This window comes from Streptomyces sp. NBC_00620 (assembly GCF_026341825.1).
Taxonomy (GTDB): domain Bacteria; phylum Actinomycetota; class Actinomycetes; order Streptomycetales; family Streptomycetaceae; genus Streptomyces.
Map to the genome: position 1 here is coordinate 455,566 of NZ_JAPENY010000003.1, position 227,961 is coordinate 683,526.

A 227,961-nucleotide genomic window follows, 5' to 3' on the forward strand; every position below is an offset into this window, starting at 1 on the left:
TACAACTGCCTTTCGCGGTACGGGGAGTACTGCGATCCAGCTTGATCGCGTGGCGTAGGCCGCCCGCGCCGTGGCACTACATGATTGTGCAGTCGAAAGTTTGCGACAGCACTTGCGGAGGCCGTGAGAAGTGGAATGCCCAAGTCCTCGGTCCGGACTCTGCACCCGGTCGGCGTCGACCGGCGCCGACGCTTGTGGGGCTGCGGCGCCGCCCGTGCGGGAGCACGATGGAGTCAGCGGTACCGCGGCCGGCACAGGACCACGTGGGCTGCGACCACGACGACCCGCGACAACCCCGGGACGGCCACCGATGACAGGCGAACCGACTTTCTTCGAACTCGGCGTGGCCGACCCCGAGCGCGGGCGCGTCTTCTACCAGGCCCTCTTCGGCTGGACCCTGGAACCCGGCCCCAGCGGGCGCGGCTTCGCCATCAGCACCGGCGGCGTCCCGGGCGGCCTGCACGGCGGCGACAAGAACGCCTCCCCCTACCTGTTCTTCCGCGTCGACGACCTGGACACCGCCGTCGCCAAGGTCCGTGAACTGGGCGGCACCATCGAGGACATCGGTGAGGACGGCGACGAGGATGGCGAGTCGACCGCCCGCTTCGGCCGGTTCAAGCTGTGCCGCGACGACCAGGGGTCGGCCTTCGGGCTGCATCAGCCACCGAGGGGCCAGTGAGGGCTTGAGCTGCGGGGGAACCTCAGGCAGCCTCTCTTGACCTTGACGCAACGGCAGGGTTTCTACTGAGAGCCATGCGGATCTGAGCGATCACCTCGCTCGTCGGGGCGATCCCACCAGAGAGGACACCGAGATGGCTACCGAGATGGACACCACCGTGGACAAGAACCTGGCCCGGTTGCGCACTGCCTACGCGACGCTGGAACGCGGCGACCTCGACGCGTGTGTCGAGATGCTGACGGAGAACTTCATCGCCAACGTCCCCGGGGTGGCGGACCCGCTGTACGGTCGGGAGACCTGGCGCCTCGGGGCTCAGGCCATGCTGGAAGGCTTCCCTGACCTGCAGATCAATGTCGAGGACATGTTCGGCGTCGACGACAATGTGGCGGTGCGGGTCCACTTCCGCGGAACGCATCGGGGCGACTTTCAAGGGGTCGCGGCGACGGACCGACAGGTCAGTTTCCGCAGCATCGAGATCTACCGCATCGAGGGTGACAAAATCGCCGAGGAATGGGTCGCCCCAGACATCATCAGCCTCATGCAGCAGATCTCGTCCCCGCCGGCCACTGACCAGTAACCTCAGGGTGAAATCAACTCAGTTGCCGTCTGCCGGTCGAAGCGGATGATGCGCAGACATCTGCCATAGCGGAACGCACCGCCCTGGCCCTGAACACCGTGAATGACGCCCGTAGATGAAGCGCCGCCGATACGCTGGAGGGCGGCCATGAACCGGGGGCGGGGCTGGGGGCGGGGGCATGGATCCGCGGATGCATTTGTCGGTGGGCGGATACGTCTGCGAGCGCGAGCTCGGCCGGGGCGGGCAAGGTGTGGTCTGGCTCGCCCGGGACCGGACTGGGCACCGAGTAGTGGTGAAATTCCTGCTGCCGGGCAAGGAGTACGACGAGGTCGCGCTCGCCCGTGTACGCCGGGAGTTCGGCGCGGCGAGCCGGGTCGGTGAGCTGGCCACCGCACGGGTCCTCGACGCCGATCTGACCGGACGACACCCGTACATCGTCAGCGAGTTCGTCCCGGGTCCGACGATCCAACAGCATGTGGCCGACAACGGCCCGCTGTCCTCCGGGCGGCTCCAGTCCCTGGCGCTGGCCGTCGCTCACGCGTTGGCCCAGGTGCACCGGGCGAGTGTCGTACACCGGGACATCAAACCGTCCAACATCCTGCTCTCCCCGGACGGCCCGCGGATCATCGACTTCGGTATCGCCCGCGACGACCGGTTGCCCGAGTCGGCGCTCACCACACCGGGCAGCGTGCTCGGCTCGCCCGCGTACATGTCGCCCGAGCAGGTCAAGTCGCTCCAGGTCACCAGCGCCTCCGATGTGTTCTCACTCGGCGGCACGCTGTACTTCGCCGCCACCGGGCGGCATCCCTTTGACGGGGAGGCCGGTTACGAAGCGTTCGTCGCCGTCTGCGAGCGCGACGCGGATCTCACGGCCGTGCCGGAGCCGATCCGTTCGGTCATCGCCGACTGCCTGCGCAAGGACCCGGCGGAACGTCCCACCGCTGCCCAGCTCGTCACTCGGCTCGCGGGGGCGGCGGAGGCGACGGCGAACGCGCAGACGGAGTCGGGTACGCATCCGCAACCGCCCGGACGCGTGAGCGGCGGCGCCGGCCACGGCACGAGCGCCAAGCAGCTGCGGCTGTGGGGGTTCGCGGCCGGTAGTGCCGCGGCGGCAGTGCTCCTTGCCATCGTGCTCAGCACCAACTCGGGGGGATCACCCACGGACGGCGACCCGCAGGCCAATGGCTCGGACTCCGCGTCGTCCGGGAGATCCACGAGCCCCCAACCCCTCTCGTACACGGATGACTTGACCGACTCGGGCGACTGGTCGTACAAGGACCCGGCCCTGGGGAAGGTCACGCACGAGGGCGGGACCATGCTGGTGGATCCCAAAATCCAGCTGGAGGTGTGGCCGCAGGCACCCTTCGAGCCGTCCTCGTTCGCGGTACGGCTGAGCACCCAGACGACCTGGTACGGGGGCGACGGCGGGGTCGGGCTGTGGTGCAACGGCTCGGGGGACTACTGGAAGGGTTCCCGCTGGACGACCTACCTGACCACGGGTCAGGAAGCCCTGATCGTGCGCGAGTTCCGGTACAAGGGAACCTTCCAGCACGACCGGGTCGTCGAGGTCGACCTCGCGGACGTGGGCCTGAAGGTGGCCAGCCAGCAGGAGATCGACATGTCGATGACCTGTTCCCCGGCCGGCGAGGGCCGGATCAAGGTGGAACTCGCCGTCGACGGCACCCGGGTGGCCTCGTACACCGGCGCCGCCTTCGCCGAGCGGGGCTGCGGTGTGGCGGCCTTCCACTACAACGCGACCGACCCGCAGGGCACGGCCTTCCACGCGGGTTTCGAGCGCTTCACCGCGTCCGAGCCGCTGGCACGCTGACGACGCGAGCCACTCCCCCGGTCTCCCACATCAGCGCCCTGCCTCAGCCGTTGGTACCGCTGCTCCCAAGCCCAGGTCGTGTTGGCCTTGTTCAGGGCGAGGGCGTGAAGCCGGCGGAAAGATCCAGGTGGAAAGGGGAGCCCGGTGCCGTGGGCGTCCAGCCCTCACGAAGAGCACGCTGGATGGTCTGGGCAACATCGGAGGGCAGTACGGGCTTGGCTTCAAGTCCGAACCAGTTGCTCGGGTGTGGCTGGTCGGTCGCTACCACGAGCGTTGTCCCGGGCACGTCTGCGTGCTCGACCGCGTAGGTGCACGGTGTCCAGGCAAGCCCCTGGAGGTAGGTCGGCCTGCGCCGCAACCGCCAGCGGTAAGCCGTACCGTCGACAACAATGCGTCGCGATCCCCTGCGGCCCAGCGCCATGGCTCCTCCTCAACACGGAGGATGCTAGCCACTCCGACCCGCCCGGTCGCCTCAATTTCTGTCTCCTTCAGCCCCGTTCACGGCCGTTCATCGAGGATCAGTTGGAAAGCGTGTTGGGGGCAAGCCCTCTCAACCTTGAGCTCTAGTCCCCCAGTTGTAGTGCTGATCTTCATTCCGGCTTGAGCACGCCCCGGGCGATGACCACCTCACGCAGACGCGCGGCCATCGAGGCCGCTTGCTCCGGCGACAGCGTCAGAACCCCGTTCTCCGTCATCAGAGCGTGGAACTGCTGCTCAGGGTAGGGAACGCCAACCGGCAGGGCGGCGATGTGCCAGTGCAGATGCGCATTGCCCTGCTGGCTGCCGAGCGAGTACAGGTACGTGCGCTCCGGCTCGCAGACGGCCTCGACGGCGAAGGCGATCTCCCGGACGAACAGCATGAGCCGGCTGTAGGCCACCTCGTCCAGATCGCGCACGACGTGCTCGACGTGCACCTTCGGCGCGACCAGGACCTTGCCCGGCACCGTGGGCCACCTGTCCAGGAACGCCACGTGATCGGCATCCTCAAAAACCGTCGCATGCGGGTAGTCCGAGTTCCCGGTCAGGAACGCACAGACAAAGCACGGGCCGATCCGGGTCCGCTCCACGTACATCTCGAGATCCATCGGCTGTCGACCCGTTGACACCTGCGCACCTCTCCGTAGGGGGTGCACCAGTCTGCCGCAGCCCTACGACGCACACCGGCGCAAAGGGGGCCGACAGCTCAAGATCGGGATCTGCAACTGGAGTATTCGCCGCGCAGCCGTGCCTGGGCCGTAGGGTCACCCCAAGGAGGGGGAGAAATGACGCCTCTGGCGATCACATGGACGCTGCTCAGCCACGGCTGGGCTTCCGTCAAAGTGGCCGACGATCGCGGCGAGGCAGAGGCCATCGCCTCTTACGTCACTGACGGACCCGGGCAGTTCCTCTACGCCGTTACCAGGCTCGTCCTTGGCGACGCAGACACACGCGCCGAGTTGGAGGGAGAGCCACAGGTGTACTGGTGGTTCTTCCACCGAGATGGATCTGTGGTTGATATTCGCCTGGTCCTGGCCGACGACGACCGGGCGCCGGACCGTTCCGGAACGGTTCTCTGGTCGGGCAGCCACACCGTCACGGAGCTCGCACGGTCGGCCGTCCGGGCCTTCGACCGGATTGATCACGAGCACGGTGAAGTGTCCTACGAGTCCCAATGGGGCCGGCCGTTTCCCCGAACCGAACTTGAAGTCCTGCGAGCCGCGATGCGGGCGCACCGCCCTGACCCGCAAAGTCCCCGGGCCACCAAAACCGCCGACAAGTCCCAGGGCAATGAGAAGGCCGCAACTACAGCAACCAGCAGCGCTCGGTAGCCTCCCCCAGCACCTCGGATGCGGCCGGTGCGACCGCAGCTGACCGTTGTGCAGAGCGACGGATCGGAAGGCGCTGTGCAAGGGTCTGTCCTTTGGGGCAGGCCCTTCGGTCGCTCAGGCAGCCGCCGACCGAGACCTACCCGTCGAGGTGCTCGGCCCACCATCCTCGGTCGGCTTGCCAATCCTGGAACCAGGTCACGAAGTCGGCCTCTGGCTCGCTTTCCTCCTCCGCGTCCATGTACGGAGCCACGCATCCGTCTCCCAGCCACCAGACCCGGCCGCGCTGAGGCCCTGCGACCACGAGTACCCAGAACTCGCAGTCACGGTTGCCGCCCAGGAGCACCGAGCCGTGCTGATAGATGCCGTGGAGTAGGGGTGAGTGTTCAACGTGGTCGTAGTAGTCGTACTCCCACTGCCACTCCTCCTCCAGGGGGAAGGGCTCAGTGAACTTGCGTACAGCCGCGCCGTCGAATGGTTCGGGGCTGAGCCAGCAATCGGCCTTCCAGCTCTGCCAGTTCTCAGGAAGTCCGCCCAGAGGAAGGAGCACGTGCGCCATGGCTGCCCCCTCCAACGAACCGTTGGAAACCTCCGCGACGAACGTACGGTAGGGCTCTGGCAGTTCGATGCCGTGAGCGGCTTCCCACTCCCGTACGCCTGCCCAGCCAAGGGGAGACCGTCGAAGATCCCCGGGGACAGCATCACTGAGGACGGAGATCGCACGTCTCAGGCGGTGCTGCTCTGAGCTACCTGTCATGCGCGTAGTGAACACCAGGCAGGACGGTGAAGGTCAGGAACCCCGGCCTCAGTTTTCGCTGCCGAATCGCCCCCTTGCTCACCGTGGGCCAGCGCGATTACCGCGGCCCGCTACGTACGACGCCGCCGGCGCAGGAAGCTCTCCCACCCCGGCTCACGCAGGTGGAAGTACGCCGTGTACCGATCCCAACTCCACCGATCACTGGACGGATCGCGACGGATGCGTCCTTCGGCCAGGAGCCTGTTGAGACCCCCGCGGATGGACTCGGGGAGTGGGCCCGAGAGCCAGCGGTGGCCTGGACAGGAAAGAATGTCGCGCCGGAAGAGGTCGTCCATCAAGTTGTCGACAGCATCGATGACTTCGGCATCCGGACCGTCGAGCAGCGGCCAGGGCATTCGGTTCAGCACCCCACAGATTTCGGCATGAAAGTGCTCGGCCTGCTCGGCCCTCGCGGCAGCGATGAAGGCATCCTCCATCCCCGGGAGGCTACCCATCGCCACCGACGGATCCCAGGCCCGGAACATGCTTCTCACGCGTCCGGGCCCGTGCCAACCATGTACGAGGTCTTCCTTCGTGGGGAAGTGCCGGTACACGGTCATGGGTGACACGCCCGCCGCTTCGGCGACGTCGGTCACGGTCGTGGCGTCGTATCCGCGAGGAGTTCGACCACCTCTTCTGGCTCGCGTACGCTCTCACTCAACCAGGGACACCAGGAGGCAGCCGGCTTCCCGGACACTCAAAATTGACATGCCCCGTTCATGATTAATTCATCGGGGGTTCATTTCCTCCCTCGAATCTCCCGATCATGACATCTCGAAGAACCTCGCTGAGGCTGGCCCTGTCCACGGGAATCGCCGCCTTGATGCTGATCATCGCCGGCACTCTGTCACCCGCCTCGGCGGCGACGGGCACCTGGATGTACATGAACGACTTGGGGCAGCCCTGCCTCACCTCGTCGACCGCAAGCAGCAACATCTGGGTGCAGTACAGCTGTTCGGGAAATGGCGCTACGACCTGGCACTGGGGCTCGGAGACGAACTCCTGGCAGGGGCACACGATGCGCCGACTGGTCAGCAACGCCAGCGGCGACTGCCTCACGACGGACTACGGGGCTGAAACGAACGACGTTTACGGGGCCCCCTGTGGAGGCGGCCGCACCGGACAGTTCTGGACCGCCGACGACGACCAGATCCAGAACCAGAACACGAACTACCTCCGCACCTCCGACAGCGGCGACGGCGTCTTCACCAGCCCGAAAAGCGTGATCGCCGACTACGGCATCAACGAGACCCGGTTCGTCTGGTGGGGTTTCCTCCTCTGACAAGTCCGGCTCCACCGACGGCCCGCGACCGCCGACGGCCTACGGCACCGTCCTCGCGGGCACGCAAGCCCGGCCACGCCGTGAACGCGCCGCCCGATCGCACCGGCAGAGCACGGATCGGAAGGCTGTGAGGGGGTGGGTGCCGAGCACCCGGAGTTCTGGTATCCACCAGGTCCGGGCGCTCGGCACCCACCTCCCTTTTGGCCGCCACACCCCTCTCTCGACACGGCCGCCGACGAGCCTCGGTCCGGATGAGGCGGACGCATTGCCGATGAACCGCAAGACGGAGCCCAGGGCCTGACCCGTAACTCGTGGTCACGGGCAAACGGGGGCCGGTTGGCCTGGGAGGAGTACTCGGAGCGCGGCTCTCACGCGTCCGGGTCGGCGCCGACGATGTCATCGCCGAACGCGGCAGTGAGCGCCTTCGCGATCAGGTCGGGCAGTTCGGTCCGGCCGTCGTCCTCGGCCCAGCGCACCAGTGCCGTGTGCATCGCGGCGAGGCAGGCGCTGGCAGCCGCCTGGGCTCGGAAAGCCGTGTCGGGATCGGTGCCGTCGTCCCCGAGGGCGTCGACGATCGCCTGCTGAAGGGCGTAGTTGTTGTCCAGGTGCCTGGCCCGCAAGGCCGGCGTCGAGATCATGAGCCGGAGGCGGGCCAACAGGAACTGCTTGTTCGCCGTCAGGTCGTCTCCGTTGCCGCCGCTGGTCAGCTTCGTGGCCGCGTCGATGAGCGCGCCGCTGATGCGTCGGACCAAGGGCTGCGCGGCGGACGACGCGGCGATCCGCTCGGCGACGAGCCGACCGTTCTGGTCGACGAGCACCAGGTCTTCCTTCGTGGGGAAGTGCCGGTACACGGTCATGGGCGACACGCCCGCCGCTTCGGCGACGTCCGTCACGGTCGTGGCGTCGTATCCGCGCTCGATGAACAGCCGTACCGCGTGCGCCTGAATCATGCGCTGCGTGTCGGCTCTCCGCTGTGCTCGCAGGGTTGAGTGCTGCTCGGGCATGTGATAGACCCTACCGCAATGGTAGTGACTACCAGATAGGTAGTTACTCACAACCCGGGGCGGGGACATGGGTGATCTGATCGGCAGGACGGCTCTCGTGACTGGAGCATCGCGCGGCATCGGGCAGGCGATCGCGGTCCGGCTGGCAGCAAAGGGCGCCGTGGTCATCGTGCACTTCGGCACGGACGAGGACGGCGCGAAGACGACGGTCGACGAGATCGAACGCGGTGGTGGAACCGCGCTCACCGTCGGGGCGGAGCTGGGCGTGGATGACGACGTCGAGACACTGTTCGCGGGAGTCGAGGCCGGCCTCGCCGGGCGGCCGCTCGACATCCTCGTGAACAACGCGGCGGCTGCGCCCGCCGGTCCACTCGGAGCCACGACGCGGACGGAGTTCGACCACCTCTTCGCGGTGAACGTGCGGGCGCCGTACTTCATCATCCAGCGGGCATTGCCACTGTTCCGCGACGGTGGCCGCATCATCACGATCTCGTCCGTCGCGACCCGGATGGCCAACCCCACCCAGACGTCCTTCGCCATGACGAAGGGCGCGGTCGAGACGATGAGCATGACCTTGGCCAACGAACTCGGGGTCCGAGGAATCACGGTGAACGCGGTTGCCCCCGGCGCCACCCGGACGGCGACCAACGCATCGGCCTTCGAAGCGCCGGGGCTGGCCGAGTTCATCGCCGGATCGACGGCCCTCAACCGGCTGGGCGGACCCGACGACGTGGCCGAGGTGGTGGCGTTCCTCGCCTCCGACGCGGCGCGCTGGATCACCGGTCAGGTCATCGACGCAAGTGGTGGCCTGTTCCTCGGTCCGCGCGCCTGATCACCTCACTGGGGCGAGCCACCCCGATCATCGGCAATGCCACCGGGCCCGTGGACAATGCCGGGAACGCCGATCAACGACCAGAGGCGGACAAGAGGTGGACCTGACGCGGGCGGACGCCGTGGTGTGGCGCAACCGTGCCCTGCTGCTGTTCGACCGGATTCCGATGCCGGTCGCGGTGTGCGACGTGTACGGGGTGATCGTCCTGGCGAATCCGGCGATGGCGACGGAGTGGGGCGAGACGCCGGGCAGACTGCGGGGCCGGAACGTGTTGGACCTGTTCCGCCCGCAGGAGGCGACGCAGGTGGAGCGGATTGCGCAGGCGCTGCGGCTGCGGCACCGCTCCCGGTACCCGGTCTCGGTGCGCTGGGACGCGGCCGACGGGGTGCGGCGCCACGGCGAGTTGACCGCTGACCCCGTCAGCGACAGCGCCGAGACATCCACGGCCCTACTGGTCACACTCCGGGTGCTCGGGGAATGCCCCGACCCCGACCCCGGACGCACCGAGCCGTCCGCCCCGCCCGCCGGCGCCACCGAGGCGCGCATTCTGGCCCTGCTCGCCGGAGGCGCGACCACGGCCCGGGCCGCGCGGGAGACGGGTCTGACCGTGGACGGCGTCAACTACCACCTACGGCGCCTGTCCGACCGCTGGGGCGCGTCCACCCGTACGGAACTGGTCGCCCGCGCCTACGCGCTGGGCGTACTCACTCCCGGCGTGTGGCCGCCCACGGCCGTTCCCGCCGTACCCGCCGTACCCGCCGCACCCGCCGCACCCGCCCCCTGAGGCGCACCGAAGCGTGCGAGGCAGTGCCACACCTTCTTCAGGTCCTGCACTTCGTATCGGCCCGTGCGCGCCGCGTCCCCGATGATCCGTGGGTCGAAGTACCCGAACTCGGCAATCCTGGCCCCGAGTTCGACGAACTCCGGGCCACGGAAGTCCGGGTGGAGTCTCAGCTCCTCGACGGAGAGCCGGTATCCGGGATGCCACTCGACCGGGCACGGCAGTCGCAGCGCCGCGGTCTCGACCGGCGTTCCGCGGTAGGACTCGTCGAGGACCAGGGCTTCCATGTCCCGCGCCAGTACAACCCTTCCGTGCACCTGCGCCTCGATGTAGTCGTCGAGGGCGTCCCGGTCGTCCGCCTCGGCCTGCTCGATGAGCGACATCCCGGCGGCGACCCCGAACCCGGACGGCTCGGCCGCGCTGTCGGGGTAGCAGAAGGTGGCCCGCCGCAGTGCCTCGCCGGTCAGCCGGAAGTGTGAGGATCCGAACCGGGGTGCGGCGCCGACCAGTTGGCGCCGGAAGTTCAGCCCGCCGTACACGGGGCGTTCGTGCGCGGGCGCCGTGTCGTACGCCGCCCCGAAGATCCGGCTCTCCCAGCGCCAACGGTCGCCGCCGGGGTGGGCGGTCAGCCCGCCGTTGCTCGTGCCCGTGACGAACTGCGAGTGGTACGTGCCGTCCTGGGCCAGCGCCTCGAGGATCGGGAGTCCGCGCACGAGCCGGTCCGGGTGGAGGTTCAGGGTCACTCTGAGCGCGGGATCCAGTGCCGGGCCGGAGGAGTGGGCTGCGACGTGACGCACGGCCCGCTCCTGCGGTGTGCGGCCGTTCCCGAAATGCATTGGAATCTCTCCGGTGGGTCTATGTAGCTTAGCCAACAACCTAGTACTCCTAGGTTTTGAGCCCGCCCGACCCCAGGAGCACTCCCCCATGAGATCACTCACCGAGCAGGACATCCGCAGCTCGTTCATCAACTGCTCCAAGGGCGAGGCCAAGCGCCTCCCGACACCTCGCGATCTCGCCGAACGCCCCTGGGACGACCTGGACTTCCTCGGCTGGCGGGATCCCGGAGCACCCGATCGCAGCTATCTGGTCACCGAGCGGTCCGGCGATGTCGTCGGCGTCACCCTGCGCCTCCCCTCCTCCCAGCGCGGCTTCCTGCACCGCAGCATGTGCTCGCTGTGTCTGACGACCCACCCGGGCAACGGTGTCTCGCTGATGACGGCCCGCAAGACGGGGGCGGCCGGCCGCGAGGGCAACTCGGTCGGCATCTACATGTGCACCGACCTCGCCTGTTCGCTGTACGTACGCGGCAAGAAGTCCCTCGAATCCGGCAGCCGGTTCGAGGAGAGCCTCACGGTGGAGCAGCAGATCGCCCGGACGGTGGGCAACCTGTCCGCGTTCCTGGAGACGCTCCGCGCCTGACACCCGCTCGGGCGGACTTGTTAACGGCCGGGAAACCGGTGTGCGGGTCCACGGGAAACATGAGTGCCGCATTTTTTCCTCTACGTACGTAGAAGAAAAACGTCGCGCCCTCACCCTGGAGATTCCATGAGCGCTCCGTCCCATCCGCTCGACCCGCTCACCCCCGCGGAGATCTCCGCCGCGCGCGAGATCCTCCTCGCGGCGGGCCTCGTGGCGGACACCACACGGTTCGCCTATCTCGGGCTCGATGAACCGGCCAAGCAGGAACTGCCCGGCCGTGCGCCGGACGCCCGGGCCGACCGCCGTGTGCGGGTCCTGTTGCAGGACACGGCCGGCGCGCCAGCCCACGACGTGGTCGTGTCGCTCTCCCGTGCGTCGGTGGACAGCGACCGCGTCCTGGACCCGGTCACCGATGGACAACTCCCGGTTCTGGACGAGGAGTTCGGACTGGTCGAGGAGATCCTCGCCGGGGACGAGCGGTGGCTCGCGGCGCTCAAGGCCCGGGACCTGGACGTTGCCCGGGTCCGGGTCGCTCCGCTGTCCGCAGGGGTGTACGCGGAGGAGTACCCGCAGGAGTCCGGGCGCCGCATCCTGCGCGGCCTCGCCTTCGTCCAGGAACACGCCAAGGACCACGCCTGGGCCCACCCGGTCGACGGCCTCGTCGCCTACGTGGACGTCATCGGCCGCACCGTCGACCAGGTCATCGACCTCGGCCCCGTCACCGTCCCCGCCGAATCCGGCAACTTCGACGACCCCGCCGTCACCGGCCCGCTCCGCACCACCCAGAAGCCCCTGGAGATCACCCAGCCCGAGGGCTCCAGCTTCACCCTGGACGGCAGCCTGCTGCACTGGGAGAACTGGTCGCTGCGCATCGGCTTCGACGCCCGCGAGGGCCTAACCCTCCATCAGATCACCTTCACCGACCGGGACAAGGGGCAGGAGCGCCCCCTCATCCACCGCGCGTCGATCGCCGAGATGGTCGTCCCGTACGCCGACCCCTCCCCCGTACGGTCCTGGCAGAACTACTTCGACACCGGCGAGTACTTGATCGGCCGCTACGCCAACTCCCTTGAGCTGGGCTGCGACTGCCTCGGCGACATCACGTACATGGACGCTGTCATCGCCGACGAGTCGGGTGCCCCGCAGACCCTCACCAACGCGATCTGCCTGCACGAGGAGGACTACGGCATCCTCTGGAAGCACACCGACCTGTGGGCGGGCTCCGCCGAGACGCGCCGCCAGCGCCGCATGGTGCTCTCGTTCTTCACCACCGTCGGCAACTACGACTACGGCTTCTACTGGTACCTCTACCTCGACGGCACCATCGAGTTCGAGGCCAAGGCCACCGGCGTCGTCTTCACCTCCGCCCACCCCGGCGGCGACCACCCGTACGCCACCGAGATCGCGCCGGGCCTCGGAGCGCCGTACCACCAGCACCTGTTCTGCGCGCGCCTGGACATGACGCTCGACGGGACCGCGAACCGCGTCGAGGAAGTGGACGCCGCCCGCGTGCCGATCGGCCCCGACAACCCGCGCGGCAACGCCTTCACCACCCGCCGCACCCCACTGACCAGGGAGAGCGAGGCGCAACGCACCGCGGACGCGTCCGTGGACCGGGTCTGGCACATCTCCAACCCCGACTCGCTCAACCGCCTTGGCCATCCGGTCGGTTACGCCCTGTTCCCCGAGGGCAAGCCCGCCCTCCTCGCCGACCCGGCCTCCTCCATCGCCGCGCGCGCAGCCTTCGCCACCAAGCACCTGTGGGTCACCCGCTACGACCCCGCCGAGCGCTACCCGGCCGGTGACTTCGTCAACCAGCACCCGGGCGGCGCCGGGCTGCCCGCCTACACGGCCGCCGACCGTGACATCGACGGCCAGGACATCGTCGTCTGGCACACCTTCGGCCTCACCCACGCCCCGCGCCCCGAGGACTGGCCGATCATGCCCGTCGACTACACCGGCTTCAAGCTCAAGCCGGTCGGCTTCTTCGACCGCAACCCCACGCTCGACGTGCCGCCCAACGCCTCTGCCCACACCGCCTGTTCCACGGGAAGCTGCCATGACTGAGCAGACACGGCAGGCGCCCGCCGACGCCGCCGACATCGCTCCCCCGTCCGGTCTGCGCGGGTCGGTCGGGGTCGCCGGGATCGTCTTCCTCGTGGTCGCCGCGGCGGCCCCGCTCACCGCGATCGGCGGCGCGCTGCCGGTGATGTTCGCCATCGGCAACGGCCCCGGCGTACCCGCCGCCTATCTGGTCGTCGCGGTCGTCCTGCTGCTGTTCAGTGTCGGCTACGCGGCCATGAGCAGGCACGTCGTGGACACGGGGGCCTTCTACGCGTACGTCACCTCGGGCCTGGGCCGGATCATCGGTTCGGGGGCCGCGAGCCTGGCCCTGCTGACGTACACCGCGATCCAGGCCGGCATCTACGGGCTGGCCGGTGCCACCCTGAACAGCCTGGTCACCGGCTACGGCGGGCCCGATGTGCCGTGGTGGCTCTGGAGCGGGGGGCTTCTGCTGCTCGTCGCGCTGCTCGGCTACCGCAACATCGACGTCGGCACGAAGGTGCTGGCGGTGCTGCTCGTCCTCGAAGTCGGCATCGTCGCCGTGGTCGTGGTGGCGATCCTGGCTCAGGGCGGCGCGGACGGCATCGACGTCACCTCCTTCACCCCGAGCGCCTTCACCTCGGGCTCCCCCGGCATCGGCGTGATGTTCGCCGTGGCCTCCTTCGTCGGCTTCGAGGCGACCGCCATCTACGGCGAGGAGGCCCGCGACCCGAAGCGCAGCGTGCCGCGCGCCACCTATCTCGCGGTCACTCTGATCGGCGTCTTCTACGCCCTCGCCAGCTGGGCGTTCGTGCTGGCCGTCGGCAGCGACCAGGTGCAGGAAGCGGCGGGCAAGGACCCGGCGGGGCTCGTGTTCGCGGTCGCGGACCAGTACGTAGGAGGTGCGGCCTCCGACCTGATGCAGATCCTGCTGGTCACCAGCCTGTTCGCGGCGCTGCTCGCCTTCCACAACGCCATCGCCCGCTATCTGCTCTCACTGGGGCGGCAGAACAGCGCGCCCGCCGTGCTCGGACGCGTCCACGAACGGCACGGGTCGCCGCATGTGGGCTCGCTGGCGCAGAGCGCCTCCGCCGTGGTGCTGGTCGCGGCCTTCGCCGTGGCGGGGGCCGATCCGGTTCTCGAGCTGTTCACGTGGATGAGCGGACTGGCCACGCTCGGGGTGCTGGTCCTGATGATCCTGGTGGGCGTCGCCGTTGCGGCCTACTTCGCCCGTACCGGAGTGGACCACCGGCTGTGGCACACCAGGGTCGCGCCGGTGCTCGGCACTGTCGGCCTGTTCGCCGTGCTGTGGCTGGTGCTGGACAACTTCACCACGCTGATCGGCGGTTCGGCCTGGCTGGCCCGCGCCTTCGAGGCGCTGGTCGTGCTCGCCTTCGCGGCCGGCGCGGTGTCCGCGGTACGCCGTCGTGCGTGAACTGCTGTGGGTGACCGGTCTGGCAGGCGCGGTGCTGTGCCTGGCCGGTCACCTGCCCGGCCCGGTGCGGCGATGGGGACCGCACGCGGTCGCGGCCGCCGCCATGACGGCGGCGGCCCCGGGTGCGGGTTCACGGGAGCTGCTGCTCGCGTCGGCCGCCACCGCCGCGGCCTGCGTGTGGAGCGCCCTCACCGGGTGCGCGAGGCGAAGCGCCGACCTCGCCGTGATGACCGTACTGACTGCGGCGATGGTGCCTGCCCACCTGCATGCCTCAGGTCCTTGGCTGCCCGTGTTCTTCCTGGCGTGCTGGGCCGTCGTCAGGTCCGGGACCGCGCTGTTCCGGCGGGTCTGGCTCAACTCCCCTGCGCGGCAAGGACATTCGAGCACCCGGACCGTACTGCTCGGCGAGACCGGCGGTCTGCTGATGATCGCGGGTATGGCCGGGATGTTCGGCTGACTTCGAGCTTTGGCTAAGGTCGGTCACGGCGGAGCTCCAGCCCGTAGCGCCCGAGAACGAGGACAGGCATGCCGAAGATCGTCGACCATCAGGAGCGGCGTCGGCAGATCGTCGAAGCAGTGTGGGCCCTGATCGCACGCCGTGGACTGGACGCCGTCACCATGCGAGACCTGGCCGCCGAGGCCGGGTACTCCAACGGCGCGCTCGCCCCCTACTTCCGCAACAAGGACGAGATTCTCCAGGCCGCGTTCACCTTCGCGTTCGAGAGCACCAACACCCGGGCCGAGGATGCCATCGTGGGCGCGAGCGGCCTGGCGGCGCTGCGCGGGCTCTGCCTGGAGATCATGCCGCTGGACGAGGTACGGGTCATGGAGGCCCGCGTGGTCATCGCCTTCTGGGACCGCGCGGTCCACGACGAGCGCATGACCGCCGTGCACGAGCACGCCATGGACCTGTGGCGCGAGCAGATGTACACCTACCTGCGGCAGGCTCGCGCGGCCGGCGAAGTCACCACCACGACCCCCGACGTACGCGTCGTCGACACCCTGCTCGCCACCCTCATGGGTTTCCAGATCAACGCGCTGCTCGCACCGCACACCACCGGCGCCCAGCGCCAGGAAGCCGTCCTCGAAGGGCTCCTGGACTCGCTCCGGTGATCAGCTCTCCGCCACCGCGAGCACGATCTTGCCCCGGTTGTCGCGCTGTTCCAGCCGCTCATGCGCTGCGCGAGCCCCCTCCAGCGGGAACACGGTCTCCACGGGTACGCGGTACGTGCCCGCCGCGACCCGCTCGGCCAGTTCCCGCAGGTCCGCGCGAGGGTCGTAGCCGTGGATCTGCAGGTTGGTGAGCTGGAAGCCGAGGACGGACGCGTTCTTCGGGTAGAAGTCGCGGGTGTCGACGGTGCTCGACTCCAGCGCGACGTTGGCGAGGGCGACGACCCGCCCGCCGTGTCCGATCTCGCGCAGGCTCCGCCCGAAGGCACGGCCGCCGACGGTGTCCAGGACGACGTCCGCGCCCCGTCCGCCGGTCAGCCGCAGCACCTCGTCGACCTCCGCGTCATCGGGATGCGCCGAGGTGTCGACGGTGGAACCGGCGCCGAACTCGGCCGCCCAGGCGGTCTTCTCCGGTGAACCGGCGATCGCGATGACATGCGCGCCCGCCTCGGCCGCGATCTGTACGGCCGCGCTGCCGACCCCGCTCGCGGCGGCCTTCACCACCACGGTGTCGTCCTTGGTGACCCGGGCCAGCCGGCGCAGGCAGTACCAGGCGGAGAGCCAGGCGACGGGCAGAGTGGCGGCCTCCGTCAACTCCACGCCGTCCGGCAGAACGGTCACCCGCTCGACGGGCACGACGGCCAACTCGGCGTAGAAGCCCGGTGAGTCCACGCCGTCCAGCGCCATGACCCGCTGCCCGACGGCGATGCCGGTCACACCCTCCCCCACCGCGGCGACGGTTCCGGCCGCCTCCACGCCCGGGATCAGCGGCGGGCGCCCCGCCCGGTGGTAGACCCCGGCGCGGACGAGAGCGTCGACCCTGTTCACTCCCGCCGCGACGACCCGCACCAGCACCTGGCCGGGCCCTGCGACCGGGTCCGGCACCTCCACCGGCACCAGCACCTCGGGCCCGCCGAACTCGTCGATCCGCACCGCACGCATCTCAGTACCTGCTCTCTCGGGAGGACACACCGGAGCACCGCGGCAACCTCAAGGCCGAGGCAGCGACACCAGTTGAACTGGTGTCACCATGCGACACCCCATCAACCGGTGTCAAGGGATAGACTCGCGCCATGCCCCGCGTACCTGCTCCCCCTCCACCGGACGCCACCGACCCGGCGCCGGTGTTCCCCTTCATCGGCGGACGCCCCTGTCTGAACTTCGTGGCCACGCTCGGCAAACGGCACGGCGACACCCCCCTCGAACGGCTCCCCGACCCCGCCGCCCTCGCCCGCTGGATCGGCGAGGCGGGCCTGCACGCCGGGGACGACGACGAGCCGGTGCACATCACCGCCGACGACCTCTCCCACGCCCGCACACTGCGCGAGGCCCTCTACCGGCTCGTACGCGCCTCGATGGACGGTCTGACTCCGGACCCCGCCGATGTCGCTCAGGTCAACGAAGCGGCGGCCCTCCCCGACCTCGCCCCCCAGCTCGCCGAGCCGCACGGCGGCTCCTTGCCGCCCCTGTACTGGAAGGCCGACCGCCCCGGGCCCGCGGCCCTCGCAACCGTGGCCCGGGATGCCGTACTGCTGGCCGGCGGCCCCCTGCTGGCCAGAGTCAAGAAGTGCGAGAACCCCGACTGCTCCCTGCTGTTCCTGGACGACTCCCAGGCCCGCCGCCGCCGCTGGTGCTCCATGGACCGCTGTGGCAATCTCGCGAAGGTGGCCGGTTACCGGTCCCGCAGCCGGGCCGCCTCCACTCGCTGAAGGTTCACCCCGTTACGTTCGATGCACCTATGGAACGGGAAAGGCCCAAGGGTGCGAGAGGAACGCAGGGAGGACCGTGGTGAGTGGGCGACATCCGTCGCCCAGCTCGTCAAGCGCCGACGGGAACCCGTCGTCGTCCAGGCACTGCGGTCGGCGGCCGCCGCCACGATCGCGTACGTCGTCGCCCTGCACCTCAGCCCCGAGCCCGCACCCCTCACCGCACCCCTGACGGCCCTGCTCGTCGTACAGGTCACCCTGTACGCCACGATCACCACCGGCGTCCGGCGCGTGAACTCCGTGGTGGCCGGGGTCGTCGTCGCCATCATTTTCAGCAGTCTGGTGGGTCTGACCTGGTGGAGTCTGGCCCTGCTGATCGTCGCCTCGCTGGCCGTGGGGCATCTCGTACGGGTCAGTGAGTTCGTTCCCGAGGTGGCGATCAGCGCCATGCTGGTCCTCGGCGTCACCAGGGTGGGCGACATCGCGTGGGCCCGGGTGCTGGAAACGCTGATCGGGGCGGTCGTGGGGCTCGCCTGCAACCTGGTGCTGGCGCCTCCGGTGTGGGTCGGCGTGGCCGGGGAATCCATCGAGGATCTGGCGCGCCGGATGCGGCAGTTGATGCTGCGGATCGGCGAGGAGGCCGCCGGCCGCACCCCCGCCTCGCTGGCGGCCGCGCGGCTGCACGAGGCGCGCCGCCTCGACCACGACATCGTCGAGGTGGACGCGGCGCTGCGGCAGGCCGAGGACAGCCTGAAGCTCAATCCGCGCGTGCGTGAGGGACTGCTGCACCGGGTCGTGCTGCGGACCGGCCTCGACACACTGGAGATCTGCACGGTCGTCCTGCGCGTGCTCGCGCGCAGCCTCACCGATCTCGCCAAGGAACGTGAACCCGAGCCTCTGTTCGAGCCGCAGGCGGGGGCCGCCCTTGAGCAGCTGCTGTCCGAGGTCGCCGACGCCATCGTCAGTTTCGCCGTCCTGGTGACCACGGATGTGAGCCACAGTGCGGAGTCGGCGGAGGAGCGGCTCGCCGCGGAGCTCACCACCGCGGCCGCCACCCGGGACAAGCTGGCACAGCTGTTCCTCGAAGGGGTCCAGCGCGATGCCAGCCACTGGCAGCTGCACGGTGCGGTGCTGTCCGAGGTCAACCGCATGCTCGACGAGCTCGACACGGAGCACCGCTCCCGACGGCTTCTGGAGGAGCTGGACCGCTGTACACGCGAGCAGCGCGAGCGCTGGCCGCGCCTCACGCGCCTGCGCGCAAATGTGCGCAGGCTGCGGATGCCGCGCCGGAACCGACGCCCTGCCTCCCGTCGTTCTATGTGAGGAAGCTGCACGAGGACGCTGCACAACGACGAGGGGAGCGGTCGGATGACCGACAGCACCGTGCGGATCGACGGGAACACGCTGCGACTTCCGGGCGAGGTGCGGGTGCGGTTCATCCGGACCCTGCGCCTGCCCGAGACGGGCACGCACGCGCTGCCTCCGGGGCTCGGCGAGTTCCCGGTACGCCGTGTCGAGGACTACGCGGACACGGTGCCCGCCGAATGGCGGGCGCGCGGCGGTGTGATGCTGCCGGTGTATCTGCGCGAGGCGATGTGGCTGAGTTTCGGGGGCACGGCGGAACCGGCCGCGCTACAGGTCGGCGTGGGCAAAGTGTGCGCGGTCTCGGGCAAGCCGTGGAGTTCCCGGCTAAGCCGGAACCCGCAGAACTACGTGGTTCTGCCGCGCCAGCCGTGGCTCGACGGCATCAACTCCGGCAAGGGGACCGTCCGCCAGTTCGTGGCGGTGCCGCTCGGCCTGGGCGCCACCGTCGAGGGCCAGGTCACCGGCGAGGAGGTGTGGGGCGGCGTACAACTGCAGTCGTTCCCGCTGCGCGACGAGGAGCTGGGCGCCTGGCGTGAGGCTCAGCGCCGCATCGCCGCGACGCGCAGGGAGATGACGGTCGGGGGCTATGGCGGCGCGTTCCCGATGGCCGCACAGGCCGCTCCGGCCCCCGCCGGCGCGCCCGGCGGTCGCGCGAGGAGCGCCCCGGCGATGGGCCTGGGCGTCGGCGGCTCGATGCGCCAGGAGGTCTACCGGGACGACCGGCCGCTCAAGGCCTGGTCCGAGGAGCCCGCCGGGCGGGTGTTCGTGCACCTGGTGACGCCTCCGGAATGGCGCCGCATCACCGGCGAGGCGCCCCCGCCGTCCCCCGTGGACCGCGCGGCCTACACCAGGGCGGGGCTCCCGTGGTTCGACTACTACGACCAGGACGCCACGGATCTCGCCCCCGCGGACACGCTGGGTTCGGTGCAGCCGGTCGGCGACTGGCTCGGCGACGACCACGAGCCCTGGCAGCAGCCCTCTCCCCACCAGGTGAAGCCGCTCGGTGACGCGCCGGGCAAGCCGGTCGAGGACGGTGACTGGTAACCGACGAAAGGTAGTTGCACCCTCCGCAACGCCCGTTGCCCGTCTTGCACTTCACGGGTGTGGCAGGCCAAGGTGGCTGCCACGGCTGAGGCAACCGACACCCGAGGTGCAGGCATGAGCAGTGGGGCAGATCCGGAGCGCGGCTCGGGCGACGGCTGGACCAGACGCCGTTTCGTCGGCACGCTGACGGGGGCCGCAGCGGTGACGACGGTCGCGGCACCGGCCGCTCCCAGGACGGTACCGCCGACGGACCCCGTCGGAGCGCCGACGACCGGAACGTCCCCGTCGCCCACCGGCCGCTCCAGTACCGGCCCGCTGTTCCTCGGGACGTACACCTCGGTCGAGGGCGGCGGAACGGGCATCGGCGTGGCCACGTACGACTCCGCGACGGGGCGGGTCACCGGTACGGGCGCCGTCATCACCGGCGTCGGCGACCCCTCGTACCTCGCACCGCATCCGGACGGCCGCACGCTGTACGCCGTCGACGAGCGGGAAGAGGGCGGAGTGACGGCCGTACGCCTCGCGGAGAACGCGGTTCTGGGCAGGCGCGGCACCGGTGGCTCGAGCCCGTGCCATGTGTCCGTGCATCCGAGCGGGCGCTGGCTGCTGAGCGCCAACTACGGGTCGGGCAGCGTGGCCGTGCATCCCATCGACAGCTCGGGGGCGCTCGGCGAGCACACCGACGTCGTCACGCACTCGAGCCCGGCGCCCGGCCCGGGCCAACAGGGGCCGCACGCCCACCAGTTCATCACCAGCCCCGACGGCGGCCATGTGCTCGCCGTCGACCTGGGCACCGACACCGTCTACACCTACCGCCTGGACGAGTCCACGGGCACGCTCACCGAGGCCTCCCAGGCGCATACGCGTCCAGGTGCGGGGCCGCGCCATCTCACCTTCCACCCCGGCGGCCGCTTCGCGTATCTCGCCAACGAGGTCGACAACACGGTCGCGGTCTGCGCCTACGACCCGGCCACCGGGCGGCTCACGCCGGGCGATCCGCAGTCCACGGGTACGGGTGGGGGCACGAGTTACCCGGCGCAGATCCTGGTGACCTCGAACGGGTCGTACGCCTATCTCGCCAACCGGGGCCACAACAGCCTGACGCGCTACGCGATCGAGGCGGACGGCGCCCGCCTGAAGCTCCTGGACACAGTGCCGGTCGGCGGTGACTTCCCCCGTCACATCGCCTTCTCCCCTGACGGGAAGCTGCTGTTCGCGGCGAACCAGCGGTCGAGCACGGTCAGCGTCTTCCACGTCGACGTCAGCAGCGGTGAACTCCGGCTCGCGGGCGAGCCGTTCGCCTCACCCGTCGCCGTCTGCGCGGTGCCGCTGTAGCGCGCGGGGGCAGGACGCGGAGCTCGCCTGGCTGAGCAGGACGTGCATCCGCTCGGTGAGCTGCGCGACCGTGTCGGCGGGCTTGTGGAAGGGCAGGCGTACGTCACCGTTGCCGCGCGCCCGCTCGATGCGCAGGGTGAGTCCGTGCCGGTCGACGGCGAGCGGCTGGACGCGCACCGCGCCGTGCAGGCTGTCCGGTTCGACGAGTCGGGTCAGCCGCTCGATGGCGTCCGGGTGGGCGTCGGCGAGGTGGGTGAGCAGCGCGGACTCGGCCGTGGCGAGGGGGTCGGACTCGGCTTCGGCCAGCTCGTCGAGATCGACCACGACCGTCCCCGACGGCTGGCGGAGCACCGCGCGCGTCGGGTGGAAGGCGAGATGTCCGTCCTCGAGGGCGAACCAGCCGGCGAGCCACAGCCGGGCGCGGATCCGGTTCCGTACGGGCACGGGCGCGACATCGGCGAACTCCAGGACGGCGGACGGCTCTCCGCGCGGCGCGCAGATCGCGGCCGTGAGCAGTGAGCTGTCCTCGGGCACGTGCAGGAGAACCCTGCCGTCCGCGGTCACGGTGTGCGCGCCGACGAACTCCTCGCGACCGCCCTCCGCGGTCACCGCGCAGGACCATGCCGCGGCGAGCACCGAGCGCGCTCGCTCCGCCGCGGCAGGCGCGGCCGTCCAGGTGTGACGGTCACCCATCAGACTCCTCCTTAGGTAAGGCTTGCCTAACCTATCGAAGATCCGGGTGTACGCCAACCACACTCGCCATCCTTTGAGAACCCTTTTTCGCGCGAACAACGCTTTGACGCGCGGCGACCGAGGCCGGCCTCAGGGCGCGATCGCGCCCAGCAGCGCCCGTGCGCACAGATCGCGCACCTGCTCCCGGGTCAGCTCCGAGCCCCTCAGCCACTCCAGGCAGACGGCCGTGGTGAAGGCCAGCCAGCCGCGCACGGCCATTCTCAGCTCGGGCTGCTCCTCGGGCGCCCGGCCGATCTCCGGGTCGGCGGCGAGCGCCGCCAGGATCTGCCGCTCCTGCGCAGCAAGCGCCTGCCGATAGACCTTCCGCACGGCCTGGTCGCCCGCCGCGTCGGCACGGTGGAAAGCGCGGAAGCCGTGCGCGTGCCGCTCGACATAGCCGAGGAAGGTGTCGAGGCCGTCGCCGAGTTGCTCGCGCACCGGGATCCCGGGCACCGCCGCCGTCAACCGCAGCATCCGCCTGCTCTCGCGCTCGACGACGGCCGCGAAGAAGTCCCGTTTGGTCGGGAAGTAGTGGTAGAGCAGCCCGCGTGACACTCCGGCGATCTCGGCGACCTGCTCGATCCACACCTCGTCGTACGGGCTCTCCGAGAACAGGCACGCACCGACCGAGAGAAGCTGCTCCCGGCGCTCCTCGGTGCTGAGACGACGGCGTACCCGCTCGCCCTGGTTCCCGGCCATGCCAGCACTTTACTTGACGTCGGTTCAACAACGGGACCACACTGATTTCCGCTATTGAACTGGCGTACAACAGACTCAACCTGCCGCAGACACAAGGGAGATGGCGTCATGGTGGAGACGACAGCGGCCGCGCTGCCCAAGGGATTCCGCAGTGCGGAGCTGGGCTGGCCCGAGCTGCACCGCATTCCGCATCCACCGCGCCGGATCCCGCTGATCGGTGACGCGATCGGCGCCAACATCCGTACGCCCATCCAGGATTCGCTGCGGCTCGGCCGGCAGCTCGGGCCGATCTTCCGGCGCAAGGCGTTCGGCAAGGAGATCGTGTTCGTGTGGGGCGCGGATCTCGCGGCCGAGCTGGCGGACGAGTCGCGGTTCGCGAAGCATGTGGGCCTCGGGGTCGCCAACCTGCGGCCGGTCGCCGGGGACGGGCTGTTCACGGCGTACAACCACGAGCCGAACTGGCAGCTGGCGCACGACGTGCTGGCTCCGGGTTTCAGCCGTGAGGCCATGGAGGGCTACCACCCGATGATGCTCGACGTGACCGAGCGGCTGATGGACCGCTGGGACGGGGAGCGGACGGCGGGGCGGGCGGTGGACGTGCCGGGCGACATGACGAAGCTGACGCTGGAGACGATCGCGCGGACCGGCTTCGGCCACGACTTCGGCTCCTTCGAACGCTCCCGGCCGCATCCCTTCGTGAACGCGATGGTGGGCACGCTGACCTATGCGCAGCGCCTCAACTCCGTCCCTGCGCCCCTGGCGCCGCTACTGCTCCGCGACGCCGCCCGCCGCAACGAGGCCGACATGGCGTATCTCAATCGCACGGTCGACGCCGTGGTGGCGGACCGTCAGTCCTCAAGCGGGGAAGGGGACTTGCTCGACCGCATGCTGGAGACCGCGCACCCGGAGACCGGGGAGCGGCTGGCGCCGGAGAACATCCGCCGCCAGGTCATCACCTTCCTGATCGCGGGCCACGAGACCACCTCGGGCGCTCTCTCCTTCGCCCTGCACTACCTCTCCCGGCACTCGGAGGTCGCCGCCCGCGCCCGGGCCGAGGTGGACCGCGTGTGGGGCGACACCGCCCGGCCCGGCTACGACCAGGTCGCCAAACTCCGGTACGTGCGCCGGGTTCTCGACGAGTCGCTACGACTGTGGCCGACGGCGCCCGCCTTCGCACGCGAGGCCCGGCAGGACACGGTGCTCGGCGGCGTCCATCCCATGCGGCAGGGCGCGTGGGCACTGGTCCTGACCGCGATGCTGCACCGGGATCCGGACGTCTGGGGCGCGGACCCCGAGGAGTTCGATCCGGAACGCTTCGACGCGAAGGCCGTACGGTCCCGGCCCGCGCACACCTTCAAGCCGTTCGGCACCGGGGCGCGGGCGTGCATCGGCCGCCAGTTCGCGCTGCACGAGGCGACGCTGGTGCTGGGACTGCTGCTGCGCCGCTACGAGCTGCGGGCCGACCCCGGCTACCAGCTCCGCGTGGCCGAGCGGCTGACGCTGATGCCGGAGGGCCTGCGGCTGCATCTCGAAGGCCGCACGCCCGCAGCGGACTCAGTCCTGAGCCGTCCAGTGGCCCGGGCGGGCGAGTGACTCGGGCAGCTTCGTCCCGGCGCTGCCCCGGGCCGCGTTGACCTGTGGCTGGGTCAGGAAGAAGGCGCCGGTCAGGTCGGCGTCCGTGAGGTCGGTGTCGCGCAGGTCGGCGCCGATCAGGTCCGCACCGCGCAGATCGGCCCCGGTCAGATCGGCGGCGATGAGGTAGGCGCCGCGCAGGTTGGCACCCCGGAGGTCGGCCCCCTTCAGTCGGGCGCCCATCAGGTCGGCGCCCCGGCGGTCCTTCTTCTTTCCCCGGCCGACTCCCGCGCGCATGAGTTCACTGGTCCGCAGGAGCAGCCCGTTGACCTCCTGCCGGTGCGCGCCCACGTCCAACTCGCCCAGTTCATCGGGGGTTCGGAGGGTGAGCTGCTCGGTCTTGTCGAGCGCCCGGCGGAGGTCGGCGTGGAGCGGCTGGGCGGCCGGCAGCGTCAGGGCCTCCGCGAGATACCAGAGCAGTTCGTGGAGCTGGCGCACGACCGGGAAGACCTCGAACATCTGCCGGGCCTCTTCACGGGTCCCCGAGCGCCAGTCCCGGCCGCCGAAGGTGACCTGCGAGACCTTCTGCCCGGCGCCGAGGCAGTCGTACACCGTGCAGCCCGTGAAGCCCTTCTGCCGCAGTTCCGTGTGGATACCGCATCGGGAGTCGGTCCGCAGGTTCGGGCACGGCTTCCCGGCGTCCTTGTCGATCGCGAAATCGGCCGAGCGGGTGAAGGGCAGCGCGACACAGCAGAGCCCGAAGCACTCACCGCAGTCGGCTCGCAGTTCAAGGCGCCGGTCCTGGACTGTCCCGCTGTTCTCTTGCATGGCCCCAGCCTACTGAGCTGCGGAGAAAGGCGGCCTGGACCCTCATCGAACCGATCGGTACCATCTCATCCATGCCTGTACCCAGGGGGACGTCCCTCGACCCGGAGCGCACCCGCACGACGCTCCTCACGGCGGCGACCGAGATCCTCTACGAGCGCGGACTCGACGGGGTGGGGGTGGCCGAGCTGTGCCGTGCGGTCGGCGCGTCCAAGGAGACGCTGTACCGCCATTTCGGCTCCAAGGACGGCCTCATCGAGGCGGTGCTCGACGCCCGCAGTGACCGTGTCGTGCGCTGGATCACTGAAGCGGTCGAGGCGGCAGGCCCCGACCCGGCCGCCCAACTCACGGCTCTCTTCGGCGCGTTGGGCGACTGGTACAAGGAACCCGGCTTCCGGGGATGCGCGATCGTCAACGCGGCCACCCAGCGGCACGTCCCGCCGGCCCGCGCCGTCGCCGACCGCCATCTCGCCCGCTACCGGGAGCTTCTCACGGGCATCGCCGAGCGCGCGGGCGCACCCGAACCGGCCCTCCTCGGAAGGCAGTTGCTGATCCTCCTCGAAGGCGCCACGGTCGTCGCCGACCACCACGACCCGGACGGCCACGCCGCCCAGGACGCCCTGCTCGCGGCACTGGCCCTCCTCGACCGATCGACGCAGAGGTGACGACAGAGGTGACCACGGACATCCAGGGCTTCACGGCACCCGGCTTCGAGGCGGTCGCCGAGGTCTTCGCCCGCAACTTCAAGGAGTACGAGGAGACGGGCGCCGCCTTCGCCGCGTACCGGGACGGCCGGCTCGTCGTCGACCTGTGGGGCGGAATCGCCGACCCGGACACCGGCCGTCCCTGGCGAGCCGACACGCTGCAACTGGTCTTCTCCGGCGCCAAGGGCCTGACCGCCGCCTGTGTGCTCCTGCTGGTCGAGCGCGGGCTGCTGGACCTGGACGCTCCTGCCGCCCGCTACTGGCCGGAGTTCGCGGCGGCGGGCAAGGGCGGGATCACGGTCGCCGAGATCATGTCACATCAGGCTCGGCTGCCCGGCGTCCAAGTCCCCTTCGACAACACGGAGTTCCTCGACCCCGAGCACATGGCCGGGCTGCTCGCCGCGCAGGCACCGGCGGACGATCCCCGCGCCGCGTTCATGTATCACGCACTGACGTACGGCTGGCTGGCGGGCGAGTTGATACGCCGGGTCGACGGAAGGAGTGCCGGGGCCTTCTTCGCCGACGAGTTCGCGGGTCCACTCGGACTGGACGTCTGGCTCGGGCTCCCGGACGAGGAACACCACCGGGTCGCCACCACGCTCGCGGGACCGGGCGTCCTGCTGCCGCCGACCGACGACACCCACCCGCCCGACGACGGCGACCCCCTGCGCACACTGACCCGCAATCCGCTCGCCGCGGCGGACGCACCCGCCCTCTGGAACAGCGCCGCCTTCCGACGCGCCGAAGTCCCCGCCGTGGGCGCACATGTGACGGCCCGTTCGATGGCCCGCTTCTACGCCTGCCTCGCCCGCGGCGGCGAACTGGACGGCGTACGCGTGCTCGGCGAACTGACCGTGGCGTCCGCGAGGCGTGAACTGCGGTCCGGCACCGAGCCGTTGTGGGGCAGCCCGATGGCGTACGGAACGGGGTTCGAGCTGGGGACCGAGCTGGGCCTCCTCGGCCCGGTGCCGGATGCGTTCGGGCACGCCGGGGCCTGGGGATCACGCCATGGCGCCTGGCCCGCCGACCGCGTCGGGTTCTCGTACGCGATGAACGAGACGCGCGGCCAGTGGCCGGACCGGCGACCGCTCGATCTGCTGGGCGCACTGCACGAGGCGCTGGGACACTGACCTCCGCGTATCTATGGAGGTTTTCGCACGGACCCGGTATCGAGGCGGTCATGGACGACACACGCCTCCCCGGCCTTCCCGCTCCTCCCCCGCTGGGCGCGAGCGCGCTGCCGCCCGGGACTTACGACGGCTCGCTCGTCCTGGTCACCGGTGGCGGCACCGGGCTCGGCAAGGCGATCGCGGCAGAGTTCGCGCGGCTCGGCGCCGATCTGGTGATCGCCAGCCGCGGTGAGGAGCATCTGCGTCCCGCACAGAAGGAGTTGGCGGCATCGGGCACGCGGGTGACCACGGCCGTGTGCGACATACGCGACCCTGAGCTCATCACCGACATGTTCGACGCCTGTGGCCTGCCGGACGTCCTCGTCAACAACGCCGCCGCCAACTTCCCCGTGCCCGCAGAGGAGATGTCCCCGAACGCCTGGCGGGCGGTCGTCGACATCACGCTCACCGGCACGTTTCTGATGACCCGTGAGTTCGGCCGGCGTCATCTGGCCGCGGGCACCCCCGGCTCGATCATCAACGTCGGTGCGTCGTACGCCTGGACGGGCGGCCCCGGTTTCGCCCACAGCGCGGCGGCCAAGGCCGGCGTACACAACCTGGTGGAGACGCTGGCCGTGGAGTGGGGGCCGTACGGCATCCAGGTCAACGGGCTGGTGCCCGGGCTGATGCCGCACGAGGACATGACCGCCGACATCCGCGGCAACCTGGACCGGACCGACGCGCACGACACCCGTCAGCCCGCCCTCCGGGTCGGAGCGCCGCGCGAACTCGGCTGGGCCGCCACCTTCCTGGCTTCCCCCTACGCTCGTTTCATCACCGGCCACACGCTGGTGGTGGACGGCGCGAACTGGCAGCGCAGGGGGCTCGTCAGCCCGCAGGTGGTGCCGGTGAGGGAGCAGATGGGGCGGGGCCCCTTCACCGACTGACCCCTTCACCGGCTGACCTTTTCGGCGGCGCACCGCGCGGGACGGTGGACTCCCTCAGTCCCGGAACTCCGGGATGTCGAGCCGCGCGAGCCGCTCGGGGTCGGCCAGGATGTGCATCGCGACGATCTTCCCGTCGGTGACGGTGAACCCCAGGACCGACATCGGCCGGCCGTCGAGTGTCGCGACCGCGCCCATCGCGCCGTTGACGAGCACGAGCCGGGAGGACATCGAGAACTGCTGGAAGAGCAGGGCCTGTTGAGCCACGGCCGCCGCACCGCGCACCACCTTGGACGCGGCCGCGCCACCGACCAGTGCGCCGGAGTCGGCACGGAGCACGATCTCCGGGTCGAGGACCGAGACCAGAGCCTCGAAGTCCCCGCCGCGCGAGGCCGCGAGGAACGCGTCGACCACCTGGCGCTGACGGCCGATGTCGGGGTCGGGAGCCGGGGCGGCGCCCTGCACCCGGCGGCGCGCCCGGCTGGCGAGCTGGCGGGTCGCGGCCGGGGAACGGCCCACAACGGTCGCGATGTCGTCGAAGGGCACCGCGAACATGTCGTGCAGTACGAACGCGAGCCGCTCGGCGGGCTCCAGCGTCTCCAGCACCACGAGGAGGGCGAGCCCCACCGAGTCGGCGAGCAGCACCTCCTGCTCGGGATCGATCCGGTCCAGCGGGCTGATGACCGGGTCGGGGACGTAGTAGGCGTCCATGGGCTCCTCTCGGCGCGAGGCGCGCGAGCGCAGCATGTCCAGGCACACCCGGCCGACCACCGTCGTGAGCCAGCCCGCGAGGTTCCTGACCTCGTCGGCGTCGCTGCGGCTGAGCTTCAGCCAGGCTTCCTGGACCGCGTCCTCCGCCTCGCTCAGCGAGCCGAGCATCCGGTAGGCCACGGCCCTCAAGTGGCCGCGGTTCTCCTCGAACCGGTCCGCGAGCAGTTCCTTCTCGGTCATCAGTCCCCCATACCTCCGACGTGTCGATCAGAACTGATCAGAACACGCCGGTCACTTCCCCTCGAAGCCGGGCACGCGGCGGGCTCCCCTGGCCGCGTACCCCTCGCGCGAGTCCTCGGACGTGAGGGTGAGCGCCGCCGACATCGCGGTGCGATCGAGGGCGGCGGCGAGGCCGGCGTCCACGTAGGCGTCGATGTCACGCTTGATCCCCTGCACGGCGAGGGCGGCGTTCGCGGCGATCTCGGCGGCAACCCCCCGGGCCTCCTTGTCCAACTCCCCTCGCTCGACCACCAGTTGGACCAGATGCAGCCGCTCCACGGTGACCGCGTCAAGGCGCCGCCCCGTCAGCGCGAGGAACTTCGCCCAGCCGGCGCCCGCTTCGCGCGCGATCCGGAGATCACCGCCCGCGTCGACCGCCACCCCGAGCTGCGCCTCGGGCAGCGCGAACACCGCGTCCGCGGCGGCGACCCTGACGTCCGCCATGAGTGCGAGCTCGAATCCGAATCCAAGGCAGTAGCCCTGCACGGCCGCGACGACCGGCTGCGGCAGCCGCGCGAAGGCGGCGAACCGCTCGTGCGCCCAGCGCAGACCCTCGTAGTAGTTGCGGGTGCGCTCGGCGCCGGAGCGGCCGGTGATCGCCCCACCCGGCGCAGTGACGTCGATACCCGCGCAGAAGGCCCGGCCCTCGGCTCGCAGCAGGACCACCCGGATCGAGTCGTCGAAGCGGATCCGGTCGGCGAACAGGCCGAGTTGGCGGGTGGACTCCCAGCTCCACGCATTGAGTTTCGCCGGGCGGCAGAGGGTGAGGACGCCGATGTCGTCCTCGACGTCGAGGCGCAGCCGCTCCTCACCCTCCGGGATGTCCGTGGACGTGGTGTCGATCATCCGTGCCCCCTCTGGATTCTGACGGTCCGTCAGAATCGTAAGGGAGATCCGGGACCTCAGACCTCGCCGCGTGTGAGCGCCAACAACCGGTCCAGGACACGCGGTCCGCCCGCCCGGACGCCGTCGTGCTCGAACTCGTCGGTCACCCAGGTGCGCAGCCCCCGGATGGCGCGTGCTGTGCGCAGGGAGTGCTGGGTGTCGACGTACATGTCGTCGTGGTAGATCGCAGCGGCGACCGGCACCTCGTTGGCGGCGAGGCGGGCGGTGTCGTAGAGCGGCTCCCAGTCGGTGCGGGCCGCGAGTTCCTCGGCGGTGTCGCGCAGCGGGCGCAGGGCCGGGTCGGTGTCGAACGTCCAGGGGTGCACGGACTCGCCGGTGAACAGCAGATGCCGGTCGTCCGAGAGGGCCTTGGCCGCGTCGAACTGCGGGAACTCGGCGCGCACCCGTTCGGCGGACCAGGCGGTGGGCCGGTCGCCCTGGGCGTAGCAGGCCTCGTGGACGAGGGCGTACAGCGGGTGACCCGCGTAGGACAGCAGCCCCTGCACCTCCTCCTGGAAGGCGTCGGAGAGGGCCGGGCCCTGCGGGGTGCGGACGAAGGCCTGCTCCAGGAGGTAGTGGAGGCGGTGGCTGCCCTCGCTGCCGCCGAGGAGGATGCCGAGCGACTGGAAGGCCTCGGCGGTCAGGCGGTAGCCGCCGTGCAGAACCGGCTCATGCTGGAGGAGGTGCTCCGCGATCCGGCGGGCCCGCTCGACGTCCTGCGGGTAACGCGCGTAGTGCGCGGCGACCTTGCGCTCGATACGCGGGTACGCGGCCCGGTAGACGTCGTCGGCGTGGGCGTCGAGCGACGGCAGCCCGCCGGTGATCAGGGCGGCGCTCAGTCCCTCGGGCGCCGTGGACAGGTAGTGCACGGTACAGAAGCCGCCGAAGCTCTGGCCGAGTACGGTCCAGGGCGCGCCGCCGGTGAGCCGGGGGCGGATGGCCTCGCAGTCGCGGACGATGGAGTCGGCGCGGAAGTGCGCGAGGTAGTCGGCCTGCTCGCGCGGGCCGCCGCGCAGGGGCAGGGTCTGCCGGTTGGCGGGGGTGGAGTGGCCGGTGCCGCGCTGGTCGAGGAGGAGTACCCGGAAGTCCTTCAGGGCTCGGCCGAGCCAGGCCTGCTTGCCGACGAAACGATTCGCCCCGAATCCGGGGCCACCCTGGAGATAGACCAGCCACGGCAGGTCCTGGTGTGCCTTGTCGCTCGCGACGACCTCGCGGGCGAACAGTTCGATGCTCTCCCCCGCCGGGTCGGCGTGGTCGAGGGGCACGGCGAAGTGTCGGTCGGTGAGGACGACACCGGGCTGGCGGTAGCTGACGGTCAACAGGGCTCCCGAGACGTACGGATTCCAGGCTGCGTCCCAGTTGAGCACATGATCGGCGGGCTGCGGAGGCCGGGGATCAAGAAATCCTACTGAACAACGACTCAGGACAGCGGTCGGCCGAAACCGACCGGTCACTCAGCGCGCGGACAGGCTGGAGCGGCGCACCACCAGCTCCGGCTGGAGCACGACACGCCGGTGCTCGTGCGGCGTGAGCGCGGTCTCCGCCTCGGTCTCCTCCAGGAGGAGTCCGGCGGCGAGGGCGCCCATGGTCACGGCCGGCTGGCGTACGGACGTGAGCGGGACGGCCGCGGCGGCGGCGAACTCGATGTCGTCGTAGCCGACGATCGCGAGGTCGTCGGGGACACCGACGCCGGCCGCGTACATGGCCTGGAGCACGCCGAGCGCGAGCAGGTCGTTGGCGCAGAAGACGGCCGTCGGGCGGTCGGCGAGGCCGAGGAGCCGGGCCCCGGCATCGCGCCCGGCGGCCACGTCGAGGCGCTCGGTGGGCAGCTCGCGCATGCACTCCGGGCCGAGCCCCGCCTCGGTCAGGGCGTTGAGCGCGCCCGTCCGGCGGTCCCTGACCTGGTTGAGGCCGGGCGGTCCGCTGACGTACGCGATGGAACGGTGACCTGCGTCCACCAGATGCCGTACGGCCAGCGCGCCGCCCGCCACGTCGTCGACCGAGACCGAGCACTCGGTGGTGCCGTCGGCGACCCGGTCGACGAGCACGAACGGGATGCCGTTGCGGCGGAACGCCTCGATGTTGCGCCCGCTCGCGTCGGAGGGCGTGAGCAGCACCCCGCGCACCCGCTGCTCGGCGAAGAGGGAGAGGTACTCGGCCTCCTCGCTCGAGCTCTGCGCGCTGTTGCAGACCATCACGCCGAGCCCGGCGTCCCGCGCGGCGCGCTCGGCACCGCGCGCCACCTCCACGAAGAACGGGTTGCCCATGTCGAGGACGAGCAGGCCCATGATCCGGCTGCGCCCGGCCCGCAGCTGGCGCGCGGACTCACTGCGGACGTAGCCGAGCCGGTCGATCGCGGACAGCACGCGGGCGCGGGTCTCGGTGGCGACCGAGTCCGGACGGTTGATGACGTTCGAGACCGTGCCGACGGAGACTCCGGCGGCGCGGGCGACATCCTTGATACCCACCGACTGGGCCATCAGGCAGGGACCTCCATGGGCACGAGAAGCGGCGGGCTGGTCTTCACATTACCTGCGGGTCCGCCGAAAACGGTGGTCACGTGGGCAGCCGGAAATCGACTACATGCAGCGGTGAGGGCGTCGTACCGCTGGACTTCTCCTGGTACATGACCGACAGGATCCCATCCTGTGGGACGCGCATCTCGTCGATCACGACCTCGCCGAACGCATTCAGACCGCTGCCGTCGTACAGGAGCGCCCAGTCGGTGTACCCGGAGGCCTTCGAGGCGCCGGCGATCCGACCGAACGGCAGGATCGCGTAGGCGTTGTTGTACTTGTCGAGGACCAGCTTGGTGCGCTGGCTGGAGTTGAGGGCGATGGGGATCTCGGTCTTCTGCCAGGTGCCCGTGGAGTTCTTGCGGACGTGGAAGGCGCGGCCGTTGGCGGTGCGGTCGGTGACGTAGTTGGTCGTGCACTGGCCGAAGCGGCCGGGGACATAGCTGATGATCGCGTGCGGCAGGCCGGTGGAGTCGGTGGCCTGGCTCTCCTGGTTCATCAGGGAGTGGTCGGGGTTGAGCGAGTCGACGACGAGTCCGCTGTCGGTGACGGCCACCTTGTCCGATCCCCCGGTGGTGCCGACGAGGGTGCCCGCGTTGTTGCGCCAGGTGCGGCCGCGGTCGTCGGAGTAGACGTAGCCGGTGTCGTGGTTGGTGATGCCGCCGCTGTTGCACATCACGGCGCCGTTCTGCTCGCGCCAGGTGAAGAAGGAGTGCAGCCGGCCGTATCTGTCGTAGTCGATGCCGTGCAGGTACATGTTGCGGACGGTGCTCGAGCCGTGCTCGCTGGTGTACGTGCCGGTGGAGCTGGTCCACTCGCCGAGCGCGGTCCAGGTCGAACCGTCGTACTCCGCGAGGGCGTTACGGCCGTTTCCGGAGACCGCGACGCGATAGCTCAGCTGGAGCTTGCCCTCGGGGGTGGAGATGAACTGCGGGTAGGTGAACTGGGTGGTGAGGGCGAGTCCGTCGAGGGTGGACTGGGGGCTGCCGAAGCGGCTCGCGATCCAGGTCAGGCCGGACGGGTTGTCCATGAGGCCGGCGACCGACTTGACGTAGGTGAAGCCGTCGCTGTGGGAGTCCATGTTGAGGTGGAGGCGGCCGTCGGTCTTGGAGACACCCATGGAGATGACGTTGTGGGAGTCGCTGGACTTGAGGGTGTGGCCGACCCGGACGGTCGACCAGGTGCTGCCGCCGAGGACACGGCGGCCGACGACGGCGTTCTTGTCGGCGGTGTACCAGGCGGCGTACTGGTAGCCCTTGTAGGTCAGCAACCCGTTCTTCTGGAAGGAGTTGTTGTTGACCAGGCCGTCGTAGGAGACGAAGAAGACGGCTTGGGAGTCGAGCGTGGTGTTGCCGGTCTGCGTGACCGAGGGGCCGGGGTCGGCGGCCCGTGCGGTGCCCGCGGCGAGGCCCGGGGTGGCCACGGCCCCGAGGACGGCCGTGGTGAGCAAAGTGCGTCGTCTCATGTCAGCGAACTCCGGCTCAGGCTAGGTGGAAGACTTCGGTCAGGGGCTTCATCGCTTCGTCGGGTCGGGCGCCGTCCAGCGACTCGAAGAACGGCGCCATCTCCGCTTGCCAACGGGCGTTGACGTCGGTGGCTTCCATGCCGGCCTGGGCGGCGGCGAAGTCCTCGGTCTCCAAGTAGCCGACCAGCAGGCCGTCTTCGCGCAGGAAGAGCGAGTAGTTGTGCCAGCCGGTGGCCGAGAGCGCTTGAAGCATCTCGGGCCACACGGTGGCATGCCGCTCGCGGTACTCGTCGAGGCGGTCCGCCCGGACCTTCAGCAGAAAGCACACGCGCTGCATCAACATCCCCCGGGGAATCAGAAGTCGAACTGGTCGATGTTCTTCACGTCGAACACGGTCGGCTTGCCCAGGTTGATCACACCGTCCGCGCCGATGGTGAACTCACCCATGGCACCGGCCTTGAAGGTCTCGCCCTCCTTGCCGGTGATCTGCCCGGACACCAGCGCCACGGCCGTACGCGCGGCCAGCTCGCCCAGCTTCGCCGGGTCCCACAGCTCGAAGCCCTCGACCGTGCCGTTCTTGACGTACTTGCGCATGTCGTTCGGGGTGCCGAGGCCGGTCAGCTTGACCTTGCCCTTGTACTTGGAGCCCGACAGGTACTGAGCGGCGGCCTTGATGCCGACCGTGGTCGGGGAGATGATCCCCTTCAGGTTCGGGTACTCCTGGAGCAGGCCCTGGGTCTGCTGGAAGGACTGCTGGGCGTCGTCGTTGCCGTACGCGACCTTGACCAGCTTGATGTCCTTGTACTTGGCGTCCTTCAGCTCCTCCTTCATGAAGTCGATCCAGGTGTTCTGGTTGGTCGCGGTCTGCGCGGCGGACAGGATCGCGATCTCGCCCTTGTAGCCGATCTGCTCGGCGAGCAGCTGCACTTCGGTACGGCCCAGGTCCTCTGCGCTGGCCTGCGAGACGAACGCGTTGCGGCAGTCGGCCTTGGTGTCGGAGTCGTAGGTGACGACCTTGATGTCGTTCTTCATGGCCTGCTTGAGAGCGGTGCACAGGGCCCCGGGGTCCTGCGCGGAGACGGCCATCGCGTCGACCTGCTGCTGGGTGAGCGTGTTGACGTAACTCACCTGGCCGCTGGTGTCGGTGGCGCTGCTCGGGCCGACCTCCTTGTAGCTGGAGCCCAGCTCCTTCAGGGCGTCCTCGCCGCCCTTGTCGGCGGAGGTGAAGTACGGGTTGTTGACCTGCTTGGGCAGGAAGCCGACGGTCAGGCCCTTCTTGGTGGCCGCGTTCGGGTCGGCCTTGCCGGCGGAGGCGGCCGACCCGGTGCTGTCGTCCTTCACGTCCTCCTTGGTGGTGCCACCGCAGGCGGTGGCGGCGAGTGCGAGCGAGCTGACGGCGGCGAGAGCCACACAGGCACGGCCAAGGGATGACTTGCGCATGACGGGGTTCCTTATTGACGGAGGCGAGTGGAAGCGCCCCAAAGGGGCGCGGGGAACGGCGCGACCAGCCACAGCGGACCGGCAGCTTTCGAACAAACCTTCTACGTAAGCCTTTGCGCCCGGGCTACTGAGACCTGCCGAGCAACCCGGGGACCAAGCACGGACAGCACAAGCAGCACACCGGTGACGACAATCTGCGACTGAGCGGACACGTCCTGAAGGCTCATCACGTTCTGCAACGCCCCGAGGAGAAACACCCCGGCGATGGCGCCACCAAGCGTGCCCTTGCCTCCGTCGAAGTCGATCCCGCCGAGCAACACGGCGGCGACGACGGAGAGTTCGAGCCCCGTGGCGTTGTCAAAGCGAGCGCTGGCGTAATGCAGCGCCCAGAAGATGCCGGTGAGCGAGGCCATGAAGCCGGTGGCGACGAACAGCAGCAGTTTCTGCCGCTTGACGCGGATCCCCGCGAACCGCGCGGCCTCCTCGTTCGCGCCGACCGCGAACGCGGACCGCCCGAACGGGGTGGCGTGCAGCACGACCACGGCGATCGCGAGCAGCACCAGGAAGGGCAGGAACGCGTACGGGATGAAGGTGTCCCCGATGCGTCCGGCCGCGAAGTCCAGGTACTGGGTGGGGAAGTCGGTCACCGCGTCCGAGCCGAGCACGATCTGTGCGATGCCCCGGTAGGCGGCGAGCGTGCCGATGGTGACGGCGAGGGACGGCAGCCCCAGCCGCGTGACCAGCAGACCGTTGATCAGCCCGCACACCACGCCGAGGAGCAGGCAGAGCGGGATGATCGTCTCGATGGTCATGCCCTGGTTCCACAGGGCGCCCATCACCGCGCCGGACAGACCGGCCGTGGACGCGACGGACAGGTCGATCTCGCCGGCCACCACCAGCAGCGTCATCGGCAGCGCGATCAGCGCGATGGGCAGCGTGTTGCCGATCAGGAACGACAGGTTGAGCGCGTTGCCGAAGCCGTCGACGAACCCGAAGGAGAAGAGCAGCACGACGATGAGGAGGGCGCCGACGGCCGAATCCCACCTTTTCAAGGCGGCCCAGGGGACGGCGCGCGTGAGAGCGGAGTCAGCCATGGCGGGCGTTCCTCTTCTTCAGGGCGGTCGCCACCCGCAGGGCGACGATCCGGTCGACCGCGATGGCGAGGATGAGCAGGATGCCGTTGATGGCGAGCACCCAGACGGAGCTGACGCCGAGGGCGGGCAGCACGCTGTTGATGGAGGTGAGGAGCAGCGCGCCGAGCGCCGCCCCGTAGACGCTGCCGGAGCCGCCGGTGAAGACGACACCGCCGACCACGACCGCGCTGACGACGGTGAGTTCGTAGCCGTTGCCCGTACCGGAGTCGACGTTGCCGAACCGGGCGAGGTACAGCGCGCCCGCGAGTCCGGCGAGGCCTCCGCAGATGACGTACGCGGTCAGGGTCCGCTTGCGGACGGGGATGCCGGCGAGCCGCGCGGCCTCCGGGTTGGAGCCGAGCGCGTACAGCTCGCGTCCGCTGCCGAAGTGCTTGAGGTAGTACGCCGTGACCACCACGACGACGACCGCGATCAGCGCGAGATAGGGCACCGCCGAGATGCCGCCGGATCCGAAGTCGATGAAGGAGTCCGGGAGGTTGGCGGCGGTGATCTGCCGGGAGCCGACCCAGATCGAGTCGATGCCGCGGATGATGTAGAGGGTGCCGAGGGTGACGACGAGGGCGGGCACCTGGCCGAGGCTGACGAGCAGTCCGTTGACCAGTCCGCAGCCGATCCCCAGCAGGACCGCGAGGACCAGTGCCACGACGGGGTTTCCGCCGCCCTGAAGGTAGACGCCGGCCGCGAAGGCGCTGATGCCCAGCGTCGAGCCGACCGACAGGTCGACGTTCCGCGTGATCACGACCAGCGACTGACCGGCGGCGACGAGCACCAGGATGGTCGCGTTCAGCAGCAGGTCCTTGATGCCCTGCTCGGACAGGAACTCGCTGTTGCCCAGCTGGGTGATCACGATCATCACCAGGAACACGGCCAGGATGGCGAGTTCCCGCATCTTGAACACTCGGTCCACCAGCCGGGTGCCACTCGACTTGGGCACCTCGGCGGCGGGGGCGGGGTTGGGCGCGGTCACCGTCATGCGGCGGCCCTCCCTGTGACGGTCGTCGTCACGCGGCGGCCCCTCCTTGCGATGGTCGTCGTCATGCGGCGGCCCTCCCCGTGGCTGCGGCCATCACGGATTCCTCGGTGGCTTCGGAGCGTGGGATCTCGGCGGAGAGCCGCCCCTCGTACATCACAAGGACGCGGTCGGCCATGCCGAGGATCTCGGGCAGGTCGGAGGAGATCATCAGGACGGCCACCCCGTCGGCGGCCAGTTCGCTGAGCAGGCGGTGCACCTCGGCCTTCGTGCCGACGTCGATGCCTCGGGTCGGCTCGTCGACGATCAGCACCTTCGGGCCGGTGGCCAGCCATTTGGCGAGGACGACCTTCTGCTGGTTGCCACCGGAGAGCGTGGACACGGCGTCGGCGATCCGGGCGTACTTCACCTGGAGCTTGACCGCCCAGTCCAGCGAGCGGCTGCGCTCGGCGCCCCGGTCCACGAGTCCGGCCTTCACCGTCGTACGCAGCCCGGTCAGGCCGATGTTGCGCTCGATGGACATGTCCATCACCAGGCCCTGGGCGCGCCGGTCCTCGGGGACGAGCGCCAGCCCCGCGGCCATGGCCATGGAGGGCGCGCCGTTCGTCAGCGCCTTGCCGTCGACCGCCACCTCACCCGCGTCCCACCGGTCGACGCCGAACACGGCTCGGGCGACCTCGGTGCGCCCGGCGCCGACGAGCCCGGCGAGACCGACGATCTCACCGCGCCGGACATCGAACGACACATCGGTGAAGACACCTTCGCGGGTGAGCCGCCGTACGCTCAGGGCCACCTCGCCCGCCTCGACATCCTGCTTGGGATACAGCTCGTCGAGGTCGCGGCCCACCATCCGGCGTACGAGATCGTCCTCGGTCATGCCCTCCAGCGGCTCGCTGGAGATCAGGGCGCCGTCCCTCAGGGTGGTCACCCGCTGACTGATCTGGAAGATCTCCTCCAGTCGGTGCGAGATGAACAGCACGGCCGAGCCCTGCTCGCGCAGGGTGCGGACGACGCCGAACAGGCGGGCCACCTCGCTGCCGGTCAGGGCGGCGGTCGGCTCGTCCATGATCAGGACGCGGGCGTCGAAGGAGAGGGCCTTGGCGATCTCGACGATCTGCTGGTCGGCGATGGACAGGCCGCGGGCGGGGCGGTCGGGGTCGAGTTCGACGCCGAGGCGCTTCATCAGGGCCAGCGTCGCCGTGTGTGTGGCCTTGTGGTCGATACGGCCGAGGGAGCGCCGGGGACGGCGGCCCATGAAGATGTTCTCGGCGATCGAGAGGTCGGGGAAGAGCGTGGGCTCCTGGTAGATCACCGCGATGCCCGCGTCCCGGGCGTCGGCGGGACCGTGGAAGACGGTGGGCTCGCCGTCGAGCAGCACCCGACCGGCGTCCGGTCGGTGCACGCCGGCGAGCGTCTTGATGAGAGTCGACTTGCCCGCGCCGTTCTCACCGGCGAGTGCGTGCACTTCGCCGGGGAACAGTTCAAGGGACACGTCCCGCAGGGCGCGTACCGCACCGAAGGACTTGGAGATGTCCTCAAGCGCCAGCACGGGGGCCGGACCCGCGTCGGACCGGTGGGTCATGGGGGCTCCTCAACGACGCGGGCGGAGAGGCCTCACGACGTCGTGAAAGGTTTCAACTAGGTTGCCGGGACGTTAGACACGTAGCCCAGGTCACGTCAATGGGTACGCGTCGAAATTTTCGATAGCCAGCGGTCACAACAGGATCACGGAGAATCCTCACCGCCGGAAGGGTTGACAGCCCTCCGGAGGGCTCATAGCTTCGCGTCTGAATCGTTTCAGACGGACGCTGCGCAAACCGCTTTCCACACTGCCTTCAAGACCGCCCTACGGACCGTCTTCCAGACCCGATGTCACAGGAGCACTGAAGTGACCGAGCTCGCCGCGGTGAAAGCCGCTCTCAAGACCCAGGCAGTAGAGACGCCGTCGTGGGCGTACGGGAACTCGGGAACGCGTTTCAAGGTGTTCGCGCAGCCCGGAGTACCGCGCAATCCGCGCGAGAAGCTGGACGACGCGGCGAAGGTGCACGAGTTCACCGGGGCGGCGCCGACCGTCGCGCTGCACATTCCCTGGGACAAGGTCGACGACTATGCGGCGCTTGCGAAGCACGCGGAGGAGCAGGGCCTGAAGCTGGGCACGATCAACTCCAACACCTTCCAGGACGACGACTACAGGCTCGGCAGCATCTGCCACCCGGACGCGGTGGTGCGCCGCAAGGCTCTTGATCATTTGTTCGAGTGCGTCGACATCATGGACGCGACGGGTTCGAAGGACCTGAAACTGTGGTTCGCCGACGGCACCAATTACCCGGGCCAGGACGACATCCGCGAGCGCCAGGACCGTCTCGCCGAAGGCCTGGCGAAGGTCTACGAGCGGATCGGCGACGAGCAGCGGCTGCTCCTCGAGTACAAGTTGTTCGAGCCCGCCTTCTACACGACGGACGTCCCCGACTGGGGCACGGCCTACGCGCACTGCCTCAAGCTCGGCCCCAAGGCGCAGGTCGTGGTCGACACCGGCCATCACGCGCCCGGCACCAACATCGAGTTCATCGTCGCCACGCTGCTGCGCGAGGGAAAGCTCGGCGGCTTCGACTTCAACTCGCGGTTCTACGCCGACGACGACCTGATGGTCGGCGCCGCCGACCCCTTCCAGCTGTTCCGGATCATGTACGAGGTGATCCGCGGCGGTGGCTTCACGCCCGACATCGCCTTCATGCTCGACCAGTGCCACAACATCGAGGCGAAGATCCCGGCGATCATCCGGTCGGTGATGAACGTCCAGGAGGCCACGGCCAAGGCGCTTCTCGTCGACCGTTCCGCGCTCGGCGAGGCCCAGCGAGCTGGGGATGTGCTGGCCGCGAACGCGGTGTTGATGGACGCGTACAACACGGACGTGCGTCCGTTGTTGGCCTCCTTGCGGGAGGAGTTGGGGCTCGACCCCGATCCTGTGGCCGCGTATGCCCGGTCCGGGTGGCAGCAGAAGATCGCCGCGGAGCGGGTGGGTGGCCAGCCGGCCGGCTGGGGGGCGTGACGTGCTGCGTTGCGTCTGCCGGGTTCCGGCGGTGGCAGCCTGCGGGCCCGGTTGTGGCTGGTCGCGCAGTTCCCCGCGCCCCTGGAGGGGCGCTCCCGTGCACGTATTTTTCCCTGCGAAGGACTGATCATGGCAATCCATCCCCAGGCCGCTGCTCTGCTCGCCCGGTCCCGTCGACTTGGTGCGGACCCCCGCAATACCAACTACGCGGGTGGGAACACGTCCGCGAAAGGCACCGATACCGATCCCGTCACCGGTGGTGATGTCGAGTTGATGTGGGTCAAGGGGTCCGGGGGTGATCTCGGGACGCTGACCGAGGGTGGGCTCGCTGTGTTGCGGCTGGACCGGCTGCATGCGCTGAAGGGTGTCTATCCGGGGGTGGAGCGCGAGGACGAGATGGTTGCCGCCTTCGACTACTGCCTGCACGGCAAGGGTGGGGCGGCTCCCTCGATCGACACCGCGATGCACGGGCTCGTCGACGCCGCCCATGTCGACCACCTCCACCCCGACTCCGGGATCGCGCTCGCCTGCGCGGCCGATGGGGAGAAGCTGACCGCCGAGTGCTTCGGGGACAGCGTGGTGTGGGTGCCGTGGCGCCGGCCCGGTTTTCAGCTCGGTCTGGACATCGCGGCGGTCAAGGAGGCCAATCCGCAGGCCATCGGGTGTGTTCTCGGCGGTCACGGCATCACGGCGTGGGGCGCCACGGCCGAGGAGTGCGAGAGCAACTCGCTGCACATCATCCGCACTGCCGAGGCCTTCCTCGCCGAGCGTGGGAACGCGGAGCCCTTCGGGCCGGTGCTCGACGGGTACGGAGCCCTCGACGCATCCGAGCGCCGTGCGCGGGCCGCCGCCCTGGCCCCGTACATCAGGGCGATCGCCTCCCAGGACAAACCGCAGGTCGGCCACTTCAGCGACTCGGACGAGGTACTGGACTTCGTCTCCCGCGCCGAGCACCCGCGGCTCGCCGCCCTCGGTACCTCCTGCCCGGACCACTTTCTCCGTACGAAGGTCAGGCCGCTGGTGCTCGACCTGCCGCCGGCCGCTTCGGTCGAGGACGCGGTCGCCCGCCTCGGCGAGTTGCACGCCGAGTACCGCGAGGAGTACGCCGCCTACTACCAGCGGCACGCCCTGCCCGACTCGCCCGCGATGCGCGGCGCCGACCCGGCGATCGTGCTCGTCCCCGGCGTCGGCATGTTCAGCTTCGGCAAGGACAAGCAGACGGCGCGCGTGGCCGGCGAGTTCTACGTCAACGCGATCAACGTGATGCGCGGTGCGGAGGCCGTGTCGACGTACGCGCCGATCGAGGAGTCGGAGAAGTTCCGCATCGAGTACTGGGCCCTGGAAGAGGCCAAGCTCCAGCGGATGCCGAAGCCCAAGCCGCTGGCGACGCGGGTTGCGCTGGTGACCGGTGCCGGCAGCGGGATCGGCAAGGCGATCGCCCAAAGGCTGGTGGCCGAGGGGGCGTGCGTGGTGGTCGCGGACCTCAACGCGGAGAATGCGGCCGACGTCGCGTCGGCGCTGGGCGGTCCCGACAAGGCCGTCGCCGTGACCGTCGACGTGACCTCCGAGGAGCAGATCGCCGCGGCCTTCGACTCGGCGGTACTCGCCTTCGGCGGAGTCGACCTCGTCGTCAACAACGCCGGTATCTCCATCTCCAAGCCGCTCCTGGAGACCACTGCGAAGGACTGGGACCTCCAGCACGACATCATGGCCCGCGGCTCCTTCCTCGTCTCGCGCGAGGCGGCCCGGGTGATGAGCAGGCAGGGCCTGGGCGGCGACATCATCTACATCGCCTCCAAGAACGCGGTCTTCGCGGGTCCCAACAACATCGCGTACTCCGCGACCAAGGCCGACCAGGCCCATCAAGTACGGCTGCTGGCTGCCGAGTTGGGTGAGCACGGGATCCGGGTCAACGGGGTCAACCCGGACGGTGTCGTGCGCGGTTCCGGAATCTTCGCGGGCGGCTGGGGCGCCCAGCGCGCGGCGACGTACGGCATCGAAGAGGAGAAGCTCGGCGAGTTCTACGCCCAGCGGACGATCCTCAAGCGCGAGGTGCTCCCGGAGCATGTCGCGAACGCGGTCTTCGCCCTGACCGGTGGGGACCTGACGCACACCACGGGGCTGCACATCCCGGTCGACGCCGGCGTCGCCGCCGCCTTCCTGCGATGACCGCCTCCTTCGCCGCGGTCGACCTCGGCGCGTCCAGCGGACGCGTCATGGTCGGCCGCGTCGGCCCCGACTCGCTGGACCTCACCGAGGCACACCGCTTCCGGAACCGCCCTGTCCGGGTTCCCGAAGGGCTCCGCTGGGACATCCTCGGGCTGTACGCGGGAGTCCTGGACGGTCTTCGGGCGGCGGGGCAGGTCGACTCCGTGGGCATCGACAGCTGGGCGGTGGACTACGGCCTGCTGGACGCGGACGGGGCGCTGCTCGGCAACCCGGTGCACTACCGCGACGCCCGCACCGAGGGGGTCGCGGAGCAGGTGTGGGCGTCGGTGCCCGCGGCGGACCTGTACGCGGCGACCGGGCTCCAGTACGCGCCCTTCAACACCCTGTACCAGTTGACGGCCGCCCGCTCCTCCGCTCAACTCGCCTCCGCAGAACGCCTGTTGCTCATCCCCGACCTGCTGGCGTACTGGCTCACGGGCGAGGCCGGCACCGAGCTCACCAACGCCTCGACCACCCAGCTGATCGATCCCCGGACGCGCGACTGGTCGTACGACCTGGCGGCGAAGCTGGGCATCGACCTCAAGCTCTTCGCTCCGTTGCGCAGCCCCGGAGACCCGGCGGGGTTCCTCCGGCCCGAAGTGCTGGAGGAGACCGGGCTGACCGGCCCGGTCCCGGTGACCGCGGTCGGTTCGCACGACACCGCCTCCGCGGTGGCCGCCGTCCCGGCCACCGGGGAGCACTTCGCGTACATCTGCACCGGCACCTGGTCCCTCGCGGGCCTGGAACTGGACGCGCCCGTGCTCACCGAGGCGAGCCGGGCGGCCAACTTCACCAATGAGCTGGGCCTCGACGGCACGGTCCGCTATCTGCGGAACATCATGGGGCTGTGGCTGCTCCAGGAGTGCCTGCGGGAGTGGGGAGAACCGGACCTCAGCGCACTGTTGAGGGAAGCCGCTGAAGTGACGCCGCTGCGCTCCCTCGTGGACGCGGGCGACGCGGCGTTCCTGGCGCCGGGCCGGATGCCGTCCCGGATCGCCGACGCCTGCCGGGAATCGGGCCGGCCGGTCCCCGGGTCTCCCGCCGAGGTCACCCGCTGCATCCTCGACTCCCTGGCACTCGCCCACCGGCGGGCGATCACCGAGGCCCAGGCCCTCGCCGATCATCCGGTCGACGTCGTACACATCGTCGGCGGCGGCGCCCGGAACGCCCTGCTGTGCCAACTCACCGCCGACGCCTGCGGCCTGCCGGTCGTGGCGGGTCCGGCGGAGGCGGCGGCGCTGGGCAACGTCCTCGTACAGGCCCGCGCGCACGGCCTCGTCGGCGACCGTACGTCCATGCGGCGGCTCCTCGCTCGTACGCAGCAGTTGCGGCGGTACGAGCCCATGGGCGACGCCGGCGTCTGGCGCGCGGCGGAGGACCGGCTACTCAGCCGCCGGTGAGAGGGGGCTCCCGTGTCGCCCGCCCGCCGCGTACTCTGCACTCATCCGATGATCGAACACGAGGAGCCGCGATGCGTGTCGCCCTGTTCCTGACCTGTGTCAACGACACGCTCTATCCGGACACCGGCCGCGCCGTGGTGAAACTGCTGACCAGGCTGGGTGTCGAGGTCGACTTCCCGATGGCCCAGACCTGCTGCGGGCAGGCGCACTACAACACGGGGTACCGACACGAGGCAGAGCCACTGGCCCGGTATTTCTCCGATGTATTCGGTGAGTACGAGGCGATCGTGACGCCTTCCGGCTCCTGCGGCGCGATGGTGCGGGAGCTGTATCCGCGGATGGGCGAGCGGGCGCGCGCCGAGGGACGCGGGGACACTCTCGCGGCGACGCTCGCGCCGGTGGTACCGAAGACGTACGAGCTGACCGAGTTCCTCGTGGACGTACTCGGTGTGACCGACGTCGGCGCGTACTACCCGCACACCGTGACCTACCACCCCACCTGTCACGGGCTGCGCAGCCTCGGCCTCGGCGACCGGCCGCGCCGACTCCTCCAGTCCGTCAAGGGACTTGAGCTCCGCGAGCTGCCCGGAGCTGACGAGTGCTGCGGCTTCGGCGGCACCTTCGCCGTCAAGAACCCCGATGTCTCCGCGGCGATGGGTGCCGACAAGGTGCGCAACGCCGAGTCGACGGGCGCCGATGTGCTGTGCGCCGCCGACAACTCCTGCCTGATGCACATCGGGGGCACCATGTCCCGCCTCAACACCGGTATGCGGCCCGTCCACATCGCGGAGATCCTCGCGAGCACGGAAGAGGAGCCGAGCACGGTCACCGCAAAGGAGCCGAGCGCATGAGCGGGACCTTCGTCGGCATGCCAGCCTTCCCCAAGGCCGCGCACGAAGCCGTGCACAACGCGACCCTGCGCGGCAATCTGCGCCACGCCACCCACACGATCCGCACCAAGCGCGCCAAGGCGGTCGCGGAGCTGGAGGACTGGGCGGCGCTGCGCGAGGCGGGCAAACAGATCAAGGACCACACCCTCCGCCATCTCGACCAGTACCTGGTGCAGTTGGAGGAGTCGGTCACGGCCGCCGGCGGCACCGTGCACTGGGCGGCCGACGCCGACGAGGCCAACCGGATCGTCACCGAGCTCGTGAAGGCGACCGGCGAGACCGAGGTCGTCAAGGTCAAGTCGATGGCCACGCAGGAGATCGCCCTCAACGAGGCACTCGAAGCCGAGGGCATCCACGCCTACGAGACCGATCTCGCCGAACTCATCGTGCAGTTGGGCAAGGACCGCCCCTCGCACATCCTGGTCCCCGCCATCCACCGCAACCGCGGCGAGATCCGGGACATCTTCGTCCGCGAGATGAGCGAGTGGGGCCGCCCGGCGCCCGAGGGCCTGACCGACACACCCGCCGAACTCGCCGAGGCCGCCCGCCTCCACCTCCGCGAGAAGTTCCTGCGCGCCAAGGTCGGCGTTTCCGGCGCCAACTTCATGATCGCCGAGACGGGCACGCTGGTCGTGGTCGAGTCGGAGGGCAACGGCCGGATGTGCCTCACCCTCCCCGAGACGCTGATCTCGGTCGTCGGCATCGAGAAGATCCTCCCCACCTGGCAGGACCTGGAGGTCTTCCTCCAGACCCTCCCCCGCTCCTCGACGGCCGAGCGCATGAACCCGTACACGAGCACCTGGACCGGCACCACCGACGAGGACGGCCCCCAGACCTTCCACCTGGTCCTCCTCGACAACGGCCGCACTGACACACTGGCCGACGAGGTCGGCCGCCAGGCCCTGCGCTGCATCCGCTGCTCGGCGTGTCTCAACGTCTGCCCGGTGTACGAGCGTGCGGGCGGCCACGCCTACGGCTCGGTCTACCCCGGCCCGATCGGCGCCATCCTCAGCCCCCAACTCCGGGGCACCGCAAGCGAGATCGACGCCTCGCTCCCGTACGCCTCCTCGCTGTGCGGCGCCTGCTACGAGGTGTGTCCGGTCGCCATCGACATCCCGGAAGTGCTCGTCCATCTGCGCGAGCGGATCGTCGAGGGCGGTCAGACCACCAGTCAGGGCAACAAGGTCGTCCTCAAGCCCGCCAAGGGGCACGCGGCCGAGCGGGCGGCGATGCGCGCGGCACGCTGGGCGTTCAGCCACCCAGGCGCGCTGCGCACCGGCCAGCGGCTCGCCTCCCGGACGCGCCGCTTCCATCCACGGACGCTGCCGGGCCCCGGCAGGGCGTGGAGCGAGAGCCGCGATCTGCCGGCGGTGCCCGCAGAGCCGTTCCGGGACTGGTGGCAGCGTACGAACGGTGGAAAGGACACGGCGAAGTGAGCAGCAGAGATCTGATCCTGGGCCGGGTGCGGCGCGCGATCGCGGACGTACCACAGGACGACACGCCGTACGAGCAGGCGGTTGCCCGGGACTATCTGCGTGAGCACGGTGCCCGGAGTGTCGCGGAGACGGTGGATCTGCTGGCGGAGAACCTGGCGGATTACCGGGCTCTCGTGCACCGGACGGACACGGAGGAGCTGCCGGATCTGATCATGAGGCTGCTCGCGCAGCGGGGCCCGCAGTACGTACTCGTGCCGCCGTGGTTGCCGCCCGAGTGGATGTCGGCCGCCGATCCCACCCGAGTACACGACCGTGGAGTGAGCACCCCTCAGGAGCTGGACAAGGTGGAGAGCGTCGTCACCGGTTGCGCGCTCGCCATCGCCGAGACCGGCACCATCGTCCTTGACGGCTCCCCCGACCAGGGCCGCCGCCGCATCACCCTGGTCCCCGACCACCACATCTGCGTCGTACGGGTCCCGGACCAGGTCGTCTCCTCGGTCCCCCAGGCCCTGGAACGCCTCGACCCGGCACGCCCGCTGACCTGGATCTCCGGCCCGTCCGCGACCAGCGACATCGAACTCGACCGGGTCGAGGGGGTGCACGGGCCGCGCACCCTCGAGGTGGTGCTGGTGAGCGGAGAGTGACCGGCGCGGTTAGCGTGAGGGAATGATCCGGTTCGAACAGGTCACCAAGCGGTATCCGGACGGTACGACCGCCGTGGACGGCCTCTCCTTCGAGGTCGCCGAGGGTGAACTCGTCACGCTCGTCGGCCCGTCCGGCTGCGGCAAGACGACGACCATGATGATGGTCAACCGCCTCATCGAGCCGACGTCCGGACAGATCTTCGTGAACGACGAGGACATCGCCAAGGTCGACCCCGTGCGGCTGCGGCGCCGGATCGGATACGTCATCCAGCAGGTCGGCCTCTTCCCGCACCGGACGATCCTCGACAACACGGCGACTGTGCCGTCGCTCGTCGGCTGGAAGAAGGCGAAGGCGCGGGCGCGCGCCGCCGAGCTGCTCGATCTGGTGGGTCTGGACCCGAAGACGTACGGAGCGCGCTATCCGGACCAGCTGTCGGGCGGTCAGCGCCAGCGGGTCGGCGTGGCGCGGGCGCTGGCCGCCGATCCGCCGGTGCTGCTCATGGACGAGCCGTTCGGAGCGGTCGACCCGGTGGTGCGGGAGCAGTTGCAGGACGAGTTCCTGCGGATGCAGCAGGCCGTGCGCAAGACGGTGCTGCTGGTCACGCACGACATCGAGGAGGCGGTGCGGCTCGGCGACCGGATCGCGGTCTACGGGCAGGGGCGCATCGAGCAGTTCGACACGCCCGGGGCGGTCCTCGGCACGCCCGCCACGCCGTACGTCGCCGAGTTCGTGGGCGCCGACCGCGGGCTGAAGCGGCTTTCGGTGACGGAGATCGAGCCGAGCGACCTCGAACAGCCGCCGATCGCCCGGCTGGACGAGCCCGCCGAGCAGGCGGCGGCCCGGATGCGGACGGAGGGCGCGCGCTGGGCTGTGGTCCTCGACTCCGAGGGTGATCTGCACGGCTGGGTCGGCGTCGACGAACTCGGGGCGGGCGGCTCCGTCCGCGACCTCGCCCACCGGATGAACTCCTGGGTGGCCGTGGGCGCCCCGCTGAAGCAGGCCTTCGGCGTGATGCTCCAGCACGACGCGGGCTGGGTCGCCGTACTGGACGGGGCGCGCTTCCTCGGCGTACTGACCCCGGCGAAGCTGCACGAGGCACTGCGCCGGTCGGTGGACGCGGACGCGCTGGGCGTGCCGCGCGGGCAGGTGGAGTTCGACTCGGTGGCCGATGCCTAGGGCCTGTCCGCCGGACAGGCCCTAGCCGCGTGACTGTCGTGTCGAAACCTCACGTCCGACCAGTCCGTAGGCCCACCGTTCGTTGAAGCCCGCCAGGAAACCCACGGCGCCCCAGAATCCCCAGAAAACGGTGCCGCTCTCCGTGGAATCCGAAGAACAGACGTCAGCGACAGCAGCGGGAATCTCGATCGCGGCGACAAGACCGGAGCTGAGCAGCAAGTAGACGGCGATCGCAAGCAGCCAGCCGAGGAAGATCCGGTGGACACCACCGCGCCGCATGCTCCGGGACCGCTGGCCGGGCACGACAACCGCTCTCCCCCCGTTGGCCGGTCGCCGCGTCAGCCCGTCGCCGCTGTTCCGCAGCCGGGTCAGAACGCTGAGCACCGCCCCGAACGCTCCGGCGCCCCCGCACACGAAAGCACCGAGCAGGCTCCACCGGTCGGTGCAGTTCAACGAGACATCGCAGAGACCGAGCAGCTTCTCCCCTGCCACCAACGGCACGAACAGCAGGAACACACCGGCGATGAATCCGATGTTCAGACCGCGGTTGACGGCCAGCTCACCGTCCTGGTCGATGCGGACCCGGATGCGGAGGATCTCCCGCTCCAGATAGGCGGCCAGGTACTTGTCGGGCTGCGGATCGCCCAGCCGCTGATCGCGCAGGACGTTGCTCAGCACGTGGTGAAGCGTGGTCTTCAGCGACTCCCTGGTCTTCTCCTCGAAAGCTCGCTGCGAGTCGCCGTAGAGCGACTGCAGTTCCAATTGCTGCTCCGGATACGCGACACCGAACTGCCTGTACGCGTCGTGGAATTCGGACCCCACCAAGTCCATCAGCCCTTGGGGCTTGAGATCGGTGGTCGCCCCTTCGACCGTCTCACACACTTTCTGCCACCGAGACCGGTGGACTTCCCCGTTGTCCCCCATGAAATACGTGTACCGGCGCCCGCCCCGGGCGGATACCCACCCCACCGCTCCAGTCCGGTAACCGACGTCACGGTCCTGTCACTTCAGCAGGCCCTTCTCCTTCAGATAGGTCCGCGCCACGTCCTCCGGCAGCCGCCGCCAGCTGTCCACCTGTTCGTTCATGGACGCCAAGTCGGCAGTCGTGAGTACGTCGTTGAGTTCGCCGAGCGCCTTGGTGACGCCTTCGCTGCCCGCACGGGAGCGGTTGACGACGGGCACGATGTAGTCGGCGTTCTGCAGGTGTTTGTCGTCGGCGAGCAGGACGAGCCCGAAGTCGCCCAGGGTCGCGTCCGTCGTGGTGGTCAGCACCATCTGGTCCTGGCCGTTCTGTACGGCGAGCTTGGCCTGTGTGGTGCCGACGCCCTTCGGGTCGACTGCGGTGATGTCGATGCCGTAGGTCTTCTTCAACCCCGGTTCGCAGTACGGCCGTTGCACGCACTCGTCGCCCGCCGCGAGCCGCACCTCCAGTCCCGACTTCCCGAGGTCGCTGAGCGTCTTGAGGTGATTCTGCGCGGCGTACGCCTCGGTCACCGCGAAGGCGTTCTGGTCGACGGCCCTGCCCGCGTCGAGGACGGTGAGACCGCGTGGCGTGGCCAGCTTGCGCAGGGCGGCCATCGTGGCGTCGAGGTCGGGCGAGCCGACGGGCGGTGCGTCGGCGCCGTTGGTCTTGGCGTTCAGCCAGTCGGCGAAGGTGGCCGCGTATTCGGCTACGACGTCGATCTGGCCCGATTCCAGGGCGGGTTCGTACAGTTCGCGGTTGGCGACGGTGAGCATCGACGTCTGGTAGCCGGCCTGGTTCAGGAGCAGCGCGTACATCTGGGCGAGCAGGTCGCTCTCGGTGAATCCGGCCGAGCCGATGGTCAGGTGTTTGCTGTCGCCGGGCGGGGCGGTGACCGCGCCCTGGTTTTCCAGGGACGGGCCGGTGGTGCAGCCGCTCAGCAGGACCAGCGTCGCCAGTGCGACGCGGCGGCGGCGAGGAGCGTGTGGTTGCCTCGGCGATCGCGTACGTCTCATCGCGAACCCCTCGCCCAGCTCGGCGCCAGCCGCTCCGCGACCTCGAAGATCCCCTCGACGATCAGCGCGAACACGGCAACCAGGACGGCACCGGCGACGACCTGGGGCGTGCTCGCCAGATTGAAGCCGGCGGTGATGATCCGGCCGAGCCCGCCGCCGCCCGCGAGCGCGGCGATGGTGGCGGTGGCGACGAGCTGCACCGCGGCGATCCGGACCCCGTTCATCACCATGGGGAGTGCAAGGGGCAGTTCCACGCGGAACAGCATCTGCCGCCCGGTCATCCCCATACCGCGCGCGGCCCGCACCACGCTGCGGTCGACCTCGCGCATCCCCACGTACGCGTTGGTGAGCAGCGGCGGTACGGCGAACAGGACGAGGGCGACGACGGTGGGGCCCTCGCCCCAGTTCCCGATCGGCGTGAGGAGGAGGAGCACCAGCACGGCGAAGGTGGGGACGGCGCGGCCGACGTTGGAGATGTTGACGGCGAGTGCGCCGCCCTTGCCGAGATGGCCGAGGACGAGGGCGATGGGCAGCGCGATCAGGCAGCTGATGACCAGGCAGACGACGGTCAGGACGAGATGCTGGGCGAGCCGGTGCCAGATGCCGTCGGAGCCGGACCAGTTCGCGGAGTCGGTGAGCCAGTCCCAGGCGTCGGTCAGCGTGTTCATCCGCGGGCCGCCCTTGTCCAGGGGGTGATGAGCCACTGCACGCCGAGGAGCAGCAGATCGGCGGCGACCGCGATAATGACGCACAGCACGGACGCGGTGAGGACCTGGGCCTTGAAGTAGGTGTTCATGCCCGCGTAGATGAGGTTGCCGAGTCCTCCGAAGCCGACGATCGCGCCGACCGTCACCAGCGACACGGCCGAGACCATGGCGATCCGGAGGCCGGCCATGGCGGCGGGCAGGGCCAGCGGGAGTTCCACGGTGAGCAGGAGGCGGATGGGCCCGTAGCCCATGCCGCGCGCGGCCTGCCGGGTCTCTTCCGGGACCGCGCGCAGTCCGGCGAGGATGTTGCGGACGAGCAGGGTCAGCGAGTAGAGGACGAGGCCCGCGACGACCAGGGCCGCCGAGAGCCCGTACAGCGGCAGGAGCAGCGAGAACATCGCCAGCGACGGAATCGTGTAGAGGATCGTCGTCACGGCGAGGACCGGCCCCGCGGCCCAGCCCCAGCGGCGTACGAGGACGGCCAGCGGGACCGCGACCACGACGGCGATGAGTACCGCGATGGAGGTCAGCTGGAGGTGCTGGACCACCGCGTCGAGGAGGATCCGGCTGCGGGTGCTCAGATACTCCCCGCAGATCCACTCGTTGCGCGCGAGGCAGTCGTCCGGGGGCGCGGTCACCTGTCCATTGCACCTGTCCCGTAGGAGGGTCGGCGCGTTCTGGTGGCCCGTACGGGGTGTCGCTGAGTACACCCCCGGATACGGGTTCTGCGCCCAATGTGGCCGGGCTCGGCCCTCCGTAGCGTCGTTGGCGAGGCACAGGGCGTGCCGGACGGAGAGTGATGACGATGTTTCGCCGCACCGCGCGACGTACGAACGACTCGGGACCCGCCTCGGAGGCTCTGCGACTGGTCAAGGTCACCAAGACCTATGGAGCCGAGGAGAATGCGGTGACCGCTTTGGACGGGGTGACGCTCGCGCTGGCGCGTGGCACCTTCACCGCGGTCATGGGGCCCTCGGGGTCCGGCAAGTCCACGCTGCTGCAGTGCGCGGCCGGGCTCGACCGGCCCGACTCCGGCATCGTGATGGTCGACGGCGCCGAGATGACCGGTGGCAGTGAGGCCGAGCTGACGAGGTTCCGGCGGCGTCGGATCGGTTTCGTCTTCCAGCAGTACAACCTGCTGCCGACGCTGACCGTCGCTCAGAACACGGTGCTGCCGCTGAAGCTCGCCGGGCGACGCGTCGACCGTGTCCGGGCGCAGGAGACCCTGACGGCCGTCGGTCTCGGCGACCGGCTCGGGCATCTGCCCGACCAGCTCTCCGGGGGCCAGCGGCAGCGCGTGGCGATCGCCCGTGCACTGGTCACAGAGCCCCGGGTGATCTTCGCGGACGAGCCGACCGGGGCGCTGGACACCCGTAGCGCGCGGGATGTCCTGCGGCTGCTTCAGGAGGCGGTACGGGTGCATGGCAGGACCGTCGTCATGGTGACGCACGATCCGGTCGCCGCCTCGTACGCCGACTCCGTCGTGTTCCTCGCGGACGGGCGGCTGGCGGGCGGGATGCAGGCGCCGACGGCCGATGCGGTGGCCGAGCGTCTTGCGCACCTGGGTGACGACACCACGGTGGGGGTGTGAGCCATGTTCGCTCTGGCCTTGCGTTCCATCCGACAGCGCCCCGGGCGCTTCACGTCGACGCTGCTGTCCGCCTTCCTGGGCGCGGCGATCATCATGACCTTCAACGCGATGCACGACACGGCCGGGCAGCCGGGCGTCGACTCCGTGAGCGCGGAGTCGCTTACCACCTCGGCGAGCGTCGTCGGCGGTTACGGTTCCCTCCTTGTGTTCTTCGCGGTCGCCTCGACGCTGACGGTCAATGTCCGTCAACGCGCCGATGAGATCGAGCTGTTGCGGTGCTCGGGGGCGACTCCGGCGCAGATCAAGCGGATGGTCGTCGGCGAGTCGGTGGTGGTCGCCCTGGTGGGCGCGGTGCTGGCGATCGGTCCGGCGATGCTCGGCGGCATGGCCCTGCTTGACGTGTTCCAGGACAGCGGTCAGGTCGCCCGGTCCGTGGACTACTCGTTCGGTTCCGTCGCCCTCATGTCGGGCCTGTGGATCACGGTGCTCGCGGCGGCGGGCGCGGCATTCCTCGCAGTGCGGCGGGCGACGCACCGGCGTCAACCGCGGGGCGGCGTACGGAAGTTCTTCGCGTACGCGGCACTGGCCGTCGGTGGCGTCGCGGTCTGCTCGACCTTCGGGTTCTCCGCGACGGACGCCGCGCTGATGGCGCCTGCCGCGTACGGGGCGATCCTGCTGTCCGTGGGGTTCGCGCTGCTCTCGCCGCGGCTGCTGAAGGGCCTGCTCGACCGGCTGGCGCTGACGAGCCCCAGCGGCTACCTCGCCGTACGGAACCTGCGCCGCCGGGCCGTCGAACTGTCCGGCGTCCTGATGCCGCTGATCCTCTTCACCGGCATGGCGACGGCGACGCTCTACATGCAGGCGGTCGAGAGCGACGCGATCGAGGCCTCGGGCGTCCCGAAGTCCATCGACGCGAAGAACCTCGAAACCCTCAACCTCGTGGTCGTCGGCATCATCGTGGTCTTCTCCTGCATCATGCTGGTCAACTCCCTGTACGTGGCGACGACTTACCGCAGCCGGGAGTTCGGCCAGCAGCGGCTGGCCGGTGCGACGCCGGGCCAGGTGCTCGCAATGATCGGCGTCGAGGGCCTTGTCGTGACGGTCACCGGTGTCCTCCTCGGCACCGTGGCCGCACTCGCCGGACTCATCCCCTTCACCATCGTCCGCACGGACGCGACCTGGCCGGACCAGGGCCTCGGCATCTGGTTCACCATCGTCGCGGTCGCGGCGACGGTCACGCTGGGGACCAGCCTGTTCACGGCCCGGCGGACCTTGCGTACGCCTGCGGTGGCGGCGGTGACGATGGCCGCGTGACCACGGAGTACGGGGGCGGCCGGGCCTATTCGCCCGGCCGCCCTCATGTGCTGGGCCTCATCGGTGCAAACCTGCTCACACAGCTTGGCGATCCGGGCATGGCTGAGAGCTATGGTGGGCAGAGACGTCCCAGACCCTGGCGGCATGTTGTTGCTGAGCACAGATTGCTGCAGGGTACGGACTCTTCGTCCGGTGACCCGGCGCATTGCCCTGGAGGGAACCGGGCCGGTCTCGTGTCCGGCACAGAGACTGCCGGACCGGCCACCGCTCCGCCTCCGCCGAACGTACGCCCGACCGTACCGAGCGCGTGCCAAGAGGGGCCGGGAGCCCGGCTCAACCACTGGCTTCGCTGCCCGGACGGTCTCCTGAACCGAGGCGTCATGCCCCTGCCCCAGTTGAATGTCTACCGGCACGACAGCAAGAAACGGGCACTGATCACCCTCACCGGTGAGATCGACCTGCAGTCGGCGCCTCTGGTACGCGAGGCGTTGGAGCGGTGCCTGCGTGACGGCGTCCGCACCATCGACGTCGACCTCACCCCTGTCACCTTCTGCGACTGCAGCGGTCTGAACACCTTCATCAAGGCCTCGCAACGGACCGCCGAGGTCGGCGGGTCCCTCCAACTCCACTACCCGCCCTACACACTGGCACTACTTGTGGAGCTCACCGGCACGGGCTTCCTGCTCGCGGGCCTTCCGCCCGTCCAAGGAGAGTCACCTCTCACTCCCGCCCCCACCGCGACCGACCCGGCCCCGGGGCTCTTGGCCTGCTCCGAGGCACACCGGAGCGAGCTGGTGCGGCCCGGCTGATGCCCGGCAACCGTTCGGCCCGTATCCAACTGCTGGTCGCCGAGCAGGCGGCCCTGCGCGGTACCCGGGTCGGTGTGGTGGACGTGTGCACCGCCGCAGTGGTCGCGCTGCCGGTCGGCGGGGCCGGGCTGTCGGCGATGTCCAGGGAAGCGGCGAGCCATCCGTTGTGCAGCACCGACGACATCAGCGAGCAACTGGAGGAGCTGCAGCTCACGCTGGGCGAGGGGCCCTGCGTGGACGCCTTCACCCACGGCTCGGCCGTCCTGACGTCCGATCTGCGGACGGGTGAACTGCAGGACCGCTGGCCCGTGTTCGTCGATGCGGCCCTGGCCGCCGGAGCACTGGCCGTCTTCGCGCTGCCTCTTCAGGTGGGGGCGATCAGCCCCGGAGTGCTGGACCTGTACGCCCACGTTCCGGTGCGGTTGAGCCCGGAGGAGCTGGCCGACGCGCTGGCGTTCGCCGATCTCGCGACTCTGGTGCTGCTCGACTCCCGGATCGACGAGACGGGCGGGCCGCGCGGTGGGGGCAGGGAGGACCTGGGCGCGTACCGGGCGGAGATCGACCAGGCCACCGGGATGCTCACCGTCCAGCTCGGCGTCGGCATCGAAGAAGCCTTCGTCCGCCTCCGCGCGCACGCCTACGCCCACGAACGCCGGCTTGCCGACGTGGCCGCCGACCTGGTGGCCCGTCGCCTCCACTTCTCCCCCGGCGCGGACCCGGTTCAGGACGACGACGACACCTACAACGGCACTTGACGCCCTCACCCGCTCAGCCGGACCGAATGCGCACTTCCCGCCCCGTCCCGGCAGGAATAGTCTCACCAGAGGGTGCCCACGATGAATCAGCAGCTTCTAGCCAAAACCTTCGTCGAACTGGCTGACAACCTGGTCGCCGACTTCGACCTGATCGACTTCCTGCGCCTGCTGACCGACCGCTGCGTAGGACTGCTCGGCGCGAGCGCCGCAGGGGTACTGCTCGCCGACCGGGACGGCGAACTGCGCGTGGTGGCCGCCTCCGACGAACAAGTACGCCTGCTCGAGCTCTTCCAGCTCCAGAACGACGAAGGTCCCTGTCTCGACTGCTTCCGCACGGGTGCGCCCGTGGCAGTCGCCGACCTGGGCGCCGCCACCATTCGCTGGCCGCACTTCGCCGTACAGGCCCGACGCGGCGGGTTCGGGGCGGTGCAGGCCCTGCCGATGCGCCTGCGGGACGAGGTCGTGGGCGCCCTGAACCTCTTCCGCGCCACCCCCGGCCCCTTCGACCCGGCCGCCACGCCCCTCGCCCAGGCCCTGGCCGACGTCGCCACCATCAGCCTGCTGCAACAGCGCTCCGCGCACCGCAGCACCGTCCTCAACGAGCAACTCCAGACGGCGTTGAACAGCCGAGTGCTGATCGAACAGGCCAAGGGAAAGCTGGCCGAACGCCAGAACATCGACATGGAGCGGGCCTTCTCCGCGCTGCGCGGCTACGCCCGCGCCCACAACCGCCGTCTGTCCGACGTGGCCCGCGCCTTCATCGACGACTCCGAACCCCTCCCGGGCCTCGTTCCCTGACCGTCGTCGGCGGCGCTCGTCGGCCCAACTGGCCCCGAAACCGGGCCGATCCGGGGCTATGCTGAACGCACGTCCCGGACCCAGGCGCAGCACGACCCATCGGCCACGATGGCTGTCCCGCACGTCTCCCGGTCCCCTGAACCGAGGCGCCCCATGCGCACTCCCCCGCAACCGTACGAACCCGAAGGCGCTGAACCGTCCGCCATGGACACCGTGCGTCTGCGCCGGCTGAACCGCTGGCAGGCCGAGGGCCTACGGGAGTACCTGGCGGATCTGTACGTGGAGTCCTCCGCCCCCGCGCCGGGTGAGGAGTTCGCCGGCCGGCAGAAGTTCCTGGAGCGCCTGGCGGACGACGTACAACTGCCGGGGTTCGACATGCTGGTCGCCGAGGCGGCGGCCCTGACCGGCTGTGTCTTCGGATTCCCCGTATCGCGCGACGGCTCGTGGTGGCAGGGGTTCGACGGACCGCTGCCGCAGAACCTGGAGCAACTGACGGCGTCCGGGCATGTCTTCGCGATCCTCGAAACTCTCGTCCATCCGCACCGGCACGCTCTCGGACTCGCCCGACGGATGCAGGAGCGGCTGCTCTCCGATCACCAGGCTTCGCTCGGGGTCACTTTGGTGGATCGGTCCGACCGTTCGGTCTCTGCCGCCTTGAAGGACTGGGGCTGGCAGGACGTGGGACAGATCCGTCGGCGGCCCGACCCAACAGCCCTACGGTTACTGGTACTTCCCCTCGGAGAGCGCACGGCCGAGCATCCGGACGGCCTCGCCCACAACGACCGGACCCAACGGCCCGAATAGCCGCCCGCCGCAGAAGAGCCCGGTGGGTCGATGTTTGGGGCGGACCGGCAGGGCTACTCCAGAGGGGCGTCCGGCGGTCGGCCCGAACGAAGGCACCGGAGAGTTGAGATCACAGCTCCCGGTGCCGCCGGGCATTCAGGTTGTCACCGCCGGTCGACCGCGTGGAGACGCCTCATCGCCCCGCGCAGCTCCCGTCGTATCTGCTCCGGGAGTGTCACGCCGTTCGGCGAGGCGACCAGAGCCGCGGCCACGTCCCGGAGTTTGACGTTGCAGTGCTGCGACACGTCCACCAGCAGATCCCAGGCCCTCTCACTGGAACACGGTGCCAGGGCCATCACCATGCCGCGCGCCTGGTCGATCACCGCACGGCTCGCCAGCGCCTGCACCAACTGATCGTTCTCCACCCGTAGTTCGAGTATCTCCGCGATCAGGAGCGCATCCCCCGGCAAGGGCGCGGCCGTCAGGATCCCCTCGGCCGCGTGGGGCGATTTCGCCTGATGCATGATGCCTACCTCACAGCGCAGTCGCGGTGTCCAGCCTGGGTGGAGCCGCCCTGGAGGAGAGCCGTCAGCGGCCGGCGAGTCCCTGCTCGCCGGCCGCGCCGGGCTGGTAGGCCAAGCCGTGGTACCAGAAGTTCGTGTTCCCGATTTCGTGTCCCCGATTTCGCGTCCTCGACTGGGACGACGACCAGACGATCCCGTATGCCGGTCCGTGTGGCCGGTCCGGGCGTCCGCGCAGCCATGGCCGGTGAGCATCACAGCCGGTCTGCCGTACTCAGGCTCCGCGCCCACGGCTCGGTGGCCGCAGCGACGGACCCTGCGGGCCTCACCCACAGCGTAGCCCTGCCCAAAGGTTGCAGATACCGTGCGACGTAAGCGCGTACTGTCCAAGGCGGATGGCTACTCGACACCTGGACCGGCGGGCGTGCTCTCCGAAGGCTTCCTTCGCCCCATCGGCCCCGGCCGGCACCCAAAACTCCCCCATGTCGACATCACGTTGACACAGGAAGTGGCCGGGCGTTCACTGACGGCACGGCGTAGGGCCATGCCACTCCGGATCATTCGGGCGACGCATTCCGCCTTCCCGCTTCGCCCGGACCCCGCGGAACTCAGGAACTCCGCGATCTGGAGGTCCGGCGACGGTACGGATCACGGCCGCAGCGCAGGTGGTCCACCTTCAGCGACGAGGCCGACCATGAGCGCTGGACGTACGCTCAAGAGGCAAGACGCAGGAAGTGAAGGGAAGGATCATGGAAGCTTTCGGCCGGGCCGGCCGCGACAGGAAACTGGAGCGCACGGCAGGGCCGAACGGGTCTCCGGCAACCTGAAGCAGCCCGGCGAGAAGGCCGGGCACGCTTTCAGGCGGTGACCATGACAGCCCCGGGTGGTGCCCACGTCGCGTGAGCGCCACCCGGCAGGCTCAACACGCAAGGTCCCACAAGGAGTTGGGGAGTGGCAGCCGCGTCCCGCCGTCGTGATCGACATCGCGACGCCAGCCGTACTCATGGACGGATGCAGCGCCAGGTCCGGCCGGCACGACGCACAGGAAAGCGGCACACGATGATGTACGACCAGACACGCGCCCAACAGCCCCCGGACAACCGGCCCGGCTCCGCCGGGCGTCAGATCTCCGGCCCGGAGTCGCTGCTCGCGCCGGACGCACGGGCCAAGCTCACCAAGCGCCTCCACATGGCCCTCAACACCTTCGCCGACAGCCCGCGCCAGGCGCTGGAGGACTCCGACGGAGCCCTCGACGAGATCACCACCCAGCTCGTGAACGCCCTCGCGGAACGTCGGCGCGTCCTTCGCGCGGGCTGGCAGGACCAGGACCCCGAAACACAGTCGACCGAGTACCGGCTCGCCCTGAGGCAGTACCGAGAGCTCACGGAGCGCCTGCTGCGCCTGTAGGCACTCGCGCCGGTGGCCGCTTCGCAGCACCAAGAGTGGTGTTGCCGCGGCATCCCCGGTGCCGGAAGAGCATTCCGGTCATACGATGAAAAGTGGGCCGGTGCACTCTCACGTGCGGCGGCCCGGAAGGGCGGCCCCGGTGCGTAGACGCCGGGGCCGTTGTGCCATGGTCGGCGGGCAGACAGGGAGCAGGGGCATGATCCGTTCAGCGGACATCCGCGAGTGGCGCAACCATGACGTGGTCGACCCGAAGCAGCGCAAGATCGGCACGCTCGAAGCGATCTATGTGGACACCGCGACCGACGAACCCGCCATGGCCACCGTCCGGACGGGGCTGCTCAGCCGCCAGCGACTGGTCTTCGTCCCCCTCGACGAGGCGGTGCTCGGGCCGGACTACGTCAAGGTCCCCTACGACAAGGGACAGGCGCGGAAGGCCCCGTCGATCGGCACGGACGACGTACTGCCCGCCGAGCAGGAGGAAGCGATCTTCCAGTACTACGGCATGACGTACAAACCGGGTGCCAACGGCGAACGCAAACTCGCGCGGCGCTGACCGCCCACACGCAGTACAAGGAGGTGTTCGGGTGATGGCGCTCTTCCTGCTGCTCGTCCTGGTGGCCGTCGTACTGGGAATCATCGGCGCGGCCGCGGACGGCATGGGCTATCTGCTGGTCATCGGCATCGTGCTCTTCGTGGCCGATGTGGCCTTCTTCGCCATACGAGGGTCCCGGCGTGCCGGACGGCGTCCCATCCGCTGACGACGGCAGCCGTGCCCGGGCACTTCGGCCGGTGCCCTCGCACCCGTCCGTCGGGCCCTGGCCAGGAGTAGCCTGGAACTACCGAGGACACTTCGCGCACCGGCTTGTGCCTGTGTCGTTTTCGGCGATCCACGACACCGGGCCGGTTCAGGCCGTCCTGGGGGGCTGAGGGCATGTCATGACCGCGACCATGTTGGACGGACCGGCGGTCGACGACCGGGCCCCTTCCTCGTCACCGCTCCGGCTCATGCTGGCACCGGCGGGCACCACTCCGGCACTGATCGACGGTGCGTGGTGGCCCCGCACGCGGGATCTGGCGGCCGAACTCCCGGCGCTCACCGCGGTTTTGGACCCGCTGTGGGGGCGGATCACCCACGTCACCGTGAACCCCACGTTCTGGCCGGTCGTTCCTCGGAGGGTGCCCGTCCACGGCCACGTCGTGCGGGTCGGCTGGTTCAAGGCCGAGCAGGACCCGCACAAGTTGCTGCTGCTCTCCTACACCGCCGGCCGCTGGGACCTGTTGGTGATCCCGCCGGAGACGAGTCCGGCCACAGCCGCCCGCCTGATGACCACCGCAACGGATCCGTCGCGCAGCCTCACCGCGAGCGGCCTGATCCAGGAGGCGGACTTCTTCCGGACCGCGGCCGAGGCCGACTGGGACTCGACCAGGGAAAGGGTCTGGGACTCCGAAGGCGGGCACGAGGCCCACCGTACGAATCCTCGTGGCCCTGCCGGTGCCGTCATCGCCCGCGCATCGGCTCCGGCGCAAGGAATGTGAGCGGCCGCGTACACGTCGAAGGCATGCAGGGAGCGCTGCGAACCCGCGCCTCGTCGGGGTCCGTTCGACCTCCCGGGGGAGTAGCGTGGGGGCATCGAGAGTATTTCGCACACCGGCCTCCACGCCGGTGTCGTTCTCGGCGAGTGACGACACCGGGCCGCTGCCCAAATGCAGCGGCTGGGAGACAGGTTCGCGAGATGTCCGCGACCACCGACCGTCCGCCGCTGCGGATCGTGCCCTTCAGGGCCCCGACCGCCCGTCTCGCGCTGAAGCCCGTGAGCACCACCCGAGGACTTCTGGACGGCGCCTGGTGGCCCCGCTCCCGGGACCTGACACAGGAACTCTCCACCCTGGCCGACATGCTGGACCCGCTGTGGGGACGGATCACCCGGATCGCTGTCAACCCGACGTACTGGCCCGGCCTCCCGGACATGGTGCCCGTCAACGGCCATGTGGTGAAGGTCGGTTGGTTCACACGGGAGCTGGACCCGCACAAGATCCTGCTGCTGTCGTACACCGCCGGCTGCTGGGACCTGCTGGTGATCCCGCCGGAGACCAGCACCGCGGCAGCCGCACGCCTGATGGCCGCCGCGAGCGAGAGCACCGGCACCGCGACCACCGCGAGCGCGCTCATGGCGGCGGAGGAAGCCGTCCACGGCAGCTCCGTGGCCGACCCGGACCGGGATTCCCCGGAGACCTCCGGGGACGAGGACGGCGCCTCCCCCTACCCGGCCGCTGCGGCGGCCGGCCCGAGCCGCCTGCTCATAGGGATGTGAGCCTCATGGTCACCGCCATGGCCTTCAGTACCCTGCTGATCCTGTCCGTCGCGGCGGCACGCGTGATCCACCGGATCGACGCCCGGAGAACGCAGCGCACCACTGTCCAGTCGTCCGAGGTCCTGCCACCGAACTGACGTCATCCGCCCGAAGGGCCGCCGGCCGCGCCCGCCGCCCGGTCAGACACCGCCGGCCGCGGCGGCGGCCATGAGCTGCTCGGCGGTGTCCTGCGGGGTGTCGGGCGGTACGACGAGCAGGTCCCATCGTCCCCGGTTGGGGGCAAGCAGACAGACCGTGTGCGGGGCGGACGTGGCCGTGGATCTGCGCAGGCGCACGACCCGGTCGAGGACGAGCATCCGGCCGGGTGTCGCGGGCCATGTCGCCCCGTTGACCGTGACGCCGGCGATGTGACCCCAGGTGCGGGGCAACCCGGCAAGCAGTCGCGGGAGTTCCGCGAGCAGGTCGTACGAGTGGGGCCACCACGCACCGTCGATGTGGTGCGGCAGGCCGCTGTGGGGCGCGAGGCTCAGGCGGAGCAGGGGATGCGGGGTGAGCGGGGGCTGCAGTACGGCGGTCATGCGGGCTCCTGTCGACTGCCGTGCGGAAAGGGTGGACCGGATTCGGTCGGACGGTCCGGGCTCACAGGCGGCGGGCGGCCACGCGGTCCGGGGCCGGCCAGCGCACCTCGCTCACCCAGCCGAGGCGTTCGAGAAGTCGGATGACGGCGGCGGAGGGGTCCACCTGGCCGCGGTCGACGCCGTGGCGGGCACACGTGGGGTCGGCGTGGTGGAGGTTGTGCCAGCTCTCGCCGAAGGAGAGCAGGGCCAGCGGCCACAGGTTGGTGGCCCGGTCGTGGCGACGGGTGCGGAACGGGCGCTCGCCGATCATGTGGCACAGGGAGTTCACGCTCCAGGTCACATGCTGGAGCAGTGCGATACGCACAAGTCCCGCCCACAGCAGGGCGGTCAGCCCGTGCACCCAGGTTCCTCCGATGGCCCAGCCCGCCGCGAACGGCAGCGCGAGCGTGAGGACGCACAGGGCCGGGAAGGCGCGGGAGACGGCGCTGATGTCGCGGTCGGCGAGCAGGTCGGGGGCGTAACGGTCCGCGGGCGTACTGTCGTTGCGGAACAGCCAGCCGACGTGCGCGTGCAGCAGTCCGCGCAACTGGCCGCGCAGATGCGTGCCGTAGCGGTACGGCGAGTGCGGGTCCCCCGGCCGGTCGGTGAAGGCGTGGTGGCGGCGGTGCGTGGCGACCCAGCCGATGACATCGCCCTGGAAACTCATCGAACCGGCCACAGCCAGCGCGATACGCACGGGACGCACCGCACGGTAGCTGCCATGGGTGAGCCCGCGATGGAAGCCGACCGTGACGCCGAGGCCCGTGACCGTGTAGAGGACAAGGGCGAGCAGGATGTCGGCGGGATGAATGAGACTCCCCCACAGCAACCAGCCGGCGAGGCCGAGTGCCACGAACGGCAGGACGACGATCGCCGCGGTCACGGCGACGTACAGCCGCTCGCCGCTGTTCCGTGGCGGAGTCGGAACCTCCGCGGGGAAGGGACCCGTCCCGTCGTATCCCTCGGGCGACTGAACAGCGTTCGGCGGCGCGACCGCTGAAGGGGGTTCGGCCGCGGACGTGGTGGAACCGATTGACATGCGGAACTCCTTGACCTCGGTGCGGGTGGCGCGGCCGGGGTCACGGGCTGCTCCTGCAGGGACACGTGGTGGGCTTCGAAGCGGCGGCCCGGCGACTTCGTCCGGATCCGTACGGTCCGCCGACTGCCTGCCGGCATCTGCCCAGGAAGAGTCCTCAGTTCCTACACCGTACTCGCGCCCGCCCCGAAACGATGCGGCCCGGCTTGTCCGGGGTTGGCACCGCTGCCGACAGGGCATCCTGCCGACCGTCGAACATCCGGGCAAATCATGACGAATTGGCTTCGCTACAAGTACCGAAGTCATTCGTGACGGGTCGGCGATGTGGCCGACGTCCTCGTCGTCGGCAGCGGCAGCGGCCGTCAGACCTTGCAGAATCCGAGTCCTTCGAGGGCGGCGTTGATCTGCTTGCCCTGTGCCTCGGTGGTGGTGACGTCCTTGTACGTGAAGCGCTGCGAGGCGAGCCAGTCGGCCTTGCCGCTCTCGACGGCACTGCACTGATTGCGTGCGGCGTCGATGGCCTTGTCCTCGTACTTCACGGTGTCCGGATTGGCGGCGGCGAGAGCCCTGAGCAACACCTCACGGTCGGCGCCTGTCGGCACGGGCGGGATACCGACGGCGGTGACGGTGGCGGAGGGCTGGTCGGGCGTGACCTCGGACGCGGTGGCACTGGCCGTGGTCTTCGCTGCATCATCGCTGGTTTCGTCGCCGCTTTCGTCGCTGCTGCAGCCGACGAGGGCGACGGCGAGCGCGGCTGTGACGGTCGCGATGGTGATGCGGGTGCGCATGATCCCCCCTGGGAATGGTGTGCCTGAGGAGGCATCATCCGGCATATGCGGGGTGAGCGAAGGCTCTGTGACTGCGCTGTGACATGACGAAGCCCTGGCCGGAGGCGGTGGCCGCGAGCAGCGTTTGCCGTTGGGCTCTCTCGGCCGTGCGCATGCAGCGCGTTTGCCGGGCTCAGCACCGGCTGAAGGTGATGCAGTCGGGCTTCGGTACGGGTACGGACGCGCCGGTGTCCGTCAGTTGTCCGGACCGTGGGTCGACGGCGAAGAGGTTCACCGTGTTGCTCGCCTGGTTCGCGACGAACAGCCAACTCCCGCTGGGATGAAGGGAGAAGCTCCAGGGCGTGAGTCCCCCGCAGGAGATGCGCTGTACCTGGGTGAGCAGGCCGGTCCTTTGCGTTCGGCGCGGGCTACAGAGCGGCAAATGCCGGAACCCCGGCGGACTCGCTCAGCTCCGCCCAGACCGTCTTGCCGTGCCGGGCGTGGCGTGTGCCCCAGCGCTCGGCGAGTTGGGCGACCAGGAGCAGGCCGCGGCCGCCCTCGTCGTAGACGCGGGCGCGGCGTTGGTGCGGGGTGGTGCTGCTGTCGTCGGAGACCTCGCACAGGAGGGTGCGGTCGTGGATCAGGCGCAGCCGGATGGGGGGTCGGCCGTAGCGGACGGCGTTGGTGACCAGCTCGCTGACCACCAGCTCGGCGGTGAAGCCCAGGTCCTCCAGGCCCCAGGTACTCAACTGCTCGGAGACGCTCGATCGGGCACGCGAGACTGCGGCAGGGTCGAACTCCAGGTCCCAGCTGGCGACCTGGAGGTCGCCACGGGCATGGGGGCGGGCCAGGAGCAGGGCGACATCGTCGTCCGGGCGACTCGGCAGCAGGGTTTCGAGCACCTTGTCGCAGGACGCCTCCAGAGAGGGGGCGGGCTGGTCGAGGGCCCGGCGGAGCAGGGCGAGGCCCGTCTCGATGTCGTGGTCGCGGGCTTCGATCAGACCGTCGGTGTAGAGGGCGAGGAGGCTGCCTTCGGGGAGTTCGACCTCCGCCGCTTCGAACGGCAGCCCGCCCAGGCCCAGCGGCGGCCCCGGGGGCAGGTCGAGGATGTCGGCGGTGCCGTCCCGGGGCACCAGGACGGGCGGCACATGGCCTGCGCGCGCGAGGGTGCAGCAACTGCTCACCGGGTCGTAGACCGCGTACAGGCAGGTGGCGCCCACGTCCGTTGCCTCTGTGACGGTGTCCGGGTCCATGGACGCTTCGGCGGACAGGCGGATGACGACGTCGTCGAGGTGTGTGAGGAGCTCGTCGGGCGGCAGGTCGATGTCGGCCAGGGTGCGTACGGCCGTCCGCAGCCGGCCCATGGTCGCGGCGGCGTGGACGCCGTGGCCGACGACGTCGCCCACCACGAGGGCGACGCGGGCGCCGGACAGCGGGATGACGTCGTACCAGTCGCCGCCCACGCCGGTCTGGGCGCCGGCGGGCAGGTAGCGGCAGGCGACTTCCACGGTGGACTGCGGTGGCGTACGAGACGGGAGCAGGCTGCGCTGGAGGCTGAGGGCGGTGGTGCGGGCGTGTGTGTAGCGGCGGGCGTTGTCGACCGCTATGGCCGCCCTGGCGGCGATCTCCTGGGCCAGGAGCAGGTCCTCGTCGTCGTAGCGGTCGGGGTTGCGGTGGCGGGAGAACTGGGCGACGCCGAGCGTGGTGCCGCGTGCACGCAGGGGCACCACCAGCGTCGAGTGGACCGGCGGTGGCTCCGCCGTGCGGCTCCCGTCGGGGTGGTGGCGTTCGGGCCGGCCGGTGGTCAGGGCGCGGTCGGGCGGTGAGCCGTCCGGGTAGGTGTGGAGCTGCTGTGGCGTGATCGTCGGTTCCGGGTGGTCGTCCGTCACTGATCGCAGGGCGAGTCTGCGCAGTACGAGCTGTCTCTCCACCGGGTTTGCGGGTCCGTGGAGCGCGGAGTCGAGCAGGTCGACGATGGCGAGGTCGGCGAAGTACTCGGTGGCCAGGTCCGCCAGTTCCTGGGTGGTGCGGGCGATGTCCAGGGTGGTGCCGATGCGCAGCCCGGCCTCGTTCACCATCGACAGCCGCCACCGCAGTCGGCGGTCCCGCTCCTCCTGGTACGCGATGACGCCCTGCTCGGACGCGCGGTCCACGTATCCGGTCGTCGTCGCGACCAGTTTGCGTGTGGCCGCGCTGATCAGCTCGGGGTCGCTGGTCAGCCGGGACAGTACTTCGAGCAGCCGGTCGAGGGCGATGCCCTGCGCAAGCCGGTAGCCCCGCAGCATGACCGTGACGGGTATCCCGTGGCGGGCCAGCCGACGGGCGCGTTCGACATCGGCGGCGGGCGGATCGATCCGGCTCGGGTCGACGCCGTGCTCGAGGCCGGTCAGCGCGCCGAGAACGTGCTCCGCGATGTTCTCCGAGGTCAGTCGGGCCATTCCCGGGTCTTCCCACAGTTCCGGGACTTCGCTCCGCAGGCACCTCTCCACGTCGGCGATCAGCCTGTCCGCGCTCCGGCTGAGCTCATGATGCGCGGCACGGGCGATGAGGCTGTCCGCGGTGACGTCCACACTGTCGACGCTACGCCGTACGGGCGCGTACGCATCGCCGGCGGCGGACCGAGTGCACCCCTGCCGCTGGCCTACGCCCGCTGTCCGGCCTCGACAGGACGAGGTCGGACAGAGGTCTCAGGGGTCCTGACCGGTTCACTGGACCGAGTCGACGTACTCCTCGTCCCGGCCGGCCTCCGGCTCCACCGGCTCCTCCTGGCCATGCTTGCCGGCGGTCCTGTCGCCGGGCAGGACCAACAGGACGACGACGGTTCCGGCGGCCATGACGATGCCGCCTATGAGGCTGGTGTGGGCGATGGCGTGGGCGAAGGACTCGTGCACCGCGTCGACCAGGATCTGGGCCTGCTGGGGTCCGCCGTCGGGGTTCTTCGCGACCTGCTCGGCGACCGCGAGGCCGCCACCCACCGAGTCCGTGGCGGTGTCCGTCGCCGCGCCCGGGAGGTTCCCGCCGACCAGGCCGGTCAGCTTGTCCTTGTAGGAGGTGGCGAGGAGCGAGCCGAGGATGGCGATGCCCAGGGAGCCGCCGAGTTCCAGCGCGGTGTCGTTGGCGCCGCCGCCGACGCCCAGTTCCGACTCGGGGAAGGAGCCCATGATGGTGTCGGTGGCCGGGGACAGGCTCAGGCCGATGGCGAAGCCGAGCATCAGCAGGGGCGCCAGGAAGTCGGTGTACGTCGAGCCCGACGCGATCTGCGTGAGCAGGAAGACTCCCGCGGTGCCGATCACCATGCCGGTGCCCACCACCAGTTTCACGCCGAGCTTCGGGCCCAGTCGCCCGGTCACCGCGGCGCCGACGAACACGGCTCCGGCCAGCGGCAGCAGTCGTACGCCGGTCTCCAGCGCGTTGTAGCCGAGGACGAACTGCAGGAACTGGGTGGAGTAGTAGATCGAGCCGAAGGTGCCGAAGAAGAAGAACAGCACCGCGAGCATGGAGCCGCTGAAGGGGCGCTCCTTGAACTTGCGCACGTTCAGCATGGGGTGCGGGTGGCGCAGCTCCCAGGCGACGAAGGCGGGCAGGCCGACGGCGGCGACCACGACCGCGGTGACGGGGCCGACGCCCCAGCCGAAGTGCGGGCCCTCGATGGTCGCGTAGACCAGGCTGCCGACGGTGACGATCGAGAGCAGACCGCCGACGTAGTCGATCCTGCCCATCTTCTCCGCCTTCGACGGCGGCACGAGGAGGAGTGCGCCGACGACGCCGACGAGCGCGAGGGGTACGTTCATCAGGAAGGTGGAACCCCAGGCGTGGTCCTCGAGCAGCCAGCCGGCGGCCAGCGGGCCGACGGCGATGGCGAGGCCGGAGGTGGCGCTCCAGGCGGTGATCGCCTTGGCCCGCTCCCCCCTCGGGAACATCGCGACCAGCAGCGACAAGGTCGCCGGCATGACGACGGCGGCGCCCACACCCATGATCGCGCGGGCGGTGATGACGAGGATGGTCTCGTCGACCAGGCCGCCCATCACCGCGCCCCCCGCGAAGATCAGCAGGCCCAGGATCAGCGCACCGCGACGGCTGTACTTGTCGCCGATCGAGCCCAGTACGAGCATCAGTGCGGCGTACGGGACGGTGTAGCCGTCGACGACCCACTGCAGGTCACTGCTGCTGAGGCCCAGGTCCGTGGTCATGTCCGGCGCGGCCACGATCAGTGAGGTGTTCGCCATGACCACGATCAGCAGGCTCAGGCACAGCACCAGCAGAGCCCACCAGCGCCGCGGGTAGGGCCCCGTCATCTTCTCGGCGGGTGTGTTGGCAAAGAGCGGCATCGGAAGCTCCTCAGGGCGAAAGCGGCAGGTACGGGGGTCGTGGATCGGCGGGTGCGGTGCGGGCACGGCCACCGCGCCGCACAGTTATTTGCCCAACGATGTGCAGACTAGTTTATTGCCCATCCGTGTGCAAGTATCGGGCTGCCCTCCCCCGTCGACCGGAGGTCCGACATGACCAGCCCTCACGTCACAGGCGGCGGGCGGCGCCAGACACAGCTCACCCGGGCCCGCATCCTGGAAGCGGCACGGCAGGAACTCGGCCGTGATCCCGACAGCAGCCTCGGGGACATCGCCGAGGCCGCCGGCGTGGTGCGCCGCACCGTCTACGACCACTTCGCCGGTCGGTCCGCGCTGATCGAAGGCCTTGTCGCGGAAGCCGCGCAAGCTCTGCGACACGCGTTGGCGACCATGTCGCACCCTGTCCCTGACGCCGTCACCGCGATGACACGCTTCGTCGCGGCCCTGTGGCCCGTCGGCGACCGGTATCGCACGCTGCTGAGACTCGCGCCCCAGGACCTGTGCGCGGAACGGGTGGACGAAGTCCTCGCCCCCGCCCGCGACATGGCGGCGTCGATCATCGCCCAGGGACAGCGGCAGGGCGTCTTCCGGACCAACGTCCCGCCCGAGCCGCTCAGCCGGGCGCTCGAAGGGCTCCTGCTGGCACTCCTGGAGTGCGTGAACGCCGGCACCTGGAGCGACGACGGCACGCGCGCCGCGACCGCCGCCCTGATCGCGGTGGGGACGGACGGCGACCTCGCCCTCGCGCGGCTCCGCAAGTCCAGCCGCCCTGAGCGCACCGCCTAGAAGCCCGGTCCACGTCCGACTCCGGCGGCTCGTGCCCACGACCGGAGATCACTTCCCGAACTTGCTGAATCTCCCGAACTTCCTGAATTTCCTGAGAGGAAAGCCATGTACCAGTCCCAGCATGACGAGGAGCCCGTGGGCGGGCCGTACTACGGTGAAGGCGCCCTGTATGTGGGCTCCCCGACCCCGAGGAGGCGGCGCAGGATCCTCGCCGTCGCGTCCCTGGCCGCGTTGCTGGTCGGAGCTGTCGTCGTCGACCGAGTTGCCGCGGCCCGCGCCGAGAGCCGTACGGCCGAGGCGTTCCAGGAGGGCATGGGGACGCCGGAGCGACCTTCGGTGCACGTCAGCGGCTTCCCCGTACTGACGCAACTGGCCCGGGGGAACCTGCGGCACGTCGACATCACCGCGCATGACATACCGGCCCGCGGAACGACGCGGCTCCTGCCGGTGACGCAACTGACAGTCGGCATCGACGGTTTGAAGACCTCGGAGAACGCCGACGAAGCCCATGCACGCAGTGTCGAGGCGACCGCCTTCCTGTCGTACGAGGACGTGTCGGAGGCGCTCGGCCTGAAGGTCTCGCAGGGTGATGAGCCGGGCCGGGTCGACGCGACGGTCGGCCTGCCGCTCGCCGGTGACGTGACCGTGAGCGCGGCGGTCTCGGTGGCCGACGGCAACCGCATCGCCTTCTCGGACTTTCGCATCGCCGAGGGCGAGTTGATCCCTCCCGTGAAGGCGCTGCTCGACAAGGCCCTGGAAGAGCCCGTCCCTCTCCGGAACATCCCCGAGGGCCTGCACCTGCGTTCGGTCACCACCACGGAAAAGGGGATCAGCGCCCGCTTCACCGGTAAGTCGGTCACCTTCCGCCCGAGTTCGACGTCCGCGTGATCCACCGGGGGTGTCCGGTACGGGATCAGCCGTGGGAGCCTTCGGCCCGCATGTCCGCCGCCACACCCTCGACGGTCATGGTCGCCGTCTGCTCGGACACGCCCGCCGCGACCAGGGTGGCCACAGCGGTGCGCGTCCCGTCGTCCTCCCACGTCCCCGTGTTGACGCTCTCCAGGAGGGAGAGGTTCAGGGCTTCCAGGGCGGCGCTCAGCACGGCTGCGGGCAGGTGGCCGTGGAACACGCCCGCACGCTGCCCCCGCTCGAGGATGGCGGTGGCCTCGTTGCGGGCCGGGGCGAGGATCTCGGACACCCGTTCCGCGCCCAGGTCCTGGCGGGCGAGGGCGAGGAGCAGCCGGTAGCGGTCGCCGACGGGCCAGATCGACAGGACGAACCGGGCCAGGGCGCGCCGAGGTGCCTCCTCCGCGTCGGGCCTCCGGACCAAGGTGCCGCGCAGGGCCTCGGACGCCTCCTCGGCGAGCGCTTCCAGCAAGGCCGCGCGCCCCGGGAAGTGCCCGAAGAGCGTACGGCGAACCACGCCGGCGGCCCGCGCGATCTCCTCCAGGGTCACGTCGGGGTTCCGGCCGAGCTCCTGCCGGGCGGTGGCGAGGATGCGGGCCCGGTTGGAACGCGAGTTGCGTCGCAGCGGTTCGCGGACGACAGGCTTGGACACGGCGCTCTCCCCGTCAGTCAAGGTCGGGCAGTGGGCGGCGGGCGACGTCGTGGGCGTCCTCCGGCGGGACGCCCAGCATGCGCAGCAGCATCTCGGCGAGGTTCGACGCGGTCTCGTCACCGTCGAGTTCCGGCCGGGCGAACCGCAGTTCCACCAGCGCCAGCAGGGAGCCGCCCAAGGCGGTCAGCGCGACGGTCGGATCAGCGATGGTGAATCGGCCGGAGGCGATGCCGGCCTCCAGGTCACGCATGGCACGCGAAGCCAGGCCCGAGTCGGAGTGGATGTGACCGAGGCCGCGGTGGCGCAGGATCTGCATCAGCTCGGGCTGGGAGTCGGCCAGGCGCGCGCCGAGGCGGAATCCCGCCGCGACGAGCTCCGCCGGGTCGTCGATTCCCCGCAGGTGCTCGTCGAAGGTCTGGCCGAGTTCCTCGAGGGCGTCCCGCACGGCCGCGTCGAACAGTTCCGTCTTCGACCCGAAGTGGTTGTAGAAGGAGCCGAAGCCGACGTCCGCGCGCTCCGCGATCACCTGGATGCTGGCACTGGTGTCCCCGGTCTCGGCGAGTATCCGCCGGGCCGCGCGGACGAGCGCCTGGCGGGTCTCGGCGCGACGCCGTTCGAAGCGGTTGCTGGGCGGGGCTGACGTCGGCATACGCGCGAGCTTAGCAACGGAGTCCCACACCTCCACAGTTCTGATGAATCCATCAGTTCCTTTGCGGTCAAGCTATTGACGATCGAAGAATCAAAGTTGATGATTTCCTCATTACGGCAATGTTGCTTGGAGGACACCATGTCCGGAACCCGCGTCAACGCGGTCGGCGTCACGGACGTCAGGACGGCCCACCAGGACCTCCACAGCGCGCAGGGTGCCCTGCGCGGAGAGCATCCAGGACGTTCGCGGAATCCAGTGATCAAGGTGGCCGACCTGGCCTGGCTGGAGTTCGAGAAGCCCGACCTGGACCGCGCCGAGGTCTTCGCGCGGGACTTCGGGTTCGCGATCGCCGCGCGGACCGAGTCCGAGCTGTGGCTGCGCGGCAGCTTCGCCGGCTCACCGTGCATGGTGATCCGCAAGGGGCGCGCTAGCCGCTTCATCGGCCCCGTGTTCCGCGCGGCCGAGCGGGCCGACCTGGACCGGCTCGCCCGGGCGACGGGGACGGACGTACGCGACGCGGACGTCCCGGGCGGCGGCCGTGCCGTGAACCTGCTCGACCCCTCGGGCTTCCCCGTACGCGTCGTGCACTGTGGCGAGGAACTGCCTGCGCTGCCCGAACAGCGGCCGCTGCTGCTCAATTTCGGCACCGATCACCGTCGCAGGAATGCCACGCAGCGCCCGCCGCGTGAACCGTCCCGTATCCAGCGCCTGGGGCATGTGGTGCTGGAGACGCGGGTGTTCGCCCGGGCCCTGGACTGGTATCTGGACACGCTGGGCATGATCGTGTCCGACTTCCTGTTCCTGGACGGGCAGCGTGACCGTGGTCCGACCATGGCGTTCGTCCGCTGCGACCGGGGCGGTGCGGAGGTCGACCATCACACGCTGGCCATGCATCTGGGGCCGGGCAACGGCTATGTGCACTCCGCCTACCAGGTCACCGACCTGGACTCGCTCGCCACCGGCGGCGAGTACCTGAACGAACGTGGCTACAAGCGCAGTTGGGGCATCGGGCGGCACATCCAGGGCAGCCAGCTCTTCGACTACTGGCGCGACCCCGACCGCTTCATGCTGGAGCACTTCGCCGACGGCGACCTGTTCTCCTGCGACCTGGAGCCCGGCTGGGCACCCATGTCGACCAGCGGCCTCGCCCAGTGGGGCCCGCCGGCCACCCGCGACTTCCTCGGCGCCAGTCCCTCCCCCGCCCGGGTCCGCGATGTCATCCAGGCCCTGCGCGGCGACAACGAAATGGACCCGGCGCGCCTCCTTGGCCTGCTCAAGGCCGCGAACTCCTGAACCCCCGACTCCCCTATGAAGGCACTGATATGAGCACCAACGTCCTGCGTACCGCCGATGGCTGGTGGGTGGTGCGCGACGCGCGCGCTGTCCGTATCGACACCAAGGCCGTCACCACCGCCGAGCTGCTGGCCGACCGCGACGCCGTCCGGGAGACCGCCCTCTCTGGCGAGACGGGCACACCCGTGGCCGACCTGGTGGCACTCTCCCCGGTCACCACCCCTTGCCGGGTGGTCGCCCAGATGGTCAACTACCGCAGCCACGCCCGCGATTCGGGCTTCACCGGCGACATCCCGCCCGCCTTCTTCCGCAAGGCGTCCGGATCGGTGAGCGGCCCGGACGAGGCGATCGTCCGGCCGTCGCATGTGAAGTTCCTCGACTACGAGGCCGAGTTGGGCTTGGTGATGGGCGCGCCGCTGCCTGTGGGCACCGTGGTCGAGGAGCGGGACCTGCCCTCGTACGTCGCCGGGCTCGTGATCACCAATGACGTCAGCGCCCGGGACGTACAGCTCACCAAGACGCAGTTCTACGAGAGCAAGTCGTACCCCACCTTCACGCCGACCGGGCCCTACCTGGCGCTGCTTGAGCCGGAGGACTTCGCCCATCTCCTGGATCTGCGGCTGAAGTTGAACGTCAACGGGGATCTGCGTCAGGACCGCACCCTCGCCGACATGATCGTCCGACCGGCGCAGGCACTGACCCTGCTTGCCCGGTTCCAGACCCTCGATCCCGGCGATCTGCTGCTGACCGGCACCCCCGGCGGCACGGCGCTGAAGGCTCCGCCCAAGCCGGTCGAGAAGCTCGGGGCGCTGCTGCCGCCCGCGCTGAAGTGGAAGGCGTTCTTCAAGACCCAGGCCAAGAACCCGCACTACCTGCACCACGGAGACCAGGTGACCGTGACCATCGCCACCGGGGACGGGCGCATCGACCTCGGCGAGCAGCGCACCCCCGTGACCGACGCCGACTGAGACCCGACCCGAATCGAGCCGCACATGACCGTCGAGCACAACTCGGCAGAGGTACCCGTGGTGATAGTCGGAGCCGGGCCCGTGGGTGTGACCGCCGCCCTCCTGCTCGCCCGGCGTGGAATCCGTACCGTCGTCCTCGAACGCCACCGGGAGGTCTACCCCCTGCCGCGTGCCGTCGCCACCGACGACGAGGTGCGCCGCATTCTCCAAGCCGCGGGAGTCCAGGCGGAGTTCGCCGCCATCGCCCGCCCCGCGCGAGGGCTGCGGCTGCTGGACGCCGGGCACCGGGTGATGGCCGAGTTCCCGCGCGCCGCGCAGGGGGCACACGGCTTCCCGCAGACCAGCATGTTCGACCAGCCGGAGTTGGAGCGCGTGCTGCGCGACGCCCTGGCTCGCACCCCGGAGTGCGAGCTGCGCGGCGGGGTGGAGGTCGTCGGCGTCGAACAGGACGGCGACGGCCCGGTCCGTGTGACCTACCGGGACGACGAGGGCGAACATCTGCTGCGGGCGGACGCCGTCCTCGGCTGCGACGGCGCGGGCGGCCTCACCCGCGACGCCATCGGCGCCGCCTGGGAGGACCTGCACTTCGAGGAACGCTGGACCGTCATCGACGTGCGCACCAGCCTCCCGGTCCGCTGCTGGGAAGGCGTCGACCAGATCTGTGACGCCGAGCGTCCGGCCACGTTCATGCGCATCGGCGAGGACCGCTACCGCTGGGAGTTCCGGCTGCGGGACGACTCGGAACTCGATCACGAGCGGCTGCGTGAGCTGCTCGCCCCGTGGGTGGACCTCGCGCACGGCGCCGACTTCGAGCTGTTGCGGCAGGCGCAGTACACCTTCCGGGCGCGTCTCGCCGACCGCTGGCGCCGAGGTCGCGTCTTCCTCCTCGGCGACGCGGCCCACCTCACCCCGCCCTTCGTCGGACAGGGCCTGTGCGCGGGCCTGCGCGACGCCTACAACCTGACCTGGAAACTGGCCCGGGTCCTGCAACAGGGCGCCGACGAGCGGCTGTTGGACACGTACGAGAGTGAACGCAAGCCCCACGCCCGCCATGTGATCCGCCTCGCGGTCGCCATGGGCTGGGCCATGACGGGCGGCCAGGACGGTGCCGCCGCCCTCCGCCGCGGCGTCCTGGGCGCGGCCGTCCGCATCCCCGGCGTGACCGCGGCCGCCGCCCGTGACCTCAGTCCGGCGCTGACCGCAGGGCCACTCGTACGGCGCCGTGTCCGCCTCGGCGGGCGCGGCCTCGTCGGTGGACGGGGTCTCGTCGGTGGACGGGGTCTCGTCGGCGGGCGCGGTCTCGTCGGCGGCTTCTGCCCCCAGCCGTGGGTGAGCGTCGGCGGGCGGCGCACCCGCCTCGACGAACTGCTCGGCGACTCCTTCGCCGTGCTGACCGCCGTACCGCTCTCCCCCTCGCTGAAGGCCGTCGCGGACGGTCTCGGCGCGCGGATCCTCTCCGTGGCCGGCCTCGGCGACGACGGAAGCCTCGCCGACTGGCTGCGCGCGGGACGGGCCGACGCCGCGCTGCTGCGACCTGACCGGGTCGTGATGGACATCGTCCCGTCCGGCGGCCGCGACTTCACGGGTACAGCCGGCTGGGCGTCCCTGCTGCACACCACACGAAGCCCTTCCCCTTCCCAACAGACCGTTGAGAAGACCCTGTTGAGGAGTTCGACACGATGAACATGCCGCACCCGGCCCCCTTCTTCACGCCCGATCCGGAGGCGGCGGCAACCAGCCGCATCGCGGACTTCACCCGGCGTCAAGGCATCGATGCCGGTGACTACGCCGCCCTGCACCACTGGTCGGTCACCGACCTGGAGGGCTTCTGGCGCGCGGTGTGGGAGTACTTCGACATCGACGCCGACACACCGTACGACCAGGTGCTGGCCGAGGAGACCATGCCCGGCGCCCACTGGTTCCCCGGCGCCACCCTCAACTACGCCCACCACGCCCTGCGCAAACTCGCGGACGAGGAGGTGGCGATCATCGCCCTCGACGAGACCGGCTCCGGGTACGAGGTGACCGGCAAGCGGCTGCGTTCCCAGGTCGCCTCCGTCGCCGCCACCCTGCGCGACCTGGGTGTCGGCAAGGGCGACCGGGTCGTCGGCTACCTCCCCAACACCCCGCACGCGATCGTGGCGTTCCTGGCCGCCGCAAGCCTGGGCGCCGTGTGGTCGGTGTGCGGGCAGGACTACGCCCCCCAGGCCGCCGCCGACCGCTTCGCCCAGCTCGAGCCCACCGTCCTGATCGCGGCCGACGGCTACCTCTTCAACGGCAGCACCCACGACCGCCGCGAGGCCGTCCTCGAACTGGCCTGCGCACTCCCGACGTTGAAGGCGACCCTGCTGGTCGACCACGTGGGACTGCCCTGGCCCTCGCGGAACTACCCGTCGCTGGTGGTCCCGTGGGAGGACGCGTCCACCCGCACCGAACAACTCTCCTGTGCCGCCGTACCGTTCGACCACCCGCTGTGGGTCGTCTTCTCCTCAGGGACGACCGGCCTGCCCAAGGGCATCGTGCACGGCCACGGCGGCGTCCTCCTTGAGCACCTCAAGACCCTCGGCCTGCACTCGGACCTCGGCCCCGGCGACCGCCTCCTCTGGTACACCACCACCCACTGGATGATGTGGAACCTGGTCGCCTCCACGCTGCTCACCGGCGCGACCACCTGCACGTACGAAGGCAGCCCGGCGCCACTCACCCGCCCCGACGTGCTCTGGGAGCTGGCCGCCCGCCACCGTGTCACCGTCTTCGGCACCAGCCCCCAATACCTCCTCGGCATGGCCAAGTTCGGCATCGACCCGTCCGTACACGACCTGTCGTCCGTCCGCGTGGTCGGCTGCACCGGCTCCGCCCTGCCGGCCTCCGCCTACCCCTGGGTCCGCGACCACGTCGGCGAACGCGTCCTGCTCGCCTCGATCAGCGGCGGCACCGACATCGTCTCCGGCTTCGCCGGCAGCGCACCCACGACACCCGCCTGGGCGGGCGAGCTGTCCGCTCCCCACCTGGGCGTGGCCCTGGCCGCGTACGACGCCGAGGGCGTCCCGGTCGTCGACCAGGTCGGCGAGCTGGTCGTCACCCGCCCGATGCCGTCGATGCCGCTGTCCTTCTGGAACGACCCCGACGGCAGCCGCTACCACGACGCCTACTTCTCCACCTACCCCGGCGTCTGGCGGCACGGCGACTGGATCACGTTCACGGGACACGGCTCGGTGATCGTCCAAGGAGGCGATCCGCATCGGCGCCTCCCCCCGCCACGTGCCCGACGAGATCCTCGAAGTCCCCGCCATCCCGCACACCCGCACGGGCAAGAAACTCGAAGTCCCCGTCAAACGCCTCCTGCAGGGCGCTCCGGTGGAGCAGGTAGTCAACCCGGCCGCGGTGGACGCCCCCGGCCTCATCGACTACTACGCCCGCCTGGGGGCCGACCGCCGCGGACGGAGGAGCACGGAGGCCTGAGGCCGGCACGGATCACCGGACGAAGGTGCGGGTACGACGGCTCAGTCGTCGGCCGCGGACTCAGCGGCCACCGTCGGCGCGACAGCCTCGGCCACTGCCCGTGCCCGTTCCTGGGGCACCCCGGCCGCGATGAGTGTGGAAGTGGCGACCCGGACCCCGTCGTCCTCGAGACCCCCGGTGTTGACCGCCTCCAGGAACGCGACCGACATCGCTTCCAGCCCGGCGCTCAGCACGGCGGCCGGCAGATGCGTGTGGAAGACGCCGTCCCGCTGCCCACGCTCCAGAATGGCCGTGGCCTTCTCACGGGCCGGCGCGAGCACCTCGGCCACGCGTTCCGCGCCCAGGTCGCGCTGAGCCAGCGCCAGGAGCAGGCGGTAGCGGTCCCCCACGGGCCACAGCGAGAGCGAGAGGTGCGCGAGCGCCCGCTCGGCAGGCTCCGGTTCCGCGAGCCGCGCACCTGCCAGCGCGCTCCGAAGGGCCTCGGATGCCTCCTCGGCGAGCGCCTCCAGCAACGCCGCTCGCCCCGGAAAGTGGCCGAAGAGAGTACGTCGTACGACACCCGCGGCCTGTGCCAGTTCCTCCAGCGTGACGTCCGGGTTCCGCCCGAGTTCCCGGCGGGCCGTGGCCAGGATGCGCTCCCGATTGGCCCGCGAATTGCGTCGCAATGGCTCGCGGACAACGGGCTTGGCGGCCACGGAAACCTCGATGGATCAGTGCGGGGAGCGGAGGACGGGGCTGGACGAAGGGCGCGGTCATTGTCGCACGGAGCACATGTGTCGGGTTTGGTCAGTCGTCCGGGATGCCAGGGCCGCTGAGGGCGGGGACGGTGATCTCGGGGTGGGCGAGGGAGCGGGCGCCGAGCCGGAACTGGACGAGTTTGTCGATGATGGTCTGGCCTACGGGGGTGTGGCCCCAGACGCTGATGCCCTGGTGGGTGCTGGGCTGCCAGGTGTTCTCGTCGATGACGACGGGGTTCCAGCCCACCTCCCACTCGAAGCCGGAGGGGGTGCGGGCGTAGTAGGAGAGTTCCTTGTCGTTGGTGTGCTGGCCGACCGACAGGGCCATGTCGAAGCCGAGTTCGTGCACGCGCTGGTAGCTGCGGGCGACGTCGTCGAGGGTGGCGGCCTGGATGTTGAGGTGCTGGACGCGGGTGCGGACGGGGTCGACCGGCAGGCCCCGGACGGCGGCGATCGCGATGGAGTGGTGGCGTTCATTGACGCGCAGGAAGCGGATCTTGAGCTTGACGCCGCTGATGGTCTCGTCGATGTAGTCGGTCAGGCGGGCGTCGAAGACGGTGTTGAAGTAGCCGCGGATCTGGGCCGGTCTGGTGGACGTGATCGCGATGTGGCCCATGCCGGAGTCGCCCGTAACGAAGCCGGTGGCAAGCATGGTCAGGGGCTCCGCGGACTTCACCGGGGCGGTGTAGATCTCCTGCGTGATGCCCTTGGGGCCGGGGAAGCGCAGGAGGCGTTCGACACCGCGCAGCGTGGCCTCTTCGGGCGTGCCCTCGACGACGGGGACGCCGTGGGCGCGGATACGGGCCTCGATCCGTTCGAAGGTGGTGTGGTCGTCGATGTGCCAGCCGGTGGCGACGACGTCCTCGGCCGGGCCTCGCCGGAGGAGGAAGCGGCATTCCTGGTCGTCGAGGCGGAAGCGCATCAGGCCGGCGTCGAGGTCGTCACGGTGCATGCCGATGGCGTCGGTGCCGAAGCGGCGCCAGTCGGCGAAGCGGTCGGTCTCGATGACGACGTAACCGAGGTGGACCGAACCGAAGACCGGAGTGTTCATCGACGGCCCGCCAGGAAGTCGGCGCACAGCCGGTTGAAGAGCTCGGCACGTTCGAACTGCACCCAGTGCCCGGTGTTGGCCACCAGGTAGAGGTCGCAGTTGGGCATCCGGTCGGCCAGCATGGCCGCACCGCCGGGCCGGTTGACCCTGTCCTCGGCGCCCCACAGGACCAGGGTCGGCACCGGCAGGCGGGCGAGGCGTGGATCACGGGTGAAGTCCATCTTCCAGAGGGTGCGCAGCGCGTTCGGGCCGGAGGGGCGGCGCAGTGGCGGGGCCGCGACGACCTCGGGGTCGATGCTGGCCTCGTAGCGTGCGTCGATGACCGAGTCCGGTACGTCGGCGGCGTTGAAGACCAGGTGGTTGCGGATGAACTTCTCCAGCTTCAGCCTCGAAGGACCGTCACCGGAGTAGTAGTTGAGCAGGCCGTTGAGGCCAGGCGTGGGCAGGGCACGGGTGGTTCCGATGCCGCCGGGGCCCATGAGGACCATGCGGTCGACCCGGTCGGGGGTGTCCAGGGCCAGGCGCAGGGCGCAGGCACCGCCGTAGGAGTTGCCCACCAAGTGGGCCTTCTCCAGGCCGAGTTGATCGAGCAGACCTCGGATGCTGTCGGCGAGGTACCCGAACGGGTCGGCGGCGCCGACGCCCTTGGTGCTGCGTCCGTAGCCGGGCAGGTCGGGCACGATGACCCGGTACTCCTTCGCCAGCGCGGCGATGTTGCGGGCGTAGTTGGAGACTCCGGAGGCACCGGGGCCGCCGCCGTGCAGGAGCAGCACGGGCGGTCCGTCACCGGTCTCGGCTACGAAGATCTTCTTGCCGGCGACGTCGAGCAACGACTCCCGCATCGACGGCAGTTCGGTGTACGTGGTCATGGTGGTCCTCACTGGGCGGTGGCGGCGGGGGTCGGGTGCGGTGCCGGGGCGAATCCGGCCGGGGGCGGCGGGAGTTGGGCGCCCGAAGGGGCGGCGGCGTAGACGTAGGCGTCCGGGCGCAGGGCGAGTACGGCGGCGCGGTGCTCGGCCATCCAGGCCAGCAGGACGCCGTCGCTGTCGACGACGGTGCCCTCGGCCGGGCGGGACCCGGCGGGCGTGACGGTGAGCGCCGGGAGCCCGAGGCGGTCCCAGGCAAGCTGGGGTGTGGCGGATCCCGCGTGCAGGAGCAGCCAGTTGCCGCCGAGCGCGTCGTCCAGCCGGACCCGTACGCCGTCGGGCCCGGTCACCCACGGCTGGGGCACCTGGCGGCCGGACGCCTTGGTGCGGGGTCGGGCCTGCAGTCCGTCGGCGTAGTGGGCGACGGGTATCCAGCGCGAGTCCTGGAGCCAGTTGCCGAAGCCCGGCACATGGTTCAGGGCACGCAGCGCGGAGTCACGGACCCGGGTGACGGGCAGGCGTCGTTCGGTGATGATCCGCCCGACGAAGGCCGCCCGCTTGGTGATCTCCTTGACGTGGGGCTTGCGCTCGGTCTCGTAGCTGTAGAGCACGGTCTCGGGCAGTTCGCCGCGCAGCACGGAGTCGAGCTTCCAGCACAGGTTGGCCGCGTCACGCACGCCGGCGGCCATGCCCTGGCCGATCCACGGCGGCATGGCGTGGGCGGCGTCACCGGCGAGGAAGACCCTGCCGACCCGGAAGCGGGAGGCGAAGCGCACGTGGTGGCTGTAGACGGTGGCCCGCAGGATCTTGATGTTGTCCCGGCCGATCCCGTACCGGGAGACCAGCCCGTACACGGCGTCGTCGGTGGTCAGATACGTCTCGTCGTCGCCCGGCAGGATCGGGAACTCCCAGCGGTGGTGCCCGAGCGGGGTCGGGCAGTCGACGGCGGGCCGGGCCGGGTCGCAGCGGAAGCGCAGCCGGTCGTGGTCCGGCCACGGCTTCAGCATCTCGGTGTCGATGACCACCCAGCGGTCCTCGTAGGTTCGGCCCTCGTAGCCGATGTTCAGCTGCGCGCGGGTGAGGCTGGAGCCGCCGTCGGCCGCGATCACGTACGAGGCGCGCAGCCGTCGTACGGAGTCGTCGGCACCGGCCACGGTCAGTTCGCACCCGTGGGCGTCCTCGCGCAGCCGCAGGCACTCGTGCCGCAGCAGGATCTCCACGTTCGGGTAGCGGCCGACTCCGTCACGCAGGACCTGTTCCAGCGCGGGCTGATAGATGAACATCTGCGGCGGATGCCCGTGTCCGCGCGGGGTGGGGTGCGCACTGAGGAAGGGTCGGCCGCGCGCGTCGACGAAGTCGAGGGGCCGCTCGGCCAGCATGTCCTGCTTCAGCCGGTCGGCCAGACCGGTGCGCTGCCAGATCCGTAGGACCTCCTCGTCGGTGGAGATCGCGCGGGCGCGGGTGTAGATCTCGGCGTCGCGTTCCACGACGACCACCCGTAGGCCCATCGCCCCCAACAGGTTCGCCGCGGTGACGCCCGTGGGGCCGTATCCGATCACCGCCACGTCATAGGCACTGTCTTCGCGCACCGGGCCACCTCACTGTCGCCGTCGACATGTCTGGTCGTCATGCTTGCTGTAGCGTTTACTGCAATTGGAACGACCGCTACGGTAAGCTCGGCGCAGCAGACGGTCAAGCGCCGGACACGACGGAGGACACCCACATGACCAAGCCGCAGCCGACACGCAGGAAGCGCGCCAACGGCGTGGAATCGCGGCAGCGCATCCTCGACGCCACGGTGGAGATCGCGGGCGAACGCGGTTACGAGGGCACGTCCATCGCGGCGGTCAGCGCCAAGTGCGGGCTGCCGGCCAGCTCGATCTACTGGCACTTCAAGGACAAGGACGACCTGATCGGCGCGGTGATCGAGCGCAGCTTCGAGAGCTGGCTCGCGGCGGTGGAGTTGCCGGGCGAGGAGAGCGGTACGCCGCTGGAGCGGGCCACGAGTATGGCGGCGAACGTGGCCAAGTCACTCGTCGACGCCCCGGACTTCCTGCGCCTCGGGCTGATGCTCGCCCTGGAGCGGCGCCCCACGGAGCCCCGGGGCCGCACGGTGTTCCTCCAGGTCCGCGAGATCGCCAACCAGAAGATCCAGGAAGTCGTCGAGGACCTCTTCCCGGATCTCGACGAGGACTCCGTCCACACCCTCACCACCTACGCCGTCGCCGGGGCCGACGGGCTGTTCGTACAGCGCGAGATCAACGGTGACGCCGTCGACCTGATGGCCCTGTTCGAACTCCACGCCCAGCTGGTCTACGACGCGGCCACCCGCATGGCAGCAAGGAGCAAGGGATGACCCTGACCGAGCGACAACGCGAGGAAGCCGCCCGGCTGCTGCGCGAGGCCGAGCACCACGTGGCACCGGTCGACCCGCTGTCGGCACTGCTGCCCGGCCTGGACCTGGCCGACGCCTACACCGTCCAGCGGGACAACATCGCCCGGCGTCTCGCCGACGGCGCCACCGTCATCGGCCACAAGGTCGGCCTGACCGCGGCCGCGATGCGGCAGCTCCTCGGCGTCGACGAGCCCGACTTCGGCCATCTCCTTGACGACATGGTCCACCGCGACGGCGCAGCGGTCCGCGCGGCGCGCTACTGCGCCCCGCGCATCGAGCCGGAGATCTGCTTCCGCCTCGCCCGGCCCCTCCGCGGTCCCGGCGTCACCATCGCGGACGTGCTGGCCGCCACCGACGCGGTCGCGCCCGCCCTGGAGATCGTCGACAGCCGGATCCGCGACTGGAGAATCACCCTGGTCGACACGGTCGCCGACAACGCCAGCTCGGCGGGGATCGTCTACGGTGCCTGGACGCCGCCGGCCGACGCGCCCGATCTCGCCGCCGTCACCGTCGATCTGGCCGTCGACGGCGAGCACGTCGCGGCGGGCAGCGGTTCGGAGGTCCTGGGCCATCCCGCCGCCGCGGTCGCCTGGCTGGCCAACACCCTCGCTGCCTTCGGCACCGCCCTGGAGCCGGGACACCTGGTGCTGCCCGGCGCCATGACCACCGCCCCCTTCGTCCACGCCGGCCAGAAGATCGAGGCACGCTTCAGCGGCCTCGGGCCGGTGTCGGTGACGTTCGTCTGACCGGCCGCTTTCCCCACCTGCCCGTCTCCGTCTGCCCCGGCATTTCCAGCCCACGCAGCATTTCCGGCCCGTCCGGCGTTTCCAGCCCGTCCGGCGTTTGAGGACAAGGCCCCTTCAGGGCCGAAGCGGGGGCCCGGGGGCGCAGCCCCCAGGGATGGGACGGGCAAGGGCGGCGGGGGCGAAGAAGATCCCACCCGCACCCGCACGCCGACCCGAACCACCCGCCCGAGGAGAACCCCGCATGCCTCCCACCCCCGCCCCCTGGCCGGTCGCCGTCATCGGCTCCGGCAACATCGGTACCGACCTGATGCTCAAGATCCTTCGAGGTTCCGGCGCGCTCACCATGGCTGCGATGGCCGGTATCGACCCCGCCTCCGACGGCCTGGCCCGCGCCCGCCGCCTGGGCATCGCCACCACAGCCGACGGCATCGAAGGACTCCTCGCCCTGCCCCAATTCGCGGACGTCGAGCTGGTCTTCGACGCCACCTCCGCCACTGCCCACCGGGCGAACTGGGCCAAGCTGGAGCCCACCGGCGTTCGAGTCCTCGACCTGACCCCTGCCGCGATCGGTCCTTACTGCGTGCCCGTGGTCAACCTCGACGCCCACCTCGACGCCCCGAACCTGAACATGGTCACCTGCGGCGGCCAGGCCACCGTCCCCATAGCCGCCGCCGTCGCCCAAGTCGCCCCCGTCGCCTACGCGGAGATCGTCTCCTCCATCGCCGCCCGCTCCGCAGGACCCGGCACCCGCGCCAACATCGACGAGTTCACCGAGACCACGTCACGAGCTCTGCGTGAAGTCGCCGGGGCCCGGCGGAGCAAGGCCGTGATCGTCCTCAACCCGGCCGAGCCGCCGCTGCTCATGCGCAACACCGTGTACTGCCTGGTCGACGGCGACTGCGACCACGCCCAGATCGAGAACAGCATCCTGGCCATGGCGGACAAGGTGCGCGCGTACGTGCCGGGTTACCGGCTCAGGCAGAGGGTCCAGTTCGACACGCACGGCCCGGACAACCCCCTGCACATCCCGCAGACGGGCAGGTTCACCGGCACCAAGGTCACCGTGATGCTCGAAGTCACCGGCGCCGCCGACTACTTGCCCGCGTACGCCGGGAACCTCGACATCATGAGCTCCGCGGCCGTCGCCGCCGCGGAGCGCATCGCCCAGCACGCCCTGACCACCGCGGGAGCCGTCCGATGAGCCGCCTCTACATCAGCGACGTGACCCTCCGGGACGGCATGCACGCCGTTCGCCACCAGTACACGGTCGACCAGGCCGTCTCCATAGCCACCGCCCTGGACGCGGCCGGGGTGGACTCCATCGAGGTCGCCCACGGCGACGGCCTGGCCGGCTCCTCCTGCGTGTACGGCTTCGGCGCCCACACCGACCTGGAGTGGATCGAGGCCGTCGCCGGCGCGGTCACCCGCGCGCGGGTCGCCACGCTCCTCCTGCCCGGCATCGGCAGCGTGCACGACCTGCGCGACGCCCACCGCGCAGGAGCCTCCGTCGTACGCGTGGCCACACACTGCACCGAGGCCGACATCTCGGCCCAGCACATCGCCGCCGCGCGGGAGTTGGGCATGGACACCGTCGGCTTCCTGATGATGAGCCACATGGCCGACCCGGCGGACCTCGCGCGGCAGGCGAAACTGATGGAGGGATACGGCGCCACCTGCGTGTACGTCGTCGACTCCGGCGGCGCCCTGACCATGCACGGAGTCGCCGAACGCGTCGACGCCCTGCGCCAGGCCCTCGCCCCGGACACCGAGATCGGTATCCACGCCCATCACAACCTCTCCTTGGGCGTGGCGAACTCGATCACCGCCGTCGAGCACGGCTGCAACCGGGTCGACGCCTCCCTCGCCGGCATGGGCGCCGGCGCGGGCAACGCCCCGCTGGAGGTCTTCGTCGCCGCCGCCGACAAGCTCGGTCTGGCGCACGGCTGCGACCTGTTCGCCCTCCAGGACGCCGCCGACGATCTCGTACGACCGCTGCAGGACCGCCCGGTCCAGGTCGACCGAGAGACCCTCACCCTCGGCTACGCCGGCGTCTATTCCAGCTTCCTCCGCCACGCGGAGGCCGCCTCGGCGCGCTACGGCATCGACGCCCGCAGCCTGCTCGTCGAGGTCGGCCGGCGTGGCATGGTCGGCGGCCAGGAAGACATGATCACGGATGTGGCGCTCGACCTGCTCGCCGCTCGGGCGACCGCGTCATGACCCCTGCGACGGGGCGGGTCGACGTCCACCAGCACATCGTCCCCTCCTTCTACCGCGATCTCCTCGCCAAGGCGGGTATCGCCGAGGCCGGCGGCCGCCAACTGCCCGACTGGAGCGCGGAAGCGGCCCTGGAAGTGATGGATCTGCTCGGCACCACCACGGCGATCGTGTCCGTCTCCACTCCCGGCACCGGCTTCCTCACCGACCCGGCCGAAGCCACCGCGCTGGCTCGTCGGCTCAACGACCACTCCGCGTCCCTGGCCGCCGAACACCCCGGCCGTTTCGGCTACTTCGCCACGCTGCCCATGCCGGATGCCGCCGCCTCCGCGACCGAGGCCAGGCGTGCCCTGGACGTGCTGGGGGCCGACGGGGTCACCCTGCTCGCCAACAACCAAGGCGCCTACCTCGGCGCGGGCGGCCAGGACGAAATGTGGCAGGTCCTCGACGACCGGGACGCCGTAGTGTTCGTCCACCCCGCCGAACTCCCGGCGCCCGCCGTCGAGAACATCCCGCCGTTCGCCGCCGACTTCCTCCTGGACACCACCCGGGCCGCGTATCTCCTCGTCCGCAACGGCATCCTGCGCACGTACCCGAACATCCGGTTCATTCTCAGCCACGCGGGCGGCTTCGTGCCGTACGCCTCCCACCGCATGGCCGTCGCCATCGCGGGCGACACCGGGCGCAGCCCTCTGGACGTGCTGGACGACTTCCGCGGCTTCCACTTCGACACGGCCCTGTCCTCCAGCCCCGCCGCCCTGCCCACGCTGCTCGCCTTCGCCCGCCCCGGGCACGTTCTCTTCGGCAGCGACTGGCCGTTCGCTCCGACCGCTGCCGGCCAGTACTTCACCAGTGGCCTCGACACCGGCGTGGCCCCGGACGCCCTTCAGGCCGTCAACCGCGCCAACGCCGAAGCCCTGTTCCCCCACCTGGCCACCGCTCCCATACTGACTCCGGCCCGTCCGATCGCGGCCCGTCTGCGCCAGTCCGCCCAAAGAACCGGCGCCCGTCTCCTCTTCAAACTCGTCCAACCCGGCACCCGTTGAGTGCCCGGCAAGTGGTCACGCGGCCTCCTGCAAGGTGATCGCGTCGCCCACTCGGACCGTCCCCGCTTCAAGGACGTCCAGGTACACACCGAGGCATGAAAGCCGGCCCAGGTCGAACACCGGTATGCGGTGGTCACGGGCAACCGCACGCATGATGGCGGGGTCGGGCGGCAGTTCGTCATGGCCGAGGGTGGGTACCACGCAGCGAGGCGTGGGCACCACAACCCGGAACAGCGCCTCCCCCACCCGCAGTCGTGACCCCACCCAGGCGTCCTCCGGGAAACCCGGCCCTCCGTGGGTGTCCACGACCAGGTTCGGCCGGAAGCGGCGCGCGTCGAAGTCCCCGGCGGGATGGACGGTTCGCATCCGGGCCAGGGCCGACGTGGTGACGAGGTGGACCCGGCCGAAGTCGAAGAACGTCCCCGGCGCGACGCTGCCGGACGTGATGCTCTCCCCGGTGGCATCGACGGACGCCGACTCCCGCACGGCATCAGGGACACCGCCTTCGTACTCGGGCACGGCGCGCTCCAGCCTGCCGTGCTCCGGTACGGCGGCCGAGACGAACACCTGACGGCCCAGCAGCTTGGACAACTCCACGTCCAGATCAGGGTCTTCGACCGACAGGGCGGTCCCGTCCGGCAACACGACCCGGACCACGCCGGATTCGTCCAGTCGACTCCGGCAGCGCAGCAACGCCCCCCACTTCCGCGGGTGTTTGGCACTGCCCACCGCGTCGGTCTCATCGAGCACGGCGTACACCCGGTCCCCGGAGAGCCCGCCCTCCGTGACCGCCACGGCAATCACGGCCTCACCCAGCATCGACTTCACCGGATACCGGTACAGCGCTGTCACAGTCCCCATAGATCGATTATGGCCGCCGGTCCCGCGGAGCCTCCGCGAACACCTCGGGGAGGTCGTCACGCAGCCGGTGCTTGACCGGGTCGTCGCCCAGGACGAAGGTCCGGCCGAAGTCGGCCTCGTACTCCTCGAAGATCGGCCCGAAGTCCGCGAACACGATGTCGTCCGCGCCGATCACCCGGTCCGCCGGATTCTCGCTGTACGGCATCAGCGTGCTCGGCCCCGAACGCACGATCCGCTCGTGCCAGTGCCGATCCGTGCCGAACAGCTCGTTCGCCAGGTCCCGGATCCGGTCACTGACCGCCCGCTCCCCCTCGCCGGGCGCCACGGGCGCTGGTCCTTCCTACTCGGAGAGCGGACGGCCGCGCGGCCAGATGCCCTCGCGCACCATGCGCGGATCCAGCGGCCGCAGGAGCACCAGGGGCGAGGACCGCACGTGAGAGTCACCGGATGAGCGGTGGGACGCCAGGTGTGCCCTGTAGCGGCTGATGGCCGGTCGACCCGGGCCCAGGGCTGGTGGCCGAGCGGGCGGCGGCCCCGTGCCGACATCGCCATCGTGGTCCTGTGCGGTACGGGGGCCGTCCTGATCGTCTGACCACCCGCGACCGAACAAGAGCGCATCGCAGTCCGCCGTCACCAGCAGGTTGTGGTGCGGGCGGCCGGCGGTATCGTCGCTCGGTCGTCATTGGCGCGTGGACCCGGCAAAGCGGTGAACGGCAGCCTTACGGGCCGCGCCGAGGACACGACCGGAGGCAGCAGTCGCGAACTGACGGCAACCGCAGCAGGCATCGGCAACTCCCGTTTCTGCCTGCGGGTTTCGCACGGTGCGAGGCCGAACGGTCAGGCGATCCCGGTGCCGCGCAGCAGCAGCAACGCCACGTCCACCGCCGCCACAGCGACTGCTGCCGCGAACGCCAACCGCTCCCAGCGGCGTCCCAGCACCGTCCCCGCCGTCGCGATCAGCGCGGTCACCACGAGCACTGCCATTCCCCATCTGCCGGGTGGTCCGGTGGGCCCCAGCACCAGAACCGCGGACGCGGTGACCAGCGGAACCGGCAGCAGCAGCCGCGCGCCGTCCGGGCCCAGCCGGTGCGGCCATCCCCGTACACCCGTCGCCAGATCCCCGCGGATGTCCGGCAGCACATCGCCCAGATGGGCGCCGACTCCCAGTAGCGCCCCGGCGGTGACGACCCACCAGGCCGGCCGCGGATGCCCCGGCAGCCCCAGCGCCACGAATGCCGGGAGCGCGGCGAAACCCACCGCATACGGCGCCCAGGACCATGTTGTCGCCTTGAGCCGCAGGTCGTACGCCCACGCGGCCGCCACCCCGGTCAGGTGGACGGCGCCCGCCCACAGGCCACAGGCGAACGACAGCGGCACGCACAGCGCCAGCGCGGCATACGCGGCGACCCACACCTCCGTCACACCGACCGTGCCGTCGGCCACGGGTTTGCCATGGCGGCCGGCGGCGATGTCCCGGCGCGCGTCGAACGCGTCGTTGCACCAGCCGACGGACAACTGCCCGGTCAGCACGGCGGCGCCGGTCAGCACACAACGCGCGGCGCTCTGACCGGCGGTGACAGCGAGCGCGGCCATCAGTGCGGTGACCGCCACGACGGGCCCGGGGTGGCACGACCCGGCCAGGCCACCCACCCGGCCGGCCCAACTCGCCTCGGGGCCGCCGGTCGTCAACTGCTCGGGTGTGCCCACCAGCCGATCGTAGGCGCCCGGGCCCCCACCCGGCTGGTGCACGCGCCCTCCGGGGCGAACCGCCAGACGGGCGATCCGTGGTGTCGAAGTCCCGGTCCGGGGAACACGTGGGGAGCAACTCACCCCAGTCGGTAACCAGACGGGATCTATATGACGCGGATCGCCGCCGTTCACGGTGCCCTCGCACCGCACCGTCGCACCCAGTCCGAGATCACCGACATGGTGGCCCGCACCTGCCTGCCGGAGGGTACGGACCGCCGGGTCCTGGACCGGCTGCACCGCAGCGCGAAGGTCGGCTCGCGTCACATGACTCTGCCGCTCGAACGGTACGAGGAACTGGACGGATTCGGCGCCTCCAATGATGTCTTCATCGCCGCCGCCACCGACCTGGGCGCCAAGGCCGTCCGGGGCGCACTGCACGCCGCCGATCTGTCCGCGGCCGACGTGGATCTGCTGATCTTCACCTCCGTCACCGGCATCGCCACCCCCTCGATCGACGCACGGCTGGTCGGCCGCCTCGGGCTGCGGCCGGACGTCAAACGACTGCCCCTGTTCGGCCTGGGCTGTGCCGGTGGCGCCGCCGGCCTGTCCCGTATGCACGACTACCTGCTGGGCCGGCCCGACCACGTGGCGGTGCTGCTCTCGGTCGAACTGTGCTCGCTCACCTTCCAGCGCAACGACGCCTCCATGGCCAACCTGGTCGCCACCGGACTGTTCGGCGACGGCGCAGCCGCAGTCGTCGCCTGCGGCGCGGGCCGCCCGGAGCGCCCGGACGAGACCGCCGGCCCGACGATCGTGGACACCCGCAGCCACCTGTATCCGGACACGGGGCGCGTCATGGGCTGGGACATCAAGAGCACCGGCTTCAAGGTCGTCCTCGACCCGCAGGTACCCGATGTGGTGCGCCGTTACCTCGCCGACGACGTCGAGGGGTTTCTCGGCGACCACGGGATCAAGCCGAAGGACGTGACCGCCTGGGTGTGCCACCCCGGCGGACCCAAGGTCCTTCACGCCGTCACCGAAGCCCTCGACCTGCCCGCCGACGCACTCGATGTGACCTGGCGTCACCTGGCCGACGTGGGCAACCTGTCCTCGTCATCGGTGCTCCACGTACTGCGCGACACCCTGGCCGAACGCCGCCCGCCACCGGGCACACCGGGCCTGCTGCTGGCGATGGGCCCCGGCTTCGCCTGCGAACTCGTCCTGCTGCGCTGGTAGTTCAGACCGCCGAAGGACCATCGAAGGACCATCGAAGGACACAGGACACATGATCTGGTACGGACTGCTGGTGGCCGCCGTCGCCGGCGAGCGCCTCGCCGAACTCGTCGTCGCCCGCCGCAACGAACGGTGGAGCACCGCCCGCGGCGCGACCGAGACCGGGCAGGGCCACTACTCGGCGATGGTCGCCCTCCACACCGGCCTGCTGATCGCCTGCCCGGCCGAGGTGTGGCTGGCCGACCGGCCCTTCGTCCCCGCCGTGGCCTGGCCGATGCTCACCGTGCTGGTGGCCGCCCAGGCGCTGCGGTGGTGGTGCATCCGCACCCTGGGACCCCGTTGGAACACCCGGGTGATCGTCGTACCCGGCCTGCCGCTGGTGACGGGCGGCCCCTACCGGTGGCGGTGGCTGCGGCATCCGAACTATGTGGCCGTCGTCGCCGAGGGCGTGGCCCTGCCACTGGTCCACACGGCCTGGGTCACCGCGGTCGCGTTCACAGCACTCAACGCCGTCCTGCTCACCGTGCGCATCCGCTGTGAGAACCGGGCGCTGGCCGCCGCGGCCACACCGACCGCACCCGCTCCGGCGTGATCGACGTACTGGTGGCCGGCGGCGGACCCGCCGGTCTGGCCGCCGCCATCCACGCCGCGCTCGCCGGCCTGGAAGCCGTCGTCGTCGAACCTCGAACCGGCCCCGTGGACAAGGCCTGCGGAGAAGGCGTCATGCCCGGCGGAGTGTCCGCGCTGCGAGCACTGGGCGTCGAGGTCACCGGCCGCGAACTGCGCGGCATCCGCTACGTGGACGGCACCACCCGTGCCGAAGCGTCCTTCCGCGGCAGCAACGGGCTGGGAGTCCGCCGTACGACGCTGCACTCCGCACTGCACCAGCGCGCTGTCGACGTCGGCGTGCGGATGCTGCCGGGCAAGGTCGGCGAGGTGCGCCAGAGCGCGGACACGGTCACCGCCGCGGGCACCACGGCCCGTTGGCTGATCGCCGCCGACGGCCTGCACTCTCCGGTGCGCCGCGGTCTGGGGCTGGAACTGCCGGGCCGCCCCCACGGCCGCTACGGCCTACGCCGGCATTACCGCGTCGAGCCGTGGACGGACTTCGTGGAGGTCCACTGGTCCGCGCACGGCGAGGCCTATGTGACACCGGTCGGCGACGACCTGGTGGGCATCGCGGTCCTCAGCCGCAGCCGTCGCGGATACGACGAGCACCTGGCCGGCTTCCCTGACCTCGTGGCGTCGCTGCGCGGCCCGGCCGCGACGGAGGTACGCGGCGCCGGACCACTGCGACAGCGGGTGAAGCGCAGAACCGCCGGCCGTGTCCTGCTCGTCGGCGACGCCGCGGGCTACCTGGACGCCCTCACCGGTGAGGGCATCGCCCTCTCGCTGGCGACAGCCGGAGCGGCCGTCCGCTGCCTGGCCGCCGGGCGACCAGCCGAGTACGAGCACGCCTGGGCCCGGCTGACCAGGCGCCACCGTCTGCTGACCGGAGCCCTGCTGGCCGCGAGCCACCGCCCTGGCACCGCCCGCCTCATCGTCCCCGCAGCGTCCCGGATGCCCCCGGTGTTCTCGGCCGCGGTCCGCGCACTGCAGTAGGGACCCGGCCCTCTTTCACACGCCGCGCTGTGGATGCACAGCCCCATGCCCACACAACAAACAAATGGGAAACCAACCGGCCCCCGGGGACACCGTCGACGCCCTCCTCCGCCTTGCAGCCGGACGCTCCCCCACGCTCGAACAACCTCGCGCGGGGGACCCCCATTCGCCCCGCTCACCTTCGTCCATTCGGCGCCGCAGCTATTCTCCGACCTGATCCGCCGGACAGGCCCTGGCCTGCCTCGGTACAGAGAGCCCTGGCGCGCCGGTCCTCGCCAGCCTCTCGGCCCGCCCCGGCCACCTCCCCGTCGGATCAGACCGTGAACTCCCGGATCACCACGTTCCGGAACACCGCCTGCCCGTCGATCGTGAACAGCGCCAGTGCGGTGTCGGACGGGTCGGGGAAGGCCTCGGTCGAGTGCACGTACCGGCCGTCGCCGACGAACATCTCGACGGACGTGCGGTCGACGAGGATCCGCAGGCGGACCGTGCCGGCGGACAGGTCGAACGGCGTGCGGCTCTCCTGCCAGCGGCCGGAGGTGTCGGGGCTCACGGTGTAACCGCGGTTGACGAAGGCGTAGTCGCCGTAGACCCCCGCGTCGATGTGCCGCCCACCGTCCGAGGACCGCCGCAACTGGAGGCCGGCGCCCAGCAGTTGGTCCCAGGTGATCTCACAGGTCAGTTCGTACGCGGTACCCGTGTAGTCGAGCGTTCGTGTGCCGTCGACCACGATGTCGCCGAGGTCCACCGTGCGCGACACATGGTCGTCCAGGGCCGCCACCGGCTGGGACGCCAGGTAATACGTACCCGACGCGTACTTCAGTCGTACCTCGCGGACGATCGAGTCGGTGCCGTTGAAGCCGTCGCACTCGATGGTGGGCGTGGTGTTCGCGTAGTCCCAGTGGTTCATCCAGCCGATCGCATACCGCGCGTCAGAGTCCAGGACCCCGCTCGCGTCACGTTTATCGAAGGTGACCGCCGCGTACCAGTCCCAGCCGTGGTCCAGCCACTGGGGATCGGACGCGTCGGCGGTGAAGGTCGTACCGTCGAAGGAACCCGTCCAGTACGCGAACGTGCTCGGCAGCCCGGAGCCCTTGCCGTTGGCGCTGACGCCCAGCACCCATTTCCAGGTCCCATCGTCCGCCCTGATCCGGAACAGGTCGGGGCACTCCAGGACGCCGATGCCGCCCTTGATGAAGCCGCCGACGTACGTCCACGCCTTGAGGTCGGCGGAGTGGTAGAAGCCGACTTTGTCGTTCTCGGCGAGCAGCATCACCCACCGCCCGCGCTCCTCGTCCCGGATCACCTTGGGGTCGCGGAAGTCCCGTACGCCGGGGTTGGGGAGGACCGGGGCGGTGCCGTGGTTCGTGAAGGTGCGGCCGTCGTCAGTCGAGTAGTACAGGTACTGGGCCTGGGTGACATCGTCGGGCGCCATGGTGGCGATGACGATCACCGCGCCCGCGCCGAAGCCCGCCGTGTCGTCCGTGTCGACCACCGCCGAGCCGGACCAGACATCGCCGTTGGGGGTCGTGTCCTTCGGCACGGCGATGCCCCGGTCGGTGAAGGAGACGAGGTCGGTGCTGGTGGCCAGGCGCCAGGCGGTGCCGGCCGAGGTGCCGCCCGTCGAGTAGTCGGGGTTGTAGAGGTAGTAGTAGTGGTACTCGCCGTCGATCCAGATGGGGCGCTGCGGGTCGTTCATCCACTGGTCGGGGACCGTGAAGTGGTACTCGGCGCGGTAGCTGCCCGTGCACGCGGCCGTCGCCTCGCGGGGCACCGCCACCGCCGGTCTCACGAGGTCCGGCAGCAGAACACCGGCGGCGCCGGCGGCCGAGGCCGTCAGCAGCAACCGCCTGGACAGTGTCTCCCCCGGGCCGAGCGAACTCCTCTTCATGCCACGCATCGTGCGGCTCCCTTCCCCGACGTCGTCGTCGGGACACGGCTCATGTGGTCCGGAACCGTATACCTAACTCGTTAAAGGTCAAGCCCTCACGCAAGCCCTCACGTACCGACCGTTCCCGTAACTTCCCATCCGCGCACATCCCTTGACAGAGCCGCAGCGGGGTTCCCATCATCATGGAATCCAACTTCGGCTAACACGAGTTAGGCTCGCCGATGACCGACTCGCTCCTCTCCCGACGGGCCCTGCTGCGCTACGGCGCGTACGGCGCCGGAGCCGCCGCTCTCGCCGGGGTCGCGGCCGGCTGGGACCGCCTCACCGCCGCCGACATCCCCGGCCGCGACGACGGCTCGCTCGTCATCGCCACCCTGGGCTCCGCCTTCAACCCCGAGGCGCAGCGCGCCCTGCACGACGGATTCCACGAGGTCCACCCCGACATCAGGATCCGCATCAACCCCGTACAGGCCTACGACTGGTCGGACTTCTTCTCCAAGATCCTCACCCAGATCGCCGCGGGCACGGCACCCGACCTCGTGTACGTCGCCACCGAGGGCGTGCAGCTCTTCGCCCAGCGGCTCGGCGTACCGCTGGACAGGTGGGCGAAGCGGGACGCGGCCGAGCTGCGCACGTACTTCGCCGACGTCCATCCCTCGCTGGTCGAGTCGATGATGTACGAGGGGAGCCTCTACCAGCTGCCGGTCGAGTTCAACGCGGCCGACATGTACCTCAACAGCCGGGTCCTCGAACGCGCGGGCGCCGACCTCCCCGACGACGACTGGACCCACGACGACTTCACCACGCTGCTGCGAGCGATGAAACGCAGCAACGGCGACGGGTTCACCCCGTACTTCTGGACCAACCGGCTGTGGGGCGGAGTGGTCCCCTGGCTCTTCGCCAACGACACCAACCTCCTCACCGAGTCCAAGGCCCCCGGCGGCGACTGGCTCTGGAACTCCTTCTATCCCGAGGCACAGCGGCGCGGCCGGGGCGGCGGCTACCGGTGGACGACACCCCTGGCCGACTCCGACCGCGTCGCAGAGGTCTACGACTACCTCTCCTCCCTCGTCCAGGAGGACCTGTGCACCCGGCCGGAGGGCGGCGACGGCCGCAACCTGGTCGGCGTCTTCTCCACCGGCCGCGTCGGTGCCACGCCCGCGGGCGGCTTCTGGGCGGGCGGCCTGCATGAGGCGGGCATGAAACCGGCCGACTACGACGTGCGGTACTTCCCGCGCTGGCGTACCCGGCGTCACCAGTTCGGCGCCGCCGGGTACGCGATGCTGCGCACGTCGAAGTTGCGGGACGAGGCCTGGGAGTTCATCAAGTACACCGCCCGCAAGGACGTGATGACCCAGCTCTTCGCGGCCAACCAGACCACTCCGGCCCGCCGCTCCATGGTCGACGAGGCCCGCTACCGGGAGACAGGACCGGCCCACTGGCAGGTCTTCTACGACACCCTCGACAAGATCCCCACCACCGGCCCGATCCCGGCCCCGCCGCAGGTCAACGAGGTCGAGCAGCTGCTGATCAAGCACACCGGAACCGCCCTCGCGAGCCCCGGCGCGGTGCGTCCCGCGCTGCGCCGGCTGCAGGGGGACCTGGAAAAGGCCATGGAGCGTGAAGTGTGACGAACACCGAGATCAGGCCCGTGGGGCCGGAGCCCGCCCGCACCCGCAGGAGCCGCAGGAACCGCGGGACCGGTCGGACCCGTAAGGCATCCGAGTCCACGGCCGCCACCACCATCCGCACCCGGGGCACCCGCCTCCTCGCCGTACTGTTCCTCGCGCCCACCGTCGTCGGCATCGTCGTCTTCACGGTCGTACCGATCGTCGGCTCGGTCGTCCTCAGCTTCTTCCAGTGGGACGTGATCGACGACCCGCGGTGGACCGGAGCGGCCAACTACCGGGAGATCCTGACCGATTCGACGGTCCTCGTCTCCTTCCGCAACACGCTCGTCTTCATGGTGCTCGCGGTCGCACTCCAGTTGCTGATCGCGCTCGTGCTGGCGATCGCGGTGAACGGCCGGATGCCCAAGTGGCTGCGGTCCGTGTTCCGTTCGGCGTTCTTCTTCCCGCTGGTGCTGTCCGCCGCGTCCATCTCGGTGGTGATGAAGTACCTGTTCAACCAGGACTTCGGCCCCGTGAACTGGCTGCTCGGCACGGTCGGTATCCCCTCGGTCCCCTGGCTGACCTCGGAGAACGGGGCGATGGCGGCCGTGGTCCTGGCGTACGTCTGGCAGCAGTTCGGCTTCTCGTTCCTGCTGTTCGTCGGCGGCCTGAACAACATCCCGCAAGAGGTGCACGAGGCGGCTTCGCTGGACGGCGCGAGCGGGGTGCGCAAACACCTCGCCATCACCCTGCCGCTGCTCTCGCCCACGCTCCTTGTGGCGTCCGTGGTCGGCATCATCAACGCCCTCCAGGTCTTCGAGCAGCCGTACGTCCTCACGGCGGGCGGTCCCGGCGACTCGACGCGCACGGTCGTGATGGTCATCTACGAGACGGCCTTCGAGCAGCTCCGCTTCGGCGAGGCGTCCGCCGTGGGCGTCCTGCTCTTCGCCCTGATCATGGCGGTCACCGCACTCCAGTTCCGGCTCAGCCGGCGTTACGTCCACTACCAGTGAGCCGGGTGAGTCAGATGAGTACGAGTTCCCTCTCGGGTTCGATATCGGGTTCGGCATCGGGTTCGATGCCGGGTCCCCGCACGAGCGTCACCGCGTCACGCGTACGGCACGGCCTGGCGCCCTGGGGCCGGATCGCGGGCCTGGCGCTGTGCGCGCTGTTGACGCTCGGCCCGGTCATCTGGACGGTGTCGACGTCACTGCGCACGCCGGCGGAGTCCTTCGACCTGCCGCCGAAGATCATCCCCACGGCCCCCACCGTCGACGCCTACCGCGGGGTCTTCGACCAGATCGACGTCTGGCTGTACGCACTGAACTCCACCCTGGTGACCGCGCTGATCGCGGCCGGCCAGATGATCACCGCGGGCCTGGCGGGCTATGCCTTCGCCCGCCTCGAATTCCGCTTCAAGAAGCCGCTGTTCGCGCTGGTCCTGGCCACGATGATGGTGCCGTTGCAGGTCACGATGGTCCCGGTCTTCCTGGAACTGAAGACGATGGGTCTGACCGACACCCTGCTCGGCCTCATCGTCCCGGCCTTCCCGACGGCCTTCGGCACCTTCCTGATGCGCCAGTACTTCCTGGGCATGCCGAAGGACCTGGGCGAGGCGGCGATGATCGACGGCGCGGGTCCGTGGCGCGTCTTCCGGTCGGTGTACGCCCCCTTGGCGGCCCCCGGTCTCGCCATCGTCGGCGTGCTGGCCTTCAACTACCACTGGAACGAGTTCTTCCGGCCGCTGATCCTCGAAACCTCCACCGAGAACCTCACGCTGCCCCTGGGCCTGGTCTCCCTCCAGGGCAACCTCGGCACCGGCTCGATCTCCGTCGTCCTCGCCGGAGTCGTCCTCTCCATGATCCCCGCCGTCGTCGTGTTCGTCGTCGGCCAGCGCCCTCTGCGCGAGGGCATCACATCCGCAGGAGTCAATCGTTGAGTTCCGTGAGCCGGTCGACCGACGCCAACAGCCCGCGTTTCAGGGTCCGCCCGCCGGCAAACTGGATGAACGACCCGAACGGCCCGTTCCGTTGGGGCGATCGATACCACCTCTTCTACCAGCACAACCCCGACGCCCCCGTGCACACGAACGTTCACTGGGGCCATGCCTCCAGCCCTGACCTCGCCCACTGGGACGACCACGGGATCGCCCTGCGCCCCACGCCCGACGGCCCGGACGAGGCGGGCTGCTGGTCCGGCTGCGTGGTGGACGACGGTGGTGTACCGACAGCGGTGTACTCCGGGATCGACCACGACCACCAGGGCCTGAGCGCGATCTGTCTCGCCGTGGCCGAGGACGACGGCCTCCAGAGGTGGAAGCAACTGCCGGTGCCGGTGGTCGCCGGCCCACCACCCGGCCTGGACGTGACGATGTTCCGGGACCCTTTCGTCTTCCGCTTCGCCGGACGCCGCTGGGCGCTGATGGGCGCCGGCCACGCCGACGGCACCCCGTCCGTCCTGGTGTACGACTGTGAGGACCTGTACGACTGGCGGTTCGCCGGGGTCCTGCTGGACGGCCGGGACCCGGCGGCGGCCCGCGCCTTCGGCAAGCGGGCGATCGGCTGGGAGTGCCCGCAGTTGTGGGCGACCCCCGGGGGCGACTGGGTGCTGGCGGTGGCCCTGTGGGACGGCGACCCGCTGAGCACCGCGTACGTCACGGGCCGTCTGGTGGAACAGGCGGACGCTGGACCGAGGTTCGCGGCCGGTACGGGCGGCGGCCCGCTGGACCTCGGCCGTGACTTCTACGCCCCCTCCGTCCTCCAGGACACGGAGTCCGGCCGCGCCCTGCTCTGGGGCTGGTCCTGGGAGTCACGCCCGCCCGAGGAGGTGGACCGCGCGGGCTGGTCCGGCGTCCTCACGGCACCCCGGGTGATGGACACCCACGAGGACGGCACGCTACGGGTCGTACCGGCTCCGGAGCTCGAACTACTGCGAGCGGCCGTCCCGTTCACGGCCGCACCAGGACCGCACCGGCCACTCCCCCTCGCGTACGACCTGCTGGTGACCGCCCGTTCAGCGGCGACCGTGAGTCTGCTGCGGGCCGCGTCCGGGGCCGAACTGACCGTGCGACTCGACCCGGCGTCCGGCACGGTGACCCTGGACCGCACGGCCTGGCCACGCTCCCGCCCGGACGGCACGGCCCCCCTGGTCCTGGCGACCCCGCCGGGCGAGACCCTCACCGTACGGATCCTCGTGGACGGCTCCCTGCTGGAACTGTTCGCGGGTGACCGGGCGACGGCCACGGAACGGGTGTACCGACGGGACGACGACATCGCGGAGCTCACCGTGTCGGGGACGGACGTCGAGGTCACGGGCTGGGAGCTGGTCCCACCGAACCCCGCGTGACGACGGGGCACTCCAGCCGCCGGGTGGTGACCGGCGGCGCGGTCCCGCTGTCGATGGCGTCCAGGAGCAGGCGGACGGCCGTCTCTCCCATCGCGCGATGGGGCAGAGCGACCGTGGTGAGGGGCGGGCTGAGGAAAGCCGCCATGTGTTCCTGGTCGTCATAGCCGACGACGGACAGCTCGGCGGGCACGTCGAGGCCCAGGCGCGCGGCGGCGTGGAGGACGCCCGCGGCCACCCGGTCGTTGTAACAGACGATCCCCGTGGGCCGCCGGTGGGCGGGAACACCGTCCAGCAGCCGCAAGGCTCCCTCGTACCCGGCGGAGATCTCCCCTCCCGTGCGCACGACCCAGTCCTTCCCAGCCGTCAGCCCCACCGTCCGCAGCGCGTCCCGGAAGCCGCGCAGCCGTTCCGCGGTCGCGATGTCGTCGAGACCGCCCACCAGGGCGACACGGCGGTGGCCCGCGTCGAGAAGGACGCGCGCGGCACTGCGGCCACCGGCCCGCTCGGCGGGGATGACGGCCGGGAGGGAGCCATCCTCGGGGAGACAGTTGGCGAACACGGCGAACGTGCGGTGCAGCCCTTCCGGGACTCGGGCGCGGCGCAACGACAGCGCGGCGTAGATGATCCCGTCGACCCTCCGGTCGAGCAGTTCGGCGACAGCCGCGTCCTCGGCGACCGGGTCCTGCCCGGAGTCGACGGTGAGCACCAGGTGCTCACTGCTCCACGCCATGTCCATGGCCCCGCGCAGCAGCCGCCCGGCGAACGGCGAGGTGGCGATCTCGTCCGTGACCAGACCGATCACGGCGGTACGACTCCGGCGCAGGCCACGGGCGACCGCGTTCGGCCGGTAGCCGAGCTGTTCGGCCGCCTTGCGGATCTTCTCCTGCGTCTCGGCGGAGAGGTTGCCCTGGGCACGCCCGTTGAAGACGAAGGACACGGCCGTGTGCGACACCCCGGCGAGCCGGGCGACGTCCCGCGAGGTCGCCCGCTCAGCCCCGCCACCCCGCGTCTTCTCCACCCCGCCCATGCCTCGTCCCCGCCGACTTTGCCTGATCAGGCAAAGCCTACCCGCGGGAGATGTTGCTGAGCCCGCCGCCGCAGATCGAATGGGACACCGCGGTGGAACAGCCGCTGACCTCGGCACGCCGGGGTGCAAGTCGCCGTGCGACCGTGGACGCCCGACCGCCGCCCCTCGCGGCTGTCAGCACGCCTCGACGAGACTCGGCCTCGACCACATGCTGACGCCGGACCGGCGGGCGCTCGACGTGCTGAGGGTTGAAGTGCGCACCGGAGACGGGACCGAGAAGGCGCTCGCGCCGTCGGGGTCTACCGCCTGCGGCACGACGGCGGCTTCGCCATCGCGCCCTCCTCGCCGACGCCTACGGCATCACCACCACCTCAGAATGGCCTCAACGCCGCAGCAGAGCCGACCGGAACACACCTCACCAGCTACGTTTTCGGGCGCATACGCGCAGGTCAGAGCAGCATCAGCCGACACAGAGCAACCTGGCGTCAAACTCGCGAGCAGCGGACTCAGTCCGTTGAGCGGGAGTTGACGGTCCGACACCCCGTGTCCACTACGAGCCACACACGACCTCTCCGGCTCGTCTCGGGGAGGGCAGCGACGACATCCATGCACGTCGTGGCATCGGGCCAGAACTCGCGCGCAGCGGAGTTCCCTACCGAGGAAGAGGTTTCCGCCCTCTTCGCCCGAGGATGGAGCCGCACCGCGTCTTCGCAGGTCAGCCGCCTGATCTCAGGGTATCGCTCCCCTTCCCCAATCCGCCCACCCCGCCCAAGCCCGTAGCGACCGGGTCGCTCAGGGACCGGGGCCAACCGGCCACCACCCCGGCGCGGCCCGTCAAAAACGTCGCATGTGGTCCTGTACGCCCTGGCCGTAGTCGGTCGGCGTCCCCTCGTAGCCGGTGATCAGGGCGGGGAAAGCGGCGCAGTCGTAGGTGGTCCAGGCCCAGGCGAGGTAGCCGGTGCGGTGGGCGTCGAGCCAGTTCATCAGGGTGGTGACGTGGTCGGCTCGGCAGTCGGTCTGGCCGATCTCGGTGACGACCACGGGGGTACGGGTCAGCAGGGGCACGATGTCGCGGTTCCAGCAGGCGGGTGTGTTGCAGGGGTTCTTGTCATACGCGTGCCAGGAGGCAGCGAGGTTGCCGGTCGGGTCGGCGGGTCGATGGCGGTGCCACTGGGACAGATCGTGGGCGTAGTTGATGCCTGCGAGCAGGATGACGTTCTTGGCGCCGGTGCCGCGTACCGTCTTCACGAGGGTGTCCATGCCGACGGGCCGGTATGCGGAGATGCCCGGTGCGCAGGCGGCTCCGCCGTCGCGCCAGCACATCCATGCCGTGGCGGTGTCCGGCAGGGCGCGATCGGGGAACGGTTCGTTGTAGAGGTCAAGGACGACGGCAGTGTTGTCCTTGAACGTCTCGGCCACCGACCGCCAGAACGGTACGGCTCCCGCGTCGGGCATCGGTTTCGCGCACACCGCTCGCGCCGTGGCGCACTGCGTGTCGGGGCCGGTGTAGCGGCCCTCGGACCAGTGCAGGTCGAGGACGGGTGTCATGCCGTTTCGGTCGAGCAGGTCGACGTACCGGCGTACGGCGCTTCGGTAGGTGTCGGCGGATACAGTGCCGCGGGTGTACGCGGCACCGTTCCAGCAGGCCGAGTTGAGCGGCACGCGTACGGCCTTGACGTGCCAGTCCTTCATCGCGGCCACGGCGTCGTCGTCCATGGGGCCGTCCCACACACCGCCCATGCCCTTCGCGCAGGCGTACTCCCCTCCGGGACGGTTCACACCCCGCAGGACGACCGGCGCTCCCGTCCCGTCGACGAGCCGACTGCCCTCGACATGGAGCCGGGGCGCGGTCCGTGTGAGGTGCGGAACGGGCCCGGCGATCCCGAGAGTCAGAAAGGCCGCGAGGGCGAGACCCAGGACAATGAGACGCGACATGAGACCGGTCAGGGTTCGATGACGTTAATGCGGGAGATCGTCACGGCGAGGTTCGGGTCGAAGTCCTTCGTTCCGCCGACCGCAAGCATGCCCTTGCCACCGCGGTTCGGGTTGCCGCCCTCGTATCCGATCAGGGGAATGCGGAAGGAGGGGAGAACGCCCGGGGCGACGAGCAGTTTCGGATCCGGAACCAGGGAGAGCCTGGGCACCTTGAAGGAGACGATGTCCGGCACGTCCGTGTCGGTGACGTCGTGGTGGTAGGTGGGATGGAGTGCCTTGAAGGCCAGGTCGTCGCGGTCGACCTTCACGCGGAAGGGTGTCACGAAGCTGAAGACCGCGTCCGCCGTCGGAGCCTTCGGTCCCTTGTTGCCGACATACACGCGCAGCGGGCTCGTCGAGCCGGCCTTGAGTCGCGGCTGGAGGTAGGTGAAGTAGAGGTTGACCAGGTTCGCGTCGTCGGGGGCCGTCGGCAGTGCCGGGACGTCCTGGGCGATGGTGGCGACCGCCTCGTTGCTGATGAGTTCGGTGTCCCCAGTAGTCGGGGCGAATGCCTGGAAGAAGTCGAAGAACTGCGGTCCGTTCGGCACGCTCTTCACGCTCACCGAGAAGGCGGCTGCTTCACGGCGGGCGGTCAGTTCTGATGCGGGGATCCGACAGCGGATCATCTCGGGAATGTTCGGGGCCGGGTTGTGGACGATGTAGCTGCTCTCGTACCCGGTGGGCAGCCCGTCGAAGTTCACGTAGTAGGGCGTGATCAGGTAGACGTACACGTCGCCGGTGACGTCGGCGTAGCCGGAGTTGCCGATCCTCACCTTCGCCGTGCCCTTGCCCTCGGCACTCAGGACCACGCTCTCGAGCGCGACGTACACGTTCGGTGCGTCCGCTCGGGCCCGACCGGACGCACTGCCCTGGTACGCGTGTGCCGGAGCCGCGTCCAGCGCGGCCGCCCCGCCCGTGACAAGAGCGGACATGCCGACAGCCTTCAGCAGAGACCTGCGCCCCAAAGCGCCCTGACCGTCTGCGTGGTGATGGTTCAACAGAAGCCTCCGTGCGTGTCCACGCCCGGCACGTTTGCCGGACATCGCGAGCACCGTATCCTCTGAATTGACACATAAAGTCTGCTATCACCCGGTCAGAGCAGGTGTTTCCTTCTCGGCCTCCACCAGACCATGCCGGGTCGCCTCCCAGTAGAAGCGGCGGCTGGGGCGCGCCAGTTGGACCAGGGCCCGGTAGCCGGCGGCGGCGAGGAGCATCCAGTACGCGGGACCGGTGATCAGAGTGGGGACCGCCGCGACGAGGCGGCGGACCGTTGCTCCTGCCGCCTGATGGGACAGTGCCAGCAGGACGCCGGTCACGCAGAGGGCCAGCGAGAGGCCGTGCAGGTCGGCGGGCAGGAGCCGGTTGCCCAGTCCTGGTACGAAGAGTGAGACCACGCTCAGTGCCCAGCCCAGGGGATTGAGCAGCATACACAGCAGCGGGAGGCCCAGGGTGAGCTGGAGGCCGATGAATCCGGCCGTGCCCAGTTCGCGGTGGAGCCGCATGGGTCTGCGCATGTGGACCAGCCAGGTCTGGATGTGTCCCTTCATCCAGCGACTCCGTTGGCGCAGCCAGTTGCCGAGGTGGCTGTTGGCCTCCTCCTCGGTGACCGAGGCCAGCGGGCGGACCTGCCAGCCGCGCCGGGCGATACGGATGCCCAGGTCGGCGTCCTCGGTGAGGTTGTGCGGGTCCCAGGCGCCCAGCTCGCACAGGGCGGCCGTGCGGAAGTGGTTGGAGGTGCCGCCCAGCAGGATCGGGAAGCCCAGCCGGTACAGGCCGGGCAGGATCAGGCTGTACCGGGTGGCGTACTCCATGGCGAAGCATTCGGTGAGCCAATTGGTGCCGGGGTTCCAGTACTGCAACTCGGCTTGCAGGCACATCACTTCGGCGGGCGCCGAGGAGAACGCGCCGACTGCGGCCTTCAGCTGGCCGGGGTCAGGGCGGTCCTCGGCGTCGTAGATGACGCACAGTTCCCCGGTGGCCCGCCGCAGCGCCAGGTTGCACGCCTTGGGTTTGGTGCGGGGCATCGACGGGGTGATCAGACAGGTCTCGAAGTGGTCCGGCACGACGAGGGAGTCCAGGACGTCGCGGGTCCGTCGGTCGTCCTCCTCGATGGTGAGCAGGATCTGCAGCCGGTCGGCCGGGTAGTCCAGCCGGGCCAGGTGAGTGACGAGGTCGGGCAGGACTTCGGCTTCCTCGTACAGCGGGACCAGGACGGTGTAGGAGGGCAGGTCCTCCCGGGCCGACGTGCTGGACGGAGCGGTCTGCCTGCGCCGGTCGCGCGCACCCAGCAGCACGACCAGCGTATTCGTGGCCACCACCAGGAGATTGGCGCAGACCAGAGCCAGCATCACCCCGCGGACCCACGTCAGACCGGACGGTCCGACACCCGTGAGCACATGGAGGGCCAGTGCCGCGACCGGCAGCCCCAGACAGGCGGCGAGCACCTGACACTGGGGCCGCGTCAGCAGCGTTCCGGCACTCAGTTCCGCGGGCAGGGGACGCAAGAACTCCCCGGCCTCGACCCTGAGCACCGGTGCAGGGGCCGCTTCGGTCGTCCTGGGGCGAGGTGCCGGCAGGGCACTTCCTTCCTTCCTGCCCGGCGGCAGCCATCCCTGCCACGACGGACGGCGCGCTCCGCGCAGGAAGTGCGATTCGAACCCGTACCAGGACAGGGCGGACACCGCATAGCTCAGCGTGATGACGACGGCGGTGCACGACCACGGTTGGTCGGAGAGCGACAGGAACTCGGTGACGGCGGCGAGGATCGGCAACTGGTAGAGATACATGCCGTAGCTGATCCGGCCGGTGAAACGCAGAGGCCGACACCCCAGGATCCGGCTCAGCGTGCCCCGGGGGCGCAGCACCAGTGCCGCGATCAGGACGGCGGCCAGGGCCGCCATCGACGGCAGCCGCAGCGCCAACGGCATCTCCGCCCACCCCACGTACACGGCCACGGCCACCAGAGGCCACGCAGCCCCCTGCGCACCGAGGGGGCGGGTCAGCCACCCCTGGCGCAGGGCGAGGGCGGCCAGGCAGCCGATCAGTAGCTCCGCCGTGCGCAGGTAGGGGCTGAAGTACCCGTCGTTCGCCATGAACATCTGGTCGTTCCCGGCCAGCACATCAACCAGGAACCACACCGCCGCACCGGTCAGCACCAGACGCAGAACGGCCGGAAGCCTCAGCAGGAGGCCAAGGGCGAGCGGCCACAGGAGATAGAACTGCTCTTCCTGCGCCAGCGTCCACGTCGGCGTGAGCGGGCCGAACTCACCCAGGCCCGCCGCGACGACCCAGTTGGCGCCGAAGGACAGCGCCACGGCGGCATACCGGACGGAACCGACCACCACGGCGTACACCACCAGCAAAGCGAAGAGCGCGGGCAGCAGGCGCCGGGCTCGGCGCAGATAGAACGCCCGCAGTCGCACCCTGCCCGTCGCGTCCCACTCCGCACACAGGCCCCGGGTGATCAGGAACCCGGAGAGCGCGAAGAAGATGTCCACGCCCAGGTAGCCCCATCTCACGACACCAAGGTGGTTGAGCAGAACGAGGAGTACGGCGATCCCGCGCAGACCGTCCAGGGCAGGGAGCCGTTCCGGTCTCGGGTTCGTCTTCTGTTCCGGATTGCCGACCTGCGGCGCAAGTGCGAGACCGCCCGAGGTCATCCCCATGCCACTCCGTTCACTGCGGACAAGATGTCGTCAACGCGAACAACGAACGAATTGGACAAAAGGGTCGCCCAGCTGATCGCGTGTGACTCGCACACCCGAAGCTTGAGGAGGACTGATGGTTGCCCCGTCACGTCGTCTGCTGTTCAAACGCGCAGCGATGATCGGCGGCGGATCCCTCCCGCTGCTCTCCGCCGGATCTCCCACCCGCGCCGAAGGTCCGGACGCGAGGACCGTCGTCCGGCCCGGCGACCCCCGCTACCCCGCGCTCGTCCGCGGGGCCAACCAGCGGTGGGCCGGGACCCCGGACGAGATCTGCGTGGCCGCGTCCTCCGACGACGTCGTCCGAGCCGTCCAGGACGCGGTCGCGGCCGGCCGCCGGATCGCCCTGCGCAGCGGAGGTCACTGCTACGAGGACTTCGTCGCCAACGCGGCCGTCCGCACCGTCATCGACCTCTCGCGTCTCAACTCCGTCGAGTACGACCCCGCGTTCGGCGCCTTCTGCGTGGGACCCGGAGCACGCCTCTCCCAGCTCTACGAAACCCTCTACAAAACCTGGGGAGTCACCGTTCCCGGCGGCGCATGCCCTTCGGTCGCCGCCGGCGGGCACATCGTCGGCGGCGGCTACGGCCCGCTCTCCCGTCTCTTCGGACTGACCGTCGATCACCTCTACGGCGTGGAAGTCGCCGTGGTCGACCAGAGCGGCACCGCACGCAGCGTGATCGCGACCCGCGACGATTCAGATCCGGCACTGAGCGACCTGTGGTGGGCACACACAGGTGGCGGAGGAGGCAACTTCGGCGTCGTCACCCGATACTGGCTCCGCTCCCCCGGCGTCCCCGCCGAGACCGAACCCGGCCGCCTGCTTCCGGCGCCGCCCGCGGAACTCCTGGTGAACACCACCAACTGGATGTGGGGCGACCTGAACCGAGAAGGCTTCGCCACCCTTCTGAGGAACTACGGCCGCTGGTACGAGCGGCACAGCGGACCGAGTTCGCCCCTCCTCGGCCTCTACAGCCAGCTGCGCCCTCTGCACCGATCGGCCGGTGTCGTCCAACTCGCCACGCAGATCGACGCCACCCGGCCGCGCGCCGCGCACCAACTCGCCGAGTTCGTCGCTGCTGTGGGCACCGGGGTTGCCGCCAGACCCCTCCAGGGCCCCGTCATCCGGCTCCCGTGGCTGCAGGCCACCCAGTGGCAAGGGCTGTCCGGAGGCGATCCCTGCCGGCGCTTCGAGATCAAGTCCGCCTACATGCGGACGGGTTTCACCGACCAGCACCTCGGTTCCATCCACCGGCATCTGACTCGCACCGACTACCTCAACCCCTCGGCGCTGCTGGTCATCGCCGGGTACGGAGGCCGGGTCAACACCGTCGCACCCAAGGACACAGCTGTACCCCAGCGGGATTCGATCCTCAAGCTGCAGTACGTCGCCTACTGGGAGGAACCCACCGACGACACCCGGCACGTCAACTGGGTCCGCGACTTCTACCGCGACGTCCACGCCGACACCGGAGGCGTCCCGGCCCCCGGCCCGACCACGGACGGCTGCTTCGTCAACTACCCCGACAAGGATCTGGACGACCCCCGCTGGAACACCTCGGGACTCTCCTCGCACGCCCTCTACTACAAGGACAACTATCCCCGCCTGCAACGCGCGAAGGCCCGTTGGGACCCGCTCAACGTGTTCCGCCACGCCCAGTCCGTCAGGCTCGGGACGGTGTGACCGGAGCGGCTCGACTCAAGTCGACACTCCGCCGACCGGATCGACAGTCCTTCCTTCCAGCGTGAGCCCGGACTACGACAGCGCACTGAGCGCCGATGCACTGACCGGGGCATACGTGTCAGAGCAGTCCCCACCATGAATGAGATCGCGCGTCCTGCGCCCCGGCGGCCTGCACGTCTACACGGTCCGCCACATCGGCGACGCACCCCCCATCGGCGTCGGCATCTCCCACGGCGACAACATCTACGAACACGGCGGCTTCGCCGTGCACTTCTTCGACGGGACGCCTGAAAAACCTCGCCCAGGGCTGGCACCCGCATTCCCATCTGCCCTCTGACCTGCTCATATCTCGTCGACCGGGTCCGGTCGAACTGTCCGGTCGAAAAGCAATTAGGAGCCGGATCGGAGGTCTTCGACCGATCGACCGGCTCCTTTAGGGATGGGGTAGCCGGTCCCCGGCGGACTTGAAGCCGCTCTGGGAGTACCCCAACGCCCACATGGACGGCTTCCCCCGCTTCATGTCCGACCGCGCCGAGGTCGAACGCTGGAAGCAGACCTTCACCCTGTGCTTCGGCGACTTCAAGGGCGGCCCGACACCCGGCCGGCTCGGCCTGCCTCCGAGGCGTAGCGCCTCATGTCCATGGTCGTACCGACCCTCCAAGGCATGATCGGTACGGTGGTACCGGGACGACCAGAGGGGCGACGCGACCGTGGGCGAGCAGACGGAGATCACGACGGCGAAGCAGGCCGCGGACCACGAGCTGATCCTGGCGTTCGGCCGACTGCAAGGCGCGGCCAACCGGCTGGAGTACATCCTCGGCCGGGCGCTCGAGGTGGAGTGCGGAATCAGCCACCTGATATTCGAGGTGCTGCTGATCCTCGGCCGGGCGGGCGAGCCGGGACTCTCCATGCGGGCCATCGCCCAGGAGCAGGTCCTGACCACGGGCGGCGCCACCCGGCTGGTGGACCGGATGGAGGCGGCCGAACTGGTCGAGCGGGCAGCGGATCCGGGCGACCGGCGCGCGCGACTGGTCCGGCTGACCGCATTGGGCGAGGAGACCGTCGTAGGCGCGTCCCGGGTCCATCTGGAGAACATCAAGCGGTATCTCGTGGACCCCCTGCCCGCAGCGGACCGGAAGCGATTCTCGGAGGATCTCCGCATCCTCAGCCACACGGCCCGGGACCTACTACCCCGCCTGCCCTGACCTGCGGAGCGGCGGCAACGTTGGCGCAATGACGTGGTCAGCCACGCCCATGTGCCCCACCTCACACGAACCTTGAAATATCTGACGCGTCAGATACTGTTCTGTCAGGTGAATCGCTCGCAACCCGCGGGCGCACATCCCTGCCGAGGTCCTTGATGAAGCTCGTCTACGTCTTCGACGCCTATTGCGGCTGGTCGCACGGGTTCTCCGGAACACTGAGCGAGGTCGCCTCCCGTCACCCCGAACTGCCGGTCGAGGTCGTCTCCGGCGGCCTGTTCACCGGGTCTCGCCGGGTACCCGTCCGCGAGTTCGGCCATGTCCAGGGCGCGAACGCCAAGATCGCCGAGCTGACCGGCGCCGAGTTCGGCGAGGCGTATGAGCGGCTGATCGCCGACGGCTCCTTCGTGATGGACTCGGAGGCCGCCGCGCGCGGTGTCGCCGCCCTGCGCCAGGCCGCACCGGCCCGCGCGGCGGAGCTGGCGATCGCCCTGCAGCGGGCCTTCTACGTCGACGGCCTCAGCCTGTCCGAGGCGGCCACCTACCGGAAGGTCGCCGAGGAGGCCGGACTGAATGCCGACGCTGTGGTCACCGCCTTCGAGGGATCCGAGGTTCGGGTGGCGGCGGGCGCCGACTTCCACCGGTCCGCCTCACTGCACGTCACCGGCTTCCCCACGCTGCTGGCCGTCGACGGCGACTCCGTCACTGCCGTGGCCCACGGCCACGGCACCGCCGACGAGATCGACCAGCGGCTCGCGGCGCTCCCCACCCACTGAACCTCCCGCTCCCCACCCCCCCCTCCCCGCAAGGAGTCATCGATGAGCACCCTCTCCTTCAAGATCCTCGACCTGGACTTCCCAGCCGGCAGCAAGAACAAGACCGCCACCATCGTCACCGGCGAGCACGAGGCCCTCCTGGTCGACGCCGCCTTCACCCGCGCCGACGGCCACCGCCTCGCGGCCGAGATCCTCGACTCCGGCAAGAAGCTCACCACCGTCTTCGTCAGCCACGCCGACCCCGACTTCTACTTCGGCGCCGAAGTCATCGCCGATGCCTTCCCCGACGCGACCTTCGTCGCCACCCCGATCGTCATCGAGCACATCCAGGACTCCTACGAAGGCAAGCTCAAGGCGTGGGCCGCGCTCGGCCCGAATCTGCCCACCCGCCTGGTCGACCTCACCCCGCTGACCGGCGACCTCACCCTGGAGGGCCACCGCTTCGAGCTCAAGGGCGGCCCGGCCGCGCTGCCGGACCGCCACTACCTGTGGCAGGCCGAGCACCGCGCGCTCCTCGGCGGCGTCCTCCTCTTCCAGCAGGAGCACGTCTGGGTCGCCGACACCCCCACCCCCGGCGACCGTGCCGCCTGGATCGACCTGCTCGACGAAATGGCCGCCCTGCAGCCGGAGTTGGTCGTCCCCGGCCACCGCCTGCCCGCAACCCCGGCCGACGCCTCCGCCATCACCGCAACCCGCGAGTACCTTCTTGCCTTCGAGGAGGAGCTTGCTACGGCGGCCGACGGTGCGACGCTGACTGAGGCGCTGGTCAAGCGTTACCCCGACAACGGCATGCTGATCGCCGCCCAGATCGGCGCGAAGGTCGCCAAGGGCGAAATGAAGTGGGGCTGACCATGGCCGAGTTCACGACTTCCACCGCCCCCGCCGATGTCGTACGGCGTCAGTACCTGGCGTCCGCGGCAGGTGACTTGGAGGCCCTTCGGGCCACCCTCGCCCCCGACGTCGAGTGGACGGAGATGGCCGGCTTCCCCCTCGCCGGCACCTACCGCACCCCCGACGGCGTCACCGCCAACGTCATGGAGAAGCTCGGCCAGGACTGGGACAGTTGGACCGCCCACGACGACACCTACGTCGTCGACGGCGAGAACGTCGTCGTCCTCGCCCGCTACACCGCGACCAACAAGGCCACCGGCAAGCCGATCGACATCCGCGTCGCCCACCATTTCGTGGTGCGCGGTGGGCTCATCGTCCGCTTCGAGCAGTTCGTCGACACCGCCCTCGTCCGCGAGGCGATGGCCGGCTGAGCGGTTCGGATCCGGGCGTCGGCAACGACGCCCGGATCAACCGCGTGGACGAACCGGACGAGCATGTCTGACGGCCGAACGGCCAGGTGGGCCACCTCTTTGGGCGGCCGGTGCGCCGAGAGCGGGCCACTGTTCCCTTGACCGGTACGCGGACACTGAGCACCGCGCCGGAAGGGACGGTCGGACTCGTCACCCCGCACCGGGCCGTGGTGGGATTCCCACAAGAGAGCCCTTGTCACCGCCTTCTCCTCCCCTTCGTCGCCCAGGCACTTGGTGGCGTCTTGCCCTAGTCTTCTGAGTCAGGAATTCTATTCAGATAACTGGCGAGGCGTTCGAGGATCTCGTCCGCGGTCTTCGTCCAGACGTAGGGCTTCGGATCGGTGTTCCAGGCGGCGATCCAGGTGCGGATGTCCTTCTCCAGCGCTTGGACGGTCCTGTGGACGCCTCGCCGTATCTGTTTGTTGGTCAGTTCGGCGAACCAGCGCTCGACGAGGTTCAGCCAGGACGATCCGGTCGGCGTGAAGTGCAGGTGGAAGCGGGGATGGGCCAGCAGCCACTTCTTGATGGCGGGGGTTTTGTGGGTGGCGTAGTTGTCGCAGATGAGGTGGACATCCAGGCCGGCAGGCACCTCTTTGTCGAGCTTGGTCAGGAACTTCTTGAACTCCTCGGCACGGTGTCTGCGGTGCAGGGAGCCGATCACTTTGCCGGTGGCGACCTCAAGGGCCGCGAACAGGGTGGTGGTGCCGGCCCGGACGTAGTCGTGCGTTGCCCGCTCGGGAACCCCGGGCATCATCGGCAGGACGGGCTGGGACCGGTCCAGCGCCTGGATCTGCGACTTCTCGTCGACACAGAACACCAGGGCCCGCTCGGGCGGGTCCAGGTAGAGGCCGACGACATCGTGGACCTTGTCGACGAAATACGGATCGGTCGACAGCTTGAAGGTCTCCGACCGGTGCGGCTGCAGGCCGAAGGCCCGCCAGATCCGTGACACCGACGACTGCGAAAGACCCATCTCTTTCGCCATCGCCCGCGTCGACCAGTGCGTCGCGTTCTTTGGAGTGGACTCCAGTGTCCTGGCGATCACCGCGGCGACCTGCTCGTCCGTCACCGTCCTGGGACCGCCCGGACGCGGCATGTCTCCAAGACCAGCGATCCGGTACTGCACGAACCGGGCCCGCCAGCGGCCCACCGCATGAGGTGTGGAGCCGAGTTCAGCAGCCACGTCCTTGTTCGACGCACCCGCGGCACAGGCCAGGATGATCCGACACCGCAATGCCCATGCCTGCGGCGTGGAATGTCGCCGCACCCACCCCTCGAGTGCGGCCCGTTCCTCGTCCGACAGCGTCAACTCGGCCTTCGGCCGCCCCGTCCGTGCCATGGAACAAGCCTATACATCTGAATAGAAGTCCTGACTCAGAAGACTAGTACAAGTCACCGAAGTCAGCATTGGGCCAGCATCAGGCTGACTCAACCCGCCTACAGATGGCCAGACATGAGAACGCAGCGTTGCCCTCGATGGACTCCTCAGGAGCGAACGACCCCTCGAGAAAACGGGGTGCCAGGCAAGGACAGCCGCGTATCGCGAGAGGCCTGCACTAGAGCGGGAACCCCAGGTCAGCGAACCCTTCCACGCGGCTTCAGCGCCACCGGCGGGAGTTCGGGAGCGGGCAGCGGAGCACCGTCGTAGCCCACCACCTCGCCGAATCGGGAGCCCGAGGTCCAGTCCGCCCGAGCCTGCTCGATGTCCGCCTGCGTCCGCCCGATGAAGTTCCACCACATGATCAGCTCCTCCTCGAAGGGCTCGCCGCCCAGGAGCATGAGGCCCGCGTCGGACTCGGCCCGCAGGGGGAGTTCGGTGCGGCCGCAGCCGAGGTAGAGCATCGAGCCCGGGAGCAGCGGTACGCCGTCGACGTGGGCCTCGCCCGACATGGACAGCACGGCGTACTCGAAGTCGGGCTCCAGGGGCAGGCGTACGTCGGCGCCGCTCGCCAGGGCGAGGTCGGCGCCGACGATCGGGGTGTACGTCGTGCCGGGCGAGGTCGTGCCGTCGACGGAGCCCAGGATGAGCGCGGCGCGGAGACCGGGAGCCGTGACGAGGGGCAGTTCCGCGTGGTGCTCGAAGCTCGGGTCGGTGTGGCGGTGGCTGTCCGGGAGGGCGACCCAGAGCTGCGCGCCGTGCAGGAGACGGGCGTGCGACTTGGGGCTCTCCTCGGAGTGGCTGATGGCCCGGCCGGAGGTCATGAGGCCCAGTTCGCGCGGCTGGATGGTCTGCAGGCTGCCGGTGGAGTCGCGGTGCAGCACCTCGCCCTCGTGCAGCCAGCTGACGGTCTGCAGGCCCATGTGAGGGTGCGGCGGAACCTGCATGCCGGGCTCGTCGGCGATGTCGTCGGGCCCGTAGTGATCGACGAAGCACCACGCGCCGACCATCCGGCGGCCCAGGTTGGGCAGCAGGCGGCGGACTTCGGTGGACTCGCCGAGCTTCACCCGGCGGGGGCTGAGGAGTTCGCGCACCGGCTCGGCCACCACGAAACCGCGGCCACCGCACAGGGCGGGAACTGCCTCGCGATCAAGATTGCTCATGGCCCACAACCTAGCCCTGCGGGGTACCCGCCGTCAGTCCATCGACCCGCCCATTGAGGGGCACTTGGCGCAGAACCGGCGGAGGGCCTAGGACCCGGGTCTCAGGCGCGTACGCCGTTGGTCTGACCAGATTCAAAAATAGTAGCCATGGATATAGTAGCCATGTACCGTTTCCCGCATGAGTTCGATCAAGTCGATGAGCTGGTGAGTTCGGTGCCCGGGAACGCGACGCCCGGTTTCCTCGTCTGGCGGCTGTCGATGAAGTGGCGGGTCGCCGTCGACCGGGCGCTCGCACCATTGGGCCTGACCCACGCGCAGTACTCGCTGGTGGCATCGCTCTACGGCATGCACCGGGCCGGCCACCGGCCGAGCCAGCGCGCGCTCGCCGACCACACCGGCCTCGAGCCGCTCTACGTCTCGAAGCTGGCCCGCGCCCTGGAGGCGGCCGGAACCGTCGACCGGACGCGGGATCCTGCCGACCCCCGCGCGGTCCGGCTGTCCCTCACGAAGGAGGGGCGCGAAGTCACCCGCCGCGCGATCGGGGTGGTCCACGACCTTCTGGACCAGCTCCTGGAGCCACTCGGCGGACTCGACGGCGAGCGCACGAAGGTGCTCAGCCGCGAGTTGGCGACCCTGCTCGACGTACCACTCGATCCACGTTCCGAGACCGAGAAAGCACGACCTGAGAAAGCACGACCCGAGAACGAACACCCCACGGACGAACACCCCACGGACGAACCTTCCGAGAAGGAGCAGTCATGACCACCGCCACTCCCCTTGTCAACGGCCAGACCATAGGCCTTGCCCACTACGCGAGCCGTGCCCTCCTGGAGATCGTGCTCGCCCGCAGCGGAACCACGTTCAACCAGTCGGTGGCCCTTCGGGCCGTCTCGGACAGCGGCGGCACGGTCGAGCGAGCGTGGCTCGTGGACCGCCTGACCGGCACGCTGAAGATCGACGAGTCGGCCGCTCACGAAACGGTCTCCGAGATGACCGACGCGAAGCTGCTGGAGCCCGCGGCCGGGCGGGTGTCACTCACGGACAGCGGCAGGGAGCTGTTCGAGGGGATCCGCGTCGGCGGCAACGCGATCGCGGCCCGGCTGTACGCGGGCATTACGGCCGAGGATCTGGCTACCGCGGGTCGCGTACTGACTCTGGTCACCGAGCGGGCAAACGCGGAGCTGGCCGACGCGTAGCCCCAGGACTGAGGTCCCGTAGCCCCAGGGCCGAGGTCGTGGAATATTCAATCATTGCCCGCCGTTGAGGCCGTCGAAGGAGGTCAGCAGTGAACACGACTTACTACGACCACGGGACGGCCGCGGAGCGCTGGGAGCGGGCGCGGATGTTCTTCGACGCCAAGGACTACGCCGCTGCGGCGCGGGTTCTGGGTGGCCTGGTCGAGGAGGTGCCGGAGCAGGTCGGACCCCGGCTGCTGCTGGCCTGCTCGTACTACCACTCGGCTCAACTTCGCCGCGCGGAGGCCGAGTTGCGCGTTCTCGTGGAGCTCGACCCGGTCGAGCACTACGCCCGGCTGATGCTGGGGCGCACGCTTCAGCGGCAGGGGCGGTCCGCCGAGGCGGAGCCGCACCTGAGGATCGCCTCGGCGCTCGCGGGCGATTTCTCGCAGGTGTAGCAGACCCTGCGGAGAAAGGCCGGTCACCACGGTGACCGGCCTTTTCGCATGCCCCGGCGGCGAGTTCGGCCTTGGGACTGGTGGACTCGCATGTTGAGGTGTCGCGTATTCAATGTCTGCGGAGGAGTTCAGCCACTCAGCGTGTGCTTCGCATCTCTGACTGCGGCTGCGATGTGGCGACTTGAGAAAGGGGGGCGCGCCCACACCGTCCGCCCAGCCGACCTCGCTGTCAGCGCTCTGTGTCATGATGCGGACGCGTCACAGGGGAGTGGGCTGCGGTCTGCTGATTGCCAGGGGGTTGGGGATGGGCGCGGGTAGCGAGCCGGACGGCTCGTCCAGGTCCGACGAGGAGTGGGAGCGGTTTCTGCGCGAGTCGGTGGCGGGTGCCGCCGACTCGCCCAAGGAGCCGTCGGCGCGGGCCCGCCACGTGACGGAGCAGCTGCGCGCGGAGCCCGGCCCCGGCCTGGAGGGCTGGCGCAGCCACACGCCCGCGCGGCCCAAGCGGCGCACGGGCTGGTACGTGGTCGGACTCCTGGCCTCGCTGGCGCTGCTCGCGGTGGCGCTCGCGCCGGGGCGGACAGTGAACCTGTTCGCCGGCGACGACCCTGACTCCCCGCCGCTGGCGGCTGAGACCGCCCGCCCGACCCAGGCACCCTCGGCGGAGGCGGCCCAACGCCCCACCATGGACGAGCCGTTCCGCGGTTCGCCGGCGGCGAGCTGGGCGAGCGGAGCGGCGGGGATCACCGTGCCGAAAGCCAGGGCGGTCGGCTGGATGAGCGCGGCCGAGGTCGAGCGGGCCCTCGCCCGCAGCCGGGAATTCCTTGTCGCGTCCGGCCTGGACCGCGGGGTGCTGCAGGGCGAGCGCCCCGAGAAGGCGATTGCACTGATCAACCCGTACCAGACGGACGTCCAAGACCTCCTGAAAACCGCTTTCCAAACCCCGAGCGAGAAGAACGACCCCCTCCTCCTCTTCAGCCGCTTCCAGCCCTCCCGCACCCAGCTGGTCGGCGACGTCGTGAAGACCCGGGGCCGGCTCACCTACCGGGAGGGCGAGCGCGGCGCGCTCCAGGTGACCGCCGACGTCACCTTCGTCTACCCGGTCACCCGCGCGGACGCGGGCGGCGACGACGAGATCGTGCGCACGATCGTCCGGCGCGAGCTGGTCCTGAGCTGGGACGACCCTGACAAGGTGATCACCGAGCCGGGCACGTTCTCGATCGTCTCGTACAAATACGACATGACCAACGGCGGCTGCGACGCCCCCACGGGCTACTTCACCCCGCCCTTCGGCACGGACAGCCGGGCGGACGAGGGCGGCACGGAGGTCGACCCGTACGACCGCAGCGTGCCGGTCGGGCGGGGCGAGTCCTCTGGGGACGAGTGCGGGAGGGCGACGCGGTCCTAGGTCGTGTCCGCAAAGTGGGTTGGTCGTTGGTCTGTTCGTGGTGCGTCGTCATGAGTTGACTGATGAGTCGTGGGCGGTGATCGGGCCGTTGCTCGCTCCGCCGCGGATGGGCCGTCCGGTGCGGGACCGCCGTCAGGTGGTCAACGGCATCCTGTGGAAGCTGTCGACCGGGGCGGCCTGGCGGGACCTGCCCGAACGGTACGGGCCGTGGAAAACGGTCTACGAACGCTTCCGCCGCTGGTCCGCCGACGGCACATGGGACCGGCTGCTGGCTCACGTCCAGCAGCATTCCGACGCCGTCGGCGCGGTCGACTGGACGATCGTGTGCCTGGACTCCACGACCGTGCGGGCCCACCAGCACGCCGCCGGGGCCCGAAAAGGGGGCCGTGGCCGGGCGAGGCGATCGGCCGTTCCCGCGGCGGACTGACCACGAAGATCCACCTGGCCTGCGACGGCCGGGGCCGGCCGCTGGCCTTCACCCTCACCGGCGGGAACGTCAACGACTGCACCCAGTTCGAAGCAGTGATGGCCCGGATCCGGGTGCCGGGATGCGGGCCGGGGCGACCCCGGACCCGGCCCGAGCGGGTCGCCGCCGACAAGGGCTACTCGTCCACGAAGATCCGCACCTACCTGCGCCGACGCGGGATCAAGGCAGCGATCCCGGAACGCATCGACCAGATCAACGGCCGCATCCGCCGCGGCGAGAGCCGCTGCCGGCTCGACAAAGCGGCCTACCGGCGCCGCAACCTCGTCGAACGCTGCTTCAACAAGCTCAAGCACAACAAAGCCCTCGCCACCCGCTACGACAAACGCGCCCGCCACTACCAAGCCCTGGTCACCATCGCCTGCCTACGACTCTGGCTCCCCTGACATTGCGGACACGACCTAAGGCTGACCTAAGGCCTGTCTGGTGGCTCGCATCTTGAGGCGTCGCATATTCCTCGTTGAGTTCGGTCCTGATGTCACCGTGTGTGGTCGCCGGGGGCGTATCGGTTCCAGGTTCCTCCAGCCTCGGTGACCAAGGGATCGCGGAGGTCGTGCCGCGCTGTGGCGGGACGCCGATCCGGTTGTGCGGCTGCCGGGCGCCGTCATCGAGGAGGGCCGGGACCTGTCCTCGATGACGGCATCACGGCCGACGCCGCCTACCGGCTGCTGCCGGCCCGACGGTCCGGCCTCACTTCAGGTGGCGGTCCAGGAACCGGCACCCGTCCTCCAGCTCGAACCACGGGGTGCCGGTGTGCCCTCCCAGATTTGCGTGCAGCGTCTTCTCCTTGCTGCCGAAGGCGTTGAACAGGTCCAGGGCCCGTTGCCGGGGGTTCCCTTCGTCGTCCCACTGCAGCAGGAACAGGAGCGGAATGGTGACCTGCCGGGCCTCCTCACGCTGGGCACGGGGCACGTACCCCCCGGCGAAGAAGCCTGCGGCCGCGATGCGTGGCTCGACCACCGCAAGGCGGATGCCGAGGGCGGTCCACCCCCCGGAGTACCCGACCGGGCCGCCGATCTCCGGCAGTTCAAGGAGGGCGTCCAGCGTGGTCTGCCATTCCGGGACCGCGTTTTCGACCAGCGGGCCGATGAAGGACTCGAAGATCTCGTCGACCGGCTCGCCGGCCTGCATCGCCCGCCGGAGGTCGGCGCGGGCCTGCTCGTCGGCGGCGGAACGGGGACGGTCACCGCACCCGGCGGCGTCGATGGTGGCCACCGCGTAGCCGCGCGCCGCGGTGTACCGGGCCCGGGCCACCAGCCGGGGATCCGCCTTGGGCAGGCCGTTGTTGTGGGACATCAGGATCAGCGGGGCCGGGGCGGCGGATTCAGGCGTCCACAGGGTGCCAGGGGTCTCGCCGAGGGTGAATTCGCGTTCGAGGACGCCGTCGTCGAGGCGTTGTTCGGAAGTGAATTGCATGGTCGTGCCTTTCGGGAGGGCGCAGAGCGGCGCTCCCGGACGACCTATCGCCCGACCGTGACCCCGGAGGAGAGCACCCATGTCGATACTGTGTTCACGGGTACCACCTCCTCGTTCTCTCGCACGGCCTCCGGAAAAGTAGCAGTGGTCGCCGTGGTCCGCCAACGGGTTTTTGCGGAGGCTCCGTGGACGGTTGCCACGGAGCCACTCGCCTGCGGGGCGCGACGCGGCGCTGCGGGGCAACCTGCCGGTGGGGGTTGGGGGTTGGGGCGGTTTTTTCGCCCCCTCCGCCCCTGCCCTTCCCGTACCTGGGGGCTCCGCCCCCAGACCCCCGTTCGGCCTGAACGGCCTCGTCCTCAAACGCCGGACGGGCTGAACTACGCCCGCTTCCCCCGCCGGTGCGCGACCTCGCCGAGCAGTACGTCCACGGCGATGAACACCGCCAGCGGGATGCCGAGCAGTGGGACGAAGTAGCCGAGTACGGCGATGGTTGCCATGGCCGGGACCAGGATCTGTGGCGGGACCTGTGCCCAGGCACCCCGTGGGATGGGTCGGCCGAACGCGGAGGCGCGGCCGCGCAGCCACCACATGCGGTAGCCCAGGACGATCAGGAGGATCAGCGAGCCCGTGAGGGCCATCAGCACGATCTGGTTGACGAGGCCGAAGAGGACGCCGGTGTGGGCGTCGATGCCCCAGCGGGTCAGCTTGGCGAGCACGGGGTAGTCGGCGAAGCGGAGTTCGTCGGTGACCTCGGCGGTCGTCGGGTCGACGGCCACCGCGTCCTGCTTCGTGGGCCAGCTGCGCTGGACCTGCTTGACGACGTACGTGGAGGAGGCGTCGGCGGGCGGGATGATCTCGACCGGGTCGCCGAGGCCCTTGGCGCGGGCGGCGGCGAGGATCTCGTCGACCCCCGCTCCACTCTCCGTCTCGCCCGTTCCGGCCGCGGCGTCGTGTTCCGCGTGCTCGCCAGCCGCCGCCGAGACCGAGGGGGTCGACTGACCGAGCGAGGTCCTGAGGACGTCGATGTTCGCCCCGGCGTACGTCGACCAGGTCAGGCCGGTCGCCGAGAGGAAGATGAAGCCGGCGGCCGCCCAGACGCCCACCGTGCCGTGCAGTCCCAGGGTGCGGCGGCGCCCGCTCGTCCCGCGGACCTTGCGCTGCGAGCGGCGGCGGGCGAACCACAGCCCGAGGCCGCCGCTCGCGATCACCCACAGCCAGCTGGCGGCGAGTTCGCTGTAGAGGCGGCCGTTGTCGCCGAGGTGCAGGTCACGGTGGAACTCGTCGATCCAGGTCCGCACCGGGAGCGCGCCCGTGGAGCCGTACTGCTCCAGAGCGCCGCGCACCTTCGCGGTGTACGGGTCGACGAAGACCGCGAGGGTGTGGTCGGCGTCGATGCCCGGGGCTCCCGAGATCATCACCCGGGTCGTCGCATCCGCCTCGGGTGAGGGGCGTACGGCCGAGACCGTGCCCTCCGGGTGGGCCTTGCGGGCGGCGGCCACCTGGTCGGACAGTGCCAGCTTCTTGTCGCCGACCGGGACGGTCAGCTCGTGGGAGTAGATGATCTTCTCGGCCTGGAAGGAGGCGGCGTACAGGAAGCCGGTCGCTGCGGCGACCAGCAGGAAGGGGGCGACGAGCACTCCGGCGTAGAAGTGCAGGCGGAGCACCAGGGGGCGAAGTGAGGACCAGGTTTTTCGGGTGGGTGCCGGGGAGACGGACTGCGGGGACTGGTCCGTCGTGGTCGGGGGAGCGGTGGACATCGGCGGGGTTCTCCGGTCGTGCAGGGGACGGAAACGGGCCGCGGGCCGGGAGTGGGCTCCCTTCACCGGTGGCAGTCCAGTAGTCGGGACCCGGAGGCGTCGAGTTCCCGGGCATGGACGTGGCGTGCGTCACATTCGGGAAGGTGCGGCACTCCCCTGGCGCCGCCTCGCACCGCGCGGGCCCGCTTGACATCCTGGCGCGATGGCATCCGAACGTGACCACAGCACCTCCCGTCCCCTGAGCGACCAGGTCGAGGAACTTCTCGCCCACGAAGGCCCGTTGCCGATCGTCGCCGCGGGTGACCCGGTGCTGCGTCGTGCCGCCGAGCCGTTCGACGGCCAGTTGGCTCCGGGGCTGCTGGCCCGTTTCGTCGCCGCCCTGCGCGCGACGATGCACGCGGCGCCGGGTGTCGGCCTCGCGGCACCGCAGGTCGGTGTACCGCTGCGGCTCGCTGTCATCGAGGACCCGGCGCCGGTGTCGGAGGAGGTGCGGCTGGTGCGCGGGCGGGTGCCGCAGCCGTTCCGGGTGCTGGTCAATCCGTCGTACGAGGGGATCGGCGCGGAGCGGGCGGTGTTCTTCGAGGGCTGCCTGAGTGTGCCGGGCTGGCAGGCCGTGGTGCCCCGGCACACCGAGGTGCGGCTGCGTGCGCTGGACGAGGAGGGCCGCGCGGTCGACGAGGTGTTCACGGGCTGGCCCGCGCGGATCGTCCAGCACGAGACGGACCATCTGGACGGTGTGCTCTATCTCGACCTGGCGGAGACCCGCTCGCTGTCCTCGAACCAGGCGATGGCGGAGCGCTGGGGGCAGCCGACGCCGGAGGAGGCGGCCGCGGCCCTCGGCTTCACGCTGCCCGGCTGAGACGTGTCACCCTCAGCGAGGGTGCCACACCGGTCCGGCGGAACACCCTCGCCAGGTCCGCGTCACACGTCCCGGTACGCCTCCAGCAGCCGCAGCCACACCTCGCTCAGCGTCGGATAGGACGGCACCGCGTGCCACAGGCGTCCGATGGGCACCTCGCCGGCGACGGCGACGGTCGCCGAGTGGATCAGTTCGCCGACGCCCGGGCCGACGAAGGTGACGCCGAGGAGGACTTCGCGGTTGACGTCGACGATCATGCGGGCCTTGCCCCGATAGCCATCGGCGTACAGGCCCGCGCCCGCCGCCGAGGACATCTCGACGTCCACGACCCGGACACGGTGGCCCGCCTGTTCGGCCTCGGCGAGGGAGAGGCCCACGGCGGCGGCCTCCGGATCGGTGAAGACGACCTGCGGGACGGCCGCGTGGTCGGCGGTCGCGGCATGAGCGCCCCACGGGTCCGTCTCCAGGAGCGGTACGCCGGCCGCGCGGGCGGCGATGGCGGCGCCCGCGATCCGGGCCTGGTACTTGCCCTGGTGGGTGAGGAGCGCACGGTGGTTGACGTCGCCGACCGCGTACAGCCACTCGCTGCCGGTGACCCGGAGGCTGTCGTCGACGTCGAGCCAGGAGCCCGCTTCCAGGCCGATCGTGTCGAGGCCTATGTCGTCGGTGTGGGGCGCGCGGCCGGTCGCGAAGAGGATCTCGTCGGCCTCCAGGCGGTCGCCGGTGTCCGTCAGGACCACCACGGTCGAGCCCTCGCGCGTCACCGCGGAGACCGAGGTGCCGGTGCGCACGTCCGCCCCCGCCTCCGCCAGTCCCTCGGCCACCAGCTCCCCGGCGAAGGGTTCCATGCGGGGCAGCAGTCCCTTGCCGCGGACCAGGACGGTGACCTGGGAGCCGAGGGCCTGCCAGGCGGTGGCCATCTCGACGGCGACCACACCGCCGCCGACCACGACGAGCCGGCCGGGCACGGCCTGCGCGCTGGTGGCCTCGCGGCTGGTCCAGGGCTTGACCTGGGCGAGTCCCGGCAGGTCGGGGAGCAGGGCGCGGGTGCCGGTGCACACGGCGACCGCGTGCCGGGCGGTCAGCACGTGCCGCTCGCCGTCGGGCCCCTCGACCGTCACCGTGCGCGGTCCGTCGAGCCGCCCGTGTCCGCGGTACAGGTCGGCGCCGATGCCGTCCAGCCAGCCGACCTGGCCGTCGTCCTTCCAGTGGGAGGTGAAGTAGTCGCGGTGGGCGAGGACCGCGGCGGCGTCGAGGGGGCCCTGCACGGCCTGGCTGAGGCCGGGCACGCGGCGGGCGTCGGCGCGGGCGATGACCGGGCGCAGCAGGGCCTTGCTGGGCATGCAGGCCCAGTAGGAGCACTCGCCGCCGACCAGTTCGCTCTCCACGATCGCGGTGGAGAGGCCTGCCGCGCGGGCGCGGTCCGCGACGTTCTCCCCCACGGGCCCGGCGCCGAGCACCACGACGTCGTACGCGATGGATTCCGTTTCCGTCATGGGGTCAGTCTGGTTCCTCGTGTGCGCCGTGGCCACACGGGTAGGCAGGCGGAATACGGCACCGGCAGGCGGCGTTGTGCGAACCGGCATGACCCGGACACGAGAAAGAGGGAGACACGCATGAGCAGCACCGTGGAACTCACCAAGGAGAACTTCGACCAGACGGTCACGGACAACGAGTTCGTCCTGATCGACTTCTGGGCGTCCTGGTGCGGGCCGTGCCGTCAGTTCGCGCCGGTCTACGAGAAGGCGGCCGAGGCCAACCCGGACCTGGTGTTCGCCAAGGTCGACACGGAGGCGCAGCCCGAACTGGCCGCCGCCTTCGACATCCAGTCGATTCCGACGCTGATGATCGTCCGCGACCAGGTCGCGATCTTCGCCCAGCCCGGTGCGCTGCCCCAGGCCGCTCTGGACGACGTCATCGGCCAGGCCCGCAAGCTGGACATGGACGAGGTCCGCAAGTCCGTCGCCGAGCAGCAGGCCCAGGCCGGCCAGTAAGTCCCCCGCTCAGAACGGGTACGCCGCCACATCCCCGCGCACCGTCGTCCAGCGCACGTCGGTGAAGGCCTCCAGGTTGGCCTCACCGCCGAAGCGGGCGCCGGTGCCGGAGGACGCGATCCCGCCGAAGGGCGCGACGGCCTCGTCGTTGACGGTCTGGTCGTTGATGTGGGCGATGCCGGTGGGGATGCGCTCGGCGAGGTCGAGGCCGCGCGCGGTGTCCCTGGTGACGATGCCCAGGGAGAGGCCGTACGGTCCCGCTGAGGCGAGAGCGGCGGCCTCGTCGACGTCCGCGAAGGAACGTACCGGCGCGACCGGGCCGAAGACCTCCTCCGCGTACGCGGGGGTCGAGTCGTCGACTCCGGCAAGGACCGTCGGCCGGTAGAACAGCTTCTCGTGCGTGCCGCCCGCCGCCAGCTTCGCCCCGCGTGCGGTGCTGGACTCCACCAGCCCCTGGATCTTGGCCAGTTGGGCGCTGTCGATAATCGGCCCCAGGTGCACCTGCTCGCGGTGCGGGTCACCGACGGCGAGCGAGTCGGCCTTGGCGGCGAGCCGCTCGACGTACTCCTCGTAGAGCGAGGCGTGGACGAGGTGGCGGCCGGTCGTCATGCAGATCTGGCCCTGGTGGAAGAACGAACCCCAGGCGGCCGTGGAGATCACCGCGTCGATATCGGCGTCGGCCAGGACGATCAGTGCGGAGTTTCCGCCCAACTCCAGGTGCACGCGCTTGAGTTGACGGCCCGCGGCCTCACCCACCGCGCGCCCGGCGGCAGTCGACCCCGTGAACGAGATCACCGGCACCTGCGGGTCGGCTACCAGCGCCTGACCGGCCTCGGGACCGCCGGGGAGTACGTGCAGCAGGCCGTCCGGGAGGCCCGCCTCCGCGAAGACGGCGGCGAGCGCGAGGCCGCCGCAGACGGCGGTGCGCGGGTCCGGCTTCAGGACGACGCCGTTGCCGAGCGCGAGCGCCGGGGCCACGGAGCGGATCGAGAGGATCAGCGGGGCGTTGAAGGGGGCGATGACCCCTACCACGCCGACCGGGACACGCCGTGTGTACGACAGACGCGGAACCTCCGACGGCAGGATCTGGCCGGTCGGGCGCGAGGCGAGCGCGGCTGCCTCATAGCACTCCTGAGCGGCGACGTGCAGTTCGAAGTCGGCCTTGCCGGGGATGGAGCCGGACTCGCGGACGATCCAGTCGCGCAGTTCGTCGGCGTGTGCGGCGAAGAGGTCGCCGGCCCTGCGCAGCACGGCGGCGCGGACGAAGTGCGGGGCCCTGGCCCAGTCGGACTGGGCGGCACGGGCGGTGCGCGCGGCCGTCGAGATGTCCTCGGCGGTGGCGAGCGTGACGGTACCGAGCCCCTCGCCGGTGGCGGGCTCGGTGACGGTGTACTCACCGCCCGACAGCGTGCGGGACTGCCAGGTCTTGGGGTCGAGCAGCGGCATGACGGCTCTCCGATCGATCACTGATCACCAGCGGGACACTCACAGTGAGAGGGGTAATCCCGTGTAGTTCGCGGCCAGTTCGGCTGCCGCGTGGCGGGATGCCGTGATCCGGCGCAGTCGTGCGAGCTGCACCCGGTGGTCGAAGACATCCCCATCTGGTTGAGCGTGCAACATCCTAGTCATGTCGTACGAGAAACGTGTGGCCTGCCACACCCGGTCGAGGCACAACTCCGAGTAGCGGTCCAGGAGTTGGGCCGATCCCGTGCGGTGCAGCGCCGCGAAGCCGCGTGCCAGCACCCGGACGTCGGACACCGCGAGGTTGAGCCCCTTGGCGCCGGTCGGCGGCACGATGTGGGCGGCGTCCCCGGCGAGGAACAGCCGTCCGTAGCGCATCGGCTCGTGGACGTAACTCCGCATCGACGTCACGGACTTGGACGTGACGGGGCCGCGCTCGAGGCGCCAGTCGCCGTCGATGGCGAAGCGTGCCGCGAGCTCGTCCCAGATGCGCTCGTCGGGCCAGTCGGCGGCTGCGGTGCCGTTCGGAACCTGGAGGTACAGCCGCGACACCGACGGCGAGCGCATGCTGTGCAGGGCGAAGCCCCTGTCGCCGCGTGCGTAGATCAACTCCTCGCAGGAGGGCGGCACATCGGCGAGGATCCCGAGCCAGGAGTACGGGTACTCGTGCGCGTACGTGTGGCTCGCCCCGTCCGGGAACGCGTCGCGCGCGATGCCGTGCGAGCCGTCGCAGCCCACCACGTAGTCGCAGCTCAGGGTCTGCTCGCGCCCCTCGTGCACGAAGCGCACGACGGGTGCGTCGCTGTCCGGCTTCTCGATGGCGATCGCCTCGGCCTCGAACAACAGCGGTGGCCCGTCGGCGAGTTGAAAGGCGATGAGATCCTTCACGATCTCCGTCTGGGCGTAGATCGTGACGGTGCGGCCGCCGGTGAGCGCGGGGAAGTCGATGTGGTGGCGCTCGCGGTCGAAGCGCAGCTCGATGCCGTGGTGGATCAGGCCCTCGGCGTCCAGGCGGTCGGCGGCGTCGCACTCGCGCAGCGCGTCGACCGTGCCCTGCTCCAGCATTCCGGCGCGCTGGCGCTGCTCGGCGTACTCCCGTGTCCTGCTCTCCAGGACGACGCAGTCGACGCCCGTCCGGTGCAGCAGCCGGGCGAGCAGGAGCCCGGCGGGACCGCCGCCGATGATGCCGACCGTGGTCCGCATGACGCGCCTCCGTGTCCGGTCCGGCCGGGGAACAGTCCCAGCCTCTCTCAGCTCGACTCGCGGTGCACGACCCTCGCTCCCAGTACCTCGTGCGTTTCGGGCGCCGCGCCGGGCTCGCGCACCGCGCGGTCCACCAGCTCGGCGAGGTCACGCCCGGACGGCAGCTCGATGTGGACGGTGCTCAGGCGGGGCCGCAGCAGCCGGCCGAGCATCAGGTCGTCGGCGCCGATGACGGCCGTCTCGTCCGGGATTCCGATGCCCTCGTCCTGGAGGGCACGCGTCAGCAGCATCGCGTACTCGTCGTTGTACGCGAACACGGCGTCGAGATCGAGGGAGCGCCAGCTCGCCGCGAGCCGGGCGGCGGCCACCTCCTCGTACGCGAGCGGCAGCTCGGTCACCGAGGCGTCCGTGCCCCGCAGAGCGCGCCGTACGCCTTCCAGGCGGGGCTTGGAGAAGATCTCCAGGCCCGTTTCCTGGGGCACCACGACACCGATGCGACGGCGGCCACGCGCCGCGAGGTGGACGCCCGCGCAGTGGCCGACCCGCTCGTGGTCCATGAGCAGCGCGTGCGCGCCCTCGACGCGCTCGGGGCCCATCGTGACGACGGCCCGGGCTCCGGAGCGCTTGAGGACACCCACGCCCTCGGGGCCGAGCCCGCTGCCCGGCACGAGGACGGCGACCGGCCGCAGCTCGGCCCAGGCGCGGGCGGCCTCGTCGCCCTGCAGGCCTACGCTGCCGTACTGCACGACGGTGTAGTCGAGGCGGCCCAGAGCCCACTGGAGCTCGTTGAAGAACTGGCTGTAGAGCGGGCCCACGGGCACGGAGGGCGCCGGCATCAGAACCATGCGGCTGTGCCCGGCGCGCAGGCTGCGGGCAGCCGCGTGCGGGACGTACCCGAGTTCCTTGGCCGCCTCGTGGACGCGGCGGCGGGTGGGTTCGCTGATCCGGACGGCGCTGGTGTTGTTCAGGACGTACGAGACGGTCGCGCGGGAGACGCCCGCCAGGCGCGCCACATCGGCACTCGTCGGCACGGGTCGTTGTGCGGACGATGGAGGAGCGGACTGCTTCGGTATCTGCACCATGACGTCACGCATCCTTGCAGAAGCACGGCGCGCCGCTTTGCGCCGGGGGAGCCCGGCGCCCCCGGGTGGCCGGAACTCTCCCTTCCGCAAAGGATGTTCGATATCCCGTACCGGATGGCCCGTCCGGAGGTTACCGTGCGGTACACGACCTGCTTCGGAGGTGCCCCTCTTGGCTCCCGACCGTGCTCATGGCCTGGCTGAAAGTGCTCGCTCCCTCGCCGACGGCGAGGTGACCGCGCGCGAGATGGCCGAGCGGACACTGGCCCGCATTGAGGCGACCCAGCCCTCCCTGAACGCCTTCCGCCTGGTGCGCGCCGAAGCGGCGCTCGCCGAGGCCGACGCGGCGGACAAGAAGCTGGCCGCCGGGGTGCGGCTGCCGCTGCTCGGGGTGCCGGTGGCGGTGAAGGACGACATGGACGTGGCGGGCGAGCCGACCGCGTTCGGCTGCCGGGGCGAATTCCCTGCCCAGGCCGAGGACGGGGAGGCCGTACGCCGCCTGCGCGCGGCCGGCGCGATCGTGATCGGCAAGACCAACACCTGCGAGCTCGGGCAGTGGCCCTTCACAGAGGGGCCCGCCTTCGGAGCCACCCGCAACCCCTGGCACGCCGACCACACACCGGGCGGTTCCTCGGGAGGCTCGGCCGCGGCGGTGGCGGCGGGTCTGGTCCCGGCGGCGCTGGGCTCGGACGGCGCGGGCTCGGTCCGCATCCCGGCCTCCTGGACCCATCTGATCGGGATCAAACCGCAGCGTGGCCGGATCTCGACCTGGCCGCGCCCGGAGTCGTTCCAGGGCATCACGGTCAACGGGACGCTCGCCCGCACGGTCGCGGACGCGGCCCTCCTGCTGGACGCGGCGAGCGGCAACCACGACGGCGATCTGCACCGCCCGTCCACGCTTCGCGTGTCGGACGCGGTGGGCCGTGATCCGGGCCGGCTGCGGATCGCGCTGTCGCTGAAACCGCCGTTCACGGCGCTGCCCGCGCGGCTCGATCCCGCCGTACGGGAGCGGGTCCTCGCGCTCGCGGAGCGGCTCGCGGAGCTCGGGCACGTGGTGGAGGAGGCGGAGCCGCGGTACGGGCAGATCGGGCTGTCGTTCATCCCGCGCGCGACGGTCGGTCTCGCCGAGCGGGTACGCGACGTGCCGCAGCAGGACCTCCTCGACCGGCGCACCCGCGACGCCGCCCGGCTGGGACGCGTACTCGGCGGCGCACCCCTGCGGGTGGCCCGCCGGGCCGAGGCGACGCTGCACCGGCGGATCGGGGCGCTCTTCGACACGTACGACGTGCTGCTCGCCCCGACGACCGCCGCTCCCCCGCCCCTCATCGGCTCGATGGTGAACCTGAACGGACTGGGCACCGACCGGGCCATGATCGCCGCGTGTCCGTTCGCGTGGCCGTGGAACGTGCTGGGCTGGCCCGGGGTCAACGTGCCCGCGGGGTTCGTGGGCGACGCTCTGCCGGTCGGCGCCCAGCTGCTCGGTCCGGCGAACAGCGAGCCGCTGCTCGTGTCGCTGGCCGCCCAGTTGGAGGCGGATCTGCGGTGGCACGAACTGTGGCCGCCCCACGGGACCGTCGTGGACTCCCCTGCGGTGTAAAGGAGTTCGTCGGGGCCGCTGTGACCAGCGGATTCCGGCCGTAGTCTGTGGTCATGGACGATGCGCCGATGGTCGGGTTGATGGGGCGGGTCACCGGCACGGTCGGGCCCGGGCTCGTCGGCGAGGTGATCGTCCGGGTACGCGGCGGCGCCGAGCACTTCCTCGCGTATCCCGCCGCCGCCAAGGACCGTATCGAGACGGGCACGGTGGTGATGGTCGTGGAGTACCTGCCGCCGCGGACCGTGTACGTCTCGGCGGCGTACGACAGTTGACGAGTGGGCGGCGTACGGCGATCAACGCGTCCCCAGCTCGTCTGCGCACGCGCCGTCCCAGGTGAGAGCCGTATTCGTCAAGATTGCAACAAGGATTCGTCAGTGCCTGTCCCCCGGCCTTGCGCAGGAGCACACTCCCTTCGTTCGGTGCCGAAAGGGCACCATCCAAAGGGGGCGTATGCCGATGGTTGTCGGCGTCGTGGCGGGGGCTGTTGTCCTCGCGCTGATCTTCATCGTTGTGGTTTTCAAGCTCATGTGGCGGGTCGCTGAGCCCAACGAAGCGCTGATCATTTCCGGTTCGAAGCATCGGACCGAAGGCCTTGAAGAAGGCATGGGATTCCGCATCGTGACGGGGCGCGGCACGCTGGTGCTGCCGGGTGTGCAGGCGGTGCGCAAGATCTCGCTCGACCTCAACGAGACCGAGCTGCACGTGGACTGCGTGACCCATCAGGGCATTCCGCTCAAGGTGCGGGGCGTGGTCATCTTCAAGGTGGGCGACGACTTCGTGTCGATCGCCAACGCGGGCCGCCGCTTCCTCGACCAGCAGAAGCTGATGTCGGAGCGGGTGCACAACGTGTTCGCCGGTCATCTGCGGTCCATCGTCGGCGGGTTGACCGTCGAGGACATGATCCGCGACCGGGAGAAGCTGACCGGCCAGACCCGGGCCGCCTGCGGGACCGAGATGGAGAAGCTGGGTCTGATCGTCGACTCGCTGCAGATCCACGAGATCGAGGACCCGACCGGCTACATCAAGAACCTGGCCATGCCGCACGCCGCCGCCGTACAGCGCGACGCGCGGATCGCGCAGGCCGAGGCGAACCGGCTCGCCACCGAGGCCGAACAGAAGGCCGCGGCACGGATGTCGGAGGCGACCCGGGACAGCGAGATCCTCCAGGCCGGCTACCAGGCCGAGCGCGACAAGGCGGCCGCCAAGGCCCAGCAGGCCGGACCGCTCGCGGATGCGGCCGCCCGGCAGGACGTCGTCGTACAGGAGACGCGCATCGCCGAACTCGAGGCGCAGCGCCGTGAGCAGCAGCTCCAGGCGGATGTCCGCAAGCCGGCGGACGCCAAGGCGTACGAGACACGGGCCAGGGCCGAGGCCGAGCGTGACGCGCGGATCTCCGCCGCGCAGGCCAAGGCCCAGGAGACCGAGCTCGCTGCCGCGGCGGAGGCGACCCGGGTCAAGACGGCCGCGGGCGCCGAGGCCGAGGCGACGAAGGCGCGGGGCGTGGCCGCCGCGTCGGCGACGCGGGCCACCGGTGAGGCCGAGGCCGCCGCAGCTCAGGCCAAGGGGCTCGCCGCCGCCGAGGCGACGCGTGCCCAGGGTCTCGCGGAGGCCGAGGCCATCAAGGCGCGGGCCGCCGCCCTCGCCGAGAACCAGGAGGCCGTGGTCGCCCAGCAACTCGCGGAGAACTGGCCGGAGATCGTCCGGGCGGGAGCGAGCGCCTTCGGCAACGTCGAGCACATGGTGCTGCTCAACGGCGCCGACGGGATGTCGGACATGTTCGCCAAGGCGCTCACCATGGGCGGCACGGGGCTCGGCCTGGCACGGCAGTTGCTCGCGTCGATGAACCAGAACGGTACGGCGCCGGACGGTGCAACGGCCGGGGTCAACGGCGTTGTGCCGCCGCGTTCGGAGAGGGTGCCGGTGGAGCAGGACAAGGCGTGAGGCGGTGAGCTTCGGGGGTACGGGAGTTGGCTTCCGTACCCCCGAAGTAACGTGACCCCGTGACTGCCTCAACCGATGAAGACGTTCCCGGCCGCTACGGCCCCTCCGCGACCACCGAAGCCGAGCCCCGCGAGGTGGGCCGGGTGCGGACGGAGTACTCCCCCGCGCACGACGGCGACCCGGATCCCGGCGAGATCGTCTGGACGTGGGTGCCCTTCGAAGAGAACGACGGGCGTGGCAAGGACCGTCCGGTGCTCGTTGTCGCCCGGGAGGACGAGGGGACGTTTCTCGCCGTCCAGCTGTCGAGCAAGCGGCACGACGGTGACCGCGAGTGGGTGCCGATCGGGAGCGGGCCGTGGGATCGGACCGGGCGGGACTCGTGGGTGGATGTGGATCGCGTGCTGCGGCTGCATGAGGAGGGGATGCGGCGGGAGGCTTGTGCGCTGGACCGGATGCGGTTCAACTCCGTTGTGCGGCGGTTGCAGGAACGGTATGGGTGGCGGTAGGCCGTGTTTCGACTGCGGGTGCGTTGTGGCTGGTCGCGCCCCGCGGCGGAGCCGCAAATGTCACAGCCCCGCGCCCCTGAGTCTGTTACCCAACCCGGAAATGCGATTCAAACGTACGCTCGAATGCGCCTCTCGTCGCCGAACCCGCCGTGCGGTCCAGGATCCCGAACACGACGTGCTCGAAGTGTCCCTCGAAGCGGCCCTTGACCAGCAGGCCGTGGAAGGCGCTCGCCACCTGCGCCGGATCGTTCTGGAAGACACCGCAGCCCCATGCGCCGAGCACCAGTCGTCGGTAGTCGTGGGCCGCGGCGACCTCCAGGACCCGCTCGGCGCGTACGGCCAGGGCTTGTGGGAGTTCCGGTGTGCGCTCCGGGGCGGTGCGCAGGACTACTCCGGCGTTGGGTGCCGCGGCGGTCAGGAATGCGGCCGTGTAGGGATCGTCGAGGAGCCGCCCGCGGTCGTCGCGGAAGACGGGCACGGCGGGTGAGTGGATGACACGGTCCGTGTAGAACGGATCGCGGTGGGTGCGGTGGTGGTCGTAGAACGGCCGGGCCCGCAGCAGGCAGGTGTACAGCGCGGAGGCCCGGCAGAGGGCCTCTTCCTGGGCCTGCGCGCCCTTGAGATAGCCGCCGCCGGGATTGCGCGCCGAGGAGAAGTTCAGGACGGCGACGGGGTCCGTCCCGCCCGCGAGCCGCCGGGCGGCCTCCAGGCTGCTCTCCCCCGTGACCTCGAACGTCGTGTCCACAGGGCTGACCGGGGAGATCTCCACGGGCTCGGGGCCGTACATCCGCGTGCCGTCCCTGGCGGTGTCGACCGCCGCGGCGATCGGCACCGTGCGCCCGTCGGACGCGCGGTACGAACCGGCCGCGACGATCTCCTCCGTGTGCTGTGCGATCCCGCGCAGGCGCGCGCTCACGGCGCGACCCCCGTACGCTCCGTGAACGCGCCCCGCGCGATCTCCCCCGTCGTGCTCATGAACGCATCGTGAGCGATGCTGGTCATGCTGCGCAACAGAGTTTCTTGGGTTTGCAAACAGTGGTTCCCGGTCCTTAAAGCGACGATCTGCACCCTTGTGCGAACAGGCGTGCGTGGTCTTGGGTAGGACGAGCATTGCCGGTCCGGCCCTACAGACGGCGGGCCGGCGGCATGGTGGAATCTCAGGAGGATCCCGACATGTCCGATTCGGTGAGTGACTGTACGGAGCACCGCTCCGTCGTCACCGAGGCCGAGGTGGAAGCGCTGGTCCGAGGCATCTGCTTCAAGACCGGACCACCTCGATTCATCGGTGTCGAAGTGGAATGGCTCGTCCACGAGCTGCGGCTGCCGCGGCTCCCGGTAAGACCGGAACGACTGGAAGCGGCCTACGCCGCACTGCGGACCCTGCCCCTGCGTTCGGCGCTCACCGTCGAACCCGGCGGACAGCTGGAGCTCAGCTCCCTTCCCGCCGCCTCCCTGATGGAGTGCATCGGGTCCGTCTCCGCCGACCTCGACGCCGTACGCGCGGTACTGCGCGAGGCGGATCTCGGCCTCACTGGCTACGGCCAGGATCCCTGGAACCCCCCGAGCCGCTTCCTCCATGAGCCGCGGTACGACGCCATGGAGCAGTACCTCGACCGCACGGGTCCCGAGGGGCGCGCCATGATGTGCACTTCCGCCTCCGTCCAGGTGTGCCTGGACGCCGGGTACGAGGAGCCGGGCCCGCTCGGGCACGGGCGCCGCTGGTGGATGGCGCACCAGCTCGGCGCGGTCCTGCTGGCGGCTTTCGCCCACTCCCCGATGGCCCGGGGACGGCACACCGGCTGGCGCTCCACGCGGCAGTCGCTGTGGGCGGCGATGGACCCCGGGCGGTCCAACGCGCCCCCGCTGGGTCCCGAGCCGCGTGCCGCCTGGGCCAGGCGTGTCCTGGACGCGCCGGTGATGTGCGTACGGGCGCCGGACGGCCCCTGGGACGTACCGGAGGACCTGAGCTTCCGGGCGTGGACCCGCTCCGACAATCCGCCGGACCGGGCTGACCTCGACTATCACCTGACGACGCTGTTCCCGCCGGTGCGACCGCGCGGCCATCTGGAACTGCGCATGATCGACGCGCAGCCGGGCGACGACGGGTGGATCGTGCCGCTCGCCGTGACGACGGCGCTCTTCGACGACCCGGAGGCCGCGGAGCTCGCCTACCGAACTGTCAAGCCCCTTGCTGAGAGGGCGGGTTCGCTGCCGGCTCCGCGCAATCCGCTGTGGGAGGACGCCGCGCGGCACGGTCTGACCGACCCCGAGCTGCGTGAGGCCGCCGTGATCTGTTTCGCGGCGGCTGCCGAGGCCCTGCCCCGGCTGGGCGCCACCACCGAGGTCCTGGACGCCGTCGCGGAGTACACCGACCGCTTCGTGGCCCGGGGCCGCTGCCCCGCCGACGATCTGCTCGTCCAACTCCAGGGCCGGTCCCACAACCGGTCCGAGGGCCCGTCCCGCAGTCAGCGCCGCGACGGGTTCCATGACCGGCTCGACGGTCGCTTCCACGGTCAGTTCCAAGGGAAGGACATCGGCTCATGACCGCCCCCGAATCAGTCACGGACCCCGAATCGCTCACGGATCCCGAGTCGCTCAGGGAGCGTGCCCTCGACGCGCTGACCACGGCCCGCGACCGCACCGCGCTCCTCACCTCGTGCGTCGAGGAGCCCGAACTGACCGCGCAGCACTCGCCGTTGATGTCCCCGCTGGTGTGGGACCTGGCGCACATCGGCAACCAGGAGGAGCTGTGGCTGCTGCGCGCGGTCGCGGGGCGTGAGGCGATGCGGCCGGAGATCGACGGGCTGTACGACGCGTTCGAGCACTCGCGCGCCGAGCGGCCCTCGCTGCCGCTGCTGCCGCCCGGGGAAGCCCGCCATTACGCCGCCGAGGTGCGCGGGCGGGCGCTGGACATCCTGGAGAGCACCGCGTTCGGCGGGACCCGGCTGACTGAAGCGGGCTTCGCCTTCGGGATGATCGCGCAGCATGAACAGCAGCACGACGAGACGATGCTGATCACCCATCAGCTCCGCAAGGGACCCGCGGCCCTGACGGCGCCGGATCCCGCGCCCGTCCCGCTGTTCACCGGTCCCGCCGAAGTCCTGGTTCCCGGCGGCCCGTTCACGATGGGCACGTCCACCGAGCCGTGGGCGCTGGACAACGAGCGGCCCGCGCATCGACGTACGGTCCCGTCGTTCTTCATCGACACCACACCGGTGACGAACGCCGCGTACCAGGCCTTCATCGCGGACGGCGGCTACGGCACCGCCCGCTGGTGGGCTCCGGAGGGCTGGGACCACATCCGGACGCACGGCATCGAGGCGCCGCTGTTCTGGCGTCACGAAGGCGGGCAGTGGCTGCGGCGCCGCTTCGGCGTCACCGAGGTGGTGCCGCCCGACGAGCCCGTGCTGCACGTCAGCTGGTACGAGGCCGACGCGTACGCCCGCTGGGCGGGGCGGCGGCTGCCCACCGAGGCCGAGTGGGAGAAGGCGGCCCGGCACGACCCGGCGTCCGGCCGCTCCAGGCGCTATCCGTGGGGCGACGCCGACCCGGCCCCCGAGCACGCCAACCTGGGCCAGCGCCATCTGCGTCCGGCGCCGGCGGGCAGCTATCCGGCCGGCGAATCACCGCTCGGTGTACGGCAGTTGATCGGCGACGTGTGGGAGTGGACGTCGAGCGATCTGTCGCCCTACCCGGGGTTCGCGGCCTTCCCGTACAAGGAGTACTCGGAGGTGTTCTTCGGCCCGGAGTACAAGGTGCTGCGCGGCGGTTCGTTCGCGGTGGACGCGGTGGCCTGCCGGGGGACGTTCCGCAACTGGGACTATCCGATCCGGCGGCAGATCTTCTCCGGGTTCCGCACCGCCCGCTCGGAGAATGCCTGATGTGCCGTCATCTGGCGTACCTGGGAACCCAGGAACCGCTCGGGAGACTCCTCGTGGAGCCGCCGCACAGCCTGTTCCGGCAGTCCTGGGCACCCCGGCGGCAACGGCACGGGACGGTCAACGCCGATGGTTTCGGGGTGGGTTGGTACGCCGAGGGAGACCCTCTGCCCGCCCGCTACCGCCGTACCGGGCCCATCTGGGGGGACCAGTCGTTCGCCGACCTGGCACGTGTCGTCCGGACCACCGCGTTGCTCGCGGCGGTCCGGGACGCGACCGTCGCGGGTGCCGACGGGGAGGCCGCGGCGGCGCCGTTCGCCGCGGGCCCCTGGCTGTTCAGTCACAACGGCGCCGTCCTCGGGTGGCCGCGCTCCCTGGCCCCGCTCGTCCAGAGCCTGCCCGCGATGGAGTTGCTGTCGATGGAGGCGCGCTGCGACTCGGCGCTCGTATGGGCGCTGCTCCTGCACCGGCTGCACGAGGGCGACGACGAGAGCCAGGCGCTGGCCGACACGGTCGTCGAGGTGGCCGAGGCGGCGCCCGGGTCCCGGCTCAACCTGCTCCTCACCAACGGCGATTCGATCACCGCGACGGCGTGGGGCGACACCCTCTGGTACCTCACCGAGCCCGGCCGTCGCACGGTCGTGGCCTCCGAGCCCTACGACGAGGACCCGCGCTGGCAGGAGGTGCCGGACCGCACGCTGCTGTCGGCGACCCGCGACGACGTCCTGCTCAGCCCGCTGAAGGACCCGCACGACCACATGCCATCCGCACCTTCGAAGGAGCCCCGTACGTGAGCCCGTTCCTTCTCACCCGCACCCTGGCCGAGGACGCCACGGAGGCCGCGCTGCGCGCCGACGTCCTGCACGGTCTCACCCGTACCCCGAAAACGCTGCCGCCGAAGTGGTTCTACGACGCGCACGGCAGCGAGCTATTCGAGAAGATCACCGAGCTGCCCGAGTACTACCCCACCCGGGCCGAGCGGGAGATCCTGATCGCCCGGGCCGCCGAGATCGCCGGGGCGACCGGTGCGCGCACCCTGGTCGAGCTGGGGTCCGGCTCGTCCGAGAAGACGCGGTATCTGCTCGACGCGCTGCCGGGGCTGCACACGTACGTGCCGGTCGACGTCAGCGAGGCCGCCCTCACCCAGGCAGGGCAGGCGCTGATCGCCGAGCAGCCGGACCTCAGCGTGCACGCGCTGATCGCCGACTTCACCGGCGGTCTCTCGCTTCCCGGTACTCCCGGGCCGCGGCTGGTGGCGTTCCTCGGCGGCACGATCGGCAATCTGCTGCCCGCCGAGCGCGCCACGTTCCTGTCGTCCGTACGGGCCCTGCTGTCGCCCGGCGACGCGCTGCTGCTCGGCACCGACCTGGTCAAGGACGAGTCGGTCCTGGTCACCGCGTACGACGACACGGCCGGAGTGACCGCCGCGTTCAACAAGAACGTGCTGAGCGTCGTCAACCGCGAGCTGGGCGCCGACTTCGACCCTGACGCGTTCGACCACGTCGCCCTCTGGGACAGCGAGCACGAGTGGATCGAGATGCGGTTGCGCTCGCGCGCCGAGCAGACCGTGAAGATCCCGGCCCTCGACCTCGCCGTCGACTTCGCGGACGGGGAGGAACTGCGCACCGAGATCTCGGCGAAGTTCCGCGAGGAGGGCGTACGCGGCGAGCTGGCCGCGGCGGGCTTCGAGTTGGCCCACTGGTGGACGGACACGGAGGGCCGTTTCGCGCTTTCGCTGAGCACCGCCGGGTAGCGGAGGGCGCTCACGTCATCCACGGTATGCCCCCACACCTCGCGGACCGCCGCACTGTGGGGCACCGTGGAATGACGCGTGGCACACCCGCCACGGCGGAGAGGAGTACCCGCATGTCCGACCACACGTACCGGGTCACCGAGATCGTCGGCACCTCCCACGAGGGCGTCGACCAGGCCATTCGCAATGGCATCACCCGCGCCTCGCAGACCCTGCGCGGGCTGGACTGGTTCGAGGTCACGCAGGTCAGGGGGCAGATCGTGAACGGGCAGATCGAGCACTACCAGGTCGGCCTGAAGGTCGGATTCCGCCTGGAGGACGGCGCCTGACCCCGTAGCACCGCCGCCAGGCCGGCGGGGGCCTCAGGTTCGCCCCTCACGCTCCTGCGCGTCCTTCAGCGCCTCGGACGCGCCGGTCCAGCGTGCCCGTACGACCGTGAAGCCCGCCCGCTCCGCGTCCTCGCAGACGAGCTCGTCGTCGTCCACGAGGACGCGGATCTCGCGGTCGCGGGCGAGCCTGCGGAGGATTTCCAGCTTGGTGCGGCGGGCCGGCCTGCGGTCGTCGTTGCGCCGCATCCAGACGCGGCCCTCAGGCAGCCCCTGTGCGGCCAGCCAGTCGAGCGTGTCGCGTCGGCACCGCTCGGGGCGGCCGGTGAGGTAGACGACCTCGCACTCCTCCGCGCTCTTCAGCGCGAGTGCCACGCCCTCGGCGAGCGGCGGATCCTGCGGCGCCGCCGCGAAGAACGCGGCCCAGTCCCGCGGCTGACGCTCCAGGAAATGCTGCCGATGCGCGGAGTCCGCGAGTGTGCCGTCCAGGTCGTACACGGCGAGTGGTCTGCTGCTCTTCTGCTCCACGCCCATCAGCCTAAACAGCGCCCGCCGCGCTCGGCGCGCCGTGGCAGCCGATCCCCCGCGTGAACACGTACAACTTCCGTCTCCGCGGGCACTGTTCACAGCAGCAGCAAGCCCTTACCGTATTGCCTCGCACAGCATGTCGTACAACGTTCGGAATTTCGAACCAGAGCAGGGCGGCGGAGGGACACCATCGCCCGGCTCATCGGAATGCGCAGGTCTCCGCGTCGCCCCCGCTCGACAGACGTCACTTCCTCATCCCCACGGGAGAGCCGCCCATGAACACACCGGACCCAGCCGCGCCCGCAGTCCCCCGCTCGCCGTCCCGCCGGAGCCTCCTGCGCGCGATGGTCGCCCTGCCCGCCGGTGCCCTCATCCTGAGCGAACTGCCCGGTCTTGTCGGCACCGCCGCGGCGGCACCCGCCCGTGGCTACGCCACCCGCTACACCATCGTGCCGTTCCTCAACAGCAACGACGGCACCGTCAACGTCTACGAGTCCGACGACGCGACCGACTTCAGACTCCTCAAGGCATCCGCGTACACGCCGCCCAGCAACCGCATCCGCGACGCCAGCGTCTTCCGGCACACCGACGGCTACTACTACATCACCTACACCACGCACACCTGGCAGGACACCAGCACCACCATCGGCTTCGCCCGCAGCTCCGACCGGCTCAACTGGACGTTCCTGTACGACTACACGGTCCCGATCGCCAACCTCTCGCGTGCGTGGGCGCCCGAGTGGTTCGTCGACAGCGACGGCAGCGTGAACATCATCGTGTCCTGCTCGGTCACCAGCGACGAGTGGATCTTCACGCCCTATCTACTGAAGGCCACCAACTCCGCGCTCACGTCGTGGAGTTCACCCGTCGCGCTGTCCGGCATCGGCGCCAACCACATCGACACGTTCATCGTGAAGATCGGCTCCACCTATCACGCGTTCACGAAGAACGAGACGACGAAGTACATCGAGTACGCCACCGCCTCCAGCCTCACCGGCACGTACACGATCAGCAGGACGGGCAACTGGGCGGGCTGGGGCGGCACTCGAGAGGGTCCGGCCCTGGTCCAGCTCGACAACGGCGGCTGGCGCATCTTCTTCGACGGCTACGGCGACGGCAGTTACTACTTCAGCGACAGCTACGACACCTTCGCCACCTGGAGCGCCCCGAAGGCCCTGCCTGTCATCTCCGGCACCGCCCGCCACTTCACCGTGATCAGGGAGACGGTCTCCGGCGGCGCGACCCTGCCGACCGGCGTCACCCGCTCCTTCCGGTCGGGCAACTACACCACCCGCCACTGGCAGGAGCAGTCCGCCCTGCTCAACCTCCCCGTGGTGACCAGCTCCAGCACGACCGCGGAGAAGCAGGCGTCCACCTTCACCATCGTGGCGGGCCTCGCCGACGCGAACGGCTACTCCTTCCGGGACGCGGCCGGCAACTACCTGCGCCACTGGGACTTCCGCGCCCGCTTCGACGCGAACGACGGCACCTCGACGTTCGCCAAGGACGCCACGTTCATCGCAAGGTCCAGTGCGACGAGCGGCGCCGTCCGCCTGGAGTCGTACAACTACCCGGGCTACTTCCTGCGCCACTACAACTACCAGCTCCGTGTGGACCTGACGGCCGGCACCGACCTGTTCCGCCAGGACAGCTCCTTCGTCCCCGTCACCGCCTGGGCATGACCGACACCGCGAGAGAGAAGACCAGGATGAGCAACGGCTCGAACCCGTCCCGCCGTGGTGTGCTCGGTGCGATGGCCGCCCTCACCGCCGGTATGACCATCGGCGCCCCGTCCGCCCGCGCCGCGGACGCAACCGCGTACGTGATGGGCTACTTCACCGAGTCTCCGGACTTCAGCGGCGCCGACTACGGCCTGCATCTGGCCGTCAGCACCGACTCGCTCCAGTGGACCCCGCTCAATCAGAACAACCCCGTCGTGACCCCGACCGGAGGCACCGGCGGCCTGCGCGACCCGTTCATCATGCGCAAGCAGGACGGCACCTTCGTGGTGATCGCCACCGACCTCAAGGGCACCGACTGGAGCCTGCAGAGCCAGTACATCCATGTCTGGGACTCCGCCGACCTCCGCTCCTTCACGGGCTACCGCCGGCTGAAGCTGCACGAGATGGCCACCCACAGCTGGGCGCCCGAGGCCTACTGGGACGCGGGCCGCGGCCAGTACGGAATCATCTACTCGGCCGTCAACTCCAGTGGCCACAACGTCATCATGGTCAACTACACGACCGACTTCGTGACGGCGTCGGCCGCACAGGTCTTCTTCGACCCCGGCTACGACGTGATCGACGGCGACCTGGCCGTCGGCGTGAACGGCGTGAACTACCTGTACTTCAAGAAGGACCAGACGCTGGTGGGCGCCAGGTCCACCACCCTGAACCCGGGCAGCTTCACCGTGTTCAGCACGCCGGTCGCCCATGGCGGCACCGAGGCCCCGACCCTGGTGAAGTCCCTGACGTCCAGCGCCTGGTACCTCTGGGGTGACACGTACACGCCCAACGGCGTCTTCTACGCCTGGCAGTCCACCGACCTGGCCGCCGGCACCTGGACCGCGGTCGACCAGCGGCTCTACACCCAGCCGCTCAACTCCAAGCACTGCACGATCCAGTCGATCACCACGGCCGAGTACAACAACCTCGTGGCGAGGTACGGGACACCGGCCTGGAACCGGATCAAGTCCTACAACTACCCGGCCCGTTACGTCCGCCACTCCGCCTACGTCGGCCGGATCGACGAGTACCCGTTCGACCCGTTCGCCGACTCGCAGTGGAAGCTGGTGCCGGGTCTCGCCGACGCCTCAGGTGTGTCCTTCCAGTCGGTCAACTACCCGACCCGCTACCTGCGGCACTACAACTACGAGCTGCGGCTGGACGCCACCGACAGTACGACGGCGTTCGCGCAGGACGCCACGTTCTACCGGACCGCGGGCCTGGCCGACACCTCATGGTCATCTTTCCGCTCCTACAACAACCCGGACCGTTACATCAGGCACGCAAACTACGTGCTGCGCATCGATCCCATCTCCACCGCCACAGCCAGGGCCGACGCCACGTTCTCGGTCGGCTACTGACCCCCACGGTTACTGACCCCCCTCGTACCCAGGAGACATCCCCATGTCACCCCACCGCAGACTTCTCGCCTGTCTGGCAGCGGCAGCCGCCACCCTGGGCGGACTCACGGCGGCCGCTCCCGCCGCCGCGGCCGCCGACTCGGGCACCTTCAACGTGCTCTCCTACAACGTCGCCGGACTCCCCGAGGCCATCTCCAGCGCCCCCACACCCCGTGAGTCCAGCACCACGACGATCGGCCAGCGGATCGCCCCGTACGACATCGTCCAGGTGCAGGAGGACTTCAACTACCACGCCTACCTCTACGCCGCCGACACCGCGCACGCCTATCGCACCGCGACCAGCGGGGGCGCGGGCATAGGCAGCGGTCTCAACACCCTGTCGAAGATCTCCTACGACGGCGACGACTTCGAGCGCTCCGGCTGGAACTCCTGCCAGCTGGACTCCGGCGACTGTCTGACCCCCAAGGGCTTCACGTTCATGCGTGAGCGCCTCTCCGAGGGCGTCTACGTCGACTTCTACAACCTGCACACCAACGCCGGTACCAGTGACGGCGATCTCGCCTCGCGCGCGGACAACCTCAACCAGCTCTCCGCCTTCATCCAGAGCCACTCGGCGGGCAACGCCGTCGTGGTCATGGGCGACACCAACACCCGCTACACCCGCTCCGGCGACACCATCGCCGAGTTCGCCGCCGCCAACGGGCTCACCGACCCCTGGGTGCAGCTGATCCGCGGCGGTGTGCCCCCTACCAAGGGCAGCGACGCGCTGGTCTGCGACCAGACCGGGACCACCGTGCCCAACACCTGCGAGGTCGTGGACAAGGTCCTCTACCGCAGCAGCAAGCTGGTCTCCCTCAACGCGACTTCGTACAACAACGAGCACGCCAAGTTCCTGGAAACCGGCAGCAACCTCATGCTCTCCGACCACGACCCGATCACGGTCGGCTTCACCTGGTCGCGCAACTCCGCCTTCCAGCTGAGCGACCAGTTCGGCGGCCCGCACGGGAACTACTTCACCGACATGAACAGCGTGCCGGCCGGCGCCCGCGCCACCACCGTCTCGCTGCGCGCCGGTTCACGCGTCGACCAGATGGCGCTGACGCTGAGCAACGGCACGACGCTCGCGCACGGCGGCACGGGCGGCACCGCTTCCTCACTCACCCTCGGCAGCGGCGAGTACGTCACCTCGACGCAGCTGTGCCAGGGCGTGAAGGACAGCCAGACGCGGATCTTCTACACGAAGTTCACCACCAACCTCGGCCGCACCCTGGCCGGCGGCACGTCGACCTCCGACTGCGTGACCCGCACGGCGCCGTCCGGCTGGCAGATCGCCGGCTTCCACGGCCGCACGGGCGACGAGGTCGACAAGATCGGCTTCATCTACACCCAGCGCTGACCGGTTCCCCGCCACGCCTCGATGGGCGTGGCGGGGTCCCCGCTGCTACCTCACGAGGAGAGCCACTCGGTGGCGTTCAGGGCGAGGGCGGCGTTCGTCGCGCCGGTGTCGTTCCAGCCGTCGTAGAGCGTGTTGCCGGACTGGCCCGTGCCGTCGTCGATCGGTGAACTGTCGCCCCAGAAGGCGACCTTGCCGCTGCCGAAGGTGCTGGTCGCGAAGAACGCGCCGGTGTTGCCCGAGTAACCGCTGCGGTAGAGAAGCCCCTTGGCGGCCGAGTTGTCGCCCGGCTTGAGCGTGGCGGTCGTACCGCTGGCGATCAGGCTCTTGGTGACCGTGCCGAACGAGCCGTGCAGGACCGGGTCGGTGCTGTCGGAGATCGCGCTCGGGTAGCCGGAGCTGATGCTCAGCGAGTCGATGGAGAAGCCGAACGGGTCGGTGCTGTCGACGCTGTTGTTGCTCATCAGATCGTTGAGGACCTCCACCGCGTCCTCGCCGTCGTTGTTGCGGTCGGCGCCGGTGTGGTCGGAGATCATGAAGAGGCCGCCGCCGTTCTTGACGAACGACATGATCGCGGTCTTCTCGGCGGTGGTGAAGAGGGTGTTGGGCTCGGGCAGCACCAGCGTGTCGAAGTTCGACAGGTCGGTCGCGGCGGAGCCGCCGTAGGTGAGACCGGAGCCCGAGGGCAGCGTGTCCAGCGAGTAGTCGCCGGTCTTCTGCAACGCCACACCCCAGGAGGAGAGGGCACCCGTCCAGTCGGTCTCCGAGGACGGCGACGCGTCCTCGTCGAGGGGGTCCGGCTGGCTGGTGGAGACGATCCAGTCGGCGTTGCCGGCCGTCTCGGCGTGGGCGTTGTCGAACAGAACGCGGTGGGGGGTCGCCGCGTGGGCGGGTGCGACGGTGGCCGCCTGAAGGGCGGCGCCCGTGGCCAGGAGGGCGAGCACCGTGAGAGCGGTGGTGAGTCCCTGACGGGGCTTTGTGGGGCCGAGCATCCTGCGTTCCTCCATGAGTGGGGGATATGGGGGGAGGGCAGTGCGGGTGCCGATCTGCGCGCGTAGAACGGCAGTTGGGGAAGGGCCGTTCGACACGAAGGTGGACGGTACCCACAAGATCCGGACCTCCGGCAGGCCCCGCCGCGAGTTCACGTAGATCTCTTACCTACAACCCCGGCCTCGTTACCCCGGCCCACGGATCTGTCACGAAGCGTCGGCGAGCCAGGGCCTGACCTGCTTGCGCGCCTCGTGCAAGCGGGACTTGAGCGTGCCCAGCGGGATACCGACGCGCTCGGCGACCTCGGCGTAGTCCAGCTGGCAGATGTCCCGGTAGACCAACGGCGCCACCAGATGCGGGTGTTCACGCTCCAGGCGCTCCAGCGCCTCCAGGAGATCGACCCGGGACCCCGCGATCACACTCGTGGTGCGCGGGTCGACATGCTGCGAGGCGTCGATCTCGGCCGGCTGCTCGGCGGCCCGGCGCTTCAGCTCGCGGTACTTCTGGCGGGCGCAGTTGGCGACCACCGTGTACAGCCAGGTACTGAAGCGGCTGCGGCCCTCGAACGTGGTGATCTTCCGCGCCACTTGGAGCAGTACGTCCTGCGCCGCTTCCTCGGCGTCCTCGCGGCAGGGCAGGAAGCGCCCGCAGCGCCGTAGGACCTCGGGCCGGATCTTCTGGAGCAGCACGTCAAGGGCCGCCCCGTCACCGGCGGCCGCGCGCAGCGCGAGCTCCTCGGTCTCCGCCGCGTCCTGCACCGCATGCTCCCCTCGGGGTCGATCAGAGGCCAGGCATGATAGTCGCATGCGCTCCCTGCAGCGGATCGGCCGCTACCGTCTTGACCGGCGTCTGGGCTCCGGCGGCTTCGGCGTCGTCTGGCTCGCCCACGACGACGTGCTGGAGGCGGCCGTCGCCGTGAAGGTGCTGTCCGAGAACTGGGTCGACCACCTCGACATCCGGGAACGCTTCCTCTCCGAGGCCCGGCTGCTGCGCCGCGCCAACTCCAATCGGGTCGTCCAGGTCTACGACATCGGTGAACTCCCCGATGGCAGGCCTTACTTCGTCATGGAGTACGCCGACGGAGGCACCCTCGCCGAGCGGGTCGCCGCAGGTCCACTGCCCGTCGCCGAGGCCCTGCGGCTGACGGCGCTAGCGGCCCGGGGAGCGGCCGCGCTGCACGAGGCCGGCATCGTGCACCGGGACATCAAGCCGTCCAACGTGCTGCTGCGGACCTCGCCCGGCGGCTCCGACCGCGTCCTGCTCGCGGACCTCGGCCTGGCCAAGAGTCTTGCCCAGGCGTCCGGGCTCACCATGGCGGCGGGTTCGGCGGGTTACACACCGCCCGAGCAGGCCGAGCCCGGGTCCGGGATCGACGCGCGGGCCGATGTGTACAGCCTGGGCGCCCTCGGCTACCACCTCGTCACGGGCTCGGTCCCCGGGCCGCCCGGCAAGGTCGTACGGCCGGACCGGCTCCGTACGGATCTGGCCCCGGACGTCCAGCGGGCGTTGCTGCGCGCCATGGAACCCGACCGCGAGCGGCGCTGGCCCACCGCACTGGGGTTCGCGGCGGAGCTCGAGCGGCTGGCCGGCCAGGTGTCGCCCGGAGCGGCAGCCGGGCCGCGCCGCCGTCGGCGGGCCGTGGTCATCTCCCTGGCCGCCACGGTCGTCGTCGGCGCGGTCGGTGTCACCGCCGTGCTCGTGCTCCGCGAGCCCGCCGTCAAGACCGTTCAGGTGGCGGACAGTTCCGGCCGGGTCACGGCCCAGGTGCCCCGCGCCTGGGGCCGTCAGCTGCGCGACTCCGGATGGAATCCGCAGACCCTGGGCCTGCGGGACGGGACGGAACCCGGTCTCGGCGTCGCGGACGATCTGGCGAAGTGGCAGGACCTCCGCTCCGGCGTCAACGGGGCGTTCATCGGTCTCAGCGAGCACGGCGACGTCACCGCCGAGGTCGGCGCGATCACGCACACCGGATGCCACTACGACGGCAGCCGCACGTACACCAGCGCGCGTTGGCGCGGGCTGATACGGACCTGGAACGACTGCCCGGGCAGCGGCGGCTCCCTCACGGAGGCGGGTCTCACACCGGCGGGCGGCGCCGGGCAGCCGCAGGTGTACGTGCAGATCCGGCAGGACGACGGCGCTGACGCGACGGACAGTGTGCTCGACTCGGTGCGGGTCGGAGCCTGATCCGCATCCGGGCAGTTACGTGATCCGCGTCCGTGCGCTGATGGGCCTGGCTCGGAAGTCCGTGCGGTGAAGGGTCTGGCTCGGAGGTCCGTGCGGTGATGGGCCTGGCTCGAAATCCTCGCCGAACCCGTGAACTTTTCCGTGGCCCGGTGCATCGGACCTTGATGACGGGGCATTTGGCGCCGTGCGCACGCGTCAGGACGCGTGCGGTGATCCTCGAAGAGATTCTCAAGGAGTGGTGAGATGGCGACCTTCCCGCATGGCACGGCGGACCCGGACCGGCTCAGCTCGGTTCCCGCACGCCGTACCTCGACCCCGGCTCGCCTGGCGGCGCTGGTCGCGGGCATCGCGATGGTGGGCCTGCTCTCCGGCTGCGGTACCGGCAACGGCGCGAGCAGTGCGCCGCAGACACTGCCGGGCACGGCCCAGCCCGCCTCCGGTGACCGCACCACTGACTCCGGCGGGAGCACCGCCGCCGACCCGACCAGCGCAGCGACGGAGAGCGCCACCGCACCCGGTTCCGGCACGACCACCCCGGCCTCTTCCACGACCGGCTCCTCCAGCGCCCGCTGCCACACCTCCGAGCTGAGCGCGTCGGTCGGCGGGAACGATCCCGGCGCCGGGCAGGAGAACTTCCCCATCGTCCTGACCAACACCTCTCAGCGCACCTGCACCCTGCGCGGCTTCCCCGGAGCGGCGTTCGTCGACGCGTCCGGCAAGCAGCTGGGGCCCGATCCCGAGCGTTCCTCGGAGTCACCGACGACGGTGAAGCTCGCTCCGGGGCAGCAGGCATGGGCTGGCCTCACCTTCTCCAACCCGGAGATCAGCGGGGCCCGTACGGCGACTCCCGCCGCGCTGCTCGTCACACCGCCCGACGAGAAGGACTCGCTCAAGGTGAAGTGGACGCAGGGCAAGGTGCCCGTCTCCGGCAACGCCTCGTCGGTGTCCCTGACGGTCATGCGCCCGGGCAGCTGATTCCTGACCCGCACCCTCACCCTCACTCGGGGCGCGGCTGGAGGCTCAGGATCCGCTCACCGGTGACCTCCGCCGTATCCGTCGTTCCCGTAGCCGTCCCCGTACCCATAGCCGTAGCCGTCCCCGTAGCCATAGTCGGACCCGCCGTGCTGCCCGTCCCCGGAGCAGTAGTAGTTGTACGGGTAGTAGCAAGAGCCGTACGTCGGTGACGCCGACGACGGGGTCGCCTTCGGAGTCGAAGGTGTCGCCGAGGGCTTGGGGGTGGTGCTGGGCGACGGTGTCTTCGAGAGGGTGGGAGCGGGGTCGGCCGCGGGCGCCCTGGACTCGCTGTCGGCGCCCCAGTTGACCACCTCGAGCTGGAGCGAGGGCGAGGTGGTGTCGAGCGTCCAGCGCTGGGCCGGCTCGTCCTCGCGGACCTTGAGGACCAGGGCCGCTTCTTCCTCGGGGGAGGCGGGGGTGAGGGCCAGGTCCTGGTTCCAGCGCGGCACCAGGGCGCCCTGGAGGGTGAAGTCGTAGCGCACGTTCTTGGTGTCCGGCTGGGAATCGCCCGTGCACGGGGCCAGTTGGACCGAGTAGCCGAGGTGGGAGTCGAGGCAGAGGTCGGGGTCGGCCACGTTGCGCAGCTGTCCGTCCTCCTCGTACGACCACTGCTGGACCGACTTCGAGGTGCACGAGGTGAGTTGGGTCTCCGCGCCCTTCACGGGCCTGTCGCCGACGATGCCGATGCACAGGCCGTTGCCGGAGTTGCGCAGCCGCCCTCCCGTGGTGATCGGCTGGTCACCGGATCCGATCCAGGACGGGTTCGCGCCGGGCGCCTTGTCCGGGCCGGAACTGGGCTCGGCCACGCTGTCCCCGCCGGAGCCGAGACCGGCCCACGCGACGAGCGGGACCACGATCAGCGCGCTCAGGGTCAGCACGGCGAGTGCGACGTTCCGGCGACGGGAGGCGCGCCGGGGGGCCTTGTGCGTCGGCGGGCGGGAGTCGGTGTGCGCGGAGCCGCGCGGCGTGGGCCGAGGCGGGAAGCTCGGAGGGCGCGGGGCCTCGACCGGAAGGGGGAAGTGTCCGGTCTGGGCGGTGGCCGCGGCCTCGGGGGCCTCGGTCACTTCCACGATCGCGGTGGCACGTCCCTGCCGGGTTTCGAGGTAGGAATGCGCGCCCCAGCCGAGCACGGCTTCGGCGAGCGGGCGGGCGAGTCGGCCGTTGAACTTGTTCAACTGGTCGGCGGCGTGACGGCAGTGTGCGCATCTGGCCATGTGGCGCCGCAGGTCGGGGTCGAGGTCGCCGCCGCCGCGGCGCAGGGACACGTCGAGCATGCGGTTGTAGCGGCGGCACTCCTCCGCGGGGGCCAGTTCGCGATGGACTTCCAGGCAGCCTTCGCGCAGGCGTTCGCGGGCCCGCCGCAGTTCCACGGCGGCGTCGTCCTCGTCCAGGCCCAACAGGGCGGCCGGCACGTGCAGTTGCTCCGCCTCGGCCTCGGTGTGCCAGAGCAGGCAGCGGGCCGGCTCCGAGAGCCGCTGGAACGCCCTGGCCAGCAGGCGTCTGCTCTCCGGCGGAAGGAGCCGCGCCGCGGCCCGCTCCTCACCGTCGGGGCCGGGCCGCAGTTCGGGATGGAGATGTTCGCTCCGCCGGTCCGTGAGCCACTCGGCGGCTATTCGGCGCACCGCGACCAGAAGCTGTGGGCGCCACGCGGCCGTCGGCCCGGTCTGCCGCAGCGATTCCCCGAACAGTCTGGTGAATGCGGCCGTGGTGAGCATTCCGGCGGGGCGCACACCATCGGTGCACAGTCGCGCGTAAGAGAAGACCGCTTCCCAGTGCCGGTCCAGAAGTTCACCGACGGGATAGTTCGCCGGCGTGCTCCCCGGACTCTTCTTCAGGTCGGCCGCGAGCCGCTCATCCGATACCTCGAACAGACGAGCGGGAGTTGGAGAATTGGACAGAGCCGCGTCATTCACGTCCGCTTTCCTCCCAAAGGTAACGCAGGAATTAGTCCATACCAATGGGTATGTAGCCCGCCCGGCGAAGCGGAGGGACTACCCATGGGGGGTTGCACCACGGACAGCCACCTCAGGCACTGCTGGTGAAGCGAGGGGCGGACGAGTGCACCGTATGCGTACAGAAGGAAGCGAATATTGTCTGCACGCCGACAACGCACACCTTTGCACAGAGTGACGAGTCGGAACAAGCACTCTCGCGATTTTCCCTTTTCCTTCGAGAGCGCGAATATTGACGGAAGGTCAGTCCGGGTGCCTCTGCAAATGAAATTCGGATTCCCGCAGCGGCCCGAGCCGGGTCCGCTGCACCGAACTCACCACTCCACCCACCAGGCGAACACCCATCCGCCCAAAAGGCGACCGACCGTCAATGACACCCTGGCATGCCCATGCAATGCAGGACATTGGGAGCGCTCCCAATGCCGTTTTCCATTCGCCGCGTCACCGGGCAGCCGGGCCGTCGGACGCGGGTTGCCGCATCCCGCGGTCAGTGGCCCTTGATCGCTCGGGGCGCGTACGGCTGCTGCAGTTCCTCGATCTCCTTCTCCGTCAGTTCCACGGAGACCGCGGCGACCGCGTCCTCGACGTGGTGCGGCCTGGTGGCGCCGATGATCGGGGCGGTCACCGTGTTCTGCTGCAGCAGCCAGGCGAGGGCGATCCGTGCACGCGGGACCTCACGCGTGGCGGCGATCCGGGCGACGGCGTCGACGATCTCGCGGTCGCCCTCCTGGTAGAGCCTCTTACCGTACTCATCGGCCCGGCTGCGCGCGGTGACCGCGTCCCAGTCGCGGGTGAGCCGGCCTCGGGCCAGCGGGCTCCACGGCAGTACGCCGACGCCCTGGTCCTCGCAGAGCGGCAGCATCTCGCGCTCCTCCTCCCGGTAGAGGAGGTTGTAGTGGTTCTGCATGGACACGAACCGCGTCCAGCCGTTCAGCCGCGCCGTGTACTGAGCCTTGGAGAACTGCCAGGCGTACATCGAACTCGCCCCGATGTACCGGGCCTTGCCCGCCTTCACCACGTCGTGCAGGGCTTCCATCGTCTCCTCCACGGGAGTCGCGGGGTCGAACCGGTGGATCTGGTAGAGGTCCACGTAGTCGGTGCCCAGTCGGCGGAGGCTGCTGTCGATCTCCGTCATGATCGTCTTGCGGGACAGACCACGTGCGTTGGGGCCCTCGTGCATCGCACCGTTCACCTTGGTGGCGATGACGATCTCCTCACGGCGCGCGAGGTCCGCGAGCACCTTGCCGACGATCTCCTCGCTGGTGCCGTCGGAGTAGACGTTCGCGGTGTCGAAGAAGTTGATCCCGGCTTCCAGCGCCTGGCGGATCAACGGGCGCGACGCCTCCTCGTCGAGGGTCCACTCATGGACGCCACGGTCGGGAATCCCAAAACTCATGCAGCCCAGGCATATCCGGGACACGTCCAGGCCGGTCGAACCGAGCTTCACGTACTGCATGCTCACTCCTGCTCTCAACGGCGGTGGGGGGGAGGCTCGGCACAGCGGCCGTGGTGGGCCGCGGTCAAGACCTTCGGGGGAGCCATTCCCGATCGCGGACGCCTTAGTCGCACGGCCGTCGCTGTGACGCGCGTTGTCCCGCGCCGTCGGGCGGTCACCGCCCGGTTGATGGGGGAACCGCCACCCGGCAGGCGCTCACCCACCGCTGTCACGGGAGGAACCGCTCGGGGCGAAAGTCCGCAAGCATCTCGTCTCTTCTCCCGCTGAGGATCTCCGAGGCGAGCAGCCGGCCGATCACCGGCCCGAGCGTGATGCCGCTGTGGGAAACGGCCTCGTAGTAGCCCGGCACAGACGGCACCGCTCCCACCGAGGGGAATCCGTCGGCCGGGATGGGCCGGAAGGCCACCCGTGTCTGTGCGATACGGGAGTTGCCGAGCTCCGGAACGACGTGCCGCGCCGATTCGTGGAGCAGCCGTGCGAGTTGCGCCGGCTCTTCGCCGGTGTCGATGAGTGCGTCGATCTCGCGGCTGTGGAGGACCATGGAGGCGTCTCCGTCAGGACGGATCTCGATGTGGGGCGCGTGCATGACCCGGTGAACCGGGATCTGAGCACAGCCGATCCGGGTGACCATGCCGGGTTCCCGGCGCATCGGCAAGTGCCGTGCGATGAGCCCGGCGACGTGGGAGGCGCTGGGGCCTGCCGCGTTCACGACGACGTCGACGTCGAGACGGCTCCCATCGGCCAGAGCAACTGTCCGGACGCTCCCGTCGGCACCGGTGCCGATGTCACGGACCACGGTGCCGGACCGGAGCTCGGCGCCGGAGGCAACGGCCTGACCGACCAGGCGGCCGACGAGATGCCGTCCGTGCACCCACGCTTCGTCGGGATACAACACGACTGGAACCTCGCTGGGCATCGCGAGAGCAGGCTCGAGGTGACGGCGAACCTCCGCACCCGTGTACGCCTCGACCCGGTAGCCCCAGCTGTCCAGCAGTTCGGCTGTTTCCAGGAGCTTCGCCTGCGCTGCGGGATCGTCCGTCCAGCGCAGGTGGCCGCTGGGATACCACCATGAGTCCGGCCCGATGGCCCCGGCAAGCTCACGGTGGGCCGCCATGCCCGCGACGTTCAGGTCGAAGTAGGACTTGCGCAAGGTCTTGTTGCTGGCGTTGACCCACGAGAAGGACCAGTTGGTGACGCCCTCGCCCGGCCGGCCTGCGTCGATGAAGACCACCTGGGCGCCGCGCCGGGACAGGTTCCAGCCCACGCTGGCTCCCAGGATGCCCACTCCGATGACAGCAACACGTTCAGGCCGCTTCACGGACCCGATCCCCACGAAAGCCCCCTTCCCGGAGCCCCGCCTGCTGCCGCTGCTGCCGCGCCGACAGGCGGGGCTCCCCCTTTAACGCCGAAGTATCGGATTAACGCCTACGAATCGGATCCCACCCTTATTACGTAAGGGTGGGTTTCGGCTATACGAGGTAAAACATGTTGCATGTTCAATTTACCTGACCGAAAACCATCCTTGTTCAAGCAGTCCCTGGGTACTAGTTTCTGACGATCCGTCAAGTCAGCTTCGCGTCAGACTAGTTGGGACGAAGGTGGACAGGTGTGAACGACTCCCCAGCTCCATGTGTGCTCCCGGTGGAAGCCGGGTTACCAGCTGGTAAGTCAGGCCCTCAGAGCTGTGTCGTCGACGTTAAATCCCGCACGCCAACCCCCCTTTGAGAGTTTGACTTTCACATGTGTGCGCAATGACTATGAGCGTGCCGCGCACCGAAGTCGCTGCGCGTTCCAGCGCTCTCCCCCACCATTCCTCACACTTGTGTGATTTGGAGCGTTCGCGTGCCTGTGCCGAATTTTGATACTTCCGGGCTGTTTGCCGTAGAAGACATCGTCATCGCCGTGAACCCGTTCGCCGTCGCGTCGGCACGGCTCACCGCGGCCGCCGTACAAGCCGGTGGCCTGGGCGTGCTCGACCTGACCGCGGGTGGACGCCGTGCCGCGGCTCAACTCACGCTCGCCGAGGAGTGGTCGGCCGCCGGATTCGGCGTACGTGTGGCTGACAACGATGCCTTTCCCGCGCAGGATCTCCCCGCCTGCGTGCACACGGTCCTGCTGCCCACCGACGCCTTGTGCACGCCCGCCGACTTCCCCGGCCGCCGCGTACTCGTCGAGGTGACCGGTCGTGAACAGGCTCTGCGGGCCGCGTCCGCCGGGGCTCACGGACTGATCGCCCGGGGCCACGAGGCCGGCGGTCCCGTGGGCGAACTGAGCACCTTCGTGCTGGTGCAACAGCTGCTCGCCGACCCGGAGTTGGACCTGCCGGTCTGGGCCTGCGGCGGTGCCGGACCGCACACCGCGGCGGCCGTCGTCGCCGGTGGCGGCGCCGGTGTCGTGCTCGACACCCAGCTCGCGCTGCTCGCCGAAACCGAGGCCGAACTGCCCGCCGGGACCACCGCGTTGCTCGCCGGTCTTGACGGCTCCGAGACCACCGTGGAGGACGGCCGGCGCGTCGTACGGCGCCGCAGACCCGGCGCCGTCCCGGCCGAGGACGGCGCCCCGGCCCCCGAGATCGGCCAGGACGGCTTCCTCGCGGCCCGCTTCCAGGAACAGTGGGGCACCGTCCACGCGGCGGTGCGCGGCGTACGCGACTCGGTCCTCGACACCCTGAAGAACGCGGGCCCCGCTCTCGCCCCCGGCGGCGCGGGCAGCCTCGCTCTCGGAACCCGACTGCCGGTCGCCCAGGGCCCGATGACCCGCGTCAGCGACCAGGCCGCGTTCGCCGCCGAGGTGAGCGGCGCGGGCGCGCTGCCCTTCATCGCCCTCGCGCTCTCCGGCGCCGAACAGACCCGCGCCATCCTGGAGGAGACCCGGGACTCGCTCGGCGACAAGCCGTGGGGGGTCGGCGTACTCGGATTCGCCGACGAGGGGATCAAGACCGCCCAACTCGACGTCGTACGGGAGATCCGCCCCTCTCACGCGATCATCGCGGGCGGCCGTCCCGCGCAGGCCGCCGCGCTGGAGGAAGTGGGCATCTCGACGTTCCTGCACGTGCCCTCGCCCGGGCTGCTGAAGCAGTTCCTGGAGGCGGGTGCGCGCAAGTTCATCTTCGAGGGCGCCGAGTGCGGCGGGCATGTCGGGCCGCGCAACAGCTTCCCGCTGTGGGAGGCGCAGCTCGGTGTGCTCGACGACTTCCTCACGGGGGCGAAGAAGGGCACGGCTGCCGAGCTGCAACTCCTGTTCGCGGGCGGCGTGCATGACGAGCGGTCCGCCGCCATGGTCACCGCCCTCGCCGCGCCGCTCAGTGCGCGGGGTGCCGCGGTGGGCGTGCTGATGGGCACTGCGTACCTGTTCACCGAGGAGGCCGTGACCGCGGGCGCGGTGCTGCCCCTGTTCCAGCGGCAGGTGATCGATGCCGAGCGCACCGATCTTCTGGAGACCGCTCCCGGTCACGCCACCCGCTGCGTGCGCAGCCCGTTCACCGACGAGTTCGCCGCCGTCAAGGAGGACCTGGCCACCCGCGGGATACCCGGCCGCGAGGCCTGGGAACAGTTGGAGCAGCTCAATGTCGGGCGGCTGCGGCTGGCCAGCAAGGGCATCGAGCGGACCGACGGCGGGCTCAGCGCGGTCGGCGAGGAACGGCAGCTCGCCGAGGGCATGTTCATGGCCGGTGAGGTCGCCGTGCTGCGCTCGGGGGTCACCACCCTCGCCGCGCTGCACACCGCGGTCACCACCGGCGCGGCACACTTCCTCACGGCACGGCTGCGCGGCCTGGGCATCGAGGAACCGGCCGCTCCGCCCGCCCCCGAGCCGCTGGACATCGCCATCGTCGGCATGGCCTGCATGTTCCCCGGCGCCCCCGACCTCGCCACCTTCTGGGCGAACGTCCTCGCCGGAGAGGACGCGGTCACCGAAGTACCCGCGACCCGCTGGGACGCGGATCTCTACCACGACCCGGACGGCGCGGGCGAGAAGACGCCGTCCCGCTGGGGCGGATTCCTCCCCGAGATCCCCTTCGAGCCGCTGCGGTACGGGATTCCGCCCGCCTCACTGCCCGCCATCGAGCCCGTGCAGCTGCTGGCCCTCGAAGCCGCGCGCCGTGCTCTGGAGGACTCCGGCTACGGGAGCCGGGCGTTCGACCGGGCCCGCGCGTCGGTCGTGTTCGGCGCGGAGGCAGGGAGCGACCTGTCGAACGCCATGACGCTGCGTTCCGTACTGCCGTCCTACCTCGGGGGTCTGCCGCCCGCGCTCGACGAGCAGTTGCCGCACCTGACCGAGGACTCCTTTCCCGGCATCCTGGCCAACGTCATCTCCGGCCGGATCGCCAACCGCCTCGACCTCGGCGGCGCCAACTACACCGTCGACGCGGCCTGCGCCTCCTCCCTCACCGCCGTCGACGTGGCGTGCAAGGAACTGGTGAGCGGGACCAGCGACCTGGTGCTGTGCGGCGGCGCCGATCTGCACAACGGCATCAACGACTACCTGCTCTTCGCCTCCGCCCACGCCCTCTCGCCCTCCGGCCGCTCCGCCCCCTTCGACAGCTCGGCCGACGGCATCGCGCTCGGCGAGGGCGTCGGCTGTGTCGTACTCAAGCGGCTCGCCGACGCCGAGCGGGACGGCGACCGGGTGTACGCGGTCATCAAGGGCGTCGGCAGCGCCAGCGACGGCCGGGCGCTCGGTCTCACCGCGCCCCGGCCGGAGGGTCAGTACAACGCGCTCGCCCGGGCCTACCGCAATGCCGGTGTCTCACCCGCCGAGGTGGGACTCGTCGAGGCGCACGGCACCGGCACCGTAGTCGGCGACCGTACCGAACTCGGCTCCCTCACCCGGGTGTTCGAGGACGCCGGTGCCCTGCCGGGCAGTTGCGCGCTCGGCTCGGTCAAGTCGCAGATCGGGCACACCAAGTGCGCCGCCGGACTCGCCGGGCTCATCAAGACCTCGCTCGCCCTGCACACCGGCGTCAAGCCGCCGACCCTGCACCTCACCGAACCGAACCCGGCCTGGGACGCGCAGAGCAGCCCGTTCGCCTTCCACACCGAGGCCCGCCCCTGGGCGGCGCCTCCGGCCGAACGGGTCGCGGGAGTCAGCGCCTTCGGCTTCGGCGGCACCAACTTCCATGTCGTCCTGCGCGCTTACCAGGACGGTCCGCCGCCCGTCACCTCGGCCCAGCAGTGGCCTGCCGAGCTGTTCACCTTCCGGGGTACGGACCGCGCCACTGCTGTACGGGCCGTCGCCGACCTGCTCGCACTCGTGGAGGCGGACCCCGGCCCGTACGAGCCATGGCGGCTGAGGGACTTCGCACTCGCCGCGTCCCGGCGCGCCGAGTCCGTCGCCGCTCGTGGCGCGCGGGCCTGGATCGCGATCGTGGCCGGTTCGACCGAGGAACTTGCGGCACTACTGCGCCGTGCCGTGACGGGTGAACACGCCCCGAAGGAAGGCCTGTTCGCAGCCGATGACACGGAGCCGGGCGACCTGGCGCTGCTCTTTCCCGGACAGGGCAGTCAGCGGCCCGGGATGTTCGCCGAGTTGTTCGTGGCCTTCCCCGAGCTCCAGCGCCATCTGCGGCTCGACGAGGAGACGGCCCGGGTGCTCTTCCCGCCGACCGCCTTCGACGAGAAGAGCCGCAAGGAGCAGCAAGAGCGGATCACCGACACGACCGTCGCCCAGCCCGCTCTCGGCCTCACCGGACTCGCCGCGCACCAGCTCCTCACACGGGCCGGTGTGCGCCCCGCGATGGCAGCGGGACACAGCTACGGAGAGCTGGCCGCCCTCGCCGCGGCGGGCGCCCTCGCACCCGACGTACTGCTGCGGGCCAGTCGCGACCGGGCCGCCGCCATCCTGGGGGCCACCGGCGACGGCGACCCCGGCACCATGGCCGCCGTCGCCGGGGGCGAGCCGGAGGTGGCGGCGGCGCTCGCGGAGGCGGGACTCGCGGGATCGGTGGTGACGGCGAACCGCAACTCGCCTCGTCAGACGGTGATTTCGGGCCCCACCGAGGACGTGCTCACCGCCGTTGAGCGCTTGCGGGCCCAGGGGCTGAGCGCCAAGCGGATCCCGGTGGCCTGCGCGTTCCACAGCCCGCTCGTCGCCGCGGCCGGCGAGACGTTCGCCAAGGTCCTCTCCGACGTCCCAATCGACGTCACCGACTTCCCCGTGTGGTCCAACCGCACCGCCGAGCCCTACCCCGAGACCCCCGAGGCGATCCGGGCCGAACTGGCCGCCCAGATCGGCGCACCGGTCCGGTTCGCCGACCAGATCGAGGCCATGTACGAGGCCGGAGCCAGGCTCTTCGTCGAAGCCGGGCCCGGCTCGGTGCTGACCCGGCTGGTGGGCAGGATCCTCGGCGACCGGCCGCACCGGACGGTCGCCCTCGAGGACGGCCCGCGCACCGGGCTGACCGGTTTCCTCGGCGCACTCGCCCAACTGGCCGTCGCCGGTGCGGACATCAGGACCGCATGGCTCTTCCAGGGCCGGGACGCGATCGCCGCCGACGCCCGCACTCCGCGCCGCAAGCGCGCCGCCTGGACCGTCGACGGCCATCTGCTCCGCACGGCGGACGGCGCGCTCCCCGCCACCGCTCTCCATCCCGCCCAGTGTGTCCCGGAGGCCCTCGTGACCCACAGCACGTCAGCCGCGCCGGTGGCCGCCACCGGATCCGAGGCCCTGATCAGCGAGTTCCTGCGGACGAGCCGGGAGATGATCGCCGCTCAGCGGGATGTGATGCTCGGGTATCTGGGGGCGGATCCGGGAGTACGGCCCGCAGCTCCGGCCCCGGTCACGTACACGGACATTCCCGTCACGGTCACCGCGCTCCCTGCCATCCCGGCACCACGGCCTGCCTCGGAGCAGCTGCCGGTCGCGGCGGCGGTGCCCGCGGGTGGCTCGGTGCTGTCGGTCGTGCTCGATGTGATCGGTGAGCGGACGGGCTATCCGGTCGACATGATCGAACCCGACCTCGATCTGGAGGCCGACCTCAGTGTCGACTCCATCAAACGGGCTGAGATCGCCGGTGAGTTGGCAGGGCGGCTGGGCCTGACCGCGACGGCCGACACCGACATCGAGGAACTCGCCAAGGCGCGCACGGCCGCCGCCATCACCGCGCTGGTCGAGCGCGTCACCGGACCGGGTTCGACTCCCGCCCCGGCTCCGGCCGACACCGCCGCCGCTGACGCCGTACCGACCGCCGAGTCCGTCCTGGCGCTGGTTCTCGACGTGATCGGCGAACGCACCGGCTATCCCGTCGACATGATCGAACCCGACCTCGACCTGGAAGCCGACCTCAGCGTCGACTCCATCAAACGGGCTGAGATCGCCGGGGAGTTGGCGGGGCGGCTGGGCCTGACCGCGACGGGTGATGCCGACGTGGAGGAGCTGGCGAAGGCACGTACCGCCGCGGGGATCGCCGCGCTGGTGGCGGGCGTTCGGGGTGAGGCGGCGGGGACGGCCGGAACGGCCGAGGCCCTGGCCGCCGGCGGCGGGGCGATACCCGCGGGTGGACCGGCCACCGGCGGGAGGGCGGCGGCCGAGGCAGCTATCGGTGCCGGCGCGGGTGCCGCTGTCGGGGCCGGCGCGGGTGCGGGTGCGGGTGCGGCAACCGAGCCCCAAGCCCCGCAAACCACCCCGGTCGACCCCGCCCCCGTCGTCGTAGCCCCCAAGCGTCTAGTCATGCAGGAGTTCGACCTCACCCCGGCCGCCCCCGCGCCCACCGACGGCGAACTCACCGGCCGTACCTTCCTGTTGCTCGGCGACGGGCCGGTGGCCGACGCACTGGCCGCCCGCCTCTCCGCGCACGGAGCCGAGACACTGACCGCCGACGAGCCCCCGGCCGACCGGACCTTCGATGGACTCGTCCACCTCGTCGCACCGGACGCCCCGCCCGTCCTGCCGGACGTCTTCCCCGTGTACCAGCGCACGCTGGCGGGCAACCCGCGCTGGGTGCTGGCCGCCGGTGCCTCGGCCGGGCTCCGTGGCTTCTTCCGGTCGATCGCACGCGAGTACCCCGACACGGTCGCCCGGGTCGTCGAGCACTCCCCCGGTACCGCGCCCGAGGACATCGCCGCCGATCTCCTCGCCGAACTCACCGCGCCCGACCGTGAACCGGTCGTGCTGCGCTCGCCCGGCACCCGCCGCGGACTGCGCATGGCCGAGGAGGGTCTGGGTCTGCTCGGCAGCACGGGCGCGGGCCCGGCCGGCGACGGCGCCGCCGAGGCCGCCGCACTCGGCCTCGACTCGGAGTCCGTCGTGCTCCTGGTGGGAGGCGCACGCGGGATCACCGCACGCTTCGCCGCCACCCTCGCCGGCGCGAGCCGCTGCCGGATCGAACTGTTCGGCCGTACCGCGCTGCCCGAGGGCGAGGAGGACCCCGCCCTCGCGGCGGCGGTCACCGCGGGCGAACTGCGGGCCGCGCTCATCGCGGGCGGGCTTCGGGTGCCGGCCGAGATCGAGCGGGCGATCGGCCGGATCCAGGCCGAACGCGAGGTGCGCGGCACCCTGCGCAAGCTCGCCGGGCTCGGCTCCCAGGTGCGGTACCGCGCCGTCGACGCGCTGGACGGCGACGCCGTACACCGGGCGGTGAAGGAGATCCACGCCGAGCACGGCAGGCTCGACGGCGTCGTGTACGCGGCGGGTGTGATCGAGGACAAGCTGATCGCGGAGAAGAGCCCGGAGTCGTACGAGCGGGTGTTCCGTACGAAGGTGGACGGCGCGCTCGAACTGCTGGACGCGGTGGACGAGTTGCCGGACGGACCCCGGTTCGCGGTGCTGTTCGGCAGCATCGCGGCGACCCTCGGCAACCGCGGTCAGTCCGACTACGCCGCCGCCAACGACGCCCTGGAGACCCTCGGTACCCGCTGGGCTCGCGCGGGCACGGACCGCCGCGGACTCACCGTCCACTGGGGCCCGTGGGCGCCGACGGGCGAGGACAACCACGGCATGGTCTCGCCGGAGCTGATGCGGCACTACGCGGGTCGCGGCATCCAGCTCATCGACCCCGACGAGGGCACCATGAGCCTGCTGCGCGAACTGGCCTGGGGTCCCGAGGGCGACACCGCCGTCGTCTACACCGCCTCCGGCTGGTGAAAAGCGTGACAGGAACGCGCGCCGAACCCATCGCCATCGTCGGCATGTCGGTGCTCTTCCCCGGCGCCCCCGACCTCGCCACGTACTGGCAGAACCTGGTCTCCGGCGTGGACGCCATCACCGAGGTGCCGCCGGGCCGTTGGGACACCGACGAGCACTACGCGCCCGGCGCCGAGCCCCGTGCGGACCGGGTCTACTGCCGGCGCGGCGGTTTCGTGGACGAGCTGGCCGAGGTGGACGTCACCGAGTTCGGGATCATGCCGGCGGCGGTGCCGGCCACCGAGCCCGACCAGCTCATCGCGCTGAAGGTGGCCGCGCAGGCCATCGCCGACGCGGGCGGCGCGGACCGGCTGCCCGCCGACCGGCACCGGATCGGGGTGGTACTCGGGCGCGGTGGCTATCTGACCCCCGGCCTGGTCAGGCTCGACCAGCGGGTCCGCACCGCGAGCCAGCTCGTACGGACCCTCGGCGAGCTGCTGCCCGACCTCGGCGCCGACCAACTGGAGGCGGTACGGCAGGCGTTCACCGACCGGCTCGGGCCGGAGGCGCCGGAGTCCTCGATCGGACTCGTGCCCAACCTCGCCGCGTCCCGGCTGGCCGGGCGGCTCGACCTGCGCGGTCCCGCGTACACCGTGGACGCCGCCTGTGCCTCCTCGCTCATCGCCGTCGACCACGCGGTGCGCGAACTCGCCAGCGGGCGCTGCGACTTGATGCTCGCGGGCGGCGTGCACCACTGCCACGACATCACCTTCTGGAGTGTGTTCAGCCAGCTCGGGGCGCTCTCGCCGAGCGAGCGCATCCGGCCGTTCCACAAGGGCGCGGACGGGGTGCTGATCGGTGAGGGCACCGGCGTCGTCGTCCTCAAGCGCCTCGCCGACGCCGAGCGGGACGGCGACCGGGTCTACGCCGCGATCACCGGAACCGGCGTGGCCTCCGACGGACGTACGACCAGTCTGATGGCCCCCGACTCGGGCGGTCAGGTCCGCGCGGTCCGGCAGGCCTGGGAAGCCGCAGGGCTGGACCCCGCCGCACCCGGTTCGATCGGGCTCCTGGAGGCGCACGGCACGGCCACCCCGGCCGGTGACGGCACCGAACTCACCACGCTCGCCGAGGTGTTCGGGCCGGGTGACGTCGACTCGGACGAACCAGCCGCCGTCATCGGCTCGGTGAAGTCGATGATCGGCCACACCATGCCCGCCGCGGGCGTTGCCGGGCTCGTCAAGGCCGCGCTCGCCGTCCACCACGGGGTACTGCCGCCGACCTTGCACTGCGACGACCCGCATCCAGCGCTTGCCCGCACCCGGTTCACCCCGATCGGCACCGCCCGTCCCTGGCACACCGACACCCGGCAGCCCGTACGCCGCGCGGCTGTGAACGCCTTCGGGTTCGGCGGCATCAACGCGCATGTGGTGCTCGAACAGGTCGCGGCCAGGGCGAAGGTGGAGGTGTACGAGCCGGAGCGGGTGCTGCGGCTGACCGCGCCGACGACCGAGGCGATGGCCGCACTCCTTGACCGCGACGACGCGACGCTCCTCGCCGCCGGTCTCGACGAGCGTGCGGCCACGTCGGGCGCGGACCCGGTGCGGCTCGCCGTCGTCGGGCCCACGGCGAAGCGGCTGGCACTGGCGCGGAAGGCGGTCGCTAAGGGCAAGGGCTGGCGAGGACGCAACGACGTGTGGTTCGTGCCGCGCCCGCTCCTTGGCCCCGGCGGCGGCAAGCTCGCCTTCGTCTTCCCCGGCCTGGAGGCCGAGTTCACCCCCAACTCCACTGATGTTGCACGCCACTTCGGTCTGCCCGACGTCGCCGACGCCACCGTGGGTGACGTGGGCCGACAGGGCACCGGCGTTTTCGAACTCGGCCGGCTCCTGGACGCCGCGCTGCGACGGCTCGGTCTCGTACCGGACGCGCTCGCCGGACACAGCCTCGGTGAGTGGACGGCCATGGCAGCCGCCGGGATCCACGCGGCGGAGGAGGTCGACGCCTTCCTCGCCGGCTTCGACCCCGACGAACTGAGCGTTCCCGGCCTTGCCTTCGCCGCGATCGGCGCGCCCGCGGAGCAGGTGCTGCGGGAACTGTCCGGCCGCGGCGACGTGGTGCTCTCGCACGACAACTCCCCCAACCAGTCGATGATCTGCGGCCCGGAGACCGCCGTCGGAGAGCTCGTCGACCTGTTCCGCTCCCGGGCGGTGATCTCGCAGATCCTGCCGTTCCGCTCCGGCTTCCACACGCCGATGCTGGAGCCGTATCTGGATCCGATCAGGAAGGCGTCGGAGGCCTACTCCCTGCATCCGGCGCGGCTGCCGCTGTGGTCCGCGACGACCGTCGCGCCGTACCCGGCCGAACCCGCTGCGATCCGCGCCCTGTTCACCCGTCATCTGCTGGAACCGGTCCGCTTCCGGCCGCTGGTCGACACCATGTACGCGGCGGGCTTCCGCGCCTTCGTCCAGCTCGGCGCCGGACAGCTCGGCTCGCTCATCGCCGACACACTGCACGGGCGCGAGCACCTCGTCGTCCCCGCGCACTCGCCTCATCGGGCGGGGCTTCCCCAACTGCACCGGGTGGCAAGCGCGTTGTGGGCGGACGGAGCGTCGCCGGAGCTCGCGACGCTGCTGGGCATGCCCGAGACCGCGGCTCCTGTGCGACGGCGCCGTCCGATCAAGCTGGATCTCGGGGGCGCGATGGTGTCCCTCGACGCGGAGACGCGCCGCCGGGTGGGAGCCGCGCTGACCCGGCACCGGACGCCCGGCCCGGAGGCGAGCCCGAGTATGGCCGAACTCGGCGAACAGGGCCTACTGGGAGCGGAGTTGTCCGCTCTGCTGCGTGACGCGACCGCACTCGCCTCGGACGTGGTGACGGCGAGCCGCCTCAAGCGTCGCCCCGGCCCGCCAAGCATCACCGCCTCGCGAACCCCCGCCGAACCGGACTCCCAGCCTCGTCCGCTCCGCCCCCTCGAATCCACCCTCCACGTCTCCGTCGACGCCATGCCGTACCTCCTCGACCACTGCTTCTTCAAGCAGCCCGCCCAGGCCGAACCGGCCGACAGCTGGCCCGTCGTCCCTGGCACCACGGTGATCGCCCACCTCATGGACTTCGCCGAGCGGGCCGCACCCGGCCGGCGCGCGGTGGCCGTCCACGACGTACGGCTGCATCAGTGGGTCACCGCCACTCCGCCGGTCGAGATCCCGGTACGGATCGTTCCCGAGGGCCCGGACCACCCGGACCGGGTCACCGCCTCGCTCGGCTCGTACGCGCGGGCCGTCGTCGAACTCGCCCCTGACCACGGGCAGTTCGATCCCGCTGCGCCCTGGACCTTCCACGCGGCACAGGAGCGGAAGCCCGATCTGACCGCGGCGGAGCTGTACGCCCGCCGCTGGATGTTCCACGGCCCGCGGTTCCAGGGCGTGAGCGAGCTGACCGCGATCGGGGACCGGCATGTGCGTGGCGTCCTCGTCACCCCGCCGGCGCCGGGGGCGCTGCTCGACAACGTGGGGCAGCTGCTCGGCTACTGGATCATGTCCAGCCTTCCGGTCCGTACCACCGTGTTCCCCGTCGGTATGAAGGAGATCCGCTTCCACGGACCGCACCCATCCCCCGGCGAACCGCTGGAATGCCTGATCAGGATCACGTCCGTCACCGACGCCATGCTCGAAGCGGATATGCAACTGGTCCACCGGGGGCGGGTATGGGCGGAGTTCACCGGCTGGCAGGACCGGCGCTTCGACAGCAATCCGCGTATCCGCGCGGCGGACCGCGAGCCCGAACTCCACACCCTGTCCCTGATGCAGCCGGGCGGCTGGGCACTGGTCCACGAGCAGTGGCCCGACCTGGCCACCCGTGAACTCATCATGCGGAACATCCTGGCGGGCGAGGAGCGCGAACAGTACGCGGCGCATGCCCCCCGCGGCCGACGGCAGTGGCTGCTCGGGCGGATCGCGGTCAAGGACGCGGTACGGCATCTGATGTGGGACGGCGGTGCGGGCCCGGTCTTCCCCGCCGAGGTTCGGGTGGGCAACGACCCGGCGGGCCGCCCGTTCGTCACCGGCGGCTACGGCAGGACCTTGCCCGCGCTGCACGTCTCCCTCGCCCACCGCGGCGAGACCGCCGTGGCGATGGCCAGGACCGACGGGCCCTGCGGCATCGACATCGAGGAAGTCATCGAACGCCCCGAGGGCACACTCGCCGTCGCCCTCACCCCGCGCGAGCGCGAACTGCTCCGCGCACTCACGGGGGACACCGCCGAAAGGCTCTGGTTCACCCGGTTCTGGGCCGCCAAGGAAGCCGTCGCGAAGGCGCGCGGCACCGGACTCGGCGGCGAGCCCAAGCAGTTCGAGATCACCGCGGCCGATGGCACCCTGCTGACCGTCCGTGCCGCGGGCGAGGAGTACCGCGTCCGGCACTGTGAGCTGACCGCCCCCCAGCCGTCCGGCCACCCCGGCAAGGAGTACGTCGTGGCCTGGACGGCCGTCAACGATCAGGAGAACGAAGATGACCACTGAACTCGAAGGCGCCGCACCCCGGTCGACACTCGAAGGCGCCGCACCCCGATCGACCCCGGACGGGGCGACCGTACTCGCGGAGATCTCGGCCATCCTGCGCACCGTCCTGGAGGAGTACGGGCTCGACGACTCCGAGATCACCCTGGAGACGTCGTTCCACGACGACCTGGAGCTGGAGAGCATCGACCTCGTCACGCTCTCGGCGCAGCTGCGCGAGTTCTACGGCGAGCGCGTCAACTTCGCCGCGTTCATAGCCGACCGCGGCCTCGAGGAGATCATCGCGCTGACCGTCGGCGACCTCGTCGGCTACGTGGTGGGCTCGCTCGCCGTCGCGGAGGTGGGCTGACCGTGGCGACGATCCGGGTGAACGGACTCGACGTCCACGTCCAGCGCCTCGGCCACACCGGTGACGCGCCGCGTCCCGTCGTCGTCCTCATCCACGGCCTGCTCATCGACAGCCTCGCCAGCTACTACTTCAGTCTGGCCCCGCGGCTCGCCGAGGAGGGCATGGACGTCGTCATGTACGACCTGCGCGGGCACGGCAAGACCTCCCGGCCGCCGACCGGCTACCTCATGGAGGACTTCGTCACCGACCTCGACGAGCTGCTCGACGCACTGGCGGTCGACCGCCCGGTGCACCTGGTCGGCAACTCCTTCGGCGGCGCCGTCGCGTACGCCATGGCCGCCGCCCACCCCGAGCGGGTCGCCAGTGTCGTCGCCATCGAGGCCGAACCGCCGTCCCGGGCCTGGCAGGAGAGCATGTACGCGGGCCTGGTGGAGGGCAACCTGGTGATCGAGCGGGTCACCGAGTGGCTGCGGGAGAACCCGGGCGAACGCAATGCCCGGCCGTTCCGGGCCGCCGGAAAGATGCTCGACGAGACCACCGTCGCCCAGGAGATCCCACAGAGCCGGCTCATCGACGAGGACCTGTCCGCGATCCGCTGCCCCGTCTTCGCCCTCTACGGCGGCGCGTCGGTACTCGCCGCACAGGCCGGCCCGACGGAGGCCGCCCTGGCGGACTGCCGTGCGGTCGTGCTGCCCGACCGGGGTCACTCCCTGATGGTGGAGGCCACCAAGGAGACGTACGACCTGGTGCGCGACTGGCTGTTCGGCCAGGAGACGCACGCCCTGCGGGAGGCCCGCTAGATGGGCAGATTCCTGTTCGTGGTGCCTCCGCTGGTCGGGCACGTCAACCCGGCGGTGGGCACCGCGGCGACGCTGGCGGCCCGCGGGCACGACGTCGCCTGGGCCGGCCACCCCGAGCTCATCCGGAGCCTCGCGGGAGCGGACGCCGTCGTCTTCCCCTGCGGGCTGCCCGAGGGTGCGCCGTCCCGGCCCGCCGAGCTCAAGGGACCCGCCGCCTTCCAGTTCCTCTGGGAGAGCTTCCTGATCCCGCTCGCGGACGCGATGGCGCCCGGGGTGCGCGCGGCGATCGAGGCGTACGATCCCGATGTCGTCGTCACCGACCAGCAGGCGGTGGCGGGCGCGCTGATCGCCGAGTCCCTCGGCCGGACCTGGGTGACCTCGGCCACCACCTCCGCCGAACTGGTCGATCCGCTGGCCGGCATGCCCAAGGTCGCGGCCTGGCTGGATGGACTGCTGGCGGAACTGCGCGGACGGATCGCGGGCGGTGTGGGCGAGGCCGATCCCCGTTTTTCGCCGCACGGTGTTCTGGCGTACACCACGCGCGCACTGCTCGGTCCGGCCGAACTCCCGGACCGGGTCTGGCTGGTGGGCCCGTCCGTGACCGCCCGCCCGGCGCGTCCCGACGACTTTCCGTGGGACTGGCTGGACGCGTCCGCGCTGCCCACCGTCCTCGTCAGCCTGGGCACCGCCAACACGGACGCGGGAGCCCGCTTCCTCAACACGGCCGTCGCGGCGCTCGCCGGGATGGCGGACCGGGTGCGCGCCGTGCTCGTCGATCCCGGCCGGGTCGTCGAAGGCCCGGTCGCCGAGAACATCCTTGTACGCCCGCACGTGCCTCAACTCGCCCTGCTGGAAAAGCTGGACGCCGTCGTCTGCCACGCGGGTCACAACACCGTCTGCGAGGCGCTGTGGCACGGCGTCCCTCTCGTCGTCGCCCCCATCCGGGACGACCAGCCGATCGTGGCTGGCCAGGTCGTCGACGCGGGCGCCGGGGTGCGGCTGCGCTTCGGGCGGGCCGACGCGGCGAAGATCGGTGCCGCGGTCGAGGCCGTGCTCGATCCGGCGGGCGGTCACCGCAAGGCCGCCGAGGCGATCGGTGAGTCCTTCCGGGCGGCGGGCGGCAGCGCGGCCGCGGCGACCCGGCTCGAAACAGTGCCGGCCGTGTCGGCCGTGACCGGAGTACGAGGCGCATGACCGAGAACAGCACGGCCGTTGACCGGCCCAGCATGAGCACCGGCACGCCCGTTGACCGGCCCATCACGCCCGCTGCCGAACCAGACGCCCCCACCGGCACGTTGGCCGCCCTGATCGGTTATGCCAGGCCGCACTGGCGGGTGTTGCTCCTCTCCCTCGTCCTCACCCTCCTGGCCAGCGTCTCGGGCCTGGCCCAGCCGAAGTTCGCCCAGACGATCCTGGACCGCCTCGACAAGGGCGCCGATGTGGGCGCACCGGTCGCACTGCTCGCCGCGTTCCTGGCGGCGGGCGCGCTGCTCACCGGGGTCAACGCCTGGCTCCAGCAGAGGACTTCGGAGCGAGTGGTCCGCCAGGTCAGGAGAGGGCTGGTGCACCGGCTCATCCGGCTGCGGGTCTCCGAACTCGACCAACGGGCGCCCGGCGACCTCATCGCCCGCGTCACGTCCGACAGCACACTGCTCAAGAGCGCGGCCACCGAGGGCCTCATCATGACCGTCAACGGCGTACTGACCTTCGCCGGGACCCTGATCATGATGGCGACGCTGGACGCACGCCTGCTGGGCGTCACCATGCTGGTCCTGGTCCTGGTGGGCATCGTGATCACGATGATCCTGCCCCGGATCAAGGCAGCGGTGGCCCGTTCCCAGACGTCCGTCGGCGCGGTCGGCGCCGTCCTCGACCGCACCCTCGGCGCGGCCCGCACGGTCAAGGCCAACGGCGCCGAGGGCCGCGAGACGCGCGCCGCCGAGGAGGCGGTCGACGAGGCGTACGCGGCCGGACTCGTCGGCGCCCGATACAGCGCCCTGATCGCCATGGTCGGCGGCGCCTCCATCCAGACCGCGTTCCTCGTGGTGCTCGGCGTCGGCGGCGCCTTCGTGGCGAACGGCACCATGTCGGTCTCCGAGCTGATCGCCTTCCTGCTGTACGTGTTCTTCCTGGCGATACCGGTCTCCCAGCTCGTCGGCGGCGCGGCCCAGCTGCAGCAGGGCCTGGGCGCGGTGGGCAGGATCCAGGAAGCCGCCGGACTGCCGGTCGAGGACGACATCGACTCGCCGGCCCTCACCGGCTCCGGCCCTGCGCCGTACATCGGCTCCGCGGCCGCCACCACCTCCGGCCCGGCGCCGGACACCGACTCCCCGTCCGCCACCGTCTCCGGCCCACCGCCGGACATCGAGCTGACCGAGGTCGAGTTCACCTACCCCGGCCGCGCCCCCGCCCTGCGGGGCGTGAGCTTCACCGTCCCCGGCGGCACCCAGACCGCCCTCGTCGGCCTGTCAGGCGCGGGCAAGACCACCCTCTTCTCCCTCCTCCAGCGCTTCTACGAGCCGACCGCCGGCACCATCAGGATCGGCGGCCAGGACATCTCCACCCTGCCGCGCGGCGAGGTGCGACGCCGTATCGCGTACGTCGAGCAGGACTCCCCTGTCATGTCCGGCACCCTCCGCGAGAACCTGCTGTACGCCGCGCCCTCGGCCACCGCCGAGCAGCTGGCCGAGGCCCTGGCGGTCACCCGTCTCGACGGCCTGGTCGCCCGCCTGCCCATGGGCCTGGACACGGCGGTGGGCCCGCGCGGCGTCACGCTGTCCGGCGGTGAGCGCCAGCGCCTCGCCATCGCCCGCGCCCTGCTGCGCCGCCCTCAGGTGCTGCTGCTGGACGAGGCGACGGCCCAGCTCGACGCCCGCAACGAGCAGGCGCTGAGCGAGCTGATCGGCCGCACCGCCGGACAGTGCACGGTCCTCCTGATCGCACACCGGCTGTCCACGGTGACCGAGGCCGACCAGATCGTGGTCCTGGAACACGGCGACGTCCGCGCGATCGGCACCCACCACTCCCTCGTCGACGACGACGAGCTCTACCGGGAACTGGCGTCGACGCAGCTCCTGGCGGCCGAGCCCCGGCCCTGACCGCCGCGGGACCGGGGAAGCACCGGAGGAGATCCGTGGTTGACGGTGGAGACGACAGCGACCGATCTCCACCGGAGCACCCATGCCGAGCCCGGGCCAGCAGGCCCCCTCAGCGGGGCCCCACGCCGAAGCCGTCCGCTTCTCCGTGCTCGACCGCTCCCGTACCCGCGAGGGCCACGACGCTCCCGAGGCCCTGCGCGACACCGTACGGCTGGCCCAGGACCTGGAGGCGCTCGGCTACCACCGCGTCTGGGTGTCGGAACACCACGGCGTCCCCGGTGTCGCCGGGTCCGCGCCGACCGTGCTGGCCGCAGCGGTCGCCGCCGCCACCCGTACGATCCGGGTCGGCACCGGCGGTGTGATGCTGCCCAACCACCAACCGCTGGTCGTGGCCGAGCAGTTCGGTGTCCTGGAGTCCTTGTTCCCCGGCCGGATCGACATGGGACTCGGCCGTTCCGTCGGCTTCACGGACGGGGTGCGCAAGGCGCTCGGCCGGGACAAGGACGACGCCGATGATTTCGCGGCGCAGCTCGCCGAACTGCTCGGCTGGTTCCGCGGGACGTCGTCGACCGGGGCGCACGCCCGCCCCTCCGAAGGCCTGACCGTGCCGCCTTTCATCCTCGCCATGGGCGAGGGCGCGACGATCGCGGCGCGGGCCGGTCTGCCCATGGTCATCGGCGACCTCCGGAACCGGGACAGGATGCGGCGCGGGATCGATCACTACCGCGAGACGTTCCGCCCTTCCCTCTGGGCCGGGGAGCCGTACGTCGTCATCTCCGGCACGGTCGCGGTGGCCGCGACCCCGGAGGACGCCCACCGTCTGCTGCTCCCCGAGGCCTGGTCGATGGCGTACTCCCGCACCCACGGCACGTTCCCCCCGCTGCCGCCGGCCGAGCGCGTCGAGGGCCTCCCGATGAGCGCCAAGGAACGGGGTTTCTACGAGTCCGGTCTGACCGGGCACATCGCGGGCACCGAGGAGCAGGTCGCCCATGAACTGGAGACGGTGATCAAGGAGACCGGCGCGCAGGAGGTGCTGGTCACGACCAGTACGTACGACAGGGACGCCCTCCTGGACTCCTACCGGAGGCTCGCCCGGGTCGCGGGGCTGACCGGGTCTCCGAGCACCTAGCGCACTACTGGGAGAGGTGGTCAGGACCAAAGCGCCGTCACCGCTTGGTGCACTGCCGTGGCCGCCCCGGCCAGAGCGCCTATGGAACGGCCCATGACCGCGATCGTGTCGGCCGCGCCCTCGATGGTGTCCCGCTGTTCCGCGGGGTCATCCAGACCGCGCTCGATCCGCCCCACGGCGCGCTCCCCAGTGTCACGGTCGTCGCCCTCTTCGAGTTGGTCGAGGGCAGACCGGAACTGCCGGAGACTCACGCGCACTTCCTTGAGCGCTTGATCGCCCACGAGCGGAGACGCCGACTGGCTGACGCGACTGACGTCCCTTCCTGCACTGATCGACTGGACGGTGCTGCCGTCGCCAGTGCTCACGTCCGACGATACTTGCGCACGGCCTTTCCTGTTCCGCCAGCCGCCTTCGCGCCGTAAACGGGTCATTCCGTATCACCCTTCCTCGTTGCCTTCTCGCTCGTCTCTCGCTCGCTCGGCCGACTCGGCTGCCGGTCCTGGGAATCCTCCTTTCCCTGCCGGACGTCCTGCACGTCCCGCCCCGCGGTGACAGCCTGGATGATGCTGTTGTCACCAGCGTGGATGACCGTCATGATCTTCTGCACCTGGCGCTGGAATTCCGTGACGTCGACACCCTTGTCCTCCAGGAAATCCTCGACCGTGGCGAACATGCGCGACTGCATGATCTCGACGTGGCGTACCGCGTCCTCGGACACGTGCATGTCGCTGGTGTACACGGGTGAGTAGCGCTCTCGCAGGCTCGTGGGCATCGGCCTCTTCGGAACCTTCGTCAACGGCTCGTCGGTTGTCATCTCCTCACGTTCATGTGTCCACCACCGCAGGAGGCGCCAGCAACCGAGCCCCAAAGCCAGGAGGTCTCCCAGGGCCTGCACCGGGATCTGTACGAAGGAGGTGATCCGGCGGAGCCGTTCCGGGTCCACGGCTTCCTCGACCTCCTCGAAGAGGGGCGAGAGAACGTGCGGCCGCACGACGAAGTGGAGCTCCTGACCTTCGATCACTGCCGAGGCCAGGACCGTGACAACCAGTTGCCCCGACCAGGTGCAGACCTGCGCGGACAGGTACCGGCGGACCTCCAGCCCGGACGCGGTCACACCCTGTGCCCGTCCCCGGTCGTGCTCGTCGCTCGGGCTGTCGCCACCGGGAATCCTGGGTAGGCGCGCCCACCGCCGGTCGGGCCCACCCCGTACCTCCTCGACCTCGCAGCGCAGGGGGTTGAAGGGCGGCTCGCCGAGACTCAAGTCCTCCAGGTCTTCCCTCACCGCCGCGAGCAGTTCCTCGGGGTCGAAAGCCTCGAATTCCTTGCGGACCTCTTCGCTCTCCTCGTCCTTCGCGCCTCGCAGCTTGATGCTGACCGTTGACCGGCCCCACGGAGACTTCCCCGCTCCGATAAAACGCCAGCCTGTCTCGTAGAGCTCATACGCGAGGGCGTTGCCCTTTTGTGCTCGTTCGATCGCGTCGATTCGACTCCGATTCCGCGGCCCCGTCCATGGATTGCGGCGGTCACGGTCGCAGACCAGGGCATAGACGGTCGCGACGAGCCGGTCCACGATCCGCACTGCCATGAAGGCGAGCGTGGCGAACTCGGCAGCCCGGAAGGTCTCCGCGCTGACCCGGCTCGTGGGCCGGAGCACTATCACCAGCACAGGAAGCAGGAGCAGGAGGAACGTCGCCACCCAGGCCCGGCCCGCCCAACGACGTCGCAGCGCAGAGCGCCACGGGTGCCGTCCTGGGGGTCGGGCGACCGCAAGGGCAAGAGCAGCCGTGAGCGCCCACACGCCGAAGCCGAGCGGAAAACGGTAGGCGATCCAGCCCAGGGCGAGGGCCAGCATCGTACGGCGAATGCGCCACTGTCTGCGTGCCGCGAGGCAATGCGCGAGCACGGGACCGAGATCGAATCCGAATGACGGCACCACGCGTATTCGCGACAGAAGCACCTTGCCTATCGCCTATCGTGCGAGGGGTTCGCCCAGGGGCGGACAGATCGACTCCGGCTGCTGCCACCGCGGCCGCTCGTCGTTCCGCAGTGTGCGCACCGAATTGACCCCGAATCCGTAGGTCCGCAGATGACGCCATGCCGCCCTGACCGGCTCCAGTCGATCGGGGCGAGCGTGCGCGGCCGCAGACAGTCGCCTGGTCACTTCCGTACGCGTGGCATGACTCGCTTTGCCACCCCGTTCACCCTGTGACTTGTCGGGCGTCGTCACCTGTGGTGTGGGTGGGTGAATGGAGATGGCCTGAAAGTAGCGTTCTCGTCGTTCCTGCATGGACACACCCACCACAACGCCCTCCCCCGAGAGGGCGCCCTGAGGTGCGATGGTGGCCCTCTGTGACGCTCCGCAGTCTGGACCCATATAGTCCCTGCCCCGCAGCACTCGCGCAGCGTCGAATTCGGCCTCTGTGAGAAACGGCGCGGGCCGAGTGTGATTCAGCACTCCACGCGGCGGATCACTGCAGGTGAGAGCAGCGGAAGCGGTCGGTGGCCTTGTACCGTGGGCCCCTTCCCCAAGCCCTCAGGAGTCCGGCCCATGCCAGCCCCCACGACCTGTACGTCCGCATTCGCGGCACCCTTGAGCCCAATCCCCGGGGTGTCAGCGTTCCACGGGACGTTCTGGCGGTGTTCACCGGCGTCTCCGGCTCCGGCACGTCCTCGCTCGCCTTGGGGACCATCTACGCGGAGGCCCAGCGGCGCAACCGGGTTTCATTCGCAATGCCTCGGGCCTTCAGGCCGATGGTGAAGCGAATGTGAGGGTGGCGACGCGGAGCGTCGCGGGTTTCTGTCCGGCGGGGTCGGGCCACGCGTGCCCACTGGCTGCGGCGGTGAACACCGTGACTGCTGGTTCACACCGCCCGCATGATTTCCGCTCTGCGCGTCAGATGGACATCGGTGAGCACCTTGTGCCGGAACTTGGTCACGAAGACCAAGTGAACATTCATCGCAAAGCACACTGACGGCCCGTACACATGTTCCCTATGCATCCCATAAAGCAACCGTAGTACCGTCGCCCGCATGCAGCTCAGGTACAGCTTCGCCCTGTACCCGAACACCCCTCAACGCACCGCGTTAGCACGGGCGTTCGGGTGCGCCCGCGTCGTGTTCAACGACGCGGTGCGCGCTCGCGAGGACGCCCGCACGACGGGTGAGGCGTTCCCCGCGGCAGGGGAACTGTCCAAGAAGCTGATCACGGAGGCGAAGCAGACCGATGCGCGGTCCTGGCTGGGTGAGGTCTCCGCCGTGGTGCTCCAGCAGTCCCTGCGGGACGCCGAGGCCGCCTACCGGAACTTCTTCGGGTCCCTTAAAGGCGCCCGCAAGGGTCCGAAGATGGGTGCACCGCGTTTCAAGTCCCGTAAGGACAGCCGTCAGTCGATCCGGTTCACCGCCAACGCCCGCTGGTCGATCACCGAGAGTGGGCGGCTGAAGCTCCCGAAGATCGGCGAGGTCAAGGTCAAGTGGTCCCGGACCCTGCCCACCACTCCCACCTCGGTCACGGTGATCAAGGACGCGGCCGGTCGGTACTTCGCCAGCTTCGTCATCGACACCGACCCTGCCGCCGACGCTGCCCGGATGCCCGACACCGACCAGAGCGTCGGCATCGACCTCGGCCTCACCCATTTCGCAGTTCTCTCCGACGGCACGAAGATCGACTCCCCGAAGTTTCTGCGCCGCGCGGAGAAGAAGCTGAAGAAGGCGCAGCGGGAACTGTCCCGCAAGCAGAAGGGATCGAAGAACCGGGAGAAGGCCCGCCTCAAAGTCGCCCGCGCCCATGCGAAGGTCACCGACGCCCGGCACGAGTTCCACCATCACCTCTCCACCCAACTGATCCGCGACAACCAAGCGATCGGCGTGGAGGACCTGGCGGTCAAGGCGCTAGCACGCACCCGGCTGGCCAAGAGTGTCCACGACGCCGGATGGTCGACGTTCGTGACCATGCTCGAATACAAAGCGGCACGGTACGGCCGTACCCTGATCAAGATCGGCCGGTACGAACCGACCTCCCAGACCTGCTCGGTCTGCGGCACCAAAGACGGACCCAAGCCCCTGCACATCCGGGAGTGGACCTGCGCCGCCTGCGGCACCCTCCACGACCGGGACCACAACGCCGCGATCAACATCCACACGGCCGCCGGACTGGCGGTTACGGCCTGCGGAGCGCCGGTAAGACCAGGACTCGTCCCGGCACAGCGCGATGAAACAGGAAGCCATGGATTCCCGCCCGAACCTCGTGCCGCGTAGCGGCACAGCAACGGAGGAGAAGGCCAGAATCCTCGGGCTTCAGCCCGAGGAGCAAGTCAAAACCCCGAGACGCTCGAAGCGTCGCGCGCAGCCTCAGCACACTCTTCGACGTCGGCCTCGGCTATCTGCGACTGGGCCAGCCCGCCACCGAGTTGTCCGGCGGGGAGGCTCAACGGATCAAGCTGGCCAGCGAGTTGCAGCGGGTGCGCCGTGGCCACACGCTCTATCTCCTCGACGAGCCGACGACCGGGCTGCACCCGGCCGATGTCGAGGTGCTGCTGCGCCAGTTGCACGGTCTGGTCGACGCGGGCCACACCGTCGTGGTCGTCGAACACGACATGGCGGTGGTCGCGGGCGCGGACTGGGTGATCGATCTGGGTCCGGGCGGTGGTGACGCGGGCGGCCGAATCGTCGCGGCAGGGCCGCCGGCCGAGGTGGCACGGGCGGAGGGGAGCACCACGGCTCCCTATCTCGCCCGCGCGCTCCCTCAGGCCCCGTAGGGGTGTGCGTGCGGGCCCGGCGACCGCAGCCCTCCTTGCGCGGCGTGGGCCAGGTCGCGGCGGTCGGCGTGGTCGCCCGGTGCGAGTACGGGCCGCAGGTCCAGCTCCGCGACCAGGGAGCGGGCCGACACGACCCGCCACACCGAGGTGAGCAGGGAATCGCTGCCGACGAAGGCGGGCGCGGTGCTCGCCGCTCCCCCGTCCAGCCGGTAGTGGATGCGTACCGGCTGGACCGGCACGCCTGCGTCGAGGGCGGCCTGGAAGACGGCCCGGCGGAAGTACCCCTGTGCCCGGCCGCACCAGGTGCTGCCCTCGGGGAACACCACCATCGTGGACCCTTCGCGGAGGGTGTCCGCGATCCGCTCGACCGTCCGCGGCAGCGCGCTCAGCCGGTCGCGCTCGATGAACAGCGCGCCGCTGCTCGCGGTCAGCGCGCCCGCCACGGGCCACTGCCGGATCTCGGCCTTGGCGATCATCCGCCCGGGTCGGACGGCGGCGAGCAGCGGGATGTCCATCCAGGAGATGTGGTTGGCGACCACCAGCAGGCCGCCGGCGGGCGGGGTGTCACCGGTGATCCTCAGGCGCACGCCCGCGGCCCGCACGATGGTCCGGCACCAGGTCCTGATGAGCCGGTCGCGCGGCGCGGCCGGGATCCGTCCGACGACGGGGATCAGCACGATCCCGAAGGTGAGCACGGACAGGAGGGTGGCCAGCCGCAGCAGCGCGCGCGGCACGCCGGCCATCGACCCCGTGGACTCCAGGCAGAGGCGCGGGGTGCACGGGGCGCTGGGCAGCCAGGCGCTGCTGGGCGTCTGGACGGGCCGGAACGCGACCGGCCGCACGCCGGCCCGGCGCGGCGACGGCACCTTAGTGGTCGTGGCCGGGAAGGCCGCCGTGGCGACACCCGGGTTGACGAGCGCCGTCGTGTCGCGGCGAGGGCGCAGTATCACGCCCACCCGGGACGCGCGGATGACCCCGTTGCGAGTGGCGCCTATGACGCCAGTGCGGGAGGCGTTCATCAGGCCGGTACGAGCGAGAGGAAGTGCCGGAGGTAGCGCGGGTTGACGTTGCGCATGGACAGCAGCACGTACAGGTCGGCGACGCCGAAGTCGGCGTCGTGCGCGGGCTCCGCGCACACCCAGGCACCGAGCCGCAGATAGCCGCGCAGCAGCGGGGGGAGCTCGGTGCGCGCGGGCCGGGCGATGCCTTCCGCGCTCCAGGGCAGCAGAGGCCGTACGCGGAACTCCTCGGGCGCCAGGTGCTTGGCCTGGACCCGGTCCCAGGTGCCCGCGGCGAGCGCGCCTCCGTCGGCGAGCGGGATGGAGCAGCAGCCGGCCAGCCACTCGTGGCCGCCCTCGACCATGTAGCGGGCTATCCCGGCCCAGATGAGTCCGATGACGGCGCCGTCGCGGTGGTCGGGGTGCACGCAGGAGCGGCCGACCTCGACGAGTCCGGAGCGGATCGCGGCCAGCGGGCCGAGGTCGAACTCGTTCTCCGAGTACAGGCGTCCGGCGACCGCGGCCCGCTCGGGCGGCAGCAGCCGGTAGGTTCCGACGACCTGACCGGTCTCCGTGTCGCGGACCATGAGGTGATCGCAGTAGGCGTCGAAGGCGTCGATGTCGAGACCCGGCTGGGGGGTGGTCAGCAGGGCGCCCATCTCTCCCGCGAACACGTCGTGGCGCAGCCGCTGCGCGGCGCGGACGTCGTCCTCGTCGCGGGCGAGGGTCACGGTGTAGCGGGTGGGGGCGGTCGACAGTGGGGGGCTGTCGAGGGTGGAAACGCCGTTCATGGCACTCTCCTGGTCACGGGCCGGTTCGGCGGAGCGGTGGCAGGCCGGATCTGTTCGGCCTGCGCGCTCCTGTTCTTCCGACGCCGGTTGGCGTACGCGTGACCTGTGCCGAGAGCCAGGATGTGAGGATGCTGAATGCCAGGGGACGGCCGGAACGATTCCTTCTGCGGAATCCGTCGCTCCGGAGTTGCGAGACGGGACCGGGGCTGAGCACCACCCCCGGTCCCGCCCGTCCGCACATTGACGGCGAACGTCCTACGGCTACCGCTTGCCCGACTTCCGGGTCGCGCGCAGCCACTCCTTGTTCATGCTGGTGATGGATACCAGCGGGATCCCCTTCGGGCAGGCGGTCGCGCACTCTCCGGCGAGGGTGCAGCCGCCGAAGCCCTCGTCGTCCATCTGCGCCACCATGTCGAGGACCCGGGTCTCGCGCTCGGGCGCGCCCTGCGGCAGGACGTTGAGGTGGTTGATCTTCGCCGATGTGAACAGCATCGCGGCGCCGTTGGGGCAGGCCGCGACGCAGGCGCCGCAGCCGATGCACTCGGCGTGTTCGAAGGCGAAGTCGGCGTCCGGCTTGGGCACGGCCGTCGCGTGGGCCTCGGGTGCGGCGCCGGTCGGGGCGGTGATGTAGCCGCCTGCCTGGATGATCCGGTCGAAGGCCGACCGGTCGACGACGAGGTCCTTCACGACCGGGAACGCCGAAGCCCGCCACGGTTCGACGTCGATGGTGTCGCCGTCCTGGAAGGACCGCATGTGCAACTGGCAGGAGGTCGTGCGCTCGGGGCCGTGTGCGTCGCCGTTGATGACGAGCGAGCAGGCGCCGCAGATGCCCTCGCGGCAGTCGTGGTCGAAGGCGACGGGGTCCTCGCCCTTGAGGATGAGTTCCTCGTTGAGGGTGTCGAGCATCTCCAGGAAGGACATGTCGGCCGAGATGTCGTCCACTTCGTAGGTGGACATCGCTCCGTCGGCGTCGGCGTTGCGCTGCCGCCAGACGCGCAGGGTGAGCTTCATGCGTAGCTCCGCTGAGTGGGGTGGACGTACTCGAAGACCAGGTCTTCCTTGTGCAGGACGGGCGCGTCGCCGGTGGCCGTGAACTCCCAGGCGGCCGCGTACGAGAACTCCTCGTCCTTGCGGGCCGCTTCGCCTTCCGGCGTCTGGGACTCCTCACGGAAGTGCCCGCCGCAGGACTCGCTCCGGTTCAGCGCGTCGAGGCACATGAGCTCGGCGAGCTCGATGTAGTCGATGATCCGGTTGGCCTTCTCCAGTGACTGGTTGAACTCCTCGCCGGTGCCGGGGACCTTGATGCGCCGCCAGAACTCCTCGCGGATCTGCGGGATGCGCTCAAGTGCCTTGCGCAGCCCGGTCTCCGTGCGGGCCATGCCGCAGAACTCCCACATGAGTTCGCCGAGTTCGCGGTGGAAGGAGTCGGGGGTGCGGTCGCCGTCGACGGCGAGGAGCAGCCGCAGCCGGTCCTCGGTCTCGGCCAGCACCTCCTGAACCTCGGGGTGTTCGTCGGTGACCTGCTCGTGGTGCGGGTTGCGGGCGAGGTAGTCGTTGATCGTCGAGGGGAGTACGAAGTAGCCGTCGGCGAGGCCCTGCATCAGGGCCGAGGCGCCCAGCCGGTTCGCGCCGTGGTCGGAGAAGTTGGCCTCGCCGATCGCGAACAGGCCGGGGATCGTGGTCTGGAGGTCGTAGTCGACCCAGAGTCCGCCCATCGTGTAGTGCACGGCGGGGTAGATCCGCATCGGCACGGTGTACGGGTCCTCGGCGGTGATCCGGGCGTACATGTCGAAGAGGTTGCCGTACTTCTCCTCGACCTTGGCCTTGCCCATCCGCTGGATGGCGTCGGCGAAGTCGAGGTAGACGCCCTGGCCGCCGGGGCCGACACCGCGGCCTTCGTCGCAGACGTTCTTGGCGGCCCGGGAGGCGATGTCGCGGGGCACGAGGTTGCCGAAGGCGGGGTAGATGCGCTCCAGGTAGTAGTCGCGCTCGTCCTCGGGGATCTCGTTCGCGGGACGGGTGTCGCCCTGCGCCCTCGGGACCCAGATCCGTCCGTCGTTGCGCAGCGACTCGCTCATCAGGGTGAGCTTCGACTGGTGTTCGCCGGTGCGCGGGATGCAGGTGGGGTGGATCTGGGTGAAGCAGGGGTTTGCGAAGTAGGCGCCGCGCCGGTGCGCCCGCCAGATCGCGGTCGCGTTGGAGTTCATGGCGTTCGTGGAGAGGTAGAAGACGTTGCCGTAGCCACCGCTCGCGAGCACGACGGCGTCCGCGTAGTACGTGTCGATCTTGCCCGTGATCAGATCGCGGGCGACGATTCCGCGTGCCCGCCCGTCGACGACGATCACGTCGAGCATCTCGGTCCGCGCGTGCATCTCGATGTTGCCGGCGGCGATCTGCCGCGACAGCGCCTGGTAGGCGCCGAGAAGCAGCTGCTGGCCCGTCTGGCCGCGGGCGTAGAAGGTCCGGGACACCTGGACGCCGCCGAAGGAACGGGTGTCGAGGAGGCCGCCGTACTCACGTGCGAAGGGCACACCCTGCGCGACGCACTGGTCGATGATCTCGACCGAGATCTGCGCGAGGCGGTGGACGTTGGACTCCCGCGCCCTGAAGTCCCCGCCCTTGACGGTGTCGTAGAAGAGCCGGTGGACGGAGTCGCCGTCGTTGCGGTAGTTCTTCGCGGCGTTGATGCCGCCCTGCGCGGCGATCGAGTGGGCGCGGCGGGGCGAGTCCTGGTAGCAGAACTGCACGACGTGGTAGCCCTGTTCGGCGAGTGTGGCGCCGGCGGAGCCGCCCGCGAGGCCGGTGCCGACGACGATCACCGTGTGCTTGCGGCGGTTGGCGGGGTTGACGAGCTTGGCCTCGAAACGGCGGGTGTCCCAGCGTTCGTTGACCGGGCCCTGCGGGGCCTTGCCGTCGACGACCGGCTCACCGGTCGTGAAGTCTGCGTAGGAGGTCATGGTCAGCTCACCAATCCGGTCATGACGCCGACGGGTACGGCGAGGAAGCCCGCCGTCAGCACCAGCGCGAGGGCGTTGGCGATGGTCTTGAGGGCGCGGTCGCGGGAGCGGCTGCCGGCGCCCAGCGTCTGTGCGGCGCTCCAGAAGCCGTGCCGGATGTGCAGGCCGAGCGCGAGCATCGCGACGATGTAGATGGTGTCGCCGTACCAGGTCGAGAAGGTGTCGATGACGTTCTGGTACGGGTGTCCGGACTGGAAGCCGTCCGGGTGCACGGTGCCGGTCGTCAGGTCGAGGATGTGCCAGACGATGAACAGGCCGAGGATGATCCCGCCCCAGCGCATGGTGCGGGTGGCATAGCTGGCCCGTGCCTTCTTGTGCACGTACTTGCTGGGGCGCGCCCTGATGTCGCGGCGGCTCAGCTGGTAGGCGGCGGTGGCGTGCGCGACGACGGCCACGACGAGGACGACGCGGATGATCCACAGCGCCCACTCGTAGTGCAGGAAGGGCTCACCGAGGGTGCGGAGCCAGTGCGCGTAGTGGTTGAACTCGCCAGGACCGAAGAAGATCTTCAGGTTGCCGAGCATATGGACGACCAGGTAGAGCAGCATGATCAGGCCGCTGACGGCCATCACGGTCTTCTTGCCGACGGACGAGTCCCACACGGTGCGCGTCAAGGACGGTTTTCGGTCCGTCCGCGTTGCCAGAGCCATGGAACAGCACGCTAGGGCCCGAGAGGCCGATCGGTCCAAGACATGGTCCGGCTCGATTCCATAGGCATGACCTATCGTGGCTGCTGTGCACTTCCAACAGCTCCAGTACTTCGTGGCGGTCGCCGAGACCCGGCACTTCACCCGGGCCGCCGACCTGGTCCATGTCGCGCAGCCGTCGCTCTCCCAGCAGATCAAGGCGCTGGAGCGGGAGTTGGGGGCGGACCTGTTCCTGCGGGCGCGCGGCAACATCACACTTACGGACGCCGGGGAGGCACTCCTCCCGCTGGCCCGGCGCATCCTCGCCGACGCGGACACGGCCCGGCAGGAGGTGCAGGAGCTGGCCCAGCTGCGCAGTGGCCGGGTCCGTCTCGGCGCGACCCCGAGCCTGTGCACGGGCCTGCTCCCGGACGTGCTGCGCGCCTTCCACGACCGCTATCCGGGCATCCGGCTGCTGATCGAGGAGGGCGGTTCCCACGACCTCGTACGGGAGCTCGCCCGCGGCGCCCTCGACCTCGCCCTGGTCGTCCTGCCCCTGCCCACGCCGTCCCCCGCGCTGACCACGGTGGAGGTACTGCGTGAGGACCTGGTGGTGGTGTCGTCACCGGACGCGTCCGCACCCGGAGGGGGCCGCCGCAACGTCCGGATCTCCGATCTGGAGAGCGAGCGCCTGGTGATGTTCCGGCACGGCTACGACCTGCGCGAACTGACGGTCGCCGCGTGCCGCGCCGAGGGTTTCGAGCCCGACTTCGCCGTCGAGGGAGGCGAGATGGACGCGGTCCTCGGCTTCGTCCGGGCGGGGCTCGGTGTCGCCGTCGTACCGCGCATGGTCGCCACCCGGTCCGGGCGCGGGCTGCGGGTGACTCCGCTGGCGCGGCCCGGACTCCATCGGACTATCGCCCTGGCACACCGCAGCGATGTGGCTCCGCCTCGGGCGGCACGGGAGCTCCAGCGGATGTTGCTGGAACGGTGACGCTCCGCTGGGTGCGGCGTCCCCGGTAGCGCCGTTCTCTTTGGCGCCGTGCGGGACTGCGGGTCGTTTGTGGCTGGTCGCGCAGTTCCCCGCGCCCCTTGCGGGGCCCTTTCACCAGGTGGGGATGAGGCCGCCGTCGATGATGAAGTCGCTGCCCGTGATGTTGCTCGCGCGGTCCCCGGCGAGGAAGAGCACCAGGTCGGCGATCTCGGCGGGCTTGGAGAAGCGGCCGGTGACGGTCGCGTCGGAGGCCTGGGCGACCACGTCGGCGGCGGTGATCCCGGCGGCGGCCGAGACCGACGCCGCCACTCCCCCGCCGCCGAGCCACAACTCGGTCTCCACCGGGCCCGGGCTCACGGTGTTGACCCGGATGCCCTTCGGGCCGACCTCCTTGGACAAGGCCTTGGAGAACGCCACCAAGGCGGCCTTGCCCGCGCTGTAGTCGATGACCAGGGGGTCGGGCAGGGTCGCGTTGACCGAGGCGATCGTCACGACCGAGCCGTGCCCGGCGGCCAGCATCGACGGCAGCGCCGCACGGGTGACCCGTACGGCCGCGAGCAGGTTCAGATCGACGGTGCGCCGCCACTCCTCGTCGGTCACCGACAGGAAGCCGCCGGTGCGGGCGGGGGCCGTACCCACGTTGTTGACCAGGATGTCGATCCGCCCGCCCGCCGCCTCGACCAGCCGCCCCGCGGCAGCAGGATCGGCGAGGTCGACCGGCACCCAGGTGACGTGTCCCTTGTCGACCAGCGCGTCGAGAGCCGGGGTCGTGCCGCGGGAGCCGGCTATCACCGTCGCGCCCGCTTCGACCAGCGCCTCGGTGATCGCGAAACCGATGCCCTTGCTGGCTCCGGTGACGACGGCGGTCCTGCCCTGAAGTTCAGTGCTCATCCGGTCCACGGCTCCATCTGAGAGAGGTGCGTTCCACCAGTGAGACACACAAAGGGCCGGGAGCGCGAGGTGCCCCGGCGGCGGGCGCCCCGTCCGCCGGGCGGGTGACGAAGTCCGGCACGGTCCGGCGGGCCTCCCTTCCGGGAGGCCGCGCCGCGTGCGAGCGCTCAGCCGACCGCGTCCACCAACGCCAGGTCGTGCAGCCGCTCCGGCGGGCCCGGGCGGGCGTAGTACCAGCCCTGGGCGGTGTCGCAGCCCAGTATCCGCAGCTGCTCGGCCTGCGCGCCGGTCTCCACGCCCTCGACCGTCACCGCGAGGTTGAGGCTGTGGGCGAGGGTGACGATGCCCTCGACGATCTTCAGGTCGACCGGGTCCGCGGGGAACTGCTGCATGCTCTGGGTGAAGGACCGGTCGAGCTTGAGGATGCTGACCGGGAGACGGCGCAGGTTGGCGAGGTTGGAGTAGCCCGTGCCGAAGTCGTCGAGGGCGATGTCCACACCCATCTCGGCGAGGCGGCGCAGCGGCTTGAGGAGGTCGTCGTCTGCGCCGATCAGCGCGGACTCGGTGACCTCAAGGCACAGCGCGTCCGGGTCGAGCCCGGACCGCTCCAGGATGTCGACCGTGTCCTGGACGAGGCCCGGGTGGGTCAGCTGGCACGGCGACAGGTTGACGTTGATGCGCAGTGGCCCCGCGTCGGCGTGTCGTTCCTGCCAGAGGCGGGCCTGACGGACCGACTGCTCCAGGACCCAGCGGCCGAGCGGCACGATCAGTCCGGTGTGCTCGGCGAGCGGGATGAACCGGTCGGGGCCGAGGACGCCGTGCTGCGGGTGCAGCCAGCGCACCAGCGCCTCGGCGCCGCGCACGCTGCCGTCGCCGAGGTGGACGAGGGGCTGGTACTCGATGAAGAACTCGCCCCGGTCCAGTGCGGCCGGGAGCGCCGTGGTGAGCCCGTGCCGGGTGATGGCACGCGCGTCGGCCTCGGGGTCGGCGAGCTCGAAGCGGTTGCCGCCCGCGGACTTGGCCCGGTACATGGTGATGTCCGCGCTGCGCAGCACCTCCGCGGGGCCGCGTTCTCCGGCGGGACCTTCGACGACGCCGATGCTGCCGCGCACGGTCAGGTCACGCCCGTCGATGCTGATCGGGGTGACCAGCGCGTTCATGATGCGTCCGGCGAGTTCGTCGACCTCGCGCTCGGTGTCGGTGCCGGTGGTCAGCGCCACGAACTCGTCGCCGCCGAGGCGGGCGACCATCTCGCCGGGAGCCGTCGCGCAGGACTGCAGGCGGTCGGCGACCTCGACGAGCAGCCGGTCGCCGGCCGCGTGCCCGAGGCTGTCGTTGATGGTCTTGAAGCCGTCGAGGTCGAGATAGCAGAGCCCGAAGCGCTGCCCCTCGCCGGCGGACAGCGCCTTCTCCAGGCGCTCGAAGAACAGGGTCCGGTTGGGCAGTCCGGTGAGCGCGTCGTGCGTGGCCTCGTAGCGCAGCCGCAGATTGAGCAGCCGCCGCTCGGTGGTGTCCTCCATGAGCGCGAGCTGGTACTGCGGCCGGCCGTCCGCGTCACGCAGCAGGGAGACCGTCAGGTTGGTCCACAGGGCGGTACCGTCGGGACGGTAGAAGGCTTTTTCGACGTGGTAGTGCTCGCGCTCGCCGCGTACCAACTCCTCGTACAGCGGCCATACTTGCGGAGCGTCGTCGGGGTGCGTCCACTCCGTAACCTTGCGGCCGCGCATCGACTGCTCGGAGCCGCCGAACATACGCATCAAGGCTCCGTTGACCTGAAGGATGTTGCCCTCGAGGTCGGCGATGCCGATTCCTATGGCCGCGCCCTCGAACACCGCGCGGAAGCGGGCCTCGCTCGCGTGCAGCGCCTCAGCCACCAGACTGCGCGCGCTCATGGCGGCCCGGGAGATGGCCTCCTGCTCGGCCAGCGTCCGCTCCCGCAGCGCCTGTGCGAACCCGGCGGCCATGGCGTGCTGCAGCCGCGCCGAGCGGGTCCGCAGCGCCTCCTGGGGCCCGTCCTCGCCGCAGTAGAGGACCAGATAGGCGTCGACGCAGTCGAGGGTGCGGCTGAGCGCCTCCGGGTCGGTGCAGTGCGCGTCGATGAGCGCGGCGCCGACCGCCTGGCCCTCGGCGGCCTCGAAGGTCCTCGCGAGCAGCGCGTCGCTCAACCGCCGTGCGAGCGGCATCAGTTGTGCCTCGAACTCCGGCCTGGTCAGCGACGTGGAGGTGACCGGAAAGACCGCCCGGCTCCAGATCGTCGCGAACCTGCGGAGTCTGTCCTCCGGCCCGTCCGGCTCGGCGGTCACGCCGTGCGCCCCACGCCGGCGAACCCGGAGAAGGAGAACGGATCCTCGTCCTCGCGTGCCGTGTCGGGCCGCCAGTCCGGCATCGGCACCAGTCCCGGTTCCACCATGTCGTACCCCTCGAAGAACCGCGCGATGTCCTCGCGCGAGCGCATGATCAGCGGGTTGCGGATGTTCTTGTACACGTCGACCGTGCCCTCGGCCTGTTCCCGAGGAAGCGGGATTCCCTCGTACGAGGCGTGCGTGACGACGAACAGGCTGCCCGGCGCGAGCGCGTCGCGCAGCTCGGCCACCGCCTCGTACGGGTCGTCCGCGTCCTCCACGAAGTGAAGTATGGCAACGAGCAGCAGGGCGACCGGCCGGTTCAGGTCGATCAGACGCTGAACCTGGGAACTCGCCAGGATCTCCCGGGGCTTGAGCAGGTCGGCGGCGAGGACGTCGGCGTCCTCGTTGCCCTCCAGGACGGCCTGGCTGTGCGCGACTGCCACGGGATCGTTGTCGACGTACACGACGTGCGCGCCGGGTCTGGACGCCTGGGCGATCTCATGGACGTTGCCGAAGGTCGGGATGCCTGAACCGATGTCGAGGAACTGGGTGATGCCCTCGTCGGCCGCGAAGCGCACCGCGCGGCGCATGAACGCCCGGTTCGCCTGCATGATCTTGGGAAGTCCCGGCATGAACTCCATGGCCTTGCGGGCCGCTTCCCTGTCGACCTCGAAGTTGTGCGAACCGCCCAGGTAGTAGTCGTAGATCCGGGACACGCTCGGCACTGAGATGTCAATGCTCCGAGGGGCCCAGGCGGGACGCTCCATCTATCTCTCCAAGGCGTAGTCGACGGCGTAGGCGATCCGGTGTTCGAGCTGAGGCTACTGATCGCCCGCCAAAGGAGCGAGCCAAAACGGAAATTGACCGTCCGTTCCCGGTCACTGCCTCCGGCAAGTGCCGAATTGGCCCGCTGTGAACGGCCTTGGAACAACGCCGTCCGGTGTAACCGGGAAATCGATCCGAAGCATTGCAAAAAGTTCCCGGAGGTTACGAAGAGTTGCCGAGGATTCCCCCGCCCGGGTACGCCAAGGGGCCCGCTCCCCCCGTGCGGTGCGGAGGGAGCGGACCTGGGTCGCGCGCGCTTTTTCGTTCGTCCGGCACTCTGGCCTGTCTGTGTCCACTCCCTTCCGCGTTCCGATGCCGTCCTGGTGAGGCGATCAACCCTGGGGAGGTGATCTGTCTACTGCTTCGGCGCGCCGACCAGCTTTCCTTCGGGCGAGACGGCGTACCAAGTGCCGCCCACACCCTGGCCGTTGGTGTCTCCGGGGGCCTCGTCACCGGTGAAGGTGTAGATCGGCCAGCAGTCGAGGGCCATCTGCTTGATGCCGTCGCCCCGGGTGAAGGGCATCAGGCCGTCCGAGTCGATGTTGAGGCCCTTGATGTCGGCCTCCTCGACCGGCGCGACCGCCGGCCACTTCTCCAGGCAGGCGCCGGTGCAGGCCGAGATCGAGTCGGGCCAGGCCGTGTCCTTGGTGAAGCGGTAGACCGTCATGCCGTTCTTGTCGACGACGATCTCGCCGAGCTTCGCGTCCTTGCGGGTCGACAGGCCGGGCAGGTCGGCAAGGGTCGCCTTCTTGCCCGCAGGGGACGATGCGAACCAAGTGCCGCCCACACCCTGGCCGAGGGTGTCACCGGCCTTCGTGTCCTTCGCGTACCGGTACATCGGCCAGCCGCCCACGGTCAGTTGCTTGGTGCCGTCAGGCCGCGTGACCTCGCCGAGAAGCGCCGCGTCCACACCGGTGGCGGCCGTGGCCCCGTCGGCGGGAACCGGCGGCCAGGCCGTGGCGCAGTCGCCCTCACAGGTCGACTTCGGCGGTTCGGCCGTGTCCTTGTCGAAGCGGTAAAGGGTGAGGCCGCCACTGTCGGTGATGACCTCGCCGAGCTTCGCGTCCTTCGCAACGGCCAGCGCACCTGCGGACTTCGCCTGGGTCGCGGCCTGGGCACCGACCTCGGCAGGGCTGGGACTGCTCAGTCCGTAATCGCCCGCGGCCGCGGTGGCGCCCACGTTCTGGCCCACGGTCGAGGTGCCCTGTTCCTGACCGCACGCCGTCGTGAGCGCCAGCATGGCCGCAGCTGTCGCTACGAGTGAGGCGCTCCGCCAGGAGGTCTTCATTTTGGTAACTCCCGCTGTTGGCAAAGATGTTGCAGCGCTCCACTGCGCCGCGCATGGCCATAGGTACGGGCGGGAGTGGTGGGAGTGTTCAACCGCCTCGCAAAAATCTTTCCGAACCCTGTGACCCGAGGGCCTCCACGCGGATCGCACGCCCGTTCGCCTCCGGGGGTGTTTCCCGCTCAGCCCGTCAAACCACCCGGCCGTGGACATCCTCCGTTCGGGGTAACCCCCGGCCACTCCCGCGTACGCGGGCGCAACACGACCGATGATCGCCGTCGTGCATGGACCCAAGCGGACCCGATCCGCGCTCGTCATACGGGTATTCGCGCTGCTGACACTGACCTGGATCCTCGGCGGGGCCTCGGTCGGCCCGGCGGTCGCCGACGCCTGCGCGTACGCCTCCGTCGGCCCGGACGGCAACGACGCGGTGGCGGTCGCCGGCGACGGCTACTGCAGCCCGAGCCCGACACCTCCCCCGCCGCAGCCCACCCCGAAGCCGACGCCGACCCCCAAGCCCCCGCCGCCGCCCAAACCCACCCTCACACCCACGCCAACACCCACACCCGCGCCGGAACCACCACCTCCGCCGCCTCCCCCGTCCCCGCCTCCGCCGGCACCGGCGCCACGGCCCGTCGCGCCGCCACCCAGGCCGGTGCCCGCGCCACCGCCGACTCCCACACCCAAGCCGACGCCGACGCCCACTCCGAGTGCGCGCCCCAAGCCGTCGCCGTCCCCGGTGAGTTATCCGGCGTACCACGCCCAGGCGCGGCGGCATCCGCCCCGCGGTGGACCGTCCCTGGTCTCGCTCACCCTGCTGATCACCGCGCCCGCGGTGCTCGCCGTCGCGGCGCTGCGCCCGCGCTGACTCTGGAGGCATCTTTGTCGGAATGGCTTGTTCTCGCCCTCGCGATGGGGGCGGCGTGTGTCGTCGTCCTCATCGTGGCCCTCGTACGTCATCGCACGGCCCGCGAGGACGAGGATCCGTCCGAGACCCCGGACGTGATCGAGTACATGACGATGATGATCGGCGTGGTCTACGCCATCGTCCTCGGCCTGGCCATCGCCGGAGTCTGGGAGGCCCGCGGCGTCGCACAGGACCATGTGCAGACGGAGGCCCAGGCCCTGCACGAGATCTCGGAGCGGGTCCGCGTCTACCCGCCCGACGTGCAGGACCGGATCCGCGGCGACATCGACTCGTACGTCGGCTACGTCGTCACCACCGAGTGGAAGACCATGTCGGACCAGGGCCGGGTGACCGTCAAGGGCGGCCGGCTCTTCGAGCGCATCCGCGGGGACGTCACCGACTACGAGCCGAAGACGGACTTCGAGGCCCAGGCGTACCAGCCCCTCGTCGACCAGGTCACCGTGGCCGCCGCCGCGCGGAGCTCCCGCGCCGACTCGACCGGGGCGACCATGCCGGGCGTGGTGTGGTTCGGTCTGATCAGCGGGGGCGTGGTCACCGTGGGGATGGTCTTCGCGCTGCAGATCCGGCGCACCACGCGTGAGCTGATCCTCGCCGGGCTCTTCTCCTCGCTGATCGCCTTCCTGCTCTTCCTGATCTGGGACTTCGACGCGCCCTACAGCAGGGGGATCACGGCCTCGGCGGAACCGTTCACGGCGCTGTTCCCGAACCTTCCCGGTTGACGGACCCTCAACAGGCGCTCCGGGACAGTGCTCCCCGGCCGGGGGACGGATGCCACGCCGCGCCCGTCCCCCGACTGCACGCACTCCGTCCCCTGTGCGGCCCACACGGTTGCCCCATTCGCGCGACTGCGATCGCGCCCACGCTCACCCTTTCCTAGCGTTTCGATCATCGAGGTGCATTTCTGGCGCAAGCGGAAAAGGTCCGCAGCAAGGCTCCTCGGGGACCTGGAGGCTCACCATGCGCGCGATACGCGTCGCTTCGGCCGCTCTGCTGGGCGTGACTGCCCTGACCTTCGCCGCACCCGCCGCCTTCGCCGGCGACGAGAACAACAACATCACCCCGTTCGGCTTCAGCGTGCAGCCGTCGACCATCGCCGCCGGCGGCCAGGTCTCACTGCTGCTCAAGAGAGACGGGGGCTGCCAGGGACGCGCCACGGTCACCTCGGGTGTCTTCGACACCGTCAACATCCCGAAGGGTCAGTCCTCGGCCACGGCGATGGTCGACTGGGACGCCAAACCGGGCGCCGTGTACGAGGTCACCTTCACGTGTGACGGCGTGAGCGGTCACACGGATCTCACCATCGCCACCGGCCGGACCCCCAACCAGACGGACTACCCCGTCCCCGTACAGCGGGGCGTCAGGGCCGGTGTCGGCGGCACCGTCGGCGGCTTCGACCTCAAGGAGATCGGTCTGGGGGCCGCGCTCATCGCGGGTTCCATCGGCGCGGCATGGCACATGTCGCGCCGCCGTGGCGCGACCGACGACTCCTGACGGCACGGCACCGCACAGCCCTTCGCCCCGGACCCTCGAGAGAGGGTCCGGGGCGAAGGGCTGTCACGTGCGGTTTCCGAAGTCTCCGTTACGGAGTGCCGGTCAGATCCTCTTCTCGGACCGGCGCCGCATCCAGAACACCCCGCCACCGACGGCGGCGGCGGCCACAAGCCCGCCACCGATCGCCATGTCGGTGGGCGTGGCACCACTGGAGCTGCTGCCGCCGAGACCACCCCGGACACCGCCGATGACGGTGAAGGCCGCGGGACGGGTCAGGGTGCCCGTCCCGTTGCAGTTGACCGAGATGTCGTACGAGCCGGGGCGCGCGTTCCGGTCGATGGTCGCCGTCCCGCTCGATGTCTCGTTGCTGCCGGTGATCCGGGAGAGGGTCGCCTGCCGGAAGGCGGGCGAGGTCATGGTGCCGCCGGTGGGGCAGCCGTCGACGGTCACGGTCAGTTGACCGCCGCTGGCGATGACGCTGGGCATCGCGACGATGTTGCTCGGGTTGTTCCACGCCGCGGCCATCGGCGCGGCGAGCCCCACCGCGGCGACCGCGGCGGCACTGACCGCCAGGGCACGAGAAGTACGCATGTGATCCTCCGCGGAAGGCGCCCCGGGAACCGTCCCCGGTCGATCGGCGAGAAAACGCCTCCCAGACAGACCCTCAGATGCCGTGCACAGGGCCGCATTTCGAGAATGGTCCGTCCTGGTGAGAAGACACGCCGAGAGAATTCCACACAATCGGATATTGCCGCAGGTCACGGACCGTCAGAAAATTCCTGGCCTCGGCAACTCGGATGGCTCACGAAGGGCGTACTCCACCACCCGTTCGCCTTTGCCCCGTCGCCCGCCGGGCGTGCTGCACTTAGCGTTCTCATATGCGCGACGGACGCGGCGACGGCCGCGTCGAGAGGGGATTGCAAATGTCTGCGTCCGAGCTGGCCGAAGAGGAGGAGCGGCGGAAGAAGCGCGCCCCGTGGGGCGTGATAGCGCTTGTTCTGCTGACCGGCCTCGCACTCATTCGGAATGGTTCCGGTGAGTTCGACGTGGGCCCGCCGCAGCCCGCTTCGGCGGCGGCGGCCGACAGCAGCCGCGCCCCGGGCGGCACCTTCTCCAATCTGCCGACACCGCTGCCGTACTCGGTGGCCGACCGGGTCAGGATCCCGGCGATCCGGGTCGACGCTCCGGTCCTGCCGGTGGGCCTGGACATGGACGGGTGGGTCGACGCACCGCCGCCGGACGACCCGAATCTCGCGGGCTGGTTCACCGGCGCGGTCTCACCCGGCGAGAAGGGCACGGCCGTGATCGACGGCCATGTGGACAACATGCGCGGACCCGCCGTCTTCTACGGGCTCGGGGCGCTCAAAAAGGGAAACCGGATCGAGGTGCAGCGCAAGGACGGGAAGACCGCCGTATTCGAGATCTACGGCATCGAGGTCTTCGAGAAGAACAACTTCCCCGGGGACCGCGTCTACGGCAGCAAGGGAGCCCCCGAATTGCGGGTCATCACCTGCGGGGGCGGTTTCTCCAAGCAGCACGGCTACGACGGGAACGTCGTCGTGTTCGCCCGCCTGGCCGAGGTTCGCTGAGCGCTCCCCGGCCGGGCGGGCGAAAGCCCGAGAGATCTATGCGAACTGCCGTCGCGGGACGGTGATGTGGTAGCCGGAATCCAGCAGTTGCGGCAGATAGGTGCGCAGCGCCCGTACGCTCTGCGAGCGGTCGCCGCCCGCGTCGTGGGACAGCACCACGACGCCCGGAGCGGCACCGTCCTCGACCCGGTTGACGATGGTGCGGGTGCCCGGGGACGTCCAGTCGAGCGTGTCGACCGTCCAGGCCAGCGGTTCCATCCCCAGTTCGGCGCCGAGCTGGAAGGCCGCCCGGTTCCAGGCCCCGTAGGGCGCGCGGAACCAGCCGGGCGGCTCACCGAAGGCGTCGTCGATGACCTCGCAGGTGCGCTCCATCTCGGAGTGGATCGCCGAACGCGAGAGCTTGGTCAGCAGCGGATGGGACCAGGTGTGGTTGCCGACGGTGTGTCCGTCGTCGGCCATCTCGCGCAGCAGGTCCTTGTTGTCGACGGCCATCTCCCCGCACACGAAGAACATCGCGTGCACGTCGTACTCGCGCAGGGTGCTCAGGATGTCGGGGGTGTAGCGCGGATCGGGGCCGTCGTCGAAGGTCAGCACCATGCTGCGGCCGCGCCCGGACATGCGCAGGAACGGCTCGTGGCGGACGAGGGTCCGCGCGGACGCGGCGCGCGGCGGGCCGTATCCGGTCATGGGCTGGAGACGGTAGGAGGAGGGCTTGAGGGCACGGCGTGCCTGTGGGCCCGCGGCGGGTGGGGCACTGCGTACCGGGTGTGTGGCCGGTTCGGTGGTGAGGACGTGGGCCGTGCCCGCGGCACCGGCCGCCCCCAGGACGGCGGCACCGGCGATCAACGCCCGGCGCCGGGTAAGCAGCTGATCCTTTTTCATGATTCATCAGTCACCCAGTTGAGGGGCGTCGCAGCTCAGCAACACCGGTGCGGGCCCACGAAAGCACCCACCTGGACCAAATCGGCGGCGGCACACCAACAGACCCGGGAATTCGGGGCACCCGGCCCGGCCGTGCCCGTGCGCCTCCCGGACCTGGGGGTTCCGATAGCCTCACAGCTGTGACGGAACAGCAGCACTCGCATCAGTTCGAGCGAGGCACGGACGGCCCCAAGGTCATCGTCGTCGGCGTGGACGGCTCCGACTCCTCGATGCGCGCGGCGTCGTACGCGGGGGGTCTGGCCCGACGGCAGCACGCGCTGCTCGCCATCGTCTATGTCCAGCCTGTGATGGCGGCGGGCGCGGCGCTCGGAGTGCCGATCGCCGATACGACGGACGAGATCGCCGAGGACCTGGTCGCCCAGATCCGGGACACCGCCGAGAGGCTCAAGGGCATATTCGAGGTGCGCTGGGAGTTCCACACCTTCCGCGGCGATCCGTACAACGGACTGGTGGCGGCGGCGGACCAGCTCAAGGCGGACGCCGTGGTGGTGGGCGCCTCCGAGCAGGCGGGGCACCGGATCATCGGGTCGGTGGCGATCCGGCTGGTGAAGGCCGGGCGCTGGCCGGTCACGGTGGTGCCGTAGCGGTTACGGCACGTCGGACACCGCGGGTCGGAACAGGCGGAGCTACTCCCCCATGACGAGGCCGTCCTGGGCCGCCCCTCGGCTGAGGACGACGGAGCGGATCCGGTCGCGTACACCGACGACGTCGGCCCCCTGTGCCAGGGCGGCGTTGAGGTCGACCACGCGACCGGCGTCGAGGTCGAAGGCCTGCGGGATGAACTCGGCCTTCTTCACCTCCCATCGGGCGCCCTGGCGCGCGGGCGGGGCGAAGGTGAAGCGACCGATGGTGCCTTCGTTGCCCCGCGGATCCCGGACGCCCTGGTAGTTGGACATCTCGCCGGCGATCTGGTCCCCCATGCCGTAGATGACCCATGTGCCGTTGACCTTCTCGTACGCCTGCGGGACATGGGCGTGCGTGCCGAGGATGAGGTCGATGTCGGGCCGCCCGTTGGTGCGGGAGGCGGTCAGCTGCTTGCTCAGCGTCAGTTGCCGCTCGTCCGGCTCGTCCTGCCATTCGGTGCCCCAGTGCAGGGATACGACGACCACGTCGGCGCCTGCCTTCCGGGCGGCCCGGGCGTCCGCGACGATCCGGTCGGGGTCGATGAGGTTGACGGCCCAGGGCTGCCCCTGCGGGAGTGGAATGCCGTTCGTGTCGTAGGTGTACGCGAGATGCGCGACCTCGGCGCTGCCCGCCCGCATCATCGTGGCGCCGCTCTCGGCCTCCGTACGCGCCGATCCGGCGTGCCGCACACCCGCGCGGTCGAGCGCGTCCAGGGTGCGCTGGATCCCCGCGGCTCCGTCGTCCAGGGTGTGGTTGGAGGCGGTGGAGCAGGCGTCGTACCCGGTCGCGGCGAGCCCCTCGGCCACCTGCGGCGGGGACTTGAAGGTCGGGTAGCCCGTGTAGTCGCCGTCCGCGCCGTACACGGTCTCCATGTGACAGATCGCCAGACCCGCGCCGGACACGACGGGCTCGACGCCCGCGAGCATCGGCCGGAAGTCGTATCCGTTGCCGCCCGCGTCCGCCTGCGCCCGTTCGATGATCGAGGTGTGCGGCAGTACGTCACCGGAGGCGACGAGGGTGAACCCGCGGGGGTCGGATGGTGCCGCGGGCCGGCCGCTCGGCCCGGGGTCCGGTGGGTCCTGGGCGGCCTGACAGCCCGTTACGACGAGTACGGCCGCGAGGGCAAGGGTGGTCTGTCGCCGGCGTGGGGTCATACCCAACCTCGTTTTAGTCATATTTACGTATGAAGTGTCAGAATCCACGTACAGGAGCGGCCAGGAGTCAAGGAGCAACGCAGACCTTCAGCCAGTCCGGCGTTCCAGGACGAGCCCTTCGGGCGAACGCGGGTCCGGGGGCAGCAACCCAGAGCCCCGATGAACCGCTCACCGCACCGTTCACCGACGGCTTCGACCGCCCAGCGCACAACCGTGCGCCGACCCTGTCCCCGCGGAGCGGCACCGGCTGGCATACACGCCATGACGGCCGGAACCACCACCATCACCCGCGGGACGACCGCCGAGCACGAGCTGGCCGCGTTGCAGCGCGATCACGGCCGGCCCCTCTTCGCGCTGCTGCTGCGACTCTCCGACGGCGACCGGCAGCGCGCCGAGGATCTGGTGCAGGAGACGTTCGTACGCGCCTGGCAGCACCCCGAGGCGTTGCGTGCCGACGACTTCGACTCCGTACGGCCCTGGCTGCTCACCGTGGCGCGGCGGCTGGCGATAGACGCGCGGCGGGCCCGTCAGGCGCGGCCCGCGGAGGTCGGGGACGCGGTGTTGGACAGTGCGCGCGTCTGTGCCGATCACGCCGAACGGTCCGCGGCGATGCTCGATGTGCGGGAGGCTGTGAAGACACTCACTCCCGAGCACCGTGAAGTCCTGGTGCAGGTGTACTTCCAGGGGGCGAGTGTGGCGGAGGCCGCCGCGGCCCTCGGGATTCCGCCCGGTACGGTGAAGTCTCGCGCATATTACGCGCTGCGCGCCCTGCGCCGGGTGCTTCCGGGCTATGCGGCCGACCTGCGGTGAAACCAAAGGTCGAGTCAAGCCTCGGTAAAGCGCCTGCCGAGGACCATGGTTGAGCAATCTGCTGTCTTCATCCGTGTTCCGGACTGGAGCCCGGGGTCGGGCGACGCGCACGCACCGGAGGAAGGCGGAAGGGATGCTGCACAGAGGTCAAGAGAGCACGGACGGCACCGGCGGTGGTGAACTCACCGTCCCCATGGCTTGGTTGTACGCCGAGTACATCGCCGACGAACTGCTGCGGACCGGCGACCTGATGCCGCCCACATCCTTCGAGTTCCGCGCCGGGCGGGATGCCCTGGCGCTGACCATCTTCCTGTCCGACGCCGGCGGTGAGCTCTCCGGCATCAGGGTCATCACTCAGTTGGAGACCTGGCTTTCGCTGACGGCGTACGACCAGCCGTGGCGGGACTGGGTGCGCGAGCACATGGCGCGGCTCGCGGCCAAGGCCGTCGAATCGGGCGCCCCTGACCCGGACTTGGAGCTGGCCTCGGCGGCCTGGCGCTGGCTGGAGGAGACCGAGCTGCTCGCCCCGGATCTGGACGCCGTGCCTGGTGGCGGGCCGGTCCCGGGCGAGGACGACGGCCCGAAGGTGTGGACGCCTGCCTGGCGGCTGGGACTGCCGCTGGGGCATCTGGCGATCCATCTCTTCTGACCGTCCGGCCAGGGCGCCAAACTTTTTCCGGCCCGCACCAATCCGCGGGCCCTCTCACTCCGAATGTCCTGGCCGCTATTCCGAACGGGTCTTGAGTGATTCGGCGGTCCGGTGCGTATCGGTGGGCAACAGCAACACCACCCCACCCCGCACCATCGCCACCATTGTCACGAGGATTCGGTAATCGGTATGAGGTCCCTGGAACGGCATCGCGACGTCGGCGCATACGCGCTCGGCGTGCTGAATGAGGCGGACGCCTTCCGCTTCGAGGATCACCTCATGGAGTGCCCTCAGTGCGCCGCCCATGTGAGTGAATTCCGGCCTGCGGCACGGCAGTTGATGCTGTACCGCCGGGCCACCCCGCGCTCCGTGCACCCCTTCGCCGCCCCCGGGCCCAGGCTTCTGGACCGGCTGCTCGGCGAGGTGGCGAACCGGCACCGGGCCGGGCGCAGGCGTTGGCTGTACGCGGTGGCCGCCTCCGTCGTGTTCGCGGCGGGCGGGCCCGCGATCGCGATCGTGACGGCGGACGGCTCACCGAGCACCCTGATCGCCGCGACCGACACGGAGACCGGCGTCTGGGCCCAGGTCACGTCCGAGGACCGGGCCTGGGGCAGTGAGGTCGACGTACAGGTCAAGGACCTGGGAGGCCCCCGCGCCTGTCAGCTCGTCGTGATCGGCAAGGACGGTTCCGAGCAGACGGTGACGAGCTGGATGGCGCAGGGGGACAACAACGGCGAGGCCGCCAGCATGCAGGGCGGCGCCGCGTTGCAGTCCGAGGAGATCAGCCGGTACGAGGTGCGCACGACGGAGGGCGAGCGCCTCGTGACGCTCAAGCCCGGCACCGGAAGCTGACGCCAAGTCCGGTCGGCGGACGCCTACTTGAGGAGCTTTGACATCCGCCGGTCCGCGAGCGGCTTCCCGCCCGTCTGGCAGGTCGGGCAGTACTGCAGCGAGGAGTCGCTGAAGGACACCTCCCGGATGGTGTCGCCGCAGACCGGGCAGGGCTCGCCCGTTCTGCCGTGCACCCGCAGTCCGCTCTTCTTCTCCGCCTTCAGGCGTCCGGCCGCCACTCCGTGGGAGCGCTCGACGGCCTCGGTGAGCGTGGAGCGCAGCGCCTCGTACAGGCGCCGTGTCTCCTCGGGACTCAGCGTGGCGGCGAGCTTGAAGGGCGACATCCGGGCGGCGTGCAGGATCTCGTCGCTGTACGCGTTCCCCACGCCCGCGATGAGGCTCTGGTCGCGCAGCGCGCCCTTCAGCTGGCGCCGCTCGCCTTCGAGCAGTTTGGCGAACCGCACCTCGTCGAAGTCCTCGGCGAGCGGGTCGGGGCCGAGCCGGGCGACGCCGGGGATCTCCGCCGGGTCCCTTACGAGGTACACGGCGAGCTTCTTCTGGGTGCCGGCCTCGGTGAGGTCGAAGCCCTCGCCGGTCTCCAGGGCGACGCGCAGTGCGAGCGGGCCCTTGCCGGGGCGGGGCCGGCCGTCGGGCAGCGTGTCCTTCCACTGCAGCCAGCCCGCGCGGGCCAGGTGCGTCACGAAGTGCAGGCCGTCCGCCTCGATGTCGAGGAACTTGCCGTGCCGGCGCACGGCCGTGACCTCGCGGCCCTCGAAGGCGGTGACGGGAGGGTCGTACGTCTTCAGGACGCTGATGGCGACGGGCAGCACGCGCACGACCTGACGGCCGACGAGGTGGTCGGCCAGGAAGTCCTTGAGTGCTTCGACCTCGGGCAGTTCCGGCATAGGTCCAGAGTGCCACCAGGTGCCGACGACACGATGTGGACCGGTGGTCAGTCCCGTTCCGGAACGATGAACTCGCACCACACGACTTTGCCGCCACCGCGGGCCTCCACGCCCCAGACATCGGTGAGCCGGTCGACGAGAAGGAGGCCGCGGCCCGAGACACCGGACTCCCCGGCCTCGCGGCGGCGCGGCAGGGCGCTGGAGGAGTCCTCGACCTCGGCGCGCAGTCTGCGGTCGGAGCCGGTCAGGACGCGCAGGGTGACGACGGCGGAGCCCTCGGTGTGCAGCAGGGCGTTGGTGATCATTTCGTCGGCGACCAGCTCGATCTCGTCGGCACGCTCCCCTGCGCCCCAGGCGTCGACGGCGGCGCGGATCATGTGCCGGGCCGCGGCGAGCGCCTCGGGGTCGCCGGCCGCGACATGCTGCTGGAGTCTGCCGCCGGTCTGGTGGGTGGTGAGGCCGCGGCGGCGCAGGAGCAGCAGCGCGACATCGTCGTCGCCACCGCGGTCCTCGGCCACCTCGATGAGCCGGTCGGCAAGGTCGTGGACGTCGTCCGGGCCGGTGCTGACGAGCTCCCTGAGGGTGCGCACGCCTTCGCCGAGGGAGATGCCGGGCTGCTCGACCAGGCCGTCGGTGTACAGCATCAGCGTCTGGCCGGGGTCCAGCTCGAAGGTGCTGACCGGGTACTCGAGGCGCCCGAAGTCGGCGGACAGGCCCAGCGGCAAGCCCCCTTCCACGGGCTGTCGTCGGCAGGTGCCGTCGGGCTGCCGGACCAGGGGGTCCATGTGGCCGGCCCTGACCAGCTGGACGACGCCGGTGGACAGATCGGCCTCCGCGTACAGGCAGGTCGCGAAGCGTTCGGTGTCGAGTTCCTTCAGGAAGACGGAGGCGCGGGCCATCACGGTGGCGGGGGTGTGGCCCTCGGCGGCGTAGGCGCGCAGCACGATGCGCAGCTGGCCCATGACGGCGGCGGCGTGCGTGTCATGGCCCTGTACGTCGCCGATGACGGCGCCGACGCGGCCGCCGGGCAGCGGGATCACGTCGTACCAGTCGCCGCCGATGTCCCTGCCGAGGGAGGCGGAGCGGTAGCGGACGGCGATGTCGGCGCCGGGCACGCTGGGGATGGAGCGCGGCAGCATGGCCTGCTGGAGACCCTTGGCGAGGTCCTTCTCCTGCTCGTAGAACATGGCCCGTTGGAGGCTCTGCGCGATGCTGCTGCCGAGCGCGAGGAGGACGTTGCGGTCCTCCTCTGAGAAGCCGTGCCGGTCGTTGTAGAGCAGGCCGATCGCGCCGATGGGCCGGGCCTGCACGATGAGCGGCAGATACGCGGCCGAGGTGATCTTCAGGTCGGTGATGTGCGGCCACAGCAGGGGATACGCCTCGGCGAACTCCTCCGGCGACTCGATGAAGTGCGGCACCAGTGTCCGTACGACCTCGTTCATCGGGTACTGGGCGTCCATGCGCGTGATCCGGGTGCCCGGCACATAGCTGTCCTGGGGGCCCGCGGCGACCATGTTGATGCGGCCGGCCTCCACCAGGCCCATGACCAGGCTCGTCGCGCCGAGGTGGGTGAGGCCGTGGGTGTCCTCCAGGACGTCGATCACGTCCTGGACGGTGCGGGCGTGGGCGAGTGCCGCCGTGGTGAGCTGCACGACGCTCGTCTGCTGGCGCCTGGCCTGGAAATGGGCGGCCTGCTCACGGCGCGCCGCGCGCTCGTTCAGCTCCTGCGTCGCGTCGCGCACGATGCCGATGATCCGGCGGGGCCTGCCGGTCTCGTCGCGGCGGATGTAGCCCTGGGTGTGGGTCCAGCGCAGCGTGCCGTCTCTGCAGCGGATGCGGAAGTAGGCGCCGTAGTTCTCGCTGCCGTCCTTGAGCGCCTGGGAGACCAGGGTGTCGAGGCGTATGGCCTCGGGCGGGGGCACGCGCATGGCCAGCGTCTCCGGGTGCCCGTCGTATTCCTCGGGGTGCACGTCGAAGACCTCGTGGGCCTGGGCGTCCATCTGGAACAGCCCGGAGTCCAGGTCCCAGTCGAAGCTGCCCATGCGGTTGAGCGCCAGGATCGGATCCGGGTGGGCGGGCCAGTCGTCCGGGAGTGACAGGGCGCTCGCTCCCCGATCAACCATGGGGCCACTTTGCCAGGATTTGCACGATTATTCGACTCCGGCCTCCGTGGAGCCCGGTGCCGCGCTCCACGGCCGGGCGGGCTCTCAACTGCCGGACATGTCGGTCGCGGCGTCGAAGATGCTGTCCGACGTGGTCGGGTCGTCGGGGATCAGACCGCCGCCGTCCGGCAGGTCCGGGCTTTCCGGGACGGTTTCCGGGCCGACTTCCTCGGTCGATGTGGTCGAGTCGAGGGGGAACGAGGGTTCGTCGGGGGTGGAGGGTTCCTCGGGCGTCGAGGAGTCTTCGGGTGCCGACGGGATCTCGGGGGTGGACTGATCGGGCGTGATCGTGCCTGTGTCCGTCCCCGACTCCGGAGTGGTGCTCTCGTCCGAGGGCGTCAGCGTGCTCCCGGGATCCGTCGTGGGCGGGGCGGTGACGGTGGCCGTGGCACAGTCCGCGGGCTCGACCGGAGCGCGGTCGGCCGGATCGCCCGGAGCGCTCTCGGTCTCCCCCGGTGCCACGGTCACGGTCGGCGTCACGCAGTCGGACGCCGACTCGTCCGGCCGGGTGCCGTCCTCCCTCGGGTGGGCGCCCGAGGAGGAATCCTCGGGGTCCGGGGACCGTGTCCAGTCGTCCGGCGGCGGTACGACGTGGTCGTGGTGGTGGCCGTCGTCGCCGGTCCGTCGCTCGATCCAGGTGTTGTCGACGATGTTGATGATCGTGATGTTGGTGATCACCGTGGTCGCCGGGGTCACGACGACGACCTCGCTGGGCCGGTACCCGGACCAGGCCCGCCCGCGGGTGCCCGGTGCCCCCTTGGACTCGACCTTGGATTCGACGGGCGGCTTCAGCGGGTTTCCGCAGGCGCACCGGACGCGGGGCACCCCGCGGTTGTCGACGAGGACGGCGGTACCCGCCTGAAGGACCGACTGGTGGCCGGTCGCCCGGCCATCGCTGAACTCGTGGTTCGTGACCTGTGTGTCCGCACGCAGCACGACCGAGGTGAGACCCCGCAGAAAGCTCGGGACCGAGGCCTGCGAGACGCCGGTGACCTGCGCGAACGCGCGGGCCTTGGCCCGGTCCGCGGTGAGGAGGCCGATCTGCTTCTCGACGTCGCAGCTCCCGGCGGAGTGGACGCCGCCGTAGAGGCCCGGCGTGGAGCCCGAGAGCTTGCGCGCGCCCTGCGTGGCGGAGGCGCCGCCGGTGGGCGTCGGTTGCTGCGTTCGGGTGACGGGCGGCGGGGTCGCGGTGGAGGCGGCGGTGGAGTCCGTGAAGGGGCCGGAGCCCTGAGCCGCGATGGGCTCGAGGAACAGCTCACCGCTGGATCCGCCGGACGTCTGGTCCTTGTCGCCGTCGTCCCCACCGCACCCGGCGACAAGGAAAGCCGCCGAGAGCGCGCAGGCCGTGACGAGGGTTCTGGTGGGTGTGCGCACCGCGTTCTCCCGTCCATCCCGGGCAATTCGTCCACCATTGTCTGCGTCACCCACTTGGACCACGCAAGCGGAGGAAGGTCACCGAGCGTCACAATGGGAGGGAGAGGGGTGGTGCGGCGTGGAGTGGTTCACGGCACCCGAGTACTGGCTGAGCCGGCTGGTCTTCCAGCGGGCGCTCGCCGTGGTGTACCTCGTCGCGTTCCTGGGCGCGGCGCTGCAGTTCCGCGCGCTGATCGGGGAGCGCGGGATGCTGCCGGTCCCCCGCTTCGTGGCACGGGTGCCGTTCCGCCGGGCGCCGAGCGTGTTCCAACTGCACTACTCGGACCGCTTCTTCGCGGTCTGGTCCTGGGCGGGCTGCGCGGTGTCGGTGGCGCTGATCGCCGGAATGGACTCACTACTGCCGCTGTGGGGCGGCATGTTGCTGTGGCTGGTCCCGTGGGTGCTCTATCTGTCCATCGTCAACGTGGGCCAGACCTGGTACTCGTTCGGCTGGGAGTCACTGCTCCTGGAGGTGGGTTTCCTCGCCGTCTTCCTCGGCAACGACGAGGTGGCCCCGCCGATCGTCGTCCTCTTCCTGCTGCGCTGGGTGCTGTTCCGCGTCGAGTTCGGCGCCGGGCTGATCAAGATGCGGGGCGACGCGTGCTGGCGGAAGCTGACCTGCCTGTACTTCCACCACGAGACCCAGCCGATGCCGGGCCCGCTGAGCTGGTTCTTCCACCATCTCCCCAAGCCCTTCCACCGTGTCGAGGTGGCCGCCAACCACTTCACCCAACTCGCCCTTCCCGTCCTGCTGTTCACCCCGCAGCCGATCGCCACGGCCGCCGCCTCGCTGATGATCCTCACCCAGCTGTGGCTGGTCCTGTCGGGCAACTTCTCCTGGCTGAACTGGATCACGATCGTGCTGGCCCTGTCGGCGGTCGAACTCCCCACCACCGCACCGGACGTGTCCGGGACACCGATCTGGTACGAGGTCGTGGTCCTCGCCGTGGCCACGGCGCTGCTGGCCCTCAGCTACCGCCCGGTCCGCAACATGCTCTCCCGGCGACAGGTCATGAACTGCTCCTTCGACCCGCTCCATCTGGTGAACACCTACGGGGCGTTCGGCAGCGTCAGCCGGCTGCGCCACGAGGTGATCGTCGAGGGCACCGCGGACGACCCGCCTCGGGAGGACTCGGACTGGCGGGAGTACGAGTTCAAGGGCAAGCCGGGCGATCCGCGGTACTGGCCGCGCCAGTTCGCGCCGTACCATCTGCGCCTCGACTGGATGATGTGGTTCGCGGCGCTCTCCCCCGCGTACGCCGAATCCTGGTTCGCGGGTCTGGTGGAGCGGCTCCTGGAGAACGACCGAGACACGCTACGACTGCTGCGCCGCTCCCCGTTCCCCGCCGACAGCCCGCCCCGCTACATCCGCGCCCGCCTCTACCGCTACCGCTACACGACCTGGCGCGAGCTGCGGGAGACGGGTGCGTGCTGGCACCGGACGTATGTGCGCGATTTTCTGCCGCCTACGCGGCTCGACTCCCTGACTCAGAGGCGGTAGACGTCTGTGGCTCAGAGGCGGTAGACGCGGGTGGCGGTGCCCTCGAAGACCTGATCGCGCTCGTCGTCACCGAGACCTGCGGTCAACTCCCGCGTGGACTCGGCCACTTGACCGTAGGTCGCCGCCAGCGTGCACACCGGCCAGTCGGAGCCGAACATCAGGCGGCTTGGGCCGAAGGCCTCCAGGACCGTGTCGGCGTACGGGCGCAGGTCATCGACGGTCCACTTCCCCAGGTCCGCCTCCGTCACCATGCCCGAGAGCTTGCACACCGTGTTGGGGAGGGCGGCGAGGGCACGGACGCCGGACGCCCAGGGTTCGAGGTCTCCGGCGGCGATGGGCGGCTTGCCCAAGTGGTCGAGCACGAAGGTGAGTTCGGGCAGGGCTGCCGCTGCTTCGGCGGAGGACGGCAGTTGGTGGGGCTGGACGATCAGGTCGTAGACGAGCCCCGCCTCCGCGACGGCGGCGAGTCCCCGCCGTACGTCCGGACGCAGCAGCCACTCAGGGTCGGGCTCACCCTGGACCTGATGGCGAATGCCCTTGAGATACCGGCCGCCCGGCAGCTCCCGCAGCCGCGCGAGCTCGTCGGCGACCTCGGGCGCGGTCAGGTCGGTCCACCCCACCACTCCCCCGATCAGCTCGCTCTCCGCCGCGAGGGCGAGGAACTCCGGGGTCTCCGCGGCCACGGTGATCGTCTGCACGAGGACGGTGCGGTCGACACCGGCGGCCCGCGCCTCCGGTTCGAGGTCCGCGACGGTGAAGTTCCGCCTCAAGGACTGGAGTTCGGGTCCGGTGATCCAGTCCTGGTCCCGGACGGAGAGGTCCCAGACGTGGTGGTGGGCGTCGATGGTCATGGCAGCTCCCATACAACGGGCAGGCTCGCTTCGGCGCCCTCGCCGGAATAGTCGTGCACGACGTCGAGGAGCTGCGTCATCCTGGCCTGCCAGGCGATGTTGACCGGCAGTTTCTCCAACTCAGCGAGCATCTTCCCGTAGTCCTCGCACTCCAGGAGGTGGAAGAGGTCGGTGCCGCTGCGCCAGATCGTCCAGGAGGTGGCTCCGGCGGCGCGGATCGCGGTGGTCAGTTCGGCGGGGACCTTGAGATGGGCGGCTTCGTACTCGACGATGCGGTCCGCGCGGACCTTGGTGTGCAGGGCGACTCTCATGACGGCTCCTGTACGGGTACGGGCGCATCGGAGGGCAGCAGGCCTTCCGCGCGCAGTTCCTGCCAGAAGGCCGCGGGCACCGGTGTCGCGAACTGCTCGGCGCAGTCCCGGACTTCGTGCGGCGAGCGGGCGCCGACGAGGACGCTCGCCACGGCCGGGTGGGCGGCCGGGAAGGCCAGGGCTGCGGCGCGCAGGGTCGTGCCGTGCCGCTCGGCGATGGCCTTCAGGCGCAGGGCGCGGTCCAGCAACTCGGGTGGAGCTGCGGCGTAGTTGTACGTCGCTCCCGGTTTCGGGTCGGCGAGCAGGCCGGAGTTGAAGGCGCCGCCGATGACGACCGACCTGCCGCGTTCCTGTGCCGTCGGCAGCAGATCGGTCAGTGCCCGGTGGTCGAGCAGTGTGTACCGGCCTGCGCAGAGCACGACGTCGACGTCCGTGTCGCGCAGGAAGCGGGTCAGCATCTCGGTCTGGTTCATGCCCGCGCCGATCGCGCCCACGACGCCTTCCGCGCGCAGCTTCTCCAGGGCCGGGTAGGCCTCGCGGAAGGCCTGCTCGGCGTGGTCGTCCGGGTCGTGGAGGTAGACGGCGTCCACGCGGTCGAGGCCGAGCCGTTCGAGGCTGGCGTCCAGGCTGCGCCGTATGCCGTCCGCGCTGAAGTCCCAGACACGACGGTGGGTGGCGGGCACGGCGAAACCGTCCGCCAGGTCGTCGCCGTCAGCGCCGTCCGTGGGCTCCAGACGTCGGCCCACCTTGGTGGAGACGGCGTACTCGGAGCGTGGGCGGTCGCGCAGGGCCGCGCCGAGGCGTCGCTCGGAGAGGCCGAGGCCGTAGTGCGGGGCCGTGTCGAAGTAGCGGATGCCGCCCGACCAGGCGGCGTCGAGGGCCTTCTGCGCCTGCTCGTCGGGGACCGCCGTGAACAGGTTGCCTATGCCGGCGGCGCCGAAGGACAGAGGGCTGACCTCGACGCCGCTCTTCCCGAGGGTGCTCACTGGCCCGCCGGACGCAGCCGCAGCCCCTGCATGCCGCCGTCGACGGCGAGGGCCGTACCGGTGGTGGCGCCGGACAGCGGGCTCGCCAAGTAGGCGATGGCGCCCGCGACTTCGGCCGCAGAGACGAGACGGCCGCTGGGCTGGCGGGCCTCCAGCGCGGCGCGTTCGGCGGCGGGGTCGGTCGCCGCGTCGAGGAGTCGGCCGACCCATGGGGTGTCCGCCGTACCGGGGTTGACGCAGTTGACGCGGATGCCCTCGCGGACGTGGTCGGCGGCCATGGCGAGGGTGAGGGAGAGGACAGCGCCCTTCGAGGCGGAGTACAGGGCGCGTTGCGGGAGCCCGGCGGTGGCGGCGATGGAGCAGGTGTTCACGATCGCCGCGTGCTCGGAGGCGCGCAGATGGGGCAGGGCCGCGCGCGCCGTACGGACCATGCCGACGACGTTGACGTCCAGGACCCGGTGCCACTGCTCGTCCTCGTTGTCCTCGACGGTGCCCGCGGCGCCGATACCCGCGTTGTTGACCAGGACGTCGAGTCCTCCGAGTTCGGCGACGGCGGCGGCCACGGCCTCGCGCACGGACGCGTCGTCGGTGACGTCGGCGCGATAGCCGAGGAGCGGCTTCTCCACGGACGACAGGTCCAGGTCGAGGACCGCGACCTGGGCTCCTCGGGCGGCCAGGAGGTCTGCGGTGGCCCGGCCGATGCCGGAGGCCCCGCCCGTGACAAGCGCCTTGAGCCCCTCGAAGTCCGTCATGCCGCTGCTCCCTTCGGGTCGGTGAGTGACTGCTCGGCGAGGTCGGCGGCCCAGAAGGTGCCGTCGGGGAAGGTGAACTCCGCGATGGACTCGGGCCGCATGGTGGCCGAGAAGCCCGGTGCGGTGGGTGCCGTGTAGTGACCCTCGCGTATCACCACCGGGGCGAGGAAGTGGTCGTGCAGATGGTCGACGTACTCGATGACCCGGTCCTCGGTGGTGCCGGAGAGCGCGACGAAGTCGAACATGGAGAGGTGCTGGACGAGTTCGCACAGGCCGACGCCGCCCGCGTGCGGGCAGACCGGCACGCCGAACTTCGCGGCGAGGAGCAAGATGGCGAGGTTCTCGTTGACGCCGCCGACCCGGGCCGCGTCGATCTGGAGGACGTCGATGGCGCCGGCCTGGAGGAGCTGCTTGAAGATGATGCGGTTCTGGACGTGCTCGCCGGTGGCGACCTTGACCGGTGCGACGGCCTTGCGGATGGCGGCGTGGCCGAGGACGTCGTCGGGGCTGGTCGGCTCCTCGATCCAGTAGGGCTCGAACTCCGCGAGCGCCTTCGTCCAGGCGATGGCCTCGTCGACGTTCCAGCGCTGGTTGGCGTCGATCGCGATGCGGATGTCGGGGCCGACCACGGAACGGGCGACTCGGCAGCGGCGTACGTCGTCCGTCAGGTCCGCGCCGACCTTCAGCTTGATCTGGGTGAAGCCGTCGGCGACGGCCTCGGCGGCGAGGCGGGTGAGCTTCTCGTCGCTGTAGCCGAGCCAGCCGGGTGAGGTGGTGTAGGCGGGGAAGCCTCGCTCGACGAGCCGGGCCTGCCGGTCCTGGGCGCCCTGCTTTCCGCGGCGCAGCAGATCCAGCGCCTCGTCGGGGGTGAGCGCGTCCGTGATGTACCGGAAGTCGACCTGCCGTACCAGCCATTCGGGTTCGGCGTCGGCGAGCAGCTGCCACAGCGGCTTGTTCGCGCGCTTGGCCGCCAGATCCCATACGGCGTTGATGACGGCGCCGATCGCCATGTGCATCACGCCTTTCTCGGGGCCGAGCCAGCGCAGCTGGCTGTCGCCGATCAGGTCGCGCCCGAGGGAGCCCGGGTCGGCGCACAGCTCGTCGACGGACCGTCCGATCACATGCCCGCGCAGCGCGTCGATCGCGGCGACCTGGACATCATTGCCCCGCCCGATGGTGAAGGTGAAGCCGTGCCCCTCGACGCCGTCGGCCGCGTCGCTGCGCAGCACGACGTACGCCGCCGAATAGTCGGGGTCCGGGTTCATCGCGTCGGAGCCGTCGAGCTCCCGCGAGGTGGGGAAACGGATGTCGTAGGTGTCGACCGCGGTGATGCGGGCGGGGGTCGGGGACACGGAAGGCCTTTCGATCGGTGGCAGGGGATCCTCGGTGGCCGTGCGGGGCCTAGGCGTCAGTCCTGGGGGTTCAGTCCTGGGCGCGTCAGTCCTGGGCGCGGCCCGTGGTGACGCGGGCGATCATCAGGGCGACCAGGATGATTCCGCCGTAGATGGCCTGGATCCAGAAGGACGGCACCTGGGCGAGCGTGAGCAGGTTCTGTACGACGCCGAGCAGCAGGACACCGGTGAGGGCACCGAACATGGTGCCCTTGCCGCCGTCGAGGCTGATACCGCCGATGACCGCGGCCGCGAACACCGTGAAGATCATGTTGTTGCCCTGGTTGGCGCTGATCGCGCCCACATAGCCGGTCTGCATGATCCCGCCGGCGGCGGCGAGGACTCCCGCGACGACGAAGACGCCGAGCATCACGCGTTCGACCCGGATACCGGCCGCCCGGGCCGCGTCCGCGTTGCCGCCGATGGCGTACAGGGCGCGGCCGATGCGGTGGTACTTGAGGATCAGGCCCGCGACACCGAAGGCCACGGCGGCCAGCCACACGGACATCGGGATGCTCAGGAACGTGGTGGTGGCCAGCGAGAAGAACGAGTCGGGCATCCCGAAGAGCGTCTTGCCCTCGGTGGCGCCGACCAGCAGCCCGCGCAGGACGATCAGCATCGCGAGGGTGACGATGAAGGCGTTGAGCTTGAACTTCACGACCAGGATGCCGTTGAAGGCGCCGACGACCCCGCCCACCACGAGGATCGCGAGCAGGGCGAACACGGCGGGGAACTCCGTGCCCCAGCCGGACTGCGCGGCGGGCAGCACCAGGAGCGCGCCGACGGCCGGCGCGATGCCGACGACCGACTCGAGGGACAGGTCGAACTTGCCGGTGATGAGGACGAGCGACTCGGCGAGCACCACCATGGCGAGCGCCGCGGAGGCGCCCAGGATGGAGATCAGGTTGCGCTCAGTGAGGAAGGAGTCGTTGACGAACGCGCCGAGGATGACGAGCAGCAACAGGGCGGGAACGAGGGCGAGTTCGCGGGCCCGGCGGAGCATTACCGTCTTGGCTGCGCGGGGGTCGGGCACGCGTACGGGGGTGGCGGTCGAGGCCGACGGGGCCTTCGTGTCAGCCATGGTCCACTCCTTCGATGGAGGCGATCAGCTCGTGGTCGTGCCAGCCCGCCGGGTGCTCGGCGACGACGCGGCCGTGGAAGAGGACGAGGACCCGGTCGCAGCGGCGCAGGTCGTCGAGTTCGTCGGAGACGACGAGCACGGCGGTGCCGTCCTCGCGGGCGCTGTCCATGCGGGACAGCAGGGACTCCTTGGACTTCACGTCGACGCCCGCGGTGGGGTTGATGAGGACGAGAAGGCGCGGGTCGGAGGCGAGCGCGCGGGCCATGACGACCTTCTGCGCGTTGCCTCCGGAGAGGTCGGAGACAGGCTGCTCGGGGCCCTCGGTGTGGATGTCGAGGCGGTCGATCAGCTCGGTGGCGAAGCCGCGTTTGCGGTCGGTGCCGATGAAGCCGTAGCGGCCGAGACGGTTCAGGACGGTCATGGTGGCGTTGTCGCCGATGCTCATCCCGGAGACGAGTCCCTGGTCGTGCCGGTCGCGCGGGACGAAGCCGACGCCCGCCTTGAGTGTGGCCCGCACGTCACCGAACGGGAGCCCCTTGCCGTCGAGTTGAGCGCTTCCGCCGGTCGGTGTGTGCAGTCCGGCGAAGGACTCGGCCAGCTCGATCTTCCCGCTGCCGCTGGAGCCGGCGAGGCCGACGACCTCACCGCTGCGGACGGTCAGATCGACACTCTCGTACGACTCCGATGTGAGCCCCTTGGCATCCAGGATGACCGGCGCCTCACGGTCCGTCCTCCTGATCTGCACGGACTTCTCGGCGATCGCCTCGCCCGCCATGGCCTCCACCAGTGCCGGGCGCGGGAGTTCGGCGACCGGCGCGGTGGTGATCCAGCGGGCGTCGCGCAGGACCGTCACCGTCTGGCACACCTCGTACACCTCCTGGAGGTGGTGCGAGATGAACAGGAAGGTGACGCCGGAGTCCTGGAGTGCGCGCATGCGGGTGAAGAGCCGCTCGATCTCGCGGTTGTCGAGCTGCGCGGTCGGCTCGTCGAGGATGATGAAGCGGGCGCCGAAGCTCAACGCCCGTGCGATCTCCACCATTTGGCGGTCCTCGACCTTGAGGTCGGCCGTGCGCGCCTCCGGGTCGACGTGCACGTCCCAGGTCTCCAGGACCTCCGCCGCCTCGGACCTCAGCCTGCGCCAGCTGATGAGGCCGCCGCGGCCCGTCGGCTGACGGTTGATGAAGAGGTTCTCGGCGACCGTCAACTCCGGTACGACGGTGGGCTTCTGGTAGACGCAGGCCACCTTGCGGCGCCAGGCGTCGCGGTCGGCGAGCGCGGGCGCCGGCTCGCCGTCGAAGCGGACGGTGCCCTCGTCGGGGGCCTGGAGGCCGGTGAGGATGGTGACGAGGGTGGACTTGCCCGCGCCGTTGCGGCCGACGAGAGCATGCGACTCACCGGGGAGGACAGTGAGTTGGCCGTCTTGGAGGGCGACGGTGGGGCCGTACCGCTTGGCCACCCCCCGTGCCTCCACCAGTGGTGTACTCATCAGACCGTGTTGCCCCAGAGTGAGGCGTCGTCCACGTTGTCCTTGGTCACCAGCGGCGCGGGCAGCTGGTCCTCGAGGATCCCGCTGGGCAGCTTGACGATCTCGGAGTCGTGGTCGGTCGGGCCGGGCTTGAACGTCTTCCCCTGCATCGCCGCCTTGATGTAGTACATGCCGTACTTGGCGTACAGGTCGGCGGGCTGCGAGACGGTGGCGTCTATCTGGCCCTTGCGGATGGCGTCGTACTCCTGCGGGATGCCGTCGTTCGAGACGATCGTGATGTGGCCCGCCTGGCCGACCGTCTTCAGCATTCCCTTGGACTTGAGGGTCTGCAGGGTGGGCGCCAGGTAGACGCCGCCCGCCTGCATGTAGATGCCCTTGATGTCGGGGTTGGCGTTCAGGAGGGTGTCCAGCTTGGAGGCGGCGGTGTCGGACTCCCACTTCGCCGGTATCTCCAGGACCGACAGCTTCGGGTACTTCTCCTTCACGCAGGAGCGGAAGGCCTCCGAGCGGTCACGGCCGTTGACGGACGCCAGGTCACCCATGATCTGCACGACCTTGCCGGACTTGACCTGCTCACCGAGGTAGTCGCAGGCCTTCTCGCCGTAAGCCACGTTGTTGGCGCGGACGACCATGGCGACCTTGCCCTTCTCGGGCGCCACGTCGACGGCGACCACCGGGACGCCCTTGCGCTCGGCCTGGTCGAGGCCCGCGGCGATCGCGGCGCTGTCGAGGGGGGCCACGACTATGCCCTTGACGCCCTGGTTGAGCTGGTTGTTGATGTCGGTGATCTGCTGCGACGGGTCGCTGTTGGAGTTGACGGTCTTGAGCGCGTTCACGCCCTCGGACTCCGCCATCTTCGGCACATAGTCGTTGTACGACTGCCAGAACGGCGAGGTCAGCAGGGGCAGGATCACCCCGACCTTGCCGGTGCCGTCGCCTGCTCCGTCACCTGAGGCGACGGTGTCCTTGGTGCTGCCGCAAGCCCCGAGCACGAGGGTGGCGCACGCGGCCGCAGCCGCCGCACGCACCGCTCGCGACGAGTTTCGCCTGTTACGCACAGTTCTGCCGGCCATCTGACGGCTCCTCATTGAGCGAGATCGAGCAGGACGCGTGGCCGGAGGGTCCCTCTTCCAGCCGCCGCGACGAATATTTATCAGACCACTTCGGGGTCACAACACCCCTCGACGCCAAATTTTCACGGTTTCGAGCCGTAGTGGTCCGACCACTTGCCTGGTTAGACTGCGGCGCATCCGGCAACAGGAGGAAATCGCGTGGACGAGCCCGCCCCGCAGAAGGGCACCGTGACGCAGCGCGCCATCGAGCGGATCAAGGCGATGATCGGCGAGGGCAGTCTGGAGCCGGGGCAGCGGCTGCCCACCGAGCGCGATCTCGCCGCCCAGCTGGGCATGTCCCGCAGCTCGATGCGCGAGGCGATCCGTGCGCTCACCGTCCTCGGCGTTCTGGAGGCGCGGCACGGTTCGGGCATCTACGTCACGCAGCTGGAGGCCGGGGACCTCCTGGAGACCTTCGGTGTGGTGGCCGATCTGTCCCGGGGCCCCCGGCTGGTCGAGCTGCTGGAGATCCGCCGGATCCTGGAGTCGACGGCGACCGCGCTGGCCGCCGCCCGGATCACCGAGGACCAGCTCGCCGACGTGGAGAAACACCTGGCGGCGATGAACGCGACGGACGATCCGGAGGAGATCCTCTCGCACGACCTCGCCTTCCACCGCGCCATCGCGGGCGCGGCCGGCAACGAGACGATGGCGGCCATCCTGGAGGGCCTCTCCTCACGCACCTTCCGCGCCCGGGTCTGGCGCGGCTACCAGGAGGAGGGTGCCTTCGAACGCACGCGGCGCGAGCACGCGGCGATTCACCGGGCGCTCGTCGCGCACGACCCGGAGGCGGCCAGGGCGGCCGCCGCCGCGCACGTGGGTGAGGTGGAGCAGTGGCTACGCTCCCAGCTCACGTCATGACAGGTTGCTCAGGCTCGTGTCAGCCGTAGCGTCACCAACTCGAAGGCACGCAGCCGCAAGGTGATCCGGTCGCCGTCGCGCCCGGGTGCCGCCGCGTCAGCCAACGGCCGCTCCAGCAGGTCGGTCACCGTCACTCCGGCAACCTCGAAGCCCGTCGTCAGCGTGGCGCGCGTACGAGCGCCGCGTGACTCGTGGAAGCGGACGATCACGTCACCGCTGCCGTCGTCGGCCAGTTTGAGCGCCGTCACGACGACGGCGTCCTGGTCGACGGTCACCAGCGGTGCGACCTCCTGGGAGCCGGTCAGGCGCCTCTCCGGCAGGTTGATCCGCCAGCCCTCGCGCACGGCGTCCCCGATCCCAGCGCCGGGCACCAGAGCGTGCCGGAAGCGGTGGACGCCCTGGTCGGTCTCGGGGTCGGGGAAGCGCGGGGCCCGGAGCAGCGAGACGCGCACGGTGGTGGTCGTACCGGAGTCGGTGTCGCGGACGGAACGGGTCACGTCGTGCCCGTACGTCGAGTCGTTGACGAGTGCGACGCCCCACCCCGGTTCCTCGATGTGCACGAACCGGTGGTTGCACGCCTCGAACTTGGCCGCCTCCCAGCTCGTGTTGGTGTGCGTGGGCCGGTAGAAGTGCCCGAACTGCGTTTCGGACGCGTACCTTTCGGCGTGCACGTCGAGCGGGAAGGCCAGCTTCAGGAACTTCTCCGTCTCCTGCCAGTCGACCTCGGTGTCGATGCCGAGCCGCCGCTCCCCCGGTGCGAGGGACAGCACCTGGGTGACCCGCGACGCGCCGAAGGACCGTACGATCCGGACCGACACGCCGTCGTCACCGGGCACGACCTCTTCCGCGTCGACCAGGTCGGTGACCGTGTTGCGGTAGAACTCGTCCACGTCCCAGGCGTCCCACATGTTCGGGAAGTCGGGGTGGAGCTGGAGCAGGTTCGCGGCCTGACCGGGCGCGACCGTCTCCCGCTCGGCTTCGATGTCGTACGCCGATACGACGAGACCCCGCGCGTCGATTTCGACCCGCAACAGCCCGTTGTCGAGGACGAATCCGCCGTCGACGCGAGGTGCGAGTGCGGTGCTGCCGTCGATTGCCGGGGTCCGCGCGCCGCCCGCCGGGACGCCGTCACGATGGTGCGGCGCCGAGTTGAAGACGAGGGCCGCCGAGCCCTCGCCCGCCAGGGCGCGCTGGGCCGCGTCGATGATCGCGTTCAGCTCGCCGGCGAGGCGCTCGTAGGTGGCGCGGGCCTCCCGGTGCACCCAGGCGATGGAGGAGCCGGGCAGGATGTCGTGGAACTGGTGGAGCAGGACCGTCTTCCAGATGCGGTCCAACTCCTCGTACGGATAGGGGGATCCGGTCCGTACGGCTGCTGTCGCCGCCCACAGTTCGGCCTCGCGCAGGAGGTGTTCGCTGCGCCGGTTGCCCTGCTTGGTCTTCGCCTGGCTGGTGAGCGTGGCGCGGTGGAGTTCGAGGTACAACTCGCCGACCCACACGGGGGCGTTGGGGTACTCGGCCTCCGCCTTCTGGAAGAACTCCCCGGGCGTCTCCCACGTCACCGTCGCGGAGCCTTCGAGGTCCTTCAGCCGCGCCGCCTTCGCGATCATCTCCCGCGTCGTGCCGCCGCCTCCGTCGCCCCAGCCGGTGGGGGCGAGGGAGTGCCGGGCGACGCCCTTGTCCTTGAAGTTGCTCGCCGCGTGGGCGATCTCGCTGCCCTTCATGGAGCAGTTGTAGGTGTCGACGGGCGGGAAGTGCGTGAAGATGCGGGTGCCGTCGATGCCTTCCCACTGGAAGGTGTGGTGGGGGAACTTGTTGGTCTGCGACCAGGAGATCTTCTGCGTCAGCAGCCACTTGGAGCCGGCCGCCTTGATGATCTGCGGCAGCCCGGCGGCGAAGCCGAAGGTGTCGGGCAGCCAGGCCTCGTCGTTCTCGATGCCGAACTCGTCGAGGAAGAACCGCTTCCCGTGCACGAACTGACGGGCCATCGCCTCCGAGCCCGGCATGTTCGTGTCCGACTCGACCCACATTCCGCCCGCGGGCACGAACCGCCCGTCGGCGACGGCCTTCTTGACCTTCGCCCACACCTCGGGCCGGTGCTCCTTCACCCACGCCCACTGCTGGGCCTGGGACATGGCGAAGATGAAGTCCGGCTCGTCCTCGATGAGGGCGGTCATGTTGGAGGTCGTCCGGGCCACCTTGCGGACCGTCTCGCGCAACGGCCACAGCCACGCCGAGTCGATGTGCGCGTGCCCGACGGCGCTGATGCGGTGCGCGGAGGGCACGGCGGGTTCGGCCAGCACTCCGGCGAGCCGTGAACGTGCCGCGTCCGCCGTGCTGTTGACGTCCTGGAGGTCGACCGCGTCGAGCGCCCGGTCCACCGCCCGCAGGATGTCCCAGCGCCGGGCGGACTCCACCGGCAGTTCGGCCATCAGCTCGCCGAGCACCTCCAGGTCGAGGACGAGGTGCCACACGGTCTCGTCGAAGACGGCTAGGTCCATCCGCTCCAGCTTGTACTGCGGCTCGCTGCCCGCCGTCTCCTTGTCGCCCAACTGCGTGGGCAGGAAGGGGTGGTAGTCGAGGATGACCGGGTTGGAGGCGGCCTCGATGTGCAGCCTGACCTCCTCGCCGCCCTCTACCGGGGCGCCTATGCGGACCCACTGGTTGCGCGGGTTCAGGCCCTTCACCGGGGTCCCGTCGGGCCGGTAGACGAGCCCTTCGCACTGGAAGCCGGGCATGTTCTCGTCGAAGCCGAGGTCGAGGAGCGCCTCGACGGTCTTCCCGGCCCACGCCTCCGGAACGGTCCCGGTGACGCGGAACCAGCTGGTGCCCCACGGAGCACCCCAGCGTGCGCCCGCCTCGATCGGCTCCGTCCGGGCGGCGAGTCCTTCCGCCACCGGAACCGGCTCGCCCGGCGCGTGCCAGACCGCCACCTCCAGCGGCACGGACTCGGGGTACACGGCGGGTCGAATGCGCTCGTCGAGGACGCGCTTGAGGCGGCGTTCGACCAGGGTGCGGTCGTCATGCATGAGAGTGCTCCGTGGGGTGTGGGTGCGGGCTACCAGGTGTGCGTGGTCGTACTGGCGGTCGAGACGGTGAACAGCTCCCCCACCGAGCGCAGTTCGAACCGTGCGGCGGTCTCTCCCTGCTCGGGGACGAGGCCGCCGACGTAGAACGCGCTCTGGCAGGTGCCGCCGAGGAAGCGGCGCGTGCCGTCGGGGAACGTCCGGTACAGCTCGTAGTGGCGTACGGGACCGGGGGCGCCGTCCCAGGCGAAGCGCAGGCTGCCTCCGTCGGCGTCCGTGACGCGCAGGCCGGTGGGCGCGGCGGGGGTCACCACCGCATCCCGGACGGCGAGCCCGCCCAGCCGCCAGCGCACCGGACCGCTGGTGGCGGTGAGCCGCACGCCCAGGGCGCGTATCTCCCCCGACAGCCCTGTCAGCCGCACGGTCGAGGTCACCCAGCCGGAGCCCGTGCTCAGCGGGAAGTACGTGTACGGGGGCGCCCCGCCCGCCGTGTCCGGCTCGGCGGTGGCGACGGCCAGCTCGACCTGGACACCGCCGGTGTCGGCGCGGTGGGTCAGTTCGACCATCGTGTCCGCGCCGAGCGGCAGCCTTGTCGAGTACAGGTCCAGTGTGGCCGGGGCGTCGAGGGCGCCGTCGACGAGAAGGCTGCTGCCGCCGCGCCAGGCGTCCGCGAAGTCGAAGGTGACGGCGGGGCGTTGGCCCGTTGTCCGCACGACCCAGCGGCGGGACGGAAGCCGGTCCTGGAGACCGAGATGGTTCCAGGCGGCTTGCGAGGTGGCCGCGCCGTTCTCGTACCACTTCAGACCGTGGCCGGTGTTGAAGACCGTCGCGAAGGGCACTGAGGTGACGGTCGAGCGGTCGGCGACGGAGACGGCCGGGGCGCGCCAACTGGCCGTCGTGTTGGGCTTGGACGGGTCGAGGGTGGCGCCGGTCCAGAACAGGTCGTCGGAGGCGTGGAAGTCACCGGGTGTGCGGCTCGCGGGCAGGTGGTTGCGGGTCCATTCGGGCCGGTAGAAGCCGATGGAGGTGACATGGGCCGCGGTGGTCGGCACGATGGCGTTCCAGTTGACGACCTTGCTCGTGCCGCTGGCCTCCACATCGACGCCCGCCCACAACTCGTAGCGGCTGCGCCCAAGTTGCTGGGCCAGCGTCCCCGACGATGCCAGGGTGCTCTGCGACCAGCGGAAGTCGATGAACATGGAGTCGGCGGACTGGAAGAAGGTCTGGTTCTGGCTGTTCAGGGCGCCCTGCCAGCTCACCGAGCCGCCGACGGTCATCGAGTCGTACCAGGTGACGCGCTGGCCCTTCGCCGTGCCGAGCGCCTTGAGCTCCTTCAGGAAGCCGAGCATGTCGGTGGCGAGCGCGGCGTTCCCGCCGCTCGTCTCGGGGTTCACGAACCAGCCGTCGAACCCGTACGCCTCGGCCACCGCGACGAGTTGGGCTGCCAGCGGGTAGTGCCCGGCGGCGTCCTTCTGGACCAGGTCGCGGGTCCACTGGAGCTGTCCGCCGTACGCGACCGGCGGCAGGAAGATGTTGCCGAGGACCGGCACCCCGTGGCGGTGGGCGGCGTCCACGATGGGTGCGTTCGGGGCGAGGATCAGGCCCTCGCCCGACGAGCCGCCCCAGAAGATGAGTTCGTCGACGTACGACCAGTGGGTGAGCGCGTAGTAGTCGGCGGTGGCCGCGCCCTGCGAGGGGTTGCTCGCCGTGGGGCCGAAGGAGACGAGGGACTGGATGCGGGCCTGGCCGGAGCGGGCGGTCGTGTTCGCCGGGGTCGGTGTGAAGCGCGCGGCGAGTGGCACGGACGACGCGTTGAACGCCAGGTCGGCGTCGCTCGCGGCGCTCCAGGTCTTGAGGCTGCGCCAGGTGATACCGGTGCCCGGGGTGCCGGCGGGCAGCGAGTCGGGGTACCAGTAGGAGGCGTACGGCTGGAGGTCGCGGGCGGCCGCGACCGCCGTACCGGAGAGGCCGGGGACGAGTCCCGCAGCTGCTCCGGCTCCGGCGAGCAGGACGGTACGTCTGTTGAGGTTCACTGTGTGCTCCGTATGGTCGTGGGGACGGGCTACTCGGTGACCTGATCGGGTGTGACGACTTCGGTGATGCCACGGGCCGCGAGGTGTTCCTTGTCATCGGTGCGGCTCGCGAGAACGGTGGTGGGGCGGGCTCCGTCGGCGGTCAGCCGGGCGAAGGCCTCGAAGACCTGCCCACCCGGTGCGCAGACCGAACGGCGGCCCGGAGTGGTCTCGACCACTAGGGCCGTGGTCCGGGGTGCGGGTGCGTACACACGCCGCTCCTCGATGATCCGCTTGATGGTCCGGCCCGCGGGCTTGACCTGCCTGTCGTTGGTCAACAGGCCGAGGCTGTACTCGAGTTCGGGAAAGTCGGCGAGGTCGCGGCTGACGTCGTGCGAGCACCACCAGGTGACGCCCCAGACGTCGGGGCAGTCGAGGGCGTTCACGACGGTCGCCTCGGTGAACGCGGCCGCGTGCCCGGCCGGGATCAGCGGGGCGGGCGCGCCGACCTCCTGGAGCCATACCGGTCGGTGCGGGTCGTCCGCCCAGGCCTTGGACAGCTCGATGAGGTACGCGGCGTGGTGTTCGGTGGCGACGCCCGTACGGCCGTGGCGCTGGGCCGTGCCGTTGAACACCCAGGAGTGCACGGCGGTGACCGCGCCGAGCCGGGCCGAGTGCTCAGGCGTGAACGGCTGGTCGTCCTGGTACCAGGCGGCGTCGTACGAGGCGTGCAGATGGAGCTTGCCGGGCGCGCCCTCCTCGCAGGCGGCGAGCAGCCGCCGAAGCCAGGCTCCTGCCTCGTCCGGCGTGATGCGATCGGGGTCGGGATGCGGTCCCGCGGCGAACTGGTTGACCTCGTTGCCGATGGTCATGCCGATGAAGTTCGGCCGGTCGGCGAGCGCGGCGGCGAGCACCCGCAGGTACTCCGCTTCGCCCTCGACCACGTCCGGGTCGGTGAAGATGTTCCGCCGGTGCCAGGTCTGCGTCCACGCGGGCAGGAAGTCGAAGCTCGACAAGTGCCCTTGCAGACCGTCCACGTTGACGTCGAGCCCGCGTTCAGCGGCGGCGTCGGCGAGCGCGACGAGCTGCTCCACGGCGCGTGGGCGGATCAGGGTGCGGTTCGGCTGGAAGTAGGGCCACAGCGGAAAGACACGGATGTGGTCCAGGCCGAGCGCGGCGATCGAGTCCAGGTCGGCGCGTACGGCGTCGAGGTCGAAGTCGAGCCAGTGGTGGAACCACCCTTCGCTCGGGGTGTAGTTGACGCCGAAGCGCATGGCACGAGGCATGCAGAATCCTGATTCATGAGCGGGAACACGGGAGGTCAGCCCTTGACGGCGCCCTCGCCCACTCCCCGGAAGAAGTACCGCTGGAGACAGGCGAAAAGGATGATCAGCGGCGCCACGGCGATGATCGTTCCCGCGGCGACGAGCCGTTCGTCGTTGGCGAAGGTGCCGTGCAGATAGTTGAGGCCGATGGTCAGGGTGAACTTCGACGGATCGCTGAGCACGATGAGCGGCCACAGGAAGTCGTCCCAGGCGCCCATGAAGGCGAAGATCGCGACGACGGCGAGCGTGCCCTTCACCGACGGCAGCGCGATCCGCAGGAACCGCTGCCAGGCGTTGGCCCCGTCGACGTAGGCGGCCTCCTCGATCTCGTAAGGGAGGTTGAGGAAGGCGTTCCGCATCAGCAGGACGTTCATCGAGCTGATGCAGGCGGGGAGCACCACACCGATCAGCGTGTTGTTCAGGCCGAGTTCCCGCATGGTGGTGAACTGGGCGATGATGATGCTCTCCGCGGGGACCAGCATCGCGAGGATGAAGACGAGCGTGCCCACCCGCCGGCCGCGGTAGCGCATCCGGGCCAGTGCGTAGCCCGCGAGGGCCGAACCGACGCAGTTCGTCACGACGTTGGCGCCCGCGACCTTCAACGAGTTGAAGGCGTAGTCCCAGACGGGGATGGTCTCGGCAACTCGCTGATAGTTGTGGAGCGTCGGGTCGCTCGGCAGGAACTTGGGCGGCGAGGTGTAGATGTCCTCGGTCGGGCCCTTGAGCGAGGTGGACAGCTGCCACACGAAGGGCCCGACGGTGAGGGCGAGCACGGCGAGCAACAGCAGGTAGCGCAGGGCGAGTTCCCAGGTTCGTACGCGGCGGCCCTGCTCGTCGGTGACACGGCGGCGGGGCTTGCCCTGCGTCGCCGGCCGCTCGGCCGGACGTACCTTCTCCAGCACGCTCACGCGTCCTCCTTCCGGTCGGCGCGCAGTACGAGCAGCATCAGCGCGACGGTGACGACGAAGACGACGACCGAGATGGCGGAGGCGTAGCCGACGCGGCCGGTCAGACCGGTACCGGTGCGCTGGACGAGCATGACGAGGGTGGTGTCCTCGCCCGCCGGGCCGCCGTCGGGCCCGGCCATCAGATAGACCTCGGAGAACACCTTGAAGGCGGCCACCGACGACAGCGCCCCGACCAGCACCATCGTGGAGCGGACCGCGGGAACGGTCACCGTGAAGAAGCGGCGCACGGCCCCCGCGCCGTCCACCGACGCGGCCTCATGCAGCTCGCGCGGCACATTGGCGAGCGCCGCCAGATAAATGATCATGTAGTAGCCGAGGCCCTTCCAGACCGTGACGGCCATGGCGCTGAGCAGAAGCAGCCACTGGTCGCTGAGGAAGCCGACCTTGCCGACGCCGATCGTCTCCAACAGCGAGTTCACCAGGCCGCGTTCGTCGAGCAGCCACACCCAGATGAGCCCGACCACGACGATCGACGCGACGACCGGGGTGTAGAAGGCCGACCGGAAGAAGGCGATGCCGGGGATGTTCTTCTGGACCAGCATGCCGAGCAGCAGCGGCAGCAGGACGAGCGCGGGGACGACCCCGACGACGTACAGCGTGCTGTTGCGCAGCCCGATCCAGAACATGTCGTCGTGCAGCAGCTCCCGGAAGTTGGCCAGGCCCACGAACTCGCCGGGGATCAGGGTCCGGCGGTCCGTGAAGGCGTTGACCAGCGTGGAGAAGAACGGGTACAGGATGAAGATGCCTACGACCAGGAACCCGGGGGCGGCGAACAGCCAGGGGCTGGTGGGCAGATGGCGCCGCACCCGCGTGCCCGGAGGGCGCACCCCGGGCCGGACTCCGCGGTCGACGGTGGAGGAACTCGCCATGTCTGGTCAGCCCTGCTGTTCGAGCAGCTTGTTGCAAGCCTCGACAGCGTTGTCAAGAGCTTCCTTCGGGCTCTCCTTGCCCTGGAGCGCCTTGGCGACCTCGTTGCGCAGCTCGGTCTTCATCTGGTCGCTGAACAGGACAGGCGTGTAATTCACCGCGTTCTTCAGGGACTTGGCGGCGGCCACCCGCACGCGTGTCACATCGGTCCCGTCCTCCTTGGTGAAGTACGGGTCGTCCAGCGATCCGGCGGTGCTCGGGAAGATCGCGACCTGCTTCGCGAAGGACATCTGGTTCTGCGCGTCGGTGACGAAGTGTGCGAAGGCGACCGCCGCCGGGGTGTGCTTGGTCTGGGAGTTCACCATCACGCCCATCACGTACATGTTCACCTTGCCGGTGCTGGTGATCTGGTCCGTGATGCCGATGTTCTTGTAGAGGTTCGGCGCCTGCTTCTTGAAGTTCTCGAGGTCCAGGGCGCTGCCCGGGTTCATGGCGACGGCCCCGGTCAGGAACTTCTTGCCGGAGGACTCCGGGGTCGCGGTCAGCGCCTGTGAGTCCAGCGCCTTCGCGTCGTACAACTCCTTGTACTTGGTGAGGAGTTCGATCCCCTTGGCGTCGTTGAAGGAGAAGGCGGTGCCCTCCTTGTTCATCAGCTCCACGCCGTAGCGGCCGAAGTCCTCGACGGTGGGCACGTTGGCGAGTGTCGCGACCTTGCCGTCGCTCTTCTCCGCCAGCTCCAGGGCGTCGCTGAAGAGTTCGTCGTACGTCGTCGGCGGCTTCGAGGCGTCGAGTCCGGCCTCCTCGAAGAGTGACTTGTTGTAGAAGAGCGGGCCCGTGTTGAGGTACCAGGGGAAGGCGTACGTCCCGGTCATGCCCGGTATCTGGTGGCTGGCCCAGGCGCCCTCCAGATACTCCGACTTGTACTTCGAGGCGGCCTTGTCGAGGTCGAGCGCGAGCCCGGCCTTGGCGAGCGGCGCGACGAGGTCCGGCGAGACGTTCACGACGTCGGGCAGGGTGCCGCCGGCCGCGTCCGCGCTGATCTTGTCGGCGTAGCCCTCGGCGGGCTGGTCGATCCACTTCACGTGCGTGTCCGGGTACTTCTTCTCGAAGTCGGCGATCACGCCCTCGAAGTACGACTTGAAGTTGGCCTGAAGGTTCCAGGTCTGGAAGGTGATGTCGCCCTCGACCTTGCCGGAGGCGTCCGTGGAGCCGCTCCCTTCGTCACCGGAACCGCAAGCGCTCAGCGGCAGGACGAGGGCGATGGCGGCAGCGGCGAGTGCTCTGCGAGGCTTGCGCACGGTGACCGGGCTCCTTTGCGGCGGGTTGGCGAACAGTGCCGGGGCAGACCTTGCAGGCAACTCGCGGGGCGAGTCAATGGATTCGGTCGAACTAAATTCATTAGTCATCCAACATGGCAGCTCAGAGCCTTGCGGCCTGCCTCTTGCCATCGATCACTAATGCGCTTTAGATTGCATCAGCTCAAGCGCATTAGTACACAGCCACAGATGACGTCGGAAGAAGATCTCGAAAGAACGGGGAGCAAGGGTGCCAGCCAAGCGGTCTCCGGCGCGCCGGCCGACGATGAAGGACATCGCCCAGCGCGCCGGAGTCTCCGAGAGCGCGGTCTCCTTCGCGCTCAACGACCGGCCGGGGGTCTCCGAGATCACCCGCGACCGGGTGCGCCGGGTCGCCGAACAGCTCGGCTGGCGGCCGAGTACGGCGGCACGCGCGCTGTCCGGGGAGGGCGCGGCCACGGTCGGCTTCGTGCTGGCGCGGCCCGCGGACACCCTCGGCGTCGACTCCTTCTTCCTGCAGCTCGTCTCCGGCATCCAGGAGGTGCTGGCGGAGCGTCATCTCGGCCTGCTCTTCCAGGTGGTGGAGGACGTGGCCGCCGAGTGCGCGGTCTACCGGCGCTGGTGGGCCGAGCACCGCGTGGACGGAGTGCTCGTCGTCGACCCGCGTGTCGACGATCCGCGTCCGGACCTGCTCGACGAGCTGGGCCTGCCCGCCGTGGTCATCGGCGGCGTACCCGACGCCCGGCACCCCGGGCTCTCCATCGTCTGGGCCGACGACGCGGCCGCGATGGCCGCGCTCGTGGACGAGCTGTACGCGCTCGGCCACCGCCGGATCGTGCACATCGCGGGCCTTCCCGGGCTCGCCCACACCGAGCGCCGGATCCGGACACTGCGCGCCGAGGCCGAGCGTCGGGGACTGGCGGAGGTGCGCTCCGTGCCCACGGACTACTCGGACGCGGAGAGCGCGGCCGCCACCCGCCGCGTCCTTGAGGGCGCCACCCCGCCGACCGCGCTGGTCTACGACAACGACGTGATGGCCGTCGCCGGAGTCGCCGCCGCCACCGAACTGGGCTTCTCCGTGCCGGGCGACGTCTCGGTGGTGGCCTGGGAGGACTCCGCGCTGTGCCGCATGGTCAAGCCGTGGCTGTCCGCGCTCTCCCGGGACACCGTCGAGTTCGGACGCACGGCCGCACAGGAGCTGACCGCTCTCCTTGACGGCGGTCCGGCCCGGACGGTGCAGGTGCCGGTGCCGCGGCTGATCGAGCGGGACAGTACAGGGCCCCGCGGGGCATGAAGGGGGTGGACGTCACGTACGACGCCCACCCCGCCCACAGGACTCAGCTCTGCCAAGCCACCTTGAACACCCACACGTGCTGCCCTGCCTTGCGGGCGGCCTCCGGTACGTCGATCACCAGCGAACCGTTGCTCACCGACCAGGTCAGAGGCCGGTGGTAGCCGAGCATGGTGACCTTGTCGCCGCTGCGGATCGGTACCGGCGCCTGGACGGTCAGCTTGCTGCCGGGCGCGGTGAGCGAGTGGATGTAGAAGGCCTTGTTCTGCTTGACCGTGAAGCGCAGGTCCTCGCCGAGCTCCGCCATCCGCGACCAGTACGTCGTGTCGTAGATCGCCTCGCCGTTGGTCTTCAGCCACCGGCCGGTCTCGCGCAGCCGGGTCTCCATGATCTCCGGGATGGTGCCGTCGGCACGCGGACCGATGTCGAGGAGGAAGTTGCCGTTCTTCGAGACGATGTCGACGAGGCTGTGCACGACCTCCTCCGTGGTCATGTAGGCCTCGTCGGGAGTCGCCTTGTTGTAGCCGTAGCTGCGCGGGTCGAGGCCGCGGCTGGACTCCCACTTGGCGACGACGGTGTTGTCGTACGTCGTGTACTCGGGGGTCGTGAAGTCGTGGAAGCCGATCCCCGAGCGGTCGTTGACCGTCACCTCGTACGGCTTGCTCCTGTTCTTGCCGTGGTTGAAGTACTCGGCGAGTACCTCGATGCTGTCGTTCGCGCCACCGATGTCGCACCAGATCAGGGCCGGATCGTAGCCGTGGATCAGTTCCAGCATCTGCGGGGCCTGATAGTCCTTCACATAGTCCTTGCCCGCGGTGTATCCGGTGTAGGGAAGCGGCTCCAGGGTGTACGGGTTGCGCGGGGCGTGGCCCATCCACGGGTTGTCCGGGTTGAACCACTCGGGCATCGAGAAGTACAGGCCGCGTTTGAGCTCCGGCGTGAACTGCTTGGAGGCGTCGAAGAGTTCGCGGATCAGATCGCGCTTCGGCCCCATCTTCACGGAGTTGCGGTCGGCGAACTTGGTGTCCCACAGCGCGAAGCCCTCATGGTGTTTCGAGGTCAGCACGTGGTACTCCGCGCCCGCGTCGCGGAACAGCTCCACCCAGGCCCGCGGATTGAACTTCTCCGCCGTGAACATCGGGATGAAGTCGTCGTACGCGAAGTCCTCGCCGTACGTCTCCCGGTGATAGGCGTACACCTCGTTGTCGGGGCTCTCCATGTGGTTCCAGTACCACTCGGCGTACTGCTTGCCGACCGGCGACCAGGCGGGCACCGAGTAGACACCCCAGTGGATGAAGATGCCGAACTTGGCGCGGTGGAACCAGTACGGCGCCTGATGACCCGTCAGTGAAGCTTCGGTGGTCTGGTAGTCGGGAACACCGAGGGTCAACTCGCGACTGCTCACGCCGACTTGCTCACCGCGCCCGCTGACGACCACCTTGCCGTCCTGCGCCGTTCCGGGTGCCGTGCCCACACGGTTGCGGATGCCGACACGGACGCGCGCCTGCTCACCGGGGTCCAGCCGCGTCACCCGCGCGGGTTCGACGGTGCGGGCGCCCGGCACGTCGACGCCGACCGAGACGCGGTCACCGGCGAGGACGGCGACCGTGCCGGCGTTGACCACGGTGGCCTCCACACTCTGGGCCCCGCTCGACTCCAGGAGGGAGAAGGTGGAGTGCGCGTCACGCAGGGCCAACGCCCGCCCCTGGGCCGCCGGTTGAAGGGAGAGGGCGAAGACGTGCAGGGACGCCTTGTTCTCCTCGGCGGGGTTGGTGGTGGGCAGAGTGACGGCGACAGCCTCGCGCACCGGGTCGATCCAGACCTCGGCCACGCCGATGCCGACGCGGTGCTCGTCCTTGCTGCCGTCAGGCGTGTAGCGGTACGCGGCCGACAGCGAGCCTCCCGCCGAGTACCAGTCCGAACCGCCGAGGCCCGCGGTCGTCGTGGAGCCGTCCGCGTAGTGCACGGTGGCCTTGCCCGACGGATTGCCGTAGCTGCCCGCCGTGAGGAACAGGGCGGACAGGTAGCTCCCCTTGGGCAGTTCGATGCGCTGACCGAGGGCGACCACGTTGTTCTTGGCGCCCGCCTCGGCGGACGGGAAGACAAAGGCGATGCCGTCCACCTCGACCGGGCCCGCCGGGAGTTCCTCACCGGGGAAGGTGTAGCCCGAGCCGTCGAAGTTCCCGCCACGGGCGGCGGCAGTGTCGATGGCATCGTTGTCGAAGTAGGCGTCGAGCGGCACGGGTATCGGGTCGGGGACGGGCACCCAGTCGCTCTGTCGCTCGTCCACCGTCAGCGCAGCGGCCGTGCCCGCGAGCGGAAGAGTGGCGGCTGCGGCGACCACGGCCGCGGCTCCCAGCACCTGACGTCTTGGATACGTACTCATGGGGCGGCTCCCAATCATCGGATGTCTGATGATCGAGCTGCCACCAAACCCTGTCAATGGGGCGCGCAGCGAAGGAAGTTGAGCGAGTGATCGGATGATCTCCCGTGTCGGCGAGGGTACCGGCCGCCGCCCGTGCGAAGTCCCGGAACACCGCCCCGGAGTTCCGGGGCCGCCGGCTCTCGACGTGACACCCCACCCCCGGGCAGAGTGCACCTCGTACTACTCACCAGTACACAAAGGAGCACCCGTGACCACCTGGGTCGGCCGGACCGCCGCCGAGATCGCCGCAGCCGTACGGGAGAAGCGGGTCACGCCCCGCGAGGTGGTGGCCGAACACCTCGCCCGGATCGAGCTGCTCGACGCCCGCGTCGGCGCCTTCCGGGCGCTGCGGGCGGAGGCGGCCCTCGCCGAGGCCGACGAGCTGGCCACGCGTGATCTCAGTGGGCTCCCTCTCGCGGGTGTGCCCGTGGCCGTCAAGGACAACCTCCCTGTACGCGGCGAGTCCAACCGCAACGGAACCGCCGCCTCCTCCGACACTCCCGCCGACCACGACCATGTCACCGTGGCCCGGCTGCGCGCGGCGGGCGCGGTGGTCGTGGGTCTGACAAACGTGCCCGAGCTCTGTGTCTTCGGTACCACCGACGGAGTGCACGGCATCGCCCGCAACCCGTGGGACACCTCGCGCACGGCCGGCGGCTCCTCCGGCGGCAGCGCAGCCGCGGTGGCCGCCGGGATGGTGCCGATCGCGCTCGGCAACGACGGGATGGGCTCGCTGCGCATCCCGGCCGCCAACTGCGGTCTCGTCGGGCTGAAGCCGGGCCATGGCACGGTCCCGGCCGGCATCGGTCACGGCGACTGGTTCGGCATGTCGGAGAACGGGCCGCTGGCGACAACCGTCGAGGACGCGCGCCTGATGTTCGGGGTACTGGCCGGCACGGAGGCGGCCACCGAGGCCGTACGCCCCTCGGAGACCTCAAGCAAGGAAGTCCTCAAGGTGGCCGTCTCCGTACGCAGCCCTCTGGTCGGCGTACGGGTGACCCGTCCGTATACGGCCGCGGCCCGTGAGGCGGCAGAGCTGCTGGCCGGGGCAGGTCACCAGGTGCGGCGCGCCGACCCGCCGTACCCCCTCTGGCTGAGCACGACCTCGCTCGCGCACTGGACGGCGGGCACCGCCGTGGACGCCGAGGACCTCGACCCGCGCCTGCTCGCCCGGCGCACTCGCGTGCACGCCGCCTTGGGCCGCCGCTTCGTGAAGGGCGTTCGCGAAGGTGACCGTCGCGAACAACTGCGCAGGCGTCTGGAGCCGTTCTTCGCCGAGCACGACGTGCTGATCACGCCGGCGCTGGCCCGGCGGGGTCCCGCCGCGGCCGCCTGGCACAAGCGTGGCTGGCTGCGCAATCTGCTGGTCAACACGAACTACTCGCCGCTGACTCCGCCGTGGAACCTCACCGGCTGGCCCGCGATGTCGGTGCCGTTCGGCACACTGCCGGGCGGTGCCCCGTGCGCCGTACAACTTGTCGGCCGTCCCGGTTCCGAGCTCGATCTCCTCGCTCTGGCCGGTCAGTTGGAGGAACTGCACCCGTGGCGGCGTACGGCGTCGCTGGATTGAGTCACAGCGCCCGGTACATGATGTGCAGCCCCACCCGTCCGTGCCGGGGGTGCTCGTACGCGTCGGGCACGGTTCCCAGGATGGTGAAGCCGAGCGAAGTCCACAGTCCGACGGCCGGGTTGGTCTCCACGACGGCGTTGAACACCATGCCTCGGTAGCCGTCGGCCTTCGCCGTGGCGAGGACGTGCCCGGCGAGTGCGCGGCCGATGCCCCGCCCGCCGTGCTCGGGGTCGACCATGAATCCGGCGTTGGCGATCCGGTCGGCGGGGCCGCCGTAGTTGGGGGTGACGAAGGCCGAGCCGACGACGGCTCCGGTGGCGTCCTCTGCGACGTACACGCTCTTGCCCGGCGCCATCCACAGGGCGCGGGCCGCGTCCTCGGAGGTGTCCGGGTCCCAGGTGTAGGTCTCTCCGGCGGCGACGATCCGGTGCCAGAAAGGCCAGATCCGCGGCCAGTCGTCAGCCGCGGCTTCTCTGATCAGCATGGGCGTGAGTCTGGCACGCCCATGCTGTCAGGGTTCGCGATGGGTCCTGCCGGGGGGATCGCGATGAGTTCTGCCAGGGTCAGTCGACGCTGGGCAGGATGTGCGGCTCGGCGAGGTCGTCCTCGTAGCCCGCCAGGCGGATCGGGGCCGACCTGGCCCACACGTCGAGGCTGCCGAGCTTCTTCTCGGGCCGACGGCCCGCGCCCTCCGTGAGTTCACTGGGGCGTTGATCGCGATTCTTCTCCGGTGTCACCGCGCACTCCTTATGTGTCGGGTCACCCTTGGGACGCACAAGGCCAGTCAACTGCCGGTCGCCTGACGTCCACTCGGGTCTGAGTCGAAGGCAGTTAGGGACGCGGTGGCGCCGGTAACTCGTGTGAGAGCAGGCCGTGATGACCGGCTTGTCCCGTGACGGACTGTGGGTGTGGGTGGAACCCCGTGTCGCTGTCCGTCCGGTACAGAGTAACCAAATGAGCGGGGGTCCGCTCGATGGGGCTGAAAAATCGAGGTAACTGTCTCGCGTCAATCAGCATCCACCAGGCCCCGATCTGCGGCGATTTGAAACATTACGCCCTCTTTACCGCCACCCATTCGGCTCAATACCGACTGTGGATGGAGGGATGCCGGCGGCCATCACGGTCACGGCCGAACACGGTGCGCAGTTCAGATCCCGTTGGCCGATTCGCAAGAACGCCATGATCTGCTGATTCTCGGCAACGGCCTTTCTCGCGGGAGGACTGAAGCATGGAGCTGCGCAGCATCAAGGAGCTGATGGATCTGCTGCATGCCTGCCGGGGGGCCTGGGACACCCCGGACCGCAGTGGCGACCCGGTCGACCTGCACGATCACGCCCTGCAGACCGCCGCGCTGCTGCGCCGCGGTCATCCCGCCGACAAGGAACTCCAGGTGGCGGGCCTGGTGCACGACATCGGTCACCTGCTCAGGCCGGGCGACGACGCCGGTCACGCCGACCACGCCGCCGACGCGGTGCGGCCGCTTCTCGGCGAACGGGTCTCCCACCTCGTACGACTGCATGTGCCGGCGAAGCGGTATCTGGCCACGGCCTCGCCGGGCCGCGGGCTGTCCGCGCAGAGCTCGCTGACCCTCACCGTGCAGGGCGGGGCGATGACGCCTCGGGAGGCGGCCGCGTTCGAGCGTGATCCGTTCGCCGAGGACGCGGTCACGCTGCGGCAGGCGGACGACGCGGGCAAGGTGGTCGGCCTCGACGCCGGGGTCCTGGAGGACTGGCGTACGGTGCTGGAGCTCGTGGCGGCCCAGCACTCACGGCAGGGGGCGGGGTATCGGCCCACAGGTCGGAGCTGGTGACCGGCTGAGGCCTGTGACGGCCGACTGACCGTCGGCTGAGGGCTGTTGGCTGACGGCCCGTCATGAGACCGTACGCGGATGATGTCGCCGTACGGTCTTGAGGGCAGGGCCGCCATCGTCACCGGGGCATCGCGCGGGATCGGACTTGCCGTCGCGGAGGCGCTCGCCGGAGCGGGGGCGCGGGTGTGCGTGACCGCTCGGGATCCGGACGCGGTGGCCCTGGCCGCCGAACGGCTCGGGGGTATCGGGCTCGCGGGTTCGGTCGCCGACCCCGTGCATCTGCGGGAGCTGACCGAGCTGACGCTGCGGGAGTTCGGGCGGATCGACGTCGTGGTGAACAACGCGGCGACCAACGAGCCGTACGGCCCCCTCATGGACGCCGATCCGGACCGCTGGCGGAAGGCGTTCGAGGTCAATGTCGGGGCGCCGCTGCGGCTGGTGCAGTGCGCCTGGCGGGCGTGGATGTGCGAGCACGGCGGCACGGTCGTGAACGTCTGCACCGAGGGCGCGGGGCACGTCGGCCCCAACGTGGGGGCGTACGGCACCAGCAAGGCCGCCCTGCTGCACCTCACCCAGCAGTTGGCGGGCGAGCTGGCCCCCAAGGTGCGGGTCAACTCCGTCTCCCCCGGTCTCGTCCGTACCGAGATGGCCCGCTTCGTGTGGGAGCACGCCGAGGACGAGCTGGGGGCCGGCCTTCCGCTGGGCCGTATCGGGCGGCCCGAGGACATCGCGAGGGCGGTGACCTGGCTGGCCTCGGACGCGGCCGGCTGGATCACCGGTGCCGATCTGCTGGTCGACGGAGGGACCCGGGTCAGGGCCGCGTACACCGGCGCCCCCGACAGCCTGGCGGTGCAGGAGCGGCTGCGGACACGGGCACCCGGTGTCCAGGGGCCCTCCGCTCCGGCAGGTCCCCCCGGCTCGGCAGGACAATGACCGCGACCGCGCGTTGAATGGTGAACATGGGTGTTCGGCGACAGGCGAGAACCCAGAAAAGGACGGCGCTGATCGCAGCAGCCGTGGCCTCCCTGCTCTCCGCGAGCTATGCGGCCTCCGGTTCGGCCGCGGCAGCGGCTCCGCCGCCTCAGCCACCCCCGCAGCTCACACAGGCGAAGGTGGACGACGCCGTCGCCACGCTAGACCGCGTCATCCAGGACGGCATGAAGAAGACCGGGGTCCCCGGCGTCGCCGTGGCCGTCGTCTACAAGGATCAGGTCGTCTACGTGAAGGGCTTCGGCGACCGTGAGGTCGGGCAGTCCGGAGCCGTCGACCCGGACACCGTCTTCGAGCTGGCGTCGCTGTCCAAGCCGCTGGCCTCGACCGTGGTCGCGGGCGCCGTCGGCGACAAGACGATCGGCTGGGACGACCCGGTGGCCGGAGAGCTGCCGCGCTTCGCGCTCAAGGACCCGTGGGTCACCGAGCACGTCACGGTCGCCGACCTCTTCTCGCACCGCAGCGGCCTGCCCGACCACTCCGGAGACCTCCTCGAAGACCTCGGCTACGACCGGACGTACATCCTGGAGCATCTCAAGTACGAGCCGCTCTCGCCGTTCCGCGCCAGTTACGCGTACACCAACTTCGGAGTCACCGCCGCGGGCGAGGCGGTCGCGAACGCGAACGACACCACCTGGGAGAAGCTCTCCGAGGAAACGCTCTACGGCCCGGCCGGCATGAACTCCACCAGTTCCCTCTTCAGCGACTACGACCAGGCCAAGGACAAGGCAGTCACCCATGTGAAGGCCGCGGACGGCTCCTGGGACGCCAAGTACGTCCGTGACGCCGACGCCCAGTCGCCCGCGGGCGGTGCGAGTTCCACGGCCCGTGACATGGCCACCTGGATGCGGCTGCAACTCGCGAACGGCAAGCTCGGCGGCGAGCAGATCATCCCTGCCGACCCGCTGGAGCGCACCCACCTCCCCGAGATCGTCAGCAACCCCCCGCATGCCCCGGCGGGCCGCACCGGCTTCTACGGCCTCGGCTGGAACGTCAGTTACGACGACCAGGGCCGGCTGCGCCTGAGCCACTCCGGCGCCTTCGCACTCGGCGCGAACACCAACGTGTCGTTGCTGCCCGGCGAGGAGCTCGGCATCACGGTGCTCACCAACGGAGAGCCCGTGGGGCTGGCCGACTCGGTCGCGCTCGACTTCTTCGACACCGCCCAGTACGGCAAGCCCACGGCCGACTGGCTCTCCCTGGCCGCACAGGTGTACCAGCAGGGAGAGGAGGCGGGCCGCTCCCCCACCGACTACACCAAGCCCCCCGAGGACGCGGCCGACGCCCAGCCCGACGACACGTACACGGGCACCTACGACAACGACTTCTACGGCCCGCTCACCGTCACGGCCGCGAAGAACGGTGAACTGACCATGAGCCTCGGTCCGAAACCGATGACCTTCCGGCTCACGCACTTCGACGGCGACACGTTCAGCTTCGAAACGGTCGGCGAGAACGCGACCGGCCTGTCCGGCGTCACCTTCACCACCGACTCGGACGGCGCGAAGGCGGGGAAGGTGACCATCGAGGCCTTCGACGAGAACGGCCTGGGCACCTTCACCCGCTCCTAGGGCCTGTCCTGCCGTCTACCACTTGCCGGGCGCGTAGTCCTTCATGAACACGCCGTACAGGTCCTCGCCCTGCTCACCGCGGACGATCGGGTCGTACACGCGGGCCGCGCCGTCGATGAGGTCGAGCGGGGCGTGGAAGCCCGCGTCGGCGAGGCGCATCTTGTCGGGGTGCGGGCGTTCGTCGGTGATCCAGCCGGTGTCGACGGCGGTCATCAGGATGCGGTCCTTCTCGAACATCTCCTGGGCGCTGGTGCGCGTGAGCATGTTCAGGGCGGCCTTGGCCATGTTGGTGTGCGGGTGTCCCGCGCCCTTGTAGCCGCGGTTGAAGACGCCCTCCATCGCGGAGACGTTCACGATGTACGTGCGGTTGGCGTCGGCGGCGGACATCGCCCCGCGCAGGCGGCTGATGAGGATGAACGGCGCGGTGGAGTTGCAGAGCTGGACCTCCAGGAGCTCGACCGGCGTGACCTCCTCGACGGACTGGATCCAGCTGTTGGTGTCGTGCAGGTCGGGGACCAGCCCGCCCGCGTCGATCGCCGTACCGGCCGCGATCCGCTCCAGGGACGCCGAGCCGGACACCAGCGCGAGGTCGGTGACCTCCTTCGCGGTCAGCGCGCCGCCCCCGGCGACCGGGAGCGCGGCCACGGCGCCCGAGCCGAAGGTGCCGATCACCTCGGCGGGCGGCAGCTCACCGGTGGGCAGCGGGCCCGATTCGGCGGCGAGCAGTTCGCTGTAGGCGCCCGGTGAGCGGCGTACGGTCTGGGCCGCGTTGTTGATCAGGATGTCGAGCGGGCCCTCGGCGGCCACGGACTCGGCGAGCGCGACGACCTGGGCGGGGTCGCGCAGGTCGATGCCGACGATCTTCAGTCGGCCGATCCACTCGTCGCTGTCGGGCATGGCCTTGAAGCGGCGGATCGCGTCGTTCGGGAAGCGCGTGGTGATCGTGGTGTGCGCGCCGTCCCGCAGCAGCCGCAGCGCGATGTACATGCCGATCTTGGCGCGGCCGCCGGTGAGCAGCGCGCGCTTGCCGCTGAGGTCGGTACGGGCGTCGCGGCGGGTGCGGTTCTCGGCCGCGCACTCCTGGCAGAGCTGGTGGTAGAAGTAGTCGACCTCGACGTACCGCTTCTTGCAGATGTAGCAGGAGCGCGGGCGCTGGAGTATCCCCGCGATCTCGCCGGCGTCGGTCACGGAGGAGGGCAGGATGCCTTCCGTCTCGTCGTCGATGCGCTGGGCGGAGCCGGTGGCCGTGGACTCCGTGACCGCCTTGTCGTGGGCGGTCTTGGCGGCGCGGCGGTCCTGACGGCGGCGCTGCTTGACCGTCCGGTAGACGCCCGCCGTGGCGCGGCGCACGGCGATGGCGTCGGGGTGGTCGACGTCGATCTTGTCGAGCTCGTCGAGCACGCTGAGGCAGACGGCCAGCCGCTCCGGGTCGATGCCGGGCCCCTGCGACGCCTCCGCGACCTCTGCCGTGTACCCGGCGGGGGTCGCCTGGCTGTCCTCTGTCACCGTCATCGCCGTTGCCGTTCCTCGGGTTCCGCGCCGCGCTCGAACCGCGCTCGCTTTCGAAGGCGGAATTTTACGGAGCAATCGCCCGTGGTACCAAACCCGCGATGATCACCGGCGTTCTCAGGGAGCGCAAGCGGCGTTCAGCGCCGCCACCTCCTCGGTCAGCGCACGGGCCAGCACGTCCAGGTCCGGGACGGCCTCCGCGTCGGCCACGAGCCCGTAGTGGACCTGCCCGCGATATGTCGAG

At 70.2% G+C, this 227,961-nt stretch carries 199 protein-coding genes and 7 pseudogenes (1 of these 206 only partly in view); 110 read left to right on the forward strand and 96 right to left on the reverse strand.

All coding sequences use genetic code 11. The annotated features are described in order from the left end of the window. Positions 1-310: 310 nt before the first annotated feature. The 3 genes from OG246_RS33360 (at position 311) to OG246_RS33370 (ending at position 3,084) form a co-directional block, all read left to right on the forward strand. A complete protein-coding gene (locus tag OG246_RS33360) occupies positions 311-679 on the forward strand; it encodes a VOC family protein (RefSeq protein WP_266471974.1) in 369 nt (122 codons plus the stop codon). Positions 680-824: 145 nt separating this feature from the next. Then, positions 825-1,256, forward strand: coding sequence for an ester cyclase (locus tag OG246_RS33365; RefSeq protein WP_266471976.1), 432 nt, complete (start codon positions 825-827; stop codon positions 1,254-1,256). 190 nt (positions 1,257-1,446) lie between these two features. After that, complete coding sequence (locus OG246_RS33370; protein WP_266471977.1) at positions 1,447-3,084, forward strand: serine/threonine-protein kinase; 1,638 nt, start codon at positions 1,447-1,449, stop codon at positions 3,082-3,084. A 91-nt stretch (positions 3,085-3,175) separates the two neighbouring features. Here OG246_RS33370 and OG246_RS33375 read toward each other — a convergent pair whose 3' ends face one another. After that, entirely contained in the window at positions 3,176-3,505 is a 330-nt protein-coding gene (locus tag OG246_RS33375) for a hypothetical protein (RefSeq protein WP_266471980.1), read from the reverse strand. A 169-nt stretch (positions 3,506-3,674) separates the two neighbouring features. Continuing rightward, positions 3,675-4,169 (reverse strand): HIT family protein, encoded by a 495-nt coding sequence (locus OG246_RS33380; protein WP_266471981.1) that lies wholly within the window; start codon positions 4,167-4,169, stop codon positions 3,675-3,677. 177 nt (positions 4,170-4,346) lie between these two features. On the opposite strand from OG246_RS33380, the gene OG246_RS33385 reads away from it, so the two are divergent. Next, complete coding sequence (locus OG246_RS33385) at positions 4,347-4,892, forward strand: hypothetical protein (RefSeq protein ID WP_266471985.1); 546 nt, start codon at positions 4,347-4,349, stop codon at positions 4,890-4,892. A 136-nt stretch (positions 4,893-5,028) separates the two neighbouring features. Here the strand turns inward: OG246_RS33385 and OG246_RS33390 are convergent, their stop codons facing one another. Beyond that, entirely contained in the window at positions 5,029-5,448 is a 420-nt protein-coding gene (locus OG246_RS33390) for a hypothetical protein (protein WP_266471987.1), read from the reverse strand. 755 nt (positions 5,449-6,203) lie between these two features. Further along, positions 6,204-6,299 (reverse strand): annotated as a pseudogene (locus OG246_RS33395) (TetR/AcrR family transcriptional regulator); the annotation flags it as partial. A gap of 152 nt (positions 6,300-6,451) precedes the next feature. Here OG246_RS33395 and OG246_RS33400 point away from each other — a divergent pair. Continuing rightward, positions 6,452-6,967, forward strand: coding sequence for an RICIN domain-containing protein (locus tag OG246_RS33400; RefSeq protein ID WP_266471989.1), 516 nt, complete (start codon positions 6,452-6,454; stop codon positions 6,965-6,967). A 368-nt stretch (positions 6,968-7,335) separates the two neighbouring features. On the opposite strand, the gene OG246_RS33405 is transcribed toward OG246_RS33400, so the two are convergent. Further along, positions 7,336-7,971, reverse strand: coding sequence for a TetR/AcrR family transcriptional regulator (locus OG246_RS33405; protein WP_266471991.1), 636 nt, complete (start codon positions 7,969-7,971; stop codon positions 7,336-7,338). Between the two features lie 67 nt (positions 7,972-8,038). Here OG246_RS33405 and OG246_RS33410 point away from each other — a divergent pair, with 67 nt between their 5' ends. Continuing rightward, the gene (locus OG246_RS33410) at positions 8,039-8,803 is read left to right on the forward strand and encodes an SDR family oxidoreductase (protein WP_266471994.1); all 765 of its coding nucleotides are present in this window, start codon (positions 8,039-8,041) and stop codon (positions 8,801-8,803) included. Positions 8,804-8,900: 97 nt separating this feature from the next. Next, positions 8,901-9,587 (forward strand): PAS domain-containing protein, encoded by a 687-nt coding sequence (locus OG246_RS33415; RefSeq protein ID WP_266471996.1) that lies wholly within the window; start codon positions 8,901-8,903, stop codon positions 9,585-9,587. Here the strand turns inward: OG246_RS33415 and OG246_RS33420 are convergent. Beyond that, a complete protein-coding gene (locus OG246_RS33420; protein WP_266471998.1) occupies positions 9,491-10,420 on the reverse strand; it encodes a DUF3626 domain-containing protein in 930 nt (309 codons plus the stop codon). The genes OG246_RS33415 and OG246_RS33420 overlap by 97 nt on opposite strands. Positions 10,421-10,508: 88 nt before the next feature. Between OG246_RS33420 and OG246_RS33425 the strand changes: the two genes are divergently transcribed. The 5 genes from OG246_RS33425 to OG246_RS33445 all read left to right on the forward strand — a co-directional run bounded on the left by OG246_RS33425 (position 10,509) and on the right by OG246_RS33445 (position 15,594). After that, positions 10,509-11,003: an FBP domain-containing protein gene (locus tag OG246_RS33425; RefSeq protein ID WP_266472001.1), complete on the forward strand. Its 495-nt coding sequence runs from the start codon at positions 10,509-10,511 to the stop codon at positions 11,001-11,003. A gap of 126 nt (positions 11,004-11,129) precedes the next feature. Continuing rightward, positions 11,130-13,070, forward strand: a complete 1,941-nt coding sequence (locus OG246_RS33430) for a primary-amine oxidase (RefSeq protein ID WP_266472002.1) — start codon at positions 11,130-11,132, stop codon at positions 13,068-13,070. Continuing rightward, positions 13,063-14,481, forward strand: coding sequence for an APC family permease (locus OG246_RS33435; protein ID WP_266472004.1), 1,419 nt, complete (start codon positions 13,063-13,065; stop codon positions 14,479-14,481). Before OG246_RS33430 ends, OG246_RS33435 begins: the two co-directional genes overlap by 8 nt. Continuing rightward, a complete protein-coding gene (locus tag OG246_RS33440; protein ID WP_266472007.1) occupies positions 14,474-14,938 on the forward strand; it encodes a hypothetical protein in 465 nt (154 codons plus the stop codon). Before OG246_RS33435 ends, OG246_RS33440 begins: the two co-directional genes overlap by 8 nt. Positions 14,939-15,006: 68 nt before the next feature. Next, positions 15,007-15,594 (forward strand): TetR/AcrR family transcriptional regulator, encoded by a 588-nt coding sequence (locus tag OG246_RS33445; protein WP_266472009.1) that lies wholly within the window; start codon positions 15,007-15,009, stop codon positions 15,592-15,594. Here the strand turns inward: OG246_RS33445 and OG246_RS33450 are convergent, their stop codons facing one another. Then, on the reverse strand, positions 15,595-16,593 hold the full coding sequence (locus OG246_RS33450) for a zinc-binding alcohol dehydrogenase family protein (RefSeq protein WP_266472012.1): 999 nt from the start codon (positions 16,591-16,593) through the stop codon (positions 15,595-15,597). Between the two features lie 131 nt (positions 16,594-16,724). Between OG246_RS33450 and OG246_RS33455 the strand changes: the two genes are divergently transcribed. The 4 genes from OG246_RS33455 to OG246_RS33470 all read left to right on the forward strand — a co-directional run bounded on the left by OG246_RS33455 (position 16,725) and on the right by OG246_RS33470 (position 21,101). Continuing rightward, positions 16,725-17,360: an ABATE domain-containing protein gene (locus OG246_RS33455; RefSeq protein WP_266472014.1), complete on the forward strand. Its 636-nt coding sequence runs from the start codon at positions 16,725-16,727 to the stop codon at positions 17,358-17,360. A 51-nt stretch (positions 17,361-17,411) separates the two neighbouring features. Beyond that, positions 17,412-18,680 (forward strand): aromatic acid exporter family protein, encoded by a 1,269-nt coding sequence (locus OG246_RS33460; RefSeq protein ID WP_266472016.1) that lies wholly within the window; start codon positions 17,412-17,414, stop codon positions 18,678-18,680. A gap of 45 nt (positions 18,681-18,725) precedes the next feature. Next, the gene (locus tag OG246_RS33465; RefSeq protein ID WP_266472019.1) at positions 18,726-19,766 is read left to right on the forward strand and encodes a hypothetical protein; all 1,041 of its coding nucleotides are present in this window, start codon (positions 18,726-18,728) and stop codon (positions 19,764-19,766) included. 114 nt (positions 19,767-19,880) lie between these two features. Further along, positions 19,881-21,101, forward strand: coding sequence for a lactonase family protein (locus tag OG246_RS33470; protein WP_266472023.1), 1,221 nt, complete (start codon positions 19,881-19,883; stop codon positions 21,099-21,101). Here the strand turns inward: OG246_RS33470 and OG246_RS33475 are convergent. Further along, complete coding sequence (locus OG246_RS33475; protein WP_266472026.1) at positions 21,069-21,794, reverse strand: DUF2470 domain-containing protein; 726 nt, start codon at positions 21,792-21,794, stop codon at positions 21,069-21,071. The genes OG246_RS33470 and OG246_RS33475 overlap by 33 nt on opposite strands. A 129-nt stretch (positions 21,795-21,923) precedes the next feature. Next, positions 21,924-22,532, reverse strand: coding sequence for a TetR/AcrR family transcriptional regulator (locus OG246_RS33480; RefSeq protein ID WP_266472030.1), 609 nt, complete (start codon positions 22,530-22,532; stop codon positions 21,924-21,926). A 108-nt stretch (positions 22,533-22,640) separates the two neighbouring features. Here OG246_RS33480 and OG246_RS33485 point away from each other — a divergent pair, with 108 nt between their 5' ends. Then, positions 22,641-24,125, forward strand: coding sequence for a cytochrome P450 (locus tag OG246_RS33485; protein WP_266472032.1), 1,485 nt, complete (start codon positions 22,641-22,643; stop codon positions 24,123-24,125). Here OG246_RS33485 and OG246_RS33490 read toward each other — a convergent pair. Then, entirely contained in the window at positions 24,087-24,932 is an 846-nt protein-coding gene (locus OG246_RS33490; protein ID WP_266472036.1) for a pentapeptide repeat-containing protein, read from the reverse strand. The genes OG246_RS33485 and OG246_RS33490 overlap by 39 nt on opposite strands. A 71-nt stretch (positions 24,933-25,003) precedes the next feature. Here OG246_RS33490 and OG246_RS33495 point away from each other — a divergent pair, with 71 nt between their 5' ends. The 3 genes from OG246_RS33495 to OG246_RS33505 are packed head-to-tail and all read left to right on the forward strand — an operon-like array spanning position 25,004 to position 27,689. Further along, entirely contained in the window at positions 25,004-25,594 is a 591-nt protein-coding gene (locus OG246_RS33495) for a TetR/AcrR family transcriptional regulator (protein WP_266472039.1), read from the forward strand. A gap of 8 nt (positions 25,595-25,602) precedes the next feature. Next, complete coding sequence (locus OG246_RS33500) at positions 25,603-26,763, forward strand: serine hydrolase (protein WP_266472042.1); 1,161 nt, start codon at positions 25,603-25,605, stop codon at positions 26,761-26,763. Positions 26,764-26,813: 50 nt separating this feature from the next. Then, positions 26,814-27,689 (forward strand): SDR family oxidoreductase, encoded by an 876-nt coding sequence (locus OG246_RS33505; RefSeq protein WP_266472044.1) that lies wholly within the window; start codon positions 26,814-26,816, stop codon positions 27,687-27,689. 54 nt (positions 27,690-27,743) lie between these two features. Here OG246_RS33505 and sigJ read toward each other — a convergent pair whose 3' ends face one another. The 10 genes from sigJ to OG246_RS33555 all read right to left on the reverse strand — a co-directional run bounded on the left by sigJ (position 27,744) and on the right by OG246_RS33555 (position 38,688). Beyond that, a complete protein-coding gene (sigJ, locus tag OG246_RS33510; protein ID WP_266472046.1) occupies positions 27,744-28,637 on the reverse strand; it encodes an RNA polymerase sigma factor SigJ in 894 nt (297 codons plus the stop codon). 51 nt (positions 28,638-28,688) lie between these two features. Continuing rightward, on the reverse strand, positions 28,689-29,522 hold the full coding sequence (locus OG246_RS33515; protein ID WP_266472048.1) for an enoyl-CoA hydratase/isomerase family protein: 834 nt from the start codon (positions 29,520-29,522) through the stop codon (positions 28,689-28,691). A gap of 56 nt (positions 29,523-29,578) precedes the next feature. Continuing rightward, positions 29,579-30,880 (reverse strand): alpha/beta fold hydrolase, encoded by a 1,302-nt coding sequence (locus OG246_RS33520; RefSeq protein WP_266472050.1) that lies wholly within the window; start codon positions 30,878-30,880, stop codon positions 29,579-29,581. Positions 30,881-31,015: 135 nt separating this feature from the next. Then, positions 31,016-32,041: a LacI family DNA-binding transcriptional regulator gene (locus OG246_RS33525; protein WP_266472052.1), complete on the reverse strand. Its 1,026-nt coding sequence runs from the start codon at positions 32,039-32,041 to the stop codon at positions 31,016-31,018. Positions 32,042-32,117: 76 nt separating this feature from the next. Further along, entirely contained in the window at positions 32,118-33,542 is a 1,425-nt protein-coding gene (locus OG246_RS33530; protein WP_266472055.1) for a BNR repeat-containing protein, read from the reverse strand. 16 nt (positions 33,543-33,558) lie between these two features. Further along, the gene (locus tag OG246_RS33535; RefSeq protein WP_266472058.1) at positions 33,559-33,879 is read right to left on the reverse strand and encodes an L-rhamnose mutarotase; all 321 of its coding nucleotides are present in this window, start codon (positions 33,877-33,879) and stop codon (positions 33,559-33,561) included. A gap of 17 nt (positions 33,880-33,896) precedes the next feature. Further along, complete coding sequence (gene rhaS, locus OG246_RS33540; protein WP_266472061.1) at positions 33,897-34,982, reverse strand: rhamnose ABC transporter substrate-binding protein; 1,086 nt, start codon at positions 34,980-34,982, stop codon at positions 33,897-33,899. Between the two features lie 101 nt (positions 34,983-35,083). Next, a complete protein-coding gene (locus OG246_RS33545) occupies positions 35,084-36,076 on the reverse strand; it encodes an ABC transporter permease (RefSeq protein ID WP_266472064.1) in 993 nt (330 codons plus the stop codon). Then, entirely contained in the window at positions 36,069-37,109 is a 1,041-nt protein-coding gene (locus OG246_RS33550; RefSeq protein ID WP_266472066.1) for an ABC transporter permease, read from the reverse strand. The genes OG246_RS33545 and OG246_RS33550 overlap by 8 nt, the downstream gene beginning before the upstream one ends. A gap of 61 nt (positions 37,110-37,170) precedes the next feature. Next, positions 37,171-38,688, reverse strand: a complete 1,518-nt coding sequence (locus OG246_RS33555) for a sugar ABC transporter ATP-binding protein (protein WP_266472068.1) — start codon at positions 38,686-38,688, stop codon at positions 37,171-37,173. A gap of 306 nt (positions 38,689-38,994) precedes the next feature. Between OG246_RS33555 and rhaI the strand changes: the two genes are divergently transcribed. From rhaI to OG246_RS33590, 7 genes are all read left to right on the forward strand, one after another. Continuing rightward, on the forward strand, positions 38,995-40,155 hold the full coding sequence (rhaI, locus tag OG246_RS33560) for an L-rhamnose isomerase (protein WP_266472071.1): 1,161 nt from the start codon (positions 38,995-38,997) through the stop codon (positions 40,153-40,155). A gap of 129 nt (positions 40,156-40,284) precedes the next feature. Beyond that, a complete protein-coding gene (locus tag OG246_RS33565) occupies positions 40,285-42,324 on the forward strand; it encodes a bifunctional aldolase/short-chain dehydrogenase (protein WP_266472074.1) in 2,040 nt (679 codons plus the stop codon). Further along, a complete protein-coding gene (locus OG246_RS33570) occupies positions 42,321-43,763 on the forward strand; it encodes a rhamnulokinase family protein (protein ID WP_266472077.1) in 1,443 nt (480 codons plus the stop codon). Before OG246_RS33565 ends, OG246_RS33570 begins: the two co-directional genes overlap by 4 nt. A gap of 71 nt (positions 43,764-43,834) precedes the next feature. After that, on the forward strand, positions 43,835-44,614 hold the full coding sequence (locus tag OG246_RS33575; RefSeq protein ID WP_266472080.1) for a (Fe-S)-binding protein: 780 nt from the start codon (positions 43,835-43,837) through the stop codon (positions 44,612-44,614). Then, a complete protein-coding gene (locus OG246_RS33580; RefSeq protein ID WP_266472087.1) occupies positions 44,611-46,089 on the forward strand; it encodes a LutB/LldF family L-lactate oxidation iron-sulfur protein in 1,479 nt (492 codons plus the stop codon). Before OG246_RS33575 ends, OG246_RS33580 begins: the two co-directional genes overlap by 4 nt. Next, a complete protein-coding gene (locus OG246_RS33585) occupies positions 46,086-46,733 on the forward strand; it encodes an LUD domain-containing protein (RefSeq protein WP_266472090.1) in 648 nt (215 codons plus the stop codon). The genes OG246_RS33580 and OG246_RS33585 overlap by 4 nt, the downstream gene beginning before the upstream one ends. 22 nt (positions 46,734-46,755) lie before the next feature. Further along, positions 46,756-47,910: a betaine/proline/choline family ABC transporter ATP-binding protein gene (locus OG246_RS33590; protein ID WP_266472092.1), complete on the forward strand. Its 1,155-nt coding sequence runs from the start codon at positions 46,756-46,758 to the stop codon at positions 47,908-47,910. A gap of 21 nt (positions 47,911-47,931) precedes the next feature. Here OG246_RS33590 and OG246_RS33595 read toward each other — a convergent pair whose 3' ends face one another. From OG246_RS33595 to OG246_RS33610, 4 genes are all read right to left on the reverse strand, one after another. Next, positions 47,932-48,792: a hypothetical protein gene (locus tag OG246_RS33595; protein WP_266472095.1), complete on the reverse strand. Its 861-nt coding sequence runs from the start codon at positions 48,790-48,792 to the stop codon at positions 47,932-47,934. A gap of 120 nt (positions 48,793-48,912) precedes the next feature. Continuing rightward, a complete protein-coding gene (locus tag OG246_RS33600) occupies positions 48,913-49,887 on the reverse strand; it encodes an ABC transporter substrate-binding protein (protein ID WP_266472097.1) in 975 nt (324 codons plus the stop codon). Next, complete coding sequence (locus OG246_RS33605; protein WP_266472100.1) at positions 49,884-50,555, reverse strand: ABC transporter permease; 672 nt, start codon at positions 50,553-50,555, stop codon at positions 49,884-49,886. The genes OG246_RS33600 and OG246_RS33605 overlap by 4 nt, the downstream gene beginning before the upstream one ends. Then, on the reverse strand, positions 50,552-51,232 hold the full coding sequence (locus OG246_RS33610; RefSeq protein ID WP_266472104.1) for an ABC transporter permease: 681 nt from the start codon (positions 51,230-51,232) through the stop codon (positions 50,552-50,554). Before OG246_RS33610 ends, OG246_RS33605 begins: the two co-directional genes overlap by 4 nt. 167 nt (positions 51,233-51,399) lie before the next feature. On the opposite strand from OG246_RS33610, the gene OG246_RS33615 reads away from it, so the two are divergent. The 6 genes from OG246_RS33615 to OG246_RS33640 all read left to right on the forward strand — a co-directional run bounded on the left by OG246_RS33615 (position 51,400) and on the right by OG246_RS33640 (position 56,665). Continuing rightward, positions 51,400-52,185 carry an ABC transporter ATP-binding protein gene (locus OG246_RS33615; protein WP_266474915.1) on the forward strand — a complete coding sequence of 262 codons (786 nt, stop codon included), beginning with the start codon at positions 51,400-51,402 and terminating at the stop codon, positions 52,183-52,185. Positions 52,186-52,188: 3 nt separating this feature from the next. Then, complete coding sequence (locus OG246_RS33620) at positions 52,189-53,499, forward strand: ABC transporter permease (protein ID WP_266472107.1); 1,311 nt, start codon at positions 52,189-52,191, stop codon at positions 53,497-53,499. A gap of 380 nt (positions 53,500-53,879) precedes the next feature. Then, positions 53,880-54,308 carry an STAS domain-containing protein gene (locus OG246_RS33625; RefSeq protein ID WP_266472110.1) on the forward strand — a complete coding sequence of 143 codons (429 nt, stop codon included), beginning with the start codon at positions 53,880-53,882 and terminating at the stop codon, positions 54,306-54,308. Further along, the gene (locus tag OG246_RS33630; protein WP_266472113.1) at positions 54,308-55,063 is read left to right on the forward strand and encodes an ANTAR domain-containing protein; all 756 of its coding nucleotides are present in this window, start codon (positions 54,308-54,310) and stop codon (positions 55,061-55,063) included. Before OG246_RS33625 ends, OG246_RS33630 begins: the two co-directional genes overlap by 1 nt. 81 nt (positions 55,064-55,144) lie before the next feature. Further along, positions 55,145-55,861, forward strand: a complete 717-nt coding sequence (locus tag OG246_RS33635) for a GAF and ANTAR domain-containing protein (protein WP_266472116.1) — start codon at positions 55,145-55,147, stop codon at positions 55,859-55,861. A gap of 204 nt (positions 55,862-56,065) precedes the next feature. Further along, complete coding sequence (locus OG246_RS33640) at positions 56,066-56,665, forward strand: hypothetical protein (protein ID WP_266472119.1); 600 nt, start codon at positions 56,066-56,068, stop codon at positions 56,663-56,665. A gap of 143 nt (positions 56,666-56,808) precedes the next feature. Here the strand turns inward: OG246_RS33640 and OG246_RS33645 are convergent, their stop codons facing one another. Beyond that, complete coding sequence (locus OG246_RS33645) at positions 56,809-57,168, reverse strand: ANTAR domain-containing protein (RefSeq protein ID WP_266472120.1); 360 nt, start codon at positions 57,166-57,168, stop codon at positions 56,809-56,811. A 1,056-nt stretch (positions 57,169-58,224) separates the two neighbouring features. On the opposite strand from OG246_RS33645, the gene OG246_RS33650 reads away from it, so the two are divergent. The 5 genes from OG246_RS33650 to OG246_RS33670 all read left to right on the forward strand — a co-directional run bounded on the left by OG246_RS33650 (position 58,225) and on the right by OG246_RS33670 (position 60,884). Then, a complete protein-coding gene (locus tag OG246_RS33650) occupies positions 58,225-58,572 on the forward strand; it encodes a hypothetical protein (protein WP_266472122.1) in 348 nt (115 codons plus the stop codon). 196 nt (positions 58,573-58,768) lie between these two features. Further along, positions 58,769-59,125, forward strand: coding sequence for a PRC-barrel domain-containing protein (locus OG246_RS33655; RefSeq protein WP_266472124.1), 357 nt, complete (start codon positions 58,769-58,771; stop codon positions 59,123-59,125). A gap of 34 nt (positions 59,126-59,159) precedes the next feature. Beyond that, positions 59,160-59,330, forward strand: coding sequence for a hypothetical protein (locus OG246_RS33660; RefSeq protein WP_266472126.1), 171 nt, complete (start codon positions 59,160-59,162; stop codon positions 59,328-59,330). A gap of 178 nt (positions 59,331-59,508) precedes the next feature. Then, a complete protein-coding gene (locus tag OG246_RS33665) occupies positions 59,509-60,108 on the forward strand; it encodes a DUF5994 family protein (RefSeq protein ID WP_266472129.1) in 600 nt (199 codons plus the stop codon). Positions 60,109-60,305: 197 nt separating this feature from the next. Continuing rightward, a complete protein-coding gene (locus tag OG246_RS33670) occupies positions 60,306-60,884 on the forward strand; it encodes a DUF5994 family protein (RefSeq protein ID WP_323178357.1) in 579 nt (192 codons plus the stop codon). A gap of 179 nt (positions 60,885-61,063) precedes the next feature. Here OG246_RS33670 and OG246_RS33675 read toward each other — a convergent pair whose 3' ends face one another. From OG246_RS33675 to OG246_RS33700, 6 genes are all read right to left on the reverse strand, one after another. Beyond that, a complete protein-coding gene (locus OG246_RS33675) occupies positions 61,064-61,462 on the reverse strand; it encodes a DUF5994 family protein (RefSeq protein ID WP_266472132.1) in 399 nt (132 codons plus the stop codon). 61 nt (positions 61,463-61,523) lie between these two features. Next, positions 61,524-62,540, reverse strand: a complete 1,017-nt coding sequence (locus tag OG246_RS33680) for an acyl-CoA desaturase (protein WP_266472135.1) — start codon at positions 62,538-62,540, stop codon at positions 61,524-61,526. 359 nt (positions 62,541-62,899) lie between these two features. Continuing rightward, a complete protein-coding gene (locus OG246_RS33685) occupies positions 62,900-63,325 on the reverse strand; it encodes a hypothetical protein (RefSeq protein ID WP_266472137.1) in 426 nt (141 codons plus the stop codon). A gap of 172 nt (positions 63,326-63,497) precedes the next feature. After that, entirely contained in the window at positions 63,498-63,746 is a 249-nt protein-coding gene (locus tag OG246_RS33690) for a beta-propeller fold lactonase family protein (RefSeq protein WP_266472139.1), read from the reverse strand. Beyond that, the gene (locus OG246_RS33695) at positions 63,733-65,874 is read right to left on the reverse strand and encodes a SpoIIE family protein phosphatase (RefSeq protein WP_266472143.1); all 2,142 of its coding nucleotides are present in this window, start codon (positions 65,872-65,874) and stop codon (positions 63,733-63,735) included. Before OG246_RS33695 ends, OG246_RS33690 begins: the two co-directional genes overlap by 14 nt. 135 nt (positions 65,875-66,009) lie before the next feature. After that, entirely contained in the window at positions 66,010-67,632 is a 1,623-nt protein-coding gene (locus tag OG246_RS33700) for an MFS transporter (RefSeq protein WP_266472146.1), read from the reverse strand. A 171-nt stretch (positions 67,633-67,803) separates the two neighbouring features. Here OG246_RS33700 and OG246_RS33705 point away from each other — a divergent pair, with 171 nt between their 5' ends. Then, entirely contained in the window at positions 67,804-68,436 is a 633-nt protein-coding gene (locus OG246_RS33705) for a TetR/AcrR family transcriptional regulator (RefSeq protein WP_266472148.1), read from the forward strand. Between the two features lie 105 nt (positions 68,437-68,541). Continuing rightward, positions 68,542-69,324, forward strand: coding sequence for a DUF2993 domain-containing protein (locus OG246_RS33710; RefSeq protein WP_266472151.1), 783 nt, complete (start codon positions 68,542-68,544; stop codon positions 69,322-69,324). 25 nt (positions 69,325-69,349) lie between these two features. On the opposite strand, the gene OG246_RS33715 is transcribed toward OG246_RS33710, so the two are convergent. Continuing rightward, positions 69,350-69,994, reverse strand: a complete 645-nt coding sequence (locus OG246_RS33715; protein WP_266472153.1) for a TetR/AcrR family transcriptional regulator — start codon at positions 69,992-69,994, stop codon at positions 69,350-69,352. A 13-nt stretch (positions 69,995-70,007) separates the two neighbouring features. Then, positions 70,008-70,643, reverse strand: coding sequence for a TetR/AcrR family transcriptional regulator (locus OG246_RS33720; protein ID WP_266472156.1), 636 nt, complete (start codon positions 70,641-70,643; stop codon positions 70,008-70,010). A gap of 138 nt (positions 70,644-70,781) precedes the next feature. On the opposite strand from OG246_RS33720, the gene OG246_RS33725 reads away from it, so the two are divergent. The 4 genes and pseudogenes from OG246_RS33725 to OG246_RS33740 all read left to right on the forward strand — a co-directional run bounded on the left by OG246_RS33725 (position 70,782) and on the right by OG246_RS33740 (position 76,366). Beyond that, positions 70,782-71,936, forward strand: coding sequence for a VOC family protein (locus OG246_RS33725; protein ID WP_266472158.1), 1,155 nt, complete (start codon positions 70,782-70,784; stop codon positions 71,934-71,936). Between the two features lie 29 nt (positions 71,937-71,965). Beyond that, positions 71,966-72,904 carry a fumarylacetoacetate hydrolase family protein gene (locus tag OG246_RS33730; protein WP_266472161.1) on the forward strand — a complete coding sequence of 313 codons (939 nt, stop codon included), beginning with the start codon at positions 71,966-71,968 and terminating at the stop codon, positions 72,902-72,904. A 24-nt stretch (positions 72,905-72,928) separates the two neighbouring features. After that, positions 72,929-74,587: a bifunctional 3-(3-hydroxy-phenyl)propionate/3-hydroxycinnamic acid hydroxylase gene (locus tag OG246_RS33735; protein ID WP_266472163.1), complete on the forward strand. Its 1,659-nt coding sequence runs from the start codon at positions 72,929-72,931 to the stop codon at positions 74,585-74,587. Further along, positions 74,584-76,366, forward strand: a pseudogene (locus tag OG246_RS33740) (acetoacetate--CoA ligase). Before OG246_RS33735 ends, OG246_RS33740 begins: the two are co-directional and overlap by 4 nt. 41 nt (positions 76,367-76,407) lie before the next feature. On the opposite strand, the gene OG246_RS33745 reads toward OG246_RS33740, so the two are convergent. From OG246_RS33745 to OG246_RS33760, 4 genes are all read right to left on the reverse strand, one after another. Continuing rightward, complete coding sequence (locus OG246_RS33745) at positions 76,408-77,061, reverse strand: TetR/AcrR family transcriptional regulator (protein ID WP_266472165.1); 654 nt, start codon at positions 77,059-77,061, stop codon at positions 76,408-76,410. Positions 77,062-77,152: 91 nt separating this feature from the next. After that, the gene (locus OG246_RS33750; protein ID WP_266472168.1) at positions 77,153-78,154 is read right to left on the reverse strand and encodes a VOC family protein; all 1,002 of its coding nucleotides are present in this window, start codon (positions 78,152-78,154) and stop codon (positions 77,153-77,155) included. Then, positions 78,151-79,023: an alpha/beta fold hydrolase gene (locus OG246_RS33755; protein ID WP_266472169.1), complete on the reverse strand. Its 873-nt coding sequence runs from the start codon at positions 79,021-79,023 to the stop codon at positions 78,151-78,153. The genes OG246_RS33750 and OG246_RS33755 overlap by 4 nt, the downstream gene beginning before the upstream one ends. An 8-nt stretch (positions 79,024-79,031) precedes the next feature. After that, positions 79,032-80,609 carry a bifunctional 3-(3-hydroxy-phenyl)propionate/3-hydroxycinnamic acid hydroxylase gene (locus OG246_RS33760; RefSeq protein WP_266472171.1) on the reverse strand — a complete coding sequence of 526 codons (1,578 nt, stop codon included), beginning with the start codon at positions 80,607-80,609 and terminating at the stop codon, positions 79,032-79,034. 134 nt (positions 80,610-80,743) lie between these two features. Here OG246_RS33760 and OG246_RS33765 point away from each other — a divergent pair, with 134 nt between their 5' ends. The 5 genes from OG246_RS33765 to OG246_RS33785 all read left to right on the forward strand — a co-directional run bounded on the left by OG246_RS33765 (position 80,744) and on the right by OG246_RS33785 (position 85,421). Continuing rightward, positions 80,744-81,376 (forward strand): TetR/AcrR family transcriptional regulator, encoded by a 633-nt coding sequence (locus tag OG246_RS33765; protein WP_266472173.1) that lies wholly within the window; start codon positions 80,744-80,746, stop codon positions 81,374-81,376. Then, positions 81,373-82,161 carry a 2-keto-4-pentenoate hydratase gene (locus tag OG246_RS33770; protein WP_266472175.1) on the forward strand — a complete coding sequence of 263 codons (789 nt, stop codon included), beginning with the start codon at positions 81,373-81,375 and terminating at the stop codon, positions 82,159-82,161. Before OG246_RS33765 ends, OG246_RS33770 begins: the two co-directional genes overlap by 4 nt. 241 nt (positions 82,162-82,402) lie before the next feature. Further along, complete coding sequence (locus OG246_RS33775) at positions 82,403-83,362, forward strand: acetaldehyde dehydrogenase (acetylating) (protein ID WP_266472177.1); 960 nt, start codon at positions 82,403-82,405, stop codon at positions 83,360-83,362. After that, on the forward strand, positions 83,359-84,378 hold the full coding sequence (gene dmpG / locus OG246_RS33780) for a 4-hydroxy-2-oxovalerate aldolase (protein WP_266472178.1): 1,020 nt from the start codon (positions 83,359-83,361) through the stop codon (positions 84,376-84,378). The genes OG246_RS33775 and dmpG overlap by 4 nt, the downstream gene beginning before the upstream one ends. After that, positions 84,375-85,421, forward strand: a complete 1,047-nt coding sequence (locus OG246_RS33785; RefSeq protein WP_266472179.1) for an amidohydrolase family protein — start codon at positions 84,375-84,377, stop codon at positions 85,419-85,421. Before dmpG ends, OG246_RS33785 begins: the two co-directional genes overlap by 4 nt. 15 nt (positions 85,422-85,436) lie before the next feature. Here the strand turns inward: OG246_RS33785 and OG246_RS33790 are convergent, their stop codons facing one another. From OG246_RS33790 to OG246_RS33800, 3 genes and pseudogenes are all read right to left on the reverse strand, one after another. Next, on the reverse strand, positions 85,437-86,282 hold the full coding sequence (locus OG246_RS33790) for an MOSC domain-containing protein (RefSeq protein WP_266472180.1): 846 nt from the start codon (positions 86,280-86,282) through the stop codon (positions 85,437-85,439). A gap of 34 nt (positions 86,283-86,316) precedes the next feature. After that, positions 86,317-86,607 (reverse strand): annotated as a pseudogene (locus tag OG246_RS33795) (M24 family metallopeptidase); the annotation flags it as partial. 512 nt (positions 86,608-87,119) lie between these two features. Further along, positions 87,120-87,989, reverse strand: coding sequence for a UbiA family prenyltransferase (locus tag OG246_RS33800; RefSeq protein ID WP_266472182.1), 870 nt, complete (start codon positions 87,987-87,989; stop codon positions 87,120-87,122). Positions 87,990-88,139: 150 nt separating this feature from the next. On the opposite strand from OG246_RS33800, the gene OG246_RS33805 reads away from it, so the two are divergent. Genes OG246_RS33805 through OG246_RS33815 form a run of 3 tightly spaced genes read left to right on the forward strand, consistent with a single transcriptional unit; the run spans position 88,140 to position 90,806 of the window. Continuing rightward, complete coding sequence (locus OG246_RS33805) at positions 88,140-89,207, forward strand: type III polyketide synthase (RefSeq protein ID WP_266472183.1); 1,068 nt, start codon at positions 88,140-88,142, stop codon at positions 89,205-89,207. 49 nt (positions 89,208-89,256) lie between these two features. After that, the gene (locus OG246_RS33810; RefSeq protein ID WP_266472184.1) at positions 89,257-89,796 is read left to right on the forward strand and encodes an isoprenylcysteine carboxyl methyltransferase family protein; all 540 of its coding nucleotides are present in this window, start codon (positions 89,257-89,259) and stop codon (positions 89,794-89,796) included. Then, on the forward strand, positions 89,793-90,806 hold the full coding sequence (locus tag OG246_RS33815) for an NAD(P)/FAD-dependent oxidoreductase (protein WP_266472186.1): 1,014 nt from the start codon (positions 89,793-89,795) through the stop codon (positions 90,804-90,806). The genes OG246_RS33810 and OG246_RS33815 overlap by 4 nt, the downstream gene beginning before the upstream one ends. 313 nt (positions 90,807-91,119) lie before the next feature. On the opposite strand, the gene OG246_RS33820 is transcribed toward OG246_RS33815, so the two are convergent. Then, positions 91,120-92,697: a glycoside hydrolase family 32 protein gene (locus OG246_RS33820; protein ID WP_266472188.1), complete on the reverse strand. Its 1,578-nt coding sequence runs from the start codon at positions 92,695-92,697 to the stop codon at positions 91,120-91,122. A 221-nt stretch (positions 92,698-92,918) separates the two neighbouring features. Here OG246_RS33820 and OG246_RS33825 point away from each other — a divergent pair, with 221 nt between their 5' ends. The 4 genes from OG246_RS33825 (at position 92,919) to OG246_RS33840 (ending at position 97,652) form a co-directional block, all read left to right on the forward strand. Next, entirely contained in the window at positions 92,919-94,328 is a 1,410-nt protein-coding gene (locus OG246_RS33825) for an extracellular solute-binding protein (protein WP_266472189.1), read from the forward strand. Continuing rightward, positions 94,325-95,320: a carbohydrate ABC transporter permease gene (locus OG246_RS33830; protein WP_266472190.1), complete on the forward strand. Its 996-nt coding sequence runs from the start codon at positions 94,325-94,327 to the stop codon at positions 95,318-95,320. The genes OG246_RS33825 and OG246_RS33830 overlap by 4 nt, the downstream gene beginning before the upstream one ends. Before the next feature lie 65 nt (positions 95,321-95,385). Further along, positions 95,386-96,246 (forward strand): carbohydrate ABC transporter permease, encoded by an 861-nt coding sequence (locus tag OG246_RS33835; RefSeq protein ID WP_266474916.1) that lies wholly within the window; start codon positions 95,386-95,388, stop codon positions 96,244-96,246. A 5-nt stretch (positions 96,247-96,251) separates the two neighbouring features. Beyond that, positions 96,252-97,652 carry a glycoside hydrolase family 32 protein gene (locus OG246_RS33840; protein WP_266474918.1) on the forward strand — a complete coding sequence of 467 codons (1,401 nt, stop codon included), beginning with the start codon at positions 96,252-96,254 and terminating at the stop codon, positions 97,650-97,652. On the opposite strand, the gene OG246_RS33845 is transcribed toward OG246_RS33840, so the two are convergent. From OG246_RS33845 to OG246_RS33860, 4 genes are all read right to left on the reverse strand, one after another. Then, positions 97,615-98,679, reverse strand: a complete 1,065-nt coding sequence (locus OG246_RS33845) for a LacI family DNA-binding transcriptional regulator (RefSeq protein WP_266472192.1) — start codon at positions 98,677-98,679, stop codon at positions 97,615-97,617. The genes OG246_RS33840 and OG246_RS33845 overlap by 38 nt on opposite strands. An 834-nt stretch (positions 98,680-99,513) precedes the next feature. Next, entirely contained in the window at positions 99,514-100,614 is a 1,101-nt protein-coding gene (locus OG246_RS33850; RefSeq protein ID WP_266472195.1) for a glycoside hydrolase family 5 protein, read from the reverse strand. An 8-nt stretch (positions 100,615-100,622) separates the two neighbouring features. Beyond that, on the reverse strand, positions 100,623-101,585 hold the full coding sequence (locus OG246_RS33855) for a hypothetical protein (protein ID WP_266472197.1): 963 nt from the start codon (positions 101,583-101,585) through the stop codon (positions 100,623-100,625). Between the two features lie 153 nt (positions 101,586-101,738). Next, a complete protein-coding gene (locus OG246_RS33860; protein ID WP_266472199.1) occupies positions 101,739-104,318 on the reverse strand; it encodes an acyltransferase family protein in 2,580 nt (859 codons plus the stop codon). Positions 104,319-104,433: 115 nt separating this feature from the next. Here OG246_RS33860 and OG246_RS33865 point away from each other — a divergent pair, with 115 nt between their 5' ends. From OG246_RS33865 to OG246_RS33895, 7 genes and pseudogenes are all read left to right on the forward strand, one after another. Further along, on the forward strand, positions 104,434-106,041 hold the full coding sequence (locus OG246_RS33865) for an FAD-binding oxidoreductase (protein ID WP_266472201.1): 1,608 nt from the start codon (positions 104,434-104,436) through the stop codon (positions 106,039-106,041). Positions 106,042-106,180: 139 nt separating this feature from the next. Then, complete coding sequence (locus tag OG246_RS33870) at positions 106,181-106,378, forward strand: hypothetical protein (protein ID WP_266472204.1); 198 nt, start codon at positions 106,181-106,183, stop codon at positions 106,376-106,378. Between the two features lie 118 nt (positions 106,379-106,496). Then, a pseudogene (locus tag OG246_RS33875) lies at positions 106,497-106,709 on the forward strand (hypothetical protein); the annotation flags it as partial. A 42-nt stretch (positions 106,710-106,751) separates the two neighbouring features. Continuing rightward, entirely contained in the window at positions 106,752-107,246 is a 495-nt protein-coding gene (locus OG246_RS33880; protein WP_266472206.1) for a MarR family winged helix-turn-helix transcriptional regulator, read from the forward strand. Positions 107,247-107,401: 155 nt separating this feature from the next. Beyond that, on the forward strand, positions 107,402-108,019 hold the full coding sequence (locus tag OG246_RS33885; protein WP_266472208.1) for a DsbA family protein: 618 nt from the start codon (positions 107,402-107,404) through the stop codon (positions 108,017-108,019). Positions 108,020-108,061: 42 nt separating this feature from the next. Then, positions 108,062-108,868, forward strand: coding sequence for an MBL fold metallo-hydrolase (locus tag OG246_RS33890; protein ID WP_266472210.1), 807 nt, complete (start codon positions 108,062-108,064; stop codon positions 108,866-108,868). Between the two features lie 2 nt (positions 108,869-108,870). Beyond that, the gene (locus tag OG246_RS33895) at positions 108,871-109,281 is read left to right on the forward strand and encodes a nuclear transport factor 2 family protein (protein ID WP_266472212.1); all 411 of its coding nucleotides are present in this window, start codon (positions 108,871-108,873) and stop codon (positions 109,279-109,281) included. 286 nt (positions 109,282-109,567) lie between these two features. Here the strand turns inward: OG246_RS33895 and OG246_RS33900 are convergent, their stop codons facing one another. Further along, positions 109,568-110,659: an IS630 family transposase gene (locus OG246_RS33900; protein WP_266457682.1), complete on the reverse strand. Its 1,092-nt coding sequence runs from the start codon at positions 110,657-110,659 to the stop codon at positions 109,568-109,570. Positions 110,660-110,895: 236 nt separating this feature from the next. Next, positions 110,896-111,861, reverse strand: a complete 966-nt coding sequence (locus tag OG246_RS33905; protein ID WP_266472214.1) for a pirin family protein — start codon at positions 111,859-111,861, stop codon at positions 110,896-110,898. Between the two features lie 258 nt (positions 111,862-112,119). Between OG246_RS33905 and OG246_RS33910 the strand changes: the two genes are divergently transcribed. From OG246_RS33910 to OG246_RS33930, 5 genes and pseudogenes are all read left to right on the forward strand, one after another. Beyond that, positions 112,120-112,623 (forward strand): MarR family winged helix-turn-helix transcriptional regulator, encoded by a 504-nt coding sequence (locus OG246_RS33910; RefSeq protein WP_266474920.1) that lies wholly within the window; start codon positions 112,120-112,122, stop codon positions 112,621-112,623. Continuing rightward, a complete protein-coding gene (locus tag OG246_RS33915; protein ID WP_266472217.1) occupies positions 112,620-113,057 on the forward strand; it encodes a MarR family transcriptional regulator in 438 nt (145 codons plus the stop codon). The genes OG246_RS33910 and OG246_RS33915 overlap by 4 nt, the downstream gene beginning before the upstream one ends. 89 nt (positions 113,058-113,146) lie before the next feature. Further along, positions 113,147-113,494, forward strand: coding sequence for a M48 family metallopeptidase (locus tag OG246_RS33920; protein WP_266472219.1), 348 nt, complete (start codon positions 113,147-113,149; stop codon positions 113,492-113,494). Positions 113,495-113,798: 304 nt separating this feature from the next. Next, entirely contained in the window at positions 113,799-114,899 is a 1,101-nt protein-coding gene (locus OG246_RS33925) for a hypothetical protein (RefSeq protein ID WP_266472221.1), read from the forward strand. A 40-nt stretch (positions 114,900-114,939) separates the two neighbouring features. Further along, positions 114,940-115,769 (forward strand): annotated as a pseudogene (locus tag OG246_RS33930) (IS5 family transposase). Between the two features lie 304 nt (positions 115,770-116,073). Here the strand turns inward: OG246_RS33930 and OG246_RS33935 are convergent. Both OG246_RS33935 and OG246_RS33940 read right to left on the reverse strand, forming a co-directional pair. Next, a complete protein-coding gene (locus OG246_RS33935; RefSeq protein ID WP_266472224.1) occupies positions 116,074-116,799 on the reverse strand; it encodes a dienelactone hydrolase family protein in 726 nt (241 codons plus the stop codon). A 377-nt stretch (positions 116,800-117,176) separates the two neighbouring features. Further along, positions 117,177-118,556 carry a PepSY domain-containing protein gene (locus OG246_RS33940; protein WP_266472226.1) on the reverse strand — a complete coding sequence of 460 codons (1,380 nt, stop codon included), beginning with the start codon at positions 118,554-118,556 and terminating at the stop codon, positions 117,177-117,179. Positions 118,557-118,758: 202 nt separating this feature from the next. Here OG246_RS33940 and OG246_RS33945 point away from each other — a divergent pair, with 202 nt between their 5' ends. After that, on the forward strand, positions 118,759-119,415 hold the full coding sequence (locus tag OG246_RS33945) for a peptide deformylase (protein WP_266472228.1): 657 nt from the start codon (positions 118,759-118,761) through the stop codon (positions 119,413-119,415). A 62-nt stretch (positions 119,416-119,477) separates the two neighbouring features. On the opposite strand, the gene OG246_RS33950 is transcribed toward OG246_RS33945, so the two are convergent. After that, positions 119,478-120,911 carry an NAD(P)/FAD-dependent oxidoreductase gene (locus tag OG246_RS33950; protein ID WP_266472230.1) on the reverse strand — a complete coding sequence of 478 codons (1,434 nt, stop codon included), beginning with the start codon at positions 120,909-120,911 and terminating at the stop codon, positions 119,478-119,480. 21 nt (positions 120,912-120,932) lie between these two features. Between OG246_RS33950 and trxA the strand changes: the two genes are divergently transcribed. Continuing rightward, positions 120,933-121,409: a thioredoxin gene (gene trxA / locus OG246_RS33955; protein ID WP_266472232.1), complete on the forward strand. Its 477-nt coding sequence runs from the start codon at positions 120,933-120,935 to the stop codon at positions 121,407-121,409. Positions 121,410-121,418: 9 nt separating this feature from the next. Here the strand turns inward: trxA and OG246_RS33960 are convergent, their stop codons facing one another. The 3 genes from OG246_RS33960 to OG246_RS33970 are packed head-to-tail and all read right to left on the reverse strand — an operon-like array spanning position 121,419 to position 125,155. After that, positions 121,419-122,855 carry a benzaldehyde dehydrogenase gene (locus tag OG246_RS33960; RefSeq protein WP_266472234.1) on the reverse strand — a complete coding sequence of 479 codons (1,437 nt, stop codon included), beginning with the start codon at positions 122,853-122,855 and terminating at the stop codon, positions 121,419-121,421. A gap of 39 nt (positions 122,856-122,894) precedes the next feature. Next, positions 122,895-124,073, reverse strand: coding sequence for a 4-hydroxybenzoate 3-monooxygenase (locus OG246_RS33965; protein WP_266472236.1), 1,179 nt, complete (start codon positions 124,071-124,073; stop codon positions 122,895-122,897). Between the two features lie 47 nt (positions 124,074-124,120). Then, positions 124,121-125,155, reverse strand: a complete 1,035-nt coding sequence (locus tag OG246_RS33970) for a LacI family DNA-binding transcriptional regulator (protein ID WP_266472239.1) — start codon at positions 125,153-125,155, stop codon at positions 124,121-124,123. Positions 125,156-125,324: 169 nt separating this feature from the next. On the opposite strand from OG246_RS33970, the gene OG246_RS33975 reads away from it, so the two are divergent. The 4 genes from OG246_RS33975 (at position 125,325) to OG246_RS33990 (ending at position 129,196) form a co-directional block, all read left to right on the forward strand. Then, positions 125,325-126,749 carry an amidase gene (locus tag OG246_RS33975; RefSeq protein WP_266472241.1) on the forward strand — a complete coding sequence of 475 codons (1,425 nt, stop codon included), beginning with the start codon at positions 125,325-125,327 and terminating at the stop codon, positions 126,747-126,749. 47 nt (positions 126,750-126,796) lie between these two features. Continuing rightward, complete coding sequence (locus tag OG246_RS33980) at positions 126,797-127,021, forward strand: hypothetical protein (RefSeq protein ID WP_266472245.1); 225 nt, start codon at positions 126,797-126,799, stop codon at positions 127,019-127,021. Positions 127,022-127,199: 178 nt separating this feature from the next. Next, positions 127,200-128,690 carry a flotillin family protein gene (locus OG246_RS33985; RefSeq protein WP_266472246.1) on the forward strand — a complete coding sequence of 497 codons (1,491 nt, stop codon included), beginning with the start codon at positions 127,200-127,202 and terminating at the stop codon, positions 128,688-128,690. Positions 128,691-128,749: 59 nt separating this feature from the next. Then, positions 128,750-129,196, forward strand: coding sequence for a type II toxin-antitoxin system PemK/MazF family toxin (locus OG246_RS33990; RefSeq protein WP_266472248.1), 447 nt, complete (start codon positions 128,750-128,752; stop codon positions 129,194-129,196). Between the two features lie 85 nt (positions 129,197-129,281). Here OG246_RS33990 and OG246_RS33995 read toward each other — a convergent pair whose 3' ends face one another. Next, positions 129,282-130,112, reverse strand: a complete 831-nt coding sequence (locus tag OG246_RS33995; protein WP_266472251.1) for a TIGR02452 family protein — start codon at positions 130,110-130,112, stop codon at positions 129,282-129,284. Positions 130,113-130,369: 257 nt separating this feature from the next. Here OG246_RS33995 and egtA point away from each other — a divergent pair, with 257 nt between their 5' ends. From egtA to OG246_RS34020, 5 genes are all read left to right on the forward strand, one after another. After that, positions 130,370-131,740: an ergothioneine biosynthesis glutamate--cysteine ligase EgtA gene (gene egtA, locus OG246_RS34000; RefSeq protein WP_266472255.1), complete on the forward strand. Its 1,371-nt coding sequence runs from the start codon at positions 130,370-130,372 to the stop codon at positions 131,738-131,740. Continuing rightward, on the forward strand, positions 131,737-133,077 hold the full coding sequence (egtB, locus tag OG246_RS34005) for an ergothioneine biosynthesis protein EgtB (RefSeq protein ID WP_266472259.1): 1,341 nt from the start codon (positions 131,737-131,739) through the stop codon (positions 133,075-133,077). The genes egtA and egtB overlap by 4 nt, the downstream gene beginning before the upstream one ends. Continuing rightward, positions 133,077-133,868, forward strand: a complete 792-nt coding sequence (egtC, locus tag OG246_RS34010; protein WP_266472262.1) for an ergothioneine biosynthesis protein EgtC — start codon at positions 133,077-133,079, stop codon at positions 133,866-133,868. Before egtB ends, egtC begins: the two co-directional genes overlap by 1 nt. Beyond that, positions 133,865-134,827: an L-histidine N(alpha)-methyltransferase gene (gene egtD / locus OG246_RS34015; protein ID WP_266472265.1), complete on the forward strand. Its 963-nt coding sequence runs from the start codon at positions 133,865-133,867 to the stop codon at positions 134,825-134,827. Before egtC ends, egtD begins: the two co-directional genes overlap by 4 nt. 113 nt (positions 134,828-134,940) lie before the next feature. Continuing rightward, positions 134,941-135,156, forward strand: a complete 216-nt coding sequence (locus OG246_RS34020) for a dodecin (protein WP_266472267.1) — start codon at positions 134,941-134,943, stop codon at positions 135,154-135,156. A 33-nt stretch (positions 135,157-135,189) separates the two neighbouring features. Here the strand turns inward: OG246_RS34020 and OG246_RS34025 are convergent, their stop codons facing one another. Beyond that, complete coding sequence (locus OG246_RS34025; RefSeq protein ID WP_266472270.1) at positions 135,190-135,687, reverse strand: hypothetical protein; 498 nt, start codon at positions 135,685-135,687, stop codon at positions 135,190-135,192. Between the two features lie 269 nt (positions 135,688-135,956). Between OG246_RS34025 and OG246_RS34030 the strand changes: the two genes are divergently transcribed. The 3 genes from OG246_RS34030 to OG246_RS34040 are packed head-to-tail and all read left to right on the forward strand — an operon-like array spanning position 135,957 to position 140,162. Beyond that, positions 135,957-137,363, forward strand: a complete 1,407-nt coding sequence (locus OG246_RS34030) for a glycoside hydrolase family 43 protein (protein WP_266472274.1) — start codon at positions 135,957-135,959, stop codon at positions 137,361-137,363. A 26-nt stretch (positions 137,364-137,389) separates the two neighbouring features. Continuing rightward, a complete protein-coding gene (locus tag OG246_RS34035; RefSeq protein WP_266474921.1) occupies positions 137,390-138,766 on the forward strand; it encodes a glycoside hydrolase family 43 protein in 1,377 nt (458 codons plus the stop codon). A 43-nt stretch (positions 138,767-138,809) separates the two neighbouring features. Continuing rightward, the gene (locus OG246_RS34040; RefSeq protein WP_266472276.1) at positions 138,810-140,162 is read left to right on the forward strand and encodes a jacalin-like lectin; all 1,353 of its coding nucleotides are present in this window, start codon (positions 138,810-138,812) and stop codon (positions 140,160-140,162) included. 50 nt (positions 140,163-140,212) lie between these two features. Here OG246_RS34040 and OG246_RS34045 read toward each other — a convergent pair whose 3' ends face one another. Both OG246_RS34045 and OG246_RS34050 read right to left on the reverse strand, forming a co-directional pair. Next, positions 140,213-141,166, reverse strand: a complete 954-nt coding sequence (locus OG246_RS34045) for a hydrolase (RefSeq protein ID WP_266472280.1) — start codon at positions 141,164-141,166, stop codon at positions 140,213-140,215. A 189-nt stretch (positions 141,167-141,355) separates the two neighbouring features. Then, positions 141,356-141,907 carry an RNA polymerase sigma factor gene (locus tag OG246_RS34050; RefSeq protein ID WP_266472287.1) on the reverse strand — a complete coding sequence of 184 codons (552 nt, stop codon included), beginning with the start codon at positions 141,905-141,907 and terminating at the stop codon, positions 141,356-141,358. A gap of 46 nt (positions 141,908-141,953) precedes the next feature. On the opposite strand from OG246_RS34050, the gene OG246_RS34055 reads away from it, so the two are divergent. Together OG246_RS34055 and OG246_RS34060 are read left to right on the forward strand one after the other, a co-directional pair. Further along, entirely contained in the window at positions 141,954-143,336 is a 1,383-nt protein-coding gene (locus tag OG246_RS34055; RefSeq protein WP_266472289.1) for a serine/threonine-protein kinase, read from the forward strand. Between the two features lie 351 nt (positions 143,337-143,687). Further along, positions 143,688-144,311: a DUF4232 domain-containing protein gene (locus tag OG246_RS34060; protein ID WP_266474923.1), complete on the forward strand. Its 624-nt coding sequence runs from the start codon at positions 143,688-143,690 to the stop codon at positions 144,309-144,311. Between the two features lie 56 nt (positions 144,312-144,367). Here OG246_RS34060 and OG246_RS34065 read toward each other — a convergent pair whose 3' ends face one another. From OG246_RS34065 to OG246_RS34075, 3 genes are all read right to left on the reverse strand, one after another. Further along, on the reverse strand, positions 144,368-146,263 hold the full coding sequence (locus OG246_RS34065; protein WP_266472291.1) for an RICIN domain-containing protein: 1,896 nt from the start codon (positions 146,261-146,263) through the stop codon (positions 144,368-144,370). Between the two features lie 526 nt (positions 146,264-146,789). Continuing rightward, complete coding sequence (locus tag OG246_RS34070) at positions 146,790-147,758, reverse strand: aldo/keto reductase (protein ID WP_266472293.1); 969 nt, start codon at positions 147,756-147,758, stop codon at positions 146,790-146,792. 208 nt (positions 147,759-147,966) lie between these two features. After that, positions 147,967-149,076 carry an FAD-binding oxidoreductase gene (locus tag OG246_RS34075; protein ID WP_266472296.1) on the reverse strand — a complete coding sequence of 370 codons (1,110 nt, stop codon included), beginning with the start codon at positions 149,074-149,076 and terminating at the stop codon, positions 147,967-147,969. Positions 149,077-149,660: 584 nt separating this feature from the next. Here OG246_RS34075 and OG246_RS34080 point away from each other — a divergent pair. From OG246_RS34080 to OG246_RS34110, 7 genes are all read left to right on the forward strand, one after another. Further along, the gene (locus OG246_RS34080; protein WP_266472300.1) at positions 149,661-156,836 is read left to right on the forward strand and encodes a type I polyketide synthase; all 7,176 of its coding nucleotides are present in this window, start codon (positions 149,661-149,663) and stop codon (positions 156,834-156,836) included. A 5-nt stretch (positions 156,837-156,841) separates the two neighbouring features. Then, positions 156,842-161,332, forward strand: coding sequence for a beta-ketoacyl synthase N-terminal-like domain-containing protein (locus OG246_RS34085; RefSeq protein ID WP_266472306.1), 4,491 nt, complete (start codon positions 156,842-156,844; stop codon positions 161,330-161,332). Further along, complete coding sequence (locus OG246_RS34090; protein WP_266472308.1) at positions 161,322-161,678, forward strand: phosphopantetheine-binding protein; 357 nt, start codon at positions 161,322-161,324, stop codon at positions 161,676-161,678. The genes OG246_RS34085 and OG246_RS34090 overlap by 11 nt, the downstream gene beginning before the upstream one ends. Before the next feature lie 2 nt (positions 161,679-161,680). Then, complete coding sequence (locus OG246_RS34095) at positions 161,681-162,478, forward strand: alpha/beta fold hydrolase (RefSeq protein WP_266472309.1); 798 nt, start codon at positions 161,681-161,683, stop codon at positions 162,476-162,478. Beyond that, positions 162,479-163,672, forward strand: coding sequence for a glycosyltransferase (locus tag OG246_RS34100; protein ID WP_266472312.1), 1,194 nt, complete (start codon positions 162,479-162,481; stop codon positions 163,670-163,672). Next, positions 163,669-165,576: an ABC transporter ATP-binding protein gene (locus OG246_RS34105; RefSeq protein ID WP_266472314.1), complete on the forward strand. Its 1,908-nt coding sequence runs from the start codon at positions 163,669-163,671 to the stop codon at positions 165,574-165,576. Before OG246_RS34100 ends, OG246_RS34105 begins: the two co-directional genes overlap by 4 nt. A gap of 82 nt (positions 165,577-165,658) precedes the next feature. Continuing rightward, positions 165,659-166,705 carry an LLM class flavin-dependent oxidoreductase gene (locus tag OG246_RS34110; RefSeq protein WP_266472317.1) on the forward strand — a complete coding sequence of 349 codons (1,047 nt, stop codon included), beginning with the start codon at positions 165,659-165,661 and terminating at the stop codon, positions 166,703-166,705. Positions 166,706-166,725: 20 nt separating this feature from the next. Here OG246_RS34110 and OG246_RS34115 read toward each other — a convergent pair whose 3' ends face one another. Together OG246_RS34115 and OG246_RS34120 are read right to left on the reverse strand one after the other, a co-directional pair. After that, entirely contained in the window at positions 166,726-166,956 is a 231-nt protein-coding gene (locus tag OG246_RS34115; RefSeq protein ID WP_266472319.1) for a hypothetical protein, read from the reverse strand. Between the two features lie 176 nt (positions 166,957-167,132). Next, positions 167,133-168,608: a hypothetical protein gene (locus OG246_RS34120; RefSeq protein ID WP_266472321.1), complete on the reverse strand. Its 1,476-nt coding sequence runs from the start codon at positions 168,606-168,608 to the stop codon at positions 167,133-167,135. Between the two features lie 602 nt (positions 168,609-169,210). Between OG246_RS34120 and OG246_RS34125 the strand changes: the two are divergent. The 3 genes and pseudogenes from OG246_RS34125 to OG246_RS34135 all read left to right on the forward strand — a co-directional run. Continuing rightward, positions 169,211-169,471: pseudogene (locus tag OG246_RS34125) on the forward strand (hypothetical protein); the annotation flags it as partial. 264 nt (positions 169,472-169,735) lie between these two features. Next, positions 169,736-170,959 carry an RNA-guided endonuclease TnpB family protein gene (locus OG246_RS34130; RefSeq protein ID WP_266472324.1) on the forward strand — a complete coding sequence of 408 codons (1,224 nt, stop codon included), beginning with the start codon at positions 169,736-169,738 and terminating at the stop codon, positions 170,957-170,959. A gap of 77 nt (positions 170,960-171,036) precedes the next feature. Continuing rightward, positions 171,037-171,459: pseudogene (locus OG246_RS34135) on the forward strand (ABC transporter); the annotation flags it as partial. Here the strand turns inward: OG246_RS34135 and OG246_RS34140 are convergent. The 5 genes from OG246_RS34140 to OG246_RS34160 all read right to left on the reverse strand — a co-directional run bounded on the left by OG246_RS34140 (position 171,447) and on the right by OG246_RS34160 (position 176,879). Next, positions 171,447-172,301, reverse strand: a complete 855-nt coding sequence (locus OG246_RS34140; protein ID WP_266474924.1) for a 1-acyl-sn-glycerol-3-phosphate acyltransferase — start codon at positions 172,299-172,301, stop codon at positions 171,447-171,449. The pseudogene OG246_RS34135 and the gene OG246_RS34140 sit on opposite strands and share 13 nt — an antisense overlap. Before the next feature lie 176 nt (positions 172,302-172,477). Continuing rightward, a complete protein-coding gene (locus tag OG246_RS34145; protein WP_266472327.1) occupies positions 172,478-173,248 on the reverse strand; it encodes a GNAT family N-acetyltransferase in 771 nt (256 codons plus the stop codon). A 261-nt stretch (positions 173,249-173,509) separates the two neighbouring features. Further along, positions 173,510-174,259, reverse strand: a complete 750-nt coding sequence (locus OG246_RS34150) for a succinate dehydrogenase/fumarate reductase iron-sulfur subunit (RefSeq protein WP_266472329.1) — start codon at positions 174,257-174,259, stop codon at positions 173,510-173,512. Further along, a complete protein-coding gene (locus OG246_RS34155) occupies positions 174,256-176,205 on the reverse strand; it encodes a fumarate reductase/succinate dehydrogenase flavoprotein subunit (RefSeq protein WP_266472331.1) in 1,950 nt (649 codons plus the stop codon). Before OG246_RS34155 ends, OG246_RS34150 begins: the two co-directional genes overlap by 4 nt. 2 nt (positions 176,206-176,207) lie before the next feature. Next, the gene (locus OG246_RS34160; RefSeq protein WP_266474925.1) at positions 176,208-176,879 is read right to left on the reverse strand and encodes a succinate dehydrogenase; all 672 of its coding nucleotides are present in this window, start codon (positions 176,877-176,879) and stop codon (positions 176,208-176,210) included. 121 nt (positions 176,880-177,000) lie between these two features. Between OG246_RS34160 and OG246_RS34165 the strand changes: the two genes are divergently transcribed. Then, positions 177,001-177,885, forward strand: coding sequence for a LysR family transcriptional regulator (locus OG246_RS34165; RefSeq protein ID WP_266472333.1), 885 nt, complete (start codon positions 177,001-177,003; stop codon positions 177,883-177,885). A gap of 111 nt (positions 177,886-177,996) precedes the next feature. Here the strand turns inward: OG246_RS34165 and OG246_RS34170 are convergent, their stop codons facing one another. The 4 genes from OG246_RS34170 to OG246_RS34185 form a co-directional block, all read right to left on the reverse strand. Then, positions 177,997-178,776: an SDR family NAD(P)-dependent oxidoreductase gene (locus OG246_RS34170; protein WP_266472335.1), complete on the reverse strand. Its 780-nt coding sequence runs from the start codon at positions 178,774-178,776 to the stop codon at positions 177,997-177,999. A gap of 167 nt (positions 178,777-178,943) precedes the next feature. Then, the gene (locus OG246_RS34175) at positions 178,944-181,079 is read right to left on the reverse strand and encodes a bifunctional diguanylate cyclase/phosphodiesterase (RefSeq protein ID WP_266472338.1); all 2,136 of its coding nucleotides are present in this window, start codon (positions 181,077-181,079) and stop codon (positions 178,944-178,946) included. Then, positions 181,076-181,888, reverse strand: a complete 813-nt coding sequence (locus tag OG246_RS34180; protein ID WP_266472340.1) for an SAM-dependent methyltransferase — start codon at positions 181,886-181,888, stop codon at positions 181,076-181,078. The genes OG246_RS34175 and OG246_RS34180 overlap by 4 nt, the downstream gene beginning before the upstream one ends. Before the next feature lie 413 nt (positions 181,889-182,301). Continuing rightward, a complete protein-coding gene (locus tag OG246_RS34185) occupies positions 182,302-183,234 on the reverse strand; it encodes an SCO0930 family lipoprotein (protein ID WP_266472343.1) in 933 nt (310 codons plus the stop codon). A gap of 277 nt (positions 183,235-183,511) precedes the next feature. Between OG246_RS34185 and OG246_RS34190 the strand changes: the two genes are divergently transcribed. The 3 genes from OG246_RS34190 (at position 183,512) to OG246_RS34200 (ending at position 185,650) form a co-directional block, all read left to right on the forward strand. Then, positions 183,512-184,099 (forward strand): hypothetical protein, encoded by a 588-nt coding sequence (locus OG246_RS34190; RefSeq protein ID WP_266472346.1) that lies wholly within the window; start codon positions 183,512-183,514, stop codon positions 184,097-184,099. Between the two features lie 14 nt (positions 184,100-184,113). After that, the gene (locus OG246_RS34195) at positions 184,114-184,878 is read left to right on the forward strand and encodes a DUF4239 domain-containing protein (RefSeq protein ID WP_266472348.1); all 765 of its coding nucleotides are present in this window, start codon (positions 184,114-184,116) and stop codon (positions 184,876-184,878) included. Between the two features lie 238 nt (positions 184,879-185,116). Then, a complete protein-coding gene (locus OG246_RS34200) occupies positions 185,117-185,650 on the forward strand; it encodes a hypothetical protein (protein ID WP_266472352.1) in 534 nt (177 codons plus the stop codon). A gap of 102 nt (positions 185,651-185,752) precedes the next feature. On the opposite strand, the gene OG246_RS34205 is transcribed toward OG246_RS34200, so the two are convergent. Further along, positions 185,753-186,241: a hypothetical protein gene (locus OG246_RS34205; RefSeq protein ID WP_266472355.1), complete on the reverse strand. Its 489-nt coding sequence runs from the start codon at positions 186,239-186,241 to the stop codon at positions 185,753-185,755. A gap of 332 nt (positions 186,242-186,573) precedes the next feature. Between OG246_RS34205 and OG246_RS34210 the strand changes: the two genes are divergently transcribed. After that, complete coding sequence (locus tag OG246_RS34210; protein ID WP_266472359.1) at positions 186,574-187,239, forward strand: class F sortase; 666 nt, start codon at positions 186,574-186,576, stop codon at positions 187,237-187,239. Positions 187,240-187,275: 36 nt separating this feature from the next. Here the strand turns inward: OG246_RS34210 and OG246_RS34215 are convergent, their stop codons facing one another. Then, positions 187,276-188,121, reverse strand: a complete 846-nt coding sequence (locus OG246_RS34215) for a polysaccharide deacetylase family protein (RefSeq protein ID WP_266472361.1) — start codon at positions 188,119-188,121, stop codon at positions 187,276-187,278. A 179-nt stretch (positions 188,122-188,300) separates the two neighbouring features. On the opposite strand from OG246_RS34215, the gene OG246_RS34220 reads away from it, so the two are divergent. Further along, the gene (locus OG246_RS34220) at positions 188,301-188,765 is read left to right on the forward strand and encodes a universal stress protein (protein ID WP_266472364.1); all 465 of its coding nucleotides are present in this window, start codon (positions 188,301-188,303) and stop codon (positions 188,763-188,765) included. A 42-nt stretch (positions 188,766-188,807) separates the two neighbouring features. Here the strand turns inward: OG246_RS34220 and OG246_RS34225 are convergent, their stop codons facing one another. Beyond that, positions 188,808-189,959 carry a CapA family protein gene (locus OG246_RS34225; protein WP_266472366.1) on the reverse strand — a complete coding sequence of 384 codons (1,152 nt, stop codon included), beginning with the start codon at positions 189,957-189,959 and terminating at the stop codon, positions 188,808-188,810. Positions 189,960-190,220: 261 nt separating this feature from the next. Between OG246_RS34225 and OG246_RS34230 the strand changes: the two genes are divergently transcribed. The 3 genes from OG246_RS34230 (at position 190,221) to OG246_RS34240 (ending at position 192,270) form a co-directional block, all read left to right on the forward strand. Beyond that, the gene (locus OG246_RS34230) at positions 190,221-190,769 is read left to right on the forward strand and encodes a sigma-70 family RNA polymerase sigma factor (protein WP_266472369.1); all 549 of its coding nucleotides are present in this window, start codon (positions 190,221-190,223) and stop codon (positions 190,767-190,769) included. Positions 190,770-190,902: 133 nt separating this feature from the next. After that, positions 190,903-191,418, forward strand: a complete 516-nt coding sequence (locus OG246_RS34235; RefSeq protein WP_266472372.1) for a hypothetical protein — start codon at positions 190,903-190,905, stop codon at positions 191,416-191,418. A gap of 189 nt (positions 191,419-191,607) precedes the next feature. Then, positions 191,608-192,270, forward strand: a complete 663-nt coding sequence (locus OG246_RS34240) for an anti-sigma factor (protein ID WP_266472375.1) — start codon at positions 191,608-191,610, stop codon at positions 192,268-192,270. 23 nt (positions 192,271-192,293) lie between these two features. Here the strand turns inward: OG246_RS34240 and OG246_RS34245 are convergent, their stop codons facing one another. The 3 genes from OG246_RS34245 to OG246_RS34255 all read right to left on the reverse strand — a co-directional run bounded on the left by OG246_RS34245 (position 192,294) and on the right by OG246_RS34255 (position 196,690). Then, positions 192,294-193,154 (reverse strand): Fpg/Nei family DNA glycosylase, encoded by an 861-nt coding sequence (locus OG246_RS34245; protein ID WP_266472377.1) that lies wholly within the window; start codon positions 193,152-193,154, stop codon positions 192,294-192,296. Between the two features lie 47 nt (positions 193,155-193,201). Beyond that, a complete protein-coding gene (locus OG246_RS34250; RefSeq protein WP_266472380.1) occupies positions 193,202-195,277 on the reverse strand; it encodes a SpoIIE family protein phosphatase in 2,076 nt (691 codons plus the stop codon). A gap of 84 nt (positions 195,278-195,361) precedes the next feature. After that, complete coding sequence (locus tag OG246_RS34255) at positions 195,362-196,690, reverse strand: DUF6777 domain-containing protein (RefSeq protein WP_266472382.1); 1,329 nt, start codon at positions 196,688-196,690, stop codon at positions 195,362-195,364. Between the two features lie 118 nt (positions 196,691-196,808). On the opposite strand from OG246_RS34255, the gene OG246_RS34260 reads away from it, so the two are divergent. Continuing rightward, positions 196,809-198,230, forward strand: coding sequence for a lipase maturation factor family protein (locus tag OG246_RS34260; RefSeq protein WP_266472383.1), 1,422 nt, complete (start codon positions 196,809-196,811; stop codon positions 198,228-198,230). Between the two features lie 11 nt (positions 198,231-198,241). Here the strand turns inward: OG246_RS34260 and OG246_RS34265 are convergent, their stop codons facing one another. The 8 genes from OG246_RS34265 to OG246_RS34300 all read right to left on the reverse strand — a co-directional run bounded on the left by OG246_RS34265 (position 198,242) and on the right by OG246_RS34300 (position 206,161). After that, positions 198,242-199,081, reverse strand: a complete 840-nt coding sequence (locus OG246_RS34265; protein ID WP_266472385.1) for an amidohydrolase — start codon at positions 199,079-199,081, stop codon at positions 198,242-198,244. Further along, positions 199,078-199,392 (reverse strand): L-rhamnose mutarotase, encoded by a 315-nt coding sequence (locus tag OG246_RS34270; RefSeq protein WP_266472387.1) that lies wholly within the window; start codon positions 199,390-199,392, stop codon positions 199,078-199,080. Before OG246_RS34270 ends, OG246_RS34265 begins: the two co-directional genes overlap by 4 nt. Further along, the gene (locus OG246_RS34275; RefSeq protein ID WP_266472389.1) at positions 199,389-200,378 is read right to left on the reverse strand and encodes an aldo/keto reductase; all 990 of its coding nucleotides are present in this window, start codon (positions 200,376-200,378) and stop codon (positions 199,389-199,391) included. Before OG246_RS34275 ends, OG246_RS34270 begins: the two co-directional genes overlap by 4 nt. Continuing rightward, positions 200,375-201,130, reverse strand: a complete 756-nt coding sequence (locus OG246_RS34280; RefSeq protein ID WP_266472392.1) for an SDR family NAD(P)-dependent oxidoreductase — start codon at positions 201,128-201,130, stop codon at positions 200,375-200,377. The genes OG246_RS34275 and OG246_RS34280 overlap by 4 nt, the downstream gene beginning before the upstream one ends. Beyond that, positions 201,127-202,482, reverse strand: coding sequence for an L-fuconate dehydratase (locus tag OG246_RS34285; RefSeq protein WP_266472394.1), 1,356 nt, complete (start codon positions 202,480-202,482; stop codon positions 201,127-201,129). The genes OG246_RS34280 and OG246_RS34285 overlap by 4 nt, the downstream gene beginning before the upstream one ends. A gap of 85 nt (positions 202,483-202,567) precedes the next feature. Next, positions 202,568-203,602 (reverse strand): ABC transporter permease, encoded by a 1,035-nt coding sequence (locus tag OG246_RS34290; protein WP_266472396.1) that lies wholly within the window; start codon positions 203,600-203,602, stop codon positions 202,568-202,570. After that, positions 203,595-205,088 (reverse strand): sugar ABC transporter ATP-binding protein, encoded by a 1,494-nt coding sequence (locus OG246_RS34295; protein ID WP_266472398.1) that lies wholly within the window; start codon positions 205,086-205,088, stop codon positions 203,595-203,597. Before OG246_RS34295 ends, OG246_RS34290 begins: the two co-directional genes overlap by 8 nt. Then, complete coding sequence (locus tag OG246_RS34300; RefSeq protein WP_266472400.1) at positions 205,088-206,161, reverse strand: sugar ABC transporter substrate-binding protein; 1,074 nt, start codon at positions 206,159-206,161, stop codon at positions 205,088-205,090. The genes OG246_RS34295 and OG246_RS34300 overlap by 1 nt, the downstream gene beginning before the upstream one ends. A 198-nt stretch (positions 206,162-206,359) precedes the next feature. Here OG246_RS34300 and OG246_RS34305 point away from each other — a divergent pair, with 198 nt between their 5' ends. Continuing rightward, entirely contained in the window at positions 206,360-207,061 is a 702-nt protein-coding gene (locus OG246_RS34305) for a FadR/GntR family transcriptional regulator (protein ID WP_266472402.1), read from the forward strand. An 8-nt stretch (positions 207,062-207,069) separates the two neighbouring features. On the opposite strand, the gene OG246_RS34310 is transcribed toward OG246_RS34305, so the two are convergent. Genes OG246_RS34310 through OG246_RS34335 form a run of 6 tightly spaced genes read right to left on the reverse strand, consistent with a single transcriptional unit; the run spans position 207,070 to position 216,554 of the window. Further along, the gene (locus OG246_RS34310; RefSeq protein ID WP_266472404.1) at positions 207,070-210,087 is read right to left on the reverse strand and encodes a glycoside hydrolase family 38 C-terminal domain-containing protein; all 3,018 of its coding nucleotides are present in this window, start codon (positions 210,085-210,087) and stop codon (positions 207,070-207,072) included. A 29-nt stretch (positions 210,088-210,116) separates the two neighbouring features. Next, entirely contained in the window at positions 210,117-212,117 is a 2,001-nt protein-coding gene (locus tag OG246_RS34315) for an endo-beta-N-acetylglucosaminidase (protein ID WP_266472406.1), read from the reverse strand. A gap of 29 nt (positions 212,118-212,146) precedes the next feature. Next, on the reverse strand, positions 212,147-213,382 hold the full coding sequence (locus OG246_RS34320) for a glycosyl hydrolase (RefSeq protein ID WP_266472408.1): 1,236 nt from the start codon (positions 213,380-213,382) through the stop codon (positions 212,147-212,149). Positions 213,383-213,417: 35 nt separating this feature from the next. After that, positions 213,418-214,329 carry a carbohydrate ABC transporter permease gene (locus OG246_RS34325; protein WP_266472410.1) on the reverse strand — a complete coding sequence of 304 codons (912 nt, stop codon included), beginning with the start codon at positions 214,327-214,329 and terminating at the stop codon, positions 213,418-213,420. Next, positions 214,326-215,258, reverse strand: coding sequence for a carbohydrate ABC transporter permease (locus OG246_RS34330; RefSeq protein WP_266472412.1), 933 nt, complete (start codon positions 215,256-215,258; stop codon positions 214,326-214,328). Before OG246_RS34330 ends, OG246_RS34325 begins: the two co-directional genes overlap by 4 nt. Before the next feature lie 6 nt (positions 215,259-215,264). Next, on the reverse strand, positions 215,265-216,554 hold the full coding sequence (locus tag OG246_RS34335; RefSeq protein WP_266472414.1) for an ABC transporter substrate-binding protein: 1,290 nt from the start codon (positions 216,552-216,554) through the stop codon (positions 215,265-215,267). Positions 216,555-216,801: 247 nt separating this feature from the next. On the opposite strand from OG246_RS34335, the gene OG246_RS34340 reads away from it, so the two are divergent. After that, positions 216,802-217,845, forward strand: coding sequence for a LacI family DNA-binding transcriptional regulator (locus OG246_RS34340; protein WP_266472417.1), 1,044 nt, complete (start codon positions 216,802-216,804; stop codon positions 217,843-217,845). A 43-nt stretch (positions 217,846-217,888) separates the two neighbouring features. Here the strand turns inward: OG246_RS34340 and OG246_RS34345 are convergent, their stop codons facing one another. Beyond that, a complete protein-coding gene (locus OG246_RS34345; protein WP_266472419.1) occupies positions 217,889-220,228 on the reverse strand; it encodes an alpha-L-fucosidase in 2,340 nt (779 codons plus the stop codon). 247 nt (positions 220,229-220,475) lie between these two features. Here OG246_RS34345 and OG246_RS34350 point away from each other — a divergent pair, with 247 nt between their 5' ends. Continuing rightward, positions 220,476-221,837, forward strand: a complete 1,362-nt coding sequence (locus tag OG246_RS34350) for an amidase (protein WP_266472422.1) — start codon at positions 220,476-220,478, stop codon at positions 221,835-221,837. A gap of 1 nt (position 221,838) precedes the next feature. On the opposite strand, the gene OG246_RS34355 is transcribed toward OG246_RS34350, so the two are convergent. Together OG246_RS34355 and OG246_RS34360 are read right to left on the reverse strand one after the other, a co-directional pair. Beyond that, the gene (locus OG246_RS34355; protein WP_266472424.1) at positions 221,839-222,321 is read right to left on the reverse strand and encodes a GNAT family N-acetyltransferase; all 483 of its coding nucleotides are present in this window, start codon (positions 222,319-222,321) and stop codon (positions 221,839-221,841) included. Positions 222,322-222,400: 79 nt separating this feature from the next. After that, positions 222,401-222,574, reverse strand: coding sequence for a hypothetical protein (locus tag OG246_RS34360; RefSeq protein WP_266472427.1), 174 nt, complete (start codon positions 222,572-222,574; stop codon positions 222,401-222,403). A gap of 491 nt (positions 222,575-223,065) precedes the next feature. Here OG246_RS34360 and OG246_RS34365 point away from each other — a divergent pair, with 491 nt between their 5' ends. From OG246_RS34365 to OG246_RS34375, 3 genes are all read left to right on the forward strand, one after another. Beyond that, positions 223,066-223,647 carry an HD domain-containing protein gene (locus tag OG246_RS34365; protein WP_266472429.1) on the forward strand — a complete coding sequence of 194 codons (582 nt, stop codon included), beginning with the start codon at positions 223,066-223,068 and terminating at the stop codon, positions 223,645-223,647. A gap of 78 nt (positions 223,648-223,725) precedes the next feature. Next, entirely contained in the window at positions 223,726-224,580 is an 855-nt protein-coding gene (locus tag OG246_RS34370) for an SDR family oxidoreductase (protein ID WP_266472432.1), read from the forward strand. A gap of 26 nt (positions 224,581-224,606) precedes the next feature. Then, on the forward strand, positions 224,607-226,208 hold the full coding sequence (locus OG246_RS34375) for a serine hydrolase (protein WP_266472435.1): 1,602 nt from the start codon (positions 224,607-224,609) through the stop codon (positions 226,206-226,208). A 15-nt stretch (positions 226,209-226,223) separates the two neighbouring features. Here OG246_RS34375 and OG246_RS34380 read toward each other — a convergent pair whose 3' ends face one another. Together OG246_RS34380 and OG246_RS34385 are read right to left on the reverse strand one after the other, a co-directional pair. Further along, a complete protein-coding gene (locus OG246_RS34380) occupies positions 226,224-227,720 on the reverse strand; it encodes an SDR family NAD(P)-dependent oxidoreductase (protein ID WP_266472437.1) in 1,497 nt (498 codons plus the stop codon). Between the two features lie 114 nt (positions 227,721-227,834). Continuing rightward, positions 227,835-227,961, reverse strand: the 3' end of a protein-coding gene (locus OG246_RS34385; RefSeq protein WP_266472439.1) for a wax ester/triacylglycerol synthase family O-acyltransferase. It continues 1,217 nt past the right edge of the window; the window shows 127 of its 1,344 coding nt (coding positions 1,218-1,344); its start codon lies beyond the right edge, outside the window; the stop codon is at positions 227,835-227,837.

Excerpts from the sequence above, each read along its gene's own strand:
- OG246_RS34330 (WP_266472412.1), bottom strand. The coding sequence starts at position 215,258 with ATGGCGAGTTCCTCCACCGTCGACCGCGGAGTCCGGCCCGGGGTGCGC.
- OG246_RS33615 (WP_266474915.1), top strand. The coding sequence starts at position 51,400 with ATGTTTCGCCGCACCGCGCGACGTACGAACGACTCGGGACCCGCCTCG.
- OG246_RS34145 (WP_266472327.1), bottom strand. The coding sequence starts at position 173,248 with ATGAACGGCGTTTCCACCCTCGACAGCCCCCCACTGTCGACCGCCCCC.
- OG246_RS34355 (WP_266472424.1), bottom strand. The coding sequence starts at position 222,321 with ATGCTGATCAGAGAAGCCGCGGCTGACGACTGGCCGCGGATCTGGCCT.
- OG246_RS33985 (WP_266472246.1), top strand. The coding sequence starts at position 127,200 with ATGCCGATGGTTGTCGGCGTCGTGGCGGGGGCTGTTGTCCTCGCGCTG.
- OG246_RS33425 (WP_266472001.1), top strand. The coding sequence starts at position 10,509 with ATGAGATCACTCACCGAGCAGGACATCCGCAGCTCGTTCATCAACTGC.
- OG246_RS34215 (WP_266472361.1), bottom strand. The coding sequence starts at position 188,121 with ATGAAAAAGGATCAGCTGCTTACCCGGCGCCGGGCGTTGATCGCCGGT.
- OG246_RS33485 (WP_266472032.1), top strand. The coding sequence starts at position 22,641 with ATGGTGGAGACGACAGCGGCCGCGCTGCCCAAGGGATTCCGCAGTGCG.
- OG246_RS34230 (WP_266472369.1), top strand. The coding sequence starts at position 190,221 with ATGACGGCCGGAACCACCACCATCACCCGCGGGACGACCGCCGAGCAC.
- OG246_RS33940 (WP_266472226.1), bottom strand. The coding sequence starts at position 118,556 with ATGTCCACCGCTCCCCCGACCACGACGGACCAGTCCCCGCAGTCCGTC.
- OG246_RS34200 (WP_266472352.1), top strand. The coding sequence starts at position 185,117 with ATGCGCGCGATACGCGTCGCTTCGGCCGCTCTGCTGGGCGTGACTGCC.
- OG246_RS34290 (WP_266472396.1), bottom strand. The coding sequence starts at position 203,602 with ATGGCTGACACGAAGGCCCCGTCGGCCTCGACCGCCACCCCCGTACGC.
- OG246_RS34055 (WP_266472289.1), top strand. The coding sequence starts at position 141,954 with ATGCGCTCCCTGCAGCGGATCGGCCGCTACCGTCTTGACCGGCGTCTG.
- OG246_RS33790 (WP_266472180.1), bottom strand. The coding sequence starts at position 86,282 with ATGGGGACTGTGACAGCGCTGTACCGGTATCCGGTGAAGTCGATGCTG.
- OG246_RS34030 (WP_266472274.1), top strand. The coding sequence starts at position 135,957 with ATGAACACACCGGACCCAGCCGCGCCCGCAGTCCCCCGCTCGCCGTCC.
- OG246_RS33670 (WP_323178357.1), top strand. The coding sequence starts at position 60,306 with ATGTCCGCGACCACCGACCGTCCGCCGCTGCGGATCGTGCCCTTCAGG.
- OG246_RS34280 (WP_266472392.1), bottom strand. The coding sequence starts at position 201,130 with ATGACGGACTTCGAGGGGCTCAAGGCGCTTGTCACGGGCGGGGCCTCC.
- OG246_RS34375 (WP_266472435.1), top strand. The coding sequence starts at position 224,607 with ATGGGTGTTCGGCGACAGGCGAGAACCCAGAAAAGGACGGCGCTGATC.
- OG246_RS33620 (WP_266472107.1), top strand. The coding sequence starts at position 52,189 with ATGTTCGCTCTGGCCTTGCGTTCCATCCGACAGCGCCCCGGGCGCTTC.
- OG246_RS33490 (WP_266472036.1), bottom strand. The coding sequence starts at position 24,932 with ATGCAAGAGAACAGCGGGACAGTCCAGGACCGGCGCCTTGAACTGCGA.
- OG246_RS33735 (WP_266472163.1), top strand. The coding sequence starts at position 72,929 with ATGACCGTCGAGCACAACTCGGCAGAGGTACCCGTGGTGATAGTCGGA.
- OG246_RS33915 (WP_266472217.1), top strand. The coding sequence starts at position 112,620 with ATGACCACCGCCACTCCCCTTGTCAACGGCCAGACCATAGGCCTTGCC.
- egtA (WP_266472255.1), top strand. The coding sequence starts at position 130,370 with ATGTCCGATTCGGTGAGTGACTGTACGGAGCACCGCTCCGTCGTCACC.
- OG246_RS33750 (WP_266472168.1), bottom strand. The coding sequence starts at position 78,154 with ATGAACACTCCGGTCTTCGGTTCGGTCCACCTCGGTTACGTCGTCATC.
- sigJ (WP_266472046.1), bottom strand. The coding sequence starts at position 28,637 with ATGACCGAGAAGGAACTGCTCGCGGACCGGTTCGAGGAGAACCGCGGC.
- OG246_RS33565 (WP_266472074.1), top strand. The coding sequence starts at position 40,285 with ATGGCAATCCATCCCCAGGCCGCTGCTCTGCTCGCCCGGTCCCGTCGA.
- OG246_RS33455 (WP_266472014.1), top strand. The coding sequence starts at position 16,725 with ATGCCCCGCGTACCTGCTCCCCCTCCACCGGACGCCACCGACCCGGCG.
- OG246_RS33965 (WP_266472236.1), bottom strand. The coding sequence starts at position 124,073 with ATGCGGACCACGGTCGGCATCATCGGCGGCGGTCCCGCCGGGCTCCTG.
- OG246_RS33655 (WP_266472124.1), top strand. The coding sequence starts at position 58,769 with ATGATCCGTTCAGCGGACATCCGCGAGTGGCGCAACCATGACGTGGTC.
- OG246_RS33900 (WP_266457682.1), bottom strand. The coding sequence starts at position 110,659 with ATGGCACGGACGGGGCGGCCGAAGGCCGAGTTGACGCTGTCGGACGAG.
- OG246_RS34380 (WP_266472437.1), bottom strand. The coding sequence starts at position 227,720 with ATGACGGTGACAGAGGACAGCCAGGCGACCCCCGCCGGGTACACGGCA.
- OG246_RS33505 (WP_266472044.1), top strand. The coding sequence starts at position 26,814 with ATGGACGACACACGCCTCCCCGGCCTTCCCGCTCCTCCCCCGCTGGGC.
- OG246_RS34245 (WP_266472377.1), bottom strand. The coding sequence starts at position 193,154 with ATGCCGGAACTGCCCGAGGTCGAAGCACTCAAGGACTTCCTGGCCGAC.
- OG246_RS33660 (WP_266472126.1), top strand. The coding sequence starts at position 59,160 with ATGGCGCTCTTCCTGCTGCTCGTCCTGGTGGCCGTCGTACTGGGAATC.
- OG246_RS33895 (WP_266472212.1), top strand. The coding sequence starts at position 108,871 with ATGGCCGAGTTCACGACTTCCACCGCCCCCGCCGATGTCGTACGGCGT.
- OG246_RS33380 (WP_266471981.1), bottom strand. The coding sequence starts at position 4,169 with ATGGATCTCGAGATGTACGTGGAGCGGACCCGGATCGGCCCGTGCTTT.
- rhaS (WP_266472061.1), bottom strand. The coding sequence starts at position 34,982 with ATGCGCAAGTCATCCCTTGGCCGTGCCTGTGTGGCTCTCGCCGCCGTC.
- OG246_RS33885 (WP_266472208.1), top strand. The coding sequence starts at position 107,402 with ATGAAGCTCGTCTACGTCTTCGACGCCTATTGCGGCTGGTCGCACGGG.
- OG246_RS34170 (WP_266472335.1), bottom strand. The coding sequence starts at position 178,776 with ATGAGCACTGAACTTCAGGGCAGGACCGCCGTCGTCACCGGAGCCAGC.
- egtC (WP_266472262.1), top strand. The coding sequence starts at position 133,077 with ATGTGCCGTCATCTGGCGTACCTGGGAACCCAGGAACCGCTCGGGAGA.
- OG246_RS33825 (WP_266472189.1), top strand. The coding sequence starts at position 92,919 with ATGACCGACTCGCTCCTCTCCCGACGGGCCCTGCTGCGCTACGGCGCG.
- OG246_RS33870 (WP_266472204.1), top strand. The coding sequence starts at position 106,181 with ATGAGATCGCGCGTCCTGCGCCCCGGCGGCCTGCACGTCTACACGGTC.
- OG246_RS33580 (WP_266472087.1), top strand. The coding sequence starts at position 44,611 with ATGAGCGGGACCTTCGTCGGCATGCCAGCCTTCCCCAAGGCCGCGCAC.
- OG246_RS33905 (WP_266472214.1), bottom strand. The coding sequence starts at position 111,861 with ATGAGCAATCTTGATCGCGAGGCAGTTCCCGCCCTGTGCGGTGGCCGC.
- OG246_RS33630 (WP_266472113.1), top strand. The coding sequence starts at position 54,308 with ATGCCCGGCAACCGTTCGGCCCGTATCCAACTGCTGGTCGCCGAGCAG.
- OG246_RS34205 (WP_266472355.1), bottom strand. The coding sequence starts at position 186,241 with ATGCGTACTTCTCGTGCCCTGGCGGTCAGTGCCGCCGCGGTCGCCGCG.
- OG246_RS33410 (WP_266471994.1), top strand. The coding sequence starts at position 8,039 with ATGGGTGATCTGATCGGCAGGACGGCTCTCGTGACTGGAGCATCGCGC.
- OG246_RS33680 (WP_266472135.1), bottom strand. The coding sequence starts at position 62,540 with ATGTCAATCGGTTCCACCACGTCCGCGGCCGAACCCCCTTCAGCGGTC.
- OG246_RS33765 (WP_266472173.1), top strand. The coding sequence starts at position 80,744 with ATGACCAAGCCGCAGCCGACACGCAGGAAGCGCGCCAACGGCGTGGAA.
- OG246_RS34150 (WP_266472329.1), bottom strand. The coding sequence starts at position 174,259 with ATGAAGCTCACCCTGCGCGTCTGGCGGCAGCGCAACGCCGACGCCGAC.
- OG246_RS34110 (WP_266472317.1), top strand. The coding sequence starts at position 165,659 with ATGCCGAGCCCGGGCCAGCAGGCCCCCTCAGCGGGGCCCCACGCCGAA.
- OG246_RS33775 (WP_266472177.1), top strand. The coding sequence starts at position 82,403 with ATGCCTCCCACCCCCGCCCCCTGGCCGGTCGCCGTCATCGGCTCCGGC.
- OG246_RS34300 (WP_266472400.1), bottom strand. The coding sequence starts at position 206,161 with ATGGCCGGCAGAACTGTGCGTAACAGGCGAAACTCGTCGCGAGCGGTG.
- OG246_RS33470 (WP_266472023.1), top strand. The coding sequence starts at position 19,881 with ATGAGCAGTGGGGCAGATCCGGAGCGCGGCTCGGGCGACGGCTGGACC.
- OG246_RS33890 (WP_266472210.1), top strand. The coding sequence starts at position 108,062 with ATGAGCACCCTCTCCTTCAAGATCCTCGACCTGGACTTCCCAGCCGGC.
- OG246_RS33635 (WP_266472116.1), top strand. The coding sequence starts at position 55,145 with ATGAATCAGCAGCTTCTAGCCAAAACCTTCGTCGAACTGGCTGACAAC.
- OG246_RS34070 (WP_266472293.1), bottom strand. The coding sequence starts at position 147,758 with ATGCAGTACGTGAAGCTCGGTTCGACCGGCCTGGACGTGTCCCGGATA.
- OG246_RS34345 (WP_266472419.1), bottom strand. The coding sequence starts at position 220,228 with ATGAGTACGTATCCAAGACGTCAGGTGCTGGGAGCCGCGGCCGTGGTC.
- OG246_RS34020 (WP_266472267.1), top strand. The coding sequence starts at position 134,941 with ATGTCCGACCACACGTACCGGGTCACCGAGATCGTCGGCACCTCCCAC.
- OG246_RS33970 (WP_266472239.1), bottom strand. The coding sequence starts at position 125,155 with ATGGTGCAGATACCGAAGCAGTCCGCTCCTCCATCGTCCGCACAACGA.
- OG246_RS33710 (WP_266472151.1), top strand. The coding sequence starts at position 68,542 with ATGTACCAGTCCCAGCATGACGAGGAGCCCGTGGGCGGGCCGTACTAC.
- OG246_RS33390 (WP_266471987.1), bottom strand. The coding sequence starts at position 5,448 with ATGGCGCACGTGCTCCTTCCTCTGGGCGGACTTCCTGAGAACTGGCAG.
- OG246_RS34155 (WP_266472331.1), bottom strand. The coding sequence starts at position 176,205 with ATGACCTCCTACGCAGACTTCACGACCGGTGAGCCGGTCGTCGACGGC.
- OG246_RS34270 (WP_266472387.1), bottom strand. The coding sequence starts at position 199,392 with ATGAGAGTCGCCCTGCACACCAAGGTCCGCGCGGACCGCATCGTCGAG.
- OG246_RS34025 (WP_266472270.1), bottom strand. The coding sequence starts at position 135,687 with ATGGGCGTGGAGCAGAAGAGCAGCAGACCACTCGCCGTGTACGACCTG.
- OG246_RS33770 (WP_266472175.1), top strand. The coding sequence starts at position 81,373 with ATGACCCTGACCGAGCGACAACGCGAGGAAGCCGCCCGGCTGCTGCGC.
- OG246_RS33600 (WP_266472097.1), bottom strand. The coding sequence starts at position 49,887 with ATGAGACGTACGCGATCGCCGAGGCAACCACACGCTCCTCGCCGCCGC.
- dmpG (WP_266472178.1), top strand. The coding sequence starts at position 83,359 with ATGAGCCGCCTCTACATCAGCGACGTGACCCTCCGGGACGGCATGCAC.
- OG246_RS33435 (WP_266472004.1), top strand. The coding sequence starts at position 13,063 with ATGACTGAGCAGACACGGCAGGCGCCCGCCGACGCCGCCGACATCGCT.
- OG246_RS33650 (WP_266472122.1), top strand. The coding sequence starts at position 58,225 with ATGATGTACGACCAGACACGCGCCCAACAGCCCCCGGACAACCGGCCC.
- OG246_RS33430 (WP_266472002.1), top strand. The coding sequence starts at position 11,130 with ATGAGCGCTCCGTCCCATCCGCTCGACCCGCTCACCCCCGCGGAGATC.
- OG246_RS33705 (WP_266472148.1), top strand. The coding sequence starts at position 67,804 with ATGACCAGCCCTCACGTCACAGGCGGCGGGCGGCGCCAGACACAGCTC.
- OG246_RS33360 (WP_266471974.1), top strand. The coding sequence starts at position 311 with ATGACAGGCGAACCGACTTTCTTCGAACTCGGCGTGGCCGACCCCGAG.
- OG246_RS33405 (WP_266471991.1), bottom strand. The coding sequence starts at position 7,971 with ATGCCCGAGCAGCACTCAACCCTGCGAGCACAGCGGAGAGCCGACACG.
- OG246_RS33525 (WP_266472052.1), bottom strand. The coding sequence starts at position 32,041 with ATGGCCCAGTCGGTGGGTATCAAGGATGTCGCCCGCGCCGCCGGAGTC.
- OG246_RS33935 (WP_266472224.1), bottom strand. The coding sequence starts at position 116,799 with ATGCAATTCACTTCCGAACAACGCCTCGACGACGGCGTCCTCGAACGC.
- OG246_RS33575 (WP_266472080.1), top strand. The coding sequence starts at position 43,835 with ATGCGTGTCGCCCTGTTCCTGACCTGTGTCAACGACACGCTCTATCCG.
- OG246_RS34370 (WP_266472432.1), top strand. The coding sequence starts at position 223,726 with ATGATGTCGCCGTACGGTCTTGAGGGCAGGGCCGCCATCGTCACCGGG.
- OG246_RS34040 (WP_266472276.1), top strand. The coding sequence starts at position 138,810 with ATGTCACCCCACCGCAGACTTCTCGCCTGTCTGGCAGCGGCAGCCGCC.
- OG246_RS33865 (WP_266472201.1), top strand. The coding sequence starts at position 104,434 with ATGGTTGCCCCGTCACGTCGTCTGCTGTTCAAACGCGCAGCGATGATC.
- OG246_RS34100 (WP_266472312.1), top strand. The coding sequence starts at position 162,479 with ATGGGCAGATTCCTGTTCGTGGTGCCTCCGCTGGTCGGGCACGTCAAC.
- OG246_RS33535 (WP_266472058.1), bottom strand. The coding sequence starts at position 33,879 with ATGCAGCGCGTGTGCTTTCTGCTGAAGGTCCGGGCGGACCGCCTCGAC.
- OG246_RS33605 (WP_266472100.1), bottom strand. The coding sequence starts at position 50,555 with ATGAACACGCTGACCGACGCCTGGGACTGGCTCACCGACTCCGCGAAC.
- OG246_RS34105 (WP_266472314.1), top strand. The coding sequence starts at position 163,669 with ATGACCGAGAACAGCACGGCCGTTGACCGGCCCAGCATGAGCACCGGC.
- OG246_RS34180 (WP_266472340.1), bottom strand. The coding sequence starts at position 181,888 with ATGGAGCGTCCCGCCTGGGCCCCTCGGAGCATTGACATCTCAGTGCCG.
- egtB (WP_266472259.1), top strand. The coding sequence starts at position 131,737 with ATGACCGCCCCCGAATCAGTCACGGACCCCGAATCGCTCACGGATCCC.
- OG246_RS33925 (WP_266472221.1), top strand. The coding sequence starts at position 113,799 with ATGGGCGCGGGTAGCGAGCCGGACGGCTCGTCCAGGTCCGACGAGGAG.
- OG246_RS33555 (WP_266472068.1), bottom strand. The coding sequence starts at position 38,688 with ATGACCCACCGGTCCGACGCGGGTCCGGCCCCCGTGCTGGCGCTTGAG.
- OG246_RS33855 (WP_266472197.1), bottom strand. The coding sequence starts at position 101,585 with ATGTCCGCTCTTGTCACGGGCGGGGCGGCCGCGCTGGACGCGGCTCCG.
- OG246_RS33420 (WP_266471998.1), bottom strand. The coding sequence starts at position 10,420 with ATGCATTTCGGGAACGGCCGCACACCGCAGGAGCGGGCCGTGCGTCAC.
- OG246_RS34060 (WP_266474923.1), top strand. The coding sequence starts at position 143,688 with ATGGTGGGCCTGCTCTCCGGCTGCGGTACCGGCAACGGCGCGAGCAGT.
- OG246_RS33700 (WP_266472146.1), bottom strand. The coding sequence starts at position 67,632 with ATGCCGCTCTTTGCCAACACACCCGCCGAGAAGATGACGGGGCCCTAC.
- OG246_RS34130 (WP_266472324.1), top strand. The coding sequence starts at position 169,736 with ATGCAGCTCAGGTACAGCTTCGCCCTGTACCCGAACACCCCTCAACGC.
- OG246_RS34365 (WP_266472429.1), top strand. The coding sequence starts at position 223,066 with ATGGAGCTGCGCAGCATCAAGGAGCTGATGGATCTGCTGCATGCCTGC.
- OG246_RS33835 (WP_266474916.1), top strand. The coding sequence starts at position 95,386 with ATGCCGGGTCCCCGCACGAGCGTCACCGCGTCACGCGTACGGCACGGC.
- OG246_RS33495 (WP_266472039.1), top strand. The coding sequence starts at position 25,004 with ATGCCTGTACCCAGGGGGACGTCCCTCGACCCGGAGCGCACCCGCACG.
- OG246_RS33755 (WP_266472169.1), bottom strand. The coding sequence starts at position 79,023 with ATGACCACGTACACCGAACTGCCGTCGATGCGGGAGTCGTTGCTCGAC.
- OG246_RS33845 (WP_266472192.1), bottom strand. The coding sequence starts at position 98,679 with ATGGGCGGGGTGGAGAAGACGCGGGGTGGCGGGGCTGAGCGGGCGACC.
- OG246_RS33820 (WP_266472188.1), bottom strand. The coding sequence starts at position 92,697 with ATGAAGAGGAGTTCGCTCGGCCCGGGGGAGACACTGTCCAGGCGGTTG.
- OG246_RS34235 (WP_266472372.1), top strand. The coding sequence starts at position 190,903 with ATGCTGCACAGAGGTCAAGAGAGCACGGACGGCACCGGCGGTGGTGAA.
- OG246_RS33960 (WP_266472234.1), bottom strand. The coding sequence starts at position 122,855 with ATGCCGCTGCTCGACCCCAAGACCTGGCAGTCCCGCACGCTGTCGGGC.
- OG246_RS33810 (WP_266472184.1), top strand. The coding sequence starts at position 89,257 with ATGATCTGGTACGGACTGCTGGTGGCCGCCGTCGCCGGCGAGCGCCTC.
- OG246_RS33805 (WP_266472183.1), top strand. The coding sequence starts at position 88,140 with ATGACGCGGATCGCCGCCGTTCACGGTGCCCTCGCACCGCACCGTCGC.
- OG246_RS34045 (WP_266472280.1), bottom strand. The coding sequence starts at position 141,166 with ATGGAGGAACGCAGGATGCTCGGCCCCACAAAGCCCCGTCAGGGACTC.
- OG246_RS34210 (WP_266472359.1), top strand. The coding sequence starts at position 186,574 with ATGTCTGCGTCCGAGCTGGCCGAAGAGGAGGAGCGGCGGAAGAAGCGC.
- OG246_RS33730 (WP_266472161.1), top strand. The coding sequence starts at position 71,966 with ATGAGCACCAACGTCCTGCGTACCGCCGATGGCTGGTGGGTGGTGCGC.
- OG246_RS34295 (WP_266472398.1), bottom strand. The coding sequence starts at position 205,088 with ATGAGTACACCACTGGTGGAGGCACGGGGGGTGGCCAAGCGGTACGGC.
- OG246_RS33860 (WP_266472199.1), bottom strand. The coding sequence starts at position 104,318 with ATGGGGATGACCTCGGGCGGTCTCGCACTTGCGCCGCAGGTCGGCAAT.
- OG246_RS33480 (WP_266472030.1), bottom strand. The coding sequence starts at position 22,532 with ATGGCCGGGAACCAGGGCGAGCGGGTACGCCGTCGTCTCAGCACCGAG.
- OG246_RS33910 (WP_266474920.1), top strand. The coding sequence starts at position 112,120 with ATGAAGTGGCGGGTCGCCGTCGACCGGGCGCTCGCACCATTGGGCCTG.
- OG246_RS34250 (WP_266472380.1), bottom strand. The coding sequence starts at position 195,277 with ATGGTTGATCGGGGAGCGAGCGCCCTGTCACTCCCGGACGACTGGCCC.
- OG246_RS33645 (WP_266472120.1), bottom strand. The coding sequence starts at position 57,168 with ATGCATCAGGCGAAATCGCCCCACGCGGCCGAGGGGATCCTGACGGCC.
- OG246_RS33370 (WP_266471977.1), top strand. The coding sequence starts at position 1,447 with ATGCATTTGTCGGTGGGCGGATACGTCTGCGAGCGCGAGCTCGGCCGG.
- OG246_RS34185 (WP_266472343.1), bottom strand. The coding sequence starts at position 183,234 with ATGAAGACCTCCTGGCGGAGCGCCTCACTCGTAGCGACAGCTGCGGCC.
- OG246_RS33675 (WP_266472132.1), bottom strand. The coding sequence starts at position 61,462 with ATGACCGCCGTACTGCAGCCCCCGCTCACCCCGCATCCCCTGCTCCGC.
- OG246_RS33475 (WP_266472026.1), bottom strand. The coding sequence starts at position 21,794 with ATGGGTGACCGTCACACCTGGACGGCCGCGCCTGCCGCGGCGGAGCGA.
- OG246_RS33375 (WP_266471980.1), bottom strand. The coding sequence starts at position 3,505 with ATGGCGCTGGGCCGCAGGGGATCGCGACGCATTGTTGTCGACGGTACG.
- OG246_RS33530 (WP_266472055.1), bottom strand. The coding sequence starts at position 33,542 with ATGAGACGACGCACTTTGCTCACCACGGCCGTCCTCGGGGCCGTGGCC.
- OG246_RS33720 (WP_266472156.1), bottom strand. The coding sequence starts at position 70,643 with ATGCCGACGTCAGCCCCGCCCAGCAACCGCTTCGAACGGCGTCGCGCC.
- OG246_RS33545 (WP_266472064.1), bottom strand. The coding sequence starts at position 36,076 with ATGGCTGACTCCGCTCTCACGCGCGCCGTCCCCTGGGCCGCCTTGAAA.
- OG246_RS33685 (WP_266472137.1), bottom strand. The coding sequence starts at position 63,325 with ATGCGCACCCGCATCACCATCGCGACCGTCACAGCCGCGCTCGCCGTC.
- OG246_RS33785 (WP_266472179.1), top strand. The coding sequence starts at position 84,375 with ATGACCCCTGCGACGGGGCGGGTCGACGTCCACCAGCACATCGTCCCC.
- OG246_RS34225 (WP_266472366.1), bottom strand. The coding sequence starts at position 189,959 with ATGACCCCACGCCGGCGACAGACCACCCTTGCCCTCGCGGCCGTACTC.
- OG246_RS33400 (WP_266471989.1), top strand. The coding sequence starts at position 6,452 with ATGACATCTCGAAGAACCTCGCTGAGGCTGGCCCTGTCCACGGGAATC.
- OG246_RS33945 (WP_266472228.1), top strand. The coding sequence starts at position 118,759 with ATGGCATCCGAACGTGACCACAGCACCTCCCGTCCCCTGAGCGACCAG.
- OG246_RS34035 (WP_266474921.1), top strand. The coding sequence starts at position 137,390 with ATGAGCAACGGCTCGAACCCGTCCCGCCGTGGTGTGCTCGGTGCGATG.
- OG246_RS33590 (WP_266472092.1), top strand. The coding sequence starts at position 46,756 with ATGATCCGGTTCGAACAGGTCACCAAGCGGTATCCGGACGGTACGACC.
- OG246_RS33640 (WP_266472119.1), top strand. The coding sequence starts at position 56,066 with ATGGACACCGTGCGTCTGCGCCGGCTGAACCGCTGGCAGGCCGAGGGC.
- OG246_RS33465 (WP_266472019.1), top strand. The coding sequence starts at position 18,726 with ATGACCGACAGCACCGTGCGGATCGACGGGAACACGCTGCGACTTCCG.
- OG246_RS33570 (WP_266472077.1), top strand. The coding sequence starts at position 42,321 with ATGACCGCCTCCTTCGCCGCGGTCGACCTCGGCGCGTCCAGCGGACGC.
- OG246_RS33450 (WP_266472012.1), bottom strand. The coding sequence starts at position 16,593 with ATGCGTGCGGTGCGGATCGACGAGTTCGGCGGGCCCGAGGTGCTGGTG.
- OG246_RS34310 (WP_266472404.1), bottom strand. The coding sequence starts at position 210,087 with ATGCATGACGACCGCACCCTGGTCGAACGCCGCCTCAAGCGCGTCCTC.
- OG246_RS33725 (WP_266472158.1), top strand. The coding sequence starts at position 70,782 with ATGTCCGGAACCCGCGTCAACGCGGTCGGCGTCACGGACGTCAGGACG.
- OG246_RS33515 (WP_266472048.1), bottom strand. The coding sequence starts at position 29,522 with ATGATCGACACCACGTCCACGGACATCCCGGAGGGTGAGGAGCGGCTG.
- OG246_RS33550 (WP_266472066.1), bottom strand. The coding sequence starts at position 37,109 with ATGACGGTGACCGCGCCCAACCCCGCCCCCGCCGCCGAGGTGCCCAAG.
- OG246_RS33665 (WP_266472129.1), top strand. The coding sequence starts at position 59,509 with ATGACCGCGACCATGTTGGACGGACCGGCGGTCGACGACCGGGCCCCT.
- OG246_RS33365 (WP_266471976.1), top strand. The coding sequence starts at position 825 with ATGGACACCACCGTGGACAAGAACCTGGCCCGGTTGCGCACTGCCTAC.
- OG246_RS33850 (WP_266472195.1), bottom strand. The coding sequence starts at position 100,614 with ATGTCGCGTCTCATTGTCCTGGGTCTCGCCCTCGCGGCCTTTCTGACT.
- OG246_RS34265 (WP_266472385.1), bottom strand. The coding sequence starts at position 199,081 with ATGACCATCGACGCCCACCACCACGTCTGGGACCTCTCCGTCCGGGAC.
- OG246_RS34090 (WP_266472308.1), top strand. The coding sequence starts at position 161,322 with ATGACCACTGAACTCGAAGGCGCCGCACCCCGGTCGACACTCGAAGGC.
- OG246_RS33385 (WP_266471985.1), top strand. The coding sequence starts at position 4,347 with ATGACGCCTCTGGCGATCACATGGACGCTGCTCAGCCACGGCTGGGCT.
- OG246_RS33950 (WP_266472230.1), bottom strand. The coding sequence starts at position 120,911 with ATGACGGAAACGGAATCCATCGCGTACGACGTCGTGGTGCTCGGCGCC.
- OG246_RS33445 (WP_266472009.1), top strand. The coding sequence starts at position 15,007 with ATGCCGAAGATCGTCGACCATCAGGAGCGGCGTCGGCAGATCGTCGAA.
- OG246_RS33625 (WP_266472110.1), top strand. The coding sequence starts at position 53,880 with ATGCCCCTGCCCCAGTTGAATGTCTACCGGCACGACAGCAAGAAACGG.
- OG246_RS34240 (WP_266472375.1), top strand. The coding sequence starts at position 191,608 with ATGAGGTCCCTGGAACGGCATCGCGACGTCGGCGCATACGCGCTCGGC.
- OG246_RS34320 (WP_266472408.1), bottom strand. The coding sequence starts at position 213,382 with ATGCCTCGTGCCATGCGCTTCGGCGTCAACTACACCCCGAGCGAAGGG.